This is a genomic window from Pseudomonas sp. T1.Ur (assembly GCF_023516725.1).
In the GTDB taxonomy this organism is placed as follows: Bacteria; Pseudomonadota; Gammaproteobacteria; order Pseudomonadales; family Pseudomonadaceae; genus Aquipseudomonas; species Aquipseudomonas alvandae.
The window spans coordinates 170695-340000 of sequence record NZ_JAMGSN010000001.1 but is presented as its reverse complement, the minus strand read 5'-3'; the positions used below and the strand labels follow the sequence as shown (position 1 = coordinate 340000).

Genomic DNA, 169306 nt, shown 5'->3' with positions numbered 1-169306 from the left:
TCCACCACCCTCTACCATACTCTAGCTCGACAGTTTTGAATGCAGTTCCCAGGTTGAGCCCGGGGATTTCACATCCAACTTAACGAACCACCTACGCGCGCTTTACGCCCAGTAATTCCGATTAACGCTTGCACCCTCTGTATTACCGCGGCTGCTGGCACAGAGTTAGCCGGTGCTTATTCTGTCGGTAACGTCAAAACACTAACGTATTAGGTTAATGCCCTTCCTCCCAACTTAAAGTGCTTTACAATCCGAAGACCTTCTTCACACACGCGGCATGGCTGGATCAGGCTTTCGCCCATTGTCCAATATTCCCCACTGCTGCCTCCCGTAGGAGTCTGGACCGTGTCTCAGTTCCAGTGTGACTGATCATCCTCTCAGACCAGTTACGGATCGTCGCCTTGGTGAGCCATTACCTCACCAACTAGCTAATCCGACCTAGGCTCATCTGATAGCGCAAGGCCCGAAGGTCCCCTGCTTTCTCCCGTAGGACGTATGCGGTATTAGCGTCCGTTTCCGAGCGTTATCCCCCACTACCAGGCAGATTCCTAGGCATTACTCACCCGTCCGCCGCTCTCAAGAGGTGCAAGCACCTCTCTACCGCTCGACTTGCATGTGTTAGGCCTGCCGCCAGCGTTCAATCTGAGCCATGATCAAACTCTTCAGTTCAAACATCTTTGGGTTTTGAGAAAACCCTAAACTTGGCTCAGCAATCGTTGGTTACATCTTTGATTTCTCGCGGAGTAACTTGCGATGCTGATAATCTGTTGACTAGCAGTCTGACTCCACAAGCACCCACACGAATTGCTTGATTCAGTTGTTAAAGAGCGGTGGGTTGAGCCTTTCGTCTCAACCGAGGCGCGCATTCTACAGCGCCCCGTGTATCTGTCAAGCGGTTATTTTAAGAAGTTTTCAAAGTTTCGCTTGGAAATCCTTAACAACTTCAACCACTTGCGCTTTCGATCTCTCGTTAGCGGGAGGCGAATTCTACAGCGTTACTCGCTGCTGTCAACACCTCTTTTTCACCGCTTTCGACCGAGAAGATCGAATCGCCGATAGGGCCAAACAACACCGCCCCATCAACTCCTTCAGCGCTTCGATGAACTGAAGCGCCCGGCCTATCGAAACCTACTTAACTCATTGAAAATCAAGGAGTTTTCCGTTTCGACTGCGCCGGAAGTGGGGCGAATTATAGACACCTGGAATCTGCCGTCAACCTTTTATTTCGTTTTTATTGCCGAAGGGATCTTCTTACCCATTAGACGAGGGATCCGCCGCGCTACCGGCCCGATTCTCAGCACCAACAATAAGCCACCTATGAAAGCGTATATCGACCATTCCTTGAGATCCGCCCGCACGATCCACAACATATGCAGCAAGCCAAGCCCGAGAATCAAATAGGCCAGGCGGTGCAGCTTCTTCCAGCGCGTTCCGAGCCGCCGCTGGCTATATCGATTGGATGTGACCGCCAAGGCCAGCAAACCAAGAAAACCAAGGGCCCCGACAATGATGTACGGGCGCTTGCTCAGTTCGACGCCCAACCGCGACCAATCGAACCCCAGGATGAAGGCCGCATAACTACTCAAATGCAGCACAACGTAAGCAAAGCACCACAGTCCCAACTGACGCCTGACAGCGATCCATCCTGCCCACCCCGTCATTTTCTGCAGCGGTGTCATGCCCAAGGTAATCAAAAGCAGGATCAGCGTCCCCAATCCGAGGCGATCCACCAGGACCTTGCCCGGGTCCGGCCCCAACGAATCCATCAACGCTTCGTAAAGCCAAAGCAAAGGCCAAATCGCCGCCGCGAGGAAAACACTGATCCGCCATGCCGGGAAACGCATCAGTAGTCTTTCCTCAAATCCATTCCCGCATATAGAGAGGCAACCTCATCCCCGTAACCGTTAAACATCAATGTGTCTCGGACGTTGGGACTGAACAGCCCACTCGGTAGACGACGCTCTCGCGCCTGCGTCCAGCGTGGGTGGTCAACGGTCGGATTGACGTTGGCATAAAAGCCGTACTCATCGGATGCAATGCTTTGCCAAGTGGTCTTGGGCTGCTCACTGACCAAGCTGATGCGCACGATCGACTTTACGCTCTTGAAACCATACTTCCATGGCACCACCAATCGCAGCGGTGCTCCGTTCTGGTTAGGCAACTCACGTCCGTACATGCCAACCGCCAAGATCGCCAACGGATTCATTGCCTCGTCCAATCGCAAACCTTCCACGTAAGGCCAATCAATCAGGGCAAAGCCAGAACGCTGCCCCGGCATGGCCTTGGGATCTTGCAGCGTTTCGAAGCGGATGTATTGGGCCTTGGAAGTCGGCTCGACCTGCTTGAGCAGCGCGGAGATGGGGAAGCCGATCCACGGGATGACCATCGACCAGGCCTCGACGCAACGCAAGCGGTAGATCCGCTCCTCCAACTGATAAGGCTTCATGAAGTCTTCCAGGGCGTAGCGCCCTGGCTTGCCCACCTCCTCATCCACCACCACGCTCCAGGGCTCGGTCTTCAACGAACCGGAGTTGGCCGCCGGGTCGCCTTTATCGGTGCCGAACTCATAGAAGTTGTTGTAGTGCGTGGCGTCCTTGAACGGCGTGATCGACTCTCCCTTTACCGTCACGGCGCCCCACTGGGTAGAAGGAAGCTTCTCGGTGAACCAGGAAGGCGCCTTTCCGGGCTCGACATCAGGATAACGCGCCATATCGGCGGCACCGGCCCAGTTCGGCAGACCGCCAACCGCCAAGCCGGCGACAGTGGCGCCGAGCATCTGGCGACGAGATAGATAGAATGATTCAGGCGTGACGTCAGACTCACGACAATCCGACGCCTTGGGGATCTTGATCAGCATGGCGACTCCGCAGTATTGGAGGGCAGATACACCCGTACACTGCGGAGTATGGAGGAGATTACATTAAGGCAACGTTTAGCGGCGACGAAGGCGCAGCAAATATTGCACCGGGCCTGAAGCCGCATAGGCAAGGAACACCAGCAGCAGGATACGCGGCGGATCGCTGAACACCACGGCAAATACCAGGACCACGGCGAGGATGGCCACGAACGGCACGCGCCCCTTCAGATCCAGCTCCTTGAAGCTGTTGTACTTGATGTTACTGACCATCAGCATCCCGGCCGCGGCAACCAGCAGCGCCACCAGGAAGGACATCTTCGAACCCTGGATGCCATAGTCGCTGAATGCCCAGACTACGCCCGCCACCACACCTGCCGCCGCCGGACTGGCAAGCCCAATGAAGTAGCGCTTGTCGGCGGTACCGACCTGGGTGTTGAAACGCGCCAGGCGCAACGCGGCACCAGCGACGTAAATGAAGGCAACCATCCAGCCAACCTTGCCCATGTCCCCCAGCGCCCAACCGAACGCCAGCAACGCAGGGGCAACACCGAACGCAACCATGTCGGACAGCGAGTCGTACTCGGCTCCGAATGCGCTTTGGGTGTTGGTCATGCGGGCCACCCGTCCATCCAGGCCGTCCAGTACCATGGCGACAAAAATCGCAATCGCGGCGAAAGCAAAGTAGCGACTCGCCCCGACGCTATCGCCAGCACTCAATGCAGCCTGGGCACTCATGGAGCTGATGATGGAATAGAAGCCGGCGAACAGGTTCGCGGTGGTGAACAGGTTCGGCAGCAGATAGATACCACGATGCCGGACCTTGCGGCCTTCAGCGTCATGGCCTTCTTCGACGTGTTCATCGATGGGCAACAGGCTTTCGGCGTCAGGAGCCTGGTTCGGCTCGTCGGGACGTTCGCTCATGGACAATACCTTGCAACGGTGTGAAAAAATTCGACAGGCGCCTGGGACGACGGTTCTGCCGCAAACGATGCAGCTTTATACCAGAAGCCACCCCCCAAACGAAAAAACGCGGCCAGGGCCGCGTTTTTCGATCAAGCTCGCGACTTAGTTCTTGGCTTTGTCGACGATCTTGTTGGCACCGATCCACGGCATCATCGAACGCAGTTGCTCGCCGATGATTTCAATACCGTGGGCGGCATTGTTGCGACGCTTGGCGGTCATCGAAGGGTAGCCGGTGGCGCCTTCGCTGATGAACATTTTGGCGTACTCGCCGTCCTGAATACGCTTCAGGGCGTTGCGCATCGCCTGGCGGGATTCGGCGTTGATGACTTCCGGACCGGTCACGTACTCGCCGTATTCGGCGTTGTTGGAGATCGAGTAGTTCATGTTGGCGATACCGCCTTCGTACATGAGGTCAACGATCAGCTTCAGTTCGTGCAGGCACTCGAAGTAGGCCATTTCTGGCGCGTAGCCAGCTTCAACCAGGGTTTCGAAACCGGCCTTGACCAGCTCGACGGTACCGCCACACAGAACGGCTTGCTCGCCGAACAGGTCGGTTTCGGTCTCGTCCTTGAAGGTGGTTTCGATGATGCCGGTACGACCGCCACCGACACCAGCAGCGTAGGACAGGGCGACGTTCTTGGCGTTGCCGGAGGCGTCCTGGTAGATCGCGATCAGGTCAGGAATACCGCCGCCCTTCACGAACTCGGAACGCACGGTGTGGCCCGGCGCTTTCGGCGCGATCATGATTACGTCGAGGTCGGCGCGTGGCACGACTTGGTTGTAGTGGATCGCGAAGCCGTGGGAGAAGGCCAGGGTGGCGCCCTTCTTGATGTTCGGCTCGATTTCGTTCTTGTACAGCGCCGATTGGAACTCGTCCGGGGTCAGGATCATGACCAGGTCGGCAGCGGCAACGGCGGAAGCCACGTCGGTGACTTTCAGGCCATGGGCCTCGGCCTTGGCAACGGTGGCCGAGCCTTTGCGCAGGCCGACGGTCACGTCAACGCCAGAATCTTTCAGGTTGCACGCCTGGGCGTGACCTTGGGAGCCGTAGCCAATGATGGCGACTTTCTTGCCTTGGATGATCGACAGGTCGCAATCTTTATCGTAGAAAACTTTCATGAATTTCCCCTATATCCGGCCGTTCCGGCCATTCGCTAATTTGGTTAGATGCTCAGTACTTTGTCGCCACGGGCAATCCCGGTGACACCACTGCGTACGGTTTCCAGAATCGAGGCAGTGCCGATCGATTGAATGAAGCTGTCGAGCTTGTCGCTGGTACCGGTCAACTGAACGGTATAGACGCTGGCGCTGACATCGACGATCTGCCCACGATAAATATCGGTAGTGCGTTTGATCTCGGCACGCTGGGCGCCGGTGGCCTTGACCTTGACCAGCATCAGCTCGCGCTCGATGTGAGCGCTTTCCGAGAGGTCCACCAGCTTGACCACCTCGATCAGCTTGTTCAGGTTCTTGGTGATCTGCTCGATGATCTCATCGTGGCCCACGGTGGTCAGCGTCAGACGCGACAGGGTCGGGTCCTCGGTTGGTGCCACGGTCAGGCTTTCGATGTTGTAGTTGCGCTGCGAGAACAGGCCTACTACGCGAGACAGAGCACCCGGTTCGTTTTCCAGAAGCAAGGAAATAATGTGTCGCATGATTAGGTACGCTCCGTCTTGCTCAGCCACATATCGCGCATGGAGCCGTCTTTGATCTGCATCGGGTAGACGTGCTCGCTGGTATCGACCTGGATATCGAGGAACACCAGGCGATCCTTCATCGCGAAAGCTTCTTCAAGCCCGGATTTCAAGTCCTTCAGGTCAGTGATGCGGATGCCGACGTGGCCATAGGCCTCGACCAGCTTGACGAAGTCCGGCAACGATTCCATGTAGGAATGCGAGTGACGGCTGCCGTAGCTCATGTCCTGCCACTGGCGAACCATGCCCAGCACACCGTTGTTCAGGTTGACGATTTTCACCGGCAGACCGTATTGCAGGCAGGTCGACAGTTCCTGGATGTTCATCTGGATACTGCCTTCGCCGGTCACGCAGGCCACATCGTTGTCCGGGAAGCTCAGTTTCACGCCCATGGCCGCCGGGAACCCGAAGCCCATGGTGCCCAGGCCACCGGAGTTGATCCAGCGGTTGGGTTTGTTGAACTTGTAGTACTGCGCTGCGAACATCTGGTGCTGACCTACGTCGGACGTCACGAATGCATCGCCCTTGGTCACTTCGCACAGGGTCTCGATGACGGTCTGCGGCTTGATCACGCTGCCGTCGCCCTTGTCGTAGGGAAACAAGCCGCGATCACCGCGCCATTCATCAACCTGCTTCCACCAGCTGGCCACGGACTCCTTGTTCGGAGCCTCGCCGATTTCCTTGAGAATGGCGACCATTTCGGTCAGCACGCTCTCTACAGGACCGACAATCGGCACGTCTGCCTTGATGGTCTTGGAGATGGACGCCGGGTCGATATCGATGTGGATGATCTTGGCGTTCGGGCAGAATTTCGCCGGACCGTTGATGACACGGTCGTCGAAACGCGCGCCCACCGCCAGGATGACATCGGCATGGTGCATCGCCAGGTTGGCGGTGTAGCTGCCGTGCATGCCGAGCATGCCGATGAACTGGCGATCGGTGCCTGGGTAGGCGCCGAGGCCCATCAGCGTATTGGTGACCGGCAGGTTGAGCATCTTCGCCAATTCGGTCAGCGGCGCGGAGCCACCGCCGAGGATCACGCCACCGCCGGAGTACAGCACGGGACGCTTGGCCGCCAGCAGCATTTCGGCGGCCTTGCGGATTTGTCCCGAGTGACCGCGCACGGCCGGGCTGTAGGAGCGCAGCTTGGCTTTTTTCGGGTAGATGTATTCGAATTTCTCGGCCGGGTTGGTCATGTCTTTCGGCACGTCCACCACGACCGGGCCCGGACGACCGGATTCGGCCAGGTAGAAAGCTTTTTTCATGACCTCGGGGATTTCAGACGCGTGCTTGATCATGAAGCTGTGCTTCACGATCGGCCGGGAGATACCGATCATGTCGGTTTCCTGGAACGCATCGGTACCGACCATGGTGCTGGGCACCTGGCCGGAGATGATCACCATCGGAATCGAGTCCATGTAGGCCGTGGCGATACCGGTAATGGCGTTCGTGGCGCCGGGGCCGGATGTCACCAGGACCACGCCGGCCTTGCCGGTGGCGCGGGCATAGCCGTCAGCCATGTGGGTGGCCGCTTGCTCATGGCGAACCAGGATGTGGGTCACTTCCGGTTCTTTGAACAGGGCATCATAGACATGAAGGAGAGCACCACCGGGGTACCCGTAGATATATTTGACGCCTTCGTCACGCAAGAAGCGGACGAGCATCTCACCGCCAGATAAAAGCTCCACGTTGTTCACCTCTAAAACGCCAGAATACCGACCCATGAAAAAGGGACGGGTCTTAATAGGTTTACTTCTCGGCAGAGCATGAGCGACGGTGGTCGCCGACTACGTCAGCACTGACTGAGCAAGTATTGGGATCGTCCCAAGTGTTGCGGGCCTTTCCCACCCAGCGCGAGGTAACGCGTTGCGGGTGTAACAGGTCGGCGCGGATGTGCGCCTCATGATCTGCCGAGTGGGTCTGCTTCTGGCAGTCCCTCTACAGCGGACTTTGGATTCTTCTGTTTCGCCCTCTGCAAGTCAAGTCGTCAATGTGCTTTATTGAAGTAAGCACATGAGAACGCAAGAAAAAACCTTTAAACGGCTACTCTGTTAGCTTCGATTGCGCAACCCAGGACAAGGAAACAGCATGCGAACGATGTTATTGACGGCCATCCTGCTGGCAAGCCTGAGCCCAATGAGCATGGCCGGCCAGATCTACAAATGGGTCGACGCTCAAGGTGTGACCCATTTCGGCGCCCAACCGCCCGAGGGCGTGGATGCGACTACCGTAGGCAAGAGCTCAACGCCTGCCGCCAAACCGCAGGCGCCAGCATCAGGGGGTGTCGTCGGTGATCAAAAAATGATCGACAAGCAAGTGAAGCAGCAAGTGGCCGAACAGGAGGCCCAGCTCAAGGCGTTCTGCGAACAGGCCCGGACCAACCTGGCGCAACTGCAGAACAACCCCAGGGTGCGGGAAGAGGTGGAAGGCGAAATGCGCCGCCTTACCGAGGAAGAGCGGCGCCAGCGCATCGACGAAACTCGCGCGCAGATCGAGGAAAACTGTCAGTGAGCGGCGTCAGCTGACGTCGGTGATCAATTGATCGAACTGCGCGAGCAACTGCTGCAACTTGACGCCCTGCCCCGGCCGCTGGGCATAGACCATTTCGGCCATGGCCAGGATGCCCGAGGCGTTGGGCAGCGGCAGGTCGTTTTCCAGGATGGCTTTCATCCGCGGAAGAAAAATCCATTGCAACCACTGCTCGAAATCCAGGGTGTCGACGGCGAACGGCTCGACACTGGCCAGCGCCTCGGCCGACGGCGATACGTCACTCCACCAGCCCTGGACCCGCAGTTCTCGCTCGATCAGCAGCAACTGATCGGCGATCAAGGGGAAACGACCATCCATCAGAGGGACACCTTGGCCTTCTGGCGGGCCAGTGCCGCACCCGCCGAATCGCCCTGTTTCTCACGAGCCTGGGCGATCAAATCCCACAGGCTTGCCTGGAGTGCCGGGCGGCCACTGGAGAACGTCAGGCCGCGACGAGCCAGTTGTTCAGCCTGTGGCGCATCGCCCTGGGCCATGCGCACTTGAGCCAGTCGATAAAGCACTTGCGGTTCGCGCGGCGCGACACGCTGGGCTCGCTCGAGACTCGAGGAAGCACCGTTGAGATCACCACCGGCTTGCTGCTGTTGTGCCGTGGTCAACAGCGCCAACACCGGGCCGTCCAGTTGCTCATCGGCGGACAAGCCACCCGAACCCGCCGAGGGAATGCTGCTCGGCGTCGATGGCATGCTGTAGCTGCCCTGGTTGATCGGTGAAGTTTCGATAGGCCCTGGCGTGATCGGACCCGGCGTGATCGGCGTACTGCTGATCGGCGCCGAAGTCGTTGCGCCGCCACCGGGCACCATCACGACGACACCGGTGTCGCCTTGCGGGATTGCCTGGACCTGGCCCGGCATTGGCCGTTTTACCGTCGTTTGACGGAAACCACCATTGGCCGAGACCCGCTCGCTATTGGAGACGGCGGTACCGGAGTCGACAACCGGAATCGAGCCACGCTGTACGGTAGAGCAGCCACTGAGCAAAGCCACGGCGGTTACCGCTGGAATCAACCACTTGTTCACTTGAAACCCTCTTTGCTTAATTCATCCAGTCCTTGACCCAATCCATCACCGATTCGGCGGGATTCTGACCACCGCATGCTGCGCCGGGTGGCGGTTCGCTGCCGCGAATATACGGCATCTGCACGGCGCCCGGGCAATTCGCGTCGGAGCCCTGTCCTGTGCGCGAATCGACCCAGGCCTGGACGATGTTGTCCGGTTGCGGCATGTCCAGCGGCAACGGATCGGCCTTGCGCATGAAACTGGTCCAGACCTGCAACGCACCAGTGGCGCCGGTGAACGGCGTCTTGCCGTTGTCGTCACGCCCCAGCCAGACCACCGCCAGCAGATCCTGGCTGAAACCGGCGAACCAACTGTCGCGCGAATCGTTACTGGTACCGGTCTTGCCCGCCAGGGTCAACGTTCGGGGGAGCACGTTATAGACCGAGCTGCCGGTCCCTTCACGCATGACTCGTTGCATGGCGCTCTGGATCAGATAAATGGAAGCAGGATCGAAGCGTTGCTGGATCTGGAATGGATAACGCTTGAGCGGCTCGCCGTCGGCGGTGAGCACGCTGCGGATGCCGCGCATCGGCGTATTGAAACCGCCATTGGCCAATGTCTGGTACATCGCCGCGACTTCTATCGGCGTGAGGCCACCAGCCCCCAGCAGCATCGATGGGAACGCCGGGAATTCGCGAGTCACTCCCAGGCGTGCCAAGGTCTTGAGCACGTTAGGCACACCGACCTCCAAGCCGAGGCGAGCCGTCGACAGGTTGTAGGAATGGGCCAGCCCCTGATAAAGGAACACCGTACCGTGGGCGCGGCGATCATAGTTCTGCGGGGTCCACACCTGTCCGTCCGCACCCTTGACCGAGAATGACTCGTCGGACAGCCAACTGGTCAGGGTGTACTGGCTTGGTTTTTCCAAGGCCGTGAGATACACCGCCGGCTTGATCAGCGAGCCGATGGGGCGCACCGCATCCAATGCCCGGTTGAAGCCTGCAAAGCTGGCCTGGCGGCTGCCGATCATCGCCTGGACTTCACCGGTCTCCGGGTTGGTCACGACCATGGCCGCTTCGACTTCGTCGGAACCCTTGCGCCCCGCCAGCCGCTTGAAGGTGTCATTGACTGACGCCTCAGCCTTCATCTGCAGGATCGGGTCGAAACTGGTAAAGATCCGCAAGCCTTCTTCGGTCAAGTCTTCGTCGCGATAATCTTCCCGCAGCTGCCGCTTGACCAGGTCCATGAAACCGGGGAACGAACTGTCCGCCAGGCTGCCACGCTTGGTCACGCCCAGCGGCATCTTCTTCGCCGCTTCGACCTGCTCGGCCGTGGCCACGCCCTGTTGTTGCAGCAAGTCGAGCACCAGGTTGCGCCGCTCAAGGGCACGCTCCGGGTTGCGACGCGGGTTATAGGAAGAAGGCCCCTTGACCATGCCTACCAGCAGCGCCACTTGATGCAGCTTGAGCTCGGACAGCGGCTGGCTGAAGAAGAACTGGCTGGCCAGGCCGAAGCCGTGGACCGCCCGCTGCCCATCCTGGCCGACGAACACTTCATTGAGGTAGGCCTCAAGAATTTCCTGCTTGCTGTAGTGCATTTCCAGCAGCAACGCCATCATGGCTTCGGTCAGCTTGCGGGTCAGGCTACGCTCGTTGGTCAGGTAGAAGTTCTTCACCAACTGCTGGGTCAAGGTACTGCCGCCCTGGCGCATATGCCCCGACGACGTATTGATCCAGACAGCCCGGGCAATCGACTTGGGCGAGACGCCGAAGTGATGGTAGAAATCACGGTCTTCGACAGCAATCAGCGTATCGAGCAGGAACGGTGGCACCTGATCGATCTTGATCAGGATCCGGTCTTCCAGGTTCTTGGGATACAGGCCACCGATCAGCAGGGGCTCCAGGCGCACCACCGACAGGCTCGCATTGTTGGCACCCGTCAGCGCCGCGACGTAGTCACCGGAAAAACGCACCCGCACCGGTTGTGCCTGCTCCATGCCTTCATAGAACTGGAATCCACGGGTATTGAGGTCGATGGTATTGCCGTTGACCGAGGCCGCACCCGGGCCATTGGCGACGCTTTCGCGGCGATAACCCAAGGCATCGAGTTCGGTCAGGAAATCGTCCTTGCTCAGCTTTTGTCCGACGAACAGTTCCAACGGCCGGGCATAGACCTTGGCCGGGATGGTCCAGCGCTTGCCGGAGAACTTCTCCTGGACGATGGCATCGAGGTAGACGGCAAAACCGGCAAGCACGACAAGGCCTACCAGGCTCAGTTTAAGGGCCCAGCCCAGCCAGGGCCGAAGGCGGCTGGCGGGTGGTTTCTTAGGGGTGCGGGGGGATCGGGTACGAGTCATGGCGGCGGATTATACGCACTTTGTCGTGGTTCAACATGAGTCCGCCAAGGTTTGCGTTAGCGCGGCTTGCGGCCATAATGACCGCCTTGAATTTTCCAGACTCTGAAGGATCGCCCGTGAGCCAATCACTGATCGCTGCCCTGCAAAACCCGGCCCTTTACCCGCACCCCGTCGAAGGGTTCCAGGTCATCGAAACCCACATTTCCTGGGTATTGCTCACCGGTCCCTATGCCTACAAATTCAAGAAGCCGGTCAATTTCGGTTTCCTCGACTTCACCAGTCTCGACGCGCGCAAGCACTTCTGTGGTGAAGAGCTGCGCTTGAATCAACGCCTGACCCAGGATCTTTACCTGGAAGTCTTGCCGATTACCGGCAGCGCCGAGGCGCCACAACTGGGCGGCGACGGCCCGGCCATCGAATACGCCTTGAAGATGCGCCAGTTCCCCCAGAGCGAACTGCTCAGCACCCTACAGGCCAACGGCGAACTGACCACCGCGCACATCGATGAAATGGCCGCGCAGATCGCCCAGTTCCACCTCTCCACGCCCAAAGTACCGGCCGATAATCCGGCGGGTACACCGGACAGCGTCATGGCGCCGGTGCGGCAGAACTTCGAGCAGATCCGTCCGTTCCTCAACGACAAGGCCGACCTGCAGCAACTCGAAGCCCTTCAGGCCTGGGCCGAAACCAGCTTCGAACGCCTCAAGCCGCTGTTCGCCCAGCGCAAGGCCGACGGTTTCATTCGCGAATGCCACGGTGACATCCACCTGGGCAACGCCACGGTGATCGACGGCAACGTGGTGATCTTCGACTGCATCGAATTCAACGAGCCATTCCGCTTCACCGATGTCTACGCCGACACCGGCTTCCTGGCGATGGACCTCGAAGACCGCGGCCTCAAGTCGCTCGCGCGGCGGTTCGTCAGCCAATACCTGGAGCTCACGGGGGATTACAGCGGCCTGGAGCTGCTGAACTTCTATAAGGCCTACCGCGCCCTGGTCCGGGCCAAGGTCGCGCTGTTCAGCATGCCCGCCGAAGCCGACCCGGTGCAGCGCGCCACCACCCTGCGCCAATACCGCAACTACGCCAACCTGGCCGAAAGCTACAGCACCATTCCTTCGCGCTTCCTGGCTATTACCCATGGCGTCTCGGCCGTTGGCAAAAGCCACGTTGCAATGCGCCTGGTGGAGGCCCTCGGTGCGATTCGCCTGCGTTCGGATGTAGAGCGCAAGCGCCTGTTCGGTGAACAACAAGTGCCGAACGACCCACAAGCCGGTATCTATAGCAGCGATGCCAGCAGCGCCACGTACGTCCGGCTGCATGAAATCGCCGACGTGATCCTGCATGCGGGATTCCCGGTGGTGATCGATGCCACTTACCTCAAGCATGACCAGCGCGACGCCGCGGCCAAGGTCGCCGAAGGCACGGGCGCGCCGTTCCTGATCCTGGATTGCGACGCGCCGCAAGCCGTCATCGAAAGCCGACTCGCCCAGCGCCAGGCCGACCAGAAAGACCCGTCCGACGCCAACCTGGCCGTCATTGCCGCCCAACAGGCGAGCCGTGAAGCGCTGAGCCCGGCTGAGATTCTCTGCAGCAAGCGAGTTCAAACCAACGAAAGCGGCACGCTGGATGTCGTGGTTGCGCAGATTCGCCAACGCCTGCCAGGCCTGTAGGAGACTATTTCGGCCGTGAAGCGACGTCCGGCTTCACGGCCGCCAAATAGTGGCACTATACTGGCGCCATAAAACCAACAGGTGATATGCCATGAGCCACCCCAAGCTTCTCGATACCCCGCTGTATGCCTTGTTGCGCAAAGACGACATTGCCGGCTTCAACAGCCAACGCCCCCAAGGTCCGATCGATATGCGCGGCGGCGATTTCCGCGGCCTTGACCTGCGCGAACTGAACGCCGACGACGTGGACTTCACGGACGCCTACTTCCGTTCCGCCGATCTGCGCGGCATCGATTTCCGCAAGTCATCGCTGGAAGGCGCAAGCCTTGCCCATGCGCAGATCTCCGGCACCTATTTCCCGCCCGAGCTGTCTGCCGATGAAATCCTGATGTCCATGAACTTCGGTACTCGCCTGCGCTATCGCACCCGCTGAACCTGAAGGAAACGGCCACGGCACCGAACGATCTCCAGCGCCCCCGCTTGCGCTGGACGATGTGCCCTTCTGCTGTCCATTCCCATCGTGCGTAATGCCTTAGAAGCTTTTGCGTCGATTCCGACCAAAGAATCACGCTTTTCCTACTGAGCGCTACACTCCTGTGAAGCTTGCCCACTGCACCAGTCGGCCGTCGCAAGGAGGCTCGATGAATGATGAACTGCAACACCTGAAGAATCTGGGCAAGACATCAGCCCAGTGGCTGCACGCCGTGGGTATCCACAGTGCCTCGGATCTACGCCGTCTCGGCGCGGTGGACGCCTACCGCGCGGTGCGCACCCGTGGTTTTCGCGCTTCCAAGGTTTTGCTGTACGCCATCGAGGGTGCACTGATGGACATGCATTGGAACGATATTCCGGCTGAACGCAAAGAAGCGCTGAACAAACAGCTGGACGCCATTTCCACGCGCCACAAGGCCTGACATTACTTTCGCGATTTCCATGACAGGCAGCAGTTATTTTTGCCGGCGGGAAAACAATGTTTGACATGGAAATGAGAATCGCTATGATTACCACATCCGGTCGCGAGACTGGTCGATATTTGAAAAGCCCTTGGTTCGGACTCTCAGATATCTCCTCATCAGGCTAATCACGGTTATTTGACCCGGCTCTTGCCGGGTCTTTTTTTGCCCGGAAATTATTGCCCGCCGTCTCCACGCATCTGTGCGCAGTGGTCTTGGGGCGGTGTAGCCGGGGTGTACCACACGAAATCAGCCACGGCCGGCGTAACGTCGCTGCCCTCCTCCGCCAGCATCAGGACGACCGGTGCGTCACGAGCGCCCAGATCCAGTGCATGCAGCGGCACGCCAACGTCTTTGCGGACATGCCAGGCGCCCGCGAACAACAATGCCGGCGCGGGAGCCTCGAGCAATCGCTCGGCCATGCGCCGGTCACGCTGTTGCTGCACCGCCAGCATTGCTGGCATCTGCGACTCTGGCAGCAGGCCGCAATGGGACTCGCGGATTTGCCCCAACAATTGGTCCTTAACCGTAGCTGCACTGGAGCGAGTGCCGCTTATGGCGGGAGCTTGGCGATAGATGCGCTGGATGTCCGCGCTGTCCAGATTCGCTGACGACACCGGATAAGATTGCCTCAAGGCGAACTCGACCATGGGTCCGTACAGACGCCAATCCCAACCTGGCGACCAATCCAACGCGCCAGGCAAATCCTTCGGCAGGGCAGGCAATTGGCGAACCGCGTCGACCCTTGGCTGTTGCCGTGGCGTCAGCATCTCCAGCAGCAAGCTGCCTTGGGGGCGCTGGTCGGCCAGGGCCTGGAGCAGCCAGCGCTGCAGCGTGTGGTGATCACGGTTGTCGTGTTGTTCGCCGACCACGACTCGCGGGGCCTGCGCCAAACGCCCGACCAATGCCCGAGGCGTGATCGATTCGCCTGTGTGCAGATCACGGATCCGCCCACCCACTGGCGGTGGGCCGACACTCTGGCAAGCCGTCAAGACACCCAACATCAGAATCAGGATCAGGCGCACATCGGTATCCTCCGGCAGGCCTCAGCGGGCAATGATCAACGGATGCCCGCGCTCTGGATGAGATTGCACCAGCACGTCGAGGCCAAACACCGCCTTGAGCGGCTCCGGGCGCAGCACTTGCCGAGGCGTATCCAGCGCCACCGGTCGGCCGGACGCCAACAGCAGCAGGCGATCGCAGTAGCGCGCCGCCAGGTTCAGGTCATGCAGGATCACCAGCACCGCTACGCCGCGACCGGCAAATTCACGCACCGCTTGCAGGAGAGTGTGCTGATGCAGCGGATCGAGCATCGAAGTCGGTTCGTCCAGCAACAGGATTTGGCCCGCCTCACCCGGCCACAGTTGCGCCAGGACCCGCGCCAGGTGCACCCGTTGGCGCTCGCCGCCGGACAGATCCAGATAATTGCGGCCCTGCAAATGCACCGCATCCGCCGCGCTCAGAGCCCATTCGACGATTTGCCCGTCACGCGCCCGACCGCTCCGGTGAGGCAGTCGTCCCATGCCGACCACTTCTTCTACACGGAACGCGAAATCCAGTGTCGACGATTGCGGCAACACCGCCAGGCGACGGGCGCGCTCGGTACCGTCCCATTGGGCCAGAGGCCGGTCATCGAGCCAGACCTGCCCTTGTGCCGGACGCAACTCGCCACACAAGCCCGCCAGCAACGTACTCTTACCCGCGCCATTGGGACCGAGCACACCCAGCACTTCGCCGGGATTGAGCTGCAAATCGAGATCCGCCAGTACGGTCCTACGTCCACGGTGGATGTGCAAGTTTTGCGCTCGCAGCATCAGGCGCGCCCCCGCAGCAATAAATAAAGGAAAAAAGGCGCGCCGATGAACGCCGTGACGATGCCGATCGGCAACTCCGCCGGGACCAGCGCCAGGCGCGCCACCAGATCGGCGAATAAAAGGAGACTGGCGCCTGCCAACATTGATGCAGGCAGCAGGACGCGATGGTCAGGCCCCGTCAACAATCGCACCAGGTGCGGCACCACCAGTCCGACAAAACCGATCATGCCCCCCGCCGCGACTGCGGCGCCGACGCCCAGCGCCGTACAGAGCACCAACTCACGCTTGAGCCGTTCGACATCAATGCCCAGGTGAGCGGCCTCGGACTCTCCCAACAACAGTGCATTGAGCGCCCGGGCCCGACGCGGCAACCAGATCGCCACGCCCGCACTGACCATCAACAACGGCCACAACCGCGCGTAGCTGGCACCGTTCAGGCTGCCCAGGTTCCAGAACGTCAGGGTCCGCAAAGTCGCATCGTCCGCCAGGTAAGTGAACAGGCCGACCGCCGACCCGGACAACGCCGTCAAGGCAATGCCAGCCAGGAGCATCGTGGCGACGTGAGTCCGACCGTTGCGTCGTCCAAGGCGATAGACCAGCGCCGTGACCCCGAGCCCGCCGAGAAATGCACACACTGACAGCACGTAGGGCCCCAGGGCTTCAGGCAATCCGCCCATCGCCGAGCCTCCAACGATGGCAAACGCCGCCCCCAGTGCCGCCCCGCTGGACACGCCTACCAGCCCCGGGTCGGCCAGTGGATTGCGAAACAGCCCCTGCATCGCCACGCCAGACAACGCCAAGATCCCGCCCACCGCCAAGCCCAGCAAGGTACGAGGCAGGCGAATCTGGCCAAGGATCAGCTCGGCCTGCTCCAGGCCATCGTCAGCCATCGGCCAACCCAGCAGGCGCAGGGCGGCGCGCAAGGTATCTAACAACGGCAAGCTCACCGGTCCCAAGGACAGGGACAGCCAGATTGCCAACAGACACAGCAGGCCCAGGCCGATGAACAACGTGCGCGGTTTGACCCGTGCCGTCATGGCGTCTTGGCCAGGTAGAACCTATCGGCCAGCTTGATCAGGCCTTGTGGCGCAGCGTGGGGATTCGGGCGCATCAAGCGGCTTCCTCAAGAAGTTTTTTCATGGGCAGGGCTTGGTCAAGTATTCTCGAACACCCGCGAAGCAGGCGTCATTTGATGATTGCTTTCATTTGCCCGTCAAGCATGGATCCATTGCTGCATGGACTCATGTGGATTCGATACAGACACATTTATAGAGACATCCATGAAATTTCTGTGTACCGCCGCCCAGTTATCCGACAACAGCAGTCGCGGCTTCGACATCGAAGGGCGCAAGTTGCTGGCCGTGCGGCGGGCAGGCCAGGCATACGTGTATCTCAACCGCTGCCCCCATCGTGGCGTGCCGCTGGAGTGGCGACCCGATCAGTTTCTCGACGCCAGCGCCAGTCTCATCCAATGCGCGACCCATGGCGCGCTGTTCCTGATCGAAAGCGGTGAGTGCGTCGCCGGCCCTTGCGCCGGGCAATTCCTGACCGCGCTAGACAGCCGGGAGGACGACCAAGGCATCTGGGTCCATCTGTAACGGCTCAAGCAATACCGGCAACGGGCGATCCACCCACATCTGCTCCGGCGTCAGCGAGGCGCCGTAGGCCAACACTTCCACCCCGGCGGCCACCGCCTCGCGCAACGCCGCGGCGTACACCGGGTCGATCTCCTGCGCCGGACGCACCGCCTCGATGCCACTCAGGTTCACGCAATACAACTGCACCGCGCGCACGCCTTCCCGAGCCAGGCAGGCCAGCTCTCGCAGATGCTTGGCGCCGCGCAGGGTCACCGCGTCGGGAAACGCCGCCACATTCGTCCCGTCGAAACCCAGCGTAACGCTCTTCACCTCGACCCAGGCCGAGCTGCAATCGGCATAGTCGAGCCGAAAGTCGATACGGCTGTTCTCCACGCCATAGGCCACTTCCCGCTTCAGCCCCATGAAACCGTTCAGCTCCTGGATGACACCGGCCCGCAGCGCCTCCTCGATCAGCGAATTGGCCCGCGCGGTATTGATGCAGGCCAAGCGCCCCTGAGGGGTTTCGCCTATTTCCCAAGTGCCCGGCAACTTGCGCTTGGGGTCGTTGGAACGACTGAACCAGACGCGCGCGCCCTCGGCCATGCAATTAAGCATCGAGCCGGTGTTGGGACAGTGAATGGTCAGCAATTCGCCATGAACGGTCTCGATATCGGCAAGAAAACGCTTGTAACGTCGAATCAGCCGTCCTTCTTCCAAAGCCGGGGAAAAAAGCATCAGCCTTGCCAACTCCGCAATCCACGTTCAATTCGCTCCACCGCTTCCTGTAGCCGAGGCAGGCTTTGGGTGTAGGCGAACCGCACGTGATGGCCGGCCTGATGACGACCGAAATCCAGCCCGGGCGTGAACGCCACGTGCTCGGTTTCCAGAAAGTGCTGGCAGAACGCAAAGGCATCGCCACCAAATGCGCTGATGTCGGCATAAAGGTAGAACGCGCCTTGCGGCTCGACTGCGATGCCGAATCCCAACTCGCGCAAGGCCGGCAGGAGGAAGTCGCGACGCAACGCGAACTCGGCACGACGTTGCTCGAAAATCTCGATGGTCGCCGGCTCGAAACACGCCAGGGCCGCGTATTGGGCCATGCTGGGTGCACTGATGTAGAGGTTCTGCGCGAGCTTTTCCAGCTCACCGACAGCCGCCGAAGGCGCCACCAGCCAGCCGAGCCGCCAGCCGGTCATGCCGAAATATTTGGAAAAGCTATTGAGGACGAACGCATCGTCATCGACTTCCAGCACGCTGGCGGCGTCGGTGCCGTAGGTCAGGCCGTGATAGATCTCGTCGACCACCAGATGGCCGTTGTGGCTCCTGATCGCCTTGGACAGGCCCGCCAATTCATCCCGGGATAGAATCGTCCCGGTCGGGTTCGCCGGGGAGGCGACCAGCGCGCCGACGCTGTTCCGGTCCCAATGACGATCCACGAGATCCGGCGTTAATTGGTAACGCACGTCCGGCCCTACGGGCACCAGTTGCGCCGCGCCTTCGATCAGGCGCAGGAAATGACGGTTGCACGGATAACCAGGGTCGGCCAGCAGCCAGTGCTTGCCTGGGTCCACCAGCAAGGCGCTGGCCAGCAGCAACGCGCCGGACCCGCCCGGCGTCACCAGGATGCGCCGGGGGTCGATATCCACCCCGTAGCGTTGCGCGTAGAAACCGGCAATGGTCTCGCGCAGTTCGGGAATGCCACGGGCCGCTGTGTAACGGGTCTTGCCCGCCGCCAAGGCCGCCTGGCCGGCCTGGATGATCGGCTCGGCGGTGGTGAAGTCCGGCTCGCCGATCTCCAGGTGAATGACGTCGTGCCCGGCGGCCTGCAATTCGTTGGCACGCGCCAGCAACGCCATGACATGGAAAGGTTCGATGGCACGACTGCGTGCGCTGTAGGGCTGGGCCATGGGGCCGTCCTTCGCGAAAAAAGAACCGATTCTACCCAACTCGCGAACAGCTGCGGGAACGAGCGCAAATCTAAAACGGTCCTAGCGCTAATGTCCTGTATCACCGATACCGTTCCTTTTTGACGGTGTCTGTTGTCGTCATGCTGCGTTGCCTGGCGACAACGGCCACTGGACAAAAGAACGTATTGGCGAAACAGGACTCTAGATCGCTGGAAATGACTCCGGCGTTTAACCCAGGCTTGACTAAAATCAAGCATTGAGCAGGTTTGCGACCCCACCGGACCGGACCCGGCCATGTTTTACAGGCCCCAGCCGCGCCAGGCTCGACAACCGGGAGTAGCGCGGCCCGATTTGATCTGGTAAGTTCGCCCGCTTGCAGCCGCAGGGCCGGCAGGTGTCGGTGATGGAGCAATCCTGCGTAGTGGATTACAAGAGTAGAGGCGGTCCATTCATGCCCACCCAAGCAAAGCAGAAAGAAAACCAGTCGCTCAGCGGGTTTGAGCCATATGTCGCGAAAGAGGGCGAGGAGTACATGGGCGCCCCCATGCGCGCGCACTTCACCAGGATCCTGAACAAGTGGAAACAGGACCTGATGCAGGAAGTCGATCGCACGGTTGACCATATGAAGGACGACGCGGCCAACTTCCCTGACCCGGCCGACCGTGCCAGCCAGGAAGAAGAATTCAGCCTTGAATTGCGCGCCCGCGACCGTGAACGCAAGCTGATCAAGAAAATCGACAAGACGCTGCAACTGATTGAAGACGAAGAGTACGGCTGGTGCGAGTCCTGCGGCGTCGAGATTGGCGTCAAGCGACTGGAAGCACGTCCGACCGCCGACATGTGTGTCGACTGCAAGACTCTCGCGGAAATCAAGGAAAAACAGGTCGGCAAGTAATCGCCGGGGCTGTCATCGAAACGGAGCGTTCATACGCTCCGTTTTTTGTTTGCGCTCCAGCTGCACACCCAATCCCCTTGTGGGAGCGAGCTTGCTCGCGATGACGGCGACTTATTCAATACTTATGCAAGCTGGCCCACCGCTATCGCGAGCAAGCTCGCTCCCACAGGGAATTATGCTCCGCCATCAAGATCTGCACGCCTTGTGCCCGGACCCAGTAACATTCGCCCTATGACTGCCTACATCGGACGCTTCGCCCCCACCCCCAGCGGATACTTGCATTTCGGCTCGCTGGTCGCCGCGCTGGCGTCGTATCTCGATGCCCGGGCCGTCGGTGGACGCTGGTTGTTGCGCATGGAAGACCTCGACCCTCCACGGGAAGAGCCCGGCGCGCAAGCGGCGATTCTCAAGGCCCTGGAAAGCTACGGATTTGAATGGGACGGCGAAATGGTGCGCCAGAGTGACCGCCACGAAGCCTACCAGCAGGTCATCGACCGCTTGTTCAGCCAAGGCCTGGCCTACGCCTGCACCTGTTCGCGCAAGCAACTGGAGCCGTACCAAGGCATTTATCCGGGATTGTGCCGCAACGCCGGCCACGACGCCGAGGGCGCCGCCATCCGTCTGCGCGTTCCCGAACTCGAATATCATTTCGTCGACCGGGTCCAGGGCGAGTTCCGCCAACACCTGGGCCGCGAGGCGGGCGACTTCGTGATTCGCCGTCGCGACGGACTCTATGCCTATCAATTGGCCGTGGTCCTCGACGATGCCTGGCAAGGCGTCACCGACATTGTCCGCGGCGCCGACCTGCTGGATTCCACGCCGCGCCAACTCTACCTGCAAGAACTGCTCGGGTTACCACAACCGCGTTATCTGCACGTCCCGCTGATCACCCAGCCGGACGGACACAAGCTCGGCAAATCCTATCGCTCGCCACCGTTGACGGCCGACCAAGCAACGCATCTGCTGTTAAGGGCGTTGCGCGCGTTGGGCCAGCAACCGGCGCCGGAGCTGGTGGATGCCAGCCCACGGGAGTTGCTGGCCTGGGGCATTCGCCACTGGGATGCGGGGCAGATCCCGCGCACACTGACGCAGCCCGAAGCGCAAATACCGTGACGGCCCTTGCAGCCTGCCGCCTATCCGTTACCATCGCCGCACGTTTTCGGGCACGTGCATAAAAAAGAGAGACCGGGATGTACATCTATCGCTTGGTCCTGCTCCTGGTAGTGGGGATTTACCTGTTCTCCCCGGCCATCATGGATTGGTGGATCGATGCCACGGGTGCCTGGTATCGGCCGTATCTGCTCTGGCTGATCCTGATCGTCGTGACCTTTATCCTTCAGAGCCAAAAAGATGCCGATGAGCTTTAGCCTGACCCAGATGATCCTGATCAGCGCCGCCTACCTGGCGGTGCTGTTCGGCGTAGCCTGGATCAGCGAACGAGGCATGATCCCGCGCGCGATCATTCGCCACCCACTGACTTACACCCTGTCGCTGGGCGTGTACGCCAGCGCATGGGCGTTCTATGGCACGGTGGGCCTGGCCTATCAGTACGGCTACGGCTTCCTGTCCAGTTACCTTGGGGTTTCCGGGGCCTTCCTGCTGGCACCGGTGCTGCTCTACCCGATCCTGAAAATCACCCGCACCTACCAACTGTCGTCGTTGGCCGACCTGTTCGCCTTCCGCTTCCGCAGCACCTGGGCGGGCGCGCTGACCACGATTTTCATGCTGGTCGGCGTGCTGCCGTTGCTCGCGCTCCAAATGCAGGCGGTCGCCGATTCCATCAGCATCCTGACCCAAGAACCGGTGCAGCACCGGGTGGCGCTGAGCTTCTGCGTCCTGATCATCCTCTTCACGATTTTCTTCGGCTCACGGCACATCGCCACGCGGGAAAAACATGAAGGCCTGGTGTTCGCGATCGCCTTCGAATCGGTGATCAAGCTGATCGCCATCGGCGGCGTCGGCCTTTACGCCTTGTATGGCGTATTCGACGGCCCGCAGCAGCTCGAGATCTGGCTGCTGCAGAACCAGACCGCCCTCGCGGCGCTGCACACGCCGCTCCAGGAAGGACCGTGGCGCACGCTGCTACTGGTGTTCTTCGCCTCGGCGATCGTGATGCCGCACATGTATCACATGACCTTTACCGAAAACCTCAACCCGCGCTCGCTGGTCAGCGCAAGCTGGGGCCTGCCGCTGTTCCTGTTGTTGATGAGCCTGGCCGTGCCGCTGATCCTCTGGGCCGGGTTGAAACTGGGGGCCAGCACCAATCCGGAATACTTCACCCTCGGCATTGGCATCGCCGCCAACAACAAGGCGCTGGCGCTGCTGGCCTATGTCGGCGGCCTGTCGGCGGCCAGCGGCCTGATCATCGTGACCACCCTGGCGCTGTCGGGCATGGCCCTCAACCATTTGGTGCTGCCGCTCTACCAGCCTCCAGCAGAGGGGAACATCTATCGCTGGCTGAAATGGACCCGCCGCGCACTGATTGTCGCGATCATCATGGCCGGCTACGGTTTCTACCTGATGCTGGGAGACGGACAGGACCTGGCCAACCTGGGCATCGTCGCGTTCGTTGCGACCCTGCAATTCCTGCCCGGTGTACTGTCGGTGCTGTATTGGCCGACCGCCAACCGCCGCGGCTTCATCGCCGGCCTGCTGGCGGGGATCGTGGTCTGGCTGCTCGCCATGCTGCTGCCACTGCTGGGCAACCTGCAGGGCTTCTATATTCCGCTGTTGAACATGATCTACGTGCTCGACGACACCAGCTGGCACATGGCAGCCATCGCCTCGCTGGCGGCGAACGTGCTGATGTTCACCCTGATCTCGCTGTTTACCAACGCCAGCAGTGAAGAAGCCAGCGCCGCCGAAGCCTGCGCCGTGGATAACGTCCGCCGTCCGCAGCGCCGTGAGTTGCACGCTGCCTCGCCCCAGGAATTTGCCACCCAACTGGCCAAGCCCCTTGGCGCCAAGGCCGCGCAAAAGGAAGTCGAACAGGCCCTGCGCGACCTTTACCTGCCGTTCGACGAACGCCGTCCATACGCCTTGCGCCGGTTGCGGGATCGGATCGAAGCCAACCTGTCCGGCCTGATGGGCCCCAGCGTGGCCCAGGACATGGTCGAGACGTTCCTGCCCTACAAGGCCGGCGGTGAGAACTATGTCACCGAAGACATCCACTTCATCGAAAGCCGCCTCGAGGACTACCACTCGCGCCTCACCGGCCTGGCCGCCGAGCTGGACGCCCTGCGTCGTTATCACCGCCAGACCCTGCAGGAACTACCGATGGGTGTCTGCTCCCTCGCCAAGGACCAGGAAATCCTGATGTGGAACAAGGCCATGGAGGAGCTGACCGGCATCGCCGCCCAGCGCGTGGTCGGTTCACGCTTGAGTACCCTGGGCGAGCCGTGGAAAGGCTTGCTGCAGGGATTCATCGACCTGCCGGACGAGCATCTGCACAAACAGCATTTGGCGCTCGACGGCCAGACCCGCTGGCTGAACCTGCACAAGGCGGCGATCGACGAGCCGTTGGCGCCGGGTAACAGCGGCCTGGTGCTGTTGGTGGAAGACCTGACCGACACCCAGATGCTCGAAGACAAGCTGGTCCATTCCGAGCGACTGGCCAGCATCGGCCGACTGGCGGCCGGCGTGGCCCACGAAATCGGCAACCCGATCACCGGCATCGCGTGCCTGGCGCAAAATCTTCGTGAAGAGCGCGAGGAAGACGGCGAACTGACGGAAATCAGCGGCCAGATCCTCGAGCAGACCAAACGCGTCTCGCGCATCGTCCAGTCGCTGATGAGTTTCGCCCATGCCGGCGGCCATCAGCACAATGACGAACCTGTCTGCCTGGCCGAAGTGGCGCAGGATGCCATCGGCCTCCTGGCGCTCAACCGGCGCAACTTCGAAGTCCAGTTCTACAATTTGTGCGATCCGGATCACTGGGTCGACGGCGATCCCCAGCGGCTCGCCCAAGTACTGATCAACCTGTTGTCCAACGCGCGCGACGCCTCTCCGGCCGGCAGCGCGGTACGTGTCAGGAGTGAAGCCTTCGAACACACGGTCGACCTGATCGTCGAAGACGAAGGCAGCGGTATCCCACAGAACATCATGGACCGATTGTTCGAACCCTTCTTCACCACCAAGGATCCTGGCGAAGGCACCGGTCTGGGCCTCGCACTGGTCTATTCCATCGTTGAAGAGCATTATGGACAAATCACCATCGACAGCCCGGCCGATGTTCAGAGCCAGCGCGGCACCCGTATCCGGGTCACCTTGCCGCGTCATGTCGAAGCGACGTCCGCTGTGAACTGAGACCGTCGAGAGAATCGAATCAATGCCGCACATTTTGATCGTCGAAGACGAAACAATTATCCGCTCCGCCTTGCGCCGTCTGCTGGAACGCAACCAGTACCAGGTCAGCGAAGCCGGTTCCGTGCAGGAAGCACAAGAGCGCTTCAGCATTCCCACGTTTGACCTGATCGTCAGCGACCTGCGTCTGCCCGGCGCCCCCGGGACCGAGTTGATCAAGCTCGGACAGGGTACGCCGGTGCTGATCATGACCAGTTACGCCAGCCTGCGCTCGGCGGTCGATTCCATGAAAATGGGCGCGGTGGACTACATCGCCAAACCCTTCGACCACGATGAGATGCTCCAGGCTGTAGCCCGCATCCTGCGTGACCGCCAGACAGCGACCAGCCAACCGTCGGAACCGACGAACGGCAAGGTGGCCGCCGGAAAAGCAGGAGCCAGCAACAGCAATGGCGAGATCGGCATCATCGGTTCGTGCCCGCCCATGCAGGATCTGTACGTCAAGATCCGCAAAGTGGCGCCGACCGACTCCAACGTGCTGATCCAGGGTGAATCCGGCACCGGCAAGGAGTTGGTGGCCCGGGCACTGCACAATCTGTCCCGCCGGGCCAAGGCGCCGATGATCTCGGTGAACTGCGCGGCCATTCCGGAAAGCCTGATCGAATCCGAGCTATTCGGCCACGAAAAGGGTGCGTTCACAGGCGCCAGCGCCGGGCGTGCCGGCCTGGTGGAGGCGGCAGACGGCGGCACGCTGTTCCTCGATGAAATCGGCGAACTGCCACTGGAAGCCCAGGCGCGATTGCTGCGGGTACTCCAGGAAGGCGAGATCCGTCGAGTCGGCTCGGTCCAGTCACAGAAGGTCGACGTACGCCTGATCGCGGCGACCCACCGGGACCTGAAGAGCCTGGCGAAGATCGGCCAGTTCCGTGAAGACCTTTACTACCGCCTGCACGTGATTGCCCTGAAACTGCCGCCCCTGCGCGAGCGCGGTGCCGACGTCAACGAAATCGCCAATGCGTTCCTCGCCCGCCAGAGCGCGCGGATCAACCGTACCGACTTGAAATTCGCCCCGGATGCCGAGCAGGCCATTCGTCATTACGCTTGGCCCGGTAACGTCCGGGAGCTGGAAAACGCTGTGGAGCGAGCGGTGATCCTGAGCGAAAGCCCGGAAATCTCCGCCGACCTGCTGGGCATCGACATCGAACTGAGTGACCTCGACGACGAAGAATTCATCGGCCTGGCCCCGCAACAGGGAGGCGCTGCCAACAACACCAGCCATGAACCCACCGAGGACCTGTCCCTGGAAGACTATTTCCAGCATTTCGTCCTTGAACATCAGGACCACATGACCGAGACCGAGCTGGCACGCAAGCTGGGCGTCAGCCGCAAGTGCCTGTGGGAACGTCGCCAACGCCTGGGGATTCCACGGCGCAAGACCGGGGCAACCAGCGAAAGCTGAGGTGTACAGGTAACATCGCACACTGTGAAAAAACTGTTACCTCAGCTTTTTCACGTAACAGAAGCCGGGGTTTACGGTAACGAAACCCCGGCTTTTTTTCGCCTCGAAAAAACCGGTATATCGATAGAACCCCCGGTTTCGCTGGGCCTGCCAAAAGTTGGCACGCACCCTGCTATAGCTTTGGTACAAGAACAATAACAAGCAATGCACAAGACAATAAAAATAAGACGAATCGACTCACGCACAATAAAAACAAGACGGCGAGAGGCGCAGCTAACTGATTCTTTTGGAGAGGCGTTGTATTTGGGGCTTGCCCCACAACCAGGCCGAGAACAATAAAAACTGTCTCAAGACAGGTGCCTGAACTGGTTGGATCGATGGATCACTGCAACACAGCGACCAAAGCAATCCGTTTGCTCTTGGCTCCCGATTGGGAGGGTCACGAAGGGAAAACCTCGTGGCGCGGGCACTCAACAAAAACAAGAAGCCCGAAACCAATAATAAAAACAGAGCACGCAACTAATTCTGGGGGAGCTTCGGCTCCCCTTGTGGTTTCTGTCGTTCCGCCTTCCCCGCTGCCTACAAAGCTTGTCGCTTAAGCTTGCAGCTCAAAACGCCTGCGTCCTACACCATCCGTTGACTAAATGCTAGAATCCCCGCCCATCATGCGGCCATTCTTCGTTTTTGGCTGAATATTCCTTCAAACAGTGCATCCCATGCTGAAGAAGCTGTTCCAGTCATTCCGTTCTCCCTTGCGTCGTACGCAACACATACGCAGCACGCCTGAAGTGCTCAATAGCGGCCAGCATTCGTTGCAAAAGGCCCAATTCAGCCGTTACGCGGTGAACATCGTCGAACGCCTGCAGAACGCCGGCTACCAGGCTTATCTGGTCGGCGGCTGCGTGCGCGACATGCTGCTGAATATCACCCCCAAGGACTTCGACGTCGCCACCAGCGCCACGCCCGAGCAGATACGCGCCGAATTCCGTAATGCGCGGATCATCGGTCGGCGGTTCAAGCTTGTGCATATCCACTTCGGTCGCGAGATCATCGAGGTGGCGACCTTCCGCGCCAACCATCCGCAAAACGACGAAGACGAAGACAGCAACCAGTCGTCTCGCAACGAGAGCGGGCGCATCCTGCGCGATAACGTCTACGGCACCCTGGAAGAAGACGCGCAGCGCCGCGACTTCACCATCAACGCCTTGTATTACGACCCGGTCAGCGAGCGCATCCTCGATTACGCCAACGGCGTACACGACATTCGCAATCGCTTGATCCGCCTGATTGGCGATCCCAAGCAGCGTTACCAGGAAGACCCGGTGCGGATGCTGCGGGCCGTGCGTTTCGCCGCCAAGCTGGATTTCGGCATCGAAAAACACAGCGCCCTGCCGATTCGCGAGCTCGCGCCAATGCTGCGGGAAATCCCCTCGGCCCGCCTGTTCGAGGAAGTGCTCAAGCTGTTCCTGTCGGGCAACGCGGCAGACACCTTCGAAATGCTCGTGGACCTGCAGCTCTTCGATCCGCTGTTCCCCGCCAGCGCCGAAGCCCTGGAACACAACCCGACCTACACCCACACCCTGATCAGCGAAGCGTTGATCAACACCGACCTGCGGATCAAGCAGAACAAGCCGGTAACGCCAGCGTTCCTGTTCGCCGCCTTGCTCTGGCCTGCCCTGCCCGCCCGCGTGCTGCGCTTGCAAGACCGTGGCATGCCGCCGATTCCGGCGATGCAGGAAGCCGCCCACGAACTGATCGCCGAACAGTGCCAGCGCATTGCGATCCCGAAACGCTTCACCATGCCGATTCGCGAGATCTGGGACATGCAGGAGCGCCTGCCACGGCGCAGCGGCAAACGTGCCGACCTGCTGCTGGAAAACCCGCGTTTCCGCGCCGGCTACGACTTCCTGCTATTGCGTGAAAGCGCGGGCGAGCAGACCGATGGCCTGGGCGAATGGTGGACCGATTACCAGGACGCCAACGACAGCGAGCGTCGCGAGATGATTCGTGAGCTCAGCGGCAAGGACGACGGCACCAGCGGCCCGCGCAAGCGTCGGCGCAGCAGCGGTGCCAAGCGCAAGCGTGCCGGTGTACCGAGCGCATCAGACGAGTAATCGATGGAACGCATCTATATCGGCATGGGCAGCAACCTGGCCGAACCCGCTGAGCAACTGCGCTGCGCCATCGAGGCGCTGGCGCGCCTGCCCCAGACCCGACTGGCAGGCGTCTCGGCGTTTTATCAAAGCGATTCCCTGCTGCCCGGCCAGCCGCGCTACACCAATGCGGTGGCGGCCCTGGACAGCGGCCTGGCGCCGCTTGAGCTGCTCGACGCGCTGCAAGCCATCGAAACCGGCCAGGGTCGCGAGCGCCTTGAGCGCTGGGGCCCGCGCACCCTGGACCTGGACATCCTGGTGTTCGGTGATCGCCTGATCGACGAGCCCCGCCTCAAGATTCCCCACTATCACATGCAAGCCCGGGCTTTTGTGCTCTACCCCTTGGCCGAACTGGCCCCCGCCGACCTGCGCCTGGCCGATGGACGCCTGCTCAAGGATCTCCTTGCGGCGTGCCCCTTCGCCGGTTTGGAACGCTTGCCACCTCTCTGACGAACACCCTCCATCCCCAGTGGGAGCGAGCTTGCTCGCGATAGCTGTGTATCAGTCAACCATGCTGTGACTGACAGGACGCCATCGCGAGCAAGCTCGCTCCCACAGGATCCGGGACCCGGCAGTCAGATCAGAGACACACCCCCTCGCTGAAACGCATCAGTAACCCCGGTAACACCCGGCGGTAACACATCCAATTGACTTCCCCGATACTCCTCACGACTATAGGCGTCCCGTCGCCGCCAACGCGGCGCTAATGGGCGCAATCCAGGCCTTACAAGCACCACGCAAAGAAGGTGCGCCTGTATTCGAGCGCCTTATGAGGACTTTTTCATGCCAGCTATTACCCTGACCACGCTGCAAGGTCTCAAGCAAAAAGGTGAAAAAATCACCATGCTGACCTGCTATGACGCCACCTTCGCCCATGCCTGCAATGAGGCTGGAGTCGAGGTGCTGCTGGTGGGCGACTCCCTCGGCATGGTGTTGCAAGGTCACGACAGCACCTTGCCGGTGACCACTGCCGAGATGGCCTACCACGTAGCCGCCGTCAAGCGCGGTAACACCGACGCGCTGATCCTCGCCGACCTGCCGTTCATGGCCTACGCCACCCTCGAACAAACCATGGCCAACAGCGCCATGCTGATGCAGGCCGGCGCCCACATGGTCAAGGTCGAAGGTGCGTTGTGGCTGGCCGACTCGATACGGCTGCTGGCCGAGCGTGGCATTCCGGTGTGCGCGCACTTGGGCCTCACCCCTCAAGCCGTGAATATCCTCGGTGGCTACAAGGTCCAGGGCCGCAATGAAAACCAGGCGCGGCAGATGCGCGCCGATGCGATCGCGCTGGAGCAGGCCGGTGCCGCCATGTTGCTGCTTGAATGCGTGCCCAGCGAACTGGCCCAGGAAATCACCCAGGCGGTGAAGATTCCAGTGATCGGCATCGGCGCTGGCAACGCCACCGACGGTCAGGTGTTGGTGCTCCACGACATGCTCGGGCTGTCGATCACCGGTCGCGTGCCGAAATTCGTGAAAAACTTCATGGCTGGACAACCCTCTATCCAGGCAGCCCTGCAAGCCTACGTCGCCGAAGTGAAAGCGGCGTCCTTCCCGGGCGCCGAACACGGATTCTCCGCATGAACACCGTCAAGACCGTACGCGAACTCCGGGCCGCCGTGGCCCGCGCCCGCGGCGAAGGCAAGCGCATCGCCTTCGTCCCGACCATGGGCAACTTGCACAGCGGCCACATGGCCCTGGTGACCAAAGCCTCGCAACGAGCCGATTTCGTCGTGGCGAGCATCTTCGTCAACCCATTGCAGTTCGGTGTCGGCGAAGACCTGGACAAGTACCCGCGCACCCTGGCGGCCGACCAGGAGAAATTGCTCCAGGCCGGTTGCCACTTGCTGTTCGCCCCCAGCGTCGAGGAGATGTACCCCGACGGCATGGCCGGGCAGACCCGGGTCAGTGTCCCGCAGTTATCCGAAGGGCTCTGCGGCGCCAGCCGTCCGGGGCATTTCGAAGGCGTGGCGACGGTGGTCAGCAAGCTGTTCAACATGGTCCAGCCGGACCTGGCGGTATTCGGCCAGAAGGATTTCCAGCAACTGGCAGTGATCCGCGCCTTGGTCCATGACCTGAACATGCCGATCCAGATCATCGGCGAGCCGACCGTTCGCGCCGAAGATGGCCTGGCGCTGTCGTCGCGCAACGGCTTCCTCAGCCCCGAGCAGCGCGCCGTCGCGCCAGTGGTCTATCGCGTCTTGAGTCAGATCGCCGAGGCCATCCAACAGGGGCGGCGGGATTATCCAACGCTCATCGCTGAACAGCTCAAGCAACTCGAAGCCGCTGGCCTGCGCCCCGACTACCTGGAAATCCGCCACGCCAAGACCTTGCGTCCGGCCGTGAGCGAGGATCGCGACCTGGTGATCCTGGTGGCGGCATTCCTCGGTACCACGCGCCTGATCGACAACCTGCACCTGGATCTCGACGCGCACGCCTGATATCCCAAAACCTTGTGGGAGCGAGCTTGCTCGCGATAGCGATCCGCCAGGCGAGAGCCATGTCAACTGACCCGCTGCCATCGCGAGCAAGCTCGCTCCCACAGGGTTATGCGGTGTTATTGCCGCCTCGTCTGCCTTCGGGCAAACTGCCCGCCGTTCGGACCCGACCAGAGGAAATACCCATGCACGCCATCATGCTCAAGGCCAAGTTGCACCGCGCCGAAGTCACTCACGCCGTGCTCGACTACGAAGGCTCCTGCGCCATTGATGGAGAATGGCTGGACCTGTCGGGCATCCGCGAATACGAACAGATCCAGATCTATAACGTCGACAATGGCGAACGCTTCACCACCTACGCCATCCGTGGCGAGGACGGTTCGCGAATGATCTCGGTGAACGGTGCCGCAGCGCACAAGGCCAAGGTCGGTGACCGTGTGATCATCTGCGCCTATGCCCACTACAGCGAGGCCGAGTTGCTCAACTTCAAGCCACGCATGCTCTACATGGCGCCGGGCAACGAATTGAGCCACACCAGCAACGCCATTCCGGTCCAACTGGCCTGATCGAAACACCTGCGTCACCACTTTCCCCTGTGGGAGCGAGCTTGCTCGCGATGGCGGCGGGCCAGTTGATACAGATGCCGACTGACACACCGCTATCGCGAGCAAGCTCGCTCCCACAGTAAGCAATCTGCGTTTCCGTTTGTCGGACCTTTCCGCTCAAGTTGTACAAAAAAGTACCGGGGAACGGTCAGACAAAGTCAAGACAGATCGCAACGCGAGGTTTACTGTAGTCGCCCTGTGCCCGGCGATCGTGTCGACGCAGTTATCCGGACGCCCGCCTCCAGCCGCGCCGGAATTTTTAGTGTACAAAAGGTCGTTCAAGTAAAAAGGAAACCCGCAGCGATGGCGTATTACCGAACTCCTCAAGACGTGACCGCTCTGCCCGCCTGGCAAGCGCTGAATGACCACCGCAAAGCCATGCAGGATTTCAGCATGCGCGAAGCGTTCAATGCCGATCCGCAGCGTTTCAACCAATTCACCCTTTCGAGCTGCGGCCTGTTTCTCGACTATTCGAAGAACCTGATCAACGCCCAGACCCGCGACCTGCTGGTGGGCCTGGCGAACGAAGTCGACCTCAAGGGTGCAATCAAGGCGCTGTTCGAAGGCGAAATCGTCAACGCTTCGGAAAACCGCCCGGCCCTGCACACCGCCCTGCGCCGTCCAGTCGGCGACAAGTTGCTGGTCAACGGCGTCAACGTGATGCCGGACGTGCACAAGGTGCTGAACCAGATCACCGACCTGGTCGGCCGCATTCACGACGGCCTGTGGCGCGGCTACACCGAGAAGCCCATCACCGACGTGGTGAATATCGGCATTGGTGGCTCCTTCCTCGGACCGCAACTGGTGTCCGAAGCGCTGTTGTCCTACACGCATAAAGGCGTTCGCTGCCACTACCTGGCGAACATCGATGGCAGCGAGTTCCACGAACTGACCATGAAGCTGCGCGCCGAGACCACGCTGTTCATCGTCTCGTCGAAATCCTTCAACACCCTCGAAACCCTGAAGAACGCCCAGGCCGCCCGTGCCTGGTACCTGGCCCAGGGCGGTTCGGAAGCGGAGTTGTATCGCCACTTCATCGCCGTATCGAGCAACAACGCCGCCGCCGTGGCCTTCGGTATCCGCGAAGAGAACATCTTCCCGATGTGGGACTGGGTCGGCGGTCGCTACTCGCTGTGGTCGGCCATCGGCCTGCCGATCGCCCTGGCCATCGGCATGTCGAACTTCAAGGAATTGCTCTCCGGCGCCTATTCCATGGACCAGCACTTCCAGAGCGCGCCGTTCGAACAGAACATGCCGGTGCTCCTGGCATTGCTGGGCGTGTGGTACGGCAACTTCTGGGGCGCGCAAAGCCACGCGATCCTGCCGTACGACCACTACCTGCGCAACATCACCAAGCACTTGCAACAGCTGGACATGGAATCCAACGGCAAGAGCGTGCGCCAGGACGGTACGCCAGTCTCCACCGACACCGGTCCGGTGATCTGGGGCGGCGTCGGCGCCAACGGCCAGCACGCTTACCATCAGTTGCTGCACCAAGGCACCCAATTCATCCCGGCCGACTTTATCGTGCCGATCGTCAGCTTCAACCCGGTCTCCGACCATCACCAGTGGCTGTACGCCAACTGCCTGTCCCAGAGCCAGGCGCTGATGCTCGGCAAGACCCGCGCCGAGGCCGAGGCCGAGTTGCGCGACAAGGGCATGAGCGAGGGCGAAGTGCAGAAGCTGGCGGCACACAAGGTGATTCCGGGCAACCGTCCGAGCAACACCCTGGTGGTCGAACGCATCAGCCCGCGCCGCCTCGGGGCGCTGGTGGCGCTGTATGAACACAAAGTGTTCGTGCAAAGCGTGGTCTGGGGCATCAATGCCTTTGACCAGTGGGGCGTGGAGCTGGGCAAGGAGTTGGGCAAGGGCGTCTACAACCGCCTGGTTGGCAGCGAAGAGAACCCAGCCGAAGATGCCTCGACCCAAGGCCTGATCAATTACTTCCGCGGGCGTCATCGCGGCTGACCGCACCCTCGCTCCCACGGATCACTGCTGATCCCTGTGGGAGCGAGCTTGCTCACGATGGCGGAGTATCAGTCAACATTGTGTTAACTGATCCACCGCCATCGCGAGCAAGCTCGCTCCCACATTGGTTCTATCTACAACTTGAACTGGATATTCACTGGGCGCATCTTTATATCTTGTCGCAAAACAAGAATAAGGAACCGTCATGTTCGATATCAGCCAGTACCCCCACGCCGATGCCGTCCGCCGGGCTGCGCAACTGAGTCAGGACGAGTACAAGCGGCTCTACAAAGAATCCATCGAACACCCCAGCACCTTCTGGGCCGAGCAGGCCACGCGCTTTCTCGACTGGATGACCCCGTGGCAGACCGTCCAGCGCTACGACCTCAAGAACGGCGACGCGAGCTGGTTCGCCGGCGGCACGCTGAACGTCAGCGCCAATTGCATCGACCGTCACCTGGCGACGCGCGGCGACCAGACCGCGATCATCTGGGAAGGCGACAACCCCGCCGAATCGGCAGAAATCAGCTACAGAAAACTTCACCACCACGTATGCCGACTGGCCAATGTGCTGAAAAGCCGTGGCGTGAAGAAAGGCGACCGGGTCTGCATCTACATGCCAATGATTCCGGAAGCGGCCTACGCGATGCTCGCCTGCACACGTATTGGTGCGGTGCATTCAGTGGTGTTCGGCGGCTTTTCGCCGGATTCGCTGCGCGACCGGATTCTCGATGCCGATTGCCGCACCGTCATCACCGCCGATGAAGGTGTGCGCGGCGGGCGTTTCATACCGCTCAAGCGCAATGTCGACAAGGCGCTGGAAAGCTGCCCTAACGTCAGCACCGTGCTGGTGGTCGAGCGCACCCAGGGCGAGGTGGACTGGGTCGAAGGTCGAGACCTCTGGTATCACCAGGCCACACACGAAGTCAGCGACGATTGCCCGCCTGAACCAATGGACGCCGAAGACCCGCTGTTCATCCTCTATACCTCCGGCAGCACCGGCAAGCCCAAGGGCGTGCTGCACACCACTGGCGGCTATCTGCTGCAAGCGGCGATGACCTTCAAGTACGTCCTCGATTACCGCGACAATGAAGTCTTCTGGTGCACCGCCGATGTCGGCTGGGTCACCGGCCATAGCTACATCGTCTACGGCCCGCTGGCCAACGGTGCCACCACGCTGATATTCGAGGGCGTGCCGAGTTATCCGAGCAGTTCGCGGTTCTGGCAGGTGATCGACAAGCATCAAGTCAACATTTTCTATACCGCGCCAACCGCCCTGCGTGCACTGATGCGCGCAGGCGCAGCGCCCCTGCAGGAAACTTCTCGCAAGAGCCTGCGATTGCTCGGCAGTGTCGGTGAGCCGATCAACCCCGAGGCGTGGGAATGGTATTTCAACGTTGTAGGCGAACAACGTTGCCCGATTGTCGATACCTGGTGGCAGACCGAAACCGGCGGCATCATGCTCAGCCCCCTGGTGAGCGCGCCACGGCTCAAGCCTGGCTGCGCCACACGACCGATGTTCGGCGTGCAACCGGTGCTGCTGGATGAGGTGGGCAAGGAAATCAGCGGCGCGGGCAGCGGCGTGCTGGCGATCAAGTCGAGCTGGCCGGGGCAGATTCGCAGCGTCTATGGCGATCACCCGCGCATGGTCGATACGTACTTCAAGCCCTACCCCGGCTATTACTTCACCGGCGACGGCGCCCGTCGCGACGAAGATGGCGACTATTGGATCACCGGACGCATCGACGACGTCATCAATGTCTCGGGCCACCGTATCGGCACCGCCGAGGTGGAAAGCGCCCTGGTGCTGCACGACAGCATTGCCGAAGCGGCGGTCGTCGGTTATCCCCACGACCTCAAGGGCCAGGGCATCTATGCCTTCGTCACGCCGATGGACGGTGTCGAGGCCAACGATGAGCTGAAGAAAGAGCTGCTGGCCCATGTCAGCAAGGAAATCGGCAGTTTCGCCAAGCCGGAACTGATCCAGTGGGCGCCGGCCCTGCCCAAGACTCGTTCGGGCAAGATCATGCGACGGATCCTGCGCAAGATCGCCTGCAACGAACTCGACAGCCTCGGCGACACCTCGACCCTGGCCGACCCGAGCGTGGTGGAGGGCTTGATCGACAAGCGCCTGAACCGCTGATGATTCCTTGTGGGAGCGAGCTTGCTCGCGATGGCGGTGTATCAGTTGATACCGATGTCTCTGACCCACTGTTATCGCGAGCAAGCTCGCTCCCACAACGACCACGCCAGCCATAACTGCTAAACTCCCGCGCCTCATTTCTCTAAGGCGCGCCCGGCATGTCTTCCTTGAATCTGGCGCTGCGCGCCGCCCTCGACCAGCGCCAGGCCCTGCTCGGGCAACTGCACCAGCAAGGCACCGACTGCTATCGCCTGTTCCACGGCAGCCAGGAAGGCGCACCCGGCCTGACCGTCGACCGCTATGGCCCGCAACTGCTGGTGCAGAGTTTCCACCAGTCGCTGGAGCATGATGCGCTGCTGCAATTGCACGGCATCGTCAACGAACACCTGGGCCTGGATACCCTGCTGGTCTACAACGATCGCTCCCGGGGCAACTCTCGCATCGACCGCCAGGACAGCGTCTACCAGGCTGACGAGGCTGCCCTGCAAGACCTCATCGGGCATGAATGGGGCTTGAACTACCGCGTTCGCGGGCGTCATGCCGGCCAGGATCCGCTGCTGTTCCTCGACTTGCGCAACGCGCGCGGCTGGGTCAAGGACCACAGCCGGGGCAAAAGCGTCCTGAACCTCTTCGCCTACACCTGTGGTGTGGGCCTCAGCGCCGCGGCCGGCGGAGCGCGGGAGGTCTGCAACCTGGACTTCGCCGAAGGCAACCTGGCAGTGGGACGCGAGAACGGCTTGCTCAACCCTGAGCTGCCGACGATGGCGTTCATACAGTCGGATTATTTCCCGGCGATTCGTCAACTGGCCGGCCTGCCCATCAGCCAGCGGCGCGGGCAGAAACTGCCCAGCTATGTTCGCCTGGAACCGCGCCAATATGACCTGGTGCTACTTGATCCGCCCGCCTGGGCCAAAAGCGCCTTTGGCACCGTCGATCTGTTGCGCGATTACCAGAGCCTGCTCAAGCCAGCGTTGCTTACCACCGCCGACGATGGCGTGCTGATCTGCTGCAACAACCTGGCGAAAGTCTCCATGGACGACTGGCGCGAACAGGTGTTGCGATGCGCACAGAAGATCGGTCGGCCGGTACGCGAATGGAGCGTGCTGGCGCCCGGCGACGATTTTCCGTCACAGGATCGGCAGCCACCGCTCAAAACGTTGGTCCTCCAGTTCTGAGCAGGCATCAGCAATCCCACAAAAAAACCGGACAAATCTCATAAAACACAGTGGCTTCGGAACCGTAAACGCATGCCATACTCCAAGGCACTCCGATTCACACCAGACGAAGCCACACATGCCCAAAGGATTGATTCGCGCTCTCGGCGCCCTGTTGACCGCATTGGCCCTCTACAGCCTGTTGGGCTTCCTGATATTGCCGGGCATTGCCCTGCGTATCGCCAACCAGCAATTGGCCGCCCACGCGACGGTGCCGGCCCAGATCCAGCGCATCGAACTCAATCCTTTCAGCCTTGAAGTGACTGTGTGGGGCTTGATGGTCGGTGAGCCGGGCAAGGAACAGGTCGGTTTCGAACGCCTTTACGCCAATTTGCAGATCGACAGCCTGTGGTCCGGCGCCCTGCACCTGGCCGATGTAGAGCTCGACAAGCCAAAGACCGAAGTGGTGTTCGCCAAGGACGGTCAGTTGAACCTGCTGGGCCTGTTCAAGCTGCCGCCCAGCGAGCCAACCCCGGCCGATCCCGACGCCAAGCCATTTCCCGTGCGAGTGGAGCGGATCAAACTCGCCAGCGGCTACGTTCACTTCCAGGACCTGCGGCCAAGCGAACCCATCGAGTTTCTCTACGACACCCTCGATTTCGAACTGAAGAACCTCAGCACCCTGCCCGACGACAGCGCAGACATGACCCTGGTCGCCGCAGGCCCCGCGGGTGGGCAGATCGATTGGACAGGCAACTTCAGCCTGGCACCGATTGCCTCCGAAGGGACGCTCAAGGTCACCGATGGCCAGATGAAAGCCTGGTGGCCCTACGTGCGTGACGCGGTGCCCCTGGTGTTGGAAAACGGCGTCCTGAACCTCAGCACCGACTACAAACTCAACCTCGCCAAGGGCACGGAACTGCTCCTGAACAACATGGCTGTCAGCGTTGCCCCTTTCGCCATCAAGGCACCCGATGGCCGTCCCTTGGCCAGGCTTGAGCGCCTCGATGTCAGCGAAACCTCGGTGGACCTGGCGAAGCAGCAGGTCATCGTCGGCAAGGTGCGTAGCCAGAAACTCGAAACCTGGGCCGCGCGGGAAGCGGACGGACAACTGGACTGGCAGAAGCTCTTCGCCAGCCAGCCAGCCAAGCCAAAGGCCAAGGTCGAACCGGCCTCGGCACCGGCCGCCGCCGACTCGCCCAAGGCTGAGCCAACAGCACCCAGCAAGCCATGGCAGGTGCTGTTGAAAGACGTGCAACTGCGCAACTACCAAGTGCACCTGGCCGACCGCCAGGCACAGCCGGCCGTGGCACTGGAGCTCGGCCCGCTGAACCTCGACCTGCAGAATTACGACACCCTCAACGGCTCGCCCTTCAACCTCAAGCTGGATACCGAGGTGGGCAAACAAGGCAAGATCCTCGCCGATGGCGTCGTCAACCTGAACCCCGTCACAGCGAAGCTCAACGTCAAGACACAGGACATTGACCTGCGGGTCGCCCAAGCCTATATCAGTCCGTTCATTCGCCTGGAGTTGCGCTCGGGGATGCTTGGCAGTGATCTGGTGGTGGACCTCAAGAACACCGCCCCCCTGGCATTCGCGGTCACCGGTCGGGCCCAGGTCGATCAGTTGCACACCCTCGACACCCTCAAGACCCGCGACTTTCTCAAGTGGCAGCGCCTGGAAGTCCAGGGCCTCAATTACCAGCATGGCGACAGCCTGTCGATCGACAAGGTCAACCTGTTCCAGCCCTATGCGCGCTTCATGATCAACGAAGATCGCACCACCAGCGTCGACGACCTGTTGATTCCACAACCGCCCGACGGGCCTGCGAAGAACACCGCGGCCAAACCGGCCTCGAAGGACAAGCCGCTGGGTATTCATATCGGCGGCATCGCCATCAACGACGGCTCGGCCAACTTCGCCGACTTCAGCCTGACGCCAAACTTCGCCACGGCCATCCAGCAGCTCAACGGCGAGATCGGCACCATCGACAGCCGCCAGGCCAAGCCGGCCAGCGTGGATGTGAAGGGCAAGGTCGACCGCTATGCGCCCGTCACGATCAAAGGCGCGGTCAACCCCTTCGACCCGATGGCCAGCCTCGACATCGCCACCAGTTTCAAACGGGTCGAGTTGACCACCCTGACGCCCTACTCCGGCAAGTTCGCCGGCTATCGCATCCGCAAGGGCCGGCTCAATCTCGACCTGCATTACCGGATCACCAAGGGCCAGCTCCAGGCCGACAACAAAGTTGTGGTCGAGCAGTTGCAACTGGGTGAAAAGGTCGACAGTCCAGACGCCGTCAGCCTGCCACTCAAGCTGGCCGTTGCCTTGCTCAAGGACTCCGAGGGCAGGATTACCATCGAACTGCCGGTCTCCGGCAACCTCAACGACCCGCAGTTCAGCGTGATGCCGATTGTCTGGCAGACCCTGCGCAACCTGGTGGTACGCGCGGCCCAGGCACCGTTCAAGCTCATCGGCGGGCTGGTGGCCGGCGGTGGCTCGGAAGACCTGGGGAGCGTGGCATTCGCACCGGGGTCCAGCGACTTGAGCAAGGAAAACGAAAGCGTACTCCTCAAGCTGTCCGAAGCCTTGGGCAAGCGTCCGGAACTGCGCCTGGAAATCGAAGGCACCGCCGCCGAAAGCAGCGACGGTCCGCTGCTCGCCGGCCAGCGCCTGGAACGCGAATACCAATACACCTATTACAAGATGCTGCAGCGCCGGGGCGACAAAGTCCCGGCCAAGGCTTCGTTGCTGCAAGTACCGGAAGATGAAAAACCTCCCCTGCTGGAAGGAATCTACCGCACGCGCCTGAAAACCCAGCCACCGGCTGAATGGACGCAGTTGGACAAGAAGGCCCGCATCGAGAAACTCCGGGAAGGGGTCATCAAGTTCTGGAGCGGCAGCGACCTGCTGTTGCGTGAACTGGGGCAGGAGCGCGCCAGCAGCATCAAGGATTTCCTGGTGGACAAAGGCAAGCTGGCCGATGACCGGGTGTACTTCATCGACGCGAGCCTGGGCCAGGCCGAAAAAGACGGTACCGTCATCACCCCCATGCATTTGGATGCGGAATGAAATGAAGTCTCTGTACACATTCAGCCTGAGCCTAATGCTACTTGCGACCGGGCAGGCCTCAGCCGCCGATACATTGCGCTGCGGCAGCCAGTTGATCAGCGTCGGGGATCGTTCGAGCGAGGTGCTGCAAAAATGTGGTCAGCCGGTGGCGCGTGATGACCTGGGCTACAAACGCAGCGTCAATCGCCGAGAGGAATATCCGGTGGAGGAATGGACCTACGGGCCCAACAGCGGGATGTACCAGTATTTGCGCTTCGAGGGGAACCGGCTGGTGCAGATCACCAGCAGGCGTGGGCGGTGATGGGCTGGGCTATTCCAGGGTATCTGCAGCGACAGTGCCGACGCCTTCGCGAGCAGGCTCGCTCCCACAGGGGCCGGGTTGTTTCTGGAAGAATGCGATTAAATGTGGGAGCGAGCCTGCTCGCGAAAGCGACTACCCGGTTTCCCTGACTGGCTCACATGCTCTCTCCCAGAATAGAACAGGCCCCCGGCACGAATGCAGGAGGCCTGTAATGGCCACGTCCGTGTGGCCTTTCGCATGAACTCCAAAGCGACGGCAGACGTATAACCCAGCCCGTTTGCCGCGCCTTCTCCCGTCCAGGCGAGAAGCCTTTCCTTACTCGGATTTCAGGCCATCAGCCGATACGGCTTTGACGCCTTTGATTTTCTTGGTGATCGCGACGGCGGTGTCTTTCTGCGCGTCGGTCAGGACCGTAGTCGAGGACAGGGACACAACGCCCTTATTGGTTTCAACCTTGATGTCGGAGCCTGGAATGCCTTTCTCGGTGACCAGGTCTGCTTTGACCTTCGTGGTGATCCAGGTATCGGAGGTAGCTTCCTTGGCCTCAGTCACTTCGCCCGCAGCCAGCATCATCGGGGCCTGAGTTGCTTGAGTGGTCTCGGCGAAAGCGCTAGCCATGGACAGGGTCAGTGCAGTGGCAGCAGCGGCAGTGATAGCGAACTTCTTCATACGAGTAACTCCTGTTTTTCTCAGAAACTGCCGAAAGTGCATCGCGGCAGGTTGTCAGGAGTAGTGCGAAGGCTGTGCCAGTTTTGAAACAAAAGAAATTTACTTATGAATCAAATAGTTAAGCGAAGCGGTCGTTTTCACAATCATGCAAATTGCATGACCAGGGCATTTGGTACATGCAACTTGCGGGTTTAAGCCGTTGGCTAACATTATGAATTAACAAGATTTTCCGTGGCGAGGGAGCTTGCTCCCGCTGGGCTGCGTAGCAGCCCTTTATGTAAGCCAGACGGCGCAAGCAATCTTGCGCCACGGTGACGGACTTGAACCTCAGGTGGATGAGGTGCTCATGGGGTTGCCGCTACAGTACAACCGCCCGCTGGCAAGAACTCTTCAGCAGCATTAGAAGAACAGGTCCAGGCCCCCGTCCCGGCACGACTGAGAGTGATCGTTTTACCAACAATGGAAGAAGGCGCTTCCTTGATGGTGCAAGTGATGGTGGCGGTCCCGGCAGCAGCATCACCTGAGACAGCCATCGTGCAATTATTGCTTGATGCCGGTACGCCCGTGTTGGCAGCGGTTGGCGTTGTACCTTTATTCAGAAGGTCTTCAACCGGCACCTTCAACGAAGAAGCCTCCGCCAACCCGACCGTCACCTTCGCCCGCGCCTGATACTTCGAATACTGCGGCAACGCAAACGTCGCCAAGATCCCAATGATCGCCACCACGATCAGCAGCTCGATCAGCGTAAAACCCTTTTGCTTGTTCATAGACATCTCCCATGCATGAGTCGAAATCTCATGACCTGAAGCGGCCATTGCAGGGCACGTGCCAACCCCGAAAAGCCCAGCCAGCCAAGGCCTTCCCCGCCGCAAAGGACCTGCGTCCTACCCCAACAACCGCACTATCTGACGCTTTTTGTCACCTCTGCTCGCTGGTCAGCCGCCTATGCTTGACTAGGCTATAAATCATGAACAGTCCGCGTCCGGTATTCCCATGAATGACATTGCCCTCAGCGGCCTGGCCAAGCAATTGGTGCTGGCCGAATTGATCACCGAACAAAGCGCGCAGCAGGCTTTTCAACAGGCCCAGCGCAATCGAGTGCCCCTGGTCAGTTACCTGGTGCAGAACAAACTGATCCAGAGCCGGCAGGTGGCGGAAATCGCCTCGGAGCATTTCGGTATCGCCCTGCTGGACCTCAACAGCCTCGACAAGGACAACCAGCCCGCCGGCCTGGTCAGCGAGAAACTGGTGCGCCAGCATCACGCCCTGCCGCTGTGGCGGCGCGGCAACAAGCTGTACGTTGGCATTTCCGACCCCACCAACCATCAAGCCATCAACGACATCCAGTTCAGCACCGGCCTGACCACCGAAGCCATCCTGGTAGAAGACGACAAGCTCAGCGATGCCATCGAGAAATTCTTCGAGTCCAGCAGCACGGGCCTGGAAGGCATGGCCGATGTCGACCTCGACGGCCTGGACATCGAGTCGATCGACGACCACAAGCAGGACAACATCGTCGGACAGGACGGCGACGATGCGCCGGTGGTGCGCTTCGTCAACAAGATGCTGCTGGACGCCATCAAGGGCGGCTCTTCCGACCTGCACTTCGAACCCTATGAAAAAACCTATCGGGTCCGGGTGCGCACTGACGGCATGCTGCGGGAGGTCGCCAAGCCCCCCATCCAACTGGCCAACCGTATCGCCGCGCGCTTGAAGGTCATGGCCAGCCTGGACATTTCCGAGCGGCGCAAACCCCAGGACGGCCGCCTGAAGATGCGCCTGTCAAAAACCAAGTCCATCGACTTCCGGGTCAACACCTTGCCGACGCTCTGGGGCGAAAAAGTGGTGATCCGGATCCTCGACCCCTCCAGTGCGCAAATGGGCATCGACGCCCTGGGCTACGAACCGGAACAGAAAGACTTGTACATGGCCGCCCTCAAGCAGCCGCAGGGGCTGATCCTGGTGACCGGGCCGACCGGTTCGGGCAAGACCGTGTCGCTCTACACCGGCTTGAACATCCTCAACACCGTGGACATCAATATCTCCACCGCCGAAGACCCGGTGGAAATCAACATGGAAGGCATCAACCAGGTCAACGTGAACCCGCGCCAGGGCCTGGATTTCGCCCACGCCCTGCGCTCGTTCCTGCGCCAGGACCCGGACGTGATCATGGTCGGTGAGATCCGCGACCTGGAAACCGCCGAAATCGCCATCAAAGCCGCCCAGACCGGGCACCTCGTGCTCTCCACCCTGCACACCAACAGCGCCGCCGAAACCCTGGTCCGCCTGCACAACATGGGCATCCCGGGGTTCAACATCGCCACGGCTGTGCACCTGATCATCGCCCAGCGCCTGGCGCGCAAATTGTGCACGCATTGCAAGAAAGCCATCGAGATTCCCGAGGAAACCCTGCTCAAGGAAGGTTTCCCCCGGGAACGCATCGGCTCATTCACGATCTATGAGCCGGTCGGTTGCGAACAGTGCAACAACGGCTACAAAGGTCGCGTGGGGGTATACGAAGTGGTCAAGAACACGCCGGAGCTGCAACGGTTGATCATGGCCGAGGGCAACTCCCTGGAAATCGACCTGCAAATGCGCAAGGACGGCTTCAACGACCTGCGTACGTCGGGGCTGGCCAAAGTGATGCAAGGCATCACCAGCCTCGAAGAAATCAACCGGGTCACCAAGGATTGAACATGGCGGTCAAGGCAGTAAAAACCGACGTCTACGTGTGGGAAGGCAAGGACCGCAAAGGCACGAAAATGTCCGGCGAACTGACCGGCCAGAGCCCGGCGCTGATCAAGGCGCAACTGCGCAAACAGGGCATCAACCCAGGCAAGGTGCGCAAGAAATCCACTTCGATATTCAGCAAGGGCAAGCGCATCAAGCCGTTGGACATCGCCCTCTTCACGCGTCAGATGGCAACGATGCTCAAGGCTGGTGTGCCATTGCTGCAAGCCTTCGACATCATTGGCGAAGGCTTCGACAACGCGAACATGCGCAAGCTGGTGGACGAGGTGAAACAGGAAGTCGCTGCCGGCAACAGCTTTGCCGCGGCGTTGCGCAAATGCCCGCAGTATTTCGATGAGTTGTATTGCAATCTGGTGGACGCCGGCGAGCAGGCCGGCGCCCTCGATACGCTGCTGGACCGGGTCGCGACCTACAAGGAAAAAAGCGAAGCCCTCAAGGCCAAGATCAAGAAAGCCATGACGTATCCCGCGGCCGTGGTAGCTGTCGCAGCCGTGGTCACGAGCATCCTGCTGATCAAGGTCGTGCCGCAGTTCGAGTCGGTATTCGCAGGCTTTGGCGCAAAGTTGCCGGCCTTCACGCTGATGGTCATCGGCCTGTCGGAATTCTTGCAGGAATGGTGGTGGATACTGCTGGTTGGGTTGGTGGGTGGGTTTTTCGGGGTGAAATATGCGCTGAAGCGCTCCCAGGCATTCCGTGACTGGCGGGACAAATGGCTGCTCAAGCTGCCCTTGGTGGGCACCCTGATGTACAAATCCGCCGTAGCCCGCTATGCCCGTACGCTGTCCACGACATTCGCCGCCGGCGTGCCGCTGGTCGAAGCCCTCGACTCGGTGTCGGGCGCCACCGGCAACGTGGTATTCAAGCGTGCGGTGCTACGCATCCGACAGGACGTCTCGACCGGCATGCAGTTGAATTTCTCGATGCGTGCTTCCGGCATTTTCCCCAACCTGGCGATCCAGATGACGGCCATTGGCGAGGAATCCGGCGCGCTGGACGATATGCTCGATAAAGTGGCGAGTTTTTACGAAGCCGAAGTGGATAATCTGGTGGACAACCTCACGAGCCTGATGGAACCCTTCATCATGGTGATCCTGGGGGTCGTCGTCGGTGGCCTGGTGGTTGCCATGTACATGCCCATCTTCCAACTCGGCTCTGCGATCTGACATGCCCTTGAGCGAATTCTTCGTGCTTTACCCCTTGGCTTTCGTGCTGACGGCACTGCTGTTCGGGCTGATCATCGGCAGTTTTCTCAATGTGCTGGTGTGGCGCCTGCCCAAAATGCTTGACCGTGAATGGCGGCTGCAAGCCCAGGACCTGCTGGGCCTGCCGGCCGAAGCTCCCGGCCCCGTCTACAACCTGATGCTGCCCCATTCCCAGTGCCCGCACTGCGGCCACCGCATCCGCGCCTGGGAAAATATTCCCCTGCTCAGCTACCTGGCATTGCGCGGGCGCTGCTCCAATTGCGCCGCCCCCATCGGCAAGCGCTACCCATTGACCGAACTGGCTTGCGGCGCCCTGTCAGCGTTCGTCGCCTGGCATTTCGGCTTCGGCTGGCATGCGGCGATGGCGATGGTGCTGAGCTGGGGCCTGTTGTCGATGAGCCTGATCGACGCCGAGCATCAATTGCTACCCGACTCCCTCGTACTGCCCTTGTTGTGGCTCGGCTTGATCGTCAACAGTTTCGGATTGTTCGTGTCCCTCAACCAGGCGTTATGGGGCGCGGTCGCTGGTTACCTGGTGCTGTGGACGGTGTTTTGGGTATTCAAATTGCTGACCGGCAAGGAAGGCATGGGCTATGGCGACTTCAAGCTGTTGGCGATGCTGGGCGCCTGGGGCGGCTGGCAAATCCTGCCGGTGACACTGCTGCTGTCTTCGCTGGTGGGCGCGGTGGTCGGCGTCGTGGTGCTGCGCCTCCGCAACGCACCGACATCGACACAGATCCCCTTCGGCCCCTATCTGGCCATTGCCGGCTGGATTGCCTTGCTCTGGGGTGGTCAAATAACCGACTTCTATTGGCAGTCAGTCGGTTTCTAATGAACAGCTCCGCGGAAAAAACCTGGATTCTCGGCCTGACCGGTGGCATCGGCAGCGGCAAGAGTGCGGCGGCCCAGCACTTCATCGACCTGGGCGTGCACGTCATCGACGCTGACCATGCGGCGCGCTGGGTCGTCGAACCCGGACGCCCGGCGCTGGGAAAAATCGCCGAGCACTTTGGCGCGGGTGTGCTGCAGGCGGACGGCGCGCTGGATCGAGCCGCGCTGCGCACGCTCATCTTCGAGAATGCCGAGGAGCGCCGCTGGCTGGAAGCCCTGCTGCACCCGCTGATTGCCGAAGAGATCGCCCATCATCTGGCCCAGGCAAAATCGTCCTATGCGATCCTGGTTTCACCGCTGTTGATCGAGTCGGGGCAGTACGCCATGACCCAGCGGATCCTGGTGATCGACGCACCTGAACAATTGCAGGTCGAACGCACCTTGCAGCGTGACCAGACCAGCGAGCAGCAGGTCCAGGCGATCCTCAAGGCCCAATCCAGTCGCCAGGATCGCCTGAGCCATGCCGACGACGTGCTGGTCAACGATCGCGACCTCGCCTGGCTGCACAGCGAGGTCGAACGCCTGCATCACTTTTACCTTACCTTGCGTGGAGGCCAATCATGAGCCAACCCCCAATCGTTGATTGCCCAACCTGTGGCGCCCCGGTCGAATGGACCCCTGAAAGCAAATTCCGGCCGTTCTGTTCGGATCGCTGCAAGTTGATCGACCTGGGCGCCTGGGCGTCGGAAGAACACAAGATTCCGGTGGCCCCGGACGCCGAGGATGAGTTGTTCAGCGAAGACTTCAATCCCCGCTCGCACCACTAAGGCCTGGCCTGAATCCTTGTGGCGAGAGGATTTATCCCCTCGCCACAGCGTCATCGTTTTCCTGGTGGGCAGCATTCACCCCTAAGGCCGCATGAAGCCGTAATCCTGGCTGTCGTCGAGGTTTTCCGCGAGGAAACTCAATTCATCGGCCAAATCGTCGACACTGCGTACGGTCTTGCTCTGCTGCACGATTGCGCTGAGCAAGGCCCGCAGGCTCAAGCCCGGATCGAAGCCAATCTCCATGGCCGCGTCGTGACTGCGCCGGATTTCTTGCCTCGCCCACTCATAAACACTCATGGTTGCACTCCTGGAAATTTTCCAAAGCATGAAGCGCGGCAGGCGGTGCAGCCTTGACGTGAATCAAGGCTTGTCCTCATCGTTCCAGGGCGCCGACAGGTAGCGCGTGCGGTTGAAGGTCTCCAGCCATTCGGGACTGAACACCACCAGTGCGCTGACCACCATGCCGTTGATGAAGGCCTCGGGAAAGATGATCAACCAGAGGTAACCGACGAAATCTTCCAGCCAGTACGGCATGACGAAAATACCGTCGTACCAGAGCAGGCCAAGCCCCAGCAGCAGGCACCCCAGCGCCGAAAGCGCGGCGGCGAGAAACCCGGAGCAGAAGATATACACAAACAGATTGCGCGGCTGGGCACGCTCCACCAGGACGGCGCAACATTCAGTGATCAGCACCGGCAGGAGAATCAACAGCGCGCCATTGATGCCAACCGCCATCATGTCCTGACGGCCCAGCAGCACCAGCAAGAGCTGCGCGCAAAGCCCACCGAGGATCGCCAGCGGCCAGTCCAGCAGCAAGGTGACGGCGGTCATGCCGAGGAAGTGATACGAGACGCCCGTGTCGAAGTCTCGCCGTACCAGCCATAACAGGAACAACGCCAGCACCGTGCCGAACAGCAAATGCTGGCGACGGCTGTCAGTAAACAACTCGACCCACGGCGCCCGCGCCACTGCCCAGGCCAGCACCGGCACATAAATCAACCAGCCGACCGCCAGGGTCTGCGGTGAGAGCAGTTCGGCACCGATCATGACAACTCCTGCGAAAACGTGAACGCGGTACAGCGCGGGTTCGAGCACCGGTTCCACAGGCCGCTCGTTCGCTACTCAGTAACGATGCTCCCAGGCTGTTGCACCAATGCCATTGCAAACTTGCCGTAGCCCACCGACCAATCCGAATAATCATTTTCATGCATGAAAATGAACACGTCTTGCGGGCGAACCTGGGCTTGAACGGCGAGATTGTCAGCGATGTTTTTATAGAGGTCGCGCTTCATCGCATCGCTGCGGCCTCTGCGCATCGTAATCTCAATCACGATCAAATTGTCTGAACGGGCCACTCCGTTGAAAGTTCGGCTGTAGAAAAACTGTTGCGGATCATAATCCGTCACCAGGTTGAACAATTCGTCCTGGGGCATACCAATGCTGTCGACCAACGCTTGGTGTATGCCATCGACGATGCGTTGGCGCTGTTGCTGGCTGGTGCCCTTGATGACGGCTGTGCGAACAAATGGCATGTGAGGTGCTCTCAATTGGATTCTCGAATACTCCGCCACCTGAACAGTCGGCGGATAAGCGCAAGCCCAGTGATTCTGCGCAAACCTCAGGTTCGCTGATAACGATTTATCCGGTCGAAGTATTTGAGTTAAAGTCACTTCATGAGACGTCGCCTCCCCCCATTGAATGCGTTGCGTACCTTCGAGGCTGCGGCTCGACTCGGGAAAATGACGTCCGCTGCCGAAGAGCTTTCCGTCACGCCCGGCGCTGTGAGTCGCCAGGTACGCCAGTTGGAACTGAGCCTTGGCGTCGATCTGTTCGAAGGGCCCAAGAACAAGCCGCAGCTCACCACGGCCGGCAAAGAACTCCTGCCCCCATTGACGGCCGCGCTGGACCAGATCGAAGCGGCGGTGGGCCGGGCCCGCGATACCGCGACAGGCACCCTGGACGTCTCCTGCTTCAGCACGTTTACCGTCAAGTGGTTGATACCTCGTCTGTTCGACTTCAATTCGAATTACCCGGATATCAAGATTCGCTTGAGCTCACCGGTCCCTGGGGCCGATCCGGGCCGGGATCGCTATGACGTGATGATCACCGCCGAACAGGACGTCATTGGCGAACCAGAAAATGCCGTCGTACTGTTTCCTGAACGGCTGGGCGTCGTTTTGTCGCCCGCATTGTCCGCACGGCTGCAACTCACCGATCTGAGCTCGATCTTCGGTCATCCGTTGTTGCATACCCGAACGCGCCCAGACGCCTGGTCAAATTGGGCCGACGCGGCTGGCTACCGGGGCACGCCCCCGACCGGGCTGGAATACGAACACTATTACTTTACCTTGGAGGCAGCGATTGCCGGCCTGGGGATTGGCGTCGCCCCTTGGCACCTGGTGGCCGACGACATTCGCCTTGGCCGCCTGGTGGCACCGTTTGGCTTTTATCCGAGCCGTTATGTCTACCTGGCCAAGCGAAGCGGGCAACACAGCAAGAAACTGGAGCTGTTCTGCGCCTGGCTGGCGCGTCAGGCTGAACAGGACGGCCCGCCAGGCCCTGTCTGAGCGAAAATTTGTCCTGGGCGACACGCTTTATTTTTTTTGAACACATTTGAACGCTAAGCTTGGGCTCATGGATGATTCCGATTATTTACGCCTGTTGACGATCGCTGCCGAGCAGGCCAACGCCTTTCTCTCCAATGCCCGCAAATGGGAGCGTGAGCGTTGGGTCTGCCAGCGCCTGCTGCAAGGGCTGAACGTGCCCTATCGCGCCGACGAGTTTGCACCGGCCGGGGAGCCGCCAGACGTCTTGTTCCGCGATGCCAACTTCGAAGTGTTTTTTGTGCTCGACGAGGGCCGTCGCCTCAACGACGAATGGCGCGATGAGCTGCAGCGTCGCCGCAGCGCCTTCTCCCTGAGCCAACTGGTGCGTCGCGAGGCCAAGCCCCGGCGGATCCCGGCCAACGAATTCCTGATGCGACTGGCGCCGACCCTGCGCAAGAAAGCCCACAACTACACCGAGCGCGGCATGGACCTGGGAGAGTTGGACATCATCGCGTTCGCCAGCCTCAAGCGCGAAGTCCTGGACCTCAACAGCCACTTTCCACCGCCGACCGAATACCTGCGCCAGGGTTGGCGCTCGTTGTCGCTGGTGGGGCCGACCTTCGCCCGCGTACTGTTCGCCCATCCCGATGCGCCGGATTTCCTGAGGGGCAACCTGGGGCGCAGCATCGTCTTCGATGTCGGGATCAGTCTATGAGCCCCTTGCAGGAACTGATCGCCGCCGTGCCGCAACAGGGCCGCGTTCGCTGGATCGGGGTGCGCCCCCAGGGGCACGTGCCGATGATCGAACTGGACGCCGTGGAGGCGCGACTGGAGGCCGGTCTCACCGGCGATCATGCCCGCCCCGGCGTGCGCAACGCGCGGCAGGTGACGCTGATCCAGTGGGAGCACCTGGGCGTGATCAGTTCGCTGATGGGCCGTCCCGACGATCAGCCCATACTGCCGCAAGCGCTGCGGCGCAATATCGTAGTCAGCGGGATCAACCTGTTCAGCCTCAAGGGCCGGCGCTTTCGCATCGGCCAGGCCATTTTCGAAACCACCGGCTGGTGCCAGCCCTGCGCCCGGCTGGAGCGAAACCTTGGCGAAGGTACATTCCAGGCGGTACGCGGCCATGGCGGAATCACGGCCCGAGTGTTAAAAAGTGGAATCATTCGCCTGGACGACAGCCTGATCGTCGAACCCGTTCCGGCGAGCGGCTACGCGGCTTTCAATGCCGGCTAGCCGGACGCTGTAACGTCTTCACATCCCGCAACGTCTACCTGACGAGGCCTTTATGACCAGTCGCCTGAACCCAGATGACCAGAAGCATGTCGAAGAGTACCTGCAACTGTCCCAGCACCGAGTCGAGCGCCGGCCTTTTCGGCCGTGGATGCTCCTGGTGGTGGTACTGGCCGTGACCATCGGCCTGGGCCTGTTGAGCCGACTGATCAGTTACCTGACGCTATGAGCCGCTTTTTATCGCTGATGCTCGCGCAGGTAACGGCACCGAATTCCTTTAGCCTTGCGAGATATCCCCATGACTCATCGTATTGTCATCGTTGGCGGCGGCGCCGGCGGCCTGGAGTTGGCTACCCGCCTGGGTAAGACTCTGGGCAAGCGCGGCACGGCCAGTGTGATGCTGGTCGACGCGAACCTGACCCACATCTGGAAACCCCTGCTGCACGAAGTGGCTGCCGGTTCCTTGAATTCCTCCGAAGACGAACTCAACTACGTCGCCCAGGCGAAATGGAACCACTTCGAGTTCCAGCTCGGGCGCATGAGCGGCCTGGATCGCGAGAACAAGAGAATCCAATTGGCCGCCACCTATGACGAGGCGGGCGTGGAACTGTTGCCGGCCCGGGAGCTGGGCTACGACACACTGGTCATTGCCGTCGGCAGCACCACCAACGATTTTGGCACCGAGGGCGCGGCGCAGCACTGCCTGTTCCTCGACACCCGCAAACAGGCCGAACGCTTCCACCAGCAATTGCTCCACCACTACCTGCGCGCCCATGCCGGGCAGACCGACGTCGTCGAGCGCATCAGCGTCGCCATCGTCGGCGCGGGCGCGACCGGCGTCGAACTGGCGGCCGAGCTGCACAATGCCGCCCACGAATTGCATGCCTACGGCCTGGACCGGATCAAGCCGGAAAACATGCACATCACGCTGATCGAGGCGGGCCCGCGAGTCTTGCCAGCGTTGCCTGAGCGTATCGGCGGACCGGTGCACAAGACCCTGGAAAAACTTGGGGTCAACGTCATGACCAACGCCGCCGTCAGCCAGGTGACCGCTGACAGCCTGGTTACGGCGGATGGCAAAGTGATCGACGCGAGCCTGAAGGTGTGGGCCGCCGGGATTCGTGCGCCGGAATTCCTCAAGGAAATCGACGGGCTGGAGACCAATCGGATTAATCAGCTGCAAGTGCTGCCGACGCTACAGACCACTCGCGACGAGAACATCTTTGCTTTCGGCGACTGCGCCGCCTGCCCGCAACCGGGCAGCGACCGCAACGTTCCACCTCGCGCCCAGGCCGCGCACCAGCAAGCCTCGCTGCTGGCAAAATCGCTGAAGCTGCGGATCGAAGGCAAGGCCTTGCCGGAATACAAATACACCGACTACGGCTCGCTGATTTCGCTATCGCGCTTCTCGGCGGTGGGGAACCTGATGGGCAATCTCACCGGCAGCGTGATGCTCGAAGGCTGGCTGGCGCGGATGTTCTATGTGTCGCTGTATCGCATGCACCAGATGGCGCTGTACGGGATGTTCCGCACGGCGATGCTGATGCTGGGCAGCAAGATCGGGCGCGGGACTGAGCCTCGGCTGAAGTTGCACTGAGGATTGCGCGGGATCAGCAATATTGATGCTGAATGATCCACCGCAATCGCGAGCAAGCTCGCTCCCACAGGATGACCGCGATCAACTGTGGGAGCGAGCTTGCTCCGGGCGGCGTTCCGACGATGAGGGCGGCACAGTCAATACTTAAGCTTGGGCAGGATCACTGTCCAAGCTATCCACCGATCAAACCTGAAACCGCTGCACCATCGTGCGCAGCGAATTCGCCAATTGCGACAGCTCATGGCTGGACGCACTCGTCTGGTCCGCGCCAGTGGCCGAGCGCACGGACAAATCACGAATATTGACCAGGTTGCGATCCACCTCGCGGGCCACTTGCGCCTGCTCCTCGGCGGCGCTGGCGATCACCAGGTTGCGCTCGTGGATCTGATGCACTGATGCGGTGATGGTCTGCAACGCCTCGCCCGCCCGCTCCGCCATCGCCAACGTGCTCGCCGCGCGACTGGAACTGGCCTGCATGGAATCCAGCGCCTGGGTGGCGCCGTTGCGCATGCCCTGGACCATCTGCTCGATCTCCTGGGTCGATTGCTGCGTGCGATAAGCCAGCGCTCGCACCTCGTCGGCGACCACGGCAAAACCACGACCGCTCTCCCCCGCCCTGGCCGCTTCGATGGCCGCGTTGAGCGCCAACAGGTTGGTCTGCTCGGCAATGGCCCGGATCACATCCAGCACCTTGCCGATGTCCTGGGACTGGCTCGCCAGCGACTGCACCAGGCCACCAGTCACCTGTACATCACTGGCAAGCGCGCTGATGGCCTCGACGGTGTCACTGACCCGCTCCTGGCCCAACGTCGCCGATTCGCTGGATTGGCGAGTCGCATCGGAGGTGGAAACCGCGTTGCGCGCGACTTCTTCCACGGCGGTGGTCATTTCCGTGACGGCGGTGGCGGCCTGTTCGATTTCGTTGTTTTGCTGTTGCAGGCTCTGGGTGCTGTCGAGGGTGACGGCGTTGAGCTCATCGGCAGCGGTCGCCAGTTGGGTTGCCGAGCCGCTGATGCTCTGCAAGGTTTGCCGAAGGTTCTGTTGCATGGTCGCCAGGGCCTTGAGCAAGCGGCTCACTTCATCGTTGCCGTGGGTCTCGATAGGCCGGGTCAGGTCGCCCCGGGCGACGTTCTCGGCCGCATTCAACGCCTCGCCCAAAGGCTTGACGATGCTGCGCGTCAACAACATCGCCAGCACAACGGTGGCCAGGGCGGCCAGCACGACGAACAGGCTGACGATCATTCGCGAATTGACGTAATGCTCTTGGGATTTCTGGCTCTCGATGGACACTTGCTTGGAGAAGAGCTCCGCAAGGTCGTTGAGCTGCTTGCCCGAGCCATCCACCACGGTTTTCATGTCCACCAGCAACAGTTTGATCAGTTCATCCCGACGGCCCTGCTCCGCCAGGATGAACGATTGCGCGATACCGGCGCGGTAAGCGGCAAAGGTCTGCTTGAACTGATCATAGAGGGCCTTGCCTTCAGGCGTCACGACGAGCTTTTCGTAAGCCGCGATTTTTTCGCTCAGTTCCTTGTCGCGCGTGTCCATTTGTCCGCGGTACACAGCAACGTTCTTAGGGTCCTGATCCAGGGCCATGCGCAGGGAAATGGTACGGATCCGCAGCATCCACTCACGGATCTCGTCACCCCCGCGAATGCTCGGCAGCCATTGAGTCTCCACCGCGACCTCGCTGTCGCGAATGCTCGACATCTGCCCCAACGCAAACACCCCGAGCAACGCCACCAACACGGCGATCAAGGCAAAACCCAATGCGGCACGGGGGGCGATATTCAACTGACGAAGAAACATAAGGGGGCGCCTTTTTTATTGTTGGCCTGAGGTGGGGCCACGCCCCTGTCGCTGGGTTATCGGCAGGTTGTACGACGACTTAAGCCGGGCCACTTTATTCCAGGCAAAAAAAAATCCCCGTATCTTTCGATACGAGGATTTTCAATATGGTCGGGGTAAGGGGATTCGAACTCCTGACATCCTGCTCCCAAAGCAGGCGCGCTACCGGACTGCGCTATACCCCGGTAAAAAAAAGGCGACCCTTGCAAGTCGCCTTCCTCGATCAGCGCTTTTGGCCTCTGATCTTAAGATTCGATTCCAGCGAACTGGTTTCAAAAATGGTGGGTCGTGTGGGATTCGAACCTACGACCAATTGGTTAAAAGCCAACTGCTCTACCAACTGAGCTAACGACCCAAATATGGTCGGGGTAAGGGGATTCGAACTCCTGACATCCTGCTCCCAAAGCAGGCGCGCTACCGGACTGCGCTATACCCCGATTGAAATGGCTCCGTGACCAGGACTCGAACCTGGGACCCAATGATTAACAGTCATTTGCTCTACCGACTGAGCTATCACGGAACTGATATTTCAAGTTACTGCATTGAAGCTAGCTTCAACCTCTTCTACCCGTCTGCATCGCTGCGTTCGTGTGTCTGAGGCGCGCTATTCTACAATCTTCAAAACCTCTGTCAACCCCTTAAATTGCTTTCAAGACAATGATTTGCAACTTATTTTGGGTTCCCTCTCGCTGAGAAGTGACCCTGGGGGTGACGTACTGCGGGGCGCACTTTACAAGCCTTTTCCTTTGAGTTCAACGGCCTGATGAAAAAATGCCCTTAAGTGAGCACACCTCGTAGGAACTGCCGAAGGCTGCGATCTTTTGATCTTTCGCTTGAGACTCAAGTGTCTGGAGAAAGATCGCAGCCTTCGGCAGCTCCTACACAGCTTCTACACGGCTCGTACACAGCTTCTACGGCGCGTTTCAGCGGGAGCAAGCTCCCTCGTCACGAAAGCCCAGCCAATCGGCTCAGTTGAAGACGATTTCGTCGTTTTCCACCGTACCGGTCACGGTTTCGCCCGGCATGAAGCGACCGGACAGAATCAACTGCGCCAACGGGTTTTCGATCCAGCGCTGGATGGCTCGTTTGAGCGGCCGCGCGCCGTAGACCGGGTCGTAACCCACCGCGATCAGCTTGTCCAACGCCTCGTCGCTCAGTTGCAGCTTCAGCTCGCGCTCGGTGAGGCGGCTGCGCAGGCGACCCAGCTGGATCTCGGTGATACCGGCGATCTGGTCCCGGGCCAACGGCTCGAAGATCACCACCTCGTCCACACGGTTGATGAACTCCGGCCGGAAGTGGGTGGAGATCGCATCCATCACTGCGGCACGTTGCGCCTCGCGATCACCCACCAGCTCCTGGATCTGCGTCGAGCCCAGGTTGGAGGTCATCACGATCACGGTGTTGCGGAAATCCACCGTACGGCCATGGCTGTCGGTCAGGCGACCATCCTCCAGCACTTGCAGCAAGATGTTGAACACATCCGGGTGCGCCTTCTCGACTTCATCGAGCAGGATCACCGAGTACGGCTTGCGCCGCACAGCCTCGGTCAGGTAGCCGCCCTCTTCATAGCCGACATAGCCCGGCGGTGCACCGATCAGCCGCGCCACGGAATGTTTCTCCATGAACTCGGACATGTCGATGCGCACCATGGCTTCCTCGGTATCGAAGAGGAATTCGGCCAGCGCCTTGCACAGCTCGGTCTTACCCACACCGGTCGGGCCGAGGAACATGAACGACCCGCTCGGACGGTTAGGGTCCGACAACCCGGCGCGGGACCGGCGCACGGCGTTGGACACCGCCACCACCGCTTCTTCCTGGCCGATCACGCGCTGGTGCAACAGGCTTTCCATCTTCAACAGCTTGTCGCGCTCGCCTTCGAGCATCTTCGAGACCGGAATGCCGGTCCACTTGGACACCACTTCGGCGATTTCTTCCTCGGTGACCTTGCTGCGCAGCAACTGGTTTTCGCTCTTGCCGTGCTGGTCGACCATCTGCAGGCTGCGCTCCAGGTCCGGGATCACCCCATACTGCAGCTCGGCCATGCGGTTGAGGTCGCCTTTGCGGCGGGCCGCTTCCAGTTCCTGGCGGGACTGTTCGATCTTCTGCTGGATCTGCGCCGAACCCTGGACTTCGGCTTTTTCCGAGTTCCAGATCTCCTCGAGGTCGGAGTACTCACGCTCGTGACGAACGATTTCTTCCTGCAACCTTTCCAGGCGTTTCTTCGCCGCTTCGTCGCTTTCCTTCTTCAAGGCCTGGGACTCGACCTTGAGCTGAATCAAGCGCCGCTCCAACCGATCCAGCACTTCCGGCTTGGAGTCGATTTCCATGCGGATACGGCTGGCGGCCTCGTCGATCAGGTCAATGGCCTTGTCCGGCAACTGGCGGTCGGTGATATAGCGATGGCTGAGCTTGGCCGCCGCGATGATCGCGCCATCGGTGATCGCCACTTTGTGGTGGACTTCGTAGCGCTCCTTGAGGCCACGCAAGATCGCGATGGTGTCTTCCTCGCTGGGCTCATCCACCAGCACTTTCTGGAAGCGCCGTTCCAGGGCCGCGTCTTTCTCGATGTACTGGCGATATTCGTTCAGCGTGGTCGCACCGACACAATGCAACTCGCCGCGGGCCAGTGCAGGCTTGAGCATGTTACCGGCGTCCATCGAGCCTTCACCCTTGCCCGCGCCGACCATGGTGTGCAATTCGTCGATGAACAGGATGATCTGGCCTTCCTGCTTCGACAATTCATTGAGCAGGGCCTTGAGCCGTTCTTCGAATTCGCCGCGGTACTTGGCGCCGGCAATCAGTGCCCCCATGTCCAGGGACAAGAGTCGCTTGCCCCGCAGCCCATCCGGCACTTCGCCGTTGATGATGCGCTGGGCCAGGCCTTCGGCGATGGCAGTCTTGCCCACGCCAGGCTCACCGATCAGTACCGGGTTGTTCTTGGTACGACGCTGCAGCACCTGGATGGTGCGGCGGATCTCATCGTCACGGCCAATCACCGGGTCGAGCTTGCCTTCCTCGGCGCGCTTGGTCAGGTCGACGGTGTATTTATCCAGGGCCTGGCGGGCTTCCTCGTGGTTCGGATCGTTGACCGCATCGCCGCCACGCAGGTTATTGATGGCGTTTTCCAGGGCTTTCTTGCTCACGCCCTGGCCGAGCAACAATTTGCCGAGCTTGCTGTTCTCATCCATCGCGGCAAGCAGCACCAACTCGCTGGAAATGAACTGGTCGCCCTTCTGCTGGGCCAGGCGATCGGCCTGGTTGAGCAGCCGCGCCAGATCCTGGGACATGTTCACGTCGCCGGTAGGGTTCTGGATCTTGGGCAGTTGGTCGAGTTCCTTGGCCAACTCTTTGCGCAGGCTGTTGACGTCAAAGCCCACCTGCATCAGCAGTGGCTTGATCGAGCCGCCCTGCTGTTCGAGCATGGCTTGCATCAAGTGCGCCGGTTCGATACCGGGATGGTCCAGGCCGACGGCCAGGGACTGGGCATCGGACAGCGCCAATTGCAATTTGCTGGTTAAACGATCAATACGCATGGGTCACCTTCCTAATGAGCAGGCCGGACCTAGAGAAACATCCTGAATGAAGAAACCTGCCAGATACCGTTATAGATGTGGTCGATTCTGGAAGATTCAAGCCGCGCGCTGTTGATACAGATCAGGGGAGTCTAGCGTTCAAGCCAGATCAGGGAGGCGAAACGACCGGTGCGGGGATTGCGCCGGTAGGAATAGAAGCGAGGATCGGTCACGGTGCACAAGCCGCCACCATAGATGGCTGTTACGCCGCGTGCCGCCAGGCGCAGCCGTGCCAAGGCGTAGATGTCCGCGAGGAATTTGCCGGCATTGGGGCTTGGCGCAAAGGCCTGGGCCGCCGACGGCAGATGGGCGATGAAGGCTTCGCGCACTTCCGGGCCGACCTCAAAGGCTTGCGGGCCAATGGCCGGGCCGAGCCAGGCGAGCATCTCTTCATTGGGCTGCTGCAGGCTGTCGAGCGTCGCCTCCAGCACACCGTTCGCCAGCCCGCGCCAACCGGCATGGGCTGCCGCGACATGGGTGCCGGCACGATTGCAGAACAATACCGGCAGGCAATCCGCCGTCATCGCCGTGCAAGCGATGCCCGGCGTGGCGCTCCAACTGGCATCGGCGGTGACGACCCGGGCCGGATCAGCCTCGACCACGTCAATGCCATGGACTTGCTGCAACCAGGCCGGACGCATGACGAATCGATCAGTGAGACGACGACGGTTTTCGGCAACCGCCGCAGGGTCGTCGCCCACATGATCGCCCAGGTTGAGGCTGTCGAACGGCGCCAGGCTGACGCCGCCCTCGCGGGTGGTGACGCAGGCCTTGACCCGGGCCGGCGCGGGCCAGTCGGGTATCAGCCAGTCACTCATCCGATGAACGCCTCGCGGTCCTGCTTCAGCAAGGTCAGCAGCCAGACGAAGTCATCCGGCAATGGCGACTCCCAGCTCATGCGTTTGCCGGTCGTCGGGTGATCCAGTTCCAGGAAACGTGCGTGCAGCGCCTGGCGAGGGAAATTCTTCAGCGATTCGACCATGGTCTGGCTGGCAGCCGGTGGAATGCGGAAGCGTCCGCCATAGGCCGGGTCGCCCACCAATGGGAAATTGATGTGAGCCATGTGCACGCGAATCTGGTGGGTTCGACCGGTTTCCAGCTTGACCCGCACATGCGTGTGGGACCGGAAACGCTCCAGCACGCGGTAATGGCTGACCGCCTGCTTGCCACCTTCCATCACCGCCATGCGTTGGCGTTGCTGGCCATGACGGCCGATCGGCGCGTTGATCTTGCCACCCGCCGTGACCACGCCGATCACGATGCATTCATAGATGCGGCTGACGCTGCGACTTTGCAGCTGCGTGACCAGTTGTGTCTGCGCCTGGATGGTCTTGGCGACCACCATCAGGCCGGTGGTGTCCTTGTCCAGGCGATGCACGATACCGGCGCGAGGCACATTGACGATGTCCGGCACGTGGTGCAGCAAGGCGTTCAGCAAGGTGCCATCGGCATGACCGGCCGCCGGGTGCACCACCAGGCCCGCGGGCTTGTTGATCACCAGGATATCGTCGTCTTCATAGACGATGTCCAGGGCAATGTCCTGGGCGACCCATTCTCCCTGGGCCTCCTGCTCGGCGGTCAGCTCGAGGATGGCACCGCCATGGACGATGTCGCGCGGACGGATGACCGCCCCGTCCACCGTCAGGCGGCCGTCCTTGATCCAGGCGGAAAGGCGCGAGCGCGAATGCTCGGCGAAGAGTTGGGCGGCGACTTGATCGAGGCGTTGGCCGCCCAAATCGGACGGCACCTCTGCGCGAAGTTCTATTTTATCGGACATGCTCGGACTGGGCGTCGGCACAGCCTTTGGTTTCGGCTGCGCGCTTGTGGTTAAATACGGCGTCTTTTGCCCCGAGGCTTTTCAACGGGGCGCTCATCATAACAGGACGGCCCCGCCCAAGACAGCGGCCGTCATAGGGACGCAAGCCGCCATGCAAGTGAAACACCTGCTGCTGATCGCCATCCTCGCATTGACTGCTGCTTGCTCGTCGAAGGAAGTCGTAGACGAAAACCTGAGCGAAGTCGAACTGTACCAACAGGCGCAGAACGACCTGGACAACAACAGCTATACCAGCGCCACCGCCAAATTGAAGGCGCTGGAATCGCGGTATCCGTTCGGTCGCTACGCCGACCAGGCGCAGCTGGAGTTGATCTACGCCAACTACAAGAACGCCGAGCCGGAAGCGGCCAAGTCCGCCGCCGAGCGTTTCATTCGTCTGCACCCGCAGCACCCGAACGTCGATTACGCCTATTACCTCAAGGGCCTGACTTCCTTCGACCAGGACGTCGGCCTGCTGGCGCGCTTCCTGCCGCTGGACATGACCAAGCGTGACCCGGGCGCCGCGCGCGACTCCTACAACGAGTTCGCCCAGCTGACCAGCCGCTTCCCCAACAGCCGCTACTCGCCTGATGCCAAGCAGCGCATGATCTACCTGCGCAACCTGCTGGCTTCCTACGAAATCCACGTGGCCGACTACTACCTGACCCGCCAGGCCTACGTTGCCGCCGCCAACCGTGGCCGCTACGTGGTGGAAAACTTCCAGGAAACCCCATCGGTGGGCGACGGCCTGGCGGTGATGACCGAAGCCTACCAGCGCCTGCACCTGGATGAGCTCGCGGCCACCAGCCTGGAAACCCTGAAGCTGAACTATCCTGACCACCCTTCCCTGGTCGACGGCCAGTTCACGCCGCGCGTCGACGAGGCGGACAACCGTTCGTGGCTGAGCAAGGCGACCCTGGGCATGATCGAATCCCGTCCTCCGCTGCCGCCGGGCGAAACCCGCGCCAACCAGGACGTACAGCGCCAGTTCCAGGACGCCAAGGAAGCCATTCCGAACGAGCTCAAGCCAAAGGACGAAAACGGCGACGTGATCGAAGAACCAGAGCCCGAGAATGAGTCCGGCGACCGTTCCTGGTTCAGCTACATGACATTCGGCCTGTTCGACTGAGACTTGGCCTGACAACAAAGGAGACTTGCGAGTCTCCTTTTTTGTGCCTGGGTTTTATTGCGCTGTGCGCCGTTCCAGTCCTTGGCTAAACTGCCTGATCTCTAGCCAAAAAGCCGCCCATCATGCTTCGTCTACTGTTCTGGATCGCCCTGATTGCCGCCGCGGTATGGTTCTGGCGCAAATTCAAGGCCAGCACTTCCGCGCCCAACGCAACCCGTGAACAGGACGCGCCGCCCATGGTTCGTTGCGCCCATTGCGGCGTGCACCTGCCACGGGATCGCGCATTGCCCCTCCAACAGCAATGGTATTGCAGCCAGGCTCACCTTGAGCAAGGCCCAGGCACTCGTGAGCGCTGAAACCCCGCTCCCTCGCGTCAAACAGGCGCAGCGCCTGCTGCGTCTGTATCACCTGTACCGCCTGAGCATCGGCATCACCCTGGTGTTGCTGATTTCCAGCAACATGGATAACCGCCTGCTGGAGTTCGCCAACGACGATCTGCTGCGCAGCGGCAGTTGGCTATACCTGGTACTGAACATCCTGCTGGTGGTGTTCCTGGAAAACACCCGCCGTCCTGCCCAGTTGTTTGGCCTGGCCTTGACGGACGTCCTGTTGCTGTCGTGGCTGTTCTTCGTCGCGGGCGGCGCCCCCAGCGCCATTGGCAACCTGATCATCGTCTCGGTGGCGATCAGCAACACCTTGCTGCGGGGCCGAATCGGCCTGTTGATCGCCGCCGTCGCCACCCTTGGCATCGTTGGCTCGACGTTCGTGCTCGGTCTCAGCGACTCGAGCCGACCCAGCAGTTATCTGCAAGCAGGCACCCTGGGCGCCCTGTGCTTCGCCGCCGCGTTGCTGGTGCAACGCCTGACCCGACGACTGGAAGCCAGCGAAACCCTGGCCGAGCAAAAAGCCAGCGAAGTGCTCAGCCTCGAAGCCCTCAACGCGCTGATCCTGCAGCGCATGCGCACCGGCATCCTGGTCCTGGATCGCCAACGCAGGGTTCAACTGGCCAACGAAAGTGCCTTGAACCTGCTGGGCATGCATGACCTCGTCGGCCAACGCATCGACGACTATTCCAGCGCCTTGGTCGAACGATTGCAGGGGTGGTTGAACAACCCCAGCCTGCGCCCGCAAAGCCTGACCATCAGCGGCACGGGCCTGACCCTGCAACCCAGCTTCATCGCCCTCGGAGCAGAGGATCAGCAACAGATCCTGATATTTCTCGAAGACCTGGCCCAGGTGGCCCAACACGCCCAGCAATTGAAGCTGGCATCCCTGGGGCGTCTCACCGCCGGTATCGCCCATGAAATCCGCAACCCACTCGGGGCAATCAGCCACGCCGCACAATTGCTGCGCGAGTCCGAGGAACTGAACGACGCGGACCGGCGTCTGACGCAGATTATTCAAGATCACTCCCAACGAATGAATCGCGTCATCGAAAACGTCCTGCAACTGTCCCGTCGCCAGCAAACCGCCCCCCAACGCCTGGATCTGCGAAGCTGCCTCGAACACTTTGTCCGGCAGGCCCGCGACAGCGCGGAAGGACATCAACAACTGCACCTGAGCATCGATCCCGGCGACTACATCACGCTCATGGACCCCGACCAGCTGACCCAAGTGCTCGATAATTTGCTGCGCAACGCCTGGCGCCACAGCGCGTTGACCCATGACAAGGCCGAGGCCTGGATGAAGTTGTTCGTTGATCCCCACAGCCAACTGGCCACGCTGGACATCATCGACAACGGCCCAGGCGTAACGCCCGACCAGCAGGCACACCTGTTCGAACCGTTTTTCACCACCAGCAGCCAAGGCACCGGCCTTGGGCTCTATCTGTCCCGTGAGCTGTGCGAAAGCAACCAGGCCCGCCTAGACTTCAAACCACGCCATGGCGGCGGTTGCTTTCGCATCACCTTTGCTCACGGACGGAAACAGATTTGAACACACGCTCACGGCAACGAATCCTGATCGTCGATGATGAGCCGGACATCCGCGAACTCCTGGAAATCACCCTGGGCAGGATGAAACTCGACACCCGCAGCGCCAAGAATCTCAGCGAGGCCCAATCCCTGCTGGCGGCCGAAACCTTCGACCTGTGCCTCACCGACATGCGCCTGCCCGATGGCACAGGCCTGGAGCTGGTCAAACATATCCAACAACGGTATTCCCAACTGCCCGTGGCGATGATCACCGCCTATGGCAGCCTGGAAGTCGCCATCGATGCCCTCAAGGCAGGCGCCTTCGATTTCCTGACCAAGCCAGTCGATCTTGCTCGCCTGCGGGAATTGGTCGGTAGCGCCTTGCGCCTGTCACCGGGCACCACGCCCGGCGCGACCGTCGAACGCGCCCTGTTGGGTGATTCGCCGCCGATGCGCGGCGTGCGCAAGCAAATCGAAAAACTGGCCCGAAGCCAGGCGCCGGTCTATATCAGCGGCGAGTCGGGCTGTGGCAAGGAATTGGTCGCCCGCCTGATCCATGAACAAGGGCCTCGCGCCAGCCAGCCTTTCGTGCCGGTCAACTGCGGGGCAATTCCCACTGAACTGATGGAAAGCGAGTTTTTCGGCCACCGCAAAGGCAGCTTCAGCGGTGCCATCGAAGACAAACCCGGGTTGTTCCAGGCCGCCCACGGTGGGACGCTGTTCCTCGACGAAGTGGCCGACCTGCCGCTGGCGATGCAGGTCAAGCTCTTACGCGCCATCCAGGAAAAAGCCGTGCGCGCCGTCGGCGGCCAGCAAGAAGAGGTGGTGGACGTGCGAATCCTCTGCGCCACCCATAAGGACCTCGACGCCGAAGTCGCCGCCGGGCGCTTTCGCCAGGACCTGTATTACCGACTGAACGTCATTGAATTGCGCGTCCCGCCCCTGCGCGAACGTCGTGAAGATATCGAGCCGCTGGCCAACTACATGCTCCAGCGCCTGGCCGCGAGCACCGGTAACCCGGCGGCGAAGCTGCATCCTGCGGCACTCGATGCCCTGCGCAATTACCGCTTCCCTGGCAACGTGCGTGAGCTGGAGAACATGCTGGAACGGGCCTATACGCTTTGCGAACACCATCAGATCGAGGCCGATGACCTGCGGCTTGCCGAAAATAACGCAGCGGGTGACGTGGCGAATCCCGATCTGGTGCGGGTCGACAACCTGGAAGATTACCTGGAAGACGTCGAACGCAAGGTTATCCTCCAGGCCTTGGAGGAAACCCGTTGGAATCGCACGGCGGCGGCGCAGCGGTTGAAGTTGTCGTTTCGGTCGATGCGGTATCGGTTGAAGAAGTTGGGGTTGGATTAGCTCATAGCGTGGGCTTCATGCCACCCCCGTGGCGAGGGAGCTTGCTCCCGCTGGGCTGTAGGAGCTGACGAGCGAAGCGAGGCTGCGATCTTTTCGCCGCCCATTGAGGCTGGAGCAAAAGATCAAAAGATCGTCCGAACGCGGCCCGAGCCTTCGCCAGCTCCTACAGAGCCCAGCGGGAGCAAGCTCCCTCGCCACGGGGGCTGTGATTATCGCAGAGCTTCGTCTACCGCCCGGTCACCGGAACCTGCTCATCCAGCACTCGATTGGCGAGCAGTTCACCCAGTTCAATCAGTTGCTGTACGCCCAGGGCGATTTGTCTTCGTGAGCCTTCAAGGTCGAAGGCCAGGTCGCTGATGGTGGCGTTGGCTGAGGCCAGGGTTTCGCTGAGGTTGGTGAGGAGGGATTCGGTGTCAATGCCCTCCGCGACGGTGAATAGTTGGTTTGGAGCTGGTTTCTTTTGAGTTTCAGGTTTTGGATCAAGGTAAGAGTCAATGGTGCGTTTGGTGGCTTCATCGAGCCCTTTTGGGTTAAGGCTGGCGTCAGGAGAGGCTTTATTGGTTTCTGAAAGTGAAGAAGGCTTGTCACACATTGCGGTACTCCAAGAAGGAATGGATTACCAAGTTAGCGGGCCGCGACGCCCGGACGCTGAATTGGCAGCGACGGGGAAAGGTTAGCGAGAGTTCTTCCCACTCGGCAACCGCCAGAACTCGTCGGAGAATTCGGATTGGATCGGGGGGTTGTCCGACCATTCCTACAAAGGCTGGTTGGCTGTGAGAGGGGGGTGTGTATCCGTTTCTGCGGTAACGGCTGCTGGCGGTTCCGCTCTTACAGCGGGTCACTTTTTTCAAACGCCAAAAAAGTAACCAAAAGCGCTTTGCCCCACCACTCGGCACCTCGCCTAGGCGAGGTGTTCCCTCACTCCGGCATTGCTCCGTGGGCCCGCCGCGATGGGCCATCCATGGCCCTGCGCGGCTATCCCGGCATCCATGCCGGGATGCCCACTGCGCAATGCCTGCGTTCGGCCAGCGTGGTTTAACGGGGCGCCAAGATCAAGATCAAGATCCAAAGCAAGAGCAAGAGCAGCGGTGTCAGCCAGCATTTATTTAGCTGAACCACCGCTGTCGCGAGCAGGCTCGCTCCCACATGGTTTTGCAGGTATTCACACATCTGCACACAACCCAAAAACCTGTGGGAGCGAGCTTGCTCGCGAAGAGGCCGGCACATTCAACATCTTCATCGATTGTGAGAATGCTTTCGCGAGCAAGCTCGCTCCCACAATTGGGTCGAAGTATAGGTGCAGTATCAAAACCGAACCTTACAACCGCCCCGCCGGCGCATAAGGCACAGGATCAATCACCGGCTCGCGCCCCAACATCACATCGACAAACAACCGACACGAAGCCGGCGCCAGCACCAGCCCATTGCGATAATGCCCACAGTTCAACCAAAGCCCCGCAACCCCCGGCACTTCGCCGATATAAGGAATCCCCTCCGGCGACCCCGGCCGCAACCCGGCCCAATGCCCAACCACCTCGGCATCAGCGAGCTGCGGAATCAGAGCCACCGCCGAAGCTTTCAGGCTTTCCAGCGCGACATCGGTCGGGGTCTTGTCGAAGCCCTCGCGCTCCAGCGTACTGCCGACCAGGATGTGCCCATCACGACGCGGGATCGCGTAGCGCCCCTTGGCCAGGACCATGCTCGACAGAAAATCCTCCGCGCATTTGTACAGGATCATCTGCCCTTTCACCGGCTCGACCGGCAGCTTCAAGCCCAGCGTCTTGAGCAGCTCGCCACTCCAGGCGCCAGCGGCCAATACCACGTGGTTGCCGCGAACCTCACCAGCAGAACTGTTCACCCCCACCACACGCTCACCGTCGCGAATGAATCCGCTGACTTCGCAGTGTTCGTGAAGCGTGACATCGGGCATCGCCAGCAAGGCTGCCTTGAGGGATTTCACCAGCCGGGGATTACGCACGTTAGCCACATCGGCCATGTAGATCGCCCGGGAAAATCCCGAACCCAGCACCGGCACCGCATCGTGGACCGCCGAGATATCCACAGCCCGCAGCGGGCGCCCTTCCCGCTTGGCCCAGGCCAGCGCTTCGTCCTGGTCGTCGAGGTCCAGCCAGTACAGCCCGGTGACATGCACCTGCGGATCAATGCCGGTAGCGGCGAACAAGCGCTCGCCCAGTTGTGGATAAAAATCCTGCGACCAATGGGCCAACGCGGTGACCGCCGGGCTATAGCGCCAGGGATAAAGGGGCGAAACGATACCGCCACCCGCCCAGGAAGCCTCCTGGCCGACGCCGGAGCGATCCAGCAGCACCACTCGCTGGCCTTCCGAGGCGAGATTGAATGCGGTCAGCAGGCCAATGACTCCGCCGCCGACGATCACCACTTGCTGTTGCCTGGTCATGTTCTCTTTCGACTCATAAGACAATGGACGCAAACCACGTCCGGAAAAAAATCAGCGACCCCAGCAATCCTTGGCGGTCACGCCAGCGGCGGCGTTTTCCACATTTCGTACGCCGGTATTGGTGATCACGAAGTCACCACATTTGTCCGCCGCCATGGGCGAACCGCCCTTGCGCACTGCTTTCAAGACGAAGCTCTGGTCCGTCAGCGTCGTCGGAGTAATGGTGTACGAATCATTACCGGTGCTCAGGCCCGTCGCGTTGGTGTAAGCGTTGTTCCTCGAGTAGTAGCGCTCAAGAATCTGCGCCTGCTCCGACAACAGCGAGGCAATCTCGGTGCGCCGGGCCTTTTTCATGTATTCGGTCAGGCTCGGATAGCCGATGGTGATCACGATACCGATGATCGCGATGACGATCATGATTTCGATCAAGGTGAAACCTCGGTTGGATTTGTGCATGCCTTACCTCACTGTATTTGCCGCCACATGATACGACGGCTGCCACCGACGGACTTGGTCAGCAAGTCGGTGATACCACCACCGGAGTCATTCACAACCATATTGGTTGCCCCATTGGCGCTGACGACGGCACTCAAGGTCGGGATCCCTCCCGTGAACACCACGCCAGCGGAAATCGTGTCGAGGGTGTTGATCGAACCATCGTTATTGGTATCGAGCACCGCATAGTTGAGCATCTTACCGTTGAACGCATCCACTTCGATCAGCTTGCCGGTACCGAAGCTGGCGCACGGGTCGGTGGTATCAACGGCGGCGGTCGTGAAGACAACACGCCCGAGCACCAGGCTGGCCGGGTTGATGACCCGCTCCCCGGTCAAGGCGTTGTTGTACACCAGCGGCAAGTACCAGCCCTTCTTGGTGGGATAGGCGACATCGGTCTGGCTGGTGGTCACGAACTGCCCCGTCGTGCCGGAAAAAATATTGGTGATCGATTGGGCCTGAAGGCTCGCCACGGTGATTTGCCCCGCGCCGCCGACAGCGTCCCAAATCGAATAGAACCCCTGCAGATCCTTGTTGAGCTTGTCCGCCGACTCGTTGAACTTGCCAGTGCCGAAAAACACCTGGATGCCGCCCTGGGGATTTTCTGCCAGCAACGGTTGTGCGGTAATCGGCTGGGTCGCGCCGCCGGGAGCGGTGAATAACGGCTGGCCGGCAAACGCCAGGCCCCAGGCGGTCGGGGAGGTGCCACTGAGGTCGAACTTCCACATCCGCCCTTTCAAGTCACCACCATAAGCGGCTTGCACCACGTTCTGGGAGTTGACCCGCAGCTTGACCGACGACAGGCCGTTATCGGTTTCGCTGCTGTTGACGACGATTTTGCGAATCAGCGAACCGTCGCGAATGTCCACCACGTACAACGCCGCCACGCCGGTATTGCTGCCGTAGCCGTTGGAAATGAACGCGGCCCAGCGACCGTCCGCCAGGCGCGCCACTTCGGGACGTGCGTAGGCGTAGCCCAGGTCGTTGAAGGCGTTGGCCGTGTTGGCGACCGTCGGCGCGCTGATTTCCCACAGCGCCCGGATCGCGTTGCCCGCCGACGCATCGAACAATTGCACCGCATAAAAAGCCCGGCCTCCCGCACCGGTGCCGCCCAAGGCGAGGGTTTTCCAGACGCTCCCCAGTTGCGCATCGAATACACCGACCTGCCCGTCCACCAAAAACTTGTGGCTCACGCCATTGATATAGGTGGGATCAGCAATCATCTCCAGCGAAGGCAGCACGCTCGACGGCATGTAGGCGTAACGCCGGGTTCCATTCGTGCTGTTGATCACGCTGAAGAAACCGTCATTGCCGTTCACCACCAGGCTGGCGCTCATGTTTGTCGCCTTGGTCGCCAGGTAGGTGCTGTAGCTGGTGTCGCCCACCAGGTCCGAGGCGGTCTGGTCGTTGGGTGAGGCCAGCACCAACGGGGAGTTGATAATGTCCCCGAGCAGGACGCTGCGTACTTTCAAGCCCGTCTTGTTGGTGCCCTTGCTCCACTCCACCAGGTCGTTGCCGGTGATACCGGTGGGCAAGCCTTGGCTCAGGCTGGTCTGCTGGGCCGGCGAGAAGTTGCCGTAGGCCAGCGTGATCGGCACGTTGGTGGCGGTGTTCCAGGATTGATAGATCGGTGCCGTGGCGCCGGGCACGATGGCCGTGTCGGTGGTCCATTGCACCGCCGCCGTGTTGACCGTACCGGTCGAGGTGAAGCCGAACGCCTTGATGGTGCCGCGCCAGTCCTTGGGGTCGTAGGTGGTCTGGTAGTAACTGGAGGTGCTGGACAGCGTCGCGCCATTGCTGGTGCCGCCGCCCCCCGAGCCGGCCTTGGAGGTGATGTCGCTCAGGGCCGATGACAGCGCGGAGTTCAGGCCCTCGCTGTCGGTGGCCTGGTAATACTTGCCCGCACCGTAGCGGGCTGCGTCGGAAAGCATTGGATTCGTGACGGCAAACCCCACGGTATAGGTGTTTAGATATTGCCGACGAAACTCAGCGCCATCCCAGCTTTTCCCTGTGACATCAGTGCCGGTGGTGCGCATGTCGATATCAAAAGCGAATTTGGCTATGTCGTCCAAGTACAGCGTATCGCCCTCGCCGTCACCACTCGGGCTATCGCCATCGTTGGTGCTGATGCCATCCCAGTTCGGCAAACGACTTCCTCCCAACGGGTCGTTGGTGGGGAACGTTCGGTCGTAGGTGGGCAGACCATCGGTGATCACCACCCCAAAATTTTTCTGGCAGCGGTACTGGATCGGGCTGGTGTAGGTGCTGGGCGTGCCGTTGTAGTAAGGCGCCATGCCTCTGAAATAACGGGTGACTTCGTAATAACTTTCGGCCAGTGGGGTATTGGCAACGGCGCCCAAGGCATTGATGGCGTTGATCAGCGCGGTGTAGTTGGTATTGGCCTGAGTCTGGGTCACGCTACCGCTGACCGGCGACAAGTCGCTGACCGCGCGCGAGATGTAGCCCCCCGGCCCAGAGTTGCTGCTGTTAGGTGGATTGAAGGTAGCAAGGCCTATACGCAAGGCACGATTACCGGTCACCAGGTCATTGGAAACATCCCGTGCGACGTTGATTCGATAGTCGTCAGGAATCGAGCCGGTGGTGAAATCGCGATTCGAGCCGTTGGCCAAGGTCAGCAGATAAGCCAGGTATTTGGTGGTATAGCGGGTATTGCCACCGCCCACCGGGTCCGGCAAGCGCAGGCAGACCTTGCTCAGGTTACCGCGGTAGAACCCATACCAGCCGCTCGTGCAGTTGCCCCGGAACAAGCTGGCCAGCAAAATGTTTCCATCGTCGGGCTCCAGCAGCACACCGTTGGAACAGTTGGTGTTGGAGCTGCAATTATAGACAGCTGGACGCGTCACATTCGGATCAAACCCCGCCGCCCAGATAATGTTGTTCATGCTCCCCGAGTCATCGATCAGCAGCATCACGTTGGGCGTCACCGCCGCCGCGCTCAACAGGGGCGATTCCGAAGGCGTGAAGCCATAGACCGGCGCCGCCAGGTAAAGGCTGAGCAACGCCCCCCACACCGATCCCAGCAGCGCCCTAATATTTCGCATAGATGCTCTCCACCACGCTGCGCTGGTTGTTGCCCACCACCGCCACCGCGGTGATCCGGTACAGCGTCGCCGAGGTGTTGATCGGCACGTTGACTGCGGTAAGCGTCGTACCGATGTTCTGCACGCCGTAAAACCCACCGGCGGCGGCCACCCAGAGCACGCCCGACGATGAGTTGCGCCCTGCCACCGTCACCGTCGCCGACTCGGCCGGCGGCGCACATTGGGCCGTGGTGGTACAGACCGGCAATGAATACGTCTCGACCTGCACCGCGCTCTCCCCCACCCGCAGCGCAGCCTCGGCCAGTTGGAACGACTGGTTGCGCTGCATGACACTGCTGGTCATTTTTTCCTGCAGCGTGGCGCTCTGCATGGACGAAAGGCCGATCAAGGTCAGCAGCAACAAGAAGACCAGGCTGACCAGCAGCGCCATGCCGCGCTGGCCGTGTGGGTGCCCTATCGAAATCATCGATCGCCCCTTCATAGCAGCCGGTTCCGCAAAGCGGCGACCACATTGAAGGTCTGGTCGCGCACGGTGTTCCGCGGATCGAACAGCGTCAGGGTCAGGCGTACGCTGCGGATCAGCGCCGGGTCGCTCGGGTTGGCGCTGTAGCTGGTGGCGGCGGTGTCCGTCGCGCTGCCGGCCATGCCGAATGTCACGGTGAATGCCCGTACATTGTCCACCAGCACCGCCATGGTCGGATTGCCCACGCCACTGCCCAGCAGCAATTGATTGTTGTTGAAGCCGTAGACCAGTCGGCGAATCGGGAAGGCCAACTGCCCCGTCGCTGGGGCACGGGCGTTGGAATAGGCCGTCGCCGAGGTGCGGCAATCGGAAACCACGGTCCAGGTCGGTACGTTACCGCCACTGCCAATGTCCGCCGTCACCAGGGTCAACCTGCGGTTCGCGTTGTCCCAGCGGATCGGCGTGATCTGGCTGGCCGCGAAACTGTTATCCGTGGAAGCATCGATGACGGTCGCCAGGCAACCGAACATGCCAACCATGCGAATCTCCTGGACCATCTTGCTCAAGGCAAACCGTGCGTCCTCCTGCATGACGGCGGCAGCGTTCTGGCTGACGTAGGTGTTCTTCGCCGCGATGAAAATCTGCACGACGCCCAACACCACGATGAGGCTGATGACCAGCGCGATCATCAATTCGATCAGGCCGAAGCCGCGGCTGCGTCCGTTCATGGCGTCGCCGCCACCGGATCGACGGCGACACGGCTGGTCAGCACGAAGCTGCGCCGCGCCTCGGCCGCGTCGGTCGTGTTGGCGGCCCGGGCATCGTCCCAGGAAATGGTGATGGTGTAGACCCGCTGGTTCAGTGCCACAGTGCCCGTGGCGGTGGCGCCGCCGAAGGCAACGATGTTGGTCTTGAAGTCGTACAGGTCCTGGTCCCGGGCCACGTTGAGGTTGGGTGAACCGGGTGGAGCGATGGTGTAGTCGGCGCCAGAGTTGGCGCGGATGCGGTCCAGCAGATCATAGGCAATGAAACTGGCCTGGCTGGTCATGCGCGAGCTGTCGGTGTATTTGAGCGCATTGAGCTGGATCATCGCCGCGCCCAGCAAGCCCACCCCGAGGATCAGCACTGCCACCAGCACTTCGATCAGCGTCATGCCCTCCTGCGCCTTTTTACTGCAACCCTTCATCCGCAATTTCCATTCAATACGATTCGTCCGTTGAGGCAAACATTCAGCGTCCGGCTTTGCGTCCCCCTTACGTAATTGAAGCTCACCGGCACGGCCAGGCCCGATAATCCGCCGAGGTTGTTGAAATCGATACTGGTCACATCTGAGGTTAGCGTCAGAGTCGCGCCGCTGCCCATCGCTGGAACAACCCGCAATACATTCGGGTTGGGCGGATTGCCAGTGTTGTCATACACGATCAATTCGCCGTTCCAGGCACCACCCTGCGTGGTCGGGCGAACGCGCGTGGTGATGCCACGGTTGATCGCTTCCATTCGGGCGAAGTTCAGGGCCCGCTGCAGGTCACCGATTTCGGTATCGGCCTTGGTGTTTTGCAGCGAACCGGTGAACGACGGCACCGCCATGGTAATCAGGATCAGCATTACGCCAAGGGCCACCAGCACCTCGATCAGCGTGAAACCTTTTGTACGAAGATCCATCGATGCCCTCCGTTGCCGTCGGCTATACCTGCCATTACACGCTAGAACAAACCACCGCCATGTGGGCGGTTGTTTCAATCAGGACGCCAGGATCGCGTCGTTTTTGTACTCCAGGGAGGAGACATCATGTATCAACAGGGCTTCAGCCTGATCGAACTGCTCATGGGACTGGCAATCGCCGCAATTGTTCTGCCATTGGCCACTACAAGCTACACCCAACTGATCGAATCCATCGAACGCGAGGACACCGCGCAGCTACTGCTCAGCGGATTGCGCAGCGCCCGCAGTGAAGCCATCACGCGTAATCGCCGGGTGTTGATACACGGAATAAACAACGATTGGAGCAACGGCTGGCGGATCACGCTGGACGACAAGGAGAAGACCTTGCTGAAGGAGCGCAGGAGCAGCGCTCGGGTAGTTGGCAACTCGACGGTCAAGCGCAGGGTCAGGTTCGGCAGCCAGGGAGAAGCCCTGCACCCCAATGGCTCGTTCCAGGCCGGCACGCTGCATGTCTGCGCCAAACGCGGACCGGTCAGCCATCACCAAGTGATATTGGCGCCGTCCGGCCGCGTCCGCCTGGAAAGTATCGAGGCCGAGCAGGCCCTGTGTGCAAAAGAACTCAAAGCAGGGAGCGGACGCGCAGTTCCTTCGGCATCGAAAACGTGATGTTTTCCTCGCGACCGGCCAACTCGTCAGCCCCGGTTGCACCCCAGGCCTGCAATTGCTGGATCACGCCGCGCACCAGGACTTCCGGAGCGGAGGCACCGGCGGTAATGCCGATCCGCTCGACACCGTCGAACCAGCTGCGCTGCATGTCTTCGGCGCCATCGATCAGGTAGGCCGGGGTGGACATGCGCTCGGCCAGCTCGCGCAGGCGGTTGGAGTTGGAGCTGTTCGGGCTGCCGACGACCAGGACCACGTCGCATTCGTCGGCCAGTTGCTTGACCGCGTCCTGACGGTTCTGGGTCGCGTAGCAGATGTCATCCTTTCGCGGCCCGCCAATGGCCGGGAAGCGCGAGCGCAAGGCATCGATGACCCGGCTGGTGTCATCCATGGACAGGGTGGTCTGGGTGACGAAAGCGAGTTTTTCCGGGTTGCGCACCTGCAGGGCCGCCACGTCTTCCTCGTCCTCGACCAGGTAGATGGCGCCGCCGTTGCTGGCGTCGTACTGGCCCATGGTGCCTTCGACTTCCGGGTGGCCCTCGTGGCCGATCAGGATGCATTCGCGACCGTCGCGGCTGTAGCGTGCGACTTCGATATGGACCTTGGTGACCAGCGGGCAGGTGGCGTCGAAGACTTTCAGGCCACGGCCGGCGGCTTCGGTACGCACCGCCTGGGAAACGCCGTGGGCGCTGAAGATCACGATGACGTCGTCCGGCACCTGGTCCAGTTCCTCGACGAAAATGGCCCCGCGGCTGCGCAGGTCCTCGACGACAAACTTGTTGTGCACCACTTCATGGCGCACGTAGATCGGCGGCCCGAACACTTCCAGGGCGCGGTTGACGATTTCGATCGCCCGGTCCACGCCGGCGCAGAAGCCACGGGGGTTGGCGAGTTTGATTTGCATGCTGTGCCTCGTGTCTTGCGCGCAAGAGATTGAATCAATGCAATCCAGTGTGGGAGCGAGCTTGCTCGCGATTGCGGTATATCAGCCAACGTCAATATTGACTGATCCGACGCCATCGCGAGCAAGCTCGCTCCCACAGTGAATCGGGTGGCAGCAGGAACTGCCTGTTAAATCCTAAACCGCCTTCACTTCAAGGATTTCAACTTCGAAATTCAAGGTCTTGCCCGCCAGCGGGTGATTGAAGTCCACTGTCACCTGGGCGTCATCGAACGCCTTCACCACACCCGGCAATTCGGTATTGGCCGCGTCATTGAAGATCACCAGCAACCCCTCGGACAGTTCCATGTCCTGGAACTGCGAGCGTGGCATGGTCTGCACGTTTTGCGGGTTGGGCTGACCGAAGGCATTTTCCGGCGGAACGACCACGGTGCGCTTGTCGCCGGCCTTGAAACCGAAAATTGCCGCTTCGAAACCGGGCAGCAGGTTGCCATCGCCGACCTTGAACACCGCTGGCGCCTTGTCGAAGGTGCTGTCGACGGTGTCGCCGTTTTCCAGGTGCAGGGCGAAGTGAAGCTTCACTTCGGTGTTTTGAGCGATACGCTGCTCAGTCATGGACGGCTTCTCCGGTTTTCTTGCTCTTGAACATATCCAGCGCGAGCATCACGGCGCCCACGCTGATGGCGCTGTCGGCAAAGTTGAACGCCGGGAAATACCAGCGGTTCTGCCAATGCACCAGGATGAAATCGATCACATGGCCCAAGGCAATCCGATCGTAGAGGTTGCCCAGGGCACCGCCGAGGACCAGCGCCAGCGCCACGGCCAGCCAGGTTTCGTCACGCCCCAGGCGCTTGAGCCAGACCACCAGCACGGCACTGACCACCACGGCAATCAGCGCGAACAACCAACGCTGCCAGCCCGAACTGTCGGCCAGGAAGCTGAACGCCGCGCCAGTGTTGTAGGCCAGGGTCCAGCTGAAGTAGTCGGGAATGACCACGATCTGCTGGTACATCGTCAGCGAGTTCTCGAAGTAGTACTTGCTGGCCTGGTCGATGACCAGGACCAGCACACTCAACCAGAGCCAGCCCAGCCGCCCGAAGCGGCCCGCCGCGTTAGGCATAGTGGCGAACCTCGCCAGCACCGCTGATGTTGTCCACGCAACGACCGCAGATTTGCGGATGCTCCGGGTTCACGCCGACGTCCTCACGGCAGTGCCAGCAACGGGCGCACTTGACGAAACTCGACTTGACCACCTTGAGCTTCAGGCCACTCACCTCGGTGACGACCGCATCGGCCGGAGCCTGCGCCAACGGCGCGACACTGGCGGTGGAGGTGATCAGGACGAAGCGCAGTTCGTTGCCCAGCTTGGCCAGGTCGGCGCCCAGTGCGTCTTCGGTGTAGAGGGTCACTTCGGCTTGCAGGTTGCCGCCGACGGCCTTGGCCGCCCGCTGGATCTCCATTTCCTTGTTGACCGCAGCCTTGACCGCCATCACGCGATCCCAATACGCACGGTCCAGTTCGAAGCCTTGCGGCAGTTCGGTCAGGCCCTCGTACCAGGTGTTGAGCATCACCGACTCGTTGCGCTCGCCCGGCAGGTATTCCCACAACTCATCGGCGGTGAACGCCAGGATCGGCGCGATCCAGCGCACCAGCGCTTCGCTGATGTGGAACAGCGCGGTCTGGCAGGAACGGCGCGCCTTGCTGTTGGCGCCGGTGGTGTACTGGCGATCCTTGACGATGTCGAGGTAGAAACCACCCAACTCCTGGACGCAGAAGTTGTGGATCTTGGAATACACGTTCCAGAAACGGTACTCACCGTAGTGTTCCTGCAATTCGCGTTGCAGCAACAGGGTACGGTCCACGGCCCAACGGTCCAGCGCGAGCATGTCTTCGGCTGGCAGCAGGTCGGTGGCCGGGTTGAAGCCGGTCAGGTTGGAAAGCAGGAAGCGCGCGGTGTTGCGGATGCGCCGGTAGGCGTCCGCGCTGCGCTGCAGGATCTGCTCGGAAACGGCCATCTCGCCGGAGTAGTCGGTGGACGCGACCCACAGGCGCATGATGTCGGCGCCGAGGGTGTCGTTGACTTTCTGCGGCGCGATCACGTTGCCCAGGGACTTGGACATCTTGCGGCCGGACTCGTCGACGGTGAAGCCGTGAGTCAGCAGCTCGCGGTACGGCGCGTGGTTGTCGATGGCGCAACCCGTCAGCAAGGATGAATGGAACCAGCCACGATGCTGGTCCGAACCTTCCAGGTACAAGTCAGCGCGCGGGCCGGTCTCATGCCCCATCGGGTGCGAACCGCGCAGTACGTGCCAATGGGTGGTGCCGGAGTCGAACCAGACGTCCAGGGTGTCGCTGATCTTGTCGTACAGCGGCGCTTCGTCGCCCAGCAGCTCGGCGGCATCGAGCTTGAACCAGGCTTCGATGCCTTCGGCTTCGACGCGCTGGGCCACGACTTCCATCAGCTCGACGGTGCGTGGGTGCAGCTCGCCGCTTTCCTTGTTCAGGAAGAACGGGATCGGCACGCCCCAGTTGCGCTGGCGGGAGATGCACCAGTCCGGACGGTTGGCGATCATCGAGTGCAGGCGCGCCTGGCCCCAGGCCGGCACGAACTGGGTCTCCTCGATGGCCTTGAGCGAGCGCTGGCGCAGGGTGTCGCCGCTGGTGGGCTGCTTGTCCATGCCGATGAACCACTGCGCGGTGGCGCGGTAGATCAGCGGGGTCTTGTGGCGCCAGCAATGCATGTAGCTGTGTTCGATGACGGTGGTGTGCAACAGCGCGCCGACTTCGGTCAGCTTGTCGACGATGGCCGGGTTGGCTTTCCAGATGAACTGGCCGCCAAAGAACTCCAGCGACGGCGCGTACACACCATTGCTCTGCACCGGGTTGAGGATGTCGTCGTTGACCATGCCGTATTTCTTGCAGGTCACGAAGTCGTCGACGCCATAGGCCGGCGCGGAGTGAACCACGCCGGTGCCTGCGCCCAATTCCACGTAGTCGGCCAGGTACACGGGCGACAGGCGGTCATAGAACGGATGACGGAAATTGATCAGTTCCAGCGCCGAACCCGGCGCGGTGGCGACCACCGAACCTTCGAGGTTGTAGCGGGCCAGGCAGGATTCGACCAGTTCTTCGGCCAGCACCAGCAGCTTGTCGCCGACGTCGACCAGGGCGTAGTTGAATTCCGGGTGGACGTTCAGCGCCTGGTTGGCCGGGATGGTCCACGGGGTGGTGGTCCAGATCACGATCGATGCGGGCTTGGCCAGCTTGCCCAGGCCGAACGCCGCGGCGAGCTTGTCTTCATCGGCGATCGGGAACGCGACGTCGATGGTCGAGGAGTTCTTGTTCTCGTACTCGACTTCCGCCTCGGCCAGGGCCGAACCGCAATCGAAGCACCAGTTCACGGGCTTGAGCCCCTTGAACACGAAGCCGCCCTCGACGATTTTCGCCAGGGCACGGATTTCACCGGCTTCGTTCTTGAAGTCCATGGTCTTGTACGGATTGGCGAAGTCGCCCAGCACGCCGAGGCGGATGAATTCGGACTTCTGCCCTTCGATCTGCTCGGTGGCGTAGGCACGGCACAGCTCGCGGGTCTTGTCCGCGCCCAGGTTCTTGCCGTGGGTCACTTCGACCTTGTGCTCGATCGGCAGGCCATGGCAGTCCCAGCCCGGGACATACGGCGCGTCAAAACCCGACAGGGTCTTGGAGCGGATGATCATGTCCTTGAGAATCTTGTTCAGCGCGTGACCGATGTGGATGGTGCCGTTGGCGTACGGAGGGCCGTCGTGCAGGACGAACTTCGGACGATCCTTGCCAATCTCGCGCAACTTTCCGTACAGGCCAATGCTGTCCCAACGCTGCAGAATCTGTGGTTCGCGCTGAGGCAGGCCGGCCTTCATTGGGAAGGCGGTGTCCGGAAGGTTTAGCGTGGCTTTATAGTCGGTCATTTAAGGCTCTTCATTAGCGATTGGCGCTGGTTGCGACAAGGGCACGGGCGGCGGCGATATCTGCATGGATCGCCGTCTTGAGCGCCTCCAGAGAGGCAAAACGCTGCTCTTCACGCAGCTTCTGGTGGAAAACCACCGTCAAACGCCGGTCATACAGATCGCCGGCAAAATCCAGAATGTGTACTTCGAGATGGGCCTTGCCATCTCCCTGCACCGTGGGACGTACGCCGATATTGGCGACGCCGGGCCAGGTCTTGCCGTCGATGTCGACACTCACCAGGAACACCCCGGTCAGCGGCACGCGACGACGCTTGAGCTGCACGTTGGCCGTCGGCGTGCCCAATTGGCGCGCCAGCTTCTGCCCGTGCAGGATCCGCCCGGCAATCCGGTACGGCCGGCCGAGCAAGCGCTCGGCCAATTCGAAGTCGGCGGCCGCCAGGGCATTGCGGACCTGGGTGCTGCTGACGCGCAAACCATCCATCTCGACGGTCTGCGCCGCTTCGACGGTGAAGCCCCGGGCGGCGCCAGCCTGTTGCAGGTAATCGAAATCCCCTGCCCGGTCGCAACCGAAACGGAAATCGTCACCGACTTCCAGATGCTTCACGTCGAGGCCATCCACCAGGATGGTATCGACGAATTCGGCGGCACTGAGCTGGCTCAGGCGCTGGTTGAAGGCCAGGCACAGGACCCGGTCGACGCCTTCGGCCGCAAGCAATTGCAGTTTGTCCCGCAACCGGGCCAGACGGGCCGGAGCGGTGTCCGGGGCGAAAAATTCCCGGGGCTGCGGCTCGAAGATCACCACGCAACTGGGCAGGCCCAACTCCAGCGCACGCTCGCGCAGCCGCGCCAGGATAGCCTGGTGGCCACGGTGAACACCGTCAAAGTTGCCAATAGTGGCGACACAGCCCCGATGCCGGGGACGCAGGTTGTGGAGGCCTCGAACCAGCTGCATAACGCGCTTCTTGCTCATAAAGTGGCCGATTATAACCACACCCGGCGGTCGGTGACAGGCAACACCGTAACCCAAAGTGATCGAACCGACAAAACCGCCGCCCGCCCCTGGATTATCAGGGGCAACCTGTCAGCTCAAGGCCTTGCGATTGAAGTCGCGCAAACGGAAGCCCATCAACAGCAACATGCCGAAATAAGCCACCACGCCCGCCACGACCAGCGCACCCAGGCGCAGGAAACGCTCGAGCATCACCCCTTCGCCCCAGGCCGGCATGAAATGCATCCCGACCAGCAACACCGCCGACATCACCGCCACGGCAACCAGCAACTTGAGCCCGAACTTGCCCCAGCCCGGCAGCGGTTGATACATCTTTTGCTTGCGCAGTTGATAAAACAGCAGCCCGGCGTTGAGACAGGCGCCCGCGCTGATCGCCAGGGCCAGGCCGGCGTGGGCCAGCGGACCGATGAGCAGCAGGTTGAACAGCTGGGTCATGCACAGGGTAAAGATGGCGATTTTCACAGGCGTGCGGATGTTCTGCTGGGCGTAGAAGCCCGGCGCGAGGACCTTGATCACGATGATCCCGAGCAGCCCCACCGAGTAGGCGATCAGCGCCCGTTGGGTCATCAGGGCATCGAATGCATTGAATTGACCGTACTGGAACAGCGAAACCGTCAGCGGCTCGGCCAGGATCCCCAGCGCCAGGGCACAAGGCAGGACCAGTACGAAACACAGGCGCAGGCCCCAATCGAGGATCCGCGAATACTCATGGCGATCCTGGCTGGCGTAGGTCTTGGCCAGGGTCGGCAGCAGGATCGTGCCCAGCGCCACACCCAGCACGCCGGACGGCAATTCCATCAAGCGGTCGGCGTAGTACATCCACGACACCGAGCCCGCCACCAGGAACGAGGCAAAGATGGTGTTGATGATCAGGGAAATCTGGCTCACCGAGACGCCGAGGATGGCCGGCAGCATCTGCTTCATGACCCGCCACACGCCACTGTCGCGCAAGTTCAGCCGCGGCAACACCAACATCCCAATCTTCTTCAGGTGCGGCAGTTGGTAGAGCAACTGCGCCAGGCCGCCCGCCAAGACCGCCCAACCCAGGGCCATCACCGGCGGGTCGAAGTACGGCGTCAGGAACACCGCGAAGATGATCATGCTGACGTTGAGCAGCGTCGGCACGAAGGCCGGCACGGAGAAACGGTTCCAGGTGTTGAGGATCGCGCCGGCCAGGGACGACAGGGAAATCAGCAATATATAAGGAAAGGTCACCCGCAGAAGATCGGAGGTGAGCTGGAATTTTTCCGGTGTATCGGTGAAGCCTGGCGCGGTGGCCCAGATCACCCAGGGCGCGGCGAGCATGCCGGCGGCCGTGACCAGGGCCAGCACCAGCGTCAGCAGACCGGTTACGTAGGCAATGAAGGTACGGGTCGCCTCGTCGCCCTTCTGGCTTTTATATTCCGCGAGGATCGGCACGAAGGCCTGGGAAAACGCCCCTTCGGCGAAGATCCGCCGCAACAGGTTGGGCAACTTGAACGCAATGAAGAAGGCGTCGGTGGCCATTCCGGCACCGAATATCCGGGCGATCAACGTATCGCGAACGAATCCCAGGATGCGGGAAAGCATCGTGATAGAGCTGACGGCAGCCAACGATTTGAGCAGGTTCATGAAAAGAGTTTTTGCCTGTCGATAAACAGCAGGCGAACAATGCGCCCACTTGTGCGATACTCCGCGCCGCTAAACAGCACAGCGCCAAAGCCCGCGAGTTTACAGGTCGCACGCCGGAAAGAAATCATTCGGTGCGCCGCACCTGCCATTCAGCGGAACGTGTCACCCGCCCTTGACAAGACCTCAACTCATCGGCATGATTCGCGGCCTATTTTGTTTGCTATTTCCTAAAAAGTCTTTCGAGGAGCTCGACGGTGGCCAACACACCTTCCGCCAAAAAACGTGCAAAACAGGCTGAGAAGCGTCGCAGCCACAACGCCAGCCTGCGTTCCATGGTCCGTACCTACATCAAGAACGTAGTCAAGGCCATCGACGCAAAAGACGCTGAAAAAGCACAAGCTGCTTACGTTCTGGCTGTGCCAGTTATCGACCGCATGGCCGATAAAGGCATCATCCACAAGAACAAGGCTGCTCGCCATAAGAGCCGCCTGAATGGCCACGTAAAGGCCTTGAACGTTGCCGCTGCTGCCTAAGCGACGCGCTCATTAAAAAACCGACCTCAGGGTCGGTTTTTTATTGCCTGTGATTTACCAGTCGCACCTCAAATAAAAACTGTGGAAGCGAGCCTGCTCGCGAATGCGATCTGCCAGTGACATTGATGCTAGCTGACACACCGCATTCGCGAGCAGGTCGGATTGCCGCACCATCGCTCCCACACAGGGGCATTTAGCGCAGGTTATTGAGCCCGAGCCCAAGGCAAGATCGGAATCGCCGTCACCGCATTCTGCGGGCTGCCCTCGATCACGCGATCGCTATAGACCAGGTAAACCAGCGTATTGCGCTTCTTGTCGAGGAATCGCACCACCTGCATGGTCTTGAATACCAGCGAAGTGCGCTCGCGGAACACTTCTTCGCCGTCCTTGAGCTCGCCCTTGAAGCTGATCGGCCCAACCTGGCGACAGGCGATGGACGCCTCGGCGCGATCCTCGGCCAACCCAAGACCGCCCTTCACCCCACCCGTCTTGGCTCGCGACAGGTAACAGGTCACGCCATCGACCTTAGGGTCGTCGAACGCCTCGACCACGATCCGGTCATTCGGTCCGACAAACTTGAACACAGTCGAGACCTGGCCAATTTCCTCAGCCGAAGCCAGCAGCGGCAATGCCAACAGCAAGCCAATCAATCCTTTTGCCACACCCATGATTTTTCCTTAGACGAGGATCAGGTTGTCACGGTGAACCAGCTCGGGCTCCGCCATGTAACCCAACAAGCCGACAATCGCATCAGACGACTGGCCGATGATTTTCTGCGCTTCCAGCGCGCTGTAATTAGCCAGGCCACGGGCGATCTCGCGACCGTCCGGCGCCACGCACACGACCATTTCACCGCGGCGGAAACTGCCCTGGACGAGCTTCACACCTACCGGCAGCAGGCTTTTGTTGCCTTGGGACAAGGCCGACACAGCGCCGGCATCCAGCACCAAGGTGCCACGGGTCTGCAGATGCCCGGCCAGCCATTGCTTGCGCGCCGCCAGCATGCCGCGCTCAGGGGAGAGCAAGGTGCCAATGCGCTCGCCTGACTTCAGGCGATCCAGCACCCGCTCCAAGCGCCCACCGACAATGATGGTATGAGCACCGGAACGGGCCGCCAGACGCGCAGCACGCAGCTTGGTCTGCATGCCACCGCGCCCCAGCGCCCCGCCCGTACCACCGGCAACCGCATCCAGCGCCGGGTCGTCGGCACGGGCTTCGTAGATCAGCTTGGCGTCAGGGTTGTTGCGCGGATCGGCATCGAACATGCCGTCGCGGTCCGTGAGAATCACCAGCAGGTCCGCCTCCACCAGGTTCGCCACCAATGCAGCCAGGGTGTCGTTGTCACCAAAACGGATCTCGTCGGTGACTACGGTGTCGTTCTCGTTGATCACCGGGATGACTTTCAGCTCCACCAGCGCTCGCAACGTACTGCGGGCATTGAGGTAGCGCTTGCGGTCGGACAGGTCGTCATGGGTCAGCAGGATCTGAGCGGTGTGGCGACCATGCTCGGCAAAGCTCGACTCCCAAGCCTGGACCAGGCCCATCTGGCCGATGGCGGCAGCGGCCTGCAGTTCATGCATCGCGCTGGGTCGCGACGTCCAGCCCAGGCGACTCATACCGGCGGCCACGGCCCCGGACGAGACCAATACCAGCTCGACGCCAGCCTCATGCAAGGCCACCATCTGCTCGACCCACACCGCCATCGCCTGGCGATCCAGGCCTTTGCCATCCGCTGTCAGCAGTGCACTGCCGATCTTCACGACCCAGCGCTGCGCACCCGTCACCTTGCTCCGCATTTTATTCAACCTTTGCCAGCGAACGGCGCGACCCAGCGCCGTCCATGGGATTATTCGTATTTGCGTTTTACAGATACCAAAACGCCGCTCGAATGAGCGGCGCCTTGGAAACCGGCTGGTTGCGATGATAACACCGCACCGAAACACTTGAACCTGTGGGAGCGATGGTCCTGGTTTCAACTGAGTAGCATCAGTCGCGAACGTAGATGATTTCCGGACCGTCCTCGTCATCCACATCCTCTTCGTCCCAATCGTCGTCACCGATGTCATGGACCGACTTCACGCCACTGCGGCGCAAGGCACGCTGGTCGTCCAGCGCTTGCAACTGGGCACGGGCCTCGTCTTCGATGCGCTGGTCAAGCTCGGCCAGCTCTTCCTTGTAGGCCGGATCGTTGGCCAGGCGATCGGCACGATCTTCCAGGTAACGCATGATGTCGTGGCAGAGACGCTCGGTATTTTCCTTGGCAATGGCCGAGATTACATAGACCGGACCTTCCCACTCCAGGCGATCGACAATCTCCTTGACCCGTTCCTCATGCTCTTCTTCGAGGATCTGGTCGCACTTGTTCAGCACCAGCCAACGGTCGCGCTCGGCCAGGGCCGGGCTGAACTTGGTCAGCTCGTTGACGATGACTTCGGCGGCATCGGCGGCACTGGTCTCATCCAGCGGCGCCATGTCGACGAGGTGCAGCAGCAAGCGGGTACGGGACAAATGCTTGAGGAAGCGAATCCCCAGGCCCGCGCCCTCGGAAGCACCCTCGATCAAGCCCGGAATGTCAGCGATCACAAAGCTTTTCCAGCGATCGACGCTGACCACGCCCAGGTTGGGTACCAGGGTAGTGAACGGGTAATCGGCGACTTTCGGCTTGGCTGCAGAGACCGAACGGATGAAGGTACTTTTACCGGCGTTCGGCAGGCCCAGCAGACCCACGTCGGCCAACACCTTCATTTCCAGCTTCAGGTCGCGCTGCTCGCCGGGCTTGCCCGGCGTAGTCTGGCGCGGCGCACGGTTGGTACTGGATTTGAAACGGGTGTTGCCCAGACCGTGCCAACCGCCATGGGCCACCAGCAGACGCTGGCCGGCCTTGGTCAGGTCGCCGATCACTTCCTGGGTGGCGGAGTCGATCACCGTGGTGCCGACCGGCACGCGCAGGATCAGGTCTTCGCCCTTCTTGCCGGTGCAGTCGGTGCTGCCGCCGTTGGAGCCACGCTCGGCATCGAAGTGCCGGGTGTAACGGTAGTCCACCAGGGTGTTGAGGTTTTCGTCGGCGAGCATGTAGATCGAGCCGCCATCGCCCCCATCACCACCGTTCGGACCACCATTTTCAATGAATTTTTCCCGACGGAAACTCATGCAGCCATTGCCGCCGTCGCCAGCCTTTACTCGAATCGATACTTCATCAACAAACTTCATGACACACGCCTCTCGCCGTACGGACGAGCCGAAAAAAACAAGACATAAGACTCTTGCAAAAATGAGCGCAGCGACCTCAAAACACGCCCAACCGCAGCGCCGACAGCCCATACAAACAGTTTTGCAAGAGACTCACCCCACAAACGAAAAAGCCCCGTCGCAAGACAGGGCTTTTCCAGCGGTCTCGCAATTAAGCTGCGATAACGCTTACGTAACGACGACCAAAGGCGCCTTTTACTTCGAACTTGATCACGCCTTCGACTTTAGCGAAGAGGGTGTGATCTTTACCCATGCCCACGCCGTAGCCAGCGTGGAATTGGGTGCCGCGCTGACGCACGATGATGTTGCCTGCTTTGATAGCCTGGCCGCCATACATCTTCACGCCAAGGCGTTTGGCTTCTGAGTCGCGACCGTTACGGGTACTACCACCAGCTTTTTTGTGTGCCATGAGTTCAATTCTCCTAGTGAGGAATTAGGCTGAAATTAAGCCTGAATACCGGTGATTTTGATCTCGGTGTACCACTGGCGGTGGCCCATACGCTTCATGTGGTGCTTACGGCGACGGAACTTGATGATGCGGACTTTATCGTGACGACCTTGGGAGATCACTTCAGCCACAACGGTAGCGCCAGCAACGACTGGAGCGCCGATATTCACGTCATCGCCATTGGCGACCAACAGAACGCGATCAAAAGTCACGGATTCGCCGGTAGCGATTTCCAGTTTTTCGATCTTCAGGTATTCACCTGGGGCGACCTTGTATTGCTTGCCACCAGTAACAATTACTGCGTACGACATGGTATTTCTCCGATAATCCTGCTCACCCAGCGCTTTATAAGAAGAGGTATTGGCTGGCATGGCTGCATGGGCTGGAAGGCCCGGATGCAATTGCGTAAGGCAGGTGCTGCCCAGGAAGTTCAGGGTGCGCGATTGTACGCAAGCTGACCGAGCCTTGCAAGTAGCCGCCCCGCACTGCAGAAGCATGCGCCTTGACAGGCCAGGACGTGGGTCCTAGCATGCCGCGCAACCCTTCTGGAGCGCCTGTCGCTGATGCAACCCCAAGCTTTCTACCGCGCAGTGGCGGACGATTTTAGTGCCGTCGACGGTATCATCAAGAAGCAGCTGACTTCCCGCGTGCCGCTGGTATCGAAAATCGGCGACTACATCACTTCGGCTGGCGGTAAGCGCCTGCGTCCTTTATTGGTGCTGCTGTGCGGCAAGGCCCTGGGTCGCGAAGGCGACGACATGCGCCTGCTGGCCGCCACCATCGAGTTCCTGCACACCGCGACGCTGCTGCATGACGACGTCGTCGACATGTCCGGCATGCGCCGTGGCCGCTCGACCGCCAACGCCATGTGGGGCAACGCCCCGAGCGTGCTGGTGGGCGATTTCCTGTATTCGCGCTCGTTCGAAATGATGGTCGAGCTGGGTTCGATGCCGGTGATGAAGATCCTGTCCCAGGCCACGCGCATCATCGCCGAAGGCGAAGTGCTGCAGCTGTCCAAGGTCCGCGACGCCAGCACCACCGAAGAAACCTACATGGAAGTCATTCGCGGCAAGACCGCGATGCTTTTCGAAGCCTCGACCCACAGCGCCGCTGCCCTGGCCGGCGCCACCGCCGAGCAGAGCGAAGCACTGCGCACCTTTGGCGATCACCTGGGCGTTGCGTTCCAACTGGTAGACGATCTGCTGGACTACAAGGGCGATGCCGAGACCCTGGGCAAGAATGTCGGTGACGACCTGGCCGAAGGCAAGCCGACCCTGCCGCTGATCTACACCATGCGCGAAGGCACGCCGGAACAAGCGGCGCTGGTGCGCCAGGCGATCCAGAAAGGCGGGATCGAAGACCTGGAGCGTATCCGTGCCGCGGTCGAAGCCTCCGGCTCGCTGGAATACACTGCGACACTGGCCCGGGACTATGTCGCCCGTGCGATCAAGTGCCTCGATGCGCTGCCGGCCAGCGAGTATCGCGATGCGCTGGTGGAACTGAGCGAGTTTGCGGTCGCCCGTACCCATTGATTGCATGAAAACGGCGAGCTTTTGTGGCGAGGGAGCTTGCTCCCGCTCGGCTCTGTAGGAGCTGGCGAAGGCTCGGGCCGCGTTCGGACGATCTTTTGATCTTTCGCTCCAGACTCAATTGGCAGTGAAAAGATCGCAGCCTCGCTTCGCTCGTCAGCTCCTACGGATCCAGCGGGAGCAAGCTCCCTCGCCACAAAGACCCCGCATCCCCACCTCGTAAGAAAACCCTATATAATGTGCGCCCTTTTGCCCTCCTGATACTCAAGGAACCCTAGTGAGCACGTTGCCTCCCTGCCCTAAATGCAATTCCGAATACACCTACGAAGACGGCACCCAGCTGGTCTGCCCGGAGTGCGCCCACGAATGGTCCGCCAGCGGCGAAGCTGAAGCGCCTTCCGACGATACCGTGAAGAAAGATTCGGTCGGCAACGTCCTGCAGGACGGCGATACCATTACCGTGATCAAGGACCTCAAGGTCAAGGGCACGTCGCTGGTGGTCAAGGTCGGCACCAAGGTGAAGAACATCCGCCTGTGCGATGGCGACCACGACATCGACTGCAAGATCGATGGCATCGGCCCGATGAAGCTGAAATCCGAGTTCGTCAGAAAAGTCTGATCTTGCCGTATTCCCATCCCGCGCCTCGCGTGGGATGGCTCCCCACCCTTCCCGCTTAAGCCCTATCTTGCCCAAGCTCGGCCAATCGGCGCCGATTCGAGCTATCACGACCCGTCGTCAGAAAAACAATCGCTGCGCCAATAGAGACTTGCTATTTAGCGAATAGGAATTATTCTCATCAAACCCCATCAAGGAGATGAGAACCATGACTTATTTGATCGATGCCTGGCTGGACCGCCCACATCCCTACCTGAGGATCCTGCATCGGGAAACCGGGGAAGTCTGCGCAGTACTTGAAGAAGAAGCCTTGAATGAGCTGCAGGACCAGGGAGACCTGGACCTCAATAGCCTCAACTCCAGCGAACCGCTGGTGCTCAAGGAGTTGGTGCGAAACCTGTTCCTGTTCTGCTACGCCCGGGCGTTGCGCCCTACGGGGGATTTTAGCGGCAGGTTCCATGGATGAGCATCAATAACCTGTGGGAGCGATGGTGCGGCAATCCGACTTGCTCGCGATGGCGGTGCGTCAGCAACGAGGATGTCGACTGACTATCCGCTTTCGCGAGCAAGTCGGATTGCCGCACCATCGCTCCCACAGTTTTTTGTCCGGCTGTAAAAACCGGACAGGGTCTTACAGTACGTCCAACAGCTCGACGTCGAATACCAGCACGCTGTGCGGCGGGATGCTGCCGACGCCTTGAGCGCCGTAAGCCAATTCGCTCGGCACGTACAGGCGCCATTTGCTGCCGGCGTTCATCAGTTGCAGGGCTTCGGTCCAGCCTGGGATCACGCCGCCTACCGGGAATTCGGCTGGCTGGCCACGATCGTAGGAGCTGTCGAACACAGTGCCGTCGATCAGGGTGCCGTGGTAATGAGTGCGCACCTGGTCTTCACGGGTCGGCTTGGCCCCTTCACCCTGGGTCAGCACTTCGAATTGCAGGCCGGAGGCCAAGGTGGTGATGCCTTCGCGCTTGGCGTTTTCAGCCAGGAACGCACGGCCTTCGCCAGCAGCGGCTTCAGCCTTGGCGGCGGCTTCGGCCTGCATGATTTCACGAATGACCTTGAAGCTGGCGGACATCTCGTCCTGGCCCACACGGCTCGGCTTGCCGGCGAAAGCGTCGGTCAGGCCAGCCAGGATCGCGTCCAGGCTCACACCCGGTGGCGGGTTGTCGCGCAGTTGGTCGCCCAACTGACGGCCAATGCCGTAGCTGACGCGGGTTTCGTCGGTGGACAGGTTAACTTCGGACATGATGCTGCTCCGCTGTGCGGACGGCTCGAGGATTGCCGTGGATGACACAGCGCCTCCCGGAGCGCCCGGAACCAAAAGGGCGAGCAGACTAGCACAGATGCCATGGCGCGGACGAACCGCTCACACGCCTCCCCTCTAAACGACAACGCCCGCCTGTCTCTCGACAGGCGGGCGCTGCGTCGGCATCGAAGATGGCTCAGTGCTTGGTCAGTTTATCCAGGTAACCCATGGCGAACGCCGACACCACGAAGGTCATATGGATGATCACGTACCACATCAGGTGTTCGGGATCGACGTTCTTGGCGTCCATGAAGATACGCAGCAAGTGGATCGAGGAAATGGCAACGATCGATGCCGCGACTTTCATCTTCAGCGACGACGAATCCATGGTGCCCAGCCAGTTGAGCTTTTCCTTGTCGTCGCCGATATCCAGTTGCGAGACGAAGTTCTCGTAGCCGGAAATCATCACCATCACCAGCAGGCCGCCCACCAGCGCCATGTCGATGAGCGACAACAGCACGAGGATCAGGTCCGACTCGGCCATGGAAAAGACGTTGGGTATGACGTGAAAGACTTCCTGGAAGAACTTCAGCGCCAGGGCCAGCAAGCCCAGGGACAGCCCGAAGTAGATCGGCGCCAGCAGCCAACGGGAGGCATACATTGCATTTTCGATAAAGCGTTCCATTGAATCTCATACCAGGGCTGAAAAATCGCGGCGAGTATATCAGCCACGATCCGCCCCACAAACGCCGGCCCTCACTTGGGCTCCGGCGCTTGTGTCAATTCTTTACTGCCCAGGCCTGTGTCACTGAAGCGGCCGATACTCGAAGCCGCCGACGTTGCGACAACGGCCTCCGTTGATTTCCCGCAGTTGTGCCTGCATGTGCAGGGACCAGATCTGCGGATCATCCGCCAGCTCATAGCCATGGGTCGTCAGGCTCTGGACGATGGTATCGAGGATGGTTTCAGCGGCTGTCGGCCCGGGGAAGGGCCCTTGGGCCTTGATGGCGGAGGGTTGCTCACCGGCCATTCCAGCGGCGAAGAGCACGGTCCACATGCCGGTATCGCCGGCAAGGGGGCGAACAGCGCATTCGATGCGGGTGACAAGCCCGAGGCATTGACGAGTAAGGCAAAGGTTGCGCGACATGGCGGCGCCCCTCGGTAGATCCGGTATTCAGCCCGGGAGGGGCTGTTTCGATCCAATGATGGCTCTCGTTATCCTTGAACTGAGGATAGGAGAAAAGTTCCGGCACCGAAGGATTTCGAGACCAGAATGCGCCGAGCGGTCATAGTGTGAATATTGACGCCAACTCAGTGGCGCTTTCTGGACGCAGTCCATAAAACATTGTGGGAGCGAGCCTGCTCGCGAAAGCGGTGTGACAGTCAAGGAAACCGTCACTGATACTCCGCTTTCGCGAGCAGGCTCGCTCCCACAGGGGTCTTGCGGCGGTCAGGAGAGCCTTACGCCGGCTTGGCCTCCGCCAGCGCCTGCTGCGCCAGTTCCTTCTCTGCCTCCTTGATATCTTCGTCGCTGATCATTTCCGCGATGACCCGCAGTCGTTCCACCACGCGCGCGTTGACGCTGCCCTCCGGAAACTCGCCATTCTCGTCCGGTTCGCCAGCGGGCTCGCCCACCAGCAGGCTCAGGGCTTCGTCGGCCTGGCGCACGGCATAGACATGGAACTGCCCGGCGCGCACGGCCGCCAGCACTTTCTCGTCGAGCATCAGGGTCGCGACGTTGGCCTGGGGAATGATCGCCCCTTGCTCCCCCGTGAGCCCGCGGGCTTCGCAGAGGCGGAAGAAGCCTTCGATCTTCTCGTTGACCCCGCCCACCGCCTGCACTTCACCGAACTGGTTGATCGAGCCGGTGATGGCGAAGCATTGCTTCAACGGGGTCTTCGACAAGGCCGAGATCAGCGTGCAAGCCTCCCCAAGGGACGCACTGTCGCCGTCCACATAACCGTAGGATTGCTCCAGGGCGATACTGGCTGAAATCGCCAGCGGGAATTCCTGGGCATACCGGCTGCCCAGGTATCCGGTCAGGATCATTACCCCCTTGGAGTGGATCGGCTGCCCGAGGTTGACCTCTCGTTCGATGTCGACGATACCGCTGCCGCCCGGGTACACCGTGGCGGAAATACGCGCCGGCACGCCAAACGCCGAGTCGCCCACTTCCAGCACCGTCAACCCGTTGCACTTGCCCACGGCCGCGCCGTCCGTGTCGATGAGGATGATCCCCGCCAGCATGTCGTCGAGGATTCGCGCCGAAACGCGCCCGGTGCGGGTGGCCTTGGCCTTGAGCGCACGCTCGATGTGGCCGGCGTCGGTCATCTCGTCACCGGCCAGTTGGCGAATGAAATCCGCCTCGCTGACCAGCTGGAACAGATCGCCGATCCGCGCCGACAAGCGCCCCTGATGTTCGGCCAGGCGTGCACTGTAGGTCGCCAGGCGCGCCACTGCGTCGGCGGTCAGCGGTGCCATGCCCTCCTCCGAAGTACGGGTCTTGAGCAACTGGGCAAACTGCTCCAGGCTCTCGTCGCCCATCGGGATGTCTTCGTCGAAATCCACCAGCACGCGAAACATCTCCTGGAAATCCGAATCCAGGTCTTGCAGCGCGTAATAGAGCTGGCGCGCGCCGATGATCACGACCTTGACCTGCAACGGGATGTGTTGCGGTGTCAGGGTGACGGTCGCCAAGCGACCCAGCTCGCCCAGCGGCGATTCCATTTTCAGCTTGCGCGACTGCAGGGCGCGCTTGAGCGCATCCCACACGAACGGCTCGCCGAGCATTTTTTCCGCTTCAAGGATCAGGAACCCGCCGTTGGCACGGTGCAAGGCACCTGGGCGCAACTGCCGATACGTGGTGTAGAGCGCACCCTGGTCGGTGCTGTACTCGATGCGGCCAAACAGGTTGTCGTAGGTCGGGTGCGGCTCGAACACCACCGGGGCGCCACCGCTCGCCGGATGGCCGACGACCAGGCTAGGCGCGTATTGCTCCTCCAGCAGCTTGCGGGCGACGGCGTCGGTCTTGCTGTCATCCACCAACTGCTCGACGACCGTCTTGAGCAAATAGACCTGCATGGCTTGCAGATAACCGCACACGGCAGCGTTCTCGGCGTATTTCTCCGATAACGGCGCCAGCAACGGTTGCAAGGCCAGGGTAATGGTTTCTTCGTTGAGGTGGCGCAACTGGTTGTTGGACTCGCGCTTCCACTGCGGCAGGCTGGCGAGCTCTTCGTTCAGGCGTTCCTCCAGGCCGGAAATATCCTCATGGAATCGCTCGCGCTCGGCCTCTGGCAACTGGGCGAACTCCGCCTCGTCCAAGGCCTTGCCCTCGCTCATCGGGGTGAAGGCGATGTTGCTGCTGTCACGGTACAGTGCGACGTCCTTTTCCAACGCCAGCCGTTCGATAACGTCGAGGGCACGGTCGTAGCGCTGGTTGAAGGCGCGGTCGATGGCGCTCTTTTTCTGTTGGTAGGACGGATGTTCGAACACCGCCGGAAACGTCGCCAGCAGGTTGTCGATCAAGCCATTGATATCGCCAATGAAGGTGCCCGCAGTGCCCGACGGCAGCTCCAGGGCGCGCGGCTCGCGGGGTTCATCGAAGTTATTGACATAGACCCAGTCCGACGGGGTCTGCATGCGCTTGCCTTCGGCCTTGAGGTAGCGCTTGACGAACGAGAACCGGCCGGTGCCGGGCTCCCCCATCACAAATACGTTGTAACCGGGGCGTGGCATCGCCACACCGAACTGCAATGCTTCGACCGCACGTTCCTGGCCAAGCACACCGCGGAAGGGCTCCAGATCATTGGTGGTAGAGAAGCTGAACTGTTCAGCGGAAAACGGACGGGTCAGCGCTTCGGGCGCTAGACGCAAGCTGGCAGCAACAGGATCAGGCATCGGGCTTCCTTACATCAGGCGGGGCAGATAGCGGCATTCTGGCGCTGCCCGTACCTGACTGGCAAGGAGCGCCTGAGGCCAAAGCATAGTCGAGGCAAGAACCCAGGGCAGAGCCCCGCACGCAACGGGTTTGCAGTAATGTTTTTGCAAAATGCCACGGAACCCTCGGATCGTGCCTAAACTCCAAACTGCGCGGCTGGAACAATAACCGGCCCACTGGCTGCTGTAGGGGCCAGACCCTGTCCATTGGTATGCACATAAAGAGAACATAGCTATGAAACGGATTCTTCTCGGTACTCTCTTCACCGCTGTATCCATCAACGCCATGGCTCAGGCGCCGGGCGGCCCGGATTGCGGTTGGGGCAACATGCTGTTCGAAGGTCAGCGTGGCACCCCGGCTCACTTCCTCGCATCCACCACCAACGGCACCTCCGGCAACGCCACCTTCGGCATGACCTCCGGCACCAACGGCTGCTCGACCAACGCAGCGCTGACCTACGGCGGTAAATCCTGGCTGGCCATGAATGGCATGATGAACGAGCTGTCCGAAGACATGGCCAAGGGTCAGGGCGAAGCGCTGACCACCTACGCCGTGGTACTGGGTGTGGCGCCGGAAGATCGCGCGCACTTCTCCGCTGTGACCCATGAGCACTTCCAGCAGATCTTCAGCAAGGCTGACGTGACCGCCGAAGACGTGCATACCAATACCCTGGCCGTGCTGAAAAACGACCCTCGCCTGGCCAAGTACGCAACTCAAGCTTAAGCTCGACACCACTCGCTCCTTTCGGGGAGCGGGTTTTCTTTTTGGGGCCCCTCCGGTCTTTATTATTCGACTTTCCAAGTAGCCGACTATGCTCAAACGCCTTGCCTGGCTGACGCTCTGTGTGTGCGCCCCGCTGTCCGCCGCGCCTCATGTCGACCCTCAACGTTTGCAGCAACTGGCCAATGATCGCTTCTGGATTTCCCTGGGCCACTACGAAACCGCCAAGCTCGGTGGCTGGCGCAGTTACATCAGCGACAAGAAATTCTTCCTCGCACCCGACGGCAACGAACATCCCGACCGCGAACTGGCCGCCACGCTGCAAGCCCTGTACGGCCCAGCCAGCGCCGGCCAGCAACACGCTCAATGCGTGTACCCGGCGCGTACCCGCTGGCTGAAGAAGCAGCTCGACCTGAAGGACCTGCCGGCGATCAATTGCAGCGACTACACCCAATGGTTCAAGGACGTTTCGCCCCACAGCGCGGTGATGATCTTCCCCGCTGCGTACCTGAACAGCCCCTCCTCGATGTTCGGCCATACCTTGCTGCGCATCGACCAGGCCGACGTGCAAAGCGACAAAACCGCCCTGCTCAGCTATGCGATCAACTTCGGCGCCTACATCGAAGGGTCGGACAACAGCATCCTTTACGCCTGGAAGGGCCTGATGGGCGGCTATCCCGGCCTGTTCGCCCTGGTGCCCTACCAGGAAAAGCTCTCCGAATACCGTAGCCTGGAGAACCGCGACCTGTGGGAATACCGCCTCAACCTGAGCCAGGCGGAAACCGAACGCATGGTCGAGCATGTGTGGGAACTCAAGCAGATCCAGTTCGACTACTTTTTCTTCGACGAAAACTGCTCCTATCGCCTGCTTGAACTGCTGCAAGTCGCGCGCCCCAGCCTGCGCTTGACCGAACAGTTCCCGTTGACGGCGATTCCCACCGACACCGTCAAGGCAGTGAAAGAAGCCGGGCTGGTGGAAAGCATCCAGTATCGACCGTCCCGTGAACGGGAGCTGCTCAGCCGCGCCGAACCGCTCAGCGATGACGAACAGCAATGGGTACTGAAGGTCAGCGCCGACCAGCAGCAGTTGCAACGACCTGAATTCAAGGCGCTGCCGCGCGATCGCCAGGCCTTGATCATCGACGCGGCCTACCGCCTGGAGCGTTATCGCGCCAACGGCCAGGAGCGTGATCCACAGCGCGCCCAACGCAGCTTCGAACTGTTGCGAGCGATCAACCAGAACCCTGCGCCGGAACTGGACATCGCGCGACCGGGCCTGCCCGAAGACGGCCACGAATCGCGCACCTGGCAGGCCGGCCTGGGCACGCGGGGTGACCGGGCGTTTGGCGAGTATGGCCTGCGCATGGCCTATCACGACCTCAATGACAACGCAGAGAGTTTCCCGCTAGGGGCGCAGATCGAAATCCTCCAATTGAAACTGCGCCAATACGAAGGCAACGATTGGCAACTGCAGCAATTGGACCTGGCGACCATTCGCTCCCTGACCCCACGCAACGAGTTGCTGCAGCCGTTGTCCTGGCAGGTCACCGGCGGCTTGGAACGCGTGCCAGGCAAGCACGACGATGAAACGCTGGTCAGTCACGTCAATGGTGGCGGCGGCGGCACTTGGGCGTTGGGGGACGATGTGTTGGGCTTTGCCCTGGGCACCGTACGGGTCGAGCACAATAACGATTTCGCCCAATTCATCGCCCCGGCTGCCGGATTCAACAGCGGTGTGCTGTGGAAAAACCCGCTGGGCAACTTGAGCCTGGAAGCCAAGGGCGATTATTTCTTCAACGGCGAAGTGCGCCGTAGCCTGAGCCTGAACCAGCAGTGGGAACTGTCTCGCAACCTCGGCCTGCGCCTGAGCGCCCAGCGCGAATTCAGCCAACTGGCCTCGCCGGAGAATGAGGTAATGCTTGAAGTGAAGTGGTATCACTACTGAGCGAACGGATTAATCACCGCGCTTTCACACCTTTCTGACGAATCCGCTTCTAGACTTCTGTCATGAGTGGCTCGGCAGGAACGCAGAACATGTGGCGCGCGGCGGTGGTACTGGGTGTGTTGGTGTTGCTCGGTGGCTGTGAAACCACCCACGAAGATCTGATTGCCCGAGGTTATCCGCCGGCCTTCGCCGACGGTTTCGACGATGGTTGCAGCAGCGGCCGACAAGCCGCCGGCGCGATCACCGGCCAGTTCAGGAAGGACGTGCCGCGTTATCTCAAGGACGCGCGCTACGCCGAGGGCTGGAGCGACGGCTTTCGCCAATGCCAGGCCATGCGCGAGAGTGAAGAACGTGACGCCTATCGCGAACGCCACTGGGACGACCGCGAACGTGCCTGGCAACAGGAGAAAGATCGCGACGCCGCCCGGGCTTACCGCTCGCAGTGAGTCGCTCTGAGACATTCGTCGAAACCAAAACCTTGCGACCATGGCCCAAACTCCAACAGAGGAGAACCCTATGAGTCGCGCTTTCGTCAACGAAGACAACGCCGCAGCCCAGGCCGATCAACCGGTCGAACGCCAGATCAGCGCGCAACCCAACTACGTCACGCCCACTGGACTGGCCCAGCTACAGGCCCAGGTCGCCGAGTTGCAGGCGCTGCACGGCCAGCAGGCGCACCGAGGGGAGCTTGCGGACAAGCAGCGGACCGCCGACCTTGAACGGGATCTGCGCTATTTCACGCAGCGCCTGCAAAGCGCCCAGGTCGTTGCGCCGACTTCATCCGATCAAGTGCGAATCGGACATTGGGTGACCTTTGTCGATGAACAGGACCACGAGCAGCGGGTGCAATTGGTGGGTGAAGACCAGGCCGATGCGGCCAATGGCTTGATCAACTGGGGCTCGCCGCTGGGGCGGGCGTTGCTGGGGACAAAGGTTGGGGATGAGGTGACTTGGGAGCGACCGGCCGGGAACCTCATCATTGAAGTCATTGCTATCGAACTTGAATGATCGGGTCGACAGACGCTTGTCGGTGCAGTGACAAGAACACTTCAAACGCATCTGCAACCTGAACGCTACACGACAGCACTTCAACCTGGCTTCGAAGTTGGCAAGCCTTCCAAATATCATCAAGCAAAGCGCACCAAATCCGTCCAGCCACAACTAGATAACACTGAGCTATTCACTTGTAGCAATACGTAACCGCAACATAAAGTTATAACGACAGATTTGCGTCGACCTAACAGCATGCTACTGTTTCCCCGCACTTAAACCCGTGCACAAGAAAAAAAGGGGAACACATAATGAGCGAACGAATATTGGCAATGCCTGGTGACTTCGACAGCGACCTAGAATGTACCGCCGTGTTTTCTTAAACCCTGTAATAAACCTGCAGCGCAGGAACGTGATACCCCCTAAATAACTTCATTACATCCTACAGCTCGGGTGCTTTCCGGCACCCGATTGACCGCTGGTCACTGTATTAGATTGTATAACTGATGAGGAACGACCTATGAGTGAAAAAATCCTGAACATGTCCGGCGACTTCGATTTCGAATTCAATGCCTATCAAGCACCCGCCAACACCAGCGAGATCCTGGCAACGACGATGGAATGCAACACCTTTGGAACCTGCACCAATATTGGCTGCTCGACACTCGGGTGCTGATAGCGCCTGACTGACCCTCGAAACTTGCAACAACCGTTAACACAGAGCAGGCACCGCCTGCTCTGTCCATGCCAGGAGCTACGGCATGCTTGTCAATGCGTTAAAGTTTGATCAGCGCGGGAAGTGCGGAGTCTCTTCCGAAGGTTGCATCGCCCTTTTTGAAAACAACCTGAGCCGTCTACATACTGATGATCAGGCCCTGCTGGATTACTTTGGAGTGGGCAGGGAACAACTGGTTTCCCATATCAATTACCCCTTCGACAACGAGCCCCTGCCTATCGACGGTGAAACCGTCCTGAACGCCCTCAAGAAAAAGCTTGCTCGACTTGACAGCATTAATATGGAAACGAACACAAGCTCGATCGACAAAGACAGTTTTTATTGGTTTGGCTATCGTTTTTTTCTTTATTTCATCGATACTTTCCAAGCGGACGGACGCTATTCCCATGCGTCACCGTACATTAACGAGCCTGCTTTTTTTACAAGCCTGGAACCCTATGTCCTGGCCCGGATTGGCCGCACGTCAGAACAAAGCCTAGTCCATTATTTGAACACACAAATCGCCCACGGCGATGACATTGACTTGAGCACGTTCAATGAACAGCTGCGCGCGTTACCGCTGCTGGAATTTTTCGAAGCCTACCCGGTGCTGGCGTCGTTGTTGTTTGATCTGCTGGAAGACACACTCAACTATCTTTATGCGGTCATTCTCGACTTCGCTACCGATATCGAGTCGCTGGAAGCTGAATTTTCTGTTCCGTCTCGACAAATCGACGCTATTGAGCTCGGCCTGGGGGACCCCCACGGCCGTGGTGAAACGGTCTGCCAGGTTAAAATCTGCGCGATTTCATTGGTCTACAAACCAAGGGCAAGCCGAGAGGCGCTTTTTTTCAATCGCCTTCTCGGCCAACTGCATGAATGGACAGAAGCGGATTGTTTTTCTATCCGCGCACCCAAGATCCTCAGTCGCGAGCGGCGTAGCTGGGTAGAAAAAATCGACAACGAGCCCTGCGAAAACGCAGCGGACGTTGCACTGTTCTACAAGAAAATGGGCGCGCAGATAGCTGTCATTCATGCGTTGAACGGCATCGACTTTCACTACGAGAATATTATTGCGTGCGGCAACAGCCCGGTCATGATCGACCTCGAGTGTTTATTCACCGCCTCCACCAGCGACCTGCTGAGCGATCTGCCCGCTGGCTGTGCATTGTCCAACAGCTTTAAATCGGTCCAGCAGTCAGTATGCTCCAGCGGCTTCCTACCCTTTTCGCAACACCCCAATAACGACCAAAGCGGGCTGAGTCGGCAAGCGCTATTCATCGCCACTCGCCATTCGCTGGTTTTCGAGGATGGCTTTTATCATTTGCGTAAAACGTCATTCGAGCATCAGCTGACACAAAAACACCTGCCGCTTTTGCAGGGTCAGCGCAAGGGACTGGAAACCTATAAAACCGAACTGTTCCAAGGTTTTGAATATGCCTATACGGAATTGATGGTCCATCGACACAAGATCATGCGGATGCTGGAACAATCCGCCTGTGGATTGACCACCCGCGTATTGCTCAAAAACTCTCAGCGCTATGCCGATTTTATTGGGCTGATCCGTCATCCACGCTTTACACAAAACATGCTCGACAGAGAACTTCTGCTCGCAACCCTGTGGAAAGACCTGAAAGAACCCTACCGGAAGATGGGCATTCCGCGCTATGAAATAGCCGACCTGCAGAGGTCCAGCGTTCCGTGTTTCACCCTGCCGCTGAGCACCAATCATTTTACGAGCGCACAGGGTGAAACAATAGAGATGGCAGGCGTGGAGCCACCGATAAAAAGCTGTCTTCAAAAGATAGCCAACCTGTCCCGAAAGGACTGGGCTTTACAACGCACACTGCTCGAAATCTGTTTGTTTCCAGAGCCAATTGGACATCCGCCACCCCGTGCCAGGCAGGTGCCTGGGGACCTTGAAAAGACGCTCCAGGCGGACCGACTCGACGCCATATCGAGCATCAGTTCGCGCCTGGAGGAACTCGCGGTAGCGGGAACAACAACAGACGTAAGCTGGTTGTATTTTCATACGCATCCCACGACACGCAGAAAATATCCGTCACCCATGGATCACGGGCTTTACTCCGGTATCGCCGGGATTGGGTTGTTTTACCTGAGCCTGTTCAAAGTGAGTGGCCAGCCAGTCTTTCTGTCGCGCATGGATCAAGTCCTGTACTCATTGGAACAACGCTTCGGCTTTTTCAAAACCGATTTGACGATCAGCGCCTATCACGGGCTCGGGGCTTTCATCTATTTGCTCATCAATCGTCGCCAGGTCACTGGCGACGCCAGCCACGATGAAAGAATTGCCGGCCTGTTGGCCCAGCTGATTGAAGTGTCTCCTGAAAATTATGAGTTCGACTTCTTGGGAGGTTGTTGTGGAACGGTGACGCTGCTGGCCAATATCCACGCGTTGTCTGCGCAAGAGGATGTGCTGCCGGCCATCCAGCGCATGGTCGACTACATCAAGGATCAAATCCTGATTGAAGACGGCCAGCTTCTGCGGCGGGATGATCGCTCCGTCATTTTGACGGGCCTCTCCCACGGACTCTCGGGTGTCATCCATGCATTGTGCAAGGCCTATGATGTGACTGGCGATTCGGCTCTGGTGCCCTTGGCCATTCAGGTGCTGGAGGGGGAAAACCGCTTGAGTCGGGATGGTTTCTGGCTGGACTTGCGGAACCTCGGGCCGGCGGACCATACGTCCAAATGGTGTCACGGTGATGGAGGTATCCTGATCGCCCGGCGACAGCTCATGGAATCGATGGGAGATGCCCTGGACGAAGCGACCCGGCAGACAGTGCACGACGATATACGACGATGCGAGAGCAACCTCTGGGCCCATGGGTTTGGCGAGGGCTATAACCTTTGTCATGGTGATTTCGGCAATCTTATCTGCCTGTATGACTTGTATCGGCATTCAGATAACCCTGAAGGCATGGGCAGAGTCAGAGAGGCGTTGGATGAAGTCGCACGGCAGTTTTTCGAAGGGCCGTTCCTGGACAGCGATCGAGTTCCCGACGTGAGCCTGCTGACGGGGATTACCGGCGCAGGTTATGCCTTGCTGTACGAGATCGACCCGACAATCCCCAATGTTCTCTCGCTCGATTTCGCGGTGCTCGGGTAGCCCCATCAATTAAGCCTTACAAACTGTGGGAGCGAGCTTGCTCGCGATGACGGAGTGTCAGTCAACATTTGCACTGACTGTCACACCGCTATCGCGAGCAAGCTCGCTCCCACAATGGATTTACATCCATAAAAAAACGGAGCCTTCGAAGGCTCCGTTTTTTTTATGCAAGCGACCGTATCAGGCCAGTTTCTTGTGCCGTACACGATGCGGCTGGGCAGCGGCTTCGCCGAGGCGCTTCTTGCGGTCGGCTTCGTACTCGGTGTAGTTGCCTTCGAAGAACACCGCTTGCGAGTCGTCTTCGTACGCCAGGATGTGGGTCGCCACGCGGTCAAGGAACCACCGATCGTGGGAGATCACAATGGCGGCGCCCGGGAAGTCCAGCAAGGCTTCTTCCAGGGAACGCAGGGTTTCGACGTCGAGGTCGTTGGACGGTTCGTCGAGCAGCAGGACGTTGCCGCCCTCCTTCAGGGTCAACGCCAGGTGCAAGCGACCACGCTCACCACCGGAGAGGTCCTTGACGAACTTCTGCTGATCCCCGCCCTTGAAGTTGAAGCGACCGACATAAGTGCGCGACGGAATTTCATAGTTGCCGATGCGGATCTGGTCGGAGCCGTCGGAGATCTGCTGGAACACGGTCTTGCTGCCGTCCAGGTCCTCGCGGCTCTGGTCGACGCAGGCCAACTGCACGGTTTCACCAATCTCGATAGTGCCGGAGTCCGGCGTTTCCTTGCCCATCAACATGCGGAACAGCGTGGATTTACCTGCGCCGTTGCCACCGATCACACCGACGATGGCGCCTTTGGGCATGGAGAACGACAGGTTGTCGATCAATACGCGATCGCCGTAGCCCTTGGTGACGTTCTTGAATTCGATGACCTTGTCGCCCAGGCGTGGACCGGCCGGGATGTAGATCTCGTTGGTTTCGCTGCGCTTCTGGAATTCCTGGGACTGCATTTCCTCGAAGCGCTGCAGGCGTGCCTTGGATTTGGACTGGCGGGCCTTGGCGCCTTTGCGCACCCACTCCAGTTCTTCCTTCATGGCTTTTTCATGGGCCGACTGCTGCTTGGATTCCTGGGCCAGACGATCGGACTTGGCTTCCAGCCAGCCCGAATAGTTGCCCTCGTACGGAATGCCCGCGCCGCGGTCGAGTTCCAGGATCCAGCCGGCGACGTTGTCCAGGAAGTACCGGTCGTGCGTGATCGCAACCACGGTGCCCGGGAAGTCGTGCAGGAAGTGTTCGAGCCAGGCGACGGAATCGGCGTCCAGGTGGTTGGTCGGTTCGTCGAGCAGCAGCATGTCCGGAGCCGACAGCAGCAGGCGGCACAGGGCCACGCGGCGCTTCTCGCCACCGGAGAGGTGTTCGACCTTCGCGTCCCAGGCCGGCAGGCGCAGCGCATCGGCGGCGACTTCCAGCTGGCGGTCCAGGTTGTGGCCGTCGCTGGCCTGCAGGATCGCTTCGAGCTTGGCCTGCTCGGCAGCCAGCTTGTCGAAGTCGGCATCCGGGTCGGCGTAGGCGGCATAGACCTCGTCCAGGCGCGCCTGGGCGTCCTTGATCACGCTGACCGCTTCCTCGACCACTTCACGGACAGTCTTGGTCGGATCCAGCTGAGGCTCTTGCGGCAGGTAGCCGATGTTCAGGTCTGGCATCGGACGGGCTTCGCCGTCGAATTCGTTATCGACGCCGGCCATGATCTTCAACAGGGTGGATTTACCCGAGCCGTTGAGACCCAGTACGCCGATCTTGGCGCCGGGGAAAAAAGACAAAGAAATGTTTTTCAGGATTTCCCGCTTCGGCGGAACAACTTTGCTCAGCCGATGCATGGTGAAGACGTATTGAGCCATGGTGAACCTAGCGTCAGTGACAGGTGAAAAGAACGAGCCAGGCCATGCGCGGCACCGGCACTTGATGCTATCAATGCCTGCGGGCGGATGGCGCCTGGGAAGCTGGAGCTGGAACGCTCTTGTTTGACCGGCAAAGCTACCTCAACCGTCGGTCCAGGTCCAGCCGCCAAGGGCTGGCACTTTGCCACAAGTCAAGGCATGCTAGCCGCCCTTCGGGCGTCCGGCTTATAGTGCCCGTCGCGCCAGTCCAGCAAACCGCAGGATTACAGCTTGTCCAATGTCACGCCGCCCCCGTCCCCACGCGCACCGACAGCTGTGCCTGGCCTGCCCCTGCGCGGAACATTGAAGGGCGCGCTGGCCTCGCTGGTCCTTTTATTGCTGGGCCTGCTCTTCTGGCAGTTGCTTGATCAGTTGCGTGAAACCCAGCAGCAACAACGTCAATACACCATCGACTACACCGCCGACCTGGCCGCGCAAGTCAGCCTGAACATGGCCTTGAACGCGCAAATCGCTCTTAACCTGCTACCGATCGTCGAACAACCGCAAACCGCCGACGAACAGCAGGCCTTGCTGCGCAAGCTTCAGCAATCACTGCCCCAGTTGCGCAGCCTGGCGTTGCTGAGCCCGTCGGGCAGGGTGCTCAGTGACAGCGAGGCCGACAGCCAGGACGCCGACTACCTGACCGAACTGGTACGGCGCAGCCGTGCCCAGGCGCACTATTTCAGCAATGCCGAAGATGGCTCCGTGGTGCACCTGTTGTTGCACCAGGCCAGCGGTAGCAGTCGTGGTTATTGGGCGCTGCGCCTGACGCCGAGCTTCTTCTCGACGTTGACCAAACAGGCCGACACGGGCCTGCGACCGTTGTGGCTGGTGGAGAACCGTCTCAACCAGCAAATCATCAGCCGCGACGAAAGCCTGCCCTCGACCACCCCGACCCAACTGACCTCGCAAGACCTGAGCGACACCGTGCTGACCGTGCCCCTGAGCAGCAGCGATTGGCAACTGCGCGGGTTGTTCGATCGGCGCCAGGTGCTTGAGCAACTGCTCCCCGCCTTCATCGGCAAATGCCTGCTGGGCCTGGCGCTCTCGATGCTCCCGGTGATCGCCTTGCTGAACATGCGACGACGCCAGCGGCAATTGCACGAAGGCCGCCGCCGCTACCAGGACATTTTCGAGGGCACCGGCGTGGCCCTCTGCGTGCTCGACCTTTCCGGCCTGAAGGCATTCTTCGCCCGGACCGGCCTGCAGGACGGCGAACAATTGCGCGCCTGGCTGCAGGACCCGCAGCACCTCGAACAGTTGCAGCAGCAGGTGCACGTCACCGAAGTCAACCAGATGGCCTTGAAGCTGCTCAATGTCGATTCCTGCGAACAAGCCTGGCAACTGCTGGTCGGCAACGGCCCGAAGGACAACAATCCCATCGGATCGAAACTGCTCGAAGCACTGCTCGACGAGCACAAGCAGCTGGAACTGGAAATCAAGTTGCAGGACGCCCATGGTCGAGACCAGCATCTATGGCTGGTCCTGCGCTTGCCGGAAACACAGCGCGACTATAACGCCGTCATCCTGAGCATCAACGACATCACCAGCCGCAAGCTGATCGAACTCTCGCTGCTCGAACGCGAAGGTTTCTGGTCCGATGTGGTACGCACCGTTCCGGATCATCTTTATGTACAGGACGTCATCAGCCAGCGGATGATCTTCAGCAACCATCACCTGGGGCAGACGCTCGGCTACGACCGCACCGAGCTGCACCAGATGGGCGAGTACTTCTGGGAAATCCTGCTGCACAGCGACGACGCCGACCAGTACCACTCTCTGCGCCAGCAACAGCGACGCGGCGGCTATACGCAACTGTTGCAATGCCAATTGCGCTTCCGCCATCGCGACGGCAAATGGCGACGCTTCGAGGTCCGCGAACAGGCCCTGGCCCGAGATCGCTACGACCAGGTGACACGGATCATCGGCGTGGCAAAAGACATCACCGAGCAGATCGAGGCCAGCGAATCCCTGCGCGACAGCGAACAACGCTACCGGATGCTCGCCGAAAGCATCAGCGACGTGATTTTCTCCACCGACAGCAAGCTCTCGCTCAACTACGTCAGCCCATCGGTCCAGGCAGTGCTGGGCTACACCGCCGACTGGATCTTCCAGAACGGCTGGCAGTCGACCATCGCCAATCCGCAGCAGCTGACGGGCATCTACAGCCTGATGGATCGCGTCAGCAAGGCCCTCGACAAGCCCGACCAACTGGCCGAACTGCGCAACCAGATGCAGACCCAGCTGTTCTTGTTCGACTGCCTGCGCGCCGACGGGCGCAAGATTCCCATCGAACTGCGGCTGGTGCTGGTGTGGGACGACCATGGCGCGTTCGAAGGCGTGCTCGGCGTCGGCCGCGACATCAGCCAGCAACGTCGTGCCGAAAAAGACCTGCGCATGGCCGCCACCGTATTCGAACATTCGACCTCGGCGATCCTGATCACCGACCCGGCCGGCTATATCGTCCAGGCCAACGAGGCGTTCAGTCGCGTCAGCGGTTATGCCGTCCCGCAGGTCCTGGACCAGTTGCCCAACATGCTCACCGTGGACGACCAGCAGGAAGCCCATTTGCGCTACGTGCTCAAGCAATTGCAACAGCACAGCACCTGGGAAGGCGAAGTCTGGCTCAAGCGCCGCAATGGCGAACATTATCCCGCCTGGGTCGGCATCACGGCGGTGCTGGACGACGAAGGCGACCTGGCCAGTTACGTGTGCTTCTTCAGCGACATCAGCGAGCGCAAGGCCAGCGAGCAGCGCATTCATCGCCTGGCCTATTACGACGCCCTGACCCACCTGCCCAACCGCACGCTGTTCCAGGATCGCCTGCACACCGCGCTGCAATCAGCGGAGCGGCAGAAGACCTGGGTTGTGCTGATGTTCCTCGACCTGGACCGCTTCAAGCCGATCAACGACTCCCTGGGCCACGCCGCCGGCGACCGCATGCTCAAGGAAATGGCCACGCGCCTGCTCGGTTGCGTTGCCGATGACGACACCGTGGCGCGCATGGGCGGCGACGAGTTCACCCTGCTGCTGCAACCGCGCGCCAGCCGCGGAATGGCGCTGAACCGGGCCATCACCGTGGCCGAGCAGATCCTCGCCAGCCTGGTCCGGCCGTTCGTGCTCGAAGGCCGCGAGTTTTTCGTTACCGCCAGTATCGGCATTGCCCTGAGTCCCCAGGACGGCAACGAACTGAGCCAGTTGATGAAGAACGCCGACACGGCCATGTATCACGCCAAGGAACGCGGCAAGAACAACTTCCAGTTCTACCAGGCCGACATGAACGCCAGCGCCCTGGAGCGCCTGGAATTGGAAAGCGACCTGCGCCATGCGTTGGAGCAGAACGAGTTCGTGCTGTATTACCAACCGCAGTTCAGCGGCGACGGCAAACGCCTGACCGGCGCCGAGGCCCTGCTGCGCTGGCGCCATCCGCGACGCGGGCTGGTGCCGCCGGGGGACTTCATTCCAGTACTTGAAGAACTCGGGCTGGTGGTGGACGTCGGCGACTGGGTCATCACCGAAGCCTGCCGGCAACTCAGGACCTGGCACCAGGCCAAGGTCCGGGTGCCGAAGGTCTCGGTCAACATTTCCGCCCGGCAGTTCTCCGACGGCCAGTTGGGCACCCGCATCGCCACTATCCTGCGCAATACCGGCCTGCCGCCGGCCTGCCTGGAGCTGGAACTGACGGAAAGCATCCTGATGCGCGAAGTCAGCGAGGCGATGCAGATCCTGGCCGGGTTGAAGAACCTCGGCCTGAGCATCGCCGTCGATGACTTCGGCACCGGTTACTCGTCGCTCAACTACCTCAAGCAATTCCCCATCGACGTGCTGAAGATCGACCGCACCTTCGTCGACGGCCTGCCGTCCGGCGAGCAGGATGCGCAGATCGCCCGGGCGATCATCGCCATGGCCCACAGCCTCAACCTCGCGGTGATCGCCGAGGGCGTCGAGACCCACGAGCAACTGGATTTCCTGCGCGAGCACGGCTGCGATGAAGTCCAGGGCTACCTGTTCGGCCGCCCGATGCCGGCGACTCGGTTCGAAGCGCAGTTCAGCAATGATGCGTTGTTTATGTTGGATTGAAGCAGCTGTGAGCTTAAAGCTTCTAGCGGCAAGCTAAAGGCAGAAGCCGATCCGCATCAACTTGCAGATTGATTGAAGCAGCTGTGAGCTTAAAGCGGCAAGCTTCAAGCTAACGCGAATCGGCTTCTACTTGCAGCTTGTCGCTTGCAGCTTGAAGCTGAATTCCTTTCATATGCCTTCCAAAACCGGTTGAGGTAGAATGCCCCCCTTTTCTGCCCCGATCCTTGAGGACCGCCATGTTCAGCCGTGATTTGACTATTGCCAAGTACGACGCCGATCTCTTTGCCGCCATGGAGCAAGAAGCTCAGCGCCAGGAAGAGCACATTGAGCTGATCGCTTCGGAAAACTACACCAGCCCCGCGGTGATGGAAGCTCAAGGCTCGGTACTGACCAACAAGTACGCCGAAGGCTACCCAGGCAAGCGTTACTACGGTGGTTGCGAGTACGTCGACGTGGTCGAGCAACTGGCCATCGACCGCGCCAAGCAACTGTTCGGCGCCGACTACGCCAACGTCCAGCCACACGCCGGTTCCCAAGCCAACGCCGCCGTGTACCTGGCGCTGCTGTCGGCCGGCGACACCATCCTGGGCATGAGCCTGGCCCACGGCGGTCACCTGACCCACGGCGCCAGCGTTTCCTCTTCCGGCAAGCTGTACAACGCCGTCCAGTACGGTATCGACGGCAATGGCCTGATCGACTACGACGAAGTCGAGCGCCTGGCCCTCGAGCACAAGCCGAAAATGATCGTGGCCGGTTTCTCCGCCTACTCCCAGGTCCTCGATTTCCCGCGTTTCCGTGAAATCGCCGACAAGGTCGGTGCCTACCTGTTCGTCGACATGGCCCACGTTGCCGGCCTCGTCGCCGCTGGCGTGTACCCGAACCCGGTGCCGTTCGCCGACGTGGTGACCACCACCACCCACAAGACCCTGCGCGGTCCACGTGGCGGCCTGATCCTGGCGCGCGCCAACGCCGACATCGAGAAGAAGCTGAACTCCGCTGTCTTCCCGGGCGCCCAGGGTGGCCCGCTGGAGCACGTGATCGCCGCCAAGGCGATCTGCTTCAAGGAAGCCCTGCAACCTGAGTTCAAGGCCTACCAACAGCAAGTCGTCAAGAACGCCAAGGCCATGGCCGGCGTGTTCATCGAGCGCGGCTTCGACGTAGTGTCCGGCGGCACCGAGAACCACCTGTTCCTGCTGTCGCTGATCAAGCAGGAAATCTCCGGCAAAGACGCTGACGCCGCGCTGGGCAAAGCGTTCATCACCGTCAACAAGAACTCGGTCCCCAACGACCCACGCTCGCCGTTCGTCACCTCGGGCCTGCGTTTCGGCACCCCAGCCGTGACCACTCGCGGCTTCAAGGAAGCCGAGTGCAAGGAACTGGCCGGCTGGATCTGCGACATCCTGGCGGACCTGAACAACGAAGCGGTGATCGACGCCGTGCGTGAGAAGGTCAAGGCCATCTGCAAGAAGCTGCCTGTATACGGCGCTTGATCCGCCGGCTACACGGCTGACTGAAAGGCCCACATCGAAAGATGTGGGCCTTTTTTATTGATCTTTTCAAGGGACCAAGGGGCCGTCTAAATTATCCAATCTCCCGCCAAGCATTAACTTTCGTAATAATTAAATGCCCCGCTCCAGTCATAAAAAAAATATAACGCTAACGCACTGGATAAAAACTTTTCAAAGGACGCTTTAAAACATGGACAGTAGACTTTCATTCGATGCCGAACTTAGAGTCATGAATGAGCGGGTAAACCTGCTTGAGGCACTGCACGGCAAGCCGGCACTCGCCACCTTGACCTCATTCAGCGGAGGCTTTTTTACCGGCAAGCCCCAGACCCGTGACCATTCGAGCTTTTTTGGCATCGCCCCTGAACAACCAGGCCCGGACCGGAAGGCGCTAAGGCTACGCTTTCAATACACCGAAGCCGGGTACGTGCTGTCTGTTAAAAACACAGGTGAGCATTACAGAAAATTCGTCAGCAAAGTCTGGCTTGACGTTTTTGGCGCGACTCATTCGAACCCCGGGCGCCCCGCCTTCTTTAGCCTTATTGACCAGAACAACAACACGCTCACTCGGGACACTATTAAAATGACCCACACCCCCATCACGCTGATGACCCCCAATAATAAATACGTGGGTAGATTAACCGCGCGAGGCTCGCCTTATATCTATCTGGGCGAAACAAAAGAGCATGCAAAGATAACCTTCATCCTGAGCGTTCTAAAGCCCAGCCCATCCTGAATACCGGGCCGGTCCCCGGGCCATCCGGAGCGAACGCTTCGGATGGCCCGGAACCCGCGTCCATCAGTGGAGCACAGCGTTGAAACCGGCACGGATCTGCTCTTCAGGCAACTCATCGGCGATGAACACAATCACGCTCTCGCGCGCTTCGCCTGGAGCCCATTCGGTATCCCAATCGAAACCGTACAACTTGAGCACTCCTTGAAACACCAGCCGACGGGGTTCGCCCGCGATGTTCAGCACCCCCTTGTAGCGCAGCAACTGCTTGCCATGCGCTTCCAGCAGCTGGTTCATGAACTCGCTGAGTTTATCGATATCCAGTGACTGATCGGTGCGCAGTACGAGACTGCTGATGCGATCGCCCGTGGTGGCCTTGCCAACCGGACGAAGACTGAACCCGGCGCCAAGGTCAGCGTTGAGATTGAATCCCCGGATATCGAGCAGTTCGGCCAGATCGATCCGGCCATGTTCGACCACGCGGACAGGCGCCCGCCGATTGATCCGGTTCAGCCGCTCAATCAACGCGTTGACATGGGCTGTGTCCACCAGGTCGGTCTTGCTCAAGAGCAACCGATCGGCAAACCCGACCTGGGCCTGGGCGATGGTTTGGGTCAGGTGGACGTCCGCGTGGGCTGCGTCCACCAAGGTCAGGATGCCGTCGAGGATGTAGCGCTCGCGCAGGTCTTCGTCGATGAAGAATGTCTGCGCCACCGGGGCCGGATCGGCCAGGCCGGTGCACTCGATCACCAAGCGGTCGAAATGGATATCGCCGCTGTCCAGCCGTTCGAGCAACAGGTAAAGGGCTTTGGTCAGGTCGGTGTGAATGGTGCAGCACACGCAACCGTTGGCCAGCGTCATGACTTGCACCGGCTCGTCACCCAGCAGTTGGGTGTCGATGCCGGCATCGCTGAACTCGTTCTCGATCACGGCGATTTTCAAGCCGTGCTCGGCCTTGAGCAGATGACGCAGCAACGTGGTCTTGCCCGCACCGAGAAAGCCGCTGAGGATCGTGACCGGGATGGGAGAGGACAAAAGGATTCTCCTGCTTCGAAATTAAAGAAAAGCTCAAGCCAGTGGGAGCGAGCCTGCTCGCGAAGGCGCCGGGTCAGCCGAATCACCGTTGGCTGACACTCCGCTTTCGCGAGCAAGCTCGCTCCCACAAGGGATCTAGCGGGTACGCAAATCCTGAAGCCAACCCCAAAACAACTGTGGGAGCGAGCTTGCTCGCGATGGCGCCGGGTCAGCCAAATCATCGCTGGCTGACACTCCGCTTTCGCGAGCAGGCTCGCACAAGGGATCTAGCGGGTACGCAAATCCTGAAGCCAACCCCAAAACAACTGTGGGAGCGAGCTTGCTCGCGAAGGCGCCGGGTCAGCCGAATCATCGTTGGCTGACACTCCGCTTTCGCGAGCAAGCTCGCTTCCACAAGGGATCTAGCGGGTACGCAAATCCTGAAGCCAACCCAAAACAACTGTGGGAGCGAGCTTGCTCGCGAAGGCGTCGGGTCAGCCGAATCATCGTTGGCTGGTACTCCGCTTTCGCGAGCAGGCTCGCTCCCACAAGGGAATTGACCTCAGTTCAACAGCACTTCGGCCCACCCTTGCCGCCGTAACGGGCTTCCTGGCGTTCCCGGAAGAACGCCTCGTAGTCCATCAACGGTTTGTCCGGGTGCTTGGTTTGCATGTGCTCGACGTAGTTGTCGTAGTCGGGCATGCCGACCATCAGGCGGGCGGCCTGACCGAGGTATTTACCGAGGCGACTCAAGTCATTGAACATCGTTGCAATCCCCTATCAAGCGTCCGGCACGGCCTGGAATGGCGCTTCTTTGTCCGTGCGTTCCTTCGTGCCCCAGGCGGCGATGCCGACCTTGAGCGCATAGAACAGGATGCTGAAGACCACGAACAGGAACAACACCGTCAGCGTTGCGTTGGTGTAGGCGTTGAACACCACGTGCTGCATCTGCTCGATGCTCTTGGCCGGGGCCAGGACCTGGCCGGCGGCCAGGGCATCGTTGTATTTGCGCGCCAGGGCCAGGAAGCCGATCGCCGGGTTGGCGTCGAACAGCTTGATCAGGCCCGCGGTGGTGGTGCAGATCAGCAGCCAGGCCGCCGGCAGCAGCGTGACCCAGACGTAGCGCTGGCGCTTCATCTTGATCAGCACCACGGTGGCGAGCATCAGGGCGATACCGGCCAGCATCTGGTTGGAGATGCCGAACAGCGGCCACAAGGTGTTGATGCCGCCCAGCGGGTCGATCACGCCTTGGTACAGCAAGTAGCCCCACAGCGCGACGCAGCCGGCGGTGGCGATCAGGTTGGCGGTCCAGGATTCGGTGCGCTTGAGCGAAGGCACGAACGAGCCGAGCAGGTCCTGCAACATGAAGCGCCCGGCACGGGTGCCGGCGTCCACCGCGGTGAGGATGAACAGCGCTTCGAACAAGATTGCGAAGTGGTACCAGAACGCCATGGTGTTCTCACCCGGCAGCACCGAGTGGAGGATCTGCGCGATCCCGACCGCCAGGGTCGGCGCACCGCCGGCACGGGCCAGCACGGTGGTCTCGCCGATGTCCTTGGCCACCGCTTGCAGCGCGTCGGGGGTGATTGCGAACCCCCAGCTGCTGACGGTCTGCGCCACGGCCACCACGTCACCGCCGACGATCGCCGCCGGGCTGTTCATGGCGAAGTACACGCCCGGCTCGATCACCGAGGCGGCAACCATCGCCATGATGGCCACGAAGGATTCCATCAGCATGCCGCCGTAACCGATGTAGCGGGCGTTGGTTTCGTTATCCAGCAGCTTGGGCGTGGTGCCCGAGGAGATCAGCGCGTGGAAGCCCGAGACCGCGCCGCAGGCAATGGTGATGAACAGGAACGGGAACAAACCGCCCTTCCACACCGGCCCGGTGCCGTCGGTGAACTGGGTCAGCGCCGGCATTTTCAGCTCGGGCATGGTGACCAGGATGCCGATCGCCAGGGCGACGATGGTGCCGATCTTGAGGAAGGTCGACAGGTAGTCCCGTGGCGCCAGGATCAGCCACACCGGCAGCACCGCCGCGACAAAACCGTAGCCGATCAGCATCCAGGTGATCTGGATCCCGGTGAAACTGAAGGCCTTGGCCCACACCGGATCGGCGGCAATCTGCCCGCCCAGCCAGATCGAACCCAGCAGCAACAGCACGCCGATGAGCGAGATTTCACCGATGCGGCCCGGGCGGATGTAGCGCATGTAGACGCCCATGAACATCGCGATCGGGATGGTCGCCATCACCGTGAAGATGCCCCACGGGCTCTCGGCCAGGGCCTTGACCACGATCAGCGCCAGCACCGCGAGGATGATGATCATGATCAGGAAGCAGCCGAACAGCGCGATCGTGCCGGGAATGCGGCCCATTTCCTCGCGCACCATGTCGCCCAGGGAACGACCGTTGCGGCGGGTGGAGAGGAACAGGACCATGAAGTCCTGCACCGCACCGGCCAGCACCACGCCGGCGATCAGCCAGAGCGTGCCGGGCAAGTAGCCCATCTGCGCCGCCAGCACCGGCCCGACCAGCGGCCCCGCGCCGGCGATGGCCGCGAAGTGGTGGCCGAAAAGGATGTGTTTGTTGGTCGGGACGTAGTCCAGGCCATCGTTGTTGAGCACGGCAGGCGTGGCCCGGCGCGCGTCGAGTTGCATCACGTTGTTGGCGATGAAGAGGCTGTAGTAGCGGTAGGCGACCAGGTAGATGGCGACTGCCGCGACGACGATCCAGAGGGCGTTGATCGGCTCTCCGCGGCGCAAGGCCACGACGCCCAAGGCGCACGCACCGACGATGGCCAGCAGTAGCCAAGGTATATGGCGCAGCGGGCTATTATTGTTGTTCATTTTTATATTCCAGCCAGGGTGGACAAGAAGGTAGCCATTGGAGTTTAGCCGTAACCAAGGCAAAGGCCATACCCGACATTCGTCTGTCAGCGGTCGAACGGTGATGATGTTCAGTCAGTTGGGTCTATAGTCAGTGAATCTCCAGAGGGAATGCGTAATGAGCGAACGTCGCCGCTTCGTACGAATTGAATTCCATGCCAGGACCGAACTGAGCCAGGGCCACTTCATCTGGCCGGTGAAGCTGTTGGACTTGTCCCTAAAGGGGCTACTGATTGAAAAACCCCAGCCTTGGCTCGGCGATCCCGAAGAACCTTTCATGGCTGACATCCACCTGAGCCCTGAGGCTGAGGTCAAGATGGAAGTCCGCCTGGCTCACGATGACCATGGCCACCTGGGCTTCGTCTGCGAGCACATCGACCTGGACTCCATCGCCCATCTGCGCCGTTTGGTGGAGCTCAACCTGGCCGATCACGATGAGCTGGAGCGGGAATTGGCGGCGTTGATCCACATCTGAATACGCGCTGAGCCCCTGTGGCGAGGGAGCAAGCTCCCTCGCCACAAAGGCCCGGACTGTCTTTGGGTTATTCGAACAACGCATCCAACGCCTGCTCCAGGCGTGTCACCGCAATGATCTGCAACCCCGCCGGTGCTTCCTTCGGCGCGTTGCCCTTGGGCACGATGGCGCGCTTGAAGCCGTGCTTGGCCGCTTCCTTGAGCCGCTCCTGCCCACTGGGCACCGGCCGCACTTCGCCCGAAAGCCCCACTTCGCCAAACACCAACAGATCATGGGGCAGCGGTCGATTGCGCAGGCTGGACATGACGGCCGCCATCAATGCCAGGTCGGACGCGGTCTCCAACACCTTGACCCCGCCCACCACGTTGAGGAATACATCCTGGTCGTGCGTAGGAATCCCGCCGTGCCGGTGCAGGACAGCCAGCAGCATGGCCAGCCGGTTCTGGTCCAGCCCCAAGGTGACCCGACGCGGGTTCGCCAAGTGACTGTCGTCCACCAGCGCCTGCACTTCCACCAGCATCGGCCGGGTGCCTTCCCACGTCGCCATGACCACGCTGCCCGGCACTTCCTCCTGGGCTCGCGTCAGAAAAATCGCCGAAGGGTTGGATACTTCCTTCAGGCCCCGGTCAGTCATGCCGAACACGCCCAACTCGTTGACGGCGCCAAAACGATTCTTCACAGCCCTCAGCAAACGCAGGCGCCCATCGGATTCGCCTTCGAAATACAACACCGTGTCCACCATGTGCTCCAGCACGCGCGGCCCCGCCAGCGCGCCTTCCTTGGTGACGTGGCCTACCAGGAAAATCGCCGTGCCGCTCTGCTTGGCGTAACGCACCAGCAACGCCGCGCTCTCGCGTACCTGAGACACGCCGCCCGGGGCCGATTGCAGTTGTTCGGTGAAAATGGTCTGGATCGAGTCGATCACCATGACCTTGGGTTTTTCCAGGCGTGCCGTGGCGATGATCGTTTCGATACAGGTCTCGGTCATCACCCGCAGTTGGTCCTGGGGCAAGCCCAAACGTCGAGCGCGCATGGCGACTTGTTGCTGGGATTCTTCGCCGGTGACGTACAGCGCCGGCATGCGTGTGGCGAGGTTACACAGGGTCTGCAACAGGATGGTGGACTTGCCGATGCCAGGGTCACCGCCGATCAACACCACCGAACCGTCCACCAGGCCGCCGCCCAGCACACGGTCAAGCTCGCCCGACGCGGTAGAGAAGCGCGGGATTTCCTCGACGCTGACTTCCGCCAGGGTCTTGATCTGCGCCTGCTGGCCGGCCCATCCGGTGCGGCCGGTAGGCGCTGCCGCCCCGCCGCTCTCCACCATGGTTTCGGTCAGGGTGTTCCAGGCCCCGCATTCGCTGCATTGGCCAGCCCATTTGGGAAAGGTCGAGCCGCACTCGGTGCAGCCGTACATGCGCTTTGCCTTGGCCATCTGAACTCCGGGTAAAAACCGCGATGATAACAGTCGGGCTTTACTGCGGGGCCGGCATTCTGATTTCACCCTTTGCCAGGCCAACCGCGGTATTGCCCAGCGGATCCCTGGCCTCCAGGTCGGCGCCCTTGGCCTTCAGGGCGTCGAGCAACTCATCGCGCTTGAACAGGCCGGCATACATCGCCGCGGTCTGTCCGGCACCGTTGCGTTGGTCGGGGCTGCAGTCGGTCGATAATAAACGCCGCGCGATCTGCACTTCGCCCTTGAAAATGGCGCCCATCAGCGCCGTGTTGCCACGTTTGTCCTGGGCGCAGGCATCCGCCCCCGCGGCCAGCAGCCGATCCACCGCCGGCCCGTGGCCGTGATAAGCCGCCAGAATCAGCGCGGTGTAGCCCTTTTCGTCCCGGGTATCGAGCGAGTAGCCGGCCTCTATGAACGTATTGAGCATCGGCACATCGCCCCGGCGGGCGGCGTCGAAATAATAGCCTTGCAACTGTTCCCGCACCCCGGTCGGGTCGGCGGGCGGAACTTGATCGGCCAGCACGGCCCATGATCCCGTGGCGACTATCAGCAAAAGGAATTTACGCATCGTGGCCTCTCCATACGATTCCAGACAGGGGGAGCCGAGCAGCTCGTCTCCCCCTGGTGGATCAGTCGTTCAGCTTCTCGGCCAACGCCTTGACCCGCGCCAGATCGCCCTTGGCGACACGGGCCACGCCCATCCCGTATTCAGGATCGGCCTTGTAGAGGAACGACAGGATGATGTGCTTGCTCTCATCGTCGGTGGTCGCCAATGACCCGCCGAAACTTTCGATCAGGTCATCACGCTCTTTCTTGCTGAACGAACGGTACAGATCACCGGCCTGCTTGAAATTCTGCTCACGCTGGATTTTCGCCTGCTGGGTACTGCCGGTCAGCTCGGTCTGGCTATAGCGCGCGGCGGGCTGCTCTTCACGCGGCATCAGCCGGCTCGGCTGATAATTCACGCCGGTACTGCTGCTGCCAGCGTTCATGGCGCCATCCTGGTTGCCGTTGTTGACGGCGACCTTGGGAGCGTTGATGGGCAACTGCAACGCGTTCGGCCCGACCCGGTACATTTGCGTATCGGCATAAGAAAACACCCGGCCCTGCAACAGGCGATCTTCCGAAGGTTCAATGCCCGGCACCAGGTTGGCGGGCGCCATCGCCACCTGCTCGGTTTCCTGAAATACATTGGCTGGGTTGCGATTCAAGATCATTTGTCCAACTTTTCGCTCAGGCACATCCGGCCAGATCTTGGTTGCGTCCAGTGGGTCGAAATCGAACTTGGACACGTCCTGCGGCTTGAGTACCTGAACGTACAAGTCCCACTTTGGAAAGTCGCCCTTGTTGATATGACTGACCAAGTCGTTGGTCATGTGGCTGTAATCCTGCCCCTGTACTTTCACGACTTCTTTCGGGTCGAGATTTTTTAGACCCTGCAAACTTTTCCAATGAAACTTCACATAGCTGATCTCGCCCTTGGCATTGACCAGCTTGTATGCATGCACGCCGTTACCGTCCATTTCACGATAACTGGCTGGCGTGCCGGAGTTGGAGTACAGCTCGGTCAGCGTGCGAGTCGCTTCCGGGACATGGGAAAAGAAATCGAAACGACGGGAATCATCGTCGAGGTTAGTTCGCGGGTCAGGTTTGAATGCGTGCACCATGTCGGGAAACTTGATGGCGTCGCGAATGAAGAATGTCGGGAAGTTATTGCCCACCAGATCCCAGTTGCCATCGGCGGTATAGAACTTGGTGGCAAAGCCACGAGGGTCGCGCAACGTCTCCGGCGAATGATTGCCGTGCACCACGGCGGAAAAGCGCACGAACACCGGCGTGACCTGCCCAGCGGCGAAGACCTTCGCCTTGGTCAAGTCGCTCAGGTCATTGGAGACAGTAAATTCGCCATGGGCCCCGGTACCACGGGCATGCACGACACGCTCGGGGATGCGCTCACGGTCAAAGCGCTGGAGCTTCTGGATAAGTTGCACATCCTGCAGCAAGGTCGGGCCATTGGGGCCTGCGGTTTGCGAGTTCTGGTTGTCGCCTACCGCCGCGCCATTGTCGCGGGTCAAGGTGGCGGCATTGACGGACAGGGAAAACAGGCTGGCGGTCAGCACGACAAGGGAGCGACGACCGGATAGGGCGCCGAGGCCTGGGGAAATGTTCATTGGCGTTTCCTCTGATGTTATAGAGCGCATCCATGTGCGCCTTTCAGAGGCTAGTGCCCGAAAATCCAAAACCTAAATAGAAATGGCGTACCGCACTGATAGAAAAAACGGTGTAGGGAATCGGCCTTAAACCGCGTATCACGCGCGATTGGTGGCACTTTGTAAACTTTTCACAGGCTGCCGAGTCGATAAACAGGCCAGCATTGTAAGCAGGCATGTCGAGCGATCGACGTTTGGCTGGCTTACACTGCCGGTATCCACTCATCTGCCACAAGGAATAACTCATGGGCGTGCTAAGCGAGTTCAAGGCCTTCGCGGTCAAAGGCAATGTCGTCGACATGGCCGTCGGGATCATCATCGGTGCCGCTTTTGGCAAGATCGTTTCGTCATTCGTGGGTGACGTGGTCATGCCTCCGATCGGCCTTTTGATCGGCGGGGTGGACTTCAGCGACCTGGCCATCACACTCAAGGCCGCCCAAGGCGATACGCCGGCCGTCGTGCTGGCCTACGGCAAATTCATCCAGAGCATGGTGGACTTTATCATCGTCGCGTTCGCGATCTTCATGGGCGTCAAGGCCATCAACCGCCTCAAGCGCGAAGAGGCCGTTGCCCCGAGCGCGCCCCCCGTCCCCACCCAGGAAGAACAATTACTGAGCGAAATTCGTGACCTGCTCAAGGCCCGAAACGAACGGCCCTGAGCATTCGCGCAAGTAAAAATGGCGTCCACTGGACGCCATTTCCTTACCAGTAGTTTTCCACCGCCACCTGCCCGGGCCGGCGAGTGAGGCTCAGTTGCAGGCCCTTGGCCTTGAGCCGCTTGCGAGTGTCGTCGATCATTTGCGGATTGCCGCACAGCATGACGCGCGAGTGCTCCGGCGTCAGCGTGACATTGGCGGCTCGCTCCAATTCGCCATTTTCAATCAGCGTGGTGATTCGCCCATTCAACGCGGCTGGATGCTGCTCGCGAGTGACCGTTGGAATGAACCGAAACTTATGGGCGTATTCGGCAAGGTAATCACGCTGGGTCAACCCTTCGATCAACGCCTGGTACGCCAGCTCCCGCCCTTCGCGAACGCTATAGACCAGGATGATTCGCTCGAATTTCTCCCAGACCTCGAAGTCCTGGAGGATCGACAGAAACGGCGCCACGCCGGTCCCCGTCGACAATAACCACAAATCCCGCCCATCAACGAAACGGTCCAGCGTGAGGTAGCCGAAGGCCTGGCGATCCACCAGCAGGGAATCGCCGGGCTTGAGGCGGCTGAGCTCACTGGTGAATTCTCCGTCCGGGACGACGATGGAAAAAAACTCAAGGAATTCGTCGAAGGGTGACGACACCATGGAATAGGCGCGCCACACGGTCGTACCGTCCGCCTTGACGACCCCGAGCCGGGCAAACTGCCCCGCCCGGAATCGAAAGCCGCGATCACGGGTTGTACGTAATGTGAACAGATTAGGCGTCAAGGGTTGCACGTCGATCAGCGTCTGGCGGGTGAATTTTTCTGCGCTGTCAGTCATGGGCGGCTCCAATAAGACAAGGCCCCTAGTCTCCCGCAAAGTAGGCAGGTAAACCACCGAAGAAGAACGATAGCTTTAAGCCATCAACCCTGGTCTCGCCGAGAAAATTTTATAGCAAAAGTTATACAGATACATAACCTTTGTATCGAAAACGAAATACCGGCGCGTTATTCAATAACCACTAGTGCAACTAACAAGAAAAAAATCTAACGAAGTGTACGAAAAGTCCTACACTTATTTTCGCACCACCTATGGGATCCAATTTGCTGTATGCCACACCCTGGAGAATGCGATGGACGAATGGAAAGATTCACAACTAAGAAAACTATCGCGTGAACAAGACTTGCAAAAAGCCTATCGCCTGGTTACGAATTTCTTTAATAATCAGGGCTTTGAATACTGTGCCTTCACAGTTTACTCAGGACTGTCCGGTCGATGTGCCAGCAAGATAAGCCTCAATAATTATCCTTATGGATGGGACAGGCTCTATGAACAAAATGGTTATGCTGCTAACGATCCACTAGTGGCCCACTGCAATCAATCCTCTCTGCCTATTTTATGGAGCGAACATGTTTTTTCCGAAGCCCCCACGTTGTGGGAGGATTTAGGTCGACATGGCCTCAGGTACGGCTGGACCCAAGCTGTCCATGACGAAACAAATGCTTATTACAGCTTGTTCAGCCTCGCCAGGACTCATTGCCGTATTGACGCAGAAGAGCATTATGGGAACCTTGGCTACGCCATTTTTGCCAGCCAAAGGCTGCATACACTGGCGAGCAAAAAGTTGGCCGGGCCGCCTTCGCCAAAGACATATCATCTCTCGCCTCGCGAAATTGAAGTGTTGAGATGGTCCGCTGAAGGAAAGACCGCGTCGGAAGTCGGCAGGATCCTTTGCCTTTCCGAACGCACCGTGAACTTCCATGTCTGTAGCTGCATGCGCAAATTGAACGTGACCAACAAAATCTCGGCGGTGGCCAAGGCAGCTCAAATCCACGTGATCTGAATAAACAGATCTGCAAAATCTCACAGGTAAAGCCCTGCAAAAAACCGTACCATTCCCGGTTCCACTTGAATGATGTCGCGCCAAGCTCGCGACGCAGTTCGTTCAAGCGGTCCCGCTGACGCACCTGCCCCCAGGGCAGCGGGACATTCGTTGATTTGCCAGAGTCCCAGCCATGCCTTTGCTCGACAGCCCCTTCGCCCAACTCGACCTGATCCGCCAGCCCGAACAGCAGAACGAACCGCTGCAAGCTTTCGATGCCGCCGACGAATACCTGCTCGCGTTTCTGGCCGAACAACAACCGGACGCGGCCACCCGGGTATTAGTACTCAATGATGGCTTCGGCGCCCTGGCCGCCAGCCTTGTCGGCAAAGTCCACGTCACCAGCAGCGGGGACTCGTTCCTGGCCCTCCAGGCGCTGGGGAAAAACCTGGTGCGCAACGGCCTGCCTTTCGATGCGGTGCCGACCGTGCCCGCCAGTGAACCGGTGGCTGGCCCCTTCGACCGAGTGCTGGTTAAAGTACCCAAGACCCTGGCCCTGCTGGAGGAGCAACTGATCCGGCTGCAAGGCCAACTGGCTCCAGGTGCGCAAGTCATCGCCGCCGCAATGGTCAAGCATCTTCCCCGGGCCGCCGGTGAACTGCTGGAACGCTACATCGGCCCGGTGCAGGCTTCGCTGGCAGTCAAGAAGGCTCGCCTGTTGATTGCCACGCCACAAGCCAAGCCACCGGCCACCTCCCCCTACCCCACGCGCTATGGCTTGGACGAGCCGAAAATCGAGCTGCTCAACCACGCCAACGTGTTCTGTCGCGAAGGGCTGGACATCGGCACCCGCGCCTTCCTGCCGCACCTGCCGAAAAACCTCGGTTCAGCGCGCGTCGCGGACCTGGGTTGCGGCAACGGCGTGCTGGCCATCGCCAGTGCCCTGGCAAACCCGGACGCTCGCTACACCCTGGTGGACGAGTCGTACATGGCCGTGCAATCGGCCGCCGAAAACTGGCGGGCCGCCCTGGGCGAGCGTGAAGTTGTCGTGAGGGCGGGCGATGGCTTGGCCGGGCAAGAAGCGCAGTCCCTGGATGTGGTGCTGTGCAACCCGCCCTTCCACCAGCAGCAAGTGGTGGGCGACTTCCTCGCCTGGCGCATGTTCCAGCAGGCCCGCGAAGCGCTGGTGGTCGGCGGCGCGCTGTACATCGTCGGCAACCGGCACCTGGGCTACCACAGCAAGCTGGCGCGGCTGTACCGCGGCGTCGAGCAAGTGGCCGCCACGCCGAAATTCGTGATTCTCAAGGCCCGCAAGTAGCCTGGGTCAGTGAGTCGTCAGCCCCGCGGCGTTCATGAACATCCGCATCAGGCTGGCGACCACAAAGAGCGCCAGCACACTGCCGGTCCAAATCACCGCCAGCCAACCGAGCCGCTGCCATAACGGTTTTTTTTCAGCGGCCTCGATGTCCTTCAAGTCAGGCTTGGCCATGCTCGGCACCTCGCAGGTCGATCAATGGTAGCCGTCGTCGTGGGTCACCTTGCCGCGGAACACGTAGTAGCTCCAGAAGGTGTACACCAGGATCAACGGAATGATGAACAACGTGCCGACCAGCATGAAGCCCTGGCTCTGTGGCGGTGACGCGGCGTCCCAGATCGAAATGGACGGCGGCACGATGTTCGGCCACAGGCTGATGCCCAGGCCGCTGTAGCCGAGGAAAATCAGCACCAACGTCAGGATGAATGGCGTGTAGTTGGCGTTGCGGGCCACGGCGCGGAACAACCCGTACAGGGTCACGAGCACCAGGATCGGTACCGGCAGGAACCAGAACAGGTTCGGCAAAGTGAACCAGCGGGCCGCGATATCGGCGTGGGCCAGCGGCGTCCAGATGCTGACGATGCCGATCACCGCCAGTACCACGAAGGCCAGCGGCCTCGCCAGGTCGTGCATCTGTTCTTGCAACTTGCCTTCGGTCTTCATGATCAGCCAGGTACAGCCGAGCAAGGCGTAGGCGGCAATCAGCGCCAGGCCGCAGAACATCGTAAAGGGCGTGAACCAGTCCAGGGAGCCGCCGGCATACTGGCGATTGACCACCTCGAAGCCGTCGATGAACGCCCCCAGCGCAACGCCTTGGAAGAACGTCGCCGTCAGCGAACCACCGATGAATGCCTTGTCCCACAAGTGCCGCTTCTCGGCCCTGGCCTTGAAGCGAAACTCGAACGCCACGCCCCGGAAAATCAGGCCGATGAGCATCAGGATCAGCGGCAGGTACAACGCCGAGAGCACCACTGAATAGGCCAGCGGGAACGCCCCGAACAGCCCGGCACCGCCCAGCACCAGCCAGGTTTCGTTACCGTCCCAGACCGGCGCGACGGTGTTCATCATCACGTCGCGGTCGCGCTCGCCCTTGACGAAGGGGAAGAGAATGCCGATGCCCAGGTCGAAGCCGTCCATGATCACGTACATCATGATGCCGAAGATGATGACCACGGCCCAGATCAGCGGAAGATCAATACCCATGACTCAATTCCCCTTGTGCGAGCTGTCGTTGTGGTCCACTTCGTCGTCGCCTTCGTTGGCGGCCGACAATGGACGGGCCGGGGTGCGTTTCTGGCCCGGGCCACCATCGGTCGGCTCGGCTTCGTGAGCCACCGGTCCCTTGCGCACCAGCCGCATCATGTAGCTCAGGCCCGCGCCGAACAGGGCGAAATACACCACCACGAACATGACCAGGGTGAAGCTCATTTGCGCAAAGCTATGACCGGACGAAGCATCGGCGGTGCGCATCAAGCCGTAGACCACCCACGGTTGGCGACCGATCTCCGTGGTGAACCAGCCGGCCAGGATCGCAATCAGCCCGGACGGCCCCATCCAAAGTACCAAGTGCAGGAACGGGCGAGATTGGTAGAGCCGGTTGCCGCGGCGCAGCCAGAGGCTGCACAGGCCGGTGAAGATCATCAGGAAACCGAGGCCCACCATGACCCGGAACGACCAGAACACGATGGTCGAATTCGGTCGATCCTCAGGTGGGAATTCCTTTAGCGCCGGCACTTGGTCGGTCAGCGAGTGGGTCAGGATCAAGCTGCCCAGATAAGGAATTTCCACCGCGAACTTGGTTTCCTCGGCCTTCATGTCCGGCCAGCCGAACAGAATCAGCGGCGTGGGCTCGTCGCCGACGTTCTCCCAGTGGCCTTCGATCGCGGCAATTTTCGCCGGTTGATGCTTGAGGGTGTTGAGGCCATGGAAGTCGCCGATGACCGCTTGTACCGGCGCCACCAGCAAGGCCATCCACATCGCCATCGACAGCATGCGGCGCACGGCCGGATTGTCACGGCCACGCAGCAGGTGCCAGGCCGCCGACGAGCCGACGAAGAACGCCGTGGCGACGAATGCCGCAACCGACATGTGCATCAGCCGGAACGGGAACGAAGGGTTGAACACCACCGCCAGCCAATCCACCGGAATGACCCGGCCATCAACGATTTCGTAGCCCTGCGGGGTTTGCATCCAGCTGTTGGAGGACAGGATCCAGAACGTCGAGATCAGCGTGCCGATCGCCACCATGACCGTGGAAAAGAAGTGCAGGCCGCGGCCGACGCGATTCCAGCCGAACAGCATCACGCCGAGGAAACCCGCTTCGAGGAAGAATGCCGTGAGCACTTCGTAAGTCAGCAGCGGGCCGGTAACAGCGCCGGCGAAGTCCGAGAAGCGGCTCCAGTTGGTGCCGAACTGGTACGCCATGACCAGCCCGGACACCACGCCCATGCCGAAGTTGACGGCAAAGATTTTCGACCAGAAGTGATACAGGTCGCGGTAGGTATCGTCCCGCGTCTTGAGCCACAGGCCCTCGAGCACCGCCAGGTAACTCGCCAGGCCGATGGTGATGGCCGGGAACAGGATGTGGAACGAGATCGTGAACGCAAACTGGATTCGGGCGAGATCGAGCGCCTCCAAACCGAACATAAGTCTTCCTCTGTCAGGTAAAACCGGCTGCGGACGGGGCTTGCACCACAGCCCCCAGGGATATGGAGTGCGATGCTTTTCAAATCGTTCTTTTTTAAACCGTCACAACGCAGGACTCTGGCCGGATGGCCGCCAGCACAACGCCCCGGAAGGGAATTGACCTGGGTCAAGCAATGCTCAAAGAGTAGTCCCATATCGGCCGATGGACGGCGTGGTCTTTTGTCGCGTGACAGGTTGTCTCAGTGCCGAAACCCAGTTCCAAATCCAGATTTCCCGAACCTGCAGGGACCTCGTGGCGAGGGGATTTATCGAAACGTCGCACCGCCCCGCTGGGCTGCGCAGCAGCCCCAAGCTTTTGCGAGCGCTGCGCACTCGAGCGGGGATAAATCCCCTCGCCACAAATGTTCCCTTAAGCCAATATCGATGTTTGGCTAACTATTTTTCCAACCACCGCAACTTCCAGTTACAGCTCGGTGATAATCTCGTGGCCTTCATCATCGGACCCCGTCACAGATGCCCAGCCAAGCGCCGTTGCTGCTCCGCCACCATCGTCCCTTCATCGCCTTCTGGCTGGCCCGGATCTTCACCGCCAGCGGTTTCCAGATGCTCACCGTGGCCATCGGCTGGAACCTTTATCAACTGACCGGCAACGTCCTCGACCTCGGGCTGGTCGGCCTCGTGGAATTCGCCCCGCGCGTGCTGTTCATGCTTCACACCGGGCATGTGGCGGATCGATACGATCGACGCAAAGTCGCCGCGATCTGCCAATCATTGCAAGCAATGATCGCCCTGGCCCTGGCGATTGGCAGCGCCACCGACAATGTCACGCGCGAGATGATCTTCATCCTCGCGTTCCTGCTCGGCGCCGCTCGCTCGTTCGAAATGCCGACCACCCAGGCCCTGCTGCCGAGTATCGTCCCAGCCGCGCTGTTTCCCCGGGCCGTGGCCGCCGCGCAATCGGCCCAGCAATCGGCGACCATCGTCGCCCCGGCCCTTGGCGGTTTGCTGTATGCCTTCGGCAGCGTTTGGGTCTATGGGCCAACCGTTCTGCTCTACATCATTGCCTGTTGCCTGATGCTCAACCTGCCCGCCAGGCAGACGCCCCTGAACAAAGGCAAGGCGACCCTCGATTCGCTGTTGGCCGGTATCCGCTTCATTCGCAGCCGTCCGGACATCCTGGGGGCGATCTCCCTGGACCTGTTCGCCGTGTTGCTGGGTGGCGCCACCGCGTTGCTGCCGGTGTTCGCCAAGGACATCCTGCTCACCGGACCCTGGGGCCTGGGCCTGTTGCGTTCGGCGCCAGCAGTCGGGGCCTTGCTGATGTCGTTGTGGCTGGCGCGCTTCGCCGTGGAGCGCAAGGTCGGCCGGGTGATGTTCACCGCCGTGGGGGTGTTCGGCGTTGCCACCATTGCATTCGGCCTCTCCACTTCATTCTGGTTTTCCCTCGCGGTGCTGGTGGTGCTGGGCGCGGCCGACATGATCAGCATGGTGATCCGCGCCTCCTTCGTACAGTTGGAAACGCCGGACGAGATGCGCGGACGGGTCAGCGCAGTGAATGGCTTGTTCATCGGCGCGTCGAACCAGTTGGGCGAATTCGAATCCGGCCTCACCGCCCATTGGTTCGGCACCGTGCCGGCGGTGGTCATGGGCGGCGTCGGCACCCTGTTGGTGACCGGGGTCTGGATCAAACTGTTCCCGACCCTGGCCCACCGCGACCGGATGCACGAACCGGTGGACGACGCAAAAGCCTAGGCTCGGTACGAAATGTATCCGCACTCGCCCATACTGCGTTGAAACGGGGCTCGGAATGCTCATGTACTCCAGTACACTGCGCTTCCTCGCCCCGTTTCGCCTTGTCTGGCCTTCGCGCGAACACATTTCGTACAGAGCCTAGAGCAACTTGTCCAGGGTGATCGGGAAATCCCGCACCCGCTTGCCCGTGGCGTGGTAGATCGCGTTCGCCACCGCTGCGGCGACGCCGACAATGCCGATCTCGCCAACACCCTTGGAACCTAGGGCGTTGACGATCTCGTCATGTTCCTCGACAAAAATCACGTCTATGTCGCCGATATCGGCGTTAACCGGCACGTGGTATTCGGCCAGGTTGTGGTTCATGTGTCGGCCCAGGGCGTGGTCCGTCAGGGTTTCTTCATGCAACGCCATGCCGACGCCCCACACCACCCCACCGAGGATCTGGCTTCGGGCGGTTTTCGGATTGATTATCCGTCCAGCGGCGATAGCGCTGACGACCCGATTGACCTTCACCGTGCCGAGGTCTTCGTCCACCAGCACCTCAACGAATACGGCCGAGTGCGTCGCGGTGGCGTAGGCCTGGCGTTTCTCGTCCGGCCCGCTGGAAACCTCTGCCTGCAGCGGCACTTCAGCGCTTTTGCGCGCCAGCTCCGACAGCGCGACACGGGCCGCGCCCATGCGCAGTTCACCGTCGGCAAACGTGACTTGTTCAAGGGTCGCGCCGCTGAAGGCCGGGCAAGACTGCCGGGCCACAGCGAGCAGTTTTTCCCTGAGCGCTTCACAGGCTTGCTGCACCGCGGTGCCCACGGACGAGACGGTGAACGAACCGCCCTGCAGCGGAGCCGTCGGAAGCGACGAATCGCCCAGAACAAAGGTGACGTTCTCAAGGGAAACGCCTGACGCCTCGGCGGCGATTTGAGTCATGACGGTGTAGGTACCGGTGCCGATATCGGTGGTCGCGCTGCTGACGGTCAACTTGCCATCGGCGTCCAGCGATGCCCGGGCGCTGGCCTTCTGCTGCATGGCTTCCCACACACCACCGGCCATGCCCCAGCCCACCAGTTGCCGATCCTTGCGCATGCTGCGCGGTTCCGGGTTGCGCTTGTCCCAGCCGAAACGCTTGGCTCCCTCGGCGTAACAGGCCCGCAGTTCCTTGCTGGAGTACGGCTTGCCTTCGTTTTCGTTGCGTTCGGCATAGTTGATCAAACGCAACTGCACCGGGTCGATCGCCAGCGCACAGGCCAACTCGTCCATGGCGCATTCCAGGCCGATCAACCCCAGGGCCGCGCCCGGCGCGCGCATGTCCAGCGGCGTGTAGACGTCCAGCGGCGCCAGTTTGTAGGTCAACGTCACGTTGTCGCAGTGATAGAGCATGCCGCTCCACTCCACCACGTGTTCGGTGAAGTCTTCGAAACGCGAGGTCTGGCCGATGGCGGTGTGGGCGACGGCAAGCAACCTGCCGTTGGCGGCGGCGCCCAGTTGCAGGCGCTGAAAGGTCCGTGGTCGATAACCGAAGGTAAACATCTGCTGGCGCGTCAGGCTCACGCGTACCGAGCGTTTCAACGCCAGCGCGGCCATCACCGCCAGCGGCAGTTGATATTGCGGTCGCAGTCCTGAGCCGAAGGCGCCGCCTACGAACGCGGCGAACACACGCACTTGCTCCTTCTCCAGGCCAAACACTTTTTGCACATACTGCTGGCAGTTCTGCGCGCCTTGGGTCTTGTCATGGATATGCAGGGTGCCATCGGGTTGATACAGCACGGTGGAGGCGTGAGGCTCCATCGGGTTGTGATGCTCAACCGGGGTGCTGTAGGACACGTCCACGCTCAGCGCCGAACTGGCGTACTCGCCCTGGAAATTCCCACGGGGCCTGGGCAATTCGGCCGGGGCCGGATGGGCTTCGTTTTGATGGATGGCCAGGTCGGTCTGATGCGCCTCGGCGGCGTACTCGATGGTCACCAGCGAGCCGGCATAACGGGCCAGTTCCAGGTTCTCGGCCACCACCAGGGCCAATGGCTGGCCGCTGTAGAGAACCTGCTCGTTGAACAGCGGCCGAAATGGCGAGCCCTCCGCCGCGTCGGCGTCCTGGTAGGGCTCGTCGTAGCTGGCGATTTTCGGGCGATTGGTGTGGTCGATCACCGCGACGACACCCGGCAGCGCCAAGGCCCGGGAGGCGTCGATGCGCACGACGCGGCCGCGGGCAATCGCGCTGGACACCACGCTGGCGTGCAACAAGCCACGCTCGGGGTATTCACCGGCATAACGGGCGCGACCGGTCACCTTGAGCAGGCCATCGACCCGGTCCAGCGGTTGCCCTATGGTTTTGCTCTGTGCGTTCATCGGGCGGTCCCTCCCACCAGTGCCGCTTCGCTCAAGGCGCGGACGATCGCCCGTCGCGCCAATTTCACCTTGAAGCCGTTGTGCGCCAGCGGTTCAGCGTCCTGCAGCAGCGCATCGGCGGCGGCCGTGAAGGTTTCACGGCTGACGGCCTGGCCCGCCAGCCAACTCTCCACGGCCCGGTCCCGCCAGGGCTTGTGCGCCACGCCGCCGAGGGCCAGGCGCGCCTGTCGGATCACCGGCCCGTCCAGCTCCAGCGCCGCCGCCACCGACACCAGCGCAAAGGCATAGGAGGCCCGGTCGCGGATCTTCAGGTAATGGCTGTGTTCGGCGAAACCGGCGGGCGGCAGCTCGATGTAGGTGATCAGCTCGTCATCGGCCAGTTGATTGTCCCGGTCCGGAGCGTCGCCGGGCAGGCGATGGAAATCGGCGAACTCGATGGTCCGTGGACCACCGCGCCCCAGCACATGGACCACCGCATCAAGGGCCGCCAGGGCCACGCACATGTCGGAGGGATGCGTCGCGACGCACTGGTCACTCGCCCCCAGGATCGCGTGGATCCGGTTCAAGCCACTTCGCGCCGGGCAGCCACTGCCGGGCCTGCGTTTGTTACACGGCACGCTGGCGTCGTAAAAGTAATAGCAACGGGTGCGTTGCAGCAGGTTGCCGCCGGTGCTGGCCATGTTGCGCAGCTGTGGCGAAGCGCCCGCCAGGATGGCTTGGGACAGCAGCGGGTAACGACGTTCGATCCAAGGGTGCCAGGCCAGGTCGGCGTTACTCACCAGCGCGCCGATCATGACCCCGCCCGAAGGCGTTTCGCTGAGGTCGGCCAAGGGCAGGCCCGTGATATCGATCAAATGCTCGGGGCGGGTGAGGTTTTCCTTCATCAGGTCCAGCAGATTGGTGCCGCCAGCGATGAAGCGCGAATGGGCACTCGACAGTTCCACGGCCGCCTGCAGCGTATCGGGCTTGCTGTAGCGAAAGGGATTCACGACTCACCTCCCGTCTGCTGGCAGAGCGGCAGGGCTTCTTCAATGGCATCACGGATGTTGTTGTAGGCACCGCATCGGCAGAGGTTGCCGCTCATCAGCTCGCTGATTCCAGCCGCGCCCTGCGCCCTGCCCTCGTTGGCCAAGCCCACCGCCGAACATATCTGCCCTGGCGTGCAGTAGCCACACTGGAAGGCGTCATGCTTGATGAATGCCCGTTGCATGGGATGCAATTCATCGCCATCCGCCAAGCCCTCGACCGTGGTCAGTTCGGCGCCATCGCACATCACTGCCAGGGTCAGGCAGGCATTGATCCGCTTGCCATCGCGCAGCACCGTACAAGCACCGCACTGGCCGTGATCACAGCCCTTCTTGCTGCCCACCAGGTCCAACTGCTCGCGCAGCAGGTCGAGCAATGTGGTCCAGGGCACCACCTGCAACTCGCGCACCGCGCCATTGAGGGTCAGACGTATGGGATGAGGGACGAAGGACGCTGGCGTCGCTTCGGACAAAGTCGCGCTCATGGAACACCTCACGGTTAGTCATACACGCGGCGTTTTGGGAAACCACCGTCATAAGGGGTACGACTTCGGGGTGGAATGAGCGTTCAAGGCGATTGAATGACGAAACACTGCCGTCTGCTGCGCAGCCGAGCGGGAGCAAGCTCCCCCGCCATGAGACCGCGCAGGCTTTTGAAGGGTCAGGCCAACAGTTCAGCCGCCACCACGCTCCTCACCCCTTTACCGGCAAGTGCTTCCACCAGCGCAAGGGCGAACACCAGGGCGGCGGCGGAACCCTGGGCGGTGATGCAATTACCGTCCACCACCACTGGCTGGTCGACGAAGCTGCATCCGGACAGCTGCTGGCTCACCGCAGGCAGGCAGGTCATGCGGCGCTGGCGCAGGACGCCGAATGCCTGGAGCACCAATGCCGGGGCTTCGGCGATGGCGGCAAAAAATCGCCCGGCCGCGGCCTGGTCCTTGATCAACTGCTGCAATGGCTGATGGGCCGCCAGGTGCTGCGCGCCGATGATGCCGCCGGGCAGGACGATCAGGTCGAAATCCTGCACGAGCACGTCCACCAGCATGCCGTCGGCAGTCAGGCGCGTGCCGCGTGCGCAGGTCAGCATGCGACGACCTTCGATACTCGCCACCACCACTTCAAGCTGTGCGCGACGCAACACGTCGATCAGCGTCACCGTCTGCAAATCATCGACGCCTTCGGCCACGGCGATCAGGGCTCGGGGAATCTTGGTTCCTGGAATCATGGGCGCTCTCCACTGGGTGATGCTTGTAGTGTAGGAGCTGCCGGAGGCTGCGATCTTTTGATAGGCGCTTGAGATTCAGGCGCCTATCAAAAGATCGCAGCCTCGCTGCGCTCGGCAGCGCCTACGCCGCGCCCGCAGGGGCATCGGCTATTTGATGTACAGCTGCGTCGTCATCCGGTTGCCCGGCGCGTTGATCGAGACGTTGCTGAAACTGAAGGTCCCTTCCTGCTTGCCCTTCAGATCGAAGATGTAGACGTAGCCAACCGTCCTGGTTGTCTTCGAGCAATCATTGAGGTTGCCATTGCTGTACGCACACACGGGCGAGCGGGTGCCGTCGACTTCGAAGCCGTCCAACGTGACGTTCGGCTGGTGACCGTAACCGACTTCCAGCACGTAGACCTTGATGTTCGGGCCGCCGTGGTCGCAACGGGTCTGCGCCTGGCCTGGGGCGATGTCCTCGAAACCACAGGCCGGCGATTCGACCTTGAGCACCTTGACCTCGCTCAGCGGCGGCGCCGAAGCGGCGTGGGCAGCCGGCGCGAACAGCCAGAGGCTCAATGCGCAGACCGAGGCAAATTTTTTCATGCAATACATACCGACCTCCCGGAACCGCGCGCAGTATGGCCCAACTTTTGCGACTGTACACTTTCGCGACTGAAGACAGAGGATCGCAGCCACATCGCCGCGCTGTTATGATGCGCGGCTTTTTCCGACCCGCAGAAAATCCGGCCGCCATGGGTGCGCTGTGCTTTGCTGTTTGAGGTCGATACATTCACGGCGCCGGGCGCGCCACGGGGAGCAGACATGCTGGAAAGGCTGTTTCAACTCAAGGCACACAACACCAACGTGCGGACCGAGATCCTGGCGGGCGTCACGACCTTCCTGGCCATGGCCTACATTCTATTCGTGAACCCGAGCATCCTCGGTGAAACCGGCATGGACAAGGGCGCGGTATTCGTCGCCACTTGCCTGGCGGCGGCCATCGGCTCGACCGTGATGGGGCTGATTGCCAACTACCCGATCGCCCTCGCGCCGGGCATGGGCCTGAATGCCTTCTTTACCTATACCGTGGTCTTGCACATGGGCCACACGTGGCAAGTGGCGCTGGGCGCGGTATTTATCTCCGCGGTGCTGTTCTTCCTGCTGTCGATCTTCCGCATCCGCGAATGGATCATCAACAGCATCCCGCTGCCGCTGCGCTCGGCCATTGCCGCCGGTATCGGCCTGTTCCTGGCGCTGATCGCCCTGAACAATGCCGGCATCGTGGTGAAAAACCCGGCGACCATGGTCGGCCTCGGCGACCTGAAGCAACCGGCACCGATCCTCGCGACCTTCGGTTTCGTCCTCATCGTCGCCCTCGAAGCCTTGAAGGTACGCGGCGCGGTGCTGATCGGCATCCTGGCGGTCACCATCGTCTCGATCCTGATGGGCTTCACGCCATTCAGCGGCGTCATTTCCGCGCCGCCGTCCCTGGCCCCGACCTTCCTGCAACTGGACATCAAGGGCGCCCTGGACATCGGTCTGGTGAGCGTGATCTTCGCCTTCCTGTTCGTCGACCTGTTCGACAACTCCGGCACCCTGATCGGCGTCGCCAAGCGCGCCGGGTTGATGGGCAAGGACGGCCACATGCCGAAGATGGGCCGTGCGCTGATTGCCGACAGTACCGCCGCGATGGCCGGTTCGCTGCTGGGCACGTCGACGACCACCAGCTACATCGAATCGGCGGCGGGCGTCAGCGCCGGCGGCCGCACCGGCCTGACGGCCATCGTGGTGGCGATCCTGTTCCTGCTGGCGCTGTTCTTCTCGCCGCTGGCCGCCAGCGTACCGGCCTTCGCCACCGCGCCGGCGCTGCTGTTCGTGGCGGTGTTGATGACTTCGGGCCTGGCGGAAATCGACTGGGACGACATCACCGTCGCCGCCCCGGTCGTGATCACTGCCCTGGCGATGCCTTTCACCTACTCCATCGCCAACGGCATTGCCTTCGGCTTCATCGCCTGGACCGCCATCAAGCTGGTGTCTGGCCGTGGCCGTGAGCTGAACCCGGCGCTGGTGATTTTGTCGATTCTGTTCGTTATCAAGTTGGGTTGGTTCAACGCATGACTTTTGATTCCCAAGCCTACGCCGCCCAGTTGCAGGGCAAGGTCACGCGCTTGCGTGACCTTCTGGCCCCTTTTGAGGCGCCGGAGCCAGCCGTTTTCGACTCGCCCCTGGGCAACTTCCGCCTGCGGGCCGAATTTCGCCTGTGGCGCGAGGCCGGCGAACGGCATTACGCGATGTTCTCCCAAGACGACAAGCGCACGCCGATCCTCATCGAAGAATTTCCTATCGCCAGCCTGCGCATCAACCAGTTGATGCCGCAGCTCAAGGCCGCCTGGCAGGCCAGCGCGCCCTTGAGCCACAAGTTGTTCCAGGTGGAATTCCTCACCACCCTGGCCGGCGATGCGATGATCACCCTGTGCTACCACCGCCCGCTGGATGAACACTGGCATGCCGCGGCGTCGAAACTGGCGACCGACCTGGGCGTCAGCATCATTGGCCGCTCCAAGGGCAAACGCGAAGTGATCGGCCACGATTACGTGGTGGAGAAACTTGAGGTGGGCGGTCGCACCTTCAGCTATCGCCAACCCGAAGGCGCCTTCACCCAGCCCAACGGCACGGTCAACCAGAAGATGCTCAACTGGGCGTATGAAGCCCTGGGCGACCGCAATGACGACCTGCTGGAGTTGTACTGCGGCAACGGCAACTTCACCCTGCCGCTGGCAACCCGCGTGCGCAACGTACTGGCCACCGAAATCAGCAAGACCTCGGTCAACGCCGCGCTGAGCAACCTCAGCGAGAACGCTGTGGATAACGTCACGCTGGTGCGCCTGTCCGCCGAAGAGCTGACCGAAGCCCTGAACGAAGTCCGCCCGTTCCGTCGCCTGCAGGGCATCGACCTGAAAAGCTACGAATTCGGCAGCGTCTTCGTCGACCCACCTCGCGCCGGCATGGACCCGGACACCTGCGAGCTGACCCGGCGCTTCGACAACATCCTGTACATCTCCTGCAACCCTGAAACCCTCGCCGCGAACATCGCGCAACTGAACGACACGCACCGCATCACGCGTTGCGCGCTGTTCGATCAATTCCCTTGGACCCATCACATGGAATCCGGGGTGTTGTTGACGCGGCGGTAGGAGCTGACGAGTGCAACGAGGCTGCGATCTTTCCCCAGACACTTGAGTCTCAAGCGTAGATCAAAAGATCGCAGCCTTCGGCAGCTCCTACACAGGGATAAATCCCCTCGCCACGATTGCCCGCCCTTATCTCTCGGCTGATGCAATGTTCGATCATCGAACACTTATTGCCCGCGGGCGGCTGCTTTATTTGACCAAATTAACCATCTAGTACAATTTATCTCCACCGGCTGGAATCCCGCCGACACCAACAATAAAAATGTGGAGAAATGTGCGATGCCTCCGATCGTCCTGGTGCTCAACGGCCCGAACCTGAACCTGCTCGGCACCCGCGAGCCGGCAACCTACGGCCACGAAACCCTGGCTGATATTTCTGCGTTATGTGCCCGCACCGCCGAGGAGCTGGGCCTGGCCGTGGAGTTTCGCCAGACCAACCAGGAAGGCGAATTGCTCGACTGGATTCACGGAGCCCGTGGCCGGTGCGCCGGGATCATCATCAACCCGGCGGCCTGGACCCACACCTGCGTGGCAATCCGCGACGCCCTGGTGGCGAGCGAAGTGCCAGTCATCGAAGTCCATCTTTCCAATGTCCACGCCCGCGAGACGTTCCGTCACCACTCCTTTGTTTCATCGGTGGCCATCGGCGTGATGTGCGGATTCGGCAGCCATGGTTATCGCCTGGCCCTGGAACATTTCAGTCAGCGGTTGAAGGGTTGATACGCATGTCGAATATCACTGTGCTGGCCGGGCTCATCGGCGCGGGCATCCAGGCGTCGCGCACGCCGGCGCTGCATGAACGCGAAGGCGATGCCCAGGGCATGCGCTACCTTTATCGCCTGATCGATCTCGATGCGTTGAAACTCGACAGCAGCGCCCTGCCCGACTTGCTGCTGGCCGCCGAACGCATGGACTTCACCGGCCTGAACATCACCTTTCCCTGCAAGCAGGCGATCATCCCGCTGTTGGACGAGTTGTCGCCCGAGGCCCGCGGGATCGGCGCGGTGAATACCGTGGTGCTCAAGGACGGCAAGCGCATCGGCCATAACACCGACTGCCTGGGGTTCGCCGAAGGTTTTCGTCGTGGCTTGGGGGATGTCCAGCGCAGGTGCGTGGTCCAGATGGGCGCCGGTGGCGCTGGAGCGGCGGTGGCCCATGCGTTGCTGGTGGAGGGCGTGGAGGCGCTGAGCATTTTTGATGTCGAGGTCAGCCGTGCCGAGGCATTGGCGAACAACTTGAACCAACACTTCGGCGCCGGCCGCGCTCGTGCCGGGCATGACCTTGCAATTGCCATGGCCGAGGCCGACGGCCTGGTGAACACCACGCCCATGGGCATGGCGAAACTGCCGGGCATGCCGGTGCCGGTCGAGTTGTTGCGGGGCGACCTGTGGGTGGCGGAGATCGTCTATTTCCCGTTGGAAACCGAACTGCTGCGCAACGCCCGCGCCCTCGGCTGTCGCACGCTGGATGGCGGCAACATGGCGGTGTTCCAGGCGGTCAAGGCGTTCGAACTGTTCAGCGGCGTGGCGCCGGATGCGCAGCGGATGCTGGCGCATTTCCAGAGCATGAATCACTGAAGCCTGGCGACAATCCCTGCGAGGAATGACCTGTGTGGCGAGCTTGCTCGCGATTGCGGTACACCAGTCACCATCGAGGTTGGCTGATCCACCGCTATCGCGAGCAAGCTCGCTCCCACACAGGCTTGCTTGCACGTCAGGTTCGGGGGTCAGGCCCGCAAATATCTCAGCACCGAATCACACACCATCTGCCGATGCCGCTGCTTGACCGCTTCGTCCGAGAGGTCGATCTGGAAGATTTCACCGAATGTCTGGCGGTTGGATACCCGGTAGAAGCAGAACGAGCTGATCAGCAAGTGCACATCCAGCGGTTCGAGGCCGGCGCGAAACACGCCTTCTTCGGCGCCACGACGCAGGATCACGCCCAGGGAATCGAGGATGGTGTTGGTCATCGCCTTGATCGCACCGGACTGTTTCACGTATTCGGCGTTGTGGATGTTTTCGATGCAGACGATGCGCACGAAATCCACGTTGCGGTCGTGGTGGTCGAAGGTGAATTCCACCAGGCGCCGGATCGCCTCGACCGGCGCCAGTTCCGCCAGGTGCAGGCGGCTTTCGGTGGTGCGGATATCACCGTAGAGTTTCTCCAGCACCTCGACGTACAACTGCTCCTTGCTGCCGAAGTAGTAGTAGATCATGCGCTTGGAGGTGTGGATGCGCTCGGCGATGGCGTCGACCCGAGCACCGGCCAGGCCTTGCTGGACGAACTCGACGATGGCTTCCTGAAGAATGTTTTCCCGGGTTTTCTCCGGGTTGTTCTTGCGACTCTTGCGCGGCGTGGCGACAGGTTCGTCGAGCGCTGCGGAAAGCTCTGGATTCATAGTCATTGCGGGCTCACGGCCGTCACTGCACAGGTGGGCGATTATGGGCTGCACCGGGCGGTGAAGGAAGCCAAGGCACCGCCCTTTACCGCCACGGTTACGATTTCCCTACAACTTGGCGTGTCGCACACCGCCGCTGCGGGACTTGGCCATCGCCGCCAGGCGCACCGCGACGTTGGCCGCGCCGTAACCGGCGTAACCGTTCTTGCGCTGGATGATCTCGAAGAAGAACCGCCCTTCGAACGGCTCGGTGTAGACGTGGAACAACTCGCCGCCCTGGGCGTCTCGGTCGTACAGCACGTTGAAATAGGCCAGCTCGCTGAGAAACTCGTCGTCGAAATCGAAACGCGCCGCCAGGTCGTCGTAATAGTTGAGCGCAATGTCGAGCAACGGCACCCCGGCCTCCTTGGCGCGACTGACCTGGGCGAAGATGTCATCACAATCGAAGGCGATGTGATGCACGCCGGAACCGCGATAACTCGACAAGGCGTGTGAGATCGCGGTGTTGCGGTTCTCGGAAATGTTCAGCGGCAGGCGAATCGAACTGCAACGGCTGCGCAAGGCCCGGCTTTTCACCAGGCCATAAGGGTCAGGCAGCACGACTTCGTCGTCAGCCTCGAAATCCAGCAGGCTCTTGTAGAACAGCACCCAACTGTCGAGGCTGTCGGCCGGCAACGCCATCGCCATGTGGTCGATGCGCTTGAGCCCGGCGCCGACGGCGGCAGCCGGTTGCAGGTTGAAATCGGTGCCGTAGACGTCGGCGTCCTGGTCCACCAGGTAGATCAGGCTGCTGTCCGGCGCCCGCACCGCCGCCAGCTCCAGTTCGTTGGGCCCGACCAGGCCGCGATAAGGCTGGCCTTTGTAGGCCACGGCCCGTTTCAGGGCGCTGGCGCTGTCCTTGACCCGCACCGCCATGGCACACAGCGACGGGCCATGGGCTTCGAAAAAGCTGTGGGCGAAGGAGTACGGCTCGCCATTGAGGATCAGGTTGATATCACCCTGGCGCAACAGGCTGACGTTCTTGGAGCGATGCTGGCCAGCCTTGACGAACCCCAGGCGCTCCAACCAGTGGGCGAGCTTGGCCCCCAGGTTATCGTCCACGGCGAATTCCAGGAACTCGATGCCGTCGTACTCGCTGGCCGGCGCGGTCTCGAACAGGACGTCAGGTTTCTGCGCGGGCGCTTGTTCGGCCAGGCGCTGACGGGTCTTTTCTTCCAGGTACAGCAACGAACGCAAACCGTCGGCCGCATTGGCCCTTGGCGGCGCGGCGCGGAAACCGTCGTTGAAGATTTCCAGCGACAGCGGCCCGGTGTAGCCGCTCTGGATGATCGGTGCGAGGAAACCCGGCAGGTCGAACTCACCCTGGCCCGGGAAACAGCGGAAATGCCGGCTCCATTCCAGGACGTCCATCGCCAGGATGGGCGCATCGGCCATTTGCACAAAAAAGATCTTGTCGCCGGGAATCTCGGCGATCGCGCTCGGATCCCCCTTGAGGGACAAGGTGTGGAAACTGTCGAGCAGCACGCCCAGGTTCGGATGATCAGCCTGGCGAACGATGCTCCAGACCTGTTGATAAGTATTGACGTGCCGGCCCCAGGCCAACGCCTCATAACCGATGCGCAGGCCCCGCGCGCCGGCCCGCTCGGCCAGCAGGCGCAGGTCGTCGATGAGGATCTGCTCATCGCCAACGCTGTCAGCCGAGGCATTGCTGCACACCAGCACCAGGTCGGTGCCCAGCTCCTGCATCAGGTCGAATTTGCGCTCGGCCCGCTCCAGGTTGCGCGCCAGGCGATCGCGGCGGCAGCCTTCAAAATCACGAAAGGGTTGGAACAGGGTGATGGCGATACCCAGGTCGGCGCACATCTGCCGGATTTCCCGAGGGCTGCCATCGTAGTAGAGAAGGTCGTTCTCGAAGATCTCCACGCCGTCGAAACCGGCGGCGGCAATGGCTTCGAGTTTTTCCGGCAGGGTACCGCTCAAGGACACGGTGGCAATGGAACGCTGCATGACTTCGGCTCCCGGGACAGGCGTCGGCTACAAAAAATGCGCCGCTTTTTGAAAGAGTCAGGGGATTATTGAGCTGCCGGTTTCTTTGGGCAATTTAATATGTACCATCCGGTTAGTTTTTTGGGCGATTATCGAACACTATGCCCGATCAGCGAATTGACGATTTTTTGTCCACTGCCCACCATCGGTCCCCACGTTGACGCCCGGCTTCGGGTTCAATGCAGACCCAGACCACACCATAAGAATTTCAAGAACGGGTGCACCTTATGATTCCTTCCCAAAGTTCCCGCCTGGCCCCTGGGCCGGTTGCCACCCGCGGTGGCATCGGCGACAAGATCCGTGACGCGATGGCCGTGGGCAAGACCCGTTGGGGCATGCTCGCCCTGGTGTTCTTCGCCACCACGCTGAACTACATCGACCGCGCGGCCCTCGGGGTCATGCAGCCGATCCTGGCCAAGGAAATGAGCTGGACGGCGATGGACTACGCCAATATCAACTTCTGGTTCCAGGTCGGTTATGCGGTCGGCTTCGTGCTGCAGGGCCGGCTGATCGACCGGATCGGCGTCAAGCGCGTGTTCTTCTGCGCCGTGCTGCTCTGGAGCCTGGCGACCGGAGCCCATGGCCTGGCCACGTCGGCAGTGGGCTTCATGGTTTGCCGCTTCATCCTCGGCCTCACGGAGGCCGCCAACTACCCGGCCTGTGTGAAAACCACGCGGCTGTGGTTTCCGGCGGGCGAGCGGGCCGTGGCCACTGGCATCTTCAACGCCGGGACCAACGTCGGCGCAATGTTCACCCCGATGCTGCTGCCGCTGGTCCTGCACGTCTGGGGCTGGCAGGCCGCGTTCCTGTGCATGGCCACGCTGGGCGGGATCTGGCTGCTGTTCTGGGGCCTGAAATACTTCAACCCGGAAGACCACCCGAGCGTGAAGCAGTCGGAACTGGACTACATCCAGGCCCAGGACGAACCGGACCAGGCCCGCGTGGCCTTCTCTCGTATCCTGCGCATGCGCGGCACCTGGGCGTTCGCCCTGGCCTACTCGATCACTGCGCCGGTGTTCTGGTTCTACCTTTACTGGCTGCCGCCGTTCCTGAACCAGCAATACAACCTGGGCATCAACGTGACCCAGATGGGCATCCCGTTGATCATCATCTACCTGACCGCCGATTTCGGCAGCGTCGGCGGCGGGATCCTGTCTTCATTCCTGATCGGCCGCGGAGTCAATCCGATCAAGGCGCGACTGATGTCCATGTTGCTGTTCGCCTGCTGCATCGTCGGGGTGATCATGGCGGCCGGTTCCAGCAGCCTCTGGGTCGCGGTGTTTGCGATTTCCCTGGCCATCGGTGCACACCAGGCCTGGACCGCCAACATCTGGAGCCTGGTGATGGACTACACGCCCAAGCACATGATGAGCACGGTATTCGGCTTCGGCGGCATGTGCGCGGCCATTGGCGGGATGTTCATGACGCAGTTGGTGGGGCACATCCTCACGATCACCCACAACAACTACACCGTACTGTTCACCCTGATCCCGGCGATGTACTTCATCGCGCTGACCTGGATGTACTTCATGGCGCCGCGCAAGGTGCCTACGCTGGACAACTGATGGGGCTGGAAATGACTGTTTGGCCGGGGACATGGTGGACCTGTGGCGAGGGAGCTTGCTCCCGCTCGATTGCGCAGCAATCGCAAAAAAAGCGAGGGCTGCGGAGCAGCCCAGCGGGAGCAAGCTCCCTCGCCACAGAGGGCTGTGCTAGCCACAGGGACTGCGCTGGCCACAAGGGTGCTGTGTAGCGCTTATCTGCGCCGCTGTTGCCACGCCGCCGCCAACCCACTCAAGCAGATCAAGGTAATCCCCACCACCGTGGTCAGCGTCGGCGTATGGCTGAAAAACAACCAGCCCAACAACCCGGCGAAGATGATCTGGCAATACCCGAACGGCGCGAGCAGCGCCGGGGCGGCGAAACGAAAGGCCTGGGTCAGCATCAAGTGCGCGGTCATCCCGCAGGCCCCCAGCGCCAGCATCATCAAGCCGTGGGTCACGCTGGGCACCTGCCAGAAGAACGGCACCAAGGCGCTCATCACCAACGTGTTGCACAACCCCGCGAAAAAATTGCTGGTCGTGGGGCTGTCGATCTCGGCGAGTTTGCGCGTGAGCAGTTGGTAGAAGCAGAAAAACAGCGCCGAACAAAACGGCAGCAACACCGCTGGCGTGAACAGATCGCCGCCGGGATGAACAATGATCAACACCCCAATGAACCCGAAGATCACCGCGATCCACTGACCGCGCGTCACGTGCTCACCCAGCAGCGGTACCGACAATGCCGTGACCAGCACGGGGGCGAGGAAGTTGACCGCCGTCGCCTCTGCCAATGGGATGAACATCAGCGAAGTGGTGAAAAACAGACTGGTGCCCAACAGGCACAACGCCCGGGCAACCTGCCACAACGGGCGCTTGGTGCGCAGCACGCGCAGCCCCGAGCGCGGCAGGAAAATGCCCGCCATCAACAAGGTGTGCACCACGTAACGGGCCCAGACCACCATGATGATCGGATAGAAACCCGAGAGATATTTGGACAGCGCGTCGTGACTGGAGAACAGGAACGTTGCGACCAGGATAAGCACGATGCCCTTGAAAGCCTGATTGACGCCGGAGAGCGGAGTGCTGATGGTCATGAAGGAAACCTGCGTTGCTTGATGTCGAGGCCGCGATGCACAGTGCAGTTATTGGGCCAGCGAGGGTTCCGATAAGTTCTGGATCCCAAGTGTAATGAAAATTGCGCGGCCGGACAGGATTGGCTCGCCGATGAACCAAAATCCTCGTCCGTTGCCTCACTGCTCAAGCACGGCGCGCGCCTTGGGCGCCCGGAAGCTAGACTCACCGCCACAGCAGTCATTTCTTCGCAGGGCCATTCAGAGGACTTCCCACATGTTATGGAAAAAAGGTCGCCGCAGTGACAACGTGGTGGATGCCCGTGATGACGGTGGAGGCGGGGGCGGGATGCGTTTCGGCGGAGGCAAGGGATTGAGCCTGACGGCGATCATCCTGATCGTCGGCATCGGCTGGATCACCGGCCAGGACCCCATGCAAATCCTTGGGCAATTGGCCGGGCAGATGGACCAAGGAGCCGCGCCCACCTCTTCGCAAACCCGCCAGGCGCCGCCGGCCAACGATGAACAGGCCGAATTCGTGCGCGCCATCCTGGGCGATACCGAAGACACCTGGGGCCAAGTCTTCCAACAGGCCGGGCGCCAATACCAGCAACCGAAGCTGGTGCTGTTCAGCGGTCGGGTCAACTCGGCCTGCGGCCTGGCCTCCTCGGCGACCGGCCCGTTCTATTGCCCGGCGGACCGGCAGGTCTACCTGGACATGAGTTTCTTCCAGGAAATGTCCCAGCGTTTTTCGGCCGCCGGGGACTTCGCCCAAGCCTACGTCATTGCCCACGAAATCGGCCACCACGTGCAAACGCTGCTCGGCGTCTCGGCGAAAGTCCAGGAGGCGCGCCAGCAAGGCCGGCAAATGGAAGGTGACGGCGGCTTGCTGGTGCGCCAGGAATTGCAGGCCGATTGCCTCGCCGGCGTCTGGGCCAACCACGCGCAAAAACGCCTGAACTGGCTTGAGCCGGGGGATATCGAAGAGGCCTTGAACGCCGCCAATGCCATTGGTGATGACCGCCTGCAGCAACAAGGCCAGGGCCGCGTGGTGCCGGACTCGTTTACCCATGGCACCTCGGCGCAACGGGTGCGCTGGTTCAAGACCGGTTTCGCCCAGGGCCAAGTCAGCCAGTGCGATACCTTCGCGGCGAAAAACCTGTAGATGAAGTGGGCGACGTTGATCTGGCTGGTGCTCGTTTGCGCTGTCGCCCAGGCCGAGGAGCACGCCGTCAAGGCAGTCGCGCAAGGTCGCCTGTTGCTCAAGGGCGGGGTCATGGCCGTTGCCGTGAGCCCGCCACCGGCGTCGATCCGGCGGGTGCTGATCGTCCTTCACGGTCGACTGCGCAACGCCGACACTTATCTTCGCAGTGGCGAAAAGGCCGCCGCGCAGGCCGGTCAAACGGCAACCACGCTGATCATCGCCCCGCAATTCCTCAACGAACAGGACGTGGCGCGCCACCAACTGCCCGCCGACCTCCTGCGTTGGCAAGGCAACGACTGGATGGCGGGAGGGCTGTCCATAGGGCCGAATCCAACCAGTTCCTTCCAAGTGCTGGATGACATCATCGCGCGGGTCAGCGATCGACAGCAGTTCCCTGAAGTGAAGGAGATCGTCATCGCTGGCCACTCCGGCGGCGCCCAGGTGGTGCAGCGCTATGCCCTGCTCGCCCACGGCACCTATCGCATCGCGCCACGGTTCGTCATTGCCAATCCATCCTCATATGCCTACCTCGACGCGCAACGGCCCATGGCGTTCGCCCTCGCCAGTTGCCCGTCCTTCAACCGTTGGAAATACGGCCTGGAGCACCTGCCCGCCTACGCCGCCGGGCAAACGCCGGCGCAACTCGAAGATAACTACATCAAGCGCGACATCACCTATTTGCTGGGACAACAGGACATTGATCCGGAGCATCCGGCGCTGGACAAAGGCTGCGAGGCGCAGACCCAAGGCGCGTACCGACTGCTGCGCGGGCATTTCTTTTTCGACTACCTGACGCGACGCCATCCACAGGGGCTCAATCAACGACTGATCGAAGTGCCCGGGGTTGGGCATGATGGGGATGGAATGTTCAATTCGCCGGAGGGGTTGAGGGTGTTGTTTGGGCAGTGAGCTTTGTAGCGAATGTTAGGGCCCTATCGCGAGCAAGCTCGCTCCCACAGGGATTTTTTGTCCAATACAAAATCTGTATTCACCACACCTCCACTGTGGGAGCGGGCTTGCTCGCGATAGCGATCGAGCAGTCAACCGAGCTCTCAAGCCAAAAGCATCCGCCGCAATTCCCCACAATCCCGCGCATGCCAGTCCGTCAATTCAGGCCAGGGATTATCCGGCAGATTCACCAGCACCGTCCGCGCCCCCGCCGCGCGACCGCAATCCAGGTCGAAGCGGTAGTCACCCACCATGACCATCGAGCCCGGTGCCACGTCCCACGCCTCGGCCAGTTTCAACAGGCCGCCGGGGTGCGGCTTGGGCGGTGCTTCGTCGCGGCCCAGCACGTCCTCCACGGCGAAACAATCCGCCAGGCCAATGGCTTCGAGGGTGACGTGGGCCAACTCGCGGGCGTTACGGGTCAGGATGCCCAGGCGATAGCCGCGTCCCGCCAACTCTCGCACCAGCTCAAACGCGCCCGGCGCGGGCTTGGAGCCCAGCGCCAGGTCCCGTTCGTGCTCCAGCAGCCAGGCGTGCTTGGCGGCGGCTTCTTCCGAGGGCAACGCCGCCAGGTGGGTGAGGATGTCGTCTTCGGCCGGAATCGCCAGGGCTACGCGGATCGCGGCGAAGTCATGTACGGCGATGGTCAGCGTGCCGTCCATGTCGAACACCCAATGCCGCACATCGGCCAGGCTCATGCCCAGTCCTTGCGATGGCGGATCAAGCCTTCCTGGGTCACCGACGCGACCAGTTGTCCGGCGCGGTTGTACACACTGCCCCGGGAAAAACCACGGGAATTGCCGGCCCACGGGCTGTCCATGGCGTAGAGCAACCAGTCATCGGCGCGCAGGTCGGCGTGGAACCACAACGCGTGGTCAAGGCTCGCGACCTGCATATCCTTGTGCCACACCGATTTGCCGTGGGGCAGCAGCGAGGTGGTCAACAGGCCGAAATCCGACGCGTAGGCCAACAGGTATTTGTGCAGGGCCGGGATGTCCGCCAAGGCGCCATCGGCACGGAACCACACGTATTTGACCGGATCGGCCGGTTGCGGGTTGTAAGGATCTTTTTCGGTGACCGGGCGCACCTCGATCGGCTTGGGGCACAGCAGCTTTTCGCGCATGTGCTCCGGCAGCAGATGGGCGCGCTGCTGGGTCAGCTCCAGCTCGGAAGGCAGGTTTTCCGGCCCGACGACTTGCGGCATGGTGCTCTGGTGCTCGAAACCCTGCTCGTCATACTGGAACGAGGCGCTGCAGGTGAAAATCGGGTTGCCCTTCTGGATCGCCGTGACCCGACGGGTGCTGAAGCTGCCGCCGTCGCGGACGCGATCGACCTGGTAGACCACCGGCAACGCCGCATCGCCCGGACGCAGGAAATAGCCATGCATCGAATGCACATGGCGCGCCTCTTCCACGGTCTGGCTTGCCGCCGACAGCGACTGTCCCAACACCTGGCCGCCGAACAACTGGCGGAACCCCAGGTCCTGGCTACGACCGCGAAACAGGTTCTCTTCGATCGGTTCCAGGGTCAGCAGGTCGACCAGATCTTCCAACACGTGGCTCATTCAACACTTCCTCACACAGCGCAAAAACCGCGCAGTCTGTGCTGCGGCGGATCGATAATTGGCCCGGGCCATTTGGGTGGGCATTGTAACGTCCGTGTCGGCTAACCGTGCAGGGTCTGCAACCACTGCTCCCGGTCGATGCGATAGAGCACATGGTGACGCAATGGGTGACCGACCGCGAGCTTTGGATGCTCGAAATCATCGGCCGGGTCGTGCTGCATGCCGATGGCCTGCATGACCTTCTGCGACGGCAAGTTATCCACAGCGGTAAACGCCACCACTTCGTCCAGCGCCAGCCGGTCGAAGGCACAGCGCAACGCCGTCCATGCCGCTTCGCTGGCATAACCCAAGCCCCAATGCTCCCGCGCCAGGCGCCAGCCGATTTCTACCGCCGGGGTGAAAGGCGCGTCGAACCCGACCACGCCCAGCCCGGTGAAACCGATGAACGCGCCAGTGTCCTTGCGCTCCAGGGCCCACAGGCCAAACCCATGCTCGGCAAAATGCCCGCGCACGCGACCGATCAGCGCAGCGCTTTCCAGGCGACTCAAGGGTGCCGGAAAATAACGCATCACTTGCGGATCGGCGGACATGGCCGCAAACGCCGGCAAATCATCGTCGCGCCACTGCCGCAATATCAGCCGTGCGCTTTCCAGTTCCAGTATCGGCTCCATCTTCACTCCCTTTCCATGCCCCAGAGTCTACGGGTTTGTACGAAAAGTCGCCGAGCGGCGATCAGGCAAGGCGAAAACAGGCGAGGAAGCGCAGTTTACTGGTTGTAAATGAGCATTCCGAGCCTGTTTTCAACGCAGCATGATCGTCGCGCAGGCACTTTTCGTGCAAAGCCTACATCGCTGGTAGGATCCGTCACTCACTCACCGCTGAAAACACTATGCCTTTGCCGCTGATCTATCACGAAGACTACAGCCCCGAGTTCCCAGCGGAACACCGCTTCCCCATGGACAAGTTCCGCCTGCTGCGCGACCACCTGGTAGAGAGCGGCCTGACCCGGGATGCCGACCTGCTGCGCCCCGCCCTGTGCCCGCCAGACATTCTTGCCCTGGCCCATGACCGCGCTTATATCGAACGCTACATGGGCGGTGAGTTGTCCCGCGAAGACCAACGGCGACTGGGCCTGCCCTGGAGCGAAGCCCTGGCCCGGCGAACGGTACGCGCGGTGGGCGGCTCGCTCCTGGCCGCCGAAAAAGCCCTTGAACACGGACTGGCCTGTCACCTGGCCGGCGGCACCCATCACGCCCACTACGACCACCCGGCCGGGTTCTGCATTTTCAATGACCTGGCGGTGATCAGCCGCTACTTCCTGGCCAGCGGTCGCGTCTCGCGGGTGCTGATCTTCGACTGCGACGTGCACCAGGGCGACGGTACGGCTCGAATACTTCATGACACCCCGGACGCCGTGACAGTTTCCCTGCACTGCGAAAAGAATTTCCCGGCGCGCAAGGCGCAAAGCGATTGGGACATCCCGCTGCCCATGGGCATGGACGATGCCGCCTACCTTGAAGTCGTGGACGATGCGCTCAATTACCTGTTGCCGCTCTACCAGCCAGACCTGGTGCTGTATGACGCCGGCGTCGACGTGCACAAGGACGACGCCCTGGGCTACCTGAAACTGACCGACGAAGGCCTCGTCGCCCGGGATGAAAGCGTCATGCGCCATTGCCTGGGACGGGACATCCCCGTTGTCGGCGTGATCGGTGGTGGCTACAGCAAGGACCGCAAGGCCTTGGCCCGACGCCACGGGATCCTGCACCACAGCGCACAAAAGGTCTGGACGTCATCAGGCTGTCATTGAACCCTGGGGGCGTTACCCACAATGCCTGTGGAGCGGCCTGTGGATAACCCGTAGGAGCTGCCGAAGGCTGCGATCCTTTGATCTTCGCTCGCGACTCAATTGTCTGAGACAAGATCGCAGCCTCGCTTTGCTCGGCAGCTCCTACACCGATTCCGGCCTCAGATTATGTGGACCGAGCTGATAGAATGCCCCCCTTGATCCGCCAGACATAGCTCGCCATGACCCAAGCTTCACTCCCTCACACCCCAAACATCGCCATCATCGGCGGCGGCCCCGCCGGCCTGATGGCGGCCGAGGTGTTGAGCCAGGCCGGCATCCGGGTCGACCTGTACGACGGCATGCCCTCGGTGGGCAGGAAATTTCTCCTGGCCGGCGTCGGCGGCATGAACATCACTCACTCCGAAGCTTTTCCGGCGTTCCTGTCCCGCTACAGCGAACGCGCGCCGAATATCGCCCCGCTGCTGCGGGCATTCGGCGCGGATGAGTTATGCCAATGGATTCACGGCCTGGGCATCGACACCTTCGTCGGCAGCTCGGGACGGGTATTTCCGACCGACATGAAAGCCGCCCCGCTGCTGCGCGCCTGGCTCAAGCGCCTCCGTGAGGCCGGCGTGGTGATCCACACCCGCCACCGCTGGCTCGGCTGGAACCCCGACGGCAGCCTGCGCATCGCCAGTCCGGAGGGTGAAAAGAGTCTCACGCCCGACGCGACTTTACTGGCATTGGGCGGCGGCAGTTGGTCGCGCCTGGGCTCCGATGGCGCCTGGATGCTGCCGCTGGAACAGCGCGGCGTGACCCTCGCGCCGTTGCAGCCGAGCAACTGCGGATTCGACGTCGCGGCCTGGAGCGACCTGATGGTCAGCAAATTCGCCGGCGCCCCGCTGAAGAACATCGCCATCGGCCTCAACGACGATGTGCCTCGCCTGGGCGAATGCGTCATCACCGCCACCGGCATCGAAGGCAGCCTGATCTATGCGCTGTCGGCGCGGATTCGTGAGGCCATCAACCAGCACGGCCACGCGATGATTCATCTGGACCTGCTGCCGGGCCGGCCTGTGGATAAAATCCTCCAGGCCCTGAACAAGCCACGCGGTTCTCGCTCGATGGCCAAGCACTTGCACAGCCAGCTGGGAATCGATGGGGTCAAGGCCGCGCTGCTGCGCGAGCTGACTTCCGCTGACGGCTTCGCCGACATGGCGCGGCTGGCGGAAGCGATCAAGGCCTTGCCGATCACGCTGGTGAAGACCCGTCCGCTGGACGAAGCCATCAGCAGCGCTGGCGGCGTGACGTTCGAAGCGCTGGATGAACGCTTGATGCTCAAGCAGATCCCAGGGGTTTTCTGCGCGGGAGAAATGCTCGACTGGGAAGCGCCGACCGGCGGCTACCTGCTCACGGCGTGCTTTGCCAGTGGCCGGGCGGCGGGCTTAGGAATTCTGGAATTCTTGAACGGTTGAACGGTTGAACGGTTGAACGTTGAACCTGTAGGAGCTGCCGAGCGGAGCGAGGCTGCGATCTTTTCCCAGACACTTGAATCTCAAGCGAAAGATCAAGATCAAAAGATCGCAGCCTCGCTCCGCTCGGCAGCTCCTACGGTTCGCATGTGGCCTTTGTTATCAAGGCTTACGCTTACGCGGCCCAGTGTTGAACACCGGCACTTTTCGCACCGGCTTGACCGACGGTTCCACCGGCCCCGAATCACCGCTGTCCACCCACTTGCCCAGGTTGCGCTTGCCGCCACCGCCCTGGGTTTTCGGTTTCTTCGGCTTCTTCGGTTTCTTGACCACCTGGCCGCTGGCATCGGTCTCCGGCACGCGGTGCTCAGGCTCAAAGTCCTGCTCCATCTGCCGGGGCAGTGTCTGACGGGTCAGGGTCTCGATGGCCGACAGCAGATTCACCTCATCGGCGCAGACCAGGGAAATCGCCTGCCCGGTGGCGCCCGCCCGGCCCGTGCGGCCGATGCGGTGGATGTAATCCTCGGCAACAATCGGCAAATCGAAGTTCACGACCAATGGCAAATCCTCAATATCCAAGCCACGGGCGGCGACGTCGGTGGCCACCAGGATCTGCACTTCGCTGGCCTTGAAGCGGTCCAGCGCGCGCTGGCGGGTCGCCTGGGGTTTGTCACCGTGGATGCCATCAGCGTTGACACCGAGGCCCTGGAGCTTTTCCACCAGCGCATCGACGCCGTTGCGGGTCTTGGCGAACACCAGCACCTGCTTCCACTTGTGCTTGCGCATCAGGTGAATGAACAGCTCCGGCTTGCGCTTCTTGTCCACCGTCACCACCCATTGCTTGACGGTGTTGGCGGCCACGTTGCGCGGGCTCACCTCGATGCTCAGGGGGTCGTTGAGCATCTGCCCGGCCAACAGGCGGATCGCATCGGAAAAGGTCGCCGAGAACAGCAGCGTCTGGCGCTTCTTCGGCAACGCCTTGTAGATGTTCGCCAGTTCCTCGGAAAAACCGAGGTCGAGCATGCGGTCGGCTTCGTCCAGCACCAGGGTCTGTAACTGGTTGAACTTCAGCGCGTTCTGGCGGAACAGGTCGAGCAAGCGGCCCGGCGTGGCGACGAGCAAGTCGACGCCTTTGCGCAACTTCATCATCTGCGGGTTGATGCTGACGCCGCCGTACACGGCGTAGGTGCTCAAGGGCAGGTTCTGCGCGTACTGGCGCACGCTTTCGTGGACCTGCTCGGCCAGCTCGCGGGTCGGCACCAGGATCAGCGCACGCACCGAATTGGCGGCGACTTTCGGCCCTTCGGTGGTCAGCAACTGCAACAGCGGCACGGCGAAACCGGCGGTCTTGCCAGTGCCGGTCTGGGCTGCGGCCATCAGGTCGCGCCCGGCGAGCACGGCCGGCATGGCTTGGGCCTGGACCGGCGTCGGCGTCTGGTAGCCGAGCGTCTCGAGGGCGCGCAGCAGGGGTTCGATCAGGCCAAGGGTGGCGAAAGTCATGGAGATACCGTAGGAAAAATCAGCGCAGGGTGTGCAATGCGCGGCAGTTTACCCTAAATCAGGATTCGGCCGGTGCAGGCTTGGGCTTGCGCCACTGCGGCAACCCGATCAACACCACGGCGCTGATGATCACCAGCATCGCCAAGGCTTCTTCGATGCCAATGGTTTCTCCCGCGAAGACGATCCCCAGCAACACCGCCACCGCCGGGTTGACGTAGGCATAGCTGGTGGCCGCCGCCGGGCGTACATGCTTGAGCAGGTACATGTAGGCGTTGAAGGCGATGATCGAACCGAACCCGATCAGATAGACCAACGCAAACCAGCCTTCCAGCGGCGGCACGTGGTCCAGGCGTTCGCCACTGGCGAAGCTGCCGATCAACAGCACCACGCCGGCCACCAGCATTTCCACCGCGCTGGCCATGGCGCCTGCGGGCAGTTGCACATGTTTACTCAACACCGAACCAAAGGCCCACGAGGCGGCGGCGAACACCAGCAAAGCCGCCCCCAACGGACTCGACTGCAGGTTGGAACCCAGGTTGAGCATGGCAATGCCGATCAACCCCAACACAATCCCCGCCCACTCGAGACGGGTATTGCGTGCGCCCCAGAAATACCCGCAGAGCAAGGTGAACAACGGCACCGTCGCCACGGCCAGCGCCGCCACGCCCGAAGCCACGCCCGTATGCTCGGCGATACTCACCGCACCATTGCCGAAGGTCAGCAGCAACACGCCAATGAGCGCCCCGGCCTTCCATTGCGCCCAGGTCGGCGCCGGCGCGCCCTTCCAGCGCAAGAAGCCGTACATCAACGACCCGGCGATCACAAAACGAATCCCCGCCAGCAGCAAGGGCGGCCAATGCTCGACGCCGATGCGAATCACCAGGTAGGTCGATCCCCAGATGACGTACAAGGCGAAAAAGGCAGCGATCAACGGCAACGGAAAACGGCGTGGGCCAGGCATGTTCAACTCGAAGTCAGGACGATGAAACCTGCCATTCTAAGAAGCCGGCCGATAGAAATTAAGTTACAAAATCTGTTTATCCGAGCCATACACTTTTCAAGACACGGCCAATACGACTGAACACAGACGAACCCTGTGGGAGCGAGCTTGCTCGCGATAGCTTTGGATCAGCCAACATCAAATTGACTGATACACCGCAATCGCGAGCAAGCTCGCTCCCACAAAGGTTCCGCAGTGCGTTCAGAACCCGCGATGGCGCTTGAGATGCTCGTTGATCTTCGCCGCCGGCACTTTCTGCAAACTGCACAGCAGATCATGGGACAACGCCCGCAACCCATGCTTGTGGCGCAACTCCGCGGCGAGGTGTGCGGTGAGGTTGGCGGCCATTTCGGCGTCGGCCATGGCCCGGTGAGCCTGGCCGGTGTGGGGCAGGCCAGCGAAGGCGTTGAGCGTGCCGAGCTTGTGGTTCGGCGCCGATGGCATCAAGCGCCGGGCCAGCAACAACGAACAGGCAAAGTTCTGCAGGCGGGTGCGCTTGATCCGTCCCAATTCGAAATCCCAGAACTTCTGGTCGAACGCGGCGTTGTGGGCCAGCAGCGGCGTGATGCCGACAAACTCATTGACCTCATTCATCACTTTTTCCGCCGGGGGAGCGCTGCGTAGCATGGCGTTGCTGATGCCGGTGAGCTGTTCGATGAAGGCCGGCACGCGAACGCCGGCGTTCATCAGGCTCTGGTAACGGTCGACGATCCGGCCTTGTTCAAGGATCACCACGGCGATTTCCGTGGCGCGGCAACTGCTGCTCGGGGTGATGCCGGTGGTTTCAAAGTCGATGACTGCGATGCGTTCCAAACCTGTGGGGCTCCTTGAAGATCAGTTCTTGAGCAGCAACGCGCCTTCGATGGGCACGTAGCGGCTGGCGGCGCGGATCAGCGAGTTGGCGGTCAACCCCGGCACGCCGTAGGCCACCGCCTGCACGCCGTGCTTGCTGATGATGCGTTCGAGCAGCATGTCGAAATCGCCATCGCCGGAGGCCAGCACCACTTCATCGACATGGTCGGCGGCGTCCATGATGTCGAGCGTGATGCCCACGTCCCAGTCGCCCTTGGCCGAACCGTCGCTGCGCTGGATGTAGGGCTTGAGCTTCACGGTGAAGCCGAGGTTGCGCAGGATCTGCTGGAACTGCTGCTGCTTGCTGTCGCCGCGATCGATCGCGTAGGCATAGGCCTCGACGATCTGGCCCTGTTTGCTGACGTCAGCCCACAGCGCCGCGTAGTTGAAATGGCAGCCATAGGCCTGGCGCACGGTGTAGTAGAGGTTCTGGACATCGGCGAACACTGCGATTTTTTTCACCGCGTTTCCTCATGAATGCACACGCGTGCAGGCCACCCGGCCCGAAAAGTCGCCCAGTATGCCAGCCTCGAGGAATGTTCCGCGAATAATCGGCCCGAGGCGCCCCGGCGCCTCGGACGAATGGCAGGTCAGACGAAGGAGTCGTCGTCGTCGCCGAAGAAGGACGAATCGTCGCCGTAGTCCGCGTCGCTGACACCGCCCGGGTCGTTGTCGTAGGTACCGTTGTCGGCCACGCGCTGGTCATCGCCCCAGCCGTTGTCGCTGCTGTTGGCCGTATCGTTGACGGGCTGGGCCGGTTCTTCCTTGAGGATCTCGACGATTTCCTGAGGCTGATTGCTGTGGAACAGGCTGCTGATGCCCTGGGCCAGCATCACGCCACCGGCCACCCCCGCCGCGGTCTTCAAGGCGCCGCCAAGGAAGCTGCTGGCCGCCGGGGCCTGCTGTTGCGGCGCGCCATAGTTGCCGGGCGCGGCACCGAAACCTTGCTGTGCCGGCGCATTGAACGACGGCCGCGCCGGCTCGCGCCAGCCGCCACCGCTGGGCGCCGGTATACTTGCAGGACGCGAGTCGCGGTTGCCGCCACCAAAAATGCTCGAGAGAAAACCACCGCCGCCGCTGGGCGCCGAAGCCGGGTTGCGAGCCTGTTGCAACTCGATTTGCAATTGCTCGACCTGCTGGGCGAGTTGCTTGTTCTGCTCGTCCAGGCGCTTGATCGCCGCCTCTTGCACCAGGATCGCCTGGGCCATGAAATAGCCCGCCGCAGGCTGGCTGGCCAAGTGCTCCTTGATCCGCGCTTCGGCCTGGGCGTCGCGCGGGGCTGATTCCTTTTCGGCTTGTTGCAGCCGTGAAAACAGTCCATCGATCAGGGTTTGTTCTTCGCTGTTCATGGCGACCTCATCAGATTGCCGGATAAAAAACCAAGCCGGTCCGCAAAAGACCGGTGCCCGTCAGTAATGGGGTCCGCCAGGAAGCTTTCAATGGTCTTTACCTGATGTTTACGTTTGTTTCTGCGGCCACCTGATGGGTAAAGTGTCGGACCGCTTTTTTTGAACTGCGATACCGACCCATGAATCCCTTAGAAGTACTGCGTGACTCCTTGTATTTTTTCAAGCGCCATCTGGGCCGCATCGCCCAGTTGTGCCTGCCGCTGGTGATCATTGAAGCGGTGCTGCAACAAGGGGTGGACAACGCCTTCGGGGCCGACGGTTTTTCCGGCTACAGCGTGATCGTCGGTCTGTTGGTGTACCCGTTGTATACCGCAGCGTTGATTCTGTTTCTCGACGCCCGCAGCCGTGGCGAAGCCCCACGCGCCCGCGACCTGCTCGCGGCCGCCCTGCTCCAATGGCCACGCTTCGCCTTGCTGACCGCCCTCAATACGCTGCTGATCCTGATTGGCATCTCGTTGTATTTCCTGCCGGGGTTGTGGCTGATGGTGGTCCTGGCCTTTGGTGAATACCTGTTGGTGTTGAGGGGCCTGTCGCCGCTGGCCGCCATGAAGGAAAGCGCGCGCTTGAGTCGAGGCCATTTCTGGCGAATCCTGCTATGCATCCTCGCCGTAATGGTCCCGCTGTGGCTGCTCAAGGGCGCCAGCGTCTCGGTGTACCCTGCGCCTCAGAACCCCTTGATCAGCCTGCTGATCGATAGCATCCACAGCTTCTTGCAACTGTTCACCACCGTGGTGTTGTTCCGAATGTTCATGCTGATTGCAGAAAAGCCCGAGCCATGAGCCGTCTGCTGCGATACACCGTGCTGGGCCTGTTGTTGATCGTCGGCATCGGCGTCTTCTCGATCTATGGGCTGACCTGGCGTCCCCAGGCCCGGGAAGCGCTGGCCGTCAGTTGTGCCGCGGACGCCGCGCCGCTGATGCCGGGCCAGGCGTTGAAGGTGATGACCTGGAACGTCCAGTTCCTGGCCGGCAAGCGCTACGTGTTCTGGCACGACCTGGCCCAGGGCGACGATGAAAGCCCGACCCTGGAAGACATGGCCTTCAGCCTCGACGAAGTGGCGCGGGTCATTCGCGACGAACAGCCGGACGTGGTGTTGCTTCAGGAACTGGACAACGGTGCCAAGGCCAGCCATTACCAGGAACAACTCAAGCTGTTGCAAGAGCGCCTGGCCGACCTCTACCCGTGCGGCACCAGCGCCTTCGACTGGAAGGCCGATTTCATCCCCCTCCCACGCATCTTCGGCAGCGTTGGCCGGCAATTGGCGACGCTGAGTCGCTACCGCATCGACCATGCCGAGCGGGTGCAACTGCCGGTGGCCGAAGCCAACTTCATCAGCCGTCAGTTCCAGCCGAAAAACGCCTTGTTGGTGAGTTATCTATCGCTGAGTGACGGCGGCCAGCTGGCGGTGCTCAACACTCATCTGGAACGGGCCAACGAACCGGACGAAACCCTGCCCAGACAAATCACTGCCGTGGCCAAGGCACTGGATAAATTCGAATCCTCAGGCACGCCCTGGCTGATCGGCGGCGACTTCAACCTGCTGCCCCTGGGCCAATACCGGCGCCTGCCGGCCGAACAGCGCTCGCCCTACTCCGCCGACAGCGAGTTGCATCTGTTGTGGGACAAATACCCGATGATCCCGACCAACAACGAGGCCAGCGGCATCGATCGCGAACACTGGCTGACCCACTACCCGAACGACCCGGGCCTCAACGGCCCCGACCGCACCGTCGACTACCTGTTCTACAGCCCGCGCCTCAAGCGGGTCGAAGCCCAGGTCCGGCAGGACGACACCTTGCGCATCTCCGATCATTTGCCGGTGATTGCACGGTTTTTGTTGCCGGCTGCGCCTTAGCCGACTCACCGCCAACCCCCTGTGGGAGCAAGCAAGCTCGGCCCACAAGGATTTCGAGAGCGGCACGGCCCTGTGGCGAGGGCGCTTGCTCCCGCTTGAGTGCGCAGCGCTCATTGCTTTTTGGGGCCGCTGCGCGCCCCAGCGGGAGCAAGCGCCCTCGCCACAAAAGCTTCCAAGCATCACGCCACAGATCGATCAACCTCCCACAGGTCTCCCGGCGCCAAAACGCATTACAGCGCCACCGGCGTAACCAGCCTCCCCTCTTCGAAATAGGTATCGAGATTTTCGAAAACCAGGTCCGCCATGGCTTGGCGGGTCTCGTGAGTACCGCTGCCGATATGTGGAAGCAATACGACGTTATCCATTTCCAGCAACGCGGCCGGAACATGGGGCTCGTCCTCGAACACGTCCAAGGCGGCACCGCCGATTTCCGACTCAAGGAGGGCCGTGATCAATGCCGCCTCGTCGACGACACTGCCCCTGGCCACATTGATCAGAAAGGACTTGGGACCGAGCGCGCGCATGACCTGGCGATTGATCAGATGCCGGGTTTGCGGGCCGCCAGGAACGAGGACGACAAGGTAGTCCGCGGCAGTGGCCAGTGCTTGAAGGTCGGCGTAATGGGTGTAGGAAACCTCGGCATACGGCCCACTGGGTCGATAATAAGCGACGTTCATGTCGAAGGCCGAGACCCGTCTGGCGAGCGTCTTGCCGATCTTGCCCAGGCCTACGATGCCGCAGGTCTTACCGTGCAGGTCATTGCCCAAGGGGAATTTTGCCTCCCGCCATTTGCCGGCCCGCACGAAGCGCTCGGCCTCGCAGACTCTACGGGATACGCAAAGCATCAACGCCAGTGCCGTTTCGGCCACGCTGTTGTTGAGCACGTCCGGCGTATTGCTCAACTGGATACCACGACGGGCCAGGTAAGCCGTATCGAGCGCGTCATAACCGACACCGAAACTGGTAATCACCTCGAGATTAGGCAGCTGTTCCAGGACCTGATGGTCAGCCCCGTACACACCACTGGTTACAACCGCACGTATGGAACCGCCATGTAAAGCGACCCAGTGGGTGAAGTCGGCAATCTCCCAGCGCTTGTGGACGCTGTAGTGTTCTTCCAACGACTGCATCAAGGATGGGTGCATGGGCCCCCATACCAGCACGTCCATTTTGAAATCGATGATGGTAGCTCCCCTTTCAAGGAGGCCCTGGACAGAGCCTCGCAAGCCTACTCACTGCCGAACCGAGGAGATTCCTCAGGGACGGGCACCCACCTCGGCTTCCTGAACCGTCCACGGCTTGACTTGTTCGCTGAGTGTCAGCCCCAAACCGGGACGGGTGGGGACGAGCATCCGGCCGTCACGGGTCTCCAGGCGCTCGTTGAACAACGGCTCAAGCCATTCGAAGTGCTCGACCCAGGGTTCGGTCGGATAGGCAGCCGCCAGGTGAACGTGCAGTTCCATGGCGAAATGCGGGGCCAGCATCAGGCCCGCTTGCTCAGCCATCGACGCGACCTTCAAGTAAGGGGTGATGCCGCCCACTCGTGGCGCGTCCGGCATCAAGAAGTCGGCGCCGCGCAGCTTGATGAATTCGGCGTGCTCGGCGACGCTGGTGAGCATTTCACCCGTGGCGATAGGTGTATCGAATTGCTGTGCCAACGCGGCGTGGCCTTCGGCGTCATAGCAGTCCAGGGGTTCCTCGATCCAGATCAGGTTGTACGCCTCGAACTGGCGGCACATGCGCTGGGCCGTCGGCCGATCCCATTGCTGGTTGGCATCGACCATCAGCGGGAAGTTGTCACCCAAGTGCTTGCGCACCGTGCTGACCCGCTCAACGTCCAGGGCACAATCCGGTTGCCCGACTTTCAACTTGATACCACCGATGCCCTTTTCGCGGGACACGTCGGTATTTTTCATCAGTTGATCCAGCGGGGTATGGAGAAAGCCTCCCGAGGTGTTGTAGCAACGCACCGAATCGCGTTGGGCGCCGAGCAAACGGGCCAGCGACAAGTTGGCGCGCTTGGCTTTCAGGTCCCACAACGCCACGTCGAACGCCCCCAAGGCCTGGGTCGACATGCCACTGCGGCCCACCGAGGCGCCAGCCCAGCAGAGCTTGGTCCAGAGCTTGGAAATGTCACTCGGGTTTTCGCCGATCAGCACCGGGGCGATTTCCTTGGCATGGGCGAATTGCCCCGGTCCGCCGGCACGTTTCGAGTAACTGAAGCCGAGGCCACGATGCCCCTCGAGGGTTTCAATTTCAGCGAAGAGGATGGCGATCTCGGTCATCGGTTTCTGCCGCCCGGTAAGCACCTTGGCATCACTGATCGGATTGGCCAGCGGCAAGATCACCGAAGCGACACGAACCCAGGCAATACGGTCGTCATCGGAGGACTTGGGAAGGTCTTTTGATACGAACATGTGCGCTCCTTGGACATTGAAAAGCGTTCAGGTGTGGAAGCTCCTGCCAGCCTATGATTGCGCAATCATCGGCTGATCAAAAAAGCCCTCGCTCGATAAAACCGAAGACCTTTGAATGGATACTACACTGATTGCGCAATCATTCAACCGGAGGCAACCGGCAAACAGATTTTCAATTCAGGTGCTGGCGCGGTCGATCAAGGTGAACCCGGTGTCAATCCGCACCGTTTTCCGGGACGAAGGGTTTTCGAATCGCTCAAGCAGCGCCTCGGCCACTTGCAAGCCGATGCGCTTGCCGTCGACGCTGACAGTCGACAACGCCGGGTAGACCTGCGCGGCACTGCTCAGGTCCCCGAACCCCATGACGGCAAGGTCGCCGGGCACATTCAAGCCTTGGCTGGCGGCTTCGGCCAAAACGCCTTGAGCCACGGTGTCCGAGCTGCACACCACGATGTCGGGCCGCGGCGATGGATCCAGCAGTCGCCGAAGCCCCTCTCGCCCGACTTCGAGCGTGGCAGGTGGCGCCAGGACTTCCATGGGCACTTGCTCGATTCCCTGGCGTTTCAGCTCGGCGATAAGGCTGTTGCAACGGCGCAGGCCCCGGGGGTCGCTGATGGTCACCACGGAAAATCGCCTGTAACCCTTTTTCACCAGGTGTCGCGCGGTCTCCTCCCCCACCTTTTCGTGGGAAAAACCCACCAGCATGTCCAAAGGGTCCTCACTCAAGTCCCAGGCCTCAACCACGGGAATACCCGCCTGAGCGAGGCGCAAGCGGCTTGATTCGGTGTGAAGCGTACCGGTCAGTACGATGCCATCCGGACGCCGGCCGAGTACCGCCTCCAACAGTTTTTCTTCCTGCTCTGCGCTATAGCCTGTAAGGCCCAACAGGGTCTGATAGCCCGCCTGGGTCAGGCGGTCCATCAACGATTGCACGGTGTCTGCAAAAATGGAGTTAGCGATAGTGGGAAGGAAAATCGCCACCAGGCGGCTTTTGTTGCTCGCCAAGCCGCCGGCCAGCATGTTTGGCACATAACCCGACTGGCGCACCGCCTCCCGGACTTTTTCCCGCGTGTTCTCGCTCACCAGCTCCGGTCGATGCAAGGCCCTGGAAACGGTCATTGGCGAGACCCCGGCAATCTTCGCCACATCGATCAATGTCAAGCTGGCCCCTTTGTTGGCCGCTGTCATCGATGCTTCAGTGGTGGGCGTTGCGGGTTTCTTTGCCATGACATGTCCAAATCTGGTGCTGAGTAACCGAGGCTGCGTGGAAAGCAGCTTATCCGTCGGTGAATTTACCATCTGCGACCGAGGTCAAGCCGGGGATTTTCACTTGCGCGGCTTGACCCGCGCCGTCGCCTCGGCCACCAATGGATCATCCGGCCAGTAATGCTTGGGATACCGCCCCTTGAGGTCCTTCTTCACCTCGGCGTAGGTGCTGCGCCAGAAGTTCGCCAAATCCTGGGTCACTTGCACCGGCCGACGCGCCGGCGACAGCAGGTGCAGCTTGACCACCTGCCGTCCGCCGGCGATGCGCGGGGTGTCGGCCAGCCCGAAAAGCTCCTGCAAGCGCACGGCAAGGATGGGCGGATGCTCGCTGTAATCCAGGCGAATCGACGATCCCGAAGGCACGCTCAGGTGATGGGGCGCCTGTTCGTCCAAGCGTTGTGGCAATGGCCAGGGCAGCAGGTTATGAACGATGCTCGACAGGTCCAGGTTGGCGAAATGGCTGAGTCGCGAGACACGTCCCAGGTACGGCATCAGCCAATGTTCGAGACTGCCCGACAATGCCGTGTCGCTGACGTCCGGCCATTCGCTTTCGCCCTTGGTCTCCAGGTCTAGCCGGCGCAACAGCGCCACCCGCGCCTGCCATTGCCGCAACTCCGGTGTCCACCGCAGCAGCTCCAGGCCTTTGCGCCGCACCAGGTTGACCAGCGCCTGGCTGCGGGCTGCTTCATCCAGCCCGGTCAGCGGTTCGCGACTGAGCACCAGCTCGCCGACCTTGCGCTGACGCTCGGCCCGCAGCACGCCTTCGCGCTCGTCCCAATCCAGTTGGTCGACCGTCTGCACCTGCTCGGCCAATACCGAATCGAACAGCGCCGGGTCGAAATCCGTCGCCAGGTAAATTCGCTCTTCGCGTTGGCCCTGGCGGCTGCCCAAATCGGCGATCACCAGCCACGCTTGCTTCATCAGGCTGTCCGCCTCGGCGAACAACGCCGCGCGGCCATTGGCCAGGCGATATTCCGCACCGCCGGGGCGCCGTTGCTGCGCGACACGATCCGGATAGGCCAACGCCAACAATGCACCGAGCCAGCGTGGATGATCGGGATCGGCGACGGCTTCCTCGGCCCTGCCCCGTAGATAGCCACGATATTGCCGGGCCAACTGCCGCGCCCGCTGCACGCCACCCTGGGCGCCGCGTGCCGCTCGCTCCTCGCCGGAGAGCAAGGCCAGACGGCTGTGCAGATCTGCCCCGGCGCCGCGCAGGATGTCGCGCTCGCCCAGCAGCGCCGCCACGTTGCAGGCCATGTCCGCCAACCCCAGCGCTTGCCCGCGCAACAGCATATGGGCGATTCGCGGATGCGCCGGCAGCTCGGCCATGGCCTGGCCGTGGCGGGTCAGTTGGCCGCCATCGAGTGCGCCGAGACGTTGCAGCAGATCCTGGGCCTGGGCGTACGCGGCGGTTGGCGGGACGTCGAGCCAGACCAACTGCTGCGGCGTCACGCCCCAGCGCCCCAATTGCAGGGCCAACCCGGCCAGGTCCGCGGACAGAATCTCGGCGCTGCCATAAGCGGCCAATTGTTCGTGCTGATCCTCGGACCACAGCCGATAGCACACGCCCGGTTCCAGGCGCCCGGCACGGCCGGCCCGCTGGGTCGCGCTGGCGCGGGAGATGCGCTGGGTGTCGAGACGGGTCATGCCGCTGCCCGGATCGAATCGCGGCACGCGGGCAAGGCCGGCATCCACCACCACCCGCACACCGTTGATGGTCAGGCTGGTCTCGGCGATGTTGGTGGCCAGCACGACTTTGCGCTGGCCGGGCGGCGCCGGGTCGATGGCGGCGCGCTGGGCGGCCAGGTCCAACTCGCCATGCAACGGGCACAGCAACACGTTGCCGCCGTCGCCGAGGGCCTCGGCCAATTGTTGATGAACGCGACGGATTTCCGCTTGCCCGGGCAGGAACACCAGCACGCTGCCGGTTTCATCGTGCAGCGCTTCAAGCACGGTCTGCACCAGTCGCGGCTCGATGAACTCCCCTGGCTGGAAGGGTCGGCCCCAGCGCACCGCCACCGGGAACATGCGCCCTTCGCTGCGCAGGATCGGCGCGTCGCCCAGCAGACCGGCCAGGCGCTCGCCTTCCAGTGTCGCGGACATCAGCAGGATCTTCAGCGGCTGCTCTTCGCGAAACAGCTCCCGACCGTTGAGGCTCAAGGCCAGGGCCAGGTCGGCGTCGAGGCTGCGCTCATGGAACTCATCGAAAATCAGCAACCCCACGCCTTCCAGCGCCGGGTCATCTTGCAAGCGCCGGGTGAGGATGCCTTCGGTGACCACTTCAATACGCGTATTGGGGCCCACCTTGCTGTCGAGGCGAATCCGGTAGCCGACAGTTTCTCCAACTTTTTCCCCGAGCTCGCTGGCCAGCCGCTCGGCCGCCGCCCGTGCCGCCAGGCGCCGGGGTTCGAGCATGAGGATGGTTTGCCCGGCCAGCCAGGACTCGTTCAACAGGGCGAGGGGAACACGGGTGGTTTTACCGGCGCCAGGGGGCGCTTCGAGCACCGCTTCGTGGCGCTTGGCCAGGGCTTGGCGCAGCGCGGGTAAAACTTCATCAATCGGCAAGGAAATCATGCTGGCTCCAAAACAGAGGGCCGAGTATAACGGCGAACTGTTTAGCGTGGTCTGGACTCCAACCAGCAACGCCCATACCTGCTCAGGAGATTGCTATGCGTATTCCCTTTCGCGTGATCGGCGGCGTCCTGGTCGCCACCCTACTGACCCAGATCAGCGCCTGTGGCTCGATCTTCTACCCGGACCGTCGCGGCCAGATCGAAGGCAAGATCGACCCGGCCATCGCCGCGCTCGATGCCGTCGGCCTGTTGTTCTACATCATCCCCGGCCTGATCGCCTTTGCCGTGGACTTCGCCACGGGCGCGATTTATTTCGAACCGGGCAAGAGCGTCCAGATCGAGCCAGAGAAACTCAAGCCAGCCATCAACCCCGACGGCACGGTCAACAATCAAAAGTTGCAAGCCATCCTCGAGCGCGAGCTTGGCCGCAGCTTCCCGCTGGATGATCCACGCCTGATCCAACACAAAGGCAACGTAGAACAACTGGCCGCACTCGGCCTCAAACCTGCCGCATAACAGGCGCAACCCGAGGAAGACCGCGCCATGACCACCAGTACCGAACACGCTCGCCTGCTTCGCCTGGCCACCCGGGCCTCGGTGGCCGTGGCGCTTATCCTGATCGTTGCCAAGGCGCTGGCCTGGTGGTCGAGTGGCTCGGTGAGCATGCTCGCCGGCCTGACCGACTCGGCGCTGGACGGCGTCACCTCGTTGCTCAACCTGCTGGCGGTGCACTACGCACTCCGTCCCGCTGACGATGATCATCGCTATGGGCATGGCAAGGCTGAATCGCTGGCGGGCATGGCCCAGGCGCTGTTTATCGGCGGCAGTGCGGTGCTGATTGCCTTGCAGGCCTTCGAGCGCTTGAAAAATCCAGTGCCCGTGGACGCGCCTTGGCTCAGCGTCGGCGTGATCGTGTTTTCCCTGGTGCTGACCTTGGCGCTGTTGGCGTTGCAGCATCGGGTCGTGCGTGCCACCGGCTCCAACGCGGTGCGCGCCGACTCGCTGCATTACCGTTCGGACTTGTTGCTCAACGGCAGCATCCTGGTCGCGCTGGTCCTGGCCGGGTTCGGTTGGTATCAACTCGACGCCTGGTTCGGCCTGGGCATCGCCCTCTACATTCTGTGGAGCGCGGTGCAGATCGCCCGGGAAAGCTTCTCGGTGCTGATGGATGAAGAACTGCCGCCGGACGTCAGCCAGCACATGCTGGAACTGGCCTGCGCCGTACCCGGCGTGGTCGGTGCCCATGACCTGCGCACGCGGATCTCCGGGAACCATTGGTTCGTGCAGTTGCACTTGGAATTGCCGGGGGAATTGACCTTGTCAGTCGCCCACGGCATCAGCGACCAGGCCGCCGACGCGATTCACCGCGCGTATCCGAAGGCCGAAGTGCTGGTGCATGCAGATCCTATAAAAACAGCTACAAGCGGCAAGCTTTAAGTGACAAGTTCAGTCGAGCCCAACTCTTGCAGCTTGGGGCTTGCAGCTCGTCGCTGCTCTACTGAACCTGATACCCACGGCTACTCAAGCAACTCCCCTCGGCCTGGCGATAGGTCTGCACCACCTCCGGCGCCGGTGGGTAGGTGTAGTTGCGCGGATCGAAACCACTCTGCTGCACCGCCCAGCGATAGCAATCGTAGCCGTCCTGGTTGACCTGCTCGGGCGACTGGCCGTTGGCCGGGTAAGCCACCACGTCAAAACCGTTGCCCTGGGGTTGTGGCTGCGGGTTGGCGACTGGCGCCTCGACCACGACGTAATCCCGGGTATTGGCTTCGTAGATGTAATACGCGCCGGCGGCGAGGAAGAACAGCGAACTGCCGATCCAGACCTCACGGGCATAGTCCGGCAGATAGCGCGTGCGAATCCCCCGTGGCGGCTGGACCACGACATAACGCGGGCCTTGCGGGCGATACCAGTAGCCACCGGAATAGAAATAATCCTGGCCGCGATACGGCACGCGGTAGTTGCGATCCGGGAAACGATCGATCACATACCCGGGCCGATATTGCGGGCCCGGGCCCCAGCCATTGCCATGCCCGTCCGGCCGACCGGGCCAATGCTGCTCGGGACGCCCCTCATGGCCGGGACGAGGCCCTCCATTGGGATAGCCGTCGTTGCGGCGCGGAATGTCGCGGTAGTACCCCGTTTGCGGCTCACGGGTCTGGGTCACGCTGTCGGGCCGCCCCTGGATCGGCAAATGGTTGCCCGGTTGCTGCTGCGGCGGGCGACCTTGGACGTTGGGGTCCTGCGGCGGGCGCTCGTAGCGTTGTCCGCCCTGGTATTGCGGCTTGACTTCGAACTGTCGGCTGTTATCGCCCCGGATGATCTCGTTGCTTTGCTGCCTGGGCTGGCCTGAGTACCCTTGGCCGTTGCCGCCTCGTCCGTCCTGGCCGTGACCACCGTCGGGGCCGCCACGGTTTTGCTGATCGTCGGCCACTCCCTGCGCACTGACACTCGCCCACAACAGACCAACACCTGCCAAACGCCAGATGCGCGACTTCATGAAATTCCTCACAACGGTTCGGGGCCTGCAAATAAGACTGGAAAAGCCCAGGCCGGTTCTGCGACAGATTATCAGGCGCGGGGTTTATTTCGCAGGCATAAAAAAGGGAGGCCCGTCGGCCTCCCCTTGAGAACTTCGTCCGTGCGCGACGCTTATGACGTCGGCTCACCTCACGCTGTCTTCTGGACAGTGTGCAGCTCGGGGGTCTGCCAGTACCGGTGGGTACTGCGACCGCAGCCGGCCGGATTGGGCGGGCTGCACTGGACTGTTTGTCCGAGCAGTGATCTTGGTGGTAAGCATAGGCCCGGGGCGCCGGCAGGGGATTGCGAAGATTGCTTGAATAAACACCACTTGCGCAATTTTTACCCCTGGATAGATAATCTTCCGCAATTAACCGGATAAAGGCCCGCTCGATGAGCAAACTCGACCGTTACGACCTGAGCATCCTGGCGGAATTGCAACGCGATGCGCGTATCTCCAACCAGGAATTGGCCGAGCGCATCGGCTTGTCGCCCTCCCCGTGCTCGCGGCGGGTCAAGCAACTGGAGGACGACGGCTACATCACCCGCCAGGTCGCCCTGCTCGACCGCAAGATGCTGGGCCTGAGCCTGACGGCCTACGTGCTGATCGGCATGGACCGCCATACCCCCGATCGCTTCGAGACCTTCGAAGCCGCGATCCGCAGCCTGCCGCAGGTGCTGGAGTGCAGCCTGGTGACCGGCATCGACGCGGACTACCAGCTCAAGGTGGTGGTGCCGGACATGGACCATTACCAGAAACTGTTGCTGGGGCACCTGACGCGGATCGAAGGGGTCACCAGCGTGCGCTCGAGTTTTGTGCTGAACCAGGTGCTCAACAGCACTGAGTTGCCGCTCACCCACCTGCGCAACTGACCGCTGTTGTGGCGAGGGAGCTTGCTCCGCTGGTTTGCGTGTAGGAGCTGCCGAAGGCTGCGATCTTTTGATCTTTCGCTTGGGATTTAAGTGTCTGGGGAAAGATCGCTCGGCAGCTCCTACACAGCGCCTACAGCGTCGAGCGGGGATAAATCCCCTCGTCACAAAATCTCGAGTCCACGATGGATAGCTGCGACACACCGCCGCAGCCCAATCCTGCGCCCCGCCCCCATGCCTTATACTCGCCGCGCCTTTTCAATCCCGCCCACGCTGGAGTGTCCCGATGGATCCTGCTGTTTTCGAAGAGTGGATGATGACCGGCCTGGTCAGCATCCTGATCATTTTCATGGGTTTCATCGTCTGGGACCTGGCGAAGAAGTCCAAGGCCGGGCGCTTTGGCTCGTTCATCCTGTTTTTCGTGCTGGGCCTCGGCGTCGCGGCATTCGTCATCAAGAGCGTGGTGATCGGCCTGATCGAATCCGGCGCACTATAAGCGCGCCGGCACTTCCTTCCACTGGCCCTGGTCGAGCCCTTCGAGCGTCCAGTCGCCGATCCTGACACGCACCAGGCGCAAGGTCGGCAAGCCGACCGCGGCGGTCATGCGTCGTACCTGGCGGTTGCGTCCTTCACGTATGACCAGCTCCAGCCAGCTCGTCGGCACGCTTTTGCGAAAGCGCACCGGCGGGTTGCGCGGCCACAACTGCGGCGCCTCCAGTTGGCGGGCCTCGGCCGGCAGCGTCATGCCATCGTTCAACGCCACGCCATCGCGCAGGCGCTGCAGTTGTTCGTCGCTCGGCTCCCCCTCGACTTGCACCCAGTACGTCTTGGCCAACTTGTGCTTGGGATCGGCGATGCGCGCCTGCAGTTGTCCGTCATTGGTCAGCAACAGCAACCCTTCGCTGTCGCGGTCGAGGCGACCGGCCGGGTAGATGCCGGGCACGTCGATGAAATCCTTGAGCGTCGCCCGCCCTTCGCCGTCGCTGAATTGCGTCAGCACATCAAAGGGTTTGTTGAACAGGATCAGCTTCGGCTCGGCCGGAGGCGCCTTGGCCACACGGCGCGGGGCGGCGGCTGGAGGCTTCGCGCCAGGGCGGCGGGAAACGGGACGTGGGGGACGGGGCATGGCAGCGACAACATCTAACGGTCAGGGCCGACCATGCTAGTGGCCCGACCGTTAAATGACCACCGTCCGATCAGCGGAACGGCGGCTCGTCGAAGCTGCGCAGCTTGCGCGAGTGCAACGAATTGAGCTCGGTGCGCAGCAGGTCCACCGCCGCGATGCCGATCTTCAGGTGCTGGTTGACCGCCCGCTCATAAAAAGCGTTGGCCGAACCCGGCAGCTTGATCTCGCTGTGCAGCGGTTTGTCCGAAACACACAGCAACGTGCCATAAGGCACCCGCAGACGATAACCCTGGGCGGCAATGGTGCCGCTTTCCATGTCCACCGCCACCGCGCGGGACAGGTTGATCAGCGGGCGTTCCTGGGCCCAGCGCAGTTCCCAGTTGCGGTCGTCGTAGGTCAGCACGGTGCCGGTGCGCAGGCGCTTTTTCAACTCGTCGCCTTTCTCGCCAGTGACGTTCGCCGCCGCTTGCTGAAGCGCCAGTTGCACTTCGGCCAGGGCCGGGATCGGGATGTTCGGCGGCACCACCCGGTCGAGAATCCCATCGCGGCGCATGTAGGCGTGGGCCAGCACGTAGTCGCCGATGGTCTGGGACTGCCGCAGGCCGCCGCAGTGTCCGATCATCAGCCAGCAATGCGGGCGCAGCACGGCCAGGTGGTCGGTGATGTTCTTGGCGTTGGACGGGCCGACGCCGATGTTCACCAGGGTCACGCCGTGGCCGTCGCTGGCCTGCAAGTGATAGGCCGGCATCTGGTAGCGGTGCCAGACCACGCCGGCGGCGATGGCCGAGGCTTCGCCGTGGTCCATGTTCTTGTCGATGATCACGTTGCCCGGCAACACCATGCGCACGAAACGCGGATCACTGCGCAATTGCTCCAAGCCATGGACGATGAACTGGTCGACATAGCGGTGATAGTTAGTCAGCAGAATCCACGGCTGCACGTGGCGCCAGTCACTGCCGGTGTAGTGCACCAGCCGGCGCAGGGAGAAATCCACCCGCGCGGCGTCGAACAGCGCCAGGGGCAGCGGGTCGGTGTTCTCCCAATCGTAGAGGCCATCGGCGATGCCATCGGTGGCGGCCGACAAGTCGGTGCTCGGGAACACCCGCGCCAGCACGGCAGCGGTGACACCGGAGCCGGCGAGCTCGTCGCCCTGCTCAACCACGTACGGGTAAGGAATGTTCTGCTCGCTGACGCCCACCTCGACGGTGACGGTGAAGTCGTGCATCAACGGCACGAGCTGCTCCAGCAGGTATTTGCGGAACGCGGCTGGGTGAGTGACGGTGACACTGTAAGTGCCCGGCAACTGGACCTTGGCGTAGGCGCGGGTGGTTTGCGGCACTTCGCCGTGGCAATGGTAGGTCAGCCGCAGTGCCGGGTAGCGAAACAAGGCCCGTTGCTCGGCATCCGGCTCGATGCGGTCCTTGAGGTAGCGCTTGAGCGCCTGGTTCAGCGCGGTGGTCGCACGCTCATGCAGGGCCGCGAGACGATCCACGGCTTGTTCGGCGGTTTGAACGACAATAAACGCTTCGGTCACGATCAGCTTCCTGTGTTCTGACTTGCAGGCCTTCATCTTGCCTGCATCGTGGTCCGACGGGAACAGTGGCGTATTGGTTGACCTTTCGCGGAGCCTCTTGTGGGAGCGAGCCTGCTCGCGAAAGCAGTGTGTCAGACCACACAGAGGTTGAATGCACCGACGCCTTCGCGAGCAGGCTCGCTCCCACAGGGTTTGGTGGTGTCTCGAATCTTGTGTGCCGCCTAAACCCACTGTGGGATGTGTTGATCCTAGAAACCCTGCGGGGTCGAGCGCGCGACGATTGCCTCTACATTCAAGCCTCTCGGCAACGCTCCGTAGACCCTGGCACCGGATCCAAGGCGACTGGCAATAAAGGCATCGCTGACATCACCGTTCCCCGCTTCGAGCAGCCACCTCGCTTGCAGGCCGACGGCGATGTCTTCGGTCAATTGCCGGGCGCGGTACTGGATATCGTCGGTGTCCTTGAACGCCGCATACAGTTGGTCGATATGGGTAGCCAGGCGCTTGTCCCCATGACCGTCACCCAGTTCGTTGAACAGCACTTCCAGCACGCCAGGCTCCTTGGACAAGGCGCGCAATACATCGAGGCATTGCACGTTGCCTGAACCTTCCCACGTGGAGTTGACCGGCGCCTCCCGATACAGGCGCGGCAGGATGCTGTCTTCGACGTAGCCGGCGCCGCCCATGCATTCGGCAGCTTCGTTGATCATCGCGGGGGCACGTTTGCAGATCCAGTACTTGCCCACCGCCGTCACCAGCCGGGCGAACTTGGCTTCGTGCTCGTCGTCCAGATGGTCCAGCGCCCGTCCCATGCGCAGGCTCAAGGCCAATGCAGATTCGCTTTCCAGCGCCAGGTCGGCGAGCACGTTCCGCATCAGCGGTTGTTCGCTCAGCAACTTGCCGCCGACCATGCGGTGCGCGCAGTGATGACTGGCCTGGGTCAAGGCCTGGCGCATCAGGGCGCTGGAGCCGACCATACAATCGAAGCGCGTCATGGCGACCATCTCGATGATCGTCGGCACGCCCCGGCCCTCTTCCCCAACCATCCACGCCAAGGCCCCGCGGAACTCCACTTCGCTGGACGCATTGGAACAATTGCCCAGCTTGTTTTTCAGCCGCTGGATATAGAACTGATTGCGCGTGTCGTCCGGGCGATGGCGCGGCAGCAGGAAACAGGTCAGGCCCTTGTCGGTCTGGGCCAGGGTCAGGAACGCATCGCACATCGGTGCCGAGCAGAACCATTTATGCCCGACCAGTTCATAGGCCTGCCCCGGCCCACTGGCCCCCACTGGAAAAGCCTTGGTGGTATTGGCCCGCACGTCGGTGCCACCCTGTTTTTCGGTCATCGCCATGCCCAGCGTGACACCAGCCTTGTGGGCCATGCCGACGTTGCGCGGGTCGTACTCGGTGGCGAGCACCTTCGGCACCCAGCGTTCCGCCAGGTCCGGCTGCAAGCGCAGCGCCGGCACGCTGGCGAAGGTCATGGTCAACGGGCAACCGGTGCCGGCTTCGGCCTGGCTGTGCAGGTAAGTCATGGAAGCGCGGGCGACATGGGCGCCGGGTTGCGGATGAGCCCACGGCAGGCTGGGCAGGCCATGCTCGATGGCGGTGCGCATCAATTGGTGATAGGCGGGATGAAACTCCACCAGGTCAATGCGATGGCCGTAGCGGTCATGACTGGAAAACACCGGTTTGTTCTGGTTGGCCAGGAACCCGGCCTCCATCAGCGGCCCGCCCGCCAGCGCACCGTAGGCATCGATCCGCGCCTGCGCCCAACCGGCGCCGAAACGCTGAGACCACTGTTGCAGCGGCAGGTCGATGCGATACAGGTTGGCACCGTCCAGGGACGGCGGCTGATTGGTGACGTCGTGGGTTTCGGCGAACTGGTGCAGGTTCATGACGGGGCTCCTTGGTCGGCCAGCAGGGATTCAGTTAAGCATCGCCTCCTGATCGATCAAAGTGGCATACCCGCCTAAATATCGGCGCTTTCACCCTGTTTCGGACAAAGTACCCGCCGCTGCAAAACGGCTTGCAACACCTCGAATTTCACCGGTTTGCCCAGATAGTCGATCAAGGCTCCCGAAGGGCAGCCAGCAGCATCATGACGCGGACTGGCTACCAGCACGGGCAAGTCCTCGCAACCGGCCAGCGCCCGAATCTGGCAGCCCACTGATACCCCGTCCAGGGGCGATGACTGGCAGTCGAGGAGCACCGCGTCAAAACTTTCGACCTGCAGCACATCCAAGGCAGCCCGACCACTGTCGACGGTGCGCACCCGGTAGCCCAGCTTGAGCAGCATGCCGCGCATGACCAACTGATCGATGTTGTTGTCATCCGCCAACAGCACCGTGCAGTCCTGGGGTTCGCGCGAATCCCGGCGCCCGCTGAATGAAAAAGGGCTCGGGACACCCGACGGCAACGCGATGTCGAACGCCACGTCCAGCTGGAAACGGCTGCCGCGCCCCGGCTCGGAGGTGTGGGTCAGCCGCCCGCCGAGCAATTCGACCAGTTGGCGGCAGATCGCCAGGCCCACACCGAGGCCGCCGTATTCGCGGGTCATCGAACCGTCGAGCTGGAAAAAGCGCTGGTACAAAGTTGCTTCGCCAAGGTCGGTAAAACCGATGCCGGTGTCAATCACGGCGAAGGACAACACCAGGCGATCGAGCTCCGACGGACGCCCGCTGACCCGCAACGCGACACCACCGGAGCGGGTGAACTTGATGGCGTTGTCCAGAAGGCATTCCAGGCACTGGGCCAGTTTGCCGCTGTCACCCAACAGCCGGTCTGCCAGGCCGGGGTTTATGTCGACCTTGAAATCCAGGCCCTTGGCCGCCGCGTTGGCACCGAACTGCACCTGCAACGCGTCAATCACACCGCGCAGGCTGAACGGCGCCGGGTAAATCTTGAGCTTGCCGGCCTGCAACTCGGTGAGCGTAAGGATGCCGTTGACCATGCGCATCATGTCCCGTGCCGAACCGGCGGCGGTCTGCTGGTACTGGGTCAACTCTTCGTCCATTTCGACGGTTTCCATCAACTCCAGCGAGCCGATCACGCCGTTCATCGGCGTGCGCAACTCATGGGTCAAGGTGGCGAGGAATTCATCCTTGAGTTTATTGCCCTGGGCCAGTTGCTGGTTGAGCACTTCCAGTTTCTGCCCGGCGTCGAACAGCGTCTGGGCTTGCTGCTCGCGCATGGCGTTGATGCGGTCGGCCAGGGCGAGGGACAACAGCGCCACCTCGATGGCCGAGCCAATCTGGCTGGCGTACATGGTCAGGAAGATGTTCGGCAGATAACCGAGCACCATCATTGTGTTGACGATGCCCCCCAGCAGGAACGCCGACCAGGCGATGATGAAATAACGCGCGACCCGCAGGCCGCGCCACCAGGCGAACAGCCCGGCGGCGAAAATCACCACGGTGAAGACCAGGGCCAAGGCCGTTGCCAGGCGCAACGCCAGGGCGTAGCTGGTCATCAATGACAAGCCCACCACCACGGCACCATAGGCAATCAGCGCCAGCAGCAACCGGTCGAGCCAGCGGCTGTGTTGCGCGGTCTGCAGGAAACTGCGGGCGAACTGACTGCCGAACAGGCCCGCGCAACCGATGAAAAACGGCGTCGCAGCGTTGGCCCACCAGGGGTTGTCCGGCCAGAAATACTCCACCGCCGCGCCATTGACCGACAATTGATACAGGCCGAACGAGGCGATGTAGAAGATGTAATACAGGTAGCTGGTGTCGCGCACGCTCAGGTAGATGAACAGGTTGTAGACCAGCATGCCCAGCAACACGCCATAGATGATCCCCAGCACGTAAAGGCGCAACGGCTGTTGTTCCAGATAAGCGGTGCTCGACCACAGCGTCAATGGCGCCTGGATCGAGCCCTCGCTTTGCAGTCGCAGGTAGACGGTCTGGCGTTGATCGGGCTGGAAATCCAGGCTGAACAGGTAGTTGTTCTGGCGGATCTCGCGACGGGCGAAGGGCAGCGCATCGCCCGTCTGGCGGACCAGGCGATAGGCGCCGGTGCCGTCAGCCAGGTACAGGTCCAGGTGATCCAACGGTGGATACGCCAGTTCCAACAGCCAGGTTCGCTGGGCGCCGGGATTGCCGGGACGATAGTGCAAATCGATTTTCAGCCAGAACGCGGATCGCGAATAACCGGCGTTCAACGTGGCTTTGTCGTGGGGTTTGAAGTGACCGGCCGTGGCCTCGGCCAGGACGTCATCGATGGAATCCGTGCCGCTGGCGTCTTCAAAGACTTGCAGGGCGTTGCCCAAGGGCAGGCTCTGGGTAAATTCATCGAATTCGAGGGCGCTTGCCAAGGGGGACAAGCACAACAGCAACATCAGCAAATAGCGCATTTAAGCCCCAGCGTGGCCTGTCCGGTTGAGTCAGGAAGCCCCCCCATTCCCTGAGTAGACGTAACACCGGCAATACCTGTTATTGGTTGGATCCATCCCTAGCATAGCCGTTGATGGCCAATTTGCACCATGGAAATTTTTCCGACAAAAGGCTCTAGGACGGGCGTCTCAGCGCCAAGCATTGAGATAGAGCTGTTGCTTTGGTCAGGTCACAATTTCGTCGGCGCGGAGTTCTATTGTGGCGAGGGGATTTATCCCCGCTGGGCTGCACAGCAGCCCCAATAACTGTCGCCGCGGATACCAGGCAGTTTGAATGGGGGCGCTTCGCACCCCAACGGGGCGGTGCGACGTTTCGCTAAATCCCCTCGCCACAGATAAATCCCCTCGCCACAGACGACTTGCATCAACAGAGGTGCGCGCCGATCGGTGGGGTTTGGTGATAAGCTCGCGCACCATGAATATCTACAGCTCTCGCCCCGTTGTCCTCTGTCTCTCCGGCCACGATCCCAGTGGTGGCGCCGGCTTGCAGGCAGATATCGAAGCCCTGCTCGCCCAGGGATGTCATGCCGCCCCGGCCGTTACCGCGTTGACCGTGCAAGACACCGTCAACGTCAGCGATTTCCGCGTACTCGATCGCGAGTGGGTGCTGGCGCAAGCCAATGCCGTGCTCAACGATTCGCCCGTGGCGGCGGTCAAGCTGGGGATGCTCGGCTCGCTGGAAATGGTCGACACGGTGGTCGAGCTGCTCCAGGCGCACCCGCATCTGCCGATGGTCTGCGACCCAGTGCTACGCGCCGGTGGCGGCGGGCGGCTGGGCAAGGATGAAGTCGGCTACGCCATGCGCGAACGCCTGCTGCCGCTGGCGATCATCGCCACGCCCAACCTGCCCGAAGCACGCATCCTCGCCGAACTGCCAGAAGGCAGCGCCGATGAATGCGCCGAAAAATTGCTGCCCTTCGTCAAGCACTTGCTGATCACCGGCGGTCACGGCGACGAGCATGAAGTCCATAATCGCCTCTACAGCCGTGACGGGCACCGCGAAACGTTCACCTGCCAGCGCTTGCCCGGCAGCTACCACGGTTCCGGTTGCACCCTCGCCAGCGCCATCGCCGGTCGGCTGGCCCAGGGCGAACAGCTCGCCAGCGCGGTCAAGACAGCGCTGGACTACACCTGGCGCACCCTGCGCGATGCCGAACAACTGGGCAAAGGCCAGTTCGTACCGCGTCGCCTGCCGCTGGATTTCTGCTCGTAGCACAGGAGCCGTGGAATGAAATTACGTGGCCTTTATGCCGTCACCGATAGCCAGTTGCTGGCCGGCAAATTCCTCGCCTATGTCGAAGCGGCGCTGGAAGGTGGCGTGACGTTGCTGCAATACCGCGAC

The 169306-nt window shown here is 61.1% G+C and carries 151 protein-coding genes, 4 tRNA genes, 1 rRNA gene and 2 pseudogenes (2 of these 158 running past the window's edge); 70 read left to right on the top strand and 88 right to left on the bottom strand.

All coding sequences use genetic code 11. The features are described 5' to 3' along the window. The 7 genes from M8Q45_RS01580 to M8Q45_RS01550 all read right to left on the bottom strand — a co-directional run. A 16S ribosomal RNA gene (locus tag M8Q45_RS01580) occupies nt 1–669 on the bottom strand (it extends 868 nt beyond the left edge of the window). Nucleotides 670–1220: 551 nt separating this feature from the next. Further along, nucleotides 1221–1844, bottom strand: coding sequence for a protein-methionine-sulfoxide reductase heme-binding subunit MsrQ (msrQ, locus tag M8Q45_RS01575; protein ID WP_249873335.1), 624 nt, complete (start codon nt 1842–1844; stop codon nt 1221–1223). Further along, nucleotides 1844–2857 (bottom strand): protein-methionine-sulfoxide reductase catalytic subunit MsrP, encoded by a 1014-nt coding sequence (gene msrP / locus M8Q45_RS01570; protein ID WP_249873334.1) that lies wholly within the window; start codon nt 2855–2857, stop codon nt 1844–1846. Before msrP ends, msrQ begins: the two co-directional genes overlap by 1 nt. A gap of 75 nt (nt 2858–2932) precedes the next feature. Then, on the bottom strand, nt 2933–3778 hold the full coding sequence (pssA, locus tag M8Q45_RS01565; RefSeq protein ID WP_030140222.1) for a CDP-diacylglycerol--serine O-phosphatidyltransferase: 846 nt from the start codon (nt 3776–3778) through the stop codon (nt 2933–2935). A 144-nt stretch (nt 3779–3922) separates the two neighbouring features. Continuing rightward, nucleotides 3923–4939, bottom strand: coding sequence for a ketol-acid reductoisomerase (gene ilvC / locus M8Q45_RS01560; RefSeq protein WP_003185459.1), 1017 nt, complete (start codon nt 4937–4939; stop codon nt 3923–3925). Between the two features lie 44 nt (nt 4940–4983). Continuing rightward, on the bottom strand, nt 4984–5475 hold the full coding sequence (gene ilvN, locus M8Q45_RS01555) for an acetolactate synthase small subunit (RefSeq protein ID WP_003205610.1): 492 nt from the start codon (nt 5473–5475) through the stop codon (nt 4984–4986). A 2-nt stretch (nt 5476–5477) separates the two neighbouring features. Beyond that, nucleotides 5478–7202: an acetolactate synthase 3 large subunit gene (locus M8Q45_RS01550; RefSeq protein ID WP_030140223.1), complete on the bottom strand. Its 1725-nt coding sequence runs from the start codon at nt 7200–7202 to the stop codon at nt 5478–5480. A 400-nt stretch (nt 7203–7602) separates the two neighbouring features. Between M8Q45_RS01550 and M8Q45_RS01545 the strand changes: the two genes are divergently transcribed. After that, a complete protein-coding gene (locus M8Q45_RS01545) occupies nt 7603–8025 on the top strand; it encodes a DUF4124 domain-containing protein (protein WP_249873333.1) in 423 nt (140 codons plus the stop codon). A 6-nt stretch (nt 8026–8031) separates the two neighbouring features. Here M8Q45_RS01545 and M8Q45_RS01540 read toward each other — a convergent pair whose 3' ends face one another. The 3 genes from M8Q45_RS01540 to mrcB are packed head-to-tail and all read right to left on the bottom strand — an operon-like array spanning nt 8032 to nt 11415. Next, nucleotides 8032–8361, bottom strand: coding sequence for a YqcC family protein (locus M8Q45_RS01540; RefSeq protein ID WP_030140225.1), 330 nt, complete (start codon nt 8359–8361; stop codon nt 8032–8034). After that, entirely contained in the window at nt 8361–9080 is a 720-nt protein-coding gene (locus tag M8Q45_RS01535) for a tetratricopeptide repeat protein (protein ID WP_249873332.1), read from the bottom strand. The genes M8Q45_RS01540 and M8Q45_RS01535 overlap by 1 nt, the downstream gene beginning before the upstream one ends. Before the next feature lie 16 nt (nt 9081–9096). Next, nucleotides 9097–11415: a penicillin-binding protein 1B gene (gene mrcB / locus M8Q45_RS01530; protein WP_249873331.1), complete on the bottom strand. Its 2319-nt coding sequence runs from the start codon at nt 11413–11415 to the stop codon at nt 9097–9099. A gap of 116 nt (nt 11416–11531) precedes the next feature. Here mrcB and M8Q45_RS01525 point away from each other — a divergent pair, with 116 nt between their 5' ends. The 3 genes from M8Q45_RS01525 (at nt 11532) to M8Q45_RS01515 (ending at nt 14002) form a co-directional block, all read left to right on the top strand. Then, nucleotides 11532–13088, top strand: a complete 1557-nt coding sequence (locus M8Q45_RS01525) for a bifunctional aminoglycoside phosphotransferase/ATP-binding protein (protein ID WP_249873330.1) — start codon at nt 11532–11534, stop codon at nt 13086–13088. 91 nt (nt 13089–13179) lie between these two features. Continuing rightward, complete coding sequence (locus M8Q45_RS01520) at nt 13180–13521, top strand: pentapeptide repeat-containing protein (protein ID WP_030140229.1); 342 nt, start codon at nt 13180–13182, stop codon at nt 13519–13521. 208 nt (nt 13522–13729) lie between these two features. Next, nucleotides 13730–14002, top strand: a complete 273-nt coding sequence (locus M8Q45_RS01515) for a TfoX/Sxy family protein (protein ID WP_024779602.1) — start codon at nt 13730–13732, stop codon at nt 14000–14002. Nucleotides 14003–14217: 215 nt separating this feature from the next. On the opposite strand, the gene M8Q45_RS01510 is transcribed toward M8Q45_RS01515, so the two are convergent. From M8Q45_RS01510 to M8Q45_RS01500, 3 genes are read right to left on the bottom strand one after another with little or no spacing between them, the layout of a single operon-like run. Beyond that, complete coding sequence (locus M8Q45_RS01510) at nt 14218–15066, bottom strand: ChaN family lipoprotein (protein WP_249873329.1); 849 nt, start codon at nt 15064–15066, stop codon at nt 14218–14220. 21 nt (nt 15067–15087) lie between these two features. After that, nucleotides 15088–15855 carry a heme ABC transporter ATP-binding protein gene (locus tag M8Q45_RS01505; protein WP_249873328.1) on the bottom strand — a complete coding sequence of 256 codons (768 nt, stop codon included), beginning with the start codon at nt 15853–15855 and terminating at the stop codon, nt 15088–15090. Continuing rightward, nucleotides 15855–16838, bottom strand: coding sequence for a FecCD family ABC transporter permease (locus M8Q45_RS01500; protein ID WP_249877248.1), 984 nt, complete (start codon nt 16836–16838; stop codon nt 15855–15857). The genes M8Q45_RS01505 and M8Q45_RS01500 overlap by 1 nt, the downstream gene beginning before the upstream one ends. Nucleotides 16839–17135: 297 nt before the next feature. Between M8Q45_RS01500 and M8Q45_RS01495 the strand changes: the two genes are divergently transcribed. Next, nucleotides 17136–17453, top strand: coding sequence for a Rieske (2Fe-2S) protein (locus M8Q45_RS01495; protein ID WP_249873327.1), 318 nt, complete (start codon nt 17136–17138; stop codon nt 17451–17453). Here the strand turns inward: M8Q45_RS01495 and sfsA are convergent. Both sfsA and M8Q45_RS01485 read right to left on the bottom strand, forming a co-directional pair. Continuing rightward, nucleotides 17409–18167, bottom strand: coding sequence for a DNA/RNA nuclease SfsA (gene sfsA, locus M8Q45_RS01490; protein WP_249873326.1), 759 nt, complete (start codon nt 18165–18167; stop codon nt 17409–17411). The two genes, M8Q45_RS01495 and sfsA, sit on opposite strands and share 45 nt — an antisense overlap. Continuing rightward, the gene (locus M8Q45_RS01485) at nt 18167–19339 is read right to left on the bottom strand and encodes a pyridoxal phosphate-dependent aminotransferase (RefSeq protein ID WP_249873325.1); all 1173 of its coding nucleotides are present in this window, start codon (nt 19337–19339) and stop codon (nt 18167–18169) included. The genes sfsA and M8Q45_RS01485 overlap by 1 nt, the downstream gene beginning before the upstream one ends. Before the next feature lie 451 nt (nt 19340–19790). On the opposite strand from M8Q45_RS01485, the gene dksA reads away from it, so the two are divergent. The 15 genes from dksA to M8Q45_RS01410 all read left to right on the top strand — a co-directional run bounded on the left by dksA (nt 19791) and on the right by M8Q45_RS01410 (nt 39830). Then, nucleotides 19791–20234, top strand: coding sequence for an RNA polymerase-binding protein DksA (gene dksA, locus M8Q45_RS01480; protein WP_030140236.1), 444 nt, complete (start codon nt 19791–19793; stop codon nt 20232–20234). A 231-nt stretch (nt 20235–20465) separates the two neighbouring features. Further along, nucleotides 20466–21347: a tRNA glutamyl-Q(34) synthetase GluQRS gene (gene gluQRS / locus M8Q45_RS01475; RefSeq protein WP_249873324.1), complete on the top strand. Its 882-nt coding sequence runs from the start codon at nt 20466–20468 to the stop codon at nt 21345–21347. A 77-nt stretch (nt 21348–21424) separates the two neighbouring features. Continuing rightward, nucleotides 21425–21601 (top strand): hypothetical protein, encoded by a 177-nt coding sequence (locus M8Q45_RS01470; RefSeq protein WP_003176118.1) that lies wholly within the window; start codon nt 21425–21427, stop codon nt 21599–21601. Beyond that, nucleotides 21585–24539, top strand: a complete 2955-nt coding sequence (locus tag M8Q45_RS01465; RefSeq protein ID WP_249873323.1) for a sensor histidine kinase — start codon at nt 21585–21587, stop codon at nt 24537–24539. The genes M8Q45_RS01470 and M8Q45_RS01465 overlap by 17 nt, the downstream gene beginning before the upstream one ends. Nucleotides 24540–24561: 22 nt before the next feature. Next, nucleotides 24562–25995, top strand: a complete 1434-nt coding sequence (locus M8Q45_RS01460; protein ID WP_030140239.1) for a sigma-54-dependent transcriptional regulator — start codon at nt 24562–24564, stop codon at nt 25993–25995. Between the two features lie 716 nt (nt 25996–26711). Further along, nucleotides 26712–28109, top strand: coding sequence for a polynucleotide adenylyltransferase PcnB (locus tag M8Q45_RS01455; protein WP_030140240.1), 1398 nt, complete (start codon nt 26712–26714; stop codon nt 28107–28109). Between the two features lie 3 nt (nt 28110–28112). Next, entirely contained in the window at nt 28113–28598 is a 486-nt protein-coding gene (folK, locus tag M8Q45_RS01450; protein ID WP_249873322.1) for a 2-amino-4-hydroxy-6-hydroxymethyldihydropteridine diphosphokinase, read from the top strand. 333 nt (nt 28599–28931) lie between these two features. After that, nucleotides 28932–29732 (top strand): 3-methyl-2-oxobutanoate hydroxymethyltransferase, encoded by an 801-nt coding sequence (panB, locus tag M8Q45_RS01445; protein WP_249873321.1) that lies wholly within the window; start codon nt 28932–28934, stop codon nt 29730–29732. Next, complete coding sequence (gene panC / locus M8Q45_RS01440) at nt 29729–30589, top strand: pantoate--beta-alanine ligase (protein WP_249873320.1); 861 nt, start codon at nt 29729–29731, stop codon at nt 30587–30589. The genes panB and panC overlap by 4 nt, the downstream gene beginning before the upstream one ends. Nucleotides 30590–30771: 182 nt before the next feature. Beyond that, on the top strand, nt 30772–31152 hold the full coding sequence (gene panD / locus M8Q45_RS01435) for an aspartate 1-decarboxylase (RefSeq protein WP_249873319.1): 381 nt from the start codon (nt 30772–30774) through the stop codon (nt 31150–31152). Nucleotides 31153–31494: 342 nt separating this feature from the next. Continuing rightward, on the top strand, nt 31495–33159 hold the full coding sequence (gene pgi, locus M8Q45_RS01430) for a glucose-6-phosphate isomerase (RefSeq protein ID WP_249873318.1): 1665 nt from the start codon (nt 31495–31497) through the stop codon (nt 33157–33159). A 205-nt stretch (nt 33160–33364) separates the two neighbouring features. Beyond that, entirely contained in the window at nt 33365–35302 is a 1938-nt protein-coding gene (acs, locus tag M8Q45_RS01425) for an acetate--CoA ligase (protein ID WP_249873317.1), read from the top strand. 158 nt (nt 35303–35460) lie between these two features. Then, entirely contained in the window at nt 35461–36477 is a 1017-nt protein-coding gene (locus tag M8Q45_RS01420) for a class I SAM-dependent rRNA methyltransferase (protein ID WP_249873316.1), read from the top strand. Nucleotides 36478–36595: 118 nt separating this feature from the next. Beyond that, nucleotides 36596–39529, top strand: a complete 2934-nt coding sequence (locus tag M8Q45_RS01415; protein ID WP_249873315.1) for a DUF748 domain-containing protein — start codon at nt 36596–36598, stop codon at nt 39527–39529. 1 nt (nt 39530) lies between these two features. Next, nucleotides 39531–39830 (top strand): DUF2845 domain-containing protein, encoded by a 300-nt coding sequence (locus tag M8Q45_RS01410; RefSeq protein ID WP_249873314.1) that lies wholly within the window; start codon nt 39531–39533, stop codon nt 39828–39830. A gap of 315 nt (nt 39831–40145) precedes the next feature. Here M8Q45_RS01410 and M8Q45_RS01405 read toward each other — a convergent pair whose 3' ends face one another. Both M8Q45_RS01405 and M8Q45_RS01400 read right to left on the bottom strand, forming a co-directional pair. After that, entirely contained in the window at nt 40146–40499 is a 354-nt protein-coding gene (locus M8Q45_RS01405; RefSeq protein WP_249873313.1) for a BON domain-containing protein, read from the bottom strand. A gap of 344 nt (nt 40500–40843) precedes the next feature. Beyond that, nucleotides 40844–41266 carry a pilin gene (locus M8Q45_RS01400; RefSeq protein WP_249873312.1) on the bottom strand — a complete coding sequence of 141 codons (423 nt, stop codon included), beginning with the start codon at nt 41264–41266 and terminating at the stop codon, nt 40844–40846. Between the two features lie 226 nt (nt 41267–41492). On the opposite strand from M8Q45_RS01400, the gene pilB reads away from it, so the two are divergent. The 5 genes from pilB to yacG are packed head-to-tail and all read left to right on the top strand — an operon-like array spanning nt 41493 to nt 46110. Beyond that, complete coding sequence (gene pilB / locus M8Q45_RS01395) at nt 41493–43193, top strand: type IV-A pilus assembly ATPase PilB (protein WP_249873311.1); 1701 nt, start codon at nt 41493–41495, stop codon at nt 43191–43193. 2 nt (nt 43194–43195) lie between these two features. Then, a complete protein-coding gene (locus M8Q45_RS01390; RefSeq protein WP_249873310.1) occupies nt 43196–44413 on the top strand; it encodes a type II secretion system F family protein in 1218 nt (405 codons plus the stop codon). Between the two features lies 1 nt (nt 44414). Next, nucleotides 44415–45284: a prepilin peptidase gene (locus M8Q45_RS01385; protein WP_249873309.1), complete on the top strand. Its 870-nt coding sequence runs from the start codon at nt 44415–44417 to the stop codon at nt 45282–45284. Next, nucleotides 45284–45907: a dephospho-CoA kinase gene (gene coaE, locus M8Q45_RS01380; RefSeq protein ID WP_249873308.1), complete on the top strand. Its 624-nt coding sequence runs from the start codon at nt 45284–45286 to the stop codon at nt 45905–45907. The genes M8Q45_RS01385 and coaE overlap by 1 nt, the downstream gene beginning before the upstream one ends. Continuing rightward, nucleotides 45904–46110 (top strand): DNA gyrase inhibitor YacG, encoded by a 207-nt coding sequence (gene yacG / locus M8Q45_RS01375; RefSeq protein ID WP_030140256.1) that lies wholly within the window; start codon nt 45904–45906, stop codon nt 46108–46110. The genes coaE and yacG overlap by 4 nt, the downstream gene beginning before the upstream one ends. Before the next feature lie 81 nt (nt 46111–46191). Here yacG and M8Q45_RS01370 read toward each other — a convergent pair whose 3' ends face one another. From M8Q45_RS01370 to M8Q45_RS01360, 3 genes are all read right to left on the bottom strand, one after another. Further along, the gene (locus tag M8Q45_RS01370; RefSeq protein WP_030140257.1) at nt 46192–46407 is read right to left on the bottom strand and encodes a hypothetical protein; all 216 of its coding nucleotides are present in this window, start codon (nt 46405–46407) and stop codon (nt 46192–46194) included. A gap of 63 nt (nt 46408–46470) precedes the next feature. Continuing rightward, nucleotides 46471–47157: an energy-coupling factor ABC transporter permease gene (locus tag M8Q45_RS01365; RefSeq protein WP_249873307.1), complete on the bottom strand. Its 687-nt coding sequence runs from the start codon at nt 47155–47157 to the stop codon at nt 46471–46473. A gap of 71 nt (nt 47158–47228) precedes the next feature. Further along, nucleotides 47229–47642, bottom strand: a complete 414-nt coding sequence (locus M8Q45_RS01360; protein WP_249873306.1) for a tautomerase family protein — start codon at nt 47640–47642, stop codon at nt 47229–47231. 141 nt (nt 47643–47783) lie between these two features. Here M8Q45_RS01360 and M8Q45_RS01355 point away from each other — a divergent pair, with 141 nt between their 5' ends. The 5 genes from M8Q45_RS01355 (at nt 47784) to M8Q45_RS01335 (ending at nt 51489) form a co-directional block, all read left to right on the top strand. Next, nucleotides 47784–48677, top strand: a complete 894-nt coding sequence (locus M8Q45_RS01355) for a LysR substrate-binding domain-containing protein (RefSeq protein ID WP_249873305.1) — start codon at nt 47784–47786, stop codon at nt 48675–48677. A 67-nt stretch (nt 48678–48744) separates the two neighbouring features. Next, nucleotides 48745–49371, top strand: coding sequence for a DUF1780 domain-containing protein (locus M8Q45_RS01350; protein WP_030140261.1), 627 nt, complete (start codon nt 48745–48747; stop codon nt 49369–49371). After that, a complete protein-coding gene (locus M8Q45_RS01345; RefSeq protein ID WP_249873304.1) occupies nt 49368–49895 on the top strand; it encodes an MOSC domain-containing protein in 528 nt (175 codons plus the stop codon). Before M8Q45_RS01350 ends, M8Q45_RS01345 begins: the two co-directional genes overlap by 4 nt. Nucleotides 49896–49947: 52 nt before the next feature. Then, nucleotides 49948–50121: a DUF3094 domain-containing protein gene (locus M8Q45_RS01340; protein ID WP_003185543.1), complete on the top strand. Its 174-nt coding sequence runs from the start codon at nt 49948–49950 to the stop codon at nt 50119–50121. Between the two features lie 69 nt (nt 50122–50190). Beyond that, the gene (locus M8Q45_RS01335) at nt 50191–51489 is read left to right on the top strand and encodes an NAD(P)/FAD-dependent oxidoreductase (RefSeq protein ID WP_249873303.1); all 1299 of its coding nucleotides are present in this window, start codon (nt 50191–50193) and stop codon (nt 51487–51489) included. A gap of 183 nt (nt 51490–51672) precedes the next feature. Here M8Q45_RS01335 and M8Q45_RS28500 read toward each other — a convergent pair. The 9 genes and pseudogenes from M8Q45_RS28500 to rluD form a co-directional block, all read right to left on the bottom strand. Then, a pseudogene (locus M8Q45_RS28500) lies at nt 51673–52320 on the bottom strand (methyl-accepting chemotaxis protein); the annotation flags it as partial. Between the two features lie 207 nt (nt 52321–52527). Beyond that, a pseudogene (locus M8Q45_RS28495) lies at nt 52528–53298 on the bottom strand (MCP four helix bundle domain-containing protein); the annotation flags it as partial. Between the two features lie 147 nt (nt 53299–53445). Continuing rightward, nucleotides 53446–53522 (bottom strand) — tRNA-Pro (locus M8Q45_RS01325). 94 nt (nt 53523–53616) lie between these two features. Then, nucleotides 53617–53692, bottom strand: a tRNA-Lys gene (locus tag M8Q45_RS01320). A gap of 5 nt (nt 53693–53697) precedes the next feature. Beyond that, nucleotides 53698–53774, bottom strand: a tRNA-Pro gene (locus M8Q45_RS01315). 7 nt (nt 53775–53781) lie between these two features. Beyond that, nucleotides 53782–53857, bottom strand: a tRNA-Asn gene (locus M8Q45_RS01310). A 448-nt stretch (nt 53858–54305) separates the two neighbouring features. Beyond that, complete coding sequence (gene clpB, locus M8Q45_RS01305) at nt 54306–56870, bottom strand: ATP-dependent chaperone ClpB (protein WP_030140265.1); 2565 nt, start codon at nt 56868–56870, stop codon at nt 54306–54308. A gap of 131 nt (nt 56871–57001) precedes the next feature. Next, nucleotides 57002–57727: a peptidoglycan editing factor PgeF gene (gene pgeF / locus M8Q45_RS01300; protein ID WP_249873301.1), complete on the bottom strand. Its 726-nt coding sequence runs from the start codon at nt 57725–57727 to the stop codon at nt 57002–57004. After that, nucleotides 57724–58686 carry a 23S rRNA pseudouridine(1911/1915/1917) synthase RluD gene (gene rluD / locus M8Q45_RS01295; protein WP_030140267.1) on the bottom strand — a complete coding sequence of 321 codons (963 nt, stop codon included), beginning with the start codon at nt 58684–58686 and terminating at the stop codon, nt 57724–57726. The genes pgeF and rluD overlap by 4 nt, the downstream gene beginning before the upstream one ends. Nucleotides 58687–58837: 151 nt before the next feature. Between rluD and M8Q45_RS01290 the strand changes: the two genes are divergently transcribed. The 4 genes from M8Q45_RS01290 (at nt 58838) to M8Q45_RS01275 (ending at nt 63132) form a co-directional block, all read left to right on the top strand. Further along, nucleotides 58838–59854: an outer membrane protein assembly factor BamD gene (locus M8Q45_RS01290; protein ID WP_030140268.1), complete on the top strand. Its 1017-nt coding sequence runs from the start codon at nt 58838–58840 to the stop codon at nt 59852–59854. A gap of 122 nt (nt 59855–59976) precedes the next feature. Beyond that, the gene (locus M8Q45_RS01285) at nt 59977–60210 is read left to right on the top strand and encodes a PP0621 family protein (RefSeq protein WP_030140269.1); all 234 of its coding nucleotides are present in this window, start codon (nt 59977–59979) and stop codon (nt 60208–60210) included. Further along, nucleotides 60200–61789, top strand: coding sequence for an ATP-binding protein (locus tag M8Q45_RS01280; protein ID WP_249873300.1), 1590 nt, complete (start codon nt 60200–60202; stop codon nt 61787–61789). Before M8Q45_RS01285 ends, M8Q45_RS01280 begins: the two co-directional genes overlap by 11 nt. Then, entirely contained in the window at nt 61786–63132 is a 1347-nt protein-coding gene (locus M8Q45_RS01275; RefSeq protein ID WP_249873299.1) for a sigma-54-dependent transcriptional regulator, read from the top strand. Before M8Q45_RS01280 ends, M8Q45_RS01275 begins: the two co-directional genes overlap by 4 nt. A 226-nt stretch (nt 63133–63358) precedes the next feature. Here the strand turns inward: M8Q45_RS01275 and M8Q45_RS01270 are convergent, their stop codons facing one another. The 8 genes from M8Q45_RS01270 to M8Q45_RS01235 form a co-directional block, all read right to left on the bottom strand. Then, on the bottom strand, nt 63359–63724 hold the full coding sequence (locus M8Q45_RS01270; protein WP_249873298.1) for a DUF6124 family protein: 366 nt from the start codon (nt 63722–63724) through the stop codon (nt 63359–63361). Between the two features lie 726 nt (nt 63725–64450). Beyond that, complete coding sequence (thiO, locus tag M8Q45_RS01265; RefSeq protein WP_249873297.1) at nt 64451–65551, bottom strand: glycine oxidase ThiO; 1101 nt, start codon at nt 65549–65551, stop codon at nt 64451–64453. 51 nt (nt 65552–65602) lie between these two features. Further along, nucleotides 65603–66007 carry a type IV pilin protein gene (locus tag M8Q45_RS01260; protein WP_249873296.1) on the bottom strand — a complete coding sequence of 135 codons (405 nt, stop codon included), beginning with the start codon at nt 66005–66007 and terminating at the stop codon, nt 65603–65605. 8 nt (nt 66008–66015) lie between these two features. Further along, nucleotides 66016–69108: a pilus assembly protein gene (locus M8Q45_RS01255; RefSeq protein ID WP_249873295.1), complete on the bottom strand. Its 3093-nt coding sequence runs from the start codon at nt 69106–69108 to the stop codon at nt 66016–66018. Further along, nucleotides 69095–69574, bottom strand: coding sequence for a pilus assembly PilX family protein (locus M8Q45_RS01250; RefSeq protein WP_249873294.1), 480 nt, complete (start codon nt 69572–69574; stop codon nt 69095–69097). The genes M8Q45_RS01255 and M8Q45_RS01250 overlap by 14 nt, the downstream gene beginning before the upstream one ends. An 11-nt stretch (nt 69575–69585) precedes the next feature. Continuing rightward, a complete protein-coding gene (locus M8Q45_RS01245) occupies nt 69586–70299 on the bottom strand; it encodes a PilW family protein (RefSeq protein ID WP_249873293.1) in 714 nt (237 codons plus the stop codon). Next, the gene (gene pilV / locus M8Q45_RS01240; RefSeq protein WP_030140277.1) at nt 70296–70757 is read right to left on the bottom strand and encodes a type IV pilus modification protein PilV; all 462 of its coding nucleotides are present in this window, start codon (nt 70755–70757) and stop codon (nt 70296–70298) included. Before pilV ends, M8Q45_RS01245 begins: the two co-directional genes overlap by 4 nt. Further along, nucleotides 70754–71233, bottom strand: coding sequence for a GspH/FimT family pseudopilin (locus M8Q45_RS01235; RefSeq protein WP_249873292.1), 480 nt, complete (start codon nt 71231–71233; stop codon nt 70754–70756). Before M8Q45_RS01235 ends, pilV begins: the two co-directional genes overlap by 4 nt. 126 nt (nt 71234–71359) lie before the next feature. On the opposite strand from M8Q45_RS01235, the gene M8Q45_RS01230 reads away from it, so the two are divergent. Continuing rightward, a complete protein-coding gene (locus M8Q45_RS01230; protein ID WP_249873291.1) occupies nt 71360–71899 on the top strand; it encodes a GspH/FimT family pseudopilin in 540 nt (179 codons plus the stop codon). Here the strand turns inward: M8Q45_RS01230 and ispH are convergent. From ispH to murJ, 6 genes are all read right to left on the bottom strand, one after another. After that, the gene (gene ispH, locus M8Q45_RS01225) at nt 71853–72800 is read right to left on the bottom strand and encodes a 4-hydroxy-3-methylbut-2-enyl diphosphate reductase (protein ID WP_030140280.1); all 948 of its coding nucleotides are present in this window, start codon (nt 72798–72800) and stop codon (nt 71853–71855) included. The two genes, M8Q45_RS01230 and ispH, sit on opposite strands and share 47 nt — an antisense overlap. A gap of 174 nt (nt 72801–72974) precedes the next feature. Beyond that, nucleotides 72975–73412 carry an FKBP-type peptidyl-prolyl cis-trans isomerase gene (gene fkpB, locus M8Q45_RS01220; RefSeq protein WP_030140281.1) on the bottom strand — a complete coding sequence of 146 codons (438 nt, stop codon included), beginning with the start codon at nt 73410–73412 and terminating at the stop codon, nt 72975–72977. Then, entirely contained in the window at nt 73405–73917 is a 513-nt protein-coding gene (lspA, locus tag M8Q45_RS01215; RefSeq protein WP_249873290.1) for a signal peptidase II, read from the bottom strand. Before lspA ends, fkpB begins: the two co-directional genes overlap by 8 nt. Beyond that, a complete protein-coding gene (gene ileS, locus M8Q45_RS01210; RefSeq protein ID WP_249873289.1) occupies nt 73910–76741 on the bottom strand; it encodes an isoleucine--tRNA ligase in 2832 nt (943 codons plus the stop codon). Before ileS ends, lspA begins: the two co-directional genes overlap by 8 nt. Before the next feature lie 13 nt (nt 76742–76754). Further along, complete coding sequence (ribF, locus tag M8Q45_RS01205; RefSeq protein WP_249873288.1) at nt 76755–77693, bottom strand: bifunctional riboflavin kinase/FAD synthetase; 939 nt, start codon at nt 77691–77693, stop codon at nt 76755–76757. A 129-nt stretch (nt 77694–77822) separates the two neighbouring features. Then, nucleotides 77823–79361, bottom strand: a complete 1539-nt coding sequence (gene murJ, locus M8Q45_RS01200; protein ID WP_249873287.1) for a murein biosynthesis integral membrane protein MurJ — start codon at nt 79359–79361, stop codon at nt 77823–77825. Between the two features lie 254 nt (nt 79362–79615). Between murJ and rpsT the strand changes: the two genes are divergently transcribed. Continuing rightward, nucleotides 79616–79894: a 30S ribosomal protein S20 gene (gene rpsT, locus M8Q45_RS01195; RefSeq protein ID WP_003185593.1), complete on the top strand. Its 279-nt coding sequence runs from the start codon at nt 79616–79618 to the stop codon at nt 79892–79894. A gap of 203 nt (nt 79895–80097) precedes the next feature. Here the strand turns inward: rpsT and M8Q45_RS01190 are convergent, their stop codons facing one another. The 5 genes from M8Q45_RS01190 to rplU all read right to left on the bottom strand — a co-directional run bounded on the left by M8Q45_RS01190 (nt 80098) and on the right by rplU (nt 83902). After that, on the bottom strand, nt 80098–80562 hold the full coding sequence (locus tag M8Q45_RS01190; RefSeq protein ID WP_053153624.1) for a CreA family protein: 465 nt from the start codon (nt 80560–80562) through the stop codon (nt 80098–80100). A 9-nt stretch (nt 80563–80571) separates the two neighbouring features. Next, nucleotides 80572–81690: a glutamate 5-kinase gene (proB, locus tag M8Q45_RS01185; protein WP_030140287.1), complete on the bottom strand. Its 1119-nt coding sequence runs from the start codon at nt 81688–81690 to the stop codon at nt 80572–80574. A 190-nt stretch (nt 81691–81880) separates the two neighbouring features. Beyond that, nucleotides 81881–83104: an Obg family GTPase CgtA gene (cgtA, locus tag M8Q45_RS01180; protein ID WP_039593902.1), complete on the bottom strand. Its 1224-nt coding sequence runs from the start codon at nt 83102–83104 to the stop codon at nt 81881–81883. Between the two features lie 190 nt (nt 83105–83294). Further along, on the bottom strand, nt 83295–83552 hold the full coding sequence (rpmA, locus tag M8Q45_RS01175) for a 50S ribosomal protein L27 (RefSeq protein WP_003205738.1): 258 nt from the start codon (nt 83550–83552) through the stop codon (nt 83295–83297). Nucleotides 83553–83587: 35 nt separating this feature from the next. Further along, nucleotides 83588–83902 (bottom strand): 50S ribosomal protein L21, encoded by a 315-nt coding sequence (gene rplU / locus M8Q45_RS01170; RefSeq protein WP_003176051.1) that lies wholly within the window; start codon nt 83900–83902, stop codon nt 83588–83590. A 252-nt stretch (nt 83903–84154) separates the two neighbouring features. Between rplU and M8Q45_RS01165 the strand changes: the two genes are divergently transcribed. From M8Q45_RS01165 to M8Q45_RS01155, 3 genes are all read left to right on the top strand, one after another. Beyond that, nucleotides 84155–85123 (top strand): polyprenyl synthetase family protein, encoded by a 969-nt coding sequence (locus tag M8Q45_RS01165; RefSeq protein ID WP_030140289.1) that lies wholly within the window; start codon nt 84155–84157, stop codon nt 85121–85123. A gap of 274 nt (nt 85124–85397) precedes the next feature. Continuing rightward, nucleotides 85398–85739, top strand: a complete 342-nt coding sequence (locus tag M8Q45_RS01160) for a zinc ribbon domain-containing protein YjdM (protein WP_030140290.1) — start codon at nt 85398–85400, stop codon at nt 85737–85739. A 205-nt stretch (nt 85740–85944) separates the two neighbouring features. After that, the gene (locus M8Q45_RS01155; protein ID WP_003205743.1) at nt 85945–86202 is read left to right on the top strand and encodes a PA4570 family protein; all 258 of its coding nucleotides are present in this window, start codon (nt 85945–85947) and stop codon (nt 86200–86202) included. A gap of 165 nt (nt 86203–86367) precedes the next feature. Here M8Q45_RS01155 and bamJ read toward each other — a convergent pair whose 3' ends face one another. The 4 genes from bamJ to M8Q45_RS01135 all read right to left on the bottom strand — a co-directional run bounded on the left by bamJ (nt 86368) and on the right by M8Q45_RS01135 (nt 90885). Further along, nucleotides 86368–86985 (bottom strand): BamJ family beta-barrel-assembly machinery protein, encoded by a 618-nt coding sequence (gene bamJ / locus M8Q45_RS01150; RefSeq protein WP_003205746.1) that lies wholly within the window; start codon nt 86983–86985, stop codon nt 86368–86370. A gap of 196 nt (nt 86986–87181) precedes the next feature. Further along, on the bottom strand, nt 87182–87670 hold the full coding sequence (locus M8Q45_RS01145) for a TIGR00645 family protein (RefSeq protein ID WP_003205748.1): 489 nt from the start codon (nt 87668–87670) through the stop codon (nt 87182–87184). Between the two features lie 120 nt (nt 87671–87790). Then, nucleotides 87791–88132, bottom strand: coding sequence for a PA4575 family protein (locus tag M8Q45_RS01140; RefSeq protein ID WP_030140291.1), 342 nt, complete (start codon nt 88130–88132; stop codon nt 87791–87793). A gap of 314 nt (nt 88133–88446) precedes the next feature. Beyond that, nucleotides 88447–90885 carry a Lon protease family protein gene (locus M8Q45_RS01135; protein ID WP_249873286.1) on the bottom strand — a complete coding sequence of 813 codons (2439 nt, stop codon included), beginning with the start codon at nt 90883–90885 and terminating at the stop codon, nt 88447–88449. A gap of 274 nt (nt 90886–91159) precedes the next feature. Between M8Q45_RS01135 and M8Q45_RS01130 the strand changes: the two genes are divergently transcribed. The 6 genes from M8Q45_RS01130 (at nt 91160) to lanM (ending at nt 98425) form a co-directional block, all read left to right on the top strand. Continuing rightward, nucleotides 91160–91648 (top strand): DUF3015 domain-containing protein, encoded by a 489-nt coding sequence (locus M8Q45_RS01130; protein WP_030140293.1) that lies wholly within the window; start codon nt 91160–91162, stop codon nt 91646–91648. Between the two features lie 88 nt (nt 91649–91736). After that, the gene (locus M8Q45_RS01125; protein ID WP_249873285.1) at nt 91737–93590 is read left to right on the top strand and encodes an Lnb N-terminal periplasmic domain-containing protein; all 1854 of its coding nucleotides are present in this window, start codon (nt 91737–91739) and stop codon (nt 93588–93590) included. 89 nt (nt 93591–93679) lie between these two features. Further along, the gene (locus M8Q45_RS01120; protein ID WP_030140295.1) at nt 93680–94036 is read left to right on the top strand and encodes a hypothetical protein; all 357 of its coding nucleotides are present in this window, start codon (nt 93680–93682) and stop codon (nt 94034–94036) included. A gap of 70 nt (nt 94037–94106) precedes the next feature. Next, on the top strand, nt 94107–94598 hold the full coding sequence (locus tag M8Q45_RS01115; protein ID WP_249873284.1) for a GreA/GreB family elongation factor: 492 nt from the start codon (nt 94107–94109) through the stop codon (nt 94596–94598). A gap of 502 nt (nt 94599–95100) precedes the next feature. Beyond that, on the top strand, nt 95101–95256 hold the full coding sequence (locus M8Q45_RS01110; RefSeq protein WP_249873283.1) for a hypothetical protein: 156 nt from the start codon (nt 95101–95103) through the stop codon (nt 95254–95256). An 85-nt stretch (nt 95257–95341) separates the two neighbouring features. Then, nucleotides 95342–98425, top strand: a complete 3084-nt coding sequence (gene lanM / locus M8Q45_RS01105; protein WP_249873282.1) for a type 2 lanthipeptide synthetase LanM — start codon at nt 95342–95344, stop codon at nt 98423–98425. A 180-nt stretch (nt 98426–98605) separates the two neighbouring features. Here lanM and ettA read toward each other — a convergent pair whose 3' ends face one another. Continuing rightward, nucleotides 98606–100270, bottom strand: a complete 1665-nt coding sequence (ettA, locus tag M8Q45_RS01100; protein WP_249873281.1) for an energy-dependent translational throttle protein EttA — start codon at nt 100268–100270, stop codon at nt 98606–98608. 270 nt (nt 100271–100540) lie between these two features. Between ettA and M8Q45_RS01095 the strand changes: the two genes are divergently transcribed. The 3 genes from M8Q45_RS01095 (at nt 100541) to M8Q45_RS01085 (ending at nt 106633) form a co-directional block, all read left to right on the top strand. Then, nucleotides 100541–104389, top strand: coding sequence for a sensor domain-containing protein (locus M8Q45_RS01095; protein ID WP_249873280.1), 3849 nt, complete (start codon nt 100541–100543; stop codon nt 104387–104389). A gap of 236 nt (nt 104390–104625) precedes the next feature. Next, entirely contained in the window at nt 104626–105879 is a 1254-nt protein-coding gene (glyA, locus tag M8Q45_RS01090) for a serine hydroxymethyltransferase (RefSeq protein ID WP_039593914.1), read from the top strand. Nucleotides 105880–106087: 208 nt separating this feature from the next. After that, complete coding sequence (locus tag M8Q45_RS01085; protein ID WP_249873279.1) at nt 106088–106633, top strand: hypothetical protein; 546 nt, start codon at nt 106088–106090, stop codon at nt 106631–106633. Nucleotides 106634–106696: 63 nt separating this feature from the next. On the opposite strand, the gene yjiA is transcribed toward M8Q45_RS01085, so the two are convergent. From yjiA to M8Q45_RS01070, 3 genes are all read right to left on the bottom strand, one after another. Then, entirely contained in the window at nt 106697–107665 is a 969-nt protein-coding gene (gene yjiA, locus M8Q45_RS01080; RefSeq protein ID WP_249873278.1) for a GTPase, read from the bottom strand. 546 nt (nt 107666–108211) lie between these two features. Next, nucleotides 108212–108409 (bottom strand): YbdD/YjiX family protein, encoded by a 198-nt coding sequence (locus M8Q45_RS01075; RefSeq protein WP_003201656.1) that lies wholly within the window; start codon nt 108407–108409, stop codon nt 108212–108214. Nucleotides 108410–108424: 15 nt separating this feature from the next. Next, nucleotides 108425–110491, bottom strand: coding sequence for a carbon starvation CstA family protein (locus M8Q45_RS01070; RefSeq protein WP_249873277.1), 2067 nt, complete (start codon nt 110489–110491; stop codon nt 108425–108427). Between the two features lie 157 nt (nt 110492–110648). On the opposite strand from M8Q45_RS01070, the gene M8Q45_RS01065 reads away from it, so the two are divergent. Beyond that, nucleotides 110649–111005 (top strand): PilZ domain-containing protein, encoded by a 357-nt coding sequence (locus M8Q45_RS01065; RefSeq protein ID WP_249873276.1) that lies wholly within the window; start codon nt 110649–110651, stop codon nt 111003–111005. A 67-nt stretch (nt 111006–111072) separates the two neighbouring features. On the opposite strand, the gene radA is transcribed toward M8Q45_RS01065, so the two are convergent. The 3 genes from radA to katB form a co-directional block, all read right to left on the bottom strand. After that, nucleotides 111073–112440 carry a DNA repair protein RadA gene (gene radA / locus M8Q45_RS01060; protein WP_030140305.1) on the bottom strand — a complete coding sequence of 456 codons (1368 nt, stop codon included), beginning with the start codon at nt 112438–112440 and terminating at the stop codon, nt 111073–111075. Nucleotides 112441–112480: 40 nt separating this feature from the next. Further along, nucleotides 112481–113029, bottom strand: coding sequence for an ankyrin repeat domain-containing protein (locus M8Q45_RS01055; RefSeq protein WP_249873275.1), 549 nt, complete (start codon nt 113027–113029; stop codon nt 112481–112483). Nucleotides 113030–113090: 61 nt separating this feature from the next. Beyond that, nucleotides 113091–114632, bottom strand: coding sequence for a catalase KatB (gene katB / locus M8Q45_RS01050; protein ID WP_249873274.1), 1542 nt, complete (start codon nt 114630–114632; stop codon nt 113091–113093). 284 nt (nt 114633–114916) lie between these two features. Here katB and mscL point away from each other — a divergent pair, with 284 nt between their 5' ends. Next, on the top strand, nt 114917–115330 hold the full coding sequence (gene mscL, locus M8Q45_RS01045) for a large-conductance mechanosensitive channel protein MscL (protein ID WP_249873273.1): 414 nt from the start codon (nt 114917–114919) through the stop codon (nt 115328–115330). 43 nt (nt 115331–115373) lie between these two features. Here mscL and M8Q45_RS01040 read toward each other — a convergent pair whose 3' ends face one another. After that, the gene (locus M8Q45_RS01040) at nt 115374–116150 is read right to left on the bottom strand and encodes a ferredoxin--NADP reductase (RefSeq protein ID WP_249873272.1); all 777 of its coding nucleotides are present in this window, start codon (nt 116148–116150) and stop codon (nt 115374–115376) included. Between the two features lie 292 nt (nt 116151–116442). Here M8Q45_RS01040 and M8Q45_RS01035 point away from each other — a divergent pair, with 292 nt between their 5' ends. Further along, nucleotides 116443–117153, top strand: coding sequence for an autoinducer binding domain-containing protein (locus M8Q45_RS01035; RefSeq protein WP_249873271.1), 711 nt, complete (start codon nt 116443–116445; stop codon nt 117151–117153). A gap of 172 nt (nt 117154–117325) precedes the next feature. Next, a complete protein-coding gene (locus M8Q45_RS01030) occupies nt 117326–118450 on the top strand; it encodes a methyltransferase (protein ID WP_249873270.1) in 1125 nt (374 codons plus the stop codon). Nucleotides 118451–118456: 6 nt separating this feature from the next. Here M8Q45_RS01030 and M8Q45_RS01025 read toward each other — a convergent pair whose 3' ends face one another. The 3 genes from M8Q45_RS01025 to M8Q45_RS01015 are packed head-to-tail and all read right to left on the bottom strand — an operon-like array spanning nt 118457 to nt 121093. After that, complete coding sequence (locus tag M8Q45_RS01025; RefSeq protein WP_249873269.1) at nt 118457–118621, bottom strand: DUF2474 domain-containing protein; 165 nt, start codon at nt 118619–118621, stop codon at nt 118457–118459. 21 nt (nt 118622–118642) lie between these two features. Continuing rightward, nucleotides 118643–119650: a cytochrome d ubiquinol oxidase subunit II gene (cydB, locus tag M8Q45_RS01020; protein WP_249873268.1), complete on the bottom strand. Its 1008-nt coding sequence runs from the start codon at nt 119648–119650 to the stop codon at nt 118643–118645. A gap of 3 nt (nt 119651–119653) precedes the next feature. Next, the gene (locus M8Q45_RS01015) at nt 119654–121093 is read right to left on the bottom strand and encodes a cytochrome ubiquinol oxidase subunit I (RefSeq protein WP_249873267.1); all 1440 of its coding nucleotides are present in this window, start codon (nt 121091–121093) and stop codon (nt 119654–119656) included. A gap of 513 nt (nt 121094–121606) precedes the next feature. Here M8Q45_RS01015 and M8Q45_RS01010 point away from each other — a divergent pair. Continuing rightward, nucleotides 121607–122845 (top strand): MFS transporter, encoded by a 1239-nt coding sequence (locus tag M8Q45_RS01010; protein ID WP_249873266.1) that lies wholly within the window; start codon nt 121607–121609, stop codon nt 122843–122845. 138 nt (nt 122846–122983) lie between these two features. Here the strand turns inward: M8Q45_RS01010 and M8Q45_RS01005 are convergent, their stop codons facing one another. From M8Q45_RS01005 to M8Q45_RS00985, 5 genes are all read right to left on the bottom strand, one after another. After that, entirely contained in the window at nt 122984–125185 is a 2202-nt protein-coding gene (locus M8Q45_RS01005) for a xanthine dehydrogenase family protein molybdopterin-binding subunit (RefSeq protein WP_249873265.1), read from the bottom strand. After that, the gene (locus M8Q45_RS01000; RefSeq protein WP_249873264.1) at nt 125182–126174 is read right to left on the bottom strand and encodes an FAD binding domain-containing protein; all 993 of its coding nucleotides are present in this window, start codon (nt 126172–126174) and stop codon (nt 125182–125184) included. Before M8Q45_RS01000 ends, M8Q45_RS01005 begins: the two co-directional genes overlap by 4 nt. Continuing rightward, nucleotides 126171–126695: a (2Fe-2S)-binding protein gene (locus tag M8Q45_RS00995; protein WP_249873263.1), complete on the bottom strand. Its 525-nt coding sequence runs from the start codon at nt 126693–126695 to the stop codon at nt 126171–126173. The genes M8Q45_RS01000 and M8Q45_RS00995 overlap by 4 nt, the downstream gene beginning before the upstream one ends. Nucleotides 126696–126871: 176 nt before the next feature. Next, nucleotides 126872–127438, bottom strand: coding sequence for a DJ-1 family glyoxalase III (locus tag M8Q45_RS00990; protein ID WP_249873262.1), 567 nt, complete (start codon nt 127436–127438; stop codon nt 126872–126874). Nucleotides 127439–127585: 147 nt separating this feature from the next. Continuing rightward, nucleotides 127586–128032: a DUF4879 domain-containing protein gene (locus M8Q45_RS00985; protein ID WP_249873261.1), complete on the bottom strand. Its 447-nt coding sequence runs from the start codon at nt 128030–128032 to the stop codon at nt 127586–127588. A 210-nt stretch (nt 128033–128242) separates the two neighbouring features. On the opposite strand from M8Q45_RS00985, the gene M8Q45_RS00980 reads away from it, so the two are divergent. The 4 genes from M8Q45_RS00980 to M8Q45_RS00965 all read left to right on the top strand — a co-directional run bounded on the left by M8Q45_RS00980 (nt 128243) and on the right by M8Q45_RS00965 (nt 132188). Beyond that, entirely contained in the window at nt 128243–129538 is a 1296-nt protein-coding gene (locus M8Q45_RS00980; protein ID WP_249873260.1) for an NCS2 family permease, read from the top strand. Then, the gene (gene trmA, locus M8Q45_RS00975; RefSeq protein ID WP_249873259.1) at nt 129535–130614 is read left to right on the top strand and encodes a tRNA (uridine(54)-C5)-methyltransferase TrmA; all 1080 of its coding nucleotides are present in this window, start codon (nt 129535–129537) and stop codon (nt 130612–130614) included. Before M8Q45_RS00980 ends, trmA begins: the two co-directional genes overlap by 4 nt. Before the next feature lie 276 nt (nt 130615–130890). After that, complete coding sequence (gene aroQ, locus M8Q45_RS00970; protein WP_249873258.1) at nt 130891–131331, top strand: type II 3-dehydroquinate dehydratase; 441 nt, start codon at nt 130891–130893, stop codon at nt 131329–131331. Nucleotides 131332–131336: 5 nt separating this feature from the next. Next, entirely contained in the window at nt 131337–132188 is an 852-nt protein-coding gene (locus M8Q45_RS00965; RefSeq protein ID WP_249873257.1) for a shikimate dehydrogenase, read from the top strand. Between the two features lie 149 nt (nt 132189–132337). Here M8Q45_RS00965 and M8Q45_RS00960 read toward each other — a convergent pair whose 3' ends face one another. Continuing rightward, the gene (locus M8Q45_RS00960) at nt 132338–133015 is read right to left on the bottom strand and encodes a TetR/AcrR family transcriptional regulator (protein ID WP_249873256.1); all 678 of its coding nucleotides are present in this window, start codon (nt 133013–133015) and stop codon (nt 132338–132340) included. Nucleotides 133016–133117: 102 nt separating this feature from the next. Further along, a complete protein-coding gene (gene quiC / locus M8Q45_RS00955) occupies nt 133118–135016 on the bottom strand; it encodes a 3-dehydroshikimate dehydratase QuiC (protein ID WP_249873255.1) in 1899 nt (632 codons plus the stop codon). 266 nt (nt 135017–135282) lie between these two features. Between quiC and M8Q45_RS00950 the strand changes: the two genes are divergently transcribed. After that, nucleotides 135283–136620: an MFS transporter gene (locus M8Q45_RS00950; RefSeq protein ID WP_249873254.1), complete on the top strand. Its 1338-nt coding sequence runs from the start codon at nt 135283–135285 to the stop codon at nt 136618–136620. A gap of 191 nt (nt 136621–136811) precedes the next feature. Here the strand turns inward: M8Q45_RS00950 and M8Q45_RS00945 are convergent, their stop codons facing one another. Next, nucleotides 136812–137690, bottom strand: coding sequence for a DMT family transporter (locus M8Q45_RS00945; RefSeq protein ID WP_249873253.1), 879 nt, complete (start codon nt 137688–137690; stop codon nt 136812–136814). Nucleotides 137691–137943: 253 nt separating this feature from the next. Between M8Q45_RS00945 and ypfJ the strand changes: the two genes are divergently transcribed. Both ypfJ and M8Q45_RS00935 read left to right on the top strand, forming a co-directional pair. Then, nucleotides 137944–138831 (top strand): KPN_02809 family neutral zinc metallopeptidase, encoded by an 888-nt coding sequence (gene ypfJ / locus M8Q45_RS00940; RefSeq protein WP_030140328.1) that lies wholly within the window; start codon nt 137944–137946, stop codon nt 138829–138831. After that, nucleotides 138832–139779, top strand: coding sequence for an alpha/beta hydrolase (locus tag M8Q45_RS00935; RefSeq protein ID WP_249873252.1), 948 nt, complete (start codon nt 138832–138834; stop codon nt 139777–139779). A 143-nt stretch (nt 139780–139922) separates the two neighbouring features. Here the strand turns inward: M8Q45_RS00935 and M8Q45_RS00930 are convergent, their stop codons facing one another. The 3 genes from M8Q45_RS00930 to M8Q45_RS00920 form a co-directional block, all read right to left on the bottom strand. Next, entirely contained in the window at nt 139923–140516 is a 594-nt protein-coding gene (locus M8Q45_RS00930) for an HAD family hydrolase (protein ID WP_249873251.1), read from the bottom strand. Beyond that, a complete protein-coding gene (gene tesB / locus M8Q45_RS00925; protein ID WP_249873250.1) occupies nt 140513–141382 on the bottom strand; it encodes an acyl-CoA thioesterase II in 870 nt (289 codons plus the stop codon). Before tesB ends, M8Q45_RS00930 begins: the two co-directional genes overlap by 4 nt. A gap of 101 nt (nt 141383–141483) precedes the next feature. Next, nucleotides 141484–142053, bottom strand: a complete 570-nt coding sequence (locus tag M8Q45_RS00920) for a GNAT family N-acetyltransferase (RefSeq protein WP_249873249.1) — start codon at nt 142051–142053, stop codon at nt 141484–141486. A 218-nt stretch (nt 142054–142271) separates the two neighbouring features. Between M8Q45_RS00920 and M8Q45_RS00915 the strand changes: the two genes are divergently transcribed. Next, a complete protein-coding gene (locus tag M8Q45_RS00915) occupies nt 142272–143192 on the top strand; it encodes a histone deacetylase family protein (protein WP_249873248.1) in 921 nt (306 codons plus the stop codon). Nucleotides 143193–143410: 218 nt separating this feature from the next. Beyond that, the gene (locus M8Q45_RS00910; protein WP_249873247.1) at nt 143411–144646 is read left to right on the top strand and encodes a TIGR03862 family flavoprotein; all 1236 of its coding nucleotides are present in this window, start codon (nt 143411–143413) and stop codon (nt 144644–144646) included. A gap of 159 nt (nt 144647–144805) precedes the next feature. Here the strand turns inward: M8Q45_RS00910 and rhlE1 are convergent, their stop codons facing one another. From rhlE1 to M8Q45_RS00885, 5 genes are all read right to left on the bottom strand, one after another. Further along, complete coding sequence (rhlE1, locus tag M8Q45_RS00905; protein WP_249873246.1) at nt 144806–146143, bottom strand: RNA helicase RhlE1; 1338 nt, start codon at nt 146141–146143, stop codon at nt 144806–144808. Between the two features lie 58 nt (nt 146144–146201). Next, a complete protein-coding gene (yedA, locus tag M8Q45_RS00900; protein WP_217860390.1) occupies nt 146202–147104 on the bottom strand; it encodes a drug/metabolite exporter YedA in 903 nt (300 codons plus the stop codon). Nucleotides 147105–147344: 240 nt separating this feature from the next. Further along, a complete protein-coding gene (locus M8Q45_RS00895) occupies nt 147345–147956 on the bottom strand; it encodes a 3'-5' exonuclease (RefSeq protein WP_249873245.1) in 612 nt (203 codons plus the stop codon). A gap of 21 nt (nt 147957–147977) precedes the next feature. Then, complete coding sequence (locus M8Q45_RS00890) at nt 147978–148457, bottom strand: LabA-like NYN domain-containing protein (RefSeq protein ID WP_030140338.1); 480 nt, start codon at nt 148455–148457, stop codon at nt 147978–147980. A gap of 128 nt (nt 148458–148585) precedes the next feature. After that, nucleotides 148586–149344, bottom strand: coding sequence for a DUF2076 domain-containing protein (locus tag M8Q45_RS00885; RefSeq protein ID WP_249873244.1), 759 nt, complete (start codon nt 149342–149344; stop codon nt 148586–148588). Nucleotides 149345–149523: 179 nt separating this feature from the next. Here M8Q45_RS00885 and M8Q45_RS00880 point away from each other — a divergent pair, with 179 nt between their 5' ends. Both M8Q45_RS00880 and M8Q45_RS00875 read left to right on the top strand, forming a co-directional pair. After that, the gene (locus tag M8Q45_RS00880; protein WP_249873243.1) at nt 149524–150183 is read left to right on the top strand and encodes a YciC family protein; all 660 of its coding nucleotides are present in this window, start codon (nt 149524–149526) and stop codon (nt 150181–150183) included. Then, entirely contained in the window at nt 150180–151259 is a 1080-nt protein-coding gene (locus M8Q45_RS00875) for an endonuclease/exonuclease/phosphatase family protein (protein ID WP_249873242.1), read from the top strand. Before M8Q45_RS00880 ends, M8Q45_RS00875 begins: the two co-directional genes overlap by 4 nt. 230 nt (nt 151260–151489) lie before the next feature. On the opposite strand, the gene M8Q45_RS00870 is transcribed toward M8Q45_RS00875, so the two are convergent. From M8Q45_RS00870 to hrpB, 4 genes are all read right to left on the bottom strand, one after another. Further along, nucleotides 151490–152428: a 2-hydroxyacid dehydrogenase gene (locus tag M8Q45_RS00870; protein WP_283938993.1), complete on the bottom strand. Its 939-nt coding sequence runs from the start codon at nt 152426–152428 to the stop codon at nt 151490–151492. A gap of 87 nt (nt 152429–152515) precedes the next feature. After that, nucleotides 152516–153676: an L-talarate/galactarate dehydratase gene (locus M8Q45_RS00865; RefSeq protein WP_249873240.1), complete on the bottom strand. Its 1161-nt coding sequence runs from the start codon at nt 153674–153676 to the stop codon at nt 152516–152518. Nucleotides 153677–153853: 177 nt separating this feature from the next. Continuing rightward, nucleotides 153854–154903 (bottom strand): LacI family DNA-binding transcriptional regulator, encoded by a 1050-nt coding sequence (locus M8Q45_RS00860; RefSeq protein ID WP_249873239.1) that lies wholly within the window; start codon nt 154901–154903, stop codon nt 153854–153856. 99 nt (nt 154904–155002) lie between these two features. Then, the gene (gene hrpB, locus M8Q45_RS00855; RefSeq protein ID WP_249873238.1) at nt 155003–157519 is read right to left on the bottom strand and encodes an ATP-dependent helicase HrpB; all 2517 of its coding nucleotides are present in this window, start codon (nt 157517–157519) and stop codon (nt 155003–155005) included. A gap of 95 nt (nt 157520–157614) precedes the next feature. On the opposite strand from hrpB, the gene pmcY reads away from it, so the two are divergent. Together pmcY and M8Q45_RS00845 are read left to right on the top strand one after the other, a co-directional pair. Next, a complete protein-coding gene (gene pmcY, locus M8Q45_RS00850; RefSeq protein ID WP_249873237.1) occupies nt 157615–158034 on the top strand; it encodes a periplasmic Zn2+ metallochaperone PmcY in 420 nt (139 codons plus the stop codon). A gap of 27 nt (nt 158035–158061) precedes the next feature. Further along, on the top strand, nt 158062–158955 hold the full coding sequence (locus M8Q45_RS00845) for a cation diffusion facilitator family transporter (RefSeq protein WP_249873236.1): 894 nt from the start codon (nt 158062–158064) through the stop codon (nt 158953–158955). A 58-nt stretch (nt 158956–159013) separates the two neighbouring features. Here the strand turns inward: M8Q45_RS00845 and M8Q45_RS00840 are convergent, their stop codons facing one another. After that, nucleotides 159014–160018, bottom strand: coding sequence for a DUF6515 family protein (locus M8Q45_RS00840; RefSeq protein WP_249873235.1), 1005 nt, complete (start codon nt 160016–160018; stop codon nt 159014–159016). 413 nt (nt 160019–160431) lie between these two features. On the opposite strand from M8Q45_RS00840, the gene M8Q45_RS00835 reads away from it, so the two are divergent. Beyond that, complete coding sequence (locus tag M8Q45_RS00835; protein ID WP_249873234.1) at nt 160432–160911, top strand: Lrp/AsnC family transcriptional regulator; 480 nt, start codon at nt 160432–160434, stop codon at nt 160909–160911. Between the two features lie 283 nt (nt 160912–161194). Beyond that, on the top strand, nt 161195–161404 hold the full coding sequence (locus tag M8Q45_RS00830) for a DUF2788 domain-containing protein (RefSeq protein ID WP_003185724.1): 210 nt from the start codon (nt 161195–161197) through the stop codon (nt 161402–161404). Here M8Q45_RS00830 and M8Q45_RS00825 read toward each other — a convergent pair. The 4 genes from M8Q45_RS00825 to M8Q45_RS00810 all read right to left on the bottom strand — a co-directional run bounded on the left by M8Q45_RS00825 (nt 161399) and on the right by M8Q45_RS00810 (nt 167925). Continuing rightward, on the bottom strand, nt 161399–161965 hold the full coding sequence (locus tag M8Q45_RS00825; RefSeq protein WP_249877247.1) for a pseudouridine synthase: 567 nt from the start codon (nt 161963–161965) through the stop codon (nt 161399–161401). The genes M8Q45_RS00830 and M8Q45_RS00825 overlap by 6 nt on opposite strands. Before the next feature lie 139 nt (nt 161966–162104). Beyond that, the gene (gene amn, locus M8Q45_RS00820) at nt 162105–163604 is read right to left on the bottom strand and encodes an AMP nucleosidase (protein ID WP_249873233.1); all 1500 of its coding nucleotides are present in this window, start codon (nt 163602–163604) and stop codon (nt 162105–162107) included. Nucleotides 163605–163816: 212 nt separating this feature from the next. Next, a complete protein-coding gene (locus tag M8Q45_RS00815) occupies nt 163817–165466 on the bottom strand; it encodes an acyl-CoA dehydrogenase family protein (RefSeq protein ID WP_249873232.1) in 1650 nt (549 codons plus the stop codon). Between the two features lie 74 nt (nt 165467–165540). Then, complete coding sequence (locus tag M8Q45_RS00810) at nt 165541–167925, bottom strand: hybrid sensor histidine kinase/response regulator (protein ID WP_249873231.1); 2385 nt, start codon at nt 167923–167925, stop codon at nt 165541–165543. A gap of 454 nt (nt 167926–168379) precedes the next feature. On the opposite strand from M8Q45_RS00810, the gene M8Q45_RS00805 reads away from it, so the two are divergent. Both M8Q45_RS00805 and thiE read left to right on the top strand, forming a co-directional pair. Continuing rightward, the gene (locus M8Q45_RS00805; protein WP_030140354.1) at nt 168380–169177 is read left to right on the top strand and encodes a hydroxymethylpyrimidine/phosphomethylpyrimidine kinase; all 798 of its coding nucleotides are present in this window, start codon (nt 168380–168382) and stop codon (nt 169175–169177) included. 15 nt (nt 169178–169192) lie between these two features. Then, nucleotides 169193–169306, top strand: the start of a protein-coding gene (gene thiE / locus M8Q45_RS00800; protein WP_030140355.1) for a thiamine phosphate synthase. It continues 513 nt past the right edge of the window; the window shows 114 of its 627 coding nt (coding positions 1–114); it begins with the start codon at nt 169193–169195; the stop codon falls past the right edge of the window.

Excerpts from the sequence above, each read along its gene's own strand:
- M8Q45_RS00980 (WP_249873260.1), top strand. The coding sequence starts at position 128,243 with ATGCTGGAAAGGCTGTTTCAACTCAAGGCACACAACACCAACGTGCGG.
- M8Q45_RS01190 (WP_053153624.1), bottom strand. The coding sequence starts at position 80,562 with ATGGGTGTGGCAAAAGGATTGATTGGCTTGCTGTTGGCATTGCCGCTG.
- M8Q45_RS01345 (WP_249873304.1), top strand. The coding sequence starts at position 49,368 with ATGAGCCCCTTGCAGGAACTGATCGCCGCCGTGCCGCAACAGGGCCGC.
- lspA (WP_249873290.1), bottom strand. The coding sequence starts at position 73,917 with ATGCCTAACGCGGCGGGCCGCTTCGGGCGGCTGGGCTGGCTCTGGTTG.
- M8Q45_RS01335 (WP_249873303.1), top strand. The coding sequence starts at position 50,191 with ATGACTCATCGTATTGTCATCGTTGGCGGCGGCGCCGGCGGCCTGGAG.
- M8Q45_RS01135 (WP_249873286.1), bottom strand. The coding sequence starts at position 90,885 with ATGCCTGATCCTGTTGCTGCCAGCTTGCGTCTAGCGCCCGAAGCGCTG.
- M8Q45_RS01260 (WP_249873296.1), bottom strand. The coding sequence starts at position 66,007 with ATGCACAAATCCAACCGAGGTTTCACCTTGATCGAAATCATGATCGTC.
- ilvC (WP_003185459.1), bottom strand. The coding sequence starts at position 4,939 with ATGAAAGTTTTCTACGATAAAGATTGCGACCTGTCGATCATCCAAGGC.
- M8Q45_RS01520 (WP_030140229.1), top strand. The coding sequence starts at position 13,180 with ATGAGCCACCCCAAGCTTCTCGATACCCCGCTGTATGCCTTGTTGCGC.
- M8Q45_RS00930 (WP_249873251.1), bottom strand. The coding sequence starts at position 140,516 with ATGAGCCTGGCCGATGTGCGGCATTGGGTGTTCGACATGGACGGCACG.
- M8Q45_RS01540 (WP_030140225.1), bottom strand. The coding sequence starts at position 8,361 with ATGGATGGTCGTTTCCCCTTGATCGCCGATCAGTTGCTGCTGATCGAG.
- M8Q45_RS01140 (WP_030140291.1), bottom strand. The coding sequence starts at position 88,132 with ATGTCGCGCAACCTTTGCCTTACTCGTCAATGCCTCGGGCTTGTCACC.
- ettA (WP_249873281.1), bottom strand. The coding sequence starts at position 100,270 with ATGGCTCAATACGTCTTCACCATGCATCGGCTGAGCAAAGTTGTTCCG.
- ilvN (WP_003205610.1), bottom strand. The coding sequence starts at position 5,475 with ATGCGACACATTATTTCCTTGCTTCTGGAAAACGAACCGGGTGCTCTG.
- M8Q45_RS01110 (WP_249873283.1), top strand. The coding sequence starts at position 95,101 with ATGAGTGAAAAAATCCTGAACATGTCCGGCGACTTCGATTTCGAATTC.
- ribF (WP_249873288.1), bottom strand. The coding sequence starts at position 77,693 with ATGCAGCTGGTTCGAGGCCTCCACAACCTGCGTCCCCGGCATCGGGGC.
- murJ (WP_249873287.1), bottom strand. The coding sequence starts at position 79,361 with ATGAACCTGCTCAAATCGTTGGCTGCCGTCAGCTCTATCACGATGCTT.
- M8Q45_RS00845 (WP_249873236.1), top strand. The coding sequence starts at position 158,062 with ATGACCACCAGTACCGAACACGCTCGCCTGCTTCGCCTGGCCACCCGG.
- M8Q45_RS01460 (WP_030140239.1), top strand. The coding sequence starts at position 24,562 with ATGCCGCACATTTTGATCGTCGAAGACGAAACAATTATCCGCTCCGCC.
- M8Q45_RS01285 (WP_030140269.1), top strand. The coding sequence starts at position 59,977 with ATGCTTCGTCTACTGTTCTGGATCGCCCTGATTGCCGCCGCGGTATGG.
- amn (WP_249873233.1), bottom strand. The coding sequence starts at position 163,604 with ATGAAGGCCTGCAAGTCAGAACACAGGAAGCTGATCGTGACCGAAGCG.
- bamJ (WP_003205746.1), bottom strand. The coding sequence starts at position 86,985 with ATGTCCGAAGTTAACCTGTCCACCGACGAAACCCGCGTCAGCTACGGC.
- lanM (WP_249873282.1), top strand. The coding sequence starts at position 95,342 with ATGCTTGTCAATGCGTTAAAGTTTGATCAGCGCGGGAAGTGCGGAGTC.
- panD (WP_249873319.1), top strand. The coding sequence starts at position 30,772 with ATGCACGCCATCATGCTCAAGGCCAAGTTGCACCGCGCCGAAGTCACT.
- M8Q45_RS01125 (WP_249873285.1), top strand. The coding sequence starts at position 91,737 with ATGCTCAAACGCCTTGCCTGGCTGACGCTCTGTGTGTGCGCCCCGCTG.
- M8Q45_RS00810 (WP_249873231.1), bottom strand. The coding sequence starts at position 167,925 with ATGCGCTATTTGCTGATGTTGCTGTTGTGCTTGTCCCCCTTGGCAAGC.
- M8Q45_RS01155 (WP_003205743.1), top strand. The coding sequence starts at position 85,945 with ATGACTTATTTGATCGATGCCTGGCTGGACCGCCCACATCCCTACCTG.
- ypfJ (WP_030140328.1), top strand. The coding sequence starts at position 137,944 with ATGTTATGGAAAAAAGGTCGCCGCAGTGACAACGTGGTGGATGCCCGT.
- M8Q45_RS01145 (WP_003205748.1), bottom strand. The coding sequence starts at position 87,670 with ATGGAACGCTTTATCGAAAATGCAATGTATGCCTCCCGTTGGCTGCTG.
- M8Q45_RS01255 (WP_249873295.1), bottom strand. The coding sequence starts at position 69,108 with ATGCGAAATATTAGGGCGCTGCTGGGATCGGTGTGGGGGGCGTTGCTC.
- clpB (WP_030140265.1), bottom strand. The coding sequence starts at position 56,870 with ATGCGTATTGATCGTTTAACCAGCAAATTGCAATTGGCGCTGTCCGAT.
- M8Q45_RS00915 (WP_249873248.1), top strand. The coding sequence starts at position 142,272 with ATGCCTTTGCCGCTGATCTATCACGAAGACTACAGCCCCGAGTTCCCA.
- M8Q45_RS01415 (WP_249873315.1), top strand. The coding sequence starts at position 36,596 with ATGCCCAAAGGATTGATTCGCGCTCTCGGCGCCCTGTTGACCGCATTG.
- M8Q45_RS00805 (WP_030140354.1), top strand. The coding sequence starts at position 168,380 with ATGAATATCTACAGCTCTCGCCCCGTTGTCCTCTGTCTCTCCGGCCAC.
- M8Q45_RS01455 (WP_030140240.1), top strand. The coding sequence starts at position 26,712 with ATGCTGAAGAAGCTGTTCCAGTCATTCCGTTCTCCCTTGCGTCGTACG.
- msrP (WP_249873334.1), bottom strand. The coding sequence starts at position 2,857 with ATGCTGATCAAGATCCCCAAGGCGTCGGATTGTCGTGAGTCTGACGTC.
- trmA (WP_249873259.1), top strand. The coding sequence starts at position 129,535 with ATGACTTTTGATTCCCAAGCCTACGCCGCCCAGTTGCAGGGCAAGGTC.
- mrcB (WP_249873331.1), bottom strand. The coding sequence starts at position 11,415 with ATGACTCGTACCCGATCCCCCCGCACCCCTAAGAAACCACCCGCCAGC.
- M8Q45_RS01485 (WP_249873325.1), bottom strand. The coding sequence starts at position 19,339 with ATGGCCCAGCCCTACAGCGCACGCAGTCGTGCCATCGAACCTTTCCAT.
- coaE (WP_249873308.1), top strand. The coding sequence starts at position 45,284 with ATGAACAGCTCCGCGGAAAAAACCTGGATTCTCGGCCTGACCGGTGGC.
- M8Q45_RS01470 (WP_003176118.1), top strand. The coding sequence starts at position 21,425 with ATGTACATCTATCGCTTGGTCCTGCTCCTGGTAGTGGGGATTTACCTG.
- M8Q45_RS01035 (WP_249873271.1), top strand. The coding sequence starts at position 116,443 with ATGGACGAATGGAAAGATTCACAACTAAGAAAACTATCGCGTGAACAA.
- M8Q45_RS01270 (WP_249873298.1), bottom strand. The coding sequence starts at position 63,724 with ATGTGTGACAAGCCTTCTTCACTTTCAGAAACCAATAAAGCCTCTCCT.
- M8Q45_RS01230 (WP_249873291.1), top strand. The coding sequence starts at position 71,360 with ATGTATCAACAGGGCTTCAGCCTGATCGAACTGCTCATGGGACTGGCA.
- M8Q45_RS01075 (WP_003201656.1), bottom strand. The coding sequence starts at position 108,409 with ATGTTCAATGACTTGAGTCGCCTCGGTAAATACCTCGGTCAGGCCGCC.
- M8Q45_RS01515 (WP_024779602.1), top strand. The coding sequence starts at position 13,730 with ATGAATGATGAACTGCAACACCTGAAGAATCTGGGCAAGACATCAGCC.
- panB (WP_249873321.1), top strand. The coding sequence starts at position 28,932 with ATGCCAGCTATTACCCTGACCACGCTGCAAGGTCTCAAGCAAAAAGGT.
- proB (WP_030140287.1), bottom strand. The coding sequence starts at position 81,690 with ATGCGGAGCAAGGTGACGGGTGCGCAGCGCTGGGTCGTGAAGATCGGC.
- rpmA (WP_003205738.1), bottom strand. The coding sequence starts at position 83,552 with ATGGCACACAAAAAAGCTGGTGGTAGTACCCGTAACGGTCGCGACTCA.
- M8Q45_RS01410 (WP_249873314.1), top strand. The coding sequence starts at position 39,531 with ATGAAGTCTCTGTACACATTCAGCCTGAGCCTAATGCTACTTGCGACC.
- M8Q45_RS01040 (WP_249873272.1), bottom strand. The coding sequence starts at position 116,150 with ATGACTGACAGCGCAGAAAAATTCACCCGCCAGACGCTGATCGACGTG.
- katB (WP_249873274.1), bottom strand. The coding sequence starts at position 114,632 with ATGAACATTTCCCCAGGCCTCGGCGCCCTATCCGGTCGTCGCTCCCTT.
- M8Q45_RS00830 (WP_003185724.1), top strand. The coding sequence starts at position 161,195 with ATGGATCCTGCTGTTTTCGAAGAGTGGATGATGACCGGCCTGGTCAGC.
- M8Q45_RS01360 (WP_249873306.1), bottom strand. The coding sequence starts at position 47,642 with ATGCCATTTGTTCGCACAGCCGTCATCAAGGGCACCAGCCAGCAACAG.
- M8Q45_RS01245 (WP_249873293.1), bottom strand. The coding sequence starts at position 70,299 with ATGAACGGACGCAGCCGCGGCTTCGGCCTGATCGAATTGATGATCGCG.
- M8Q45_RS01390 (WP_249873310.1), top strand. The coding sequence starts at position 43,196 with ATGGCGGTCAAGGCAGTAAAAACCGACGTCTACGTGTGGGAAGGCAAG.
- M8Q45_RS01545 (WP_249873333.1), top strand. The coding sequence starts at position 7,603 with ATGCGAACGATGTTATTGACGGCCATCCTGCTGGCAAGCCTGAGCCCA.
- thiO (WP_249873297.1), bottom strand. The coding sequence starts at position 65,551 with ATGACCAGGCAACAGCAAGTGGTGATCGTCGGCGGCGGAGTCATTGGC.
- rluD (WP_030140267.1), bottom strand. The coding sequence starts at position 58,686 with ATGTCCGATAAAATAGAACTTCGCGCAGAGGTGCCGTCCGATTTGGGC.
- M8Q45_RS01420 (WP_249873316.1), top strand. The coding sequence starts at position 35,461 with ATGTCTTCCTTGAATCTGGCGCTGCGCGCCGCCCTCGACCAGCGCCAG.
- M8Q45_RS01065 (WP_249873276.1), top strand. The coding sequence starts at position 110,649 with ATGAGCGAACGTCGCCGCTTCGTACGAATTGAATTCCATGCCAGGACC.
- M8Q45_RS01250 (WP_249873294.1), bottom strand. The coding sequence starts at position 69,574 with ATGATTTCGATAGGGCACCCACACGGCCAGCGCGGCATGGCGCTGCTG.
- M8Q45_RS00840 (WP_249873235.1), bottom strand. The coding sequence starts at position 160,018 with ATGAAGTCGCGCATCTGGCGTTTGGCAGGTGTTGGTCTGTTGTGGGCG.
- radA (WP_030140305.1), bottom strand. The coding sequence starts at position 112,440 with ATGGCCAAGGCAAAGCGCATGTACGGCTGCACCGAGTGCGGCTCGACC.
- M8Q45_RS01355 (WP_249873305.1), top strand. The coding sequence starts at position 47,784 with ATGAGACGTCGCCTCCCCCCATTGAATGCGTTGCGTACCTTCGAGGCT.
- M8Q45_RS00835 (WP_249873234.1), top strand. The coding sequence starts at position 160,432 with ATGAGCAAACTCGACCGTTACGACCTGAGCATCCTGGCGGAATTGCAA.
- aroQ (WP_249873258.1), top strand. The coding sequence starts at position 130,891 with ATGCCTCCGATCGTCCTGGTGCTCAACGGCCCGAACCTGAACCTGCTC.
- M8Q45_RS01365 (WP_249873307.1), bottom strand. The coding sequence starts at position 47,157 with ATGATCGGTGCCGAACTGCTCTCACCGCAGACCCTGGCGGTCGGCTGG.
- M8Q45_RS00815 (WP_249873232.1), bottom strand. The coding sequence starts at position 165,466 with ATGAACCTGCACCAGTTCGCCGAAACCCACGACGTCACCAATCAGCCG.
- M8Q45_RS01385 (WP_249873309.1), top strand. The coding sequence starts at position 44,415 with ATGCCCTTGAGCGAATTCTTCGTGCTTTACCCCTTGGCTTTCGTGCTG.
- M8Q45_RS01340 (WP_003185543.1), top strand. The coding sequence starts at position 49,948 with ATGACCAGTCGCCTGAACCCAGATGACCAGAAGCATGTCGAAGAGTAC.
- M8Q45_RS00910 (WP_249873247.1), top strand. The coding sequence starts at position 143,411 with ATGACCCAAGCTTCACTCCCTCACACCCCAAACATCGCCATCATCGGC.
- yacG (WP_030140256.1), top strand. The coding sequence starts at position 45,904 with ATGAGCCAACCCCCAATCGTTGATTGCCCAACCTGTGGCGCCCCGGTC.
- dksA (WP_030140236.1), top strand. The coding sequence starts at position 19,791 with ATGCCCACCCAAGCAAAGCAGAAAGAAAACCAGTCGCTCAGCGGGTTT.
- pilB (WP_249873311.1), top strand. The coding sequence starts at position 41,493 with ATGAATGACATTGCCCTCAGCGGCCTGGCCAAGCAATTGGTGCTGGCC.
- M8Q45_RS00965 (WP_249873257.1), top strand. The coding sequence starts at position 131,337 with ATGTCGAATATCACTGTGCTGGCCGGGCTCATCGGCGCGGGCATCCAG.
- M8Q45_RS00950 (WP_249873254.1), top strand. The coding sequence starts at position 135,283 with ATGATTCCTTCCCAAAGTTCCCGCCTGGCCCCTGGGCCGGTTGCCACC.
- M8Q45_RS00935 (WP_249873252.1), top strand. The coding sequence starts at position 138,832 with ATGAAGTGGGCGACGTTGATCTGGCTGGTGCTCGTTTGCGCTGTCGCC.
- hrpB (WP_249873238.1), bottom strand. The coding sequence starts at position 157,519 with ATGATTTCCTTGCCGATTGATGAAGTTTTACCCGCGCTGCGCCAAGCC.
- M8Q45_RS01010 (WP_249873266.1), top strand. The coding sequence starts at position 121,607 with ATGCCCAGCCAAGCGCCGTTGCTGCTCCGCCACCATCGTCCCTTCATC.
- pgi (WP_249873318.1), top strand. The coding sequence starts at position 31,495 with ATGGCGTATTACCGAACTCCTCAAGACGTGACCGCTCTGCCCGCCTGG.
- M8Q45_RS01505 (WP_249873328.1), bottom strand. The coding sequence starts at position 15,855 with ATGCTGCGAGCGCAAAACTTGCACATCCACCGTGGACGTAGGACCGTA.
- M8Q45_RS01130 (WP_030140293.1), top strand. The coding sequence starts at position 91,160 with ATGAAACGGATTCTTCTCGGTACTCTCTTCACCGCTGTATCCATCAAC.
- M8Q45_RS01120 (WP_030140295.1), top strand. The coding sequence starts at position 93,680 with ATGTGGCGCGCGGCGGTGGTACTGGGTGTGTTGGTGTTGCTCGGTGGC.
- pgeF (WP_249873301.1), bottom strand. The coding sequence starts at position 57,727 with ATGAGTGACTGGCTGATACCCGACTGGCCCGCGCCGGCCCGGGTCAAG.
- M8Q45_RS00960 (WP_249873256.1), bottom strand. The coding sequence starts at position 133,015 with ATGACTATGAATCCAGAGCTTTCCGCAGCGCTCGACGAACCTGTCGCC.
- M8Q45_RS01030 (WP_249873270.1), top strand. The coding sequence starts at position 117,326 with ATGCCTTTGCTCGACAGCCCCTTCGCCCAACTCGACCTGATCCGCCAG.
- M8Q45_RS00990 (WP_249873262.1), bottom strand. The coding sequence starts at position 127,438 with ATGATTCCAGGAACCAAGATTCCCCGAGCCCTGATCGCCGTGGCCGAA.
- M8Q45_RS00870 (WP_283938993.1), bottom strand. The coding sequence starts at position 152,428 with ATGGACGTGCTGGTATGGGGGCCCATGCACCCATCCTTGATGCAGTCG.
- M8Q45_RS01055 (WP_249873275.1), bottom strand. The coding sequence starts at position 113,029 with ATGCGTAAATTCCTTTTGCTGATAGTCGCCACGGGATCATGGGCCGTG.
- rplU (WP_003176051.1), bottom strand. The coding sequence starts at position 83,902 with ATGTCGTACGCAGTAATTGTTACTGGTGGCAAGCAATACAAGGTCGCC.
- glyA (WP_039593914.1), top strand. The coding sequence starts at position 104,626 with ATGTTCAGCCGTGATTTGACTATTGCCAAGTACGACGCCGATCTCTTT.
- ileS (WP_249873289.1), bottom strand. The coding sequence starts at position 76,741 with ATGACCGACTATAAAGCCACGCTAAACCTTCCGGACACCGCCTTCCCA.
- M8Q45_RS01165 (WP_030140289.1), top strand. The coding sequence starts at position 84,155 with ATGCAACCCCAAGCTTTCTACCGCGCAGTGGCGGACGATTTTAGTGCC.
- cydB (WP_249873268.1), bottom strand. The coding sequence starts at position 119,650 with ATGGGTATTGATCTTCCGCTGATCTGGGCCGTGGTCATCATCTTCGGC.
- folK (WP_249873322.1), top strand. The coding sequence starts at position 28,113 with ATGGAACGCATCTATATCGGCATGGGCAGCAACCTGGCCGAACCCGCT.
- mscL (WP_249873273.1), top strand. The coding sequence starts at position 114,917 with ATGGGCGTGCTAAGCGAGTTCAAGGCCTTCGCGGTCAAAGGCAATGTC.
- ispH (WP_030140280.1), bottom strand. The coding sequence starts at position 72,800 with ATGCAAATCAAACTCGCCAACCCCCGTGGCTTCTGCGCCGGCGTGGAC.
- pilV (WP_030140277.1), bottom strand. The coding sequence starts at position 70,757 with ATGAAGGGTTGCAGTAAAAAGGCGCAGGAGGGCATGACGCTGATCGAA.
- M8Q45_RS01235 (WP_249873292.1), bottom strand. The coding sequence starts at position 71,233 with ATGGATCTTCGTACAAAAGGTTTCACGCTGATCGAGGTGCTGGTGGCC.
- M8Q45_RS01465 (WP_249873323.1), top strand. The coding sequence starts at position 21,585 with ATGCCGATGAGCTTTAGCCTGACCCAGATGATCCTGATCAGCGCCGCC.
- msrQ (WP_249873335.1), bottom strand. The coding sequence starts at position 1,844 with ATGCGTTTCCCGGCATGGCGGATCAGTGTTTTCCTCGCGGCGGCGATT.
- quiC (WP_249873255.1), bottom strand. The coding sequence starts at position 135,016 with ATGCAGCGTTCCATTGCCACCGTGTCCTTGAGCGGTACCCTGCCGGAA.
- M8Q45_RS01495 (WP_249873327.1), top strand. The coding sequence starts at position 17,136 with ATGAAATTTCTGTGTACCGCCGCCCAGTTATCCGACAACAGCAGTCGC.
- M8Q45_RS00860 (WP_249873239.1), bottom strand. The coding sequence starts at position 154,903 with ATGGCAAAGAAACCCGCAACGCCCACCACTGAAGCATCGATGACAGCG.
- rhlE1 (WP_249873246.1), bottom strand. The coding sequence starts at position 146,143 with ATGACTTTCGCCACCCTTGGCCTGATCGAACCCCTGCTGCGCGCCCTC.
- yedA (WP_217860390.1), bottom strand. The coding sequence starts at position 147,104 with ATGCCTGGCCCACGCCGTTTTCCGTTGCCGTTGATCGCTGCCTTTTTC.
- M8Q45_RS01400 (WP_249873312.1), bottom strand. The coding sequence starts at position 41,266 with ATGAACAAGCAAAAGGGTTTTACGCTGATCGAGCTGCTGATCGTGGTG.
- gluQRS (WP_249873324.1), top strand. The coding sequence starts at position 20,466 with ATGACTGCCTACATCGGACGCTTCGCCCCCACCCCCAGCGGATACTTG.
- fkpB (WP_030140281.1), bottom strand. The coding sequence starts at position 73,412 with ATGACTGAGCAGCGTATCGCTCAAAACACCGAAGTGAAGCTTCACTTC.
- M8Q45_RS00945 (WP_249873253.1), bottom strand. The coding sequence starts at position 137,690 with ATGACCATCAGCACTCCGCTCTCCGGCGTCAATCAGGCTTTCAAGGGC.
- M8Q45_RS00920 (WP_249873249.1), bottom strand. The coding sequence starts at position 142,053 with ATGGAGCCGATACTGGAACTGGAAAGCGCACGGCTGATATTGCGGCAG.
- M8Q45_RS00865 (WP_249873240.1), bottom strand. The coding sequence starts at position 153,676 with ATGTTCGTATCAAAAGACCTTCCCAAGTCCTCCGATGACGACCGTATT.
- sfsA (WP_249873326.1), bottom strand. The coding sequence starts at position 18,167 with ATGCTTTTTTCCCCGGCTTTGGAAGAAGGACGGCTGATTCGACGTTAC.
- cgtA (WP_039593902.1), bottom strand. The coding sequence starts at position 83,104 with ATGAAGTTTGTTGATGAAGTATCGATTCGAGTAAAGGCTGGCGACGGC.
- pmcY (WP_249873237.1), top strand. The coding sequence starts at position 157,615 with ATGCGTATTCCCTTTCGCGTGATCGGCGGCGTCCTGGTCGCCACCCTA.
- M8Q45_RS00995 (WP_249873263.1), bottom strand. The coding sequence starts at position 126,695 with ATGAGCGCGACTTTGTCCGAAGCGACGCCAGCGTCCTTCGTCCCTCAT.
- M8Q45_RS01290 (WP_030140268.1), top strand. The coding sequence starts at position 58,838 with ATGCAAGTGAAACACCTGCTGCTGATCGCCATCCTCGCATTGACTGCT.
- M8Q45_RS00985 (WP_249873261.1), bottom strand. The coding sequence starts at position 128,032 with ATGTATTGCATGAAAAAATTTGCCTCGGTCTGCGCATTGAGCCTCTGG.
- M8Q45_RS00880 (WP_249873243.1), top strand. The coding sequence starts at position 149,524 with ATGAATCCCTTAGAAGTACTGCGTGACTCCTTGTATTTTTTCAAGCGC.
- M8Q45_RS01070 (WP_249873277.1), bottom strand. The coding sequence starts at position 110,491 with ATGAACAACAATAATAGCCCGCTGCGCCATATACCTTGGCTACTGCTG.
- M8Q45_RS00875 (WP_249873242.1), top strand. The coding sequence starts at position 150,180 with ATGAGCCGTCTGCTGCGATACACCGTGCTGGGCCTGTTGTTGATCGTC.
- M8Q45_RS01405 (WP_249873313.1), bottom strand. The coding sequence starts at position 40,499 with ATGAAGAAGTTCGCTATCACTGCCGCTGCTGCCACTGCACTGACCCTG.
- M8Q45_RS01025 (WP_249873269.1), bottom strand. The coding sequence starts at position 118,621 with ATGGCCAAGCCTGACTTGAAGGACATCGAGGCCGCTGAAAAAAAACCG.
- acs (WP_249873317.1), top strand. The coding sequence starts at position 33,365 with ATGTTCGATATCAGCCAGTACCCCCACGCCGATGCCGTCCGCCGGGCT.
- M8Q45_RS00885 (WP_249873244.1), bottom strand. The coding sequence starts at position 149,344 with ATGAACAGCGAAGAACAAACCCTGATCGATGGACTGTTTTCACGGCTG.
- M8Q45_RS01085 (WP_249873279.1), top strand. The coding sequence starts at position 106,088 with ATGGACAGTAGACTTTCATTCGATGCCGAACTTAGAGTCATGAATGAG.
- tesB (WP_249873250.1), bottom strand. The coding sequence starts at position 141,382 with ATGAGCCACGTGTTGGAAGATCTGGTCGACCTGCTGACCCTGGAACCG.
- M8Q45_RS01005 (WP_249873265.1), bottom strand. The coding sequence starts at position 125,185 with ATGAACGCACAGAGCAAAACCATAGGGCAACCGCTGGACCGGGTCGAT.
- M8Q45_RS01115 (WP_249873284.1), top strand. The coding sequence starts at position 94,107 with ATGAGTCGCGCTTTCGTCAACGAAGACAACGCCGCAGCCCAGGCCGAT.
- M8Q45_RS01015 (WP_249873267.1), bottom strand. The coding sequence starts at position 121,093 with ATGTTCGGTTTGGAGGCGCTCGATCTCGCCCGAATCCAGTTTGCGTTC.
- panC (WP_249873320.1), top strand. The coding sequence starts at position 29,729 with ATGAACACCGTCAAGACCGTACGCGAACTCCGGGCCGCCGTGGCCCGC.
- M8Q45_RS01370 (WP_030140257.1), bottom strand. The coding sequence starts at position 46,407 with ATGAGTGTTTATGAGTGGGCGAGGCAAGAAATCCGGCGCAGTCACGAC.
- M8Q45_RS01350 (WP_030140261.1), top strand. The coding sequence starts at position 48,745 with ATGGATGATTCCGATTATTTACGCCTGTTGACGATCGCTGCCGAGCAG.
- pssA (WP_030140222.1), bottom strand. The coding sequence starts at position 3,778 with ATGAGCGAACGTCCCGACGAGCCGAACCAGGCTCCTGACGCCGAAAGC.